Here is a 216,687-nt window from a genome sequence, read left to right on the forward strand (position 1 = left end):
CTACGCCGACTCTCAGCGGAACAACAGAACCTGATTCCACCATTACCATTAGTGATAACGGCACGGTCATTGACACAATTCAGGTCGATGGAACGGGTATCTGGAGCTACACGCCAACGGCTCTGGGTGAAGGCAGCCACAGTTTCACCGTCACCGCCACGGACGCCGTGGGCAACGTCAGCACAGTATCAAATACCTATACCGTGATTGTTGATACCACCCCACCCGCCGCGCCAACCGGATTGCTGGTCACAACGGATGGTCTGCATGTCACCGGCACGGCGGAAGCTGGCAGCATTATTACCGTCACGGACGGGAATGGCGTGGTGCTGGGAACAGGCACTGCGGATATCAATGGAGTATTTGATGTCAACCCGCTGACGACGGCGCAAACGAACGGCGAAGCGCTGTTGGTCAGTGCCACAGATGCAGCAGGTAACAAAGGCCCAAATACCGGCGTGCTTGCGCAGGACAACACCGACCCTCTCGCGCCAACGGATTTGGCCGTTAACGACGATGGCACAATCGTCACGGGGAATGCCGAGCCTGGCAGCACCGTCACGGTCAACGACAGTAACGGCAACCCGCTGGGCAACGGACAAGCCCGAGATGACGGCAGCTTTAGCGTCACTATAACTCCCGCGCAAACCAACGGCGAAACGCTGGAAGTCACCGCAACAGATAAAGCCGGCAACACCGGGCCAGAAGCGCCGGTTGATGCCCCCGACTCCACACCACCCGCGGTTCCGGTGATTGTCGCTGTGATTGACGATGTTGCCAATATCACGGGTAATCTGGACAACGGCGATATCACCAACGACAAAAGACCGGAGCTGCAAGGCACCGCCGAACCGGGTGCAACAATCGACATCTATGACAACGGTGGGACCACGCCAATCGGCACCGTTACCGCCGATGCTGGCGGCATCTGGAGCTTCACGCCGACGACTGAGCTGGGACAAGGACTGCATAACCTGACTGTCACCGCGACGGATGCCGATGGCAACACGAGTCCTGCGTCTGCGTTTACGCTTACCGTTGACTCAATTGCCCCACAAGCCCCGGCGATCACACTAATCAGCGATGACGCTTCGCCGATCACAGGCTCGGTACCGAATAACGGTTTCACCAATGATTCAACCCCGACGCTAAGTGGGACCGGCGAACCCGGCACTGAAGTGACCATTACTGATGGCGGAGCCATTCAGGAAACGGTCACCGTTAACGCATCAGGTACCTGGACTTTCACCCCTTCCCCGGCGCTCGATGACAAAGAGTACCATTTCACCGTGACATCTACTGACGCTGCGGGCAACACCACCGCGCCGTCAGCCGAGTTTGTGATTACCGTCGTCACCACCACGCCAGACACTCCGACTATCGACAGTGCGGTTGATGATGTGGGCAGCATTACGCTCCCTCTTCTGAACAACGCATCAACGGATGACACCCTGCCAGAACTAAGCGGCACCGGGCCTGCGGGCACAACTATTACCCTTTATGACGACAACACCCCGATTGGCACCTTCGCAGTGGGTGACGATGGGCTGTGGAGCATCACGCCTGACCACCCATTGACCGAGGGCCAGCACAATCTGCATGCCGTCGCAACTGACGCTGCGGGCAACGCAAGTCTGCTTGCCGACTTTAATTTAACTGTAGACACCACCCCGCCAGATGCGCCATTGATCCTCGCAGCGGAAGGCGTTGTTGGCGGTGCTGCCGCCACGATTAACACCGGTGGCAGTACGCAGGATGGGACGCCAACACTGACGGGCTCCGGGGAAGAAGGGGCGACAATCAATATCTATGACAACGGTGGCACTACGCCGATTGGCACAGTTATCGTTCCAGCAGGCGGCACATGGTCATTCGATCTTGCGCTGAGTGAAGGCCCGCATAGCCTCACCGCGGTCGCGACCGATCCGGTGGGCAATGTCGGGCTTCCGTCTGCGGCCTTTACCCTGATCGTCGATTCTTTAGCACCGTTGGCACCCACCACATTCACGGTCATTGATGACCAGGCTCCAGGCCTTGGAGTCATCGCCAATAACGGCAGCACCAACGACACCACGCCAACTTTTACCGGCACTGGTGCCACTGCGGGCGATACCATTGCGCTTTACAACGGGGTGCTAAAACTCGGCGAAACCACGGTGCGGGCAGACGGCTCGTGGAGCGTTGACCCAACCACGCCGCTCACTGCGGGAACCTATACACTGGCCGTCAAGGAAATCGATGCGGCGGGCAACGCAAGCCCGGCGTCGACTGATTTCACCTTTACGGTCGATCTCACGCCATCTGCTGCACCGGTCATTAGCCTCGCTGTTGATGATGTCGGCGGCAGAACGGGCGATGTATTGAATAACCAGGTCACCGATGACAACAAGCCCGTCTTCCAGGGCACTGGCGAAGTCGGCGATACCATCACGCTGTATAGCGGCACCACGGTCATTGGCACGGCAGTTGTGGTCGCCGGTGGAACCTGGTCCCTGACGCCAACGGGAACGCTGCCGGAAGGGCTGCAAAGTTTCACCGCGACGGCAACCGACGCGGCAGGCAATATCAGTAACCCATCAGCAAACTTTACGCTCACGGTCGATAGCACGCCGCTCACCGCCCCAGTGGTGACTGACATTGTTGATGATGTTTCACCGATCACCACTTCGCTAACCAGTGGAAGTTACACCAACGACACTACGCCAACCTTCAACGGTACGGGTAAGGTTGGCAGCACCGTCACCATTTATGATACCGATGGTACAACCGCACTTGGCAGCACTACCGTCGGTGCTGGTGGCACATGGACGATTGCCCCAACGCTTGCGGAAGGCAATCACGATCTGGTAATCAAAGCCACCGATCCTACGGGCAATAGCGTAACCGCTGCAGCACCGATCACTCTGCACGTAGATACCCTGCCACCACCAGCGCCGATTGTCACAAGCCCAACCGATCAAACGGGTACCCTCGTCAGCGGCACTGCCGAACCTGGCAGTACGGTCATTATCAAGAACAGTGGTGGAACTGTTTTGGGCACTGCCGTCGCCGATCCGGGAACTGGCGCATTTACCGTGACGCTCTCCCCTGCACAAACCACTGGTTTGCAGTTAACCGCAATTGCTCAGGATTTAGCAGGCAACCAAAGTACTGGCACACCATTCTCGGCCGTTACTTCTAATGCGCTACAGCCGCCAACTATTGAGGTGCTGGATGATGTCACACCGAACACTGGCAATCTGACTAGCGGGCAAAGCACCAACGATAACTTGCCGACGCTCAGAGGCCTGGCTGGAAGCAATGCCGACGTAACGGTCTATATTGATGGGATCGAACAACCACCGGTTACAGCCAATGCATCAGGAGTATGGACTTACCAGTTTACGACTCCGTTGTCAGAGGGTCAGCATACCTTCGCCGTTAGCCAGGACAACGGCAGCCTGTTTAGCGGCAAATCACCAAACTTTGTGATTACTGTTGATACTGTTCAACCAACGCAACCCACCATCACTACCGTCACCGACGATGTAGCCCCGATTACTGGAACCGTTAACAGCGGCCAGGCCACCAATGATCCTCGCCCAACGATCACCGGCAGCGGTGAAATTGGGTCAACTATCACGATCCTTGATAATGGCACGTCGATCGGCACCGCCGTAGTCGGCACTGGAGGGACATGGACCTTCACGCCGACCACCGATTTGGGCCAGGGCTTACATCCTATAACCGTCACTTCAACTGATGCGGCCGGTAATGTCAGCGCACCTTCTGCTGGCTTCTCGGTAAACGTTGATACGCTCGCAACAGCGCCTGTGATCAGCAGTGTCACTGACAACGTAGGAACACCTGCGCCAGTCATTTCTGGCGTACCGACCAATGACAACACGCCAACCTTTACCGGAACAGCCGAGGCGAATTCCACTATCACCATTAGTGAAAACGGTAACGTTATCGGTACTGCCCTGGTTGATGGCACAGGTAACTGGAACTTCACTCCGAACCCAGCGCTAACTGATGGCAGCCATAATCTGACCATTATCACCACGGATACCGCGGGCAACGTCAGCCCGGCAACCACCTTTAATGCCGTCATTGATACAACGGCACCGATAGTTCCGGCTATCACATTGGTCGTCGATGATCAGACTCAAGTGGGTAATGTCACGCTGACAAGCGGGCAATCGACAAAAGACACCCTGCCAACCTTAAGCGGCACCAGTGAAGCCAATGCCGTTATTACGCTCAAAGATGGCAATACGATTATTGGAACGACGACGGCTAATGGAAATGGCGAGTGGTCTCTGGATCCGACCACGGCACTCGGCCAGGGCAGCCACAACCTGACCGTCACCGCCACGGACGCTGCCGGAAACGTCAGCAATCCATCCGGCATATTTTCTGTCGTCGTTGACTCTGTCGCCCCAACCGCACCGTTAATTGTGACAGTTACCGATAATACCGCGCCAAATATTGGGCCGATCACCAGTGGCCAGCCGACCAACGAAACGCGCCCTGCTATCACCGGTTCGGGAGAAGTGGGCTCCACCATCAAAATTTACGATGGCAGTAACCCTACTCCGCTTGGCTCCGCAACTGTTGGCTCTGGTGGCACCTGGAGCTTTACCCCACCAACAGCGTTAAGTAGCGGCTCACATAATCTGACCGTGACCGCAACAGATGCCGCAGGCAACGTGAGTGCGCCATCGGCCATCTTTAACGTGGTGGTTGATTTGGCCGCACCGGGTACTCCTGTTATTACCAATATTGCAGACGATGTGGGTACTGAAAAAGGTGATTTAACCAGCGGCCAATCCACTGACGACACTCTGCCACTAATTAGCGGAACGGCAGAAAACGGCGCGAGCGTAAAAATCTACGACAACGGCACGCTGATTGGCACCGTTAACGCCAGCGCCACAGACGGTACATGGAGTTTCACACCGGGTGCGCTACTCACTAACGGCAACCACGCATTTACCGTGACCGCAACGGATAGCGCGGGCAACGTCAGCTCACCGTCTAATACTTTCAATATCATCGTCGATACGGCGGCACCGACGGCACCGATTGTTATTCAGGCGTTTGATGATGTCGGCCCGGTCACTGGCGCACTGGTCAATGGGCAGTCGACCAACGACAACCAGCCGTTGCTGAGCGGAACGGCGGAAGCCAACTCGATAGTGAGTATTTTTGACAATGGCGTGTTTCTCGACACAGTGACTGCCAGCGCGACGGGCACCTGGAGCTATACACCGCCAGTCCGGAACGATGGTCAGCATATCTTTACGGCAACCTCCACCGATGCGGCGGGTAATGTCGGGGCAGTCTCTGGCAGCTTCACACTGACAATCGATACCAGCACACCGGTAACACCTGCGCTGTCAACTGTGTATGACGATGTGGCAGGCGGCGTGTTTAACGCCAACCTCACTAATGGGCAAGTGACTAACGATGCGCGCCCAGCGATCAGCGGCACGGGTGAAGTGGGCACAACTATTACCATCCTCGATGGCGGCACACCGATTGGCACCGTAACGGTTCCTGCTGGCGGCAGTTGGACCTTTACGCCGACCACGCCACTGCCGACGGGCTTGCATACCATCACCCTTACCGCAACGGATGCTGCGGGGAACGTCAGTGGCCCGACAGCCGGTTTTGCCATTACCGTCGATACCACAGCCCCAACCACACCGGTTATTTCGTCAATTGTTGATGATGTCGCTGGCGGGGTGGCGAATAACGCGCTCGGTAGCGGGCAAGTCACCAACGACAACCGACCAACTCTCAACGGCACAGCAGAAGCGGGATCGACGGTCACCATTTACGATAACGGTGCGCTATATACCACCGTCATCGCCGATGGCAGCGGCAACTGGACCTACACTTCACCAACGGCAGTGCTGGCAGAAGGCAGCCACACCTTCACCGTCACCGCGACCGATGTGGCGGGCAATATCAGCACCACGTCGCTGCCATCGGTGATTGTGGTTGATATCACGCCACCAGCCGCACCAACGGGCATGACCGTTAATGGAACGGGAACCATCGTGACCGGGAATGCCGAAGCAGGCAGTCTTGTCACCATTACTGGCAACGGAGGAGCTGTTCTCGGCACCGCGACGGCTGATGGCACAGGCAAATTTAGCGCATCAATTTCACCTGCACAGACCAACTCGCAAGCCCTGGTCGCCTTTGCTCAGGATGTCGCGGGTAACGTCGGCGCTTCTGCCGGGTTTAGCGCACCGAACACCGCATTACCGGGCGTGCCGGTGATCACCAGTATCCTGGATGATGCTGCGCCAGTGACCGGAGGTGTGGCTAACGGGCAAAGTACCAACGATGCCACGCCAACCATCAACGGCACGGCAGACGTCGGTGCCACCGTCAGTATCTATAACAATGGTCAGTTGATGGGGACCGTCGTAGCAACGAACGGTACCTGGAGTTATACACCTGGCACGCTCACTGATGGATCTCATTCCTTTACTGCAACGGCCACCAACGTCAACGGCACCGGTAGCCCGTCAACGGCAATCACCGTTACCGTGGATACCATCGCGCCACCGACGCCAACGGCAACCATCAGTGCTGATGGCACCACTATCAGCGGTACTGCCGAAGCCAACAGCACAGTAAACATCACGCTACCTGGTGGCACTGTTATCACAACCACGGCTAACGGCAGCGGGGCGTACAGCCTGACACTGCCAACGCGTGAAATTGGCGGCGAGCAGCTTTCAGTGACCGCCAGCGATGCCGCAGGCAACACGTCGCCATCCGTCACCGCTACCGCACCAACTCTGCCACTGGCCGCCAATGACAACGTGATTGATTTGGCACTGAGCAGCACTGCGACTGTCTCGCCACCGGTCCATTACAATGACTATGGCGTGCTGTTAGTCGGTGCGCTGGGCAACTCAGTACAGGTGCTCGGCAATGACACGGCGCAGGTGCAGTTTAACGTTGGCGCAGGAACCGGGAATATCACGATTGAAGCTGCCGCAACCGGCATCGTGCTGACGCTGCTCAACTCGCTGGAAGTGGCCGTTCAACGGTTCGATTCAGGTACAGGTACATGGACCACCGTTTACGACTCATCTCAGGCACAATTTGCCAACCTGTTAACCATTGGGGCCAGCGGCATTACGTTCAAAGTCGATAACCTGCCTGAAGGCACTTATCGCGTGCTGAGTTACAACACTAATCTGCTGGCGACCGGTTCACTAACCAGTCTCGACGTCGCCGTTGAGCAAGTTGGCCTTGGTGTTGTGACGGGTGAAACATCGCATCAGGGGAACGTGATAACCGATATCGACCCGAGCGGTGGGCAGGATACCGCCCCGGCAGGTACGGTTGTCACATCGGTCACTAACGCACAGGGGCAAGTATTGGCTGTTGGCGCGGGCGGTGCCGATATTAATGGGTTGTATGGCACTCTGCATATCAACCAGAACGGCACTTACACCTACACGTTGAATAACACCACGGCGGCAGTACTCGGGCATACCGAAAACTTCAGCTACACCATCACCCAAAACGGTATCAGCGACACCGCTCAGTTGGTGGTCACACTCGGTAATGGCGCGCCAGCCAGCAGCGTAACGGCAACGGATAACACCGCGGCACTGACCTACAACACCGATGTGGAAGCAGTAAACCACGGCGCATCGCAGCAAAGTGGCTTCTCGGTGGTTTCTGTGGGGCTGGGAAATGTGCTGAACGCGAACGTGCTGGCTAACATGGCCAACCCGATAATCTTTGATGTCGATGAGGGTTCAACGCGCACCATGACGTTACAGGCCAGCGTTGGCGGCGTGGCATTGCTGTCAACCTTCGACCTTTACGTCTATAAGTTCAACGATGTCACCCAGCAATATGAGCAATATAAAGTGGTGAATACCTGGCTGACCGCGCCGTTGCTGGGCGGGACGTCAGGGCAATTAACCCTCACGTTACCGGGCGGCGAATATCTGTTCCTGCTTAATAACGCCACGGGCGTAACGGCGCTGACCGGCTACACCCTGAATATCTTGCAGGATCATACTTATGCGGTTGAAAGCGTCACCGCGACGACAAACGGTAATGTATTGACGGATGACGTCTTTACCGCAGGTAACACCGGCCACATCACGCAGGTCAACGGCGTCGCTGTTGCGGCCAGCGGAACCACTACTATTGTTGGCGAATACGGCACGCTAACTATTGATGCCGCAGGGAATTACACCTACAAGCTGAACAGCGGCCTGGGTGCCGACAGCATCAAAACGCCGGACAGCTTCGTTTATACCGTGACGTCATCTAACGGTGATACCGACTCCGCATCGCTGAATATCACGGCCACACCACATACCGTGGATGCTTTTAATGACATCAGCGGCGTGATGGCGGTTAATACGGCACAAACGACGGCGGATTATTCGGATACGACTGTAGGAACAGTTACATGGAGAACAGCTCTACTTTCATCCACCCATGGCGATGGCAGCGGCACCTTTGTGGTAGGCAACAATGATGTACTGCATAACCCGATACTGCATTTCAACGTTGTCTCCGTATTGGCTCTGGGCGGTGTATCAATCAACTGGACAATCTCAGACGGATTAGGCTTTACCAGAAGCGGTACGATAAATGGTTCCGCGCTCTTAGGAGGCACAGCGAATGTCGATCTCAGTGGCCTGGATTTGCATTCAGGAACCTGGACACTGAGCTACACCGGCAACGCGGGCGCGCTGACGGTTGGCGATATCACTATCACCCCATCGGTCTCCGGTACCACCATCGATCTGGACAGCTACTCAACGCTTGCGGGTAGCTCGGTCAACGGCAATATCTACGACGGTAGCAACTCCTCAGGTGCGATTGACCAACTCGGTACCGTTCACACGTTGCTCAGTATTACCGGTTTCAACGGCACGACCACGACGCTCAACCCACTGACGGACAGCAGCTCCACCGCCACGATTCAGGGGCATTACGGCACGCTGGTTATGGGGCTTGATGGCGCGTACACCTACACCCTCAATGCAGGTGTTTCGCCTGCGTCAATGACCTCCAAGGAGACATTTACTTACACCTTGAACGACCAGAATGGCCATTCCGACACGGCGACGCTCACCATCAATATGAACCCGCAATTTGTCAGCACCGCGCAAGGCGATGTGATTAACGGCTCAGCTTATGGCGACACGCTTGTTTATCATCTGCTCAACAGCGCAAATGCGACAGGCGGCAACGGTGCCGATACCTGGAAGGACTTCCATATGGCGGATGGCGACAAAATCAATATCCACGACCTGCTTACCGGCTGGAACCCGGCAACATCCAACATCGCCAACTACTTGAGCGTTAGTTACAACGGTACCAGCACGGTCATCTCCATCGACCGCGACGGCACCGCTGCAACCCACAGCCCAACCACACTTGTCACACTGGAGAACACCCACGTCACGCTCGATGAGCTGGTGCAACAGAACCACATTATTACCTGATAGCCAAGAATAACCCGGGCGCAAAGACGCCCGGGAAAATGGTGGATTAGCGTCAATGACATGACAAAAAAAACAGTAACAGCAGTCCGTAGGTCGGATTAGCGAAGCGACATCCGACACGATCACAACAGCAATGACAGCACCAATTTGAACGTAATGACTTTTAAAAGGGATAAATTATGGGAAAATTACAGCCTGTCGCTTTGTGGCTGACATGCAGCCTGTGTGTAGCCCAAACATATGCCGATGACACTCCACAGTTCATTACGCCTGAGGGACTTGCCCAACAGCATGAGCTCCCCTCTCTTGACGGCTCATCAAGCCTGCCGTTAAACGCCCCTGCGCCCGGAACGCTGACCCTCAACGATGCGGTAAACCGTGCTGTTACCTGGCACCCCGCCATTAATGAAGCTATCGGCAAACTTGCCGGCCAATCCGAACAAGTCAATGTCGCAAAATCAAAATACTATCCGCAAGTTAGCGCGGGTGTGAATAACGGCTACAGCAACAGTTACACCGACAGCGGATTCAGCCCATCGCTGGTGCTGTCGATTTCCCAGATGCTCTACGACTTCGGCAAAGTCTCAAGCCAGGTGCGGGCCGAAAGCGCGGGTGTGGCACAGGAGCAAGCCAACGTACTGGTCAGCATTGATAACGTGGGGCACGACACCGCCACCGCCATGGTTCAGGTGCAGATGTGGCAACAAATGGTCGATATTGCCAAAGAGCAACTGGATGCCCTGAGCGCCGTCGGCCATTTGACGCAGCAACGTAACGACGAAGGCGCTACGTCCATGTCAGACGTAGTGCAAACCAACGCCCGTATTGAATCTGCCCGTTCGCAGTTAATTCAATACCAGGCCAACCTCGACAGTGCCCAGGCCACGTTAATGAGCTGGCTGGGTTGGAACAACCTCAACGGCATCAGCAATGACTTCCCGAACAAACTCAGCAAAAGTTGTGATATCGACAAACCCGATGACCGCTTAGTGCCAGCCGTTCTGGCTTCATGGGCGCAGGCCAGCGTCGCACAGGCCAACCTGGATTACGCCAATGCGCAAATGACCCCAACTATTTCGTTGGAGCCTCAGGTTCAGCACTATCTGAACGACAAATACGCCAGCCACGAAGTGCTGGACCGCACGCAATATTCGGCGTTTATCAAAGTCGAAATGCCCCTTTACCAGGGCGGTGGTTTAACTGCACGCCGTAACGCCGCAAGCCATGCGGTGGAAGCTGCGCAATCAGGCGTTCAGCGCACGCGCCTGGATATTCGCCAGAAACTGATGGAGTCACGCAGCCAGGCTCTTGGCTTGATGGGGGCAATTCAGGTTTTACAACGCCAGGAAGAGTTAAGCGCACAGACGCGTGAATTGTATCAGCAGCAATATCTCGGTTTAGGCTCGCGTCCGCTGTTAGATGTGCTCAACGCCGAACAGGAAGTTTACCAGGCGCGATTCGCACAGCAGCAAACCCTCAGCCAACTTCATCAATTGCAGCTCAATTGCCTGTATAACAGCGGCCGGTTGCGTAACGCATTTGGTCTGGAACATCGCACCATCCAGTCACTGGAGATCCAGCCATGAGCCAAATTCCCCCTCCTGTTGATGAGTCACTTACCGAGCAGGCGCTAAGCAACTGGGCGCATGCCATCAGCCACGTTGCGGCGCACTACCGCGTGGTCTGCTCACCCGGCACTATTCAGGCCAATGCCCCGTGGTTCAGAGGTAAAGGCATGCTTTCTGCGCTGACGCAGTTATCACGCCAGGCGGGGCTCTCTTTTAACCTGTTAAGCGCTCCGCAGCTTGCCATTACCCAGTGGCGCTTGCCGGTGGTGGTGGACTTAAAAAGTGGCCAACTGGCGGTTATCGAACATTTTGATGGTGAAGATACCGTTGATATCTGCGTGATTGATAACGAACGCCAGACCAACCGAGTGGCGCTTAGCGAACTCCTGCCGCAAATACGCTTTGTTGCCGCCCTGCGCCCGCTCTCGGCATTAAAGGACAGCCGCGTAGACGCGTATATTTCGCGCTTCAGCCCGGACTGGCTAAAACAGCTGGTGATGCAGGATGTTCGTCCTTATGGCCCGGTCATGCTGGCCGCATTCCTGGTCAACGTGCTGTCGCTGTCCGGGATTATCTTCTCAATGCAAGTCTACGACCGGGTGATCCCGGCGCAGTCTTACCCCACTCTTTACGTACTGGGATCGGGCGTGTTACTGGCGGTGATCTTTGGTTTCCTGCTGCGCGTGGCGCGCGGGCATATTATGGATGTGCTCGGTAAGCGGGCGGATATTCGCGTCTCTGACCGGGTTTTCAGCCATGCGCTACGCCTGCGTAACAGCGCGGTGCCCCGCTCCACCGGCAGCTTTATTTCCCAGCTTCGCGAACTCGAACAGATCCGCGAAATGATCACATCATCGACGATCTCAACGATCGTCGATTTGCCGTTCTTTTTTATGTTTATCATCGTGCTGGCGATCATCGCCCCGCAACTGGCCTGGATAGCGCCGGTCGCCGCCGTGTTGATGGTTTTGCCCGGCATCCTGCTTCAGAAAAAACTGGCGATGCTCGCCAACCAGTCGGCGCACGAAGCGACGCTGCGCAATGCGGTGCTGGTGGAGAGTGTGCAAGGGCTTGAAGATATCAAACTGATGCAGGCGGAAAACCGCTTTCTGCAACAGTGGAATAGCTACATCCGTATTACGGCGGAATCTGGCCTGCGCACTCGACAACTCTCCCAAGGTTTGATCAGCTGGGGAATAACCATTCAAAGCCTGGTGTATGCAGCGGTGATTCTGTTTGGCGCGCCGCTGGTCATTGAAGGCGATATGACAACCGGTGCAATGGTTGCCGCCTCAATGCTCGCGTCACGCATGATTGCGCCAATGGCAAACCTGTGTGGCGTGCTGGCTCGCTGGCAACAAGTCAAAGCCGCGAAACAAGGGCTGGACAGTATTATGCAGTTACCTGTGGAAACTCAGCGCGACGAAAGCCTCGTTCACCAGGATATCTTTCATGGCCATTACCTATTTGAAAACGCGCAGTTCCGCTACCACAGCGACGACCAGCGTATTCCGCTGCGCATTTCACATTTAGAAATCCAGCAAGGCGAAAGAGTGGCTGTGCTGGGGCGCAACGGCGCAGGTAAATCCACGTTGCTTCAGGCTTTAGCGGGCGGTGTCGACCTGGTGAATGGTGATGTGCGCCTCGACAACCTGAGCATGACGCAAATTGATATGGCCGATTTGCGGCGCAATATCGGTTTCTTGAGTCAGAACGCTCGGCTGTTTTACGGCACGCTGCGTGAAAACCTTACCCTCGGCGCACCGCATGCCAGCGATGAAGCTATCTTCGAGGTGCTTGAAATTAGCGGCGCAGGCAACTTTGTTAAGCACCTGCCGAAAGGGCTCGATCACGGCATTATGGAAGGTGGTGCCGGGCTTTCTGGCGGCCAACGCCAGTCTATTTTGCTGGCCCGCATGCTGCTGCGCTCCCCCAATATTGTGCTGCTCGACGAACCGACAGCTTCCCTTGATGACCACACCGAACGTGAATTTATTCAGCGCCTGGGGCAATGGCTTGGCAACCGCACGTTAATTGTCGCCACCCACCGGGTGCCGATGCTGGAACTGGTAGAACGTGTTCTGGTTCTGAAGGAAGGGCAACTGGTGATGGACGCACCAAAGGCGCAAGCACTGAGCAACAGCCGCGCTACCGGGCAGCCAAACGAGCGGGAGTGGAAAAATGAAAACCAGTCAGCATGATGCCGCAATGGACGACCCCGATATTCAACGGGAAAGCGAGTTTTCCGGCGCAAGCCGCATTATCACCCTCAGCGTTTTACTGTTTATTTTGCTCGGCGTCTGGGCATGGTTTGGCACCCTTGATGAGGTTTCGACAGGTACCGGGAAAGTCGTCCCCAGTTCACGCGAACAAATACTCCAGTCGCTCGACGGCGGTATTGTCACCGAGGTGTTAGTGCATGAAGGCGACAAAGTTCAGGCTGGGCAAATTGTTGCCCGGCTTGACCCCACCCGTTCAGAATCAAATGTTGGCGAAAGTGCCGCGCGTTATCGCGCATCGCTTGCCTCCAGCGTGCGGCTTAATGCGGAAGTGAGTGATCTCCCGCTGGTCTTCCCTGATTCCCTCAAAGCCTGGCCGGAGCTGACCGCTTCTGAGATGCGCCTGTATAAAAGCCGCCGTGCGCAACTTAATGACTCCGCAGCAGACATACAAGATGCGCTGGTGTCGGTTAACAAAGAGCTGGCGATAACTCAGCGCCTGGCAAAGAGCGGTGCCGCCAGTAATGTAGAAGTGCTGCGCCTCCAGCGGCAAAAAAGCGACCTGCAACTGAAAATCACGGACCTGCGCTCACAATATTATGTGCAAGCGCGCGAGGCGCTTTCCAAAGCAAACGCCGAAGTGGACATGCTCGCCTCAGTCATCAAAGGCCGTGAAGATTCGGTATCGCGCATGACGGTGCGCTCGCCAATGCGCGGCATTGTGAAAAATATCCAGGTGACTACCATCGGTGGCGTAATCCCCCCCAACGGTGAAATGATGGAAATCGTCCCGATTGATGACCATCTACTGATTGAGGCTCGCCTCTCGCCGCGCGATATCGCCTTTATCCACCCAGGCCAGCGCGCGCTGGTGAAAGTCACCGCCTACGATTACGCCATTTACGGCGGGTTAGAAGGCGAAGTGGAAACTATCTCCCCGGATACCATTCAGGACAAAGTTAAACCTGAAATCGTCTACTACCGGGTATTTATACGCACCCAGCAGGACTACCTGGTGAACAAAGCCGGACACCATTTTTCAATTTCGCCCGGTATGGTCGCCACCGTCGATATCAAAACCGGGCAAAAAACCATCGTTGATTACCTGATTAAACCGTTTAACCGCGCCCGGGAAGCGCTGCGCGAGCGTTAACAGGGATGAGGGGTAGTAAGTGAAGCTACAACTCTGTTATACTTACAAAACACTTGTGGGGCTGATTCTGGATTCGACGGGATTCGCGAAACCCAAGGTGCATGCCGAGGGGCGGTTTGCCTCGTAAAAAGCCGCAAAAAAATAGTCGCAAACGACGAAAACTACGCACTAGCAGCTTAATACCCTGCTTAGAGCCTTCTCTCCCTAGCTTCCGCTCTTAAGACGGGGATCAAGAGAAGTCAAACCCAAAAGAGATCGTGTGTAAACCTTGCCTGGGGTTGAAGCACTAAAACTAATCAGGATAGTTTGGTAATGGCGTGTCTATCCGCAGTTGCCCGGCGAATGTAAAGATATGACTAAGCATGTAGTACCGACGGCGTAGTAATTTCGGACGGGGGTTCAACTCCCCCCAGCTCCACCAAAATTCTTTGTTGATGGTCACCAGAGCCTGATATGAAGTCCTGAAAGCCCGCTTAACGAAAGTTACGCGGGCTTTTTTGTGCCTGCGATTTGTGCTTTGTACCCTTCCCATAAAACAAAAAGCCACCAGCAATTGCCAGTGGCCATCCATAAACTCAAAAAATCAACGATGATTGATCTTAACTCCCCCGGTAAGTTGAGTAACCGTATTGACTCAACAATAAAGGGATATGGAGCTTTTGATTCGTTTTAGTGACGTTGAAAATCACAGGAACTGCCGGGAAGAATGTTTCCTGATTATTTGCCTTGAAATAATCCCCCACTTTAAAGGTCACTTTATAGATGCCTGGTTCCATATCACCGGTGTCTGGAAAAAGTGATTTGATTCTGCCGCCGGTATCCGTTTTCGAAGTCGCAAGATGCGTCCAGGAAGAACTCTCTTGTTTGTCCAACTCGACGACAACGCCCTGCGAAGGCAAACCAGTCTGTTGGTTGAGAATATGAACACTAAGCGTTCCTTCTGGTGCTGCAAGTACACTGAAGCTGATCAAGGAGAGAATAGAAGCCGCTAAGATTTTCATCGCGTTAACCTGTTGTGAATTTGTTAACGGATTATATGAACCTACACACATAATAAAATTAAACTTTTTGTTATATATCTGCGCCTTTGAGACTGAAATTGCCGTTGAGCCGCGATAGCCCTGGTGTAAGAAAATTATCAAAGGTTGGAAGGAGCGCGTGAATAGTCTGTAATTCCTGAAACTCATAAAAATTCTTTGGAAAACAGCTCGCATTCCGTCTGTTAGCGGATTGGTTAACACTCCCGATTTACGTTATAGTCAGCGCCGCTGCGGCAAAATTCGCAGCCGGGATTTGCACCCCGCCAGAAACTACAAGGATTCACTTAATGTTATGCATTGAGTGTCAATGCCTCTGCACACCCGCTGTTTGAACAGTTCAAAAACTGTACATACAACTTCAATGGTGGCTCAGGCAGGGCAATCTTCGGATTGGCCGGTGTCCTTGTAGGCCGGTAGTGCAAACCCTGTCTGGGCTACCACCAAGAGATTTGCACCTCTGGTAGTAGTCGTTATCACTACAAGGAGATGTAAATGACACTTTCACACAGCCCTACTTTCCTACCTTTTCAACAAGACTGGCACAAAGCCGATATCATCGCGGCGCTGCATAAAAAAGGCACCTCGCTGGCTGCCGAATCCCGCGCCGCAGGCTTAAGTTCTACAACTCTTGCCAATGCGCTGATACGCCCATGGGCGAAAGGTGAATTGATAATCAGCAAAGCGATTGGCGTACCCGTCGAAATCATCTGGCCAAGCCGCTACATTAATCCCCAAACAAACGAACCAATCACCCGGCTAATGCGCACCCGTAACCCGAAATAAACAATTAGCGCCATCTGACTAAATCTCTGCACAGATGGCGCTTTAATTAGCTTGAATGATTCCGGCGAGAGCGGTGAAAACATTCTGGCCGGATTTACGAGCGTGTTCCGAATAGAGTCCATATTAAGCCAGTAGAATCATTACCCTATTTGGAACTTGTGATATTATAAATAATGTTTTTGTATAAAAACATTCCAAATGTTAATAAATACCAGCAAATGAAAAAAAGAGTAATGATATTATGAATTATGATGATGCTATTGATGAAGAGAGACGTAAAATGATCTCCCTCAGTGGCGCATGGTTTATTGTTGTGACATTAACACTGTCTGCTTTCGTTCTATTTTATTCCTATTTTTTAGATGACGATAAATTTATAACAGCCAATACTTACAGTAAAATCTTTGCATTCATCTATATTTTATTTATATCCACTTTATGGGTTGTCCGCACATTGAACCCTTCTTATCTCGATAAAAACTGGATGAGAAATGCATCAATGCTTATTTTTATTAATGGACTCATATGGGGAGGCATCGTTTTTTGTTATGTCATGGAAAACCGTCTTCTCGGGCCAGTTTTTCTTTGCGTAATTGTATTGTTTTGTGGTGTTGTATCTGGTTACCCATTAAAGCTGATTTCTATATACTGCCTACCTATTTTCAGTTCATTATTATTGGCAACATTTTTAAAAAATGGATTACTCCAATCCCTGTACATGTCTATTATCCTGGCAGGAACTTGGTTCATTATAAAAACCAGCGACTCTTTAATTAAAAAAAGAATAAACAAGGAGATTGCTACTTCATTAATTTTAGAAAAAAAAGCATTTAATGCATATAACTATGCCCAAACAGATTATCTGACAGGCGTTTTTAATCGCCGGGGCTTTGAGGTCGAGTTTAAAAAAGCAGTTTCGAAATGTGTGATTCAACAAAAACCTTTTGCAATCATACTTGTTGATATTGATTTTTTCAAAGAGATAAATGACAGTTTTGGTCATATTACTGGCGATGATTGCCTTATTAGCGTTGCCGATAAAATTAAAAGTTGTATAAAACCTTTCGCAGCAAGTGTTTCACGATATGGTGGGGATGAATTTATTATTATCATCCATGATGCCTGTTCTACAACGGTCGAGATACTTTGTAAGAGCATCAAAAAATCCATCAATGAAAATAGCTTGAAATCCATAGGATACAAGTGCGTTTCAGTCACTCAGGGTGCAGCTATTTGCAGCAATGCAAAGTATGTAAATGATATTATAAATTGCGCTGATAAAGCTCTTTATGAGGCCAAGGAAAATGGAAGAAACTGCTACCGAATAGCCGAATGATATATAGCTACCAGAAATAATATTATTGATTCCCCATTTAGCCATTGTGTTTTTAAGGCATGTTGCGAAATGGGGAGATTAAAAAAGCGCAGAAGCAGGGTTATGCGTATCGACTGGCTACAGTGCTATTCTATTGGGAAGCCTATCTCCGTTGAACTAGCCGAATGGTCTCTTTATCTTCAATTACCCTAAATCCTCTCCTGTGCAGGAGCTTAGTAGCAGACCAACCCATCCACTAAGAATCAGCTCTACCAAGCAACAACACAGAGATAGCATTTCTTATAGCTGCAAAAAAAGAGCTAATAGTAACCAAGTGCGACTACTTTAATTGACAATAATCAACTAACAGTTTGAATGCAATTTAACTAAAACAAAAAATATGCAACATTGACGCAACAAGATAACTATAGGGTTTACAGATGCTGCTGTTTAGATTGTCTACATCAATATTATGCGCACTACTGACTGCTCTAACCTTTATCTGGGGAGCGCTTGTGTTTGATATAGAGATGATTTCAGTACCAGTGACTGAATTTATGTCCGGAATTGTTGATAACATTTATGTCAGATTGGTTGAAACTCCAATGCAGGAAAGCAGCGTTACAGAATTTACTGAGTAACCAATTCAATAAAGCAAAACACAGATAATTAATGAGTGCCTACTGCCCCCCTCTCAGTTTACTGACTGGATATCGATGAGATATTCCCGATCCTACTCCAGTCATTCGAAAGCAATGGAGTGAGAATGATTTCAAACCCTATTAGCCAACTATTTTCAACATAGTGTAATCATCGCTAAAACAATTCAATGCATTACATTTAACATATGTCAATATCAATTAAACGTACTTTACTATTATGAAGATAAGGTGTGCGAACTTTTATTTTTTAAGTACTTTAAGAAAGAACACATAAACACTTAACCTCACTATAAAATGGTTACCATGAAAAAATTATTAATTGCTGTTATTGCAACCATGGCATTATCTGGTTGCGCTCAACAAACCTTCAAGATTAATAACGGTATTGCTGAAAAACCTTCTCAGGAAACTAAACAAACATTCTTTGTTCAAGGACTTGGGCAATCTCAGACCATAGATGCCGCTCTTGTTTGTGGTGGGGCTGATAAAGTCATCCGCACAGAAGTTCAGGAATCAGGAATGGACGTACTTCTGCGAGTTGTATCACTTGGCATTTATACACCTCGTGAAGCCCGAGTATATTGCTCTAAATAATTATTCTTCAGCAGGCATTCATTGAATGCCTGCTGAAGGATGGTCTACCTTTATCTGATATCACAAAGTTTTGATTGCTGACTGGCGCAAGCTGCTGATACGGAACCTACCTTGTTTATGGAGAAGGAATTAATGACTGAATCTTCACTCATTCCACTGTCTTTCCCCATGCCGGAAATCCCAGGTGTTACTGTGACGTATGGCGGGCTGCATTATCTGCAACCTGAATTGCTACTGGATTTTATTAGTGTCTCGGCGCAGCCGCTGGCTTCTGTCACCCCGGTTGCTGTGCTCTACGCCGATATCGGTGTCTTGCAGCGCATTGAATTACGTAAAATCCCTGTACCGATCAAAGGGCGCATTGTTTACCCTGTCAGTTCTCAGGCGCTTCCCAGTCTGCGCGCAAGGCTTATCATTAATGGGCCATTCAAAAAACTTAAATTCCAGGGCACTCTGATTGCAGCAACGGCAGAGCCATCAGTGCAAAATATGACTCTCATTGGTCTGGCGCTAGAGTTCACAGCCCTTCCACTATAATTTCACGCAACATCTTACTGCCATAAATTCAGAACCGGCAACGCGCCAAATCCTATGTTTATCCACCTTACAATTACTGAATTGTGGGTTCTGTCTCACTCTTAACGCCCTACTACGTCCTATACAAAAAACGTGCTGCAAACCGATTTCCCACCCTCTCAATTCGGGTTACAATCAATTAATGACTGTATAAATAAACAGGTTAATTGCTATGAATCTGGCTTTAAATGGCGAAAAGATTGGTCGTGATCAGTTCACCGGCGCGAAAATTGAAAACAGTACTTTCTATAACTGTGACTTTTCAGGGGCTGACCTGACGGGTACAGAGTTTATTGGCTGCCAGTTTTACGACAGGGAAAGCCAGCAAGGTGGTAATTTTAGCCGGGCAATCCTGAGGGATGCGGCCTTCAAGAACTGTGATTTATCGATGGCAGATTTCAGGAATGCAAACGCATTGGGCGTTGAAATCCGCGAGTGTCGGGCGCAGGGAGCAGACTTTCGTGGTGCAAGCTTCATGAATATGATCACAACACGCACCTGGTTTTGCAGTGCATACATAACCAAAACCAACCTGAGTTACGCCAACTTTACTAAGGTAGTGCTTGAGAAGTGTGAGTTGTGGGAAAACCGCTGGAATGGCGCTCAGATACTTGGCGCGACCTTTAGTGGCTCCGATCTCTCTGGAGGAGAGTTTTCTTCATTCGACTGGCGCGCAGCAAACTTTACCCATTGCGATTTAACCAACTCAGAATTGGGTGAATTGGACGTACGCGGCATCGACTTACAAGGAGTAAAACTGGATAATTATCAGGTGATCCAAATAATGGAGCGATTGGGAATAACAATTATCGGCTAGGCTTGCCATGGAAAGTGGCAGCCTGACAAGTGAGACTCAACCATGAACGGCTTGGCTCACTGTATGATATACGTACAATTGAACGTCTACCTAAAGACAAGCAATAAAATACAGACAGTTACGTTATCATCCCTGTTCAGCCAGATAATTGCCCTCTTTTTCCCACATCGCTGGTTGTGTTATTGGTACGAAAAGCGGCTGAAATAAGGTATAAAGCGGCATGAAAATCCCAAATAGAATCCAACCGCTGGTTGATGATGGCCTGATCGACGATGTGCTTCAGCGGCTGAAAAGCGGCAAAGAGGCCGACGTTTACACCGTTTTATGCGGTGGCAAGATCCAATGTGCCAAAGTGTACAAAGAAGCGACACAACGTAGCTTTAAACAGGCTGTGCAGTATCAGGAAGGGCGAAAAGTCCGCAACACACGTAATGCCCGTGCGATGCAAAAAGGCTCGAAGTTCGGGCGCAAGCAGCAGGAAGAAACCTGGCAGACTGCCGAGGTCGAGGCATTATTCCGTCTTGCTAACGCCGGGGTGCGCGTACCACAGCCATATATGTGTATTGACGGCGTGCTACTGATGGAGCTGGTCACGGATGCTGAAGGTGCTGTGGCCCCTCGTCTGAGTGATGTAACTCTGGACGAAGAGAGCGCGATTGCTGATTTCAATACCATGATCCGCAATATCGTGCGCATGTTGTGTGTAGGCATTGTGCATGGCGATTTGTCGGAGTTTAACGTGCTGCTTGATGCGCAAGGGCCGGTCATTATCGACTTGCCGCAAGCCGTCGACGCCGCCGCCAATAACCACGCTGAATCCATGTTTGAGCGTGATGTGAATAACATCACCGAATACTACGGCCAGTTCGCCCCGAATCTGTTGAAAACACGTTATGCGAAAGAGATTTGGGCGTTATATGAAGACGGAAAATTAACGCCAGAAACACCGCTGACGGGTCTCTTCGTTGAAGAGGTTCATGACGTGGATATGGATTCATTGATTGATGAAATCATTACCGCGGAAGATGAGTATTATGATCGTCAGCGGGCGGCCAAAGAGCGCGACCAACAGTACGAATGATGAATCAAAAAGCCCGCATAGCAGAAGTTATGCGGGCTTTTTGTCTTTTTAAGACAGACGGTTAAGGGCAACTCCCCTCAACTTAACGGTGGATAAATACAGTTCTTTCCTGATTCCTTGGCTTCATATAAAGATTTGTCTGCTGAAGCAATAATTTCATCCAGTGTTTTACCATCCCCGGAACTGGCTATTCCACAGCTAAATGTAACCGTTAGATTTTGCTCACGCCATTTTCTGCGGCTGACGGTATAACGCCAGCTATCAACAATTTCATAGCATTCAGCAAATGTGATTCCGCAGAAAATGGCGACCAGCTCTTCACCGCCAAAGCGATAAATAGAATGAGTACCACCTAAACGTTCAAGCCCAATCTTACTGACATGCTGTAAAACGAAATCACCTGTTGGGTGGCCATAGGTATCATTGATTTTTTTAAAGTTATCTAAATCAATCATCGCCAGATGGAAAGGTGTATTTGAACGAACCAGGTTGAGGGAGTCCTCTTCAAACCTGCGGCGGGAACCTATTTTCGTCAGGGTGTCGGTACTTGCCGCCTGTACTGCCTCTTTCAGAGTTTCATTTTTTTTAGCCAACCCCTGGCATAGCCCGGCAAAATTATGTGGTAATTCGTTGCCGTCATCACCATTAATATTTTTATAAAGTGTGTCTATCCACTGTTTAAAGTATGCTCTGCAAATCAGGGCCATAATAAAGTAGCAAAATATACAGGCTAGAATGACATACAACAGTACAATGTAGGAATCATTTAATAATTTATCGTATTCTTTAATATCAACCGAGGTAAAGGCAACCCAGTCAGGATTTTGATAAGCTTGATAAAAAACAATCTTTTTATTTACCTCATCCCTGAAATAACCCGTAGAGTCCTTTGCTTCACTAATCCATAAGGCCGGTACAGTCCGGGTAAAAATGTCCTTAGTATTTGAGGACATAATCACAGAACCATCCATTGCTGCGACCCTGAAGTGACCATTATAGGGAACGACAAGCCCCTGCATATTATTGCTCATAGCATTAAAGCTCAGATCAAAGGCAATATTACCGATAAATTCAGAATGTTTATCAAACAGATTCATACTAACGGTTATCGCTTTTTCTTTCTTTTTTTCAGAGTTGGTTTTCTTTGCCGAAATATAAGGTTCAGAATAAAACACTTGGTCTTTAAATCCATCCCTGTGGTACCAGGGGCGCGAGCTAGGTTTATAATTTTCTAATTCAAAAGGCGGATAAATTTTGTAGTTATCTTGATTATCAGAAACAAGTACACTCCCCAGCATTTCATTGGCATTAACTAAGGATGGAATGAGCAGATTCAACTCATTGTGATTAGGCGAGATATACTCGATTATGTCATGTTTCTCTATCATGCCTGAAAGGGAGCTAAACAGGACATTGATTTTTCGTATTGGGTTTTCAATGCAGTTATGAGCGCTATTTGATGTAAACCTGAACATGGTTTCATCAAAATGATTTTCTGTATTGATTCGAATGTAAAAGAAAGAATAAATAGAAATTAACAAAAATGGTGCCAGTACAACAGAAATTGTTATTGCCAGAGCGCGTTTTGAAGTTAGTGTTAACATGATGAGGAATTCTTAGTTGTTATGCAAAGAAACAGCATAATTCAATAACTATTAAATAGACTTGATGCCTATGATTTAACCATTGCATTCTAAACAAATAACAAATCAATCACTTTTTAATTCTCACAGACATGATAAACATCCAGTTATTCGGGCGACTATTATCGTATAACCTATTAAAATAGCAAGCAGTGCTACCCGTGTGGTGTTATTGCATAATCACGAAGGCGAAGGTGCCGTCGGTAAAGTGATTGAAGCTGTTGGCCAAGTGGTTATAGGCGTTAACTTAGTCGTCAGTTCCATGATGTTTGTTATCGCGATAATCAACAGCATCGGCGTTATCTGTTTCGGCGTATTTGCCCATAACCTCGATGCTGGCCACTCATTCAAACAGTATGTTTTGCTGTTCATCGGTGATAGTCTGGTCGCGCAAATTCCTTCTCTGCTACTTTCTGCTGCCGCACAATTATTGTGACCCGCGAGTGTGACGATAACGACATCAGTACTGAAATTAACACGCAATTCCTCCGCGGAACTCTACGGCAAAACCGATGGCATGCTGGATACATACCCTGCCTATAGTATGGCGATTGCCCGGCTATTATCGGAGCAAAAAACGAAAGCGTTGAATCTGGGTTATCAGGAGCTGGATTGTGCAAAGGTCGTCGCAAATAACGTCAATAATATCGCGCGTAATTACTTGTCTTAGTTATTTAATTACGACAACATCACATATCTTTATAATCGTTTGAGTCTGCAGTTATTTAAATTGGCAGAAGATTTGATTGCCAGATTATATATTCTTTTCAGGTCCTGCATTTGGGCCATCATAGCTAACCCTCTATAAAGATAACCAATTACCTCTCTGATACATATACGACCAAGGAAAGTTAGATAATATAAATAATCATGCACGCTGCAAATTGTATAGATAAGCACTTGAGGAACGTCATTATTTGATGGTGACTAAAACTTCCCGTCAAAAGGCACTATTACACTTTTCAAAGCAGCACTCATAGTATCCAGGTCAAGTCCTATATTTTCATATTTATGTACCTCTTCATCGTTATCCGCCGATCAAAAACCTCTAAAAAACCGTGCATTCTTTTTTGTTTTATCGTCTCCTTAACTCAGTAAAAGCACTCTATTGCCAATAGGAACAACATGACTATCGAGACTATTTCCCCCGCACAGGCCAAAATTCTGGTCGCTCAAGGAGCCGCGTTGATTGATATCCGCGAGCGGGATGAACATGCGCGTGAGAATATCCCTGAAGCGCATTTACTCTCGCTTTCGGCCATCGAAAACGGTGACCGCCTTGGCCCATTCGACCCTTTCGATACCGTGATTTTTCATTGCCAATCCGGCATGCGCACAACGCAAAATGCCCAAAAGTTGGCTGATGCTGTGGCTCCGGCGAAAGTTTTGATCCTTACTGGTGGGTTGGATGCCTGGAAGAAAGGCGGGCAGGAAATTCTGGCGGATAAATCACAACCATTACCTTTGATGCGCCAGGTACAAATTGCTGCGGGTACGTTGGTGCTTGCAGGCGTAGTGCTGGGTTATGCAGTACATCCGGGTTTCTTCTTACTTTCAGGATTTGTGGGTGCAGGTTTGCTCTTTGCAGGTATAAGCGGCTTTTGTGGCATGGCACGTCTGCTAGAAAAAATGCCGTGGAACAAACGTTAGGTTAAATCGACATCTATCCTGCCGCTTTGGGCTATGGTTAACGATAGACGTTGTCTATTTATCTTCGTTGAAAGAGGAAAACTATGTTCAAAGCAGGCGATCTGGTGCAGCCCAAAAAAGGCGGCCCAAAATATGAAGTTCTGGATGTTCAGGGAGATACTCTGTTCTGTACGCCCAGAAACATTTTGACAGGCGAAACAGTCACCTTAAAGGCAGAAGACGTTGCGCTGTATAAAGAAGATGACGATTTTGGCGTTTGCTAATGCTTATCTCAGGCGGGTCTTATTTTGCCCGCCGAAAAACTATTCTCAGTAACCTCTTTCATAACCTGCAAAAAAGCATTTCACTGCAGTATCAGCATTCACTTCTTTGAAAAAATCAGCCACCAGTTCTTTGTCGAGGTTGTAGCGACGAGTCAAGACCCCAGCTTCCCATGCAGCCCGTTGGCGGTCGCCCGTTTGTTCTGAAATACGATGGCTAAACCCCAGCACAAACCCGCGTTTGTAGTCCGAGCAAAAGCGAGTCACCCTGGTGACACTGTCAGCTTCACGGGCTTTCAGCCCTGCCATCAATCCCTTTCCAAAATGATTATCCACTTGAATGCTCCTGTTGATCACATCGTTATATAATAAATTATATAACGATTTTTCAGGCCCTGGGTAGCCTTAAAACTGAGGCTATGCATGAAAAATTTAAGATAATGATTTTAAATGAAAAATTAATAGCCAAACGACAAAATCAGGAAACTCTGTCTGATATGTCTCATTTAGCGGATTTTATTGACAAAATGCCTTTAAATAAAAATTTATCACTAATTGTCGAATTGCAAGCAGGGATATAATCTAGCCGACATAAACAAATCATTTATTAGCACTGCCATTAGCACTCAATGGCAGTGTATATCGCTAATTATCATGCGGAGTTAGAATAATGTTTTCTCCTGAGTCACGCCTGCGCCATGCAGTCGCAGATACTTTTGCGATGGTAGTGTATTGCTCGGTTGTGAACATGATGATTGAAATCTTTCTCTCAGGCATGAGTTTTGAGCAATCACTCTCTTCGCGCCTGGTCGCCATTCCCGTAAACATTCTGATTGCCTGGCCATACGGTTTTTACCGTGATGCATTTATGCGTTTTACCAAACGCTATAGCCAGGCCAGTTGGGCGAAAAATCTCGCCGATGTACTGGCTTACGTGACTTTCCAGTCACCTGTGTACGTCGCTATTTTGTGGTCGGTTGGAGCAGACTGGAATCAAATAGTCGCGGCGGTAAGTTCAAATATTATCGTCTCGATGCTTATGGGTGCTGCGTATGGCTATTTTCTTGATTATTGCCGTCGTTTATTCCGTATCAGCGGTTATCGAAGCGCAAAAGCAGAGGTGTGATAGCGTTGAGGTGTGAACCCAACAACGCCTCATTCGAATTAGTGCTCGCCAAATAAGCCAGACAAGTAACGTTCCAGGGCGACACGTGAACTAAATCCATGCGGAATACCGTAATGCTGATGGGTTTCACCAGCCAGATAGAGTGGAAATTGCTGATAATGATCGCAGGTTTTTACATCTGTCGCAGGCTCTGCCAGTGTCTGGCTTCGTTCTTTTAACGTGGGGTGAATGATCAAAGCTGTTCGCCCCATCCGCGCCTCACGATTTACATAAACGTAGTTTTCCCCACGCCGGTATCCGTAGGTTTTCGGTGTCACTATATCCATGGTAAAACCGGCTTTTTCAAGAACGCGGGCCACCTCATCAGGTCGTAAATACATATTTTTTCCTCGTCATCTTCTATTGCAGCGCAACCTTACAATAACCAGCATTAGCAACGCTTTCAGATTAGTCCATAAAGACGGTGAAAGAGAGTGAACTGACTCATTACTAAAAATTATGGTCTACACTGAGTAGTACATCGCAAAAAGGGAGAAACCAATGTTTAACCGCGTAAATCGAAATGATGTAGACGAAGGCGTTGATGATATTAACCGTGACGTGAACCAACTGGCTGACACGCTGGAAGAGGTTCTTAAATCGTTCGGTAGCGATGTTAAAGAAGAAGGGGAAGCTGCCCGCAAAAAAGCGGAGTCTCTGCTTAAAGAGACAAGAGCCCGCCTTCATGGTCGCACCCGCGTAAAACAGGCCGCTTGTGATGCGGTAGGTTGTGCCGATACATATGTACGAGATAAACCATGGCAGAGCGTGGGTATCAGCGCCGCTGTAGGTATTTTCATCGGGGCTTTATTAGCTTCCCGTCGATAATCCGAAAAGTGTAGTGATAATAAATATGCGTCTAACCCCGGAGCCACTTCCGGGGTTTTTTATATCCGTAATTCCTCAAGCTGCGTCTTTGTTGGCAATTTGATTTCAGCTAATCGCATCGCGTAGCTGTTTCGCGGCTTTTAACGCCATCGCTTGTGAGGTGAGATTAGTAAAACTCATCAATATTCCCCCTTCCCCTGTTGTCACCATTCGCCAGTCACTTAATGCTTGTACCGCAAGCCCTGCATCGCGAGCTTTAGCCACCAGAACACGGTCATCACCCTTTACGCGCATCACCAGTTGAATGCCTCCTGCCTGTGGGACGACATCAAACCCCTGTTGTTGCAGAGCATTCTCCAGCCATACTCTTCGCTCGCTGTAGCACAAACGCATCTTTTTCAGATGCCGCCAGAAATGCCCTTCGCGCAGGAAATCTGCAATGGTTTGTTGAATCAACAATGGGGCAGTACATGGCAGGAAATGTGTGTGCTGTGAAAATGCCTCAACCTCCTGTTGCGGCACCACCAGCCAGGCGACGCGTAAAGCGGGAAACAAAGATTTACTGAACGTTCCGGCATAGATAACGCGCTGCGGACCATCGAGGCTTTTTATCGGCGGCAGCGGTTTTCCGTGGTAGCGGAACTCACTGTCGTAATCGTCCTCAATAATCCAGCTATGATTTGTCGCAGCCCAATCAAGCAACTGGCGACGGCGAGTTATGGATAAAGCCACACCCAGCGGGCTTTGATGAGCCGGGGTCAAAAGTGCAAAACGCGCATCGGGAAAATGGTTAATACCATAATCAATCTGCATCCCTTCACCATCGACCGGCACCGGATGTAATGCCATCCCCGCTTCTGAAAATACCGGGCGTACATAGCGATAACCGGGATCTTCGAGCCAGACTCCGTCACCAGGTTTGGCAAGCGCATGCACAACTAGCCTCATTGCAGCCTGAAAACCTGCGGTGATGAAGATCTGCTCCGGGTGGCAGTCGATGCTGCGTGAGAAACGCAAATAATCGGCAATGGCCTGGCGTAATGTCGATTCCCCATTCGCTTCGGGTAACACTAAATCGTAGCGTGTTTGCAGACGTAAGCGCCGTCCCATAATTCGTGCCCACAATGCGCGCGGGAATGCATCCAGCGCGGGTAAACCCACCTGGAACGGACGTGGCGTACCTTGCGGTTGGCTGGTTGTCGTCTCGGGGTTATTTGCGCCTTTCGTCACCGACAAGCTGACAAAGGTCCCTGCCTGGCCACGTCTTTCCAGCCACCCTTGCGCAACCAGCTCCCCGTAGGCATTTTCCACTGTTGCCCGGGCCACCCCAAGTTCCAGCGCCATGGTGCGACTTGACGGCAAACGGCTTCCGGCAACCAGCTCGCCATCACTGATTGCCTGCTTAAGCTGTCGCGCGATTTGCTGGTAACGCGGTATCGAATGGTGAGCACTCACTACGGGTTCAATCGACCTTGCCATTATGGCCTGCTTTATTAGTTAATTTATGGCTCTCTTTAGTAGTCCATCATAGTGCTAAATTGCCCGTACACCAACACGAGGATTGCCCCATGATTGAATTACGCCAGCCTTATTACGACCTTTCCCCAGCCGTATTTAAGCCTATGCTTCAGGCACTGAAAGGCCTGGAATCAAGCTCGCTCGGCTCGACCCTGATTGAACTTGTTTTCCTGCGCGTCTCGCAAATTAACGGCTGCGCCTATTGCCTGGAGATGCACTCAAAAGCACTGCGCAAAGATGGCGTAGACCAGACCAAGCTAGATGCATTGGCGGGCTGGAAAGTGAGTAATCACTTCAGTGATAAAGAGCGCGCGGCACTGGCCTGGGCCGAAGCAATAACCTTAATTACCGAAGGTGGTGCAGAAGATGCAGTGTACCAACCGTTGCTGCAATTCTTCACCGCACAAGAGATTAGCGATCTTACTTTCACTGCAAGCCTGATGAATGCGTTCAACCGCCTGGCAATCAGTATGCGTATGTAGTTTTTTCTGGTCGGATTAGCACAGCGACACCCGACACCCGACACCCGCACAATAGTGGTGGATTTCGCTAACGCTAATCCACCCTAAAAATTCTTTTTTGCCCGCAACCTTCCCCGCTCATCACCTTTGCTGTCCTTATCGAAAAATACTATATCTTGTATGGTTGATTATTTTATTACCCACATCTAGTATTCATATTCTCAACAACAGAGAGAATAAGAATCATGCGCATTATCATATACACTCGAAATGACTGTGTTCAGTGCCACGCAACTAAACGCGCCATCGAAAGCCGTGGGTTCACTTACGAACTGATTAATCTCGATTTAACCCCGGAAGCCGCCGACGAATTACGCGCCCTTGGTTTTCGCCAGTTGCCGGTTGTGGTCACAGAACAAGAGAGCTGGAGCGGATTCCGGCCGGATATGATCAACCGTCTGCGCAACCTGGCGACTGCATGAGTCATCTCGTCTACTTCTCCAGCACCTCGGAAAATACTCTGCGTTTTGTCGAACGCCTGGAATTACCCGCGCTGCGCATTCCGCTGGATTTCAAACAGCGGCTGATTGTTCCAGAGCCTTATATTTTGATAGTGCCAAGCTACGGCGGTGGCGGAATTGCCGGCGCCGTACCGGCCCAGGTCATTCGTTTTTTAAATAATCCGACGAATCACTCGTTACTGCGCGGTGTGATTGCCAGCGGTAATCGTAATTTCGGCGAAGGATTTTGCCGGGCGGGCGACGTGATAGCCCAGAAATGCCAGGTACCGTATCTCTATCGTTTTGAGTTACTCGGCACCGAGCAAGATATTGAAAACGTGCGTAAGGGAGTCAAAGAATTTTGGCAACGACAGAAGCTATCAGCGTAATGGCGACGGAAAGCGCGGATTATCACGCACTCAACGCCATGTTGAATCTTTATGATTCCGAAGGCCATATCCAGTTTGAGAAAGATAAGCTGGCGGTAGAGCAATTCCATAAACAACATGTGCTACCCCGTTCGCGCCAGTTTCCCCACCAGCAAGCTCGCCTCGACTATCTTGTGGCTGAAGGTTATTACGACAATGCCGTGCTACAACGCTATGACAGTCGTTTTGTCGTCACGTTGTTTGAGAAGGCGCTGAACAGTGGTTTCCAGTTCCAGACATTTCTCGGCGCCTGGAAGTATTACACCAGCTACACCCTGAAATCTTACGACGGTAAAGAGTATCTGGAACATTTCCCGGACCGTGTGTGCATGGTGGCGTTAACACTGGCGCAGGGTAACGAAAACCTCGCCATGCAATTGATGGATGAGATGCTCAGCGGCCGATTCCAGCCTGCCACGCCCACTTTTCTGAACTGCGGGAAAATGCAGCGCGGCGAACTGGTGTCCTGCTTCTTGCTGCGAATTGAAGACAATATGGAGTCGATTGGCCGCGCGGTAAATTCCGCATTGCAGCTTTCGAAACGTGGCGGTGGCGTAGCTTTCCTGCTCTCCAATTTGCGTGAAGTTGGCGCGCCGATTAAACGCATCGAAAACCAGTCGTCCGGTGTTATTCCAGTGATGAAAATGCTGGAAGATGCGTTTTCGTACGCCAACCAGCTCGGTGCGCGCCAGGGCGCGGGCGCGGTTTATCTTCACGCCCATCATCCCGATATTTTGCGTTTTCTCGACACCAAGCGCGAAAATGCTGATGAAAAAATTCGCATCAAATCGCTCTCGCTTGGCGTGGTGATCCCGGATATCACTTTCCAGTTGGCGAAAGATAACCAGCCGATGGCGTTATTCTCGCCTTATGATGTCGAGCGTATTTACGGCAAGCCATTTGGTGATATTGCCGTCAGCGAACTTTACGAAGAAATGCTGTCGGACGAGCGTATTCGCAAAACCTTTATTAATGCGCGTGATTTCTTCCAGACACTGGCCGAGATCCAGTTTGAGTCTGGTTACCCGTACATCATGTTTGAAGACACGGTAAATCGCGCCAACCCGATTGCCGGGCGTATTAATATGAGCAACCTGTGTTCAGAGATCTTGCAGGTTAATAGCCCTTCTACTTACGACGAAAACCTCGATTACCAACAAACAGGTAAAGATATTTCCTGCAATCTCGGCTCACTGAATATCGCCCATACCATGGATTCCCCCGATTTTGGCGAGACTATCGAAGTCGCAATTCGCGGGCTAACAGCGGTTTCCGATATGAGCCACATTCGCTCAGTACCGTCGATTGAAGCAGGAAACGCCGCGTCACACGCCATCGGCCTCGGCCAAATGAATCTCCATGGTTATCTGGCGCGTGAAGGTATTCCTTACGGCTCGCCAGAAGGTCTGGATTTTACCAATTTCTATTTTTATACCGTGACCTGGCATGCAGTTCGCACATCAAATTTACTGGCACGAGAACGCAAACAGCGCTTCGCAGGTTTCGAGCAATCAAGTTATGCGAATGGCGAATATTTCCGCCAATATCTGCAAGAAAGCTGGCAGCCAAAAACCGAGAAGGTGCGCGCGTTATTTGCCAAAGCCGGGGTCGCTATTCCCAGCCGCGAAGAGTGGCAACAGTTGCGTGACGACGTGATGGAATACGGCCTGTATAACCAGAATTTGCAGGCTGTCCCACCGACGGGTTCGATCTCTTATATCAACCACGCAACATCAAGCATCCACCCGATAGTCTCACGTATCGAGATTCGCAAAGAAGGCAAAATCGGTCGTGTTTATTATCCGGCTCCGTTTATGACTAACGACAACCTGGAGTTTTACCAGGATGCCTACGATATCGGCCCGGAAAAAATTATCGACACCTATGCGCAAGCCACTCGCCACGTTGATCAAGGTTTATCGCTGACACTGTTTTTCCGCGATACCGCCACCACTCGTGACATTAATAAAGCGCAGATTTATGCCTGGAAAAAAGGCATCAAGACGCTCTACTACATTCGCTTGCGCCAGATGGCACTGGATGGAACGGAGGTGCAGGGCTGTGTGTCCTGCGCTTTATAAGGAGAAATCATGACTGAGTTAACCCGGGTAAGTGCCATCAACTGGAACAATATCGAGGATGAGAAAGATCTCGAAGTGTGGAATCGCCTGACCAGCAATTTCTGGTTGCCGGAGAAAATCCCACTGTCGAATGATATTCCGGCCTGGCAATCGCTCAGCGATGAAGAACAGCAACTGACTATCCGCGTGTTTACCGGGCTGACTCTGCTGGACACTATTCAGAATACGGTTGGCGCACCGGTATTAATGAATGATGCGATTACGCCGCATGAGGAAGCCGTTTTGTCTAACGTGAGCTTTATGGAAGCGGTGCACGCCCGCTCATATAGCTCGATTTTTTCAACGCTTTGCCAGACTAAAGATGTTGATGCGGCGTATGCGTGGAGCGAAGAAAACCCGCCACTACAACGTAAGGCGCAAATTATCCTCGCTCATTACCACGCCGATGATCCATTGAAGAAGAAAATTGCCAGCGTATTTCTGGAGTCTTTCCTCTTCTATTCTGGATTTTATTTGCCGATGTACTGGTCGAGCCGTGGCAAATTAACTAACACGGCTGACCTGATTCGCCTGATTATCCGCGACGAAGCGGTGCACGGTTATTATATCGGTTACAAATTCCAGAAAGTGCTGGCGCAGCAAAGCATTGAGCGCCAGACCGAGCTGCAAAACTTTGCCCTCGATTTGCTGATGGATCTTTACGATAACGAAGTCGCTTATACCGATGCGCTTTACGGTGATGTGGGTTGGCAGGAAGAGGTGAAAGCCTTTCTTTGCTACAACGCGAATAAGGCATTAATGAACCTGGGTTACAACGCGCTATTCCCGCCTGAAATGGCAGAGGTGAACCCAGCGATACTGGCAGCACTCTCCCCCAATGCGGACGAGAACCACGACTTTTTCTCGGGTTCTGGCTCATCGTATGTAATGGGGAAAGCGGTGGAAACTACAGACGAAGACTGGGATTTCTAAAAACAGCCGCAGGTGCGTTGACTGCACCCGCGCCCCCCTGTCACATAGTTATCTATGCTCCTGGGGACTTGCGGCTTTGTCGCCTTTCTGCAACGCGAATTATTTTGGTTTCTTATTGTAAATTAAGCCAAATAAACCGCACATTTCTGGCGTTGATATTTTCAGTCAACACTACAAAATCGCTGTTTACATTTCCGCCTGAATATCACGCTATTCAGGCAAATTTCGCCTTCGCTTACAAAAAATATCATCTTTCTCTGATTTGCTCTCAGCCCTTTACTTATGGGAAATTCTGCCCACTCAAGCCGCGCGGATATTGGATATATCAGAAATCGAGGGTTGTCTCAGATTCTGAGTATGTTAGGGTATATGCAGTGAATATTTCCATCAGGAATTGTGTATAAATATATAAATACAGGAATAACTTTATTGCATGGCAATTAAACTTGAAGTGAAGAATTTATATAAGGTATTTGGTGAGCACCCACAGCGCGCATTTAAATATATTGAAAAGGGTATTTCAAAAGCCGAATTACTGGAAAAAACAGGGCTGTCGCTTGGCGTAAAAGACGCCAGTCTGGCAATTGAAGAAGGCGAGATTTTTGTCATCATGGGGTTATCGGGTTCCGGTAAATCCACCATGGTTCGCCTTCTCAATCGCCTGATTGAACCAACCCGTGGGCAGGTACTGATTGATGGTGTAGACATCGCTAAGATATCAGACGCACAACTGCGTGAAGTGCGTAAGAGCAAGATCTCAATGGTATTCCAGTCATTTGCTCTGATGCCCCATATGACGGTGTTAAATAACACTGCTTTCGGCATGGAATTAGCGGGAATTCCGTTAAAAGAACGTCAGGAAAAAGCTCTTGATGCATTGCGTCAGGTAGGGCTTGAAAATTATTCCCACGCTTATCCTGATGAGCTTTCTGGCGGTATGCGTCAACGTGTTGGTTTAGCCCGCGCATTGGCAATTAATCCAGATATATTATTGATGGATGAAGCCTTCTCCGCACTCGATCCATTAATTCGTACTGAAATGCAGGATGAATTAATTAAATTGCAGGCTAAACACCAACGTACCATTGTATTTATCTCCCACGATTTAGATGAAGCAATGCGTATTGGCGACCGAATTGCCATTATGCAAGGTGGTGAAGTAATACAGGTCGGCACACCGGATGAAATTCTCAATAATCCGGCAAATGATTATGTACGCACCTTCTTCCGAGGTGTGGATATTAGTCAGGTATTTAGCGCCAAAGATATTGCCCGCCGAAGCCCTGCTGGCCTGCTGCGTAAAACCGCCGGTTTTGGCCCTCGTTCTGCGCTGAAATTGCTGCAAGACGAAGATCGTGAATTCGGTTATGTCATCGAACGCGGGCAAAAATTCCTCGGTATTGTATCGACTGACTCACTGAAAGCGGCGTTGGCTGCTGGTCAGGGTCTGGATAATGCTTACCTCGAATCTCCGGCGGCAGTTTCCGCTGATACGTCACTAAGCGATCTGCTCACCCATGTAGGCCAGGCTCCGTGCGCGGTTCCAGTCATAGGTGAAGAGAGTCAGTACGTGGGTATCATCTCAAAAGGGGTGCTGCTCCAGGCGTTAGATCGTGAGGGGGTAAGTCAATGAGTGAAGCAAATCCGTGGGATACCGGCAGTGCGGCTGCCGACACAACAACCAACCATGCCGCTGCAACTGCTGATGCGTGGGGAAGCCAGGCGGCATCCACGCCTGCGGCAAGTGGCAGTGCAGACTGGCTGAATTCAGCTCCTGCGCCACAGCCAGAACATTTTAACATTCTGGATCCGTTCCATAAGACGCTGATCCCACTCGATAGCTGGGTAACTCACGGCATCGACTGGGTGGTGACACACTTCCGCCCGGTGTTTCAGGGCATTCGCGTGCCGGTGGATTATATCCTCAGTGGCTTCCAGCACTTCTTGCTGGGGATGCCAGCACCGGTTGCCATCATTCTGTTTGCGCTGATTGCCTGGCAGATGTCGAGCCTGGGAATGGGTATCGCAACGTTGATTTCGCTGGTAGCGATTGGCGCGATTGGTGCCTGGTCACAAGCTATGGTGACGCTGGCGCTGGTACTGACGGCCCTGATGTTCTGCATGATAATCGGCCTGCCGCTGGGGATTTGGCTGGCACGCAGCGAACGGGCAGCAAAAATAATTCGCCCCCTATTGGATGCGATGCAAACCACTCCAGCGTTTGTTTATCTGGTGCCAATCGTAATGCTGTTCGGTATCGGTAACGTGCCAGGTGTGGTAGTGACGATTATCTTTGCCCTGCCACCAATTGTGCGCCTGACGATTCTGGGTATTAAGCAGGTGCCGGAAGATCTAATTGAAGCCTCGCGTTCTTTTGGCGCAAGCCCGCGCCAGATGTTGTTCAAGGTTCAGTTACCGCTGGCGATGCCGACCATTATGGCGGGCGTTAACCAGACACTGATGCTGGCACTTTCGATGGTGGTTATCGCCTCGATGATTGCCGTTGGTGGCCTGGGCCAGATGGTTCTGCGCGGTATTGGCCGCCTCGATATGGGTCTTGCGACCGTCGGCGGCGTCGGCATTGTCATTCTTGCCATTATTCTCGACCGCTTAACTCAGTCCATTGGCCGCGATTCGCGCAGCCGTGGCAACCGCCGCTGGTTCAATACCGGCCCAATTGGTCTCTTGACCCGTCCCTTCATTAAATAAGCCTGTGGCGGCATGCGTGCCGCCTCATGCCCCATCACCAAAAATAGGAATAACGATGCGACACACGACTCTTTTCGCGACAGCTCTTGCCACACTCGTTACCACCAGCACTTTTGCCGCTGACTTGCCGGGTAAAGGCATTACGGTTCAGCCAATTCAAAGCACCATTTCTGAAGAATCCTTCCAGACACAGCTTGTCAGCCGTGCCCTTGAAAAACTGGGTTACACCGTAAATACGGCAAGCGAAGTGGATTACAACGTGGGTTACACCTCGATTGCCTCTGGCGATGCCACATTTACCGCAGTGAACTGGCAGCCACTGCATGACGATATGTATGCCGCTGCGGGTGGCAGTAACAAGTTTTATCGCGAAGGCACGTATGTGACCGGCGCGGCGCAGGGTTATCTCATCGATAAAAAGACCGCAGATAAATACCACATCACCAACGTTGAGCAGCTAAAAGATCCGAAGATTGCCAAACTGTTCGACAGCAACAACGATGGCAAAGCCGACATGATGGGTTGTACGCCGGGTTGGGGTTGTGAAGCGGTGATTAACCATCAGAACGAAGCCTATAAGCTGGCCGATACGGTAACGGTTAGCCACGGTAATTATTCAGCGATGATGGCGGATACCATTGCACGTTATAAAGAAGGCAAACCGGTGCTGTATTACACCTGGACGCCATACTGGGTGAGCGATGTGCTCAAACCTGGGAAAGATGTGGTGTGGTTGCAGGTGCCGTTCTCGTCCTTGCCGGGTGAGCAAAAGAATATCGACACCAAACTGCCGAATGGCGCGAACTATGGTTTCCCAGTGAACACCATGCATATCGTGGCAAACAAAGCCTGGGCCGAGAAAAACCCGCAGGCAGCGAAACTGTTTAGCCTGATGAAACTGCCACTGGCGGATATCAATGCCGAGAATGCGATGATGCATAACGGTAAATCCTCAGAAGCAGATATTCAGGGCCACGTTGATGGCTGGATTAAAGCACACCAGGCGCAGTTTGATGGCTGGGTGAAAGAAGCTTTAGCCGCTAAGTAAGCCTTTGTATTAATCTGAGACCGGCCTTCTCTTCAGGAGAAGGTGAAAACCTAACCCTCTCCTGCCTGGAGAGGGTATTCCTACCAAAACAAACCGCACAATCCGACTCCTGCTTACGTTAATTTTCGTTATTATTCCCGCACCATCATCGCAAGTTGAAGAATAACAATGAAAAATACCCCCCCTGGACTTAGCCCCGCGCTTATCGTCCTGATGTCTATTGCCACGGGTTTGGCCGTTGCCAGTAACTACTACGCGCAACCGCTACTCGATACCATCGCTAATGCGTTTTCCCTTTCGATTAACCAGGCCGGATTTATTGTAACCGCCGCACAACTGGGTTATGCCGCAGGTTTGTTGTTGCTGGTGCCACTAGGCGATATGTTCGAGCGCCGCGGGTTAATTGTCTTTATGACGCTGCTTGCCGCAGGCGGCATGGTGATTGTCGCGCTGAGCCAGACGTTATGGATGATGATTCTTGGCACTGCACTCACCGGCTTGTTCTCGGTCGTTGCACAAATTCTGGTGCCGCTTGCAGCAACGCTTGCTGAACCTGCAAAGCGCGGCAAAGTGGTTGGCACGATTATGAGTGGCCTGCTGCTCGGTATTTTGCTTGCACGTACAGTTGCCGGGCTGCTGGCAAGTCTTGGTGGCTGGCGTACCGTTTACTGGGTTGCCAGTGTGCTCATGGTTTTGATGGCTTTAGCCCTGTGGCGCGGCTTGCCGAAAGTGAAGACTGAAACTCATCTGAATTATCCGCAGTTACTGTCCTCTGTATTCGGCTTGTTTATCAAAAACCCTCTATTGCGTACTCGCGCATTATTGGGCTGCCTGACGTTTGCCAACTTCAGTATCCTCTGGACATCAATGGCATTTCTGCTGGCATCGCCGCCATTTAACTTCTCGGATGGGATGATTGGCCTGTTTGGCCTCGCGGGTGCAGCGGGTGCGCTGGGTGCACGTCCGGCGGGTGGATTTGCAGATAAAGGTAAAGCACATCTCACCACAACCATTGGGCTGGTGCTGCTGCTGCTGTCGTGGATTGCGACCGCAATGGGGCAGTATTCAGTCATCGCGCTAATCATTGGCATTCTGGTGCTGGATTTAACGGTTCAGGGTGTGCATATCACTAACCAAACCGTTATCTATCGCATGATGCCGGATGCACGAAATCGCTTAACCGCCGGTTACATGACCAGCTACTTTATTGGTGGCGCCGCAGGTTCAGTCATTTCTGCCAGTGCATATCAACATGCTGGATGGAATGGCGTTTGCGCAGCAGGTGCCATCATCGCCCTACTAAATTTAGTAGTGTGGTGGCGTGGCTATCACCGTCAGCCGTGATGGCTCTAATCCTTTACATTCCCCTTGAATAATTTGGGGTATTAAGGGTCGTACCAGTCTGTTAAGGTTATCCCTGTTTGTTCATTCGAGTGACATTAACGTCAGAAATAGATAAATAGTTAATATGGATAGTCCTGCGACAGATCACTTAAATACTAACCAAAATGATGCTACCTGGGTTGAAGGGCTGAAAGACAGTTTACCGATTGTCATCAGTTATATCCCGGTAGCATTCGCGTTTGGGCTGAATGCCACAAAGCTAGGATTTACCCCATTCGAAAGTCTATTTTTCTCCTGCATTATTTATGCAGGCGCTAGCCAGTTTGTTATTACCGCATTGCTGGCTGCGGGTAGCTCGCTATGGGTGGCAGCATTAACAGTAATGGCAATGGATGTGCGCCACGTCTTATACGGCCCTTCCCTGCGCCAACGAATCACTCACCAGTTAAGTAAACCTAAAACCGCGATTTGGGCCTTTGGCCTGACCGACGAAGTGTTTGCTGCCGCAACAGCAAAACTGGTCCGTGATAATCGTCGCTGGAGCGAAAACTGGATGATCGGTATCGCATTCAGCTCCTGGTTTTCATGGATTCTGGGTACAGCGCTGGGTTCCTGGTCCGGAAATGGCTTGCTGGATAACTTCCCGGCAGTAGAAGCAGCGCTAGGTTTTATGCTGCCAGCCCTATTTCTGAGCTTCTTGCTGGCGTCATTCCAGCGTAAGCAATCCTGGATCGTGACCGCATCGCTTGCTGGTGCACTATTGGGCGTCACGCTGATTTCGATTCCTGCTGCGATTTTTGCAGGCATTGCGTGTGGATGCCTGGCGGCGTTAGTGCAGGCGTTTTATCAAGGAGAACCGGGATGAGTACACAAGTACTTTTGCTGGGTCTGCTGGTCGGGCTTGCGAACTACCTGTTCCGTTATTTGCCTCTGCGAATCAGGGCAAATTCGACACGTCCATCCAAACTTGGTGCGACAGGCGTGCTGCTAGATAGTATTGGCATTGCATCAATTTGCGCCCTGCTGGTGGTCTCAAGTGTGCCTGAGATCATGCACGATGCGCAGCGTCTGGTCCCAACGCTTATGGGCTTTATCATTCTCGGGCTGAGCTTTTATAAAACTCGCAGCATTATTATCCCGACGTTATTAAGTGCTCTGGGTTATGGATTAACCTGGAAACTCATGATGGTGATCGCCGTCTGACGATTAAAAAACGTATAAACAATACATTTACTTTATTTGTCACCATCGTTATTATATCGACCGCAACTAATGAGGTTATGCCAAAATGGATAGTTCGTTTACGCCCATTGAACAAATGCTAAAATTTCGCGCCAAACGCTACGAAGAATTCCCATACCAGGAAGTCCTTCTGACGCGCCTGTGCATGCACATGCAAGGCAAGCTTTTGGAAAACCGCAATAAGATGCTGAAAGCTCAGGGCATTAACGAGACGCTATTTATGGCGTTGATCACTCTTGAATCTCAGGAAAACCATAGCATCCAGCCTTCTGAACTAAGCTGTGCTTTAGGTTCTTCTCGAACCAACGCGACCCGAATTGCCGATGAGCTGGAAAAGCGTGGCTGGATTGAACGCCGTGAAAGCGATAACGATCGCCGCTGCCTGCATCTGCATTTGACCGAAAAAGGTCAGGAATTCATACGTCAGGTGTTACCGCCGCAACACCACTGCCTGCATGAGCTGTGGTCTGCGCTGAGCGGTACGGAGAAAGAGCAGTTGGAAAATATTACCCGCAAACTGCTGACCCGCCTTGATGAAATGGACGAAAACCAGACTGTACTTGAAGCCGTGCGCTAAGTGCTGTCATCGCGTGAAATCGTAATACCCCAAAAAAGATGAATACCGACAGGCCAGCAACTCACCTTGCTGGCCTGTTGGGTCTAACAGGTCGGCTCAGCCGATCACTATAATAAAAAAGTGTGGAGATAAGCATGAGCGCACATGCGGAGACTCAAACCCCGCAACAGCCGGGTAACAAGAAAGGCAAACGTAAAGGTGCCTTACTTGTGTTGACCTTGCTGTTTGTAATTATTGCTGTGGCATATGGGATTTATTGGTTTTTGGTGTTACGTCACTACGAAAATACGGATGATGCGTATGTGGCCGGTAATCAGGTACAGATAATGTCCCAGGTTTCCGGAAGCGTAACCAAAGTTTGGGCTGAAAATACCGACTTCGTTAAACAGGGCGATGTTCTGGTAACGTTAGACCAGGCTGACGCTGAGCAAGCTTTTGAGCAGGCACAAACCGTGCTGGCTTCAAGCGTACGTCAGACACGTCAGTTAATGATTAATAGTAAGCAGTTGCAGGCCAATATTGAGCTGCAAAAGACTTCGCTTGCTCAAGCTCAAAGCGACCTTAATCGCCGCGTACCTTTGGGTAACGCAAACCTGATTGGCCGTGAAGAATTGCAACACGCCCGAGATGCCGTCGCGACGGCTCAAGCGCAACTGGATGTTGCCATTCAACAATACAATGCAAACCAGGCCATGGTTCTGGGTAGCAAACTCGAAGAACAGCCAAGTGTTAAACAAGCGGCTGCCGAGTTGCGTAACGCATGGATGGCGCTAGCCCGCACCAAAATTGTCAGCCCAATGACCGGCTATGTTTCACGCCGCGTTGTTCAGGTTGGTGCGCAAATAAGCCCAACAACTCCTCTGATGGCTATCGTGCCAGCAAGTGGTTTGTGGGTCGATGCGAACTTTAAAGAGACGCAGCTTGCGCATATACGTATCGGCCAACCTGCAACGGTTGTCAGTGATATTTACGGCGACAAAATTGAATACACTGGCAAGGTCGTAGGCCTGGACATGGGCACCGGCAGCGCGTTTTCACTGCTCCCGGCGCAAAACGCTACCGGCAACTGGATCAAAGTCGTTCAGCGCCTGCCAGTACGTATTGAGCTTGATGCGAAGCAACTTCAAGAACATCCGCTACGTATTGGTCTATCCACATTAGTTACCGTGGATACCAGCAACCGTGAAGGCAGTATTCTGGCTAACGAGACGCGTCACTCTCCGGTGTATGAAAGTAACGCGCGCGAACTTAACCTGGCACCTGCTAATGAGCTGATTAATAACATCATCCAGGCCAATGCGGGTTAACAAAGCGGAGGTTGTATGGCACAACAAAAACCGCTAGAAGGGGCACCGCTGGTCATCATGACCATCGCCTTGTCATTGGCGACCTTTATGCAGGTGCTGGATTCTACCATCGCCAACGTGGCCATTCCGACCATTGCCGGTAACCTTGGCTCGTCTCTGAGCCAGGGGACCTGGGTTATCACTTCATTTGGGGTGGCCAACGCCATCTCAATTCCTATCACCGGGTGGCTTGCTAAGCGCTTTGGTGAAGTGAAGTTGTTTATGTGGTCGACGATTCTGTTCGTGCTGGCTTCATGGGCTTGCGGCGTGTCCAAAAGTCTGGAGATGCTGATCTTCTTCCGCGTTATCCAGGGGATCGTTGCCGGGCCGTTGATTCCGCTTTCGCAAAGCCTGCTGCTCAATAACTACCCGCCTGCTAAGCGAAGTATCGCGCTGGCGCTGTGGTCGATGACGGTTATCGTGGCGCCGATTTGTGGGCCAATTCTCGGTGGTTTTATCAGTGATAACTACCACTGGGGTTGGATCTTCTTTATCAACGTGCCGATCGGCGCGCTGGTGGTTCTGCTAACGCTGCAAACGCTGCGTGGCCGTGAAACCAAAACCGAGCAGCGCCGTATTGATGCCATAGGCCTTGCGCTGCTGGTGGTGGGGATTGGTAGCCTGCAAATCATGCTCGACCGCGGTAAAGAGTTGGATTGGTTTAACTCAACGGAAGTGGTCGTTCTGACAATCGTCGCGGTGGTGACGATAAGTTTCTTGATTGTCTGGGAACTAACGGACGACAACCCGATAGTCGACTTGTCGTTGTTTAAGTCGCGAAACTTCACCATTGGTTGCTTGTGTATCAGTCTCGCTTACATGCTCTACTTCGGCGCAATTGTGTTGCTGCCGCAGCTGTTGCAGGAGGTGTATGGCTACACGGCAACCTGGGCAGGTCTGGCATCGGCACCGGTCGGACTTCTTCCTGTATTGCTGTCGCCGATTATCGGGCGTTTTGCTCATAAGCTCGATATGCGACGGCTGGTGACGTTCAGCTTTATTATGTACGCCGTCTGTTTCTACTGGCGTGCATATACCTTCGAGCCGGGAATGGATTTCGGCGCGTCGGCCTGGCCGCAGTTTATTCAGGGCTTCGCCGTGGCATGTTTCTTTATGCCACTGACGACAATTACGCTTTCCGGGCTACCGCCTGAGCGTATGGCGGCTGCATCGAGTTTGTCGAACTTTACCCGAACCCTTGCCGGTTCGATTGGTACATCGATAACCACGACGCTGTGGACTAACCGCGAGGCGTTACACCATTCGCAGTTAACGGAGTCCGTTTCACCGTTTAACCCGAATGCGCAGGAGATGTATTCAAAACTGGAAAATCTGGGGATGTCGCCGCAACAAGCCTCTGGCTATATTGCGCAGCAGATTACCAATCAGGGGCTGATTATCTCAGCCAATGAGATTTTCTGGGTTTCTGCAGGAATATTTATTCTGTTGCTGGGTCTAATCTGGTTTGCCAGACCACCGTTTGGTGCCGGTGGTGGTGGTGGCGGAGCGCACTAAGTCAGAAAGAATGTGTCAGAAATACAAAAGGGGCCGATTGGCCCCTTTTTGCTATTGGCGCTTACGCCTAATCAGAACTAGATATGCAGCTCTTTGAGTGTCTCTTTCGGCAGAGCCAGTTCTTCGTTGCTGTTTACGCTTACGCCATGCTCAAGAATATGACGGGCGATATCTTGCGCTTCTTCCAGCGAGTGCATGTGGTAAGTGCCACACTGATAAACGTTCAGCTCTGGGATCTGGTTTTGCTCTTTCACCTTCAGCACATCTTCCATTGCCGCTTTCCATGCATCGGCAACGCGCGTCTCATCAGGCACACCAATCAGGCTCATGTAGAAGCCCGTGCGGCAGCCCATTGGTGAAATATCAATAATCTCTACGCCATTTCCATTCAGGTGGTCACGCATAAAACCAGCAAACAGGTGTTCAAGAGTATGAATACCTTTTTCTGGCATCACTTCCTTGTTCGGGATGCAAAAACGCAGATCAAATACAGTGATAGTATCGCCATGAGGCGTATGCATCGTTTTCGCTACACGCACTGCTGGTGCGCCCATGCGGGTATGGTCAACTGTGAAGCTATCCAACAACGGCATCTGATCACCTCCGATAAGTGATTTTTTTTAAAATAAAATGAACCATTCTTTCTCACACTACTCTGAGTATATGAAAGACGCGCATTTGTTATCATCATCCCTGATTCAGAGATGTATATTTTGGCCACACTGATTGTGGCCTTTTTCTTTTCTACTAAGCGTGTTTCTCAAGCCACACATCAAACGGCTCGGTATCACTGGCTTCGATGTCTCGCTGGCGCTGCCATGAAGCATCATGTTCTTTCTGCAACACGTCTTCCGTCAAAATCTCCAGCGGCTCTTGTGTCAGCATCTGACGATACTGCTCAGCCAACGCAAGCCCGGTTCCGCCAATGCCATTATCAATCATAGACCGCAGAATGCGTGCCGAGTACGTTAATTCCGGATCGTCAAAACAGGCTACCAGCTGATCACAAACGTCCTGATATTCGCTATTGCCCGCAATACCATCCAGCGTTTCGGCTACACGGCGTAAATCTGTGAACAAATCTTTGCCCACTTTAGCCAGCGGATGCTGCGCGGTTTCACAACCTATACCCAGTGTCAGGCCTGGTTTGCGGCCTTCCAGAATCACACGATTCCAGTTTGTGCGGGTGCAAAGCAATTCGTCACTGCTCATTTCAGGCGCATCAGCCAGCACACACCAAATCATGAACAGGTCGAGAAAACGAACCTGCTGCTCATCAACACCAATTGGTGAGAACGGATTGATATCAAGTGAACGCACTTCAATATATTCAATCCCGCCACGCATCAATGCATCAGAAGGCGACTCACCCGGCCCTGTAACGCGTTTAGGGCGAATAGGTGCATAGAGTTCATTTTCAATTTGCAGCACGTTGGTGTTGATTTGAAGGCGCTTGCCATCTTTCTCAACGCCCATCTGTGCATACTCTTCCGATGGCGTTTTAATCGCGCGCTTCAGCCCGGCGACATAAGTCTCCAGATCGTTAAACGTAATACCAAGGTTACTCTGGGATTTATTGGTGTAGCCCAAGTCGCTCAGTCGCAATGAAGTCGCATATGGCAGGTAATTCATGCCACATTCGGTTTTTTCAAATGGCAGTGCGCTTTCTTTCCCTTGCAGGAAGGAAGAACAAATCGCCGGCGATGCCCCGAACAAATATGGGATAACCCAACCAAAACGGTAATAGTTGCGAATCAGGCGGAAATATCCGGCGGAAATCGCTTCTTTGCCGCTTTCAGCATCTTCAACACCCAGACGCGCCTGCCAGAACTCCAGCGGCAGCGAAAAGTTGTAGTGCACACCCGAAATAGTCTGCATCAACGCACCGTAACGGTTTTTCAAACCTTCGCGGTATAACGTTTTAAAACGCCCGTTGTTGGACGAGCCATACTGCGCCAGCTCGATATTCTGACCATCGTTGATATAACACGGCATGCTCAGCGGCCACATACGCTCATCACCCAGTTCACGGGCTGTATGGCGATGGAGATCGCGCATGAATGTCAGCATATGGTCGATATCACCATCAACTGGAGTAATAAACTCCAGTAGCGCTTCCGCGAAATCAGTCGTGATCCATTTATGTGTCAGCGCTGAACCAAGGCTTTCCGGGTGGCCCGTTGTTGCCAACTGACCATCTGGTGTGACTCGCAGCGTTTCACGCTCAAGACCACGACAAATACCTTTAACTGCCTGAGGATGCTGTTCCAGCCAGGCCAGCGCCTGTGATACGTTCGGGATCAAATTGACCTCCCGCCTGTCGAATTCATTTTTATTAAGCATAATTGTTTTAAATGGCGATGATAATTATACCCTTTAGATTTCGAGCTGCAGGAAGGCGGCAAGAGAGCAAATCACCAGAAGCTTACTAGAGTAAGTGACTGGGGTTTGCGATTGCAGCCAACACACCTGCAGCTAGAAAGATAATAGGTATATCAGTCCATGCAATTAGTGCCACCACGCCATGCCTTGAACCGTTGCAGCCGCTACAACGATATAGCGAAGCGCTTTACCAAGGCATAAAAAAAAGATTACCGGTCCCCAGCTCATTCGTAATAAGCCAGCCAACAGGCACAGCAGATCGCCGACTAACGGCATCCAACTGAGTAATAATGTTGCCGGTCCGAAACGTACCAGCCAGCCAGTCGCTTTCCCATGCCAGCGCGATTGTTCCCGCAATGGAAAAAAACGCCCCAGAATAACGTTAGTTAAGCCACCAAGGCTATTACCCATTGTTGCTATTAAGATGAGTAACCAGGTTGGGCCAGAGCCTGCAACTAATAGTGCTACCAGCACCACTTCGGAACTTCCTGGCAATAACGTAGCGCTTAGAAAGCTACTGGTAAATAATGAAAAAAGTGATAGTCCTTCACTCACAGCAAACGGACGTCCACGCCATCCATTCCCGCCGCTCTTGCAGCTTCCAGGCCAAAATCTGCATCTTCAAACACCACACATTTATTTGGTGCGACGCCCATTAATTCAGCGCACAGCAAAAAAGTATCGGGAGCGGGTTTGTGATTTTTGACATGGTCTGCGGCAACAACAGCAGAGAAATACTGACGTAAGCCTAAATGGTTGAGCAGCGCTTCGGCGATATCGCTTTCACTGCCCGTACCCACAGCCATTGGGCGACGCCCATGCCAGGATTTGACTACATCAATAAGGGGAAGTGGGCGCACCGTATCAAGAAGCATAGCTCTAACGGCCTGCGTTTTTTCTTGCGCCAGACGATGAGGGTCAAGATCTGCACGATTGAGTTCGATAATTGCCTGCGCAATACGCCAGGTAGGTGAACCATTCAACGCAACCATTGCTTGTTCGTCGAACTGCATGCCATAGCCTGCCAGCGTCTCACGCCACGCCTTGCGATGTGTAGGTTCGGTATCGAGGATGGTTCCGTCCATATCGAAAATTAGACCTTCGTAACGTTCGTACATCTCATCCCTCACATCACTCAATATTGAGGCGTTACTTTATCGTAAACCAATAATATTGTCGCTTATTTGTAATTGAGATGGTTCAGAAGGTGACTAATGGGTAAATATGGCATTATAGGGGATTTTGTTTTTGAAATTCAGGAGGTAAAACTTGGGGAGAAAATGGTGCACCCAGGAAGATTCGAACTTCCGACCGCTCGGTTCGTAGCCGAGTACTCTATCCAGCTGAGCTATGGGTGCATCGGGGTACTACTTTTTGCTTCTGACTCAATATTACTGAACTTGCCGTAATATTGAAGAAGAATGGTGCACCCAGGAAGATTCGAACTTCCGACCGCTCGGTTCGTAGCCGAGTACTCTATCCAGCTGAGCTATGGGTGCATCGAGGTACTGCTTTTGACTTCTGTCTCAATATTACTGAACTTGCCGTAATATTGAAGAAGAATGGTGCACCCAGGAAGATTCGAACTTCCGACCGCTCGGTTCGTAGCCGAGTACTCTATCCAGCTGAGCTATGGGTGCACAGGATTACTTCTTTTACTGCTGACTTAATGCTGTTTGTTGTTCTAAACAACATCAAACTAGATGGTGCATCCTGAGAGTTACTCACGGTGCTTGCCCAAACGGGCCGTTGCTAAAGCAACGTTTTTCTCCCTGTCGCTCCTTAAGAAATTAACTTTCTTTGGAACACTACCGGCGCAAAATGGTAGTAGGAAGAATGGTGCACCCAGGAAGATTCGAACTTCCGACCGCTCGGTTCGTAGCCGAGTACTCTATCCAGCTGAGCTATGGGTGCAAAATGGCGGTGAGGCGGGGATTCGAACCCCGGATGCAGCTTTTGACCGCATACTCCCTTAGCAGGGGAGCGCCTTCAGCCTCTCGGCCACCTCACCACACGCCTCTTTCGAGGTGTACCGTTGAACTTGTTTCTGCTCATCGGCACTGCGTGGCGCACATATTACTTTCCTGCACTTATAAGTCAAACAATTTTTCCCAACTAATAATCAATTGCACACTTCACGCACAATAAGGCCGAATTGACAGCAAAAAGAGTGTTTTATCAACAGGCAGGATAAGGGTAATAGCTAAAAGGAAGCGTTCGGGATGAATAAGAAATTATGGGGATAACGAGAAATGAAGGGAGTATTGCGGGATAAAGCGAAGAAAAGGGTGCGCTAAAGGAAGCGTCTCGCTAGTGATTAGCGAGACGCAGTAACTTTAGTAACTCGTTTGTTGCGATTTTTCAGCCTGGATACGTTGGTAGATCTCTTCACGGTGAACAGAAACTTCCTTAGGGGCATTAACACCAATACGAACTTGGTTACCTTTTACCCCAAGCACTGTCACGGTCACCTCATCCCCAATCATGAGGGTCTCACCAACTCGACGAGTTAGAATCAGCATTCTTTGCTCCTTGAAAGATTAAAAGAGTCGGGTCTCTCTGTATCCCGGCATTCTCCATCATATACGCCAAAAAGTAAGTGGTGACAAACACATAAACTGTCAATGACCACAACATTACCTTCTGATATGACTAAGTCTAGCCGATATACGCAACTTTAACCTGACTTTATCATTATTGAGTGTGTGCAGATTAAGAAGACGCCATAACCTGAATGAGTTATGGCGTCTGTCTGCACTTTATTTTTTTACTTAGAGCTTAGCCGCGACCCAGGCTTCAACACCGGCCAGAGCACCTGGTAATGCTGCCGTGTCTGTACCACCTGCCTGAGCCATATCTGGACGACCGCCCCCTTTGCCTCCGACTTGCTGAGCGATAACCCCAATCAGCTCCCCCGCTTTCACACGGTCGGTCACATCTTTAGAGACACCCACAATCAGAGAAACTTTACCTTCTGATACCGTCGCCAAAACGATGATTGCCGAACCCAGCTGATTTTTCAGATCATCAACCATAGTACGCAACATCTTCGGTTCGACGTTGGCGAGCTCACTCACGAGGAGTTTCACGCCTTTTACATCGACAGCTTTGCTGGAAAGGTTTGCACTCTCCTGCACCGCCTGCTGTTCTTTCAACTGCTGCAACTCTTTCTCGAGCTGACGGGTGCGCTCCAGTACCGAACGCACTTTCTCGTTAAGGTTCTGGCTGTCACCTTTAAGCAGTTGAGCAATATCCTGTAGTTGTTCGCTCTGTGCATGCAGGTTTGCCAGCGCACCTTCACCTGTTACAGCTTCGATACGACGTACGCCTGCAGCGGTACCGGATTCCGCAACAATACGGAACAGGCCAATATCACCAGTGCGATTTGCGTGAATGCCGCCACACAGTTCAGTTGAGAAATCACCCATGCTCAACACGCGCACATGGTCATCATATTTCTCACCAAACAGCGCCATTGCACCTTTAGCTTTAGCAGCTTCCAGATCCATGACGTTGGTTTCGATCGGCAGGTTGCGACGAATCTGTGCGTTGACGATATCTTCTACCGCACGCACTTCTGTAGGTTTCATTCCCTCAAAATGAGAGAAGTCAAAACGCAGGCCTTTATCGTTAACCAAAGAACCTTTCTGCGCGACATGCGTGCCAAGTACCTGACGCAGTGCTGCGTGCAGCAAGTGAGTTGCAGAGTGGTTCAGACGAATACGCGAACGGCGCTCTTCATCAACTTCAGCTTTAACGCTATCGCCCACTTTCACAACACCAGAAACGAGCTTGCCCAGATGACCGATCGCCTGACCATATTTCTGCGTATCGTTAACAGCAAAGTCTATGCCGTTACCCTTAATCGCGCCTTTATCACCGACCTGGCCGCCAGACTCCGCATAGAATGGGGTCTCATTGAGCACCACAACAGCTTCTTGCCCGGCAGTAATTTGTTCAACAGCTTTGCCATCAACAAATAGCGCGGTGACTTTAGCAGTTAAATCAGTGTGGTCGTAACCTTTAAACGCTGTGGTTGAATCAACGCGGATCATACTGTTGTAGTCAGCGCCAAAGCCGCTGGACTCACGCGCACGACGGCGTTGTTCTTCCATCGCAGCTTCAAAGCCTGCTTCATCAACTTTCAGGTTACGCTCACGGCAAACATCCGCCGTCAGGTCAACCGGGAAACCGTAGGTGTCATACAGACGGAAAGCAGTTTCGCCATCCAGAGTATCACCCTTCAGATTAGCCAGTTCTTCATCCAGCAATGCCAGGCCACGCTCAAGCGTGCGAGCAAACTGCTCTTCTTCGGTTTTCAGAACTTGTTCAACCAACGCTTGCTGACGATGCAGTTCTTCACCCGCAGCACCCATGACTTCAACTAATGGGCCAACCAGTTTGTAGAAGAAGGTTTCTTTCGCGCCCAACATGTTGCCATGGCGGATTGCACGACGAATGATGCGGCGCAGCACATAGCCACGGCCTTCGTTCGACGGAGTCACGCCATCAGAAACAAGGAATGCACAAGAGCGAATGTGGTCAGCGATAACACGCAGCGATTTGCTGGTCAGATCGGTAGCACCTGTCACTTTAGCAACAGACTGGATCAACTTGCTGAACAGGTCGATTTCATAGTTGGAATTAACGTGTTGCAGAACTGCAGCAATACGTTCCAGACCCATACCAGTATCAACAGACGGCTTAGGCAGTGGCAGCATAGTGCCATCCTGCTGACGGTTGAACTGCATGAATACAAGGTTCCAGATTTCGATATAGCGGTCACCATCTTCTTCAGCGCTGCCCGGAGGGCCGCCCCAAATATGGTCGCCGTGGTCAAAGAAGATTTCGGTACATGGGCCGCATGGGCCGGTATCACCCATTTGCCAGAAGTTGTCAGATGCATATGCAGCACCTTTATTATCGCCAATGCGAATAATGCGCTCGCGTGGCACGCCAACTTCTTTTTCCCAGATTTCAAACGCTTCGTCGTCAGTCTCGTAAACAGTGACCCAAAGACGATCTTTTGGCAGATTAAACCACTGTTCGCCGGTCAATAATTCCCATGCGAAGTTAATGGCATCATGTTTGAAGTAATCACCGAAGCTGAAGTTACCCAGCATTTCAAAGAAAGTATGGTGACGGGCAGTGTAACCGACGTTTTCCAGATCATTGTGCTTACCACCGGCGCGGACACAACGCTGAGACGTTGTTGCACGGGAATAATTACGCTTGTCGAGACCAAGGAAAACATCCTTGAACTGATTCATCCCGGCATTGGTAAACAGCAAAGTAGGATCGTTATTCGGAACCAGGGAGCTACTCGCTACAACCTGGTGACCTTTACTATGGAAAAAATCGAGAAACGCCTGACGGATCTCAGCGGTGCTCTTGCTCATAATTATCCTGAAATCAAGCTAACGAGGAGTTGCAAACCGGGTGTAGCCAATTTTAATGCTTTGGCCGTAACCTGTTTACCTGGAAAAAGTGGGAATAAGATAAGTTTTCTTATGAGGGAAGTAAAATCCCGTGTATGCCTAATCGGAAAAATTTCGTTTTTTATACCCAAAATAATTAAAGTTGCGTCAAGGCGGCAAGCAAGAAAATCCCGATGAGCTTACTCCAGTAAGTGATTCGGGTGAACGAGTGAAGCTAACGCCGAGGCAACTTTAAGTATGAAGGGTATATCAAGAATAAACAGCCTGGATGTCTTCCATATAGAAGCCACGATACTGAAGATAACGCTGCACTTTAGCTCGCTCTTTCCATTCTGTGGGAAGTTGCTCGCCAAATTTTCGCTCGGCAATGTCTCGAGCCATCTCTTGCCAGTCTATTTCGCAATTTTCCATTGCGGCTTCGCTCAGATCACGCGCGATACCTTTGCCCTGCAATTCCTGGCGGATACGTTGCGGGCCATAACCTTTGCGGCTGCGGCTTGCGATAAAACGTGAGGCAAATTGAGCATCGTCCAACCAGCGGTGTTCATAACACCAGGCAATGACTTTTTCGATATCTTCAGGCGTGAATGGGTCTTCTTCAGCTCTTGGTTTTCCGGGGAATGTAGGCTGTGCCGCAAGTTTACGGCGAAGTTCTTGTTCACTGTGATCGCGCATCGCAAGGATACGAGTGGTTTTGTCTAATAAGCGAGAATAAGGACTGCGGCGGGAAGTAGATTCGGCAGGCATAGCGGATAACCTGTTTAAAAGAAAATGTAGTAAGACAGAAACAAATAAGGGCTGCCGTAGCAGCCCTTATGGGATTTAGAAGTCTTCTTTGGATTCAGCAACGTCTTTGTCGTGGTCATCAGCAACAAAGTCTGGTGTACCATCTGGATTATTCAGCAGCATATCACGCAGTTTCTTCTCGATTTCAGCAGCCATTGGCTTGTTTTCTTTAAGGAAGTTACTGGAGTTTGATTTGCCCTGGCCAATCTTCTCACCGTTGTAGCTGTACCAGGCACCTGCTTTTTCAATCAGCTTGTGCTTCACGCCTAAATCAACCAGTTCGCCGTAGAAGTTGATACCTTCACCGTACATGATCTGGAATTCAGCTTGTTTAAATGGCGCAGCAATTTTGTTTTTCACCACTTTAACGCGGGTTTCACTACCCACCACGTTATCGCCATCTTTCACCGCACCAATGCGACGAATATCCAGACGTACAGAAGCGTAGAACTTCAGTGCGTTACCGCCGGTAGTGGTTTCTGGGTTACCGAACATCACACCAATTTTCATACGAATCTGGTTGATGAAGATAAGCAGGGTGTTGGATTGCTTAAGGTTACCTGCCAGTTTACGCATTGCCTGGCTCATCATACGTGCCGCGAGGCCCATATGAGAGTCACCGATTTCGCCTTCAATTTCAGCTTTCGGCGTCAGAGCGGCAACGGAGTCAACAACCAGTACGTCTACTGCACCGGAACGTGCCAGCGCATCACAGATTTCCAACGCTTGTTCACCAGTGTCTGGCTGTGAACAAAGCAGGTTGTCGATATCTACGCCCAGTTTCTTAGCGTAAATCGGGTCCAGAGCGTGCTCAGCATCGATAAACGCACACGTTTTACCTTCACGTTGAGCGGCGGCGATAACTTGCAAAGTCAGCGTCGTTTTACCAGAAGATTCTGGCCCGTAAATTTCAACGATACGGCCCATTGGTAAGCCACCGGCACCAAGCGCAATATCCAGTGAAAGTGAACCGGTAGAGATCGTTTCCACATCCATGGTACGGTCTTCACCCAGACGCATGATGGAGCCTTTACCAAATTGTTTTTCAATTTGGCCAAGTGCTGCCGCTAACGCCTTCTGTTTGTTTTCGTCGATAGCCATTTTTACTCCTGTCATGCAGGGTGATACACGGATGCGCCACGCTGCTTACTATGCTGTTTTGTTGTGCCAATTATACTGTATGGTCATACAGTATCAAGCTTATTTTTGAGAAATTCTTCCCACAGGGTTTGCAGCGCATATTCAGTGGCCTGGCGTCGAACGGCATCACGGTCACCAGCAAAAATCTGGCAGTGGGCGATGGTGCCATCAAGTTTTGAAGCGAAGCCAAACCACACCGTCCCGACAGGTTTTTCTTCACTACCGCCATTTGGCCCGGCAATACCACTGACAGCAATCGCGTAATCCGCAGCAGCCGCATAAAGCGCGCCTTGCGCCATTTCACGCACCACGGCTTCACTCACTGCACCATGCGTTTCCAGCGTTGCGCTATCAACACCAATCATTTGGTGCTTAGCCTCATTACTGTAGGTAACAAAACCACGTTCAAACCAGGCAGAACTGCCTGAAAGATCGGTAATCACTTTTGCAATCCAGCCGCCGGTGCAGGATTCGGCAGTAGTAATAGTGGCGCCGAGCTCCCCGAGCGCTTCGCCGACCTGGCGACTGAGTTGATGCAATGTTTTGTCTGTCATGGCTTGCTCCGATTGTAGGCATATCGCTGGGTTACACGATAGCACTTAACCTATCTTTCAGAGGATTACATTAGATTTCTCGAGGCAGTTCCAGAAAAAAGAACGGCCAGCGAATACTGGCCGATTAAATCACTTCATGCTGTTAGCGATGGCATCCACATTGTGCTTGAAGGCCATCTCATAAGTGCTGGCTGGCCCGTTTGCGGCTGAAAGCGCCTCGGGGTAAAGCTCTCCACCCGGCTGCGCGCCACTTGCGGCAGCAATTTGTTTTACCAGACGGGGGTCAGTCTGGTTCTCGATGAAGTAAGTTTTAATCTGCTGATTTTTGAGTTGTTTGATAAGCCCAGCAACGTCACTGGCATTAGCTTCCGCTTCGGTCGAGAAGCCCACTGGCGCCAGGAAAGTCACACCATATTCCTGACCAAAGTAGCCAAACGCATCATGGCTGGTGAGTACTTTACGCTTTGATTTCGGAATAGCTTCAAAACGCGTTTTCGCCCAACTATCGAGCAATTTCAGGCGGGTGACATAATCGGAGCCACTGTCATTGATTGCAGCTGCATCTTCCGGGTCAGCCGCCACCAGCGCCCTGGTAATATTTTGTGCGTAGATTGCGCCATTTTCGGCGCTATTCCAGGCGTGAGGGTCGGTAATTTGTTTACCGTCATCGATCATTTTACGCATAGAAATACCTTCAGAGGCAACAATCACCTTGCCTTTATAGCCTGATGCGCTGACCAGGCGGTCCATCCACCCTTCCATTCCCAGGCCGCTCACGATAACCACATCAGCTTTGCTTAACGCCACGCTGTCTTGCGGCGACGGCTCAAAGCTGTGTGGGTCGCCATCTGGCCCCACCAAACTTTTCACCGTGACATGCTCACCACCTACTTGTTTTGCCATATCCGCCAACACGGTAAAACTGGCAACCACATTGAGGTTTTTCGCCAACGCAGCCTGGCTTGAGCACGCCAACACCAATGACACCATCATCCCAAAACGTTTCATTTAATCCCCTTGCTTGTTGTTATCAAGCCTCGACAAAGGCTACGAACCAGCCCGCTGCGCGAACCAAAAAGAATCGAGATAAAGAAGCCGACGCTTGCCGTGAGAACAATGGCAGGGCCGGCTGGCAATGCGGCGGCAAAAGACCATGCAAGCCCAATCCAGGCCGACAACAAACCACAGACAATAGCGATAAACATCGCCCCTGGTAGGGTTTTCGCCCAGCAGCGTGCCGAAACAGCGGGAAGCATCATCAGACCGACAGACATTAGGGTCCCGAGGATTTGAAACCCGGCGACTAAATTGAGGACCAATAACGCGAGAAATACACCGTGAATAAGATGAGGGGCCAGGCGGTTATTGACCTGTAAAAAGCTGCGATCGAAAGTTTCCATCACCAGTCCACGATATAAACCAGCCAGAATAAGCAGCGTCACGCTGGCTATCACGCCAACAAAGATTGTTGACTGGCTATCCACCGCCAGAATGGAACCAAATAGAAGATGGAGTAGATCAACGCTGGAACCACGTAATGAAATCAACGTGACCCCCAACGCCAGCGAGCCAAGATAAAAACCGGCAAAACTGGCATCCTCTTTAAGATTGGTACGTGAACTCACAAGCCCAGAAATTAGCGCAACCAGCACGCCCGCAACAAAGCCGCCAATCCCCATCGCAACCAGCGACATACCCGCTAGTAAATACCCCACAGCAACGCCAGGCAAAATGGCGTGAGACAGTGCATCCCCCACCAGACTCATACGTCGTAAAAGTAAAAAGATCCCCAATGGGGCTGTACTTATCGATAGTGCAAGGCAGGCGACAAGTGCGCGTCGCATAAAGCCGTAAGCAATAAATGGTTCAAAGAAGAAGTGATAAATCATGCAGATAACGCCAAATTGATGCTTGATTTGCAGTAATGGGGCAGTACTTCAGCGGTATCGCCCCAATGGAAATGGTCTTGCGTGAGCAACAAAACCTGCGGGAAGTGCCTGCTAACGAGCTCGTTATCGTGCAGCACCGCCATAACTGTCTGGCCCGCCTGATGCATCTGGCAGATAAGCGTCATCAAAAAATCACTGGTTTGTGAATCAACGCCGGTAAAAGGCTCATCAAGCAATACTAATGGCGCGTTTTGTACCAGCAGGCGTGCAAACAGCATTCTTTGAAACTGGCCGCCGGAAAGCGCTTCGATGGGTTGCTTGCTTAATGTAGTAAGGCCAACACGCTCAATGGCATCGGCTACTCGCAGACGGATTTGGCGATTCAATGAGGAAAACAGACCTCGAGCGGGCCATGCTCCCATGCAAACCACATCGTAAACCGTGGTAGGAAACTGCCTTTCCATTTCTGCAAGTTGTGGCAGCCATGCAATACGTGGACGCCCCTCAGTAAAAGACAATTGCCCAGATACGGGTGACTGTAACTTCAGGATCGTCTTGAGAAGAGTCGATTTCCCTGTGCCATTGGCACCGATGATGGCCGTCATACTGCCTTTCACAATATGGCCGGTTAATGGCGGTGTCACAGCCCTTCCCTGATAACCCAGTACTAGCTGATTTAGCGAGATCATGGCAGTGCTATCGCCCAGCGAATAGCCAGCCATAACCCAGCCAGCAGAATTAAGACCGCGCAAAATCGGACAGGCGCAGCCACTGTGAATAGTGTCCGTATAGGAAGCATTGCAGGAAAACCACTGAATTTGATTTGTTATAACATAACATAAACCAAATCGAATGCGATGTAAATTCCTGATCGACGATCAGGAAAAACCTTCATAACAATCTGGGAAACAAACCCCGCCTCAGAATAAGGCGGGGTGAAAATTACTGAACGCGAGCCAGCGCTACTGCCTGACCGAGCTGCCAGACCGCCATCGCATAATGCGTGCTGTGGTTATAACGCGTGATGGTGTAAAAGTTCGGCAAACCGTACCAGTACTGATAGCTATCGCCCATATCCAGGCGCAACAAGCTTGCTTCCTGGTGGTTGCCCAGAGAAGCAGTTGGGCTTAAACCAGACTCAGCGAGTGCGGAAACGGAATATTTAGTTTTAAAACCGTTCGCAAGCCCCGGCACCTGGCCGTTGGCAGGAACCGCAACCAAATCACCTTTCACCCAGCCATGGCCTTTGAAGTAGTTCGCTACACTGCCGATAGCATCTTCAGGGTCCCACAGGTTTACATGGCCATCACCGTTGAAATCCACCGCATATTCTTTAAAGGCCGAAGGCATAAACTGGCCGTAACCCATCGCCCCAGCGAATGAACCTTTCAAAGCCAGCGGGTCATCGCCTTCGTTACGCGCCATCAACAGGAAGGTTTCCAGTTCGCCAGAGAAGTATTGCGCACGACGAGGGTAGGCAAACGAGAGCGTAGCAAGTGCGTCGACAATCCGTGTTTTCCCCATCACACGGCCCCAACGTGTTTCAACACCAATAATGCCAACAATAATTTCTGGCGGCACGCCATAAACCTGGAAGGCGCGTTTTAGAGTGTCTTCATATTGATTCCAGAACGCGACACCATTTTGCACATTATCCGGGGTAATAAATTTGCCGCGATAGCGTAACCATGCACCGTTTGGACCTGCTGGTGGTGCAGTAGTCGGTGCCTGCTGGTCCATTAAACGCAAAACGTAATCCAGGCGTTTGGCCTGAGAAAGCACTTCGTGCAATTGCTGGCGGTCAAAACCATGCTTATTCACCATTTTATCGATGAATTTCTCAGCCTCTGGATTGTTAGCAAAATCCCCCGTCTGCATAAACACATCATGCTGCGGTTGCAACAAGAACCCCCCAGTAGGCGTGCCGGTTTGTTGAGGCTGAGTTTCTGTTTTCGGTTTGCTGCTACAAGCGGCGAGCAAAACAATAAGCGGAAGTAACGCGACGGAGTAACGCATGTGTTGGGATATCCATATAGCTAACGACGAATGTGTATTACTTATGGTAAATCAAAATCAGAGCGGTAGTAACAGACTCTGCGAGACAGCGCGAAGTTTTCCTGCCTTTTGGCAATGTGTGATCGCAGAGTTATGTGGTGTAATAGCGAAGCTTTTCACGACAAATCAGCTTCATGAGATAATGTGAACACTAACAATAATAAAAAATCACAATTAACTTTTAATTCAATGGATTAAAAAAGAAAAACTATGAGTACAACGGAAAATTTAGACGCCCACACCCCCATGATGCAGCAGTACCTGCGCCTGAAAGCTCAGCATCCTGAGATCCTGTTGTTCTATCGCATGGGCGACTTTTACGAGTTGTTTTATGACGATGCAAAACGTGCGTCGCAACTGCTCGATATCTCGCTGACTAAACGTGGTGCATCCGCAGGCGAACCGATTCCAATGGCGGGTGTTCCACATCACGCCATCGAAAACTATTTAGCTAAGCTTGTTAATCTGGGTGAATCTGCCGCCATTTGCGAACAGATTGGTGACCCCGCCACCAGCAAAGGTCCGGTGGAGCGCAAAGTAGTGCGTATCGTTACGCCAGGCACTATCAGCGATGAAGCCCTGCTGCAAGAGCGCCAGGACAACCTGCTGGCGGCAATCTGGCAAGACGGGAAGGGTTTTGGTTATGCCACACTCGATATCAGCTCCGGGCGTTTTCGTCTGTCAGAGCCTGAAGATATCGAAACCATGGCTGCCGAACTCCAGCGCACCAATCCTGCTGAACTGCTGTATGCGGAAGATTTTGCCCAAACACGTTTGATTGAAGGCCGCCGCGGCTTGCGACGCCGCCCGCTGTGGGAGTTTGAAATCTCTACCGCACGCCAACAGTTGAATATGCAATTTGGTACTCGCGACCTGATTGGCTTTGGCGTTGAAAATGCCCATCACGCATTGTGTGCCGCGGGCTGCTTGTTACAGTACGTTAAAGATACGCAGCGCACTTCCCTGCCGCATATTCGCTCCGTCACGATGGACCGTCAGCAAGACAGCATCATTATGGATGCGGCAACACGCCGTAATCTGGAGATAACCCAGAACCTGTCTGGCGGCTTTGAAAATACGCTCGCCTCAGTGTTGGACTGCACCGTGACGCCGATGGGTAGCCGCATGCTGAAACGCTGGCTGCATATGCCGATTCGCAATATCGACGTGCTGCAAAAACGCCAGCAGACCATTGCAGCCTTACAAGAGCGTACCGCTGAAATCCAGCCGGTGCTGCGTCAGGTTGGCGATCTGGAACGTATTCTGGCACGTCTGGCATTACGCACTGCGCGTCCACGCGATTTAGCGCGTATGCGCCACGCTTTCCAACAACTACCTCAATTGCGTGAAATGCTGGCCGATGTGCCAACAGAGTATGTGCAGACACTGCGTGAGAATATGGGTGAATTCACTGAACTGCGTGAATTACTTGAACGCGCTGTAGTGGAATCGCCGCCCGTGCTGGTGCGCGATGGCGGTGTGATTGCGCCGGGTTATCACGAAGAGTTAGACGAGTGGCGTGCGCTAGCTGATGGCGCAACGGATTATCTTGATAGGCTGGAAATCCGCGAGCGTGAAAAGCTTGGTCTGGATACGCTGAAAGTCGGTTTTAACGGCGTGCATGGTTATTACATTCAGATTAGCCGCAGCCAGAGTCACCACGCGCCGATTCATTACGTGCGCCGTCAGACGCTGAAAAATGCCGAACGCTATATTATTCCTGAGCTTAAAGAGTACGAAGACAAAGTTCTTACGTCAAAAGGCAAAGCTCTTGCGCTGGAAAAACAGCTCTACGATCAGTTGTTCGATACGCTGTTGCCACATCTTGAAGCGTTGCAGCAAAGTGCTACTGCTTTGGCGGAACTGGATGTGCTGGTTAACCTTGCTGAGCGTGCTTACAGCCTGAATTACACCTGTCCGCAACTGACTGATAAACCGGGGATTAAAGTTGTTGATGGTCGTCATCCAGTTGTTGAGCAAGTTCTTAGCGAACCGTTTATTGCCAACCCGCTAAGTCTTGCACCTCAACGCCGCATGTTGATTATCACTGGCCCTAACATGGGGGGTAAAAGCACCTACATGCGCCAATCGGCGTTGATCGTGCTGCTTGCCTACATCGGTAGTTTTGTTCCAGCACAACTGGCAGAAATTGGGCCAATCGACCGTATTTTCACCCGCGTAGGTGCGGCTGACGACCTGGCTTCCGGGCGTTCGACCTTTATGGTGGAGATGACTGAAACGGCAAATATTCTGCATAACGCCACCGAGAACAGCCTGGTGCTGATGGATGAAATTGGTCGCGGGACTTCCACATACGATGGTTTGTCATTAGCCTGGGCGTGTGCCGAAAGCCTGGCTAATCGCATCAAAGCACTGACCCTGTTTGCAACGCACTATTTTGAGCTGACTACGCTGCCTGAGAAAATGGAAGGTGTGGCAAACGTGCATCTTGATGCTATCGAACACGGTGACACCATCGCCTTTATGCACAGCGTGCAAGATGGCGCGGCGAGCAAAAGCTACGGGCTGGCCGTTGCCGCGCTTGCAGGCGTGCCAAAAGATGTGATTAAAAGAGCACGTCAAAAACTACGTGAGCTGGAGACGATTTCTAACAATACCGCAGCCACACAGGTTGATGGTACGCAGATGTCGTTGCTGTCGGTCGCTGAAGAAACGTCGCCTGCGATTGAGGCTCTGGAAGCGTTAGATCCGGATTCGCTGTCACCACGCCAGGCGCTGGAGTGGATTTATCGTTTGAAGAGTTTGGTGTAGAAATGTCGGATGTCGCTACGCTAATCCGACCTACGGGATAGCAGTTGCAAGCGTCATCCGCGCTGAAAAAACCATAAAAAAAGCGGTGACCTTAGTCACCGCTTTTTATTTGAAGAGTCGATTATTCGCGGAACAACGCTTCGATATTAAGCCCTTGCGTCTGCAAAATCTCGCGCAGACGACGTAAACCTTCTACCTGAATCTGGCGAACACGTTCACGAGTCAGACCAATTTCACGGCCAACATCTTCCAGTGTTGCAGCTTCATAGCCTAACAGGCCAAAACGACGAGCCAGTACTTCACGCTGTTTCGCGTTCAGTTCAAACAACCACTTCACGATGCTCTGCTTCATATCATCGTCTTGCGTGGTGTCTTCCGGACCGTTGTCTTTCTCGTCAGCCAGAATGTCCAGCAGCGCTTTTTCAGAGTCACCACCCAAAGGGGTGTCTACTGAAGTAATACGCTCGTTGAGACGCAGCATGCGGCTGACATCATCAACAGGTTTATCCAGTTGCTCAGCAATCTCTTCCGCACTCGGCTCATGGTCGAGTTTGTGGGAAAGCTCACGAGCAGTACGCAGATAAACGTTCAGCTCTTTCACGATATGAATCGGCAAACGAATCGTACGGGTTTGGTTCATGATTGCCCGTTCGATGGTCTGACGAATCCACCATGTTGCGTATGTTGAGAAACGGAACCCACGCTCTGGGTCAAACTTCTCTACAGCACGGATCAGCCCCAGATTCCCCTCTTCAATCAAGTCCAGCAAAGCCAGACCACGATTGCTATAACGACGGGCAATCTTAACCACCAGACGCAAGTTACTTTCGATCATGCGTCGACGAGAAGCGATATCACCACGCAGTGCGCGGCGGGCAAAATACACCTCTTCTTCGGCTGTTAATAATGGGGAATAACCAATCTCCCCAAGATAAAGCTGAGTTGCGTCAAGCACACGCTGAGTGGCACCTTGTGACAACAACTCCTCTTCGGCTATGTCGTTATCACTGGGTTCCTCTTCTACGAGGGCTTTTTCGTCAAAGACCTCAACTCCATTCTCATCATATTCCGCGTCTTCATTTAACTCGTTAACTTTCAGCGTATTCTGACTCATAAGGTGGCTCCTACCCGTGATCCCTGGGCAAAATACCTTTGCACTTCGTCCTTTAACCGATCTCCGCGTTGACTGCCTTCATTCACCCCAGTCACCTACTAAAGTAAGCTCACGGGGATTCACTCAGTTGCCGCCTTGATTCCGCCTAAATTCCTATGTGCATTTAAAAGTACTTTGCCGGCTTATCGCTGCGGTAAATAACGCAGCGGGTTGACGGATTTCCCCTTGTAACGAATTTCAAAATGTAAACGTGTTGAACTGGTTCCGGTGCTACCCATGGTAGCTATCTTCTGCCCCGCCGTGATTTCTTGTTGTTCCCGGACCAGCATTGTATCGTTATGGGCGTAGGCACTCAGGTAATCATCGTTGTGTTTAATGATGATTAGATTACCGTAACCACGCAGCGCGTTACCGGCATACACCACTCGCCCGGAGGCGGTAGCAACAACAGCCTGGCCTTTGCTGCCTGCGATATCGATCCCTTTATTGCCACCTTCAGTAGCAGAGAAGTTCTCAATAATCTTGCCTTCAGTCGGCCAGCGCCAGGTTGAAATTGGCGCGCTATCGGACGTGCTGCTGGCAGTTGGTACAGTAGTCGTAGAGCTAACCACAGGTGCCGTAACCGGTGCTGTGACGACAGTCGCAGTACCTTTATTATTCGGCAACATTTTGTTAGCACTCTGTTCACCTGAATCCTCAGAATACGTAATTACAGGTTTAGAAGCAACCACTGCGGTGGTATTTTGCACAGGTGGCGGAGCAACGCCTTGCGCGCTGGCATCAGCCGTTGTGACCGCATTTCCGCCAGTGATTGGCGTCCCAGAAGAGCTGCCCACTTGCAGGGTCTGACCTACTTCTAAGCCGTACGGGGCCGGGACATTGTTGCGCTGGGCTAAGTCACGGAAATCGTTCCCGGTAATCCATGCAATATAGAAAAGAGTGTCGCCGCGTTTAACGGTATAAGTGCTGCCGCCGGCATAGCTGCCTTTCGGAATGTTCCCATACTTGCGGTTATAAACGATACGGCCGTTTTCTGTTTGAACTGGCGTTGAAACAACGGTCTGTGACTGTGTTTGCATCGGTTGAATTACTGGCTGCTGTTGTACAGGCTGAATTTGCGAAGTCTGGCTTTGGGTGGACATTTTCGGTGGCTGGGTAATCAGCATTCCACCGGATGAACTACTACCGGCATTGCTGCTACCACCTACAGAACTAATAGGCGCCTGGCTGTTATTGCTGGTACAGCCAGCTAACCAAAGGCTAACCAGCGACAACGCTGCAATACGGCGTAAAGTAAAAGTTGGGCTTCCCGCGCTCATTTATCCCCCAAGAAAAACAATCATATGCTTATGAAAATACGGCAGAACTGGCGCTGACGGCCAGGCATCACTATCTTATGCGCGTTACGTTACGCCAAAACCCTTAGAAAAAAACAAGATATTTCCGGGTTATGCCAGCTCGCCCTTCACTAAGGGCACAAAACGAACGGCTTCTACCGTATCAATGACAAATTCCCCACTCTGGCGGCGAATACGTTTAAGAAACTGCCGATCTTCGCCTACAGGGAGAACTAAAATTCCGCCTTCATCCAGCTGTGCTAAGAGTTCGCTGGGAATCTCCGGCGGTGCTGCCGTAACAATAATAGCGTCAAATGGACTGCGCGCATGCCAGCCCTGCCAACCATCACCGTGACGGGTTGAGATATTGTGCAGATCGAGTTGTTTTAAACGTCGCCTTGCGTGCCATTGCAGGCCTTTAATGCGTTCAACTGAACAAACATGATGCACCAGGTGCGCCAGAATGGCAGTTTGATACCCGGAACCCGTACCGATCTCCAGCACACGGCTCTCAGGAGTCAGTTCAAGTAACTCGGTCATTCTTGCAACCATATAAGGCTGCGAAATGGTTTGGCCTGAGCCAATGGGTAATGCAGTATTTTCCCAGGCTTTGTGCTCAAACGCTTCGTCGACAAATTTTTCCCGAGGCACCTGCGCAATTGCATCAAGAACTTTTTCGTCCTTGATACCTTGATTGCGTAGCTGTTCGAGAAGGGTTTGTACGCGTTTGCTTACCATTGCTCATCCACTCCTGACTTGCTCAACCAGTGGCTAACCACCTCACGAGCACTGTGGGCGGTTAAGTCAACATGCAACGGCGTAACCGACACATAACCTTCATCAACAGCGGCAAAATCGGTATCCGGGCCAGCATCAAATTTGTCGCCCGGAGGCCCAATCCAATACAAGGTATTACCGCGAGGATCTTCTTGCGGAATCACTTTATCGGAAGGATGACGGCTACCACAGCGTGTGACACGAATACCTTTGATTTGATCAAGTGGCAAATCAGGCACGTTAATATTTAAAATGCGCCCTGTTCGCAGCGGCTCGCGCATCAGCGCTCGCAGAATCGTACATGTTACCGCTGCGGCAGTTTCATAATGCTCATGGCCATTAAGAGAAACAGCCAGTGCCGGAATACCTAAGTGTCGCCCTTCCATCGCCGCCGCAACTGTGCCTGAATAGATAACGTCATCACCCAGATTTGGGCCAGCGTTAATCCCGGAAACCACCACATCAGGAGCCGGGCGCATCAAGGCATTAACGCCAAGATAAACGCAGTCAGTCGGCGTGCCCATCTGCACAGAAATATCGCCGTTTGCGAGAGTGAAAGTACGCAATGAAGATTCGAGCGTCAGTGAGTTTGATGCCCCACTGCGATTACGGTCGGGGGCTACCACCTGCACGTCAGCAAATTCCCTTAGTCGGGTCGCCAAAACTTGAATGCCCGGCGCGTTGACCCCGTCATCGTTACTCAAAAGTATTCTCATATTAAATTTAAAGCTTCTTTTATATGAAAAGGATAAAACCACATGTTGGCTCCCGGCATCTCAACGCTCTGGGATGTTTTACCCGTCAAAAACGGTCCAACCTGTTGTTTTATCCCATTCTGCTGATTTTAGTGCACCCGTAATGAAATTGTTGCAGTTTTTGTAACATTCACCACAAAGTCCTGTCCAGGGGCTACTATACAATCCAATGTTGACTAAATCACCTGCTGTGGTCTGAGGATTGCGACGAAAACAAGAGGTTGAGGGACTGTCAGAGAAAAAATCAATGTGGAATTTAAAACAAAAAAAGCGGGTAATGTCATTACCCGCTATGAATGAGTTCTACCTTACTCTGCAATATCCGCGTAATTACCTGGTGCGTTCATTAATTCACGCACCACGCTGGTTGCAAAACTGCCGGCTGGCAGCCAGAAATTCAGCTCAACGGTGATGTCATCCCACCAGCTCCAGCTCAACTCTTTGGGCATCACCAGCATTGCGCGGCGAGCCGCTTCAACACGCTCACGCACCAGCAGCCCCTGCAAATCCGTTTCCCCAGCAACACAACTCTGTTCAAACTCCAGCGCGGCGTTTTGCGTGCCCCAGGAACCGTCACCCGGTAGCGGTGCAGTAATCAATAATTCACCGCTATCGACACGGTTTTGCAGCTCAGGAAGCTCTTCCTGCGTGGCAACAAACCAGCTCCCGCGCCCGGCAAGTTGCAGCGCATCACCATCGATAACCTGGTTGAAATCAGACTTTTTCAGCCTTTCGCTGACGATCTGGTTAAACATGGCGCTACGAGCAGCGGACAGATAAAAACTGCGCTTATTACGATCGCGGATAGGTGCATTGGTTTGCGCCCAGCGCACAGCCTGGTGCAGGTTATTACCTGCAATACCAAAACGCTGGCTACCGAAATAATTCGGCACTCCACGATGCAAAATTGTATTCAAACGCTGCTCAATATCGGCACGGTCACTCACTTCACGCAGCACCAGCGTAAAACGATTCCCCTGCAAAGCACCGAGGCGCAATTTACGGCGGTGACGGGCATATTCCAGCACCTGACAGCCTTCAAGCTCAAACCCGCTCATATCCGGCATTTCTTTGCCAGGAAGGCGTACACAGAACCACTGTTCGGTTACTGCATGCTTGTCTTTCTGCCCGGCAAAGCTCACTTCGCGGGCTGGAACCTTCAAATATTTCGCCAGCGCGTCAGCAACAAAACGGGTGTTGCAGCCATTTTTCAGGATGCGTAACAGTAGTTGCTCACCGTCACCATCCGGCCCAAAACCCAGGTCTTCGATAACCACGAAGTCCTCTGGACTGGCTTTGATTAACCCGGTGCCTTGTGGTTTGCCGTGCAACCAGGTCAGATTCTGCATATCCATTATTTGCGCGCCTTATGCAGCAATGCGACCGCTTCGCAGGCAATGCCTTCACCACGGCCTGTAAAACCGAGCTTCTCAGTGGTGGTCGCTTTTACGTTCACATCGTCCATATGGCAGCCGAGATCTTCGGCAATAAACACGCGCATCTGTGGGATGTGCGGAGCCATTTTTGGAGCTTGGGCAATAATCGTCACATCGACGTTACCCAATGTGTAGCCCTTCGCCTGAATACGACGCCAGGCTTCGCGCAACAACTCACGGCTATCTGCACCTTTAAACGACGGGTCTGTATCCGGGAATAATTTGCCGATATCGCCCATTGCGGCAGCCCCTAACAAAGCATCGGTTAATGCGTGCAGAGCGACATCGCCATCCGAGTGTGCAAGCAACCCCTGTTCGAAAGGCACACGTACGCCGCCAATGATAATGGGCCCTGGGCCACCAAAAGCGTGTACATCAAAACCATGTCCAATACGCATTATTCTTTCTCCGTTTGGGTTAACCGCGTGAGGTAAAACTCCGCCAACGCCAGGTCTTCAGGACGAGTCACTTTTATATTATCGGCGCGGGCGCTAATTAATTCGGGATGGAAGCCACAATACTCCAGAGCCGAGGCTTCATCAGTAATCGAGGCATGCTCATCGAGTGCGCGCTGCAAGCAGCTACGCAGTAATTCCAGAGGGAACAGCTGAGGTGTTAAAGCGTGCCAAAGGTCTTCACGATCGACAGTATGCGCAATCAGTGCTTTACCCGGTTCGCCACGTTTCATCGTGTCACGTACCGGAGCTGCCAGAATACCGCCAATTTTGCTCGTCTCAGTGATATCCAGCAAACGGGCTAAATCATCCTGATGCAGGCAAGGCCGCGCCGCATCATGCACCAGAACCCATTGCGCATTTTTCACCACGTTTAGCCCAGCAAGCACCGAGTCAGCACGCTGTGCGCCGCCGTTTATCACGGTGATATTTGGGTTAGAGGCAAGGGGCAAAGAGGCAAACCAGCTATCGGTTGGGCTAATGGCGATAACGACATGAGCCACGCGTGGATGAGCCCTCAGGCTCGCCACTGCATGTTCAAGAATAGTTTTATCGCCGATTTTTAGATATTGCTTAGGACATTCCGTTTGCATGCGGCTGCCGATACCTGCTGCCGGCACCACGGCAATTACGTCCGGGGAGGAGTCTGCCATGTAGATTCACTTACGCTTGATTATCGATTGTTCTGCCCGGCACTGTTAGTTAAGCGCTTAGAGCTATCGGGTACCAGGCGGTAGAAAGTTTCACCCGGCTTGGTCATGCTTAATTCATTACGTGCACGTTCTTCAATGGCTTCCTGCCCGCCATTAAGATCGTCAATTTCCGCAAACAGCTGATCGTTACGCGCTTTGAGTTTAGCGTTCGTCGCCTGCTGCGCAGTAACGTCGTCATCTACTCGCGTGTAGTCATGTACGCCGTTTTTTCCAAACCACAGCGAATACTGCAGCCAGACCAACAAGGCCAGCAATAGCAGCGTTAGTTTACCCATCCTGCCCCCTGAAAAACGGCACAATCATCGCACAAAATTTTATCGAGCTTCGCTCTGGGCACAAGGTGGCCCTTCGTATTTGCGGCAGAATTTATCACAGAAAGCGCCAACATGCGCGTTTGCAGGTGAGTTAGCGGACATGCAGCGATAAATAGTCTGTTACGGTTTGGCGAATATTTTAAGATTAACCCATCAGCCATAAGAAAAGGATGCCAAACATCAGCGTTACGGCAACCACCGTAGCAATGCAGCTAAAGATCAAACGGCCTCGTAGAAGAGAGTGCAGCGCAATTCCCACGACGACCGCTACAGGAAGTAAAGCGAGGAAAAATGGCCAGGTATAGAGGAAGAAAAACAGCGTGTTAGGGCCATAAATCAGGAAAGGAATACCCAGCGCCAATAGCCATGACAAAAAACCGATGAACGCGCCGGCCAATGACCAGGTTGTCTCTTCGGTACCAGGGCTTGCTTCAGCCGATGTAATTGCCATGTTAGTGCCATTGCGCATAACGAATCCGTAAACCCTGTAATCCAGTCGCATAACGCGACTGGTTATCTCTCAGATTTTGATAATAACGTCACGACGCAACAGGTCTAATAATTGGGCTATCAAATTTGTTACTAATTGTTCGCCGTCTAAGTGTATTTCCGGATTCACTGGTGCTTCATAGACTGAGTCAATTCCGGTGAAGTTACGCAGCTCGCCCGCACGGGCTTTTTTGTATAAACCTTTCGGATCGCGCGCTTCGCAGATAGAAAGTGGAGTATCAACAAACACTTCGATAAACCGCCCTTCTCCAACACGGTCGCGCACCATTTGCCGTTCCGCACGATGTGGCGAAATAAATGCGGTTAGCACCACCAGCCCGGCATCGACCATTAAATTGGCGACTTCGCCAACACGACGAATGTTTTCTTTACGATCGGCATCGCTAAAACCCAAATCGCTACACAAACCGTGACGCACATTGTCGCCATCAAGTAAGTATGTGCTCACACCAAGCTGATGGAGCGCTTCTTCAAGCGCTCCGGCAACAGTCGATTTGCCCGAGCCCGAAAGCCCGGTAAACCACAGCACCGCGCCCCGGTTCTGGTGTAGTTTTTCACGCTGCTCAACCGTGACCGGATGGGCGTGCCAGACGACGTTTTCGTCGTGCTCAGCCATTATTTGCCTCCCAGCAAATCGCGTGCACCCCAGTGTGGGAAGTGGCGACGCACCAGCGCATTCAATTCCAGCTCAAACGCGCTAAACGCTGACGGCTCCTGATACACCTCTTCTTGCGGCTCACGCACCATGCCAGCGCCAACCGTCACGTTGGTCAGACGGTCGATGAAAATCAACCCGCCAGTGACCGGGTTTTCCTGGTACTTATCCAACACCAGCGGTTCATCAAAGGTTAAGTCGACCAGGCCAATACCGTTCAGCGGCAGGCTTTCCACCAGACGCTGTGTCAGGCTGTTAATTTCGACCTGGTAGTGAATGTTGTCGACACGCGCACGGGTTTTCTTGCCGGCGACTTTGATGTCATAGCTTTGCCCCGGCACCAGCGGTTGTTCAGCCATCCACACCACATCGACTTTCGCCGTTTGTACCGCAGGCTGCGTGTCATTTGCATCAACCAGCAGGTCGCCACGGCTGATATCAATTTCATCTTTCAGCACCAGCGTAATGGCTTCGCCCGCAGCAGCTTGTTGCAAATCTCCATCAAAAGTGACGATTCGCGCAATGGCTGACTCAACGCCCGATGGCAGAACTTTAACGCGTTGCCCAACTTTCACGATACCCGATGCCAGGGTTCCGGCATAACCACGGAAATCCAGATTTGGGCGGTTCACGTACTGCACCGGGAAACGCATCGGCTGTTGCTCAACGATACGCTTCACTTCAACCGTTTCCAGAAGCTCCAGCAGCGTTGGGCCGGTGTACCACGGCATGTTCGAACTTTGCGTGGCAACGTTGTCACCTTCCAGTGCTGAAAGCGGTACAAAACGAATATCCAGATCCGCAGGAAGCTGCTCGGCAAAGGTCAGGTAATCTTGTTTGATCTGCTCGAAAGTCTCTTCGCTAAAGCTCACCAGATCCATTTTGTTAACCGCAACGACCAGATGCTTGATCCCCAAAAGCGTAGAGATAAAACTGTGGCGGCGCGTTTGATCCAACACGCTCTTACGCGCATCGATCAATAAGATCGCCAGATCGCAAGTCGAGGCACCGGTCGCCATATTGCGGGTGTACTGCTCATGCCCCGGGGTATCAGCAATAATGAATTTACGTTTTTCGGTGGAGAAATAACGGTAAGCCACATCGATGGTAATGCCCTGCTCACGCTCGGCTTGCAGACCATCCACCAGCAATGCCAGATCCAGTTTCTCGCCCTGCGTACCGTGGCGTTTGCTGTCGGTATGCAGCGAAGAAAGTTGATCTTCATAAATCTGGCGCGTGTCATGTAGCAAGCGACCAATTAGCGTACTTTTACCATCATCCACACTGCCGCAGGTCAGAAAGCGCAGCAGGCTTTTATTTTGTTGTGCGTGCAGATAGGCTTCAACGCCGCCTTCATCAGCAATTTGTTGTGCAATAGTGGTGTTCATCTGGCGGCTCCTTAGAAATAACCCTGGCGTTTTTTAAGCTCCATGGAGCCTGCCTGGTCGCGGTCAATTGCCCGCCCTTGACGTTCACTGGTGGTCGAAACCAGCATCTCTTCGATGATTTCCGGCAATGTCTGCGCTTCGGATTCAACGGCGCCGGTCAGTGGCCAGCAGCCGAGGGTACGGAAGCGCACCATTTTCTGCTCAATCACTTCACCTGGCTGTAAATCGATGCGGTCATCGTCAACCATCAGCAACATGCCATCGCGCTCCAGCACAGGACGCGGTGCTGCCAGATACAACGGAACGATTTCAATATTTTCCAGGAAGATGTACTGCCAGATATCCAGCTCGGTCCAGTTAGAAAGCGGGAACACGCGAATGCTCTCACCTTTATTAATCTGGCCGTTGTAGTTGTGCCACAGTTCAGGGCGCTGGTTTTTTGGGTCCCAGCGATGGAAACGGTCACGGAACGAATAGATACGTTCTTTAGCACGGGATTTTTCTTCATCACGACGCGCGCCACCAAAAGCGGCATCAAAACCGTATTTACTTAGCGCCTGCTTCAGACCCTCAGTTTTCATGATGTCAGTATGTTTAGCGCTGCCATGCACGAATGGGTTGATGCCCATCGCCACCCCTTCCGGGTTTTTATGCACTAACAGCTCAAAACCGTAGTTCTTCGCGGTACGGTCACGGAAGTCGTACATCTCACGGAATTTCCAGCCGGTATCCACGTGCAGCAGCGGGAAAGGAAGCGTGCCTGGGTAGAAGGCTTTACGGGCCAAATGCAACATCACCGAGGAGTCTTTACCGATGGAATACATCATCACCGGATTGGCAAATTCGGCGGCGACCTCACGGATGATATGGATGCTTTCCGCCTCCAACTGCCGCAAGTGTGTAAGTCGTTTCTGGTCCATAAACTTCCCTTAGCCGAGGTTTAGTACGGAGGGTCATAGAACCTCCGTTTAAAAATTCATTAGGGGACTATACGGCTGAGGATTATTTGTAATGAAATTACGAATTGGAATGAGTAGTTCCACAAAGGAATAACGCCATGGCAATGCAAATAACAAAATGTGCTGAACCATCGATTTAACGTGGCTTTCAGAGCAATTGAAATTGTGTAACGTCCGTCACAGTTTCATACTACGCGTGCAAAAAATTTTCCTGGTTGAAGGACCTCCACTATGTTTTCCGCAATGCGCCACTCGCTAACCAGCCTGGCGTTAAGCATTTGCTGTACCTTGCCCGCTGTTGCCAACACAACGCCAATGGGCAAAATTGCCAGTCAACAAACACGCCACATTGCTACGGTATTCCCAGGACGCATGACCGGTAGCCCCTCGGAAATGCTGGCCGCAGACTACATCAAGCAGCAATTTAGCCAGCTTGGTTACCAAAGCGATATTCGCCGCTTTAACACTCGTTATTTGTACACCACCAAAGATGGCCATCAGAGCTGGCATAACGTCAGTGCAAGCTCTGTCATTGCCGCACGAGAAGGAATTGAGCCGCAGCAAATCATTATCATGGCGCACCTCGATACCTATTCACCCCTCAGTGATAACGATGTAAATAACAATCTTGGTGGTTTAACGCTGCAAGGTGTTGATGACAATGCTTCAGGGCTGGGCGTTATGCTTGAGCTTGCAACGCGCCTGAAAGATATTCCAACGCGCTATGGCATCCGTTTTATCGCCACCAGTGGTGAAGAAATTGGCAAACTAGGTGCGGAAGATGTTCTTAAGCGCATGTCGGCTAGCGAGAAGAAAAATACATTGCTGGTGATTAATCTCGATAATCTGATTGTCGGCGATAAACTCTATTTCAATAGCGGTAAATCAACACCAACAGCGGTCAGTAAACTGACGCGCGATCGTGCATTAAAACTGGCGCGCCAGTTAAATGTTAAAGCCGCGACTAATCCAGGACTAAATGCCAAATATCCGAAAGGAACCGGTTGTTGTAACGATGCCGATGTGTTTGATGAAGCCGGCATTCCCGTGCTTTCTGTTGAAGCAACTAACTGGTCATTGGGCAAGAAAGATGGTTATCAGCAACGAGCGAAAAGCAAAGCCTTCCCGGATGGAACCAGTTGGCATAATGGCTTAATCGATAACCAACAGTATCTGGATAAGTGGCTACCAACGCGCATCGAGAAACGCAGCCATGATGTGGTGCGAGTGATGCTGCCACTGGTAAAAGAGCTGGCAAAAGCGAAGCAATAACCCTGCAAATCTAAACTGGCCGGATCGATAAAGCCGGCCATTTAGTATGACTAATAAAAACACAATTATGTGACCTTCTCGACTCATTTCGACTTTAATTCTGGACACAACCCGGTACCCGAAACTTAAATAGTCATACTAATAAGTGTCAGAGAGAAGGCTATGTCCACCTGGTCCCCGCTATTTATTGATTACGACGATGCCGCAGCGCTACGTATACATTTGACGCGCAATACTCTGCTGGGCGAAACCTTGCGCCTCCAGCAGCAGCAAGTTGAGCAATGGCTGAATGCACCGCTGTGTGTTCCCGGGCATGGGGAAGGCGGCGGGCCGGAACACACACAGCACAAACTGAATTACCAGATGATGAATCTTGCGGGGCGTATGTGGCTCATTACTCAGGATGCGCGGTACAAAGAACGGGTGATTCAGATTCTCTGCATCTATGCCGATCGCTACCCGCAGTTGGGTGATGCCATTAGCCACGACACAAATCCGCCAGGGCGTTTATTCCACCAGACGCTTAACGAACATATGTTTTTGCTCTATGCCGCTGAAGCCTGGCATTGTGTAAAAACTGAATCGACCGCTGAACAAATCCAACATATTGAAAGCAATTTGCTGCGTCTGATGGCGTACGACGCCACGCATACTCACGCTGCAACCTTCGATATTGTGCATAACCATGGGATGTGGTCGGTCGCGGCAGTCGCGATTTGCGGGTACGTGTTAGGTGATGATGAATGGGTGCTGGATTCGCTGTATGGCCTGGCGCGAGATAGTAAAACTGGCGGCTTCTTCGCGCAGCTTAACCAACTATTTTCATGCGACGGTTACTATATAGAAGGGCTTTATTACCAGCGCTTTGCTCTGCGCCCTCTCCTGCTGCTCGCCGAAGCCATCTCCCGCCGCCAGCCTGAACTGAATATCTGGGAATATAACCATCGTATTATTCAACGCGCTTGTTACACCTTGTTTGCGCTGGCCTTCCCCGACGGTACGCTTCCGGCTTTAAATGACGCGTCAAAAACGATGGACTTACGCGATGAAGGTGCCGTTATCGCCGTCAGCCTGTGCTGGCAGCATTACGGAGCGGATGCCCGTCTGGCTGAGTTGGCCCGCTGGCAGTCATGCGTCTGGCCGGGGCTCGGGGCTTTATCACTTTGCAAACATCTGGAAAATTCGCCAGCTCAATCTTTACCATGGCCAAGCCAGTTAGTTCGTGATGGCCAGGACGGTGAGCGTGGGGCGATCGGCGTGTTGCGGGCGCGGGATAATCAGCAAGATGACAATATGGCACTGCTGTACTGGGGCGGTCACGGCAATATTGCCGGAATGCATTCGGCGTTAAACCACGGTCATTTCGACGGCTTGCACCTGAGCCTGTTTAATCGTGGTCGCGAGTTTTTACGCGATTACGGTTTCGGTCGCTGGGTCAATATCGAATCAAAATTTGGCGGGCGCTACATTCCCGAAAACAATAGCTACTGTAAACAAACCGTCGCCCACAACACGGTGGTGGTAGATGAAGGCTGTCAGCATAATTTCGATAAAAACCAGGCCGCTTTGCACCACGGTGAAACGCACTTCTTTATCACCGATAACCCACACGGCCAGGGGATGAGCGCTCGCAGCCACGATGGCTGGCCCGGCGTCAGCCAGCAGCGCACGGTGTTATTACTCAATGTGCCGCAGTGCGAAAAGCCATTGGTGCTCGATCTTTTCAGTCTAAGCAGCAGCGATAAACATCAATATGATTATTGCCTGCACGGGCGTGGACAACTGATCAACACCTCGCTACCAATGAATTATTCGAGGTCATGGCAGCCATTAGGCGATCGGCACGGCTATCAGCATTTATGGGATTGCGCCCGTAGCCCGGTTCCTGAAGGTGAAAGTGGGCAACTGACCTGGCTTGATGGCGATACTTTTTACACCGCAACGGGCGCGTTGCCCCAGGGCGGCGAGCTGATTATTGCTCAGACCGGTGCTGGCGATCCGCAGTTCAATTTACGTGTTGAACCTGCTTGGTTATGGCGTACTCATGGCGACAACGTGGTATTTGTCACCACTATTGAAAGCCACGGCTATTTTGATGAAGCCAGCGAAACCTCACGCAATGCGCGCGGGCAGGTAAAACGTGTCGAAGTGCTTGAGCATGAACAGAATGCCCAAACCAAAGTCGCGGTCTATTTTGTGCAAGGCGAAGCGCTGGAAATCATCGTCGATAACCGCCCAGGATTTGGGCAGTTTTCGGTGCAGCTTGATGTATGACAGGGGTTTACAGGCGGTGCTTACTGGCGGTCATTAATGCCAGCGATGCAGCATAGGCGGCTTCACCGTCGCCAATCATAATCGCGCGATAAATGCGGTGATGGTCTTCCAGACACATGCCGCCTTCTTTCGACGAATGGCTAATAAACCACTTAAACACGGTGGTCAGTACATTGCCAAACGGGGCATAGAAGCAATTTCCCGAAGCCAGGAAAATAGCACGATGGAAGCGCGTATCCACATCAACCCAGCGATCGGGATCGAACTCTTTCGCCACGGCGCACATTTCTTCATGCACTCGAGAAAGCTCTATACGCTGCTCGCTGGTGGCATTCAACGCGGCAAGGCGTGTCGCATGCGGCTCAATAACGCGGCGGAACTCGAGAAACTGGTGATACATCTCCAGCGTCCCTTCCATGCCATTCATCCACTCGAGCAACTGAACATCCAGGATATTCCAGTTATTACGCGGGCGAACACGGGTTCCCACTTTCGGGCGAGATTCAAGCATCCCTTTCGATGACACAAGTTTGAGCGCCTCACGCAATGCCGTACGGCTCACGCCGAGCTGTTCGCAAAGTTCCACTTCGCTGGGCAAAATATCCCCCGGCAAAAGTTGCCCGGAAAGAATCTTGCGGGCGATGTCGCTGGCAATAAGTCCATCCAGACCGCGTTGCGTAGTAGCAATGGTTGTGAATTGCATGCTTTTGTCATACCTGAAAAAGGGAAGGAAATTAGTGTATCACTAAACCATGTAGCCAAAATAATTCGAGTTGCAGTCAGCACCGCTGCAACCCGAAGTATGACAGATACCTTTAAGGGGCCATCTGGCCGCCATTTACATCTAAAATCTGGCCGGTAATGTAGCCGCTCATTTTATGAGATGCAAAGAACAGGAAACTTGGAGCCACCTCTTCACTGCGCCCAAAACGCCCCATCGCTATCGACCCGGCAATCTTGTCACGCAGTTCCTGCGGTTTATCTTCATGGAACGCGGTATCAATGGTGCCCGGCGAAACAATGTTGAAGCGAATATTATCTTTGGTGAATTCTTTCACCCAGTTGCGATGAATGTCGTGCAACCAGGCTTTTGACGCCGCGTAAATTCCTGCGCCAATGCCACCACCTTCACGCCCTGCAATCGAACCGGTGCTGATTACCGAGGCGGTTTCACCACTGATTTTTGCCGATTCTCGCAGATGAGGAATCGCATATTTGGTCATCATTAATGCCGAGCGTGCGTTCAAGTCCATGACGCGGTCGTAGAAGTCATCGTCGATGCTCTCAAGACCTGCGCGCCCACCTAATCCCCCCGCGTTATTGATAAGCACATCGAGGCCACCAAATTGTTCGACAAAAGCGCTGACCAATTGCTGACAGGCACCTGACTGGGATAAATCAGCCGGGAAATAGCAAACTTCGCCACCTAAACTGCGAAGTCTGGCAAGCTGCGGTTCCATCTCCTGCGCGGAGCGGCGGCCATTAATACCCACTTTTGCGCCGCAGCGTAAAAATGCCTCTGCTGCTGCCAAACCTACGCCTGCCGAAGCGCCAGTCACTAATACACGTTTATTCCGTAAATCAGAAAACATCGGATCACCTCTATTTGTCATTTAGTATTACAAATACTACCAACCCGTTCGGGCTAAGCAAAAGAAAAGCGCCCGGGAAAAGGCGCTTTTGCGAGTTAAAGCATATGTTTCGCTTGCTGCGGGGAATTCTGCCCCACGCGGCAACTCAGGCGTAGCAAATACCCCACGAGGAATATCGATGCGGCACATCCCAGGAACAATAATCGCCCCCACAGCGGGTTTGGAATCAGCACCATCAGCACCATTCCGCCGCTCATCAGCATGGTAATAAAGCCGATTTTTTCGCGTTGCAAGCGGTCAAACGCGCTCTGCTGATCGTCTTCCACCACTTCGGTTTCAATATTCTTGAAGAAGGTTTCAATCTGCTGCTGCTCTTTCACGGAATATGACGTTTCGCGATAGAACAGTTTGGTGCAGATAAAGAAACCACCCGTGAGAACCAGATGCGCAACGATATTAATGATGACGTTGATTTCGCTCAGTTCGCGTTTGGTAAACTCAATTCCCAGCAACTGGCCGAGTGCTTTCGAGGTCAACACATCCATACACATCCACGATACAAAGATGCCGAATACCACTGTTCCCCACGCGGCCCAGCGCGGAGTGCGCTTGATAAACATGCCGAAGAACAGCGGCACCAGGAGTGGAGCCTGAGCAAGTGTTGAAACCGACATCATCAGGTCAAACAAACTCATGCCTTCAAGATGACTGAAGAACAGCGAAACAATAATCACCAGCAAGCCGTTCACAATGCAGAACATTTTCCCGGCAAACAACTCCGCACGATCACTGATCTTTTTATTACGGCAAACCACCGGCACCCAGAAACTGCGCACGAAAATACCGCTGTTACGATTCAAAGCCGGGTCCATTGTCGACATGGTTGCGGCAAATAAACCGGCAACTAGCAAACCAACGGTTCCCGCTGGCATTGCCCGTTCAACAAAGCTCAAATAAATAGTGTCCGAGGCTTTATTTCCGAGTGCGGCATATTGCGCAGTGGCATCCGGGTACAGGCTGGCAGAAACCCACGGTGGAATAAACCAAATCAGCGTTCCTACAGCCATTAATATCATGGCAAAGAAAGCGGCCTTTTGGGCATTCTTTGAGTCTTTCGCATTCAGGAAACGGTAAGAGTCCTGCATGTTATTTATATTTTGTAGCTGTTTTACAATAAAGAAGATAACTGAGCCTAATATCACCACTCCGTAATTCATATTCGGCCCCATAATAAAGCCGGATGGGAAGTGAGTGACCATATTTACCGGGCCGCCAACATTGACTAATGCAACAATGGCACAGGCAACAGAAATAATCGCAACAATTAAGGTTTGCACAAAGTCTGAAGCAACCACGCCCCAGGCTCCGCTTAATAACGAAATCATTAACACCACAATACCGGTAACCCAAATCGTGACCGAAAGATCCCAGTCAAAAACGGTGCTAACAAATATCGCCAGCGCATTCATCATTACCGCGCCGCTCAGAATACTCAGTGGGATAATCACCCATGTGAAGAAGTGTTCGTTCTGCGAACCAAAGCGATGACGAATCACTTCAGTGGCCGTGTCTACCCGCACCTGGCGGAAACGTTTTGCAAACCATAGCCAGGATATTCCGTATGCGATGGTATTGCCGAGGAATATTGCTGCCACCATAAAGCCATCGCTAAACGCTTTCCCGGCGGCTCCGGTAAATGTCCAGGCGCTAAACTGCGTCATAAACGCCGTCGCCCCCACCATCCACCACAACATGCGCCCACCGCCACGGAAATAATCACTGGAGGATTTACTGGCCATTTTTTTAAATATAAAACTGATCAACACCATTAAGATGAAATAACCACAGATTACAGCGGTATCATAGATCATAATCGTACCCTTAGGTCAGAGGATTACCAGTTCCAGAGCGTTCCGTCTTCGAGGCGGCTAACAGGAAGATAAGATCTGACATAGAGGTAATTACCCATGGCGGCTTCATCTATATCTATTCCCAAACCAGGTTTATCAGAAACAAATAGCATTCCATCCTTGAGGGGCAATTCGTATTTAAAGATGCTGTTTAATTCTGGTGTGCCAAAACCAACAAATTCCTGGATACCAAAATTAGGTGACCAACTATTAAGATGCAAATGGGCCATTGTGGATATGGGTGATAAATCCGGTGCACCATGCGGTGCCATACGCACGTGATAAAGGTCGGCAAATGCACTGAGCTTACGCATCGGTGTTATTCCCCCGCCATGTGAAACTGCGGTGCGTATATAATCTATCGATTGCGTTTCGATTAACTCTTTTGCATCCCAGATGGTATTAAATGTTTCACCCACGGCCAGCGGCGTCGTGGTGTGCTGGCGAATAATTTGATAACCAGCCGGGTTTTCTGCCGTGACGGTGTCTTCTAAAAACAGCAAATCATACGGCTCCAGCAGTTTCCCTAGCCGTGCCGCTTCTATTGGTGTCAGACGACTATGTACATCATGCAATAAATCAATGCCGTAACCGAAACGTTCGCGAGCCGCTTTGAACAACTCAGGTATAAAATTCATGTATTTGCGCGTAGACCACGCCTGTTCCGGCGGCAACGGGCGATTGCCCTGCAACTCATAGTAATTTTTCTTCCCTTCCAGTGTGCCATAAGTGCCTTTGGTGGATGGAATCGCACATTGCAGACGAATGGCTTTGTAGCCCTGTTCAATAAAATTCGCCGTGTTATCCAGCACTTCATCGATGCTTTCGCCGTTGGCATGAACATACACCGTCACGCCCTGACGGCTTTTTCCACCCAGCAGTTGCCAGACCGGTAGCCCCGCGTGTTTGCCCAGAATGTCCCACAACGCCATGTCGATTGCGCCGATCGCCGTCATCGTCACCGGGCCTTTACGCCAGTACGCACCGCGATAAAGGTACTGCCAGATATCTTCGATATTGCGCGGATCTTTGCCGATAAGACACGGAGCAATGTGCTCTTCCAGATACGCTGCAACGGCCATTTCCCTGCCATTCAGTGTGGCGTCACCCACACCATAAATCCCTTCGTCCGTTTCAATTTTTACCGTAACAAAATTTCGTCCAGGCCGGCTCACCAGCACTTTTATACGTTCGATCTTCATAGCAACTCTCGTAGGGTTGAGAAAAGACAGGGGGAGTAAATTATTGCATTTGTCGTACTATAGTATTTATAAACTGACTATTGTGTGAACAATGTCGTAATTTTTAAGTTACCAGACGAGGGGTTATTTGTTGCCAGATAGTAAATATTAGCAGTATTTATGAAAACGCCTGAAATAAATATCACTAACACATTGATTATATTGTGTTATATTTAAAGTGATAACAATGATGAATTTGCAGTTACGAGGGGGACTGTGAAATATCACGAATCTATTAGTATGACTAATAAAAATAAAGACGCGTTCTAATCATAAAAAAGCCCATCGGCTTTGCGCGACAGGCTTCGGGATTATTGTGCTTTCGTGTGTTACTCGTGCAAACCGCACTCGCGCTTCAAACCAAAGAAACGCGTTTCTTCTTCTGCCATACCCTCTTCCCACTTACGCGTGGTGTGAGTGTCGCCGACAGAAAGGTAGCCCTGATCCCACAGCGGGTGGTATTTCAGGCCATTGGCGGTGAGGTATTGGTAAACCTGGCGGTTGTCCCAGTCGATGATTGGCAGGATTTTAAAGACTTCGCGTTGAATCGCCAGCACCGGTAAATTGGCACGGCTGCCAGATTGCTCGCGGCGCAGGCCAGCAAACCACGTTTGGCCGCCCAACTCGCGCAGCGCACGGTTCATCGGCTCAACTTTGTTGATGTCATTGTATTTCTCAATGCCTTCAACGCCCTGCTCCCACAGCTTGCCGTAACGCGCTTCCTGCCACGCCGCACTTTCCTTCGCGCTGAACACTTTCAGATTGAGCTTCAGCTTATCCGTCAGCTCATCAATAAACTGGTAGGTTTCCGGGAACAAATAACCGGTATCGGTGAGGATCACAGGGATATCCGGGAATTGTTGCGTCACCAGATGCAAAGAGACCGCAGCCTGAATACCAAAACTTGAGGAGAGCACAAACTCCCCCGGCAGGTTTTCCAGCGACCAGGTGACACGCTGCTGCGCCGTGAGCTTTTCGAGCTGGCTGTTGACCTCGCCCAGCGCCATTATGCGCTCAACTTTCGGCAGTTCATTCAACGCTTTTAGATCGAGTACCGACATACGTGCCTCGCTAGTTGCTTGATATCATAGTGGACGGCCCCTGCGGCCAATCCACCCTACAACGGTCTTTAGTTGGTCGGAGAAGCGTTAGTGTCATCCGACTTTATAATGGCTAGTCCCACAAATCCCGGGCCGGGTCCAGCACCGGGCGAATAATCCCCGCGCGGATGGTGAAATCACCGAAGCCTTCGTCCGCTTCGCGCTCTTTCGACCAACGCCCAACCAGTTCATCAATAGATGCCAGAATTTCTGGCTCAGTGATGTTCTCACGATACATACGCGGAATACGCGTACCGATACGGTTACCGCCGATGTGCAGGTTGTAGCGCCCAGGTGCTTTGCCCACCAGGCCGATTTCAGCCAACAGCGCACGGCCACAACCGTTCGGGCAGCCGGTAACACGCGTGACGATGTGTTCATCCGGCACGTTGTGTTTTTCCAGCACTTCTTCAACTTTAGTCACAAACTGCGGCAGGAAGCGTTCAGCTTCGGCCATTGCCAGCGGGCAAGTCGGGAAGGAAACGCAGGCCATCGAGTTTTCACGCTGTGGTTTCACCGCATTCATCAGGCCGCTTTCTTTGGCGATCTTCTCGATCGCTGCTTTTTCACTTGCTGGCACACCCGCCACGATCAAATTCTGGTTTGCCGTCAGGCGGAAATCGCCTTTGTGGATCTTGGCGATCTCCATCAAGCCAGTTTTCAGTGGGCGCCCCGGGTAATCCAGGATCCGGCCATTTTCGATAAACAGCGTCAGGTGCCATTTGTCGTCAATGCCTTTTACCCAACCAATACGATCGCCACGCCCGGTAAATTCGTACGGGCGCGTCGGCTCGAATGTAATACCCGCACGGCGTTCAACTTCCGCTTTAAACACGTCAACACCAACGCGCTCAAGGGTGTATTTGGTTTTGGCATTTTTACGGTCAGTACGGTTGCCCCAGTCACGCTGCGTGGTGACAACAGCTTCCGCCACCGCCAGTGTGTGCTCAAGCGGAATGTAGCCAAACTCGCTCGCGGTACGGGCATACGTTGCTTTGTTACCATGTTCGATAGACAAGCCACCCCCCACCAGCAGGTTGAAGCCCACCAGCTTGCCGTCTTTCGCAATGGCGATGAAGTTCATGTCGTTGGCATGAAGATCGACATCGTTCTGCGGCGGTACAACAACTGTGGTTTTAAACTTACGTGGCAAATAGGTAGCACCGAGGATCGGCTCTTCGTCGGTCGTCGCGACTTTCTCTTGATCCCACCAGATCTCTGCATATGCGCGAGTACGTGGCAGCAAATGTTCAGAGAGCTTCTTCGCCCACTCGTAGGCTTCCTGGTGCAGTTCAGACTCCACCGGGTTCGAGGTACACAACACGTTGCGGTTCACGTCGTTGGCGGTTGCCAGTGCGTCCAGCCCAACTTCGTGCAGCATTTCATGTGCCGGTTTTACGTTCTTTTTCAGAATGCCGTGGAACTGGAAAGTCTGGCGGTTGGTCAGGCGAATGCTGCCGTAGATGGTTTTGTCTTCGGCAAACTTATCAATCGCACGCCATTGCTCGGTGGTAATAATCCCCCCCGGCAGACGGCAACGCAGCATCATCGCGTGACGCGGCTCAAGCTTTTGCTCCGCACGCTCAGCACGAATGTCACGGTCATCCTGCTGATACATTCCGTGGAAGCGGATCAGCAAAAAGTTGTCGCCGCGGAAGCCGCCGGTCAGACCATCCTGTAAATCTTCCTGGATAGTGCCACGCAGAAAGTTACTTTCGCGTTTCAGACGCTCAGCATCAGTTAACTTGCCTTCGACCACTAATGGTCCTGGGTGTTTTTCGCTCATTAGTAGACATCTCGCTGATAACGGCGCTCAACGCGCAGCTCACTTAAAAATTCATCTGCCGTTTCGGTATCCATGCCACCGAACTCAGCTACCACTTCCAGTAATGCCTGCTCAACGTCTTTTGCCATGCGATTTGCATCGCCGCAGACGTAAATGTGGGCACCTTCATTAATCCAGTTCCACAGTTCCGCGCCTTTTTCGCGCAGTTTATCTTGTACGTATATTTTGTGTTCCTGGTCACGCGACCAGGCGAGATCAATGTTGGTTAGCAGGCCGTCTTTGACGTAACGCTGCCATTCAACCTGATACAAGAAATCATCAGTAAAGTGCGGGTTGCCGAAGAACAACCAGTTTTTACCACCTGCGCCGTCGTTTTCACGCTGTTGCATGAACGAACGGAACGGGGCAATACCAGTGCCTGGGCCAATCATAATCACCGGGGTTTCCGGGTTAGCTGGCAGTCGGAAGTTATCGTTGTGCTCGATGAACACGCGTACTTCGCCATCTTCTTCAAGGCGATCAGCCAGGAAACCAGAAGCGCCTCCGGTACGGGCCCGGCCTTCAATGCCGTAACGCACTACGCCAACGGTAATGTGCACTTCGTTTTCAGCTTCGGCCTGAGATGATGCAATGGAGTACAGACGTGGCGTCAATGGGCGCAGCAATTCAACTAGCTGCTCAGCGGTTAATTCTGCTGGTGCGTAACGCACCATATCGACAATCGGTGTGTTATGAGCAAAATGTTGCAGCTTCGCTTTATCACCCGCCAAATCCAGCAGCGCTGCATTGCGGGTAATCTGCGCGTATTTCTCAACAATGTTTGCCGTGTTGACAGTCAGCTCGAAATGCCACTCCAGCGCTTCAGTAAGCGGCAGCGTTTTACCGTCAACAGTGACGCTTTCATCGCCTTTTAGCCACAGCAATTCAACCAGCTCTTTCACCAGTACAGGATCGTTTTGATACCAGACACCCAACGCATCACCTGGCTGGTAACGCAGACCTGAATCACCTAAATCAATTTCAAAATGGCGCACGTCTTTTTCAGAGTCACGACCGGTGATTTTCTGGTTAACCGCAAGCGTTGCGGTCAGCGGCGCTTCTTTGGTGTACGGGCTTGATAATACTTCGTTGACCACGCCCGTTGCGGTGACCGCTGCTTGTGCTGGCGTTTCTGCCGGCACACGAGATTTCAGGACGTCGACAATTTTTGCACGCCACTCACTGGCTGCTGGCTGGAACTCTACGTCACAATCCACGCGGTCCAACAGGCGCTCACCACCGAGTTCCGCCAGTTTGTTATCAAAGTCTTTACCTGACTGGCAGAAGAATTCGTAGGACGTGTCGCCCAGGCTGAATACTGCAAATGCAGTGCCAGGCAGTTTTGGTGCTTTTTTCGAAAACAGGAATTTGTGCAACGCCACCGCTTCTTCAGGCGGTTCGCCCTCACCTTGCGTTGAAGTCACGACAACCAGCAGTTTTTCCTGGGCAATTTGTTTGAATTTATAGTCGCCCGCGTTAACCAGGTTAACGTTCAGTTTTGCTGCCAGTAAATCGTCACGCAGTTGTTCGCTCACGCGACGCGCATTACCGGTTTGCGATGCAGAAATCAGGGTAATAACCGGAACGTCTGCTGCCGGTGGCTGAGCCGTGGTAACAGCACCCGGTTGTTGATTAATCATCCCCCAGAAATAGCCGGATAACCAGGCCAGTTGCGTCTGCGAGAAATCGGTTGTCGCCGCCTGAAGGCGTGCCAGTTGCTCCGGGGTTAGCGGCAGCAAAGCGGTCGGTGGGGCCTGAGTCGTCATGCGTTTTGGGTTCCAGTAGCAAAGGTCCGTTTTCAAGAATAAACGGCAATAAGGTAAGGTTAACCAGAGCGATAGTAACAATTAAAGAAGGGATAGAAATAACAAATAACCAAAATGACTAACCGCTTTTACGGGTAATCCATAACGTTAAAAGTGGTTAATTAATCCTTTGATTTATATCAATTTAAATTAGTAAACATGACTAAATAGAACCTTTAACCAATGATGATAGTTTTAGTTAATGCTTAAAATAGTGGATTCCGGTACTATGCGGCGGTTTTTCGTCCTATTGAGATAGTAATAATGACCACCACTCTGTTTAAAGATTTTACCTTCGAAGCCGCTCACCACCTGCCGCATGTGCCAGAAGGCCACAAGTGCGGTCGCCTGCATGGCCACTCCTTTATGGTGCGTCTGGAAATCACTGGCGAGGTTGATCCTTATACCGGCTGGATCATGGATTTTTCTGAGCTGAAGGCGGCATTTAAACCGACTTATGACAGACTGGATCATTATTATCTGAATGATATTCCTGGGCTTGAGAACCCAACCAGCGAAGTGCTGGCAAAATGGATTTGGGATGAGATGAAGCCGATTGTGCCACTGCTCAGTTCAGTGATGGTAAAAGAAACCTGTACCGCCGGTTGCGTGTATAAGGGCTAAAAGAAAGGCACCCAAGGATGCCTTTCTTGTTTTAAGCGATATTCAAATACTTATGTGTCTGCATCGAAAGCCGCCAGTTGCGGGCAATGCACGTTTCAATACACAGGCGCGTCGCATCTTCTTTCTGGCTGATTGGCTGTAGCGCGATAATGCGCTTTTTATCATCTATCAGTGTCGCTAACAGTTCATCCAGCGCTTCAATGTCACGCATACGCCCTACCGGATGTTTAATTTCATCCGCGCGTTCCAGCGCCTGAGAAAGCACATCGTAACCGCCGCGCATGTTCACTTTTGGGGAGACTGTGACCCAGGTGCCTGCGGTACAGCGCACTTCGTGGGTGCCGCTGGTTTCAATCTGGCAGCTATAGCCGTGGTGCTCAAAGAGCGAGGTCAGTGGCGTGAGATCGTGAATACAAGGTTCGCCACCGGTAATCACTACATGGCGGGCGGTATAGTCCTGGCGTTGGAAAATCGCCAGCAGATCTTCGGCACTGGCATTGCCCCATTTATCGCTTTCTTTGGTTTTAGCCAGAATGCTGAACAGAGAGACTTCACGATCCGCGAGTTTATCCCAGGTGTGTTTGGTATCGCACCACGCGCAACCCACTGGGCAGCCTTGTAGGCGAATAAAAATGGCGGGCACACCAGTAAAATAGCCCTCCCCTTGCAGGGTCTGGAACATCTCGTTAATCGGATACTGCATAGTCTTCTCAGATAATAGGTGTAAAGAGTAATTATCGCAGAAGTGACGGCTGAGATCATGCGTAACGCGGCTGCTGCGGCATATGTTCCATAACCATCCCTAAAAAATACCTGATAATGCCTATAAAACATGGTTATCATCACAACAATCCCCCTTGTTTTGCCTCTATGCCACACGGCTTGATCATCGTCATGTTCCCATTCACCAGACACTTTTAGCATCGCTCCAGCCATTTTTCTGATGGGCTCACAGGTGCACGATGCCTGGCGCCACGTTAATTATGATTCTGGAGTGACCCATGGATTTAAAACAGTATCTTCAAGAACTAAAAAAAGTAGTCAACATCGACTGTGGAACAGCAACTATTGATGGCGTAGAAGAAGTCAGCAGAATTATTCAGCACTGGTATCAGAACGAGAATTGGCAATGCGACAGAGTCTCACTCGGTGAAAAAGTTGGGCCAGGGTTATTCGCAACCAACAAACCCAATGCTGATCGGTATGACGTGCTGCTCGTCGGGCATATGGATACAGTGTTCCCGGTCGGCACCGTGGCTGAGCGCCCTTTCCGCATTGAAGGAAACCGTGCATACGGCCCTGGCGTATCCGATATGAAAAGCGGGCTGCTGAATATTCTCTGGGCGTTGCGCGAAATGGATAAGGCGACTCTGGAGCGGTTATCCATTGGCGTGGCAATGAACCCGGATGAAGAAACCGGCTCCGCTCACTCCCATCACTGGATTTGCGAACTGGCAAAACGTAGCCGGTATGTATTGGTGTGTGAAGCCGCCAGGGCTGATGGTTCGCTGGTGAAAGCACGCAAAGGCATTGCAGGTTATAAACTCACATTTAAGGGTGTGGCGTCACATGCGGGCAATGATCCGGAATCTGGTCGCTCTGCTATAAAAGCTCTGGCGCGCGCCGTTCTGGAAATCAGTGACCTGGCAGATATGTCAAAAGGCACCACTATCAACGTCGGTGTGATTTCTGGCGGTGTCGTGGCGAATATCGTACCGGAACACGCGGAGATGATTGTCGATGTCCGCTTCCAGGACAACGATGAATATGCGCGAGTCCATGCTGCAATCCAGGCTTATAGCCAGCGGGAATTCGAGCGCGATGTGAAAACCGCTGTTAAACAGCAAGCGCATAAACCAGCCATGTCACCAACCGCAGATACTGAAAAGTTAATGCAACTTGTTGAACAGGCTGGTGTTGCCGAAGGCATCAACGTGCGCTGGAAATCTGTGGGTGGTGGTTCCGATGCTAACCATACCGCAGCGTTGGGCATTCCTTCACTGGACGGTTTCGGCCCGATTGGCGCGGGGTTCCACAGCGCTTCGGAATACCTGGAAATAGACAGTATCGAGCCACGCATTCGGCTGCTTAAACGCGTGATTCAGTCGCTATAAAATCAAATGGCCGGGGAAACCCGGCCATATTCAGTTTACCCGGCAACGCTTACTTCTTCGTTTTAAAATCAATCACCATACGGCCTTTGATTTTACCCTCTTCCATTTCCTTGAAGATCGCATTGATATCTTCAAGCGGGCGCATCGTCACTTTCGGCACAACTTTGCCTTCGGCAGCAAACTGGAAGGCTTCAGCCAGATCCATGCGAGTTCCAACTAATGAACCAACTACTTCGATGCCATCAAGCACCAGACGCGGAATGTTGAGACTCATGGACTCTGAAGGCAGCCCAACGGCAACAATGCGAGCACCGGCACGAACCGCATCTACCGCCGAGTTGAACGCCGCTTTTGCTACGGCGGTGACTACAGCCGCATGTGCGCCACCTACTTTTTCCTGAATAACTTTTGCCGCATCTTCATTGCGCGAATTGATGACTAAATCTGCTCCGCACTCTTTCGCGAAATCCAGTTGTGCATCGTTCACGTCGATTGCGATAACTTTGGCATTAAAAACGTTCTTCGCATATTGCAGCGCGAGGTTGCCAAGGCCACCCAGGCCGTAAATCGCAATCCACTGACCAGGCTGAATATGGGAAACTTTCACCGCTTTGTAAGTGGTGACGCCCGCACAAGTCACGCTGCTGGCTGCGGCAGATTCGAGGCCGTCGGGTACTTTTACCGCATAGTCAGCAACAACGATGCACTCTTCGGCCATACCGCCATCTGCGGTATACCCTGCGTTTGTTACGCTACGACACAGCGTTTCGTTACCGGTATTACAATATTCGCAATTACCGCATCCACGGAAGAACCAGGCGACACTTGCGCGGTCCCCCACTTTTAACGAAGTAACACCTGGGCCGATAGATTTCACTAACCCGATACCTTCGTGACCCAACGTAATGCCAGTCACATCACCAAAGTCACCATTTTTCACATGCAAATCGGTGTGACAAACACCGCAACACTCCATCGTCAGTAATGCCTCGCCGTACTCAAGCGGGCGTACGGGCTTATCTATGATGCCGACAGAGTGGTCTTTGTTAACAACTGCAGCTTTCATGACGGTCTCCTGACCTGTGAGTGAAATAACCCACTAATCCTGGTCGAGAGCACAGGCAACCGCAAACTGCATTCCCGGTTTATGCGAGGGTGACTCAGGTTTGGCGAATAAAGGGCACAAAAAAACCCGCCGAAGCGGGTTTTTTAATCAGAATTTAAAGCAGTAACGAATTACTGACCTTTAACTTCTTTCAGACCGTTGAACGGAGCTGGTGTGCCCGCAGCAGCCAAAGCTTCTTCGATACGAATCAGCTGGTTGTACTTAGCAACACGGTCAGAACGGCTCATAGAACCAGTTTTGATCTGGCCTGCAGCAGTACCAACAGCCAGGTCAGCGATGGTAGCGTCTTCAGTTTCGCCTGAACGGTGAGAGATAACTGCAGTGTAGCCAGCATCTTTCGCCATTTTGATCGCAGCCAGAGTTTCGGTCAGAGAACCGATCTGGTTGAATTTGATCAGAATGGAGTTAGCGATACCGTTGTCGATACCTCTTTTCAGGATTTTGGTGTTAGTAACGAACAGGTCGTCACCAACCAGCTGAAGTTTGTCGCCCATAACTTTAGTCTGGTATGCGAAACCATCCCAATCAGACTCGTCCAGACCGTCTTCGATAGAAACGATTGGGTACTGTTTGGTCAGGTCTTCCAGGAAGTGGGTGAATTCTTCAGAGGTGAAAGCTTTGTTGCCTTCGCCAGCCAGAACGTATTTACCGTCTTTGTAGAATTCAGAAGCAGCACAGTCCATAGCCAGAGTAACGTCTTTACCCAGCTCGTAGCCTGCCGCTTTAACCGCTTCAGCGATTACAGCCAGTGCTTCAGCGTTGGAACCCAGGTTTGGCGCATAGCCACCTTCGTCACCAACAGCAGTACCCATACCTTTAGATTTCAGAACTTTAGCCAGGGTGTGGAACACTTCAGAACCCATACGGATGGCTTCTTTCAGAGTTTTAGCACCAACTGGTTGAATCATGAACTCTTGGATATCAACGTTGTTGTCTGCGTGCTCGCCACCGTTGATGATGTTCATCATTGGCAGAGGCATAGAGAACTTGCCTGGGGTGCCGTTCAGTTCAGCGATGTGTGCGTACAGCGGCAGGCCTTTAGAGGCAGCAGCAGCTTTAGCAGCAGCAAGAGAAACAGCCAGGATTGCGTTAGCGCCGAAGTTGGATTTGTTTTCGGTACCGTCCAGGTCGATCATGATCTTATCGATGTTAGCCTGGTCTTTCGCATCTTTACCAATTACAGCCGCAGCGATCGGGCCGTTAACTGCAGCAACGGCTTTCAGAACGCCTTTGCCCAGGAAGCGAGATTTGTCGCCATCGCGCAGTTCCAGCGCTTCGCGGGAACCAGTTGAAGCACCTGATGGTGCAGCAGCCATACCTACGAAACCGCCTTCCAGATGAACTTCAGCTTCAACAGTCGGGTTACCACGGGAGTCGATGATTTCACGACCGATGACTTTAACGATTTTGGACATTAGATTTTCCTCAGTACAAGTTAAACTAAAACTCCAGACAAACAACGCGCGAAACATTCGCGCGTTGTCGTTCTAACTTTCTGCTTACTTCGCCTGACGCTTCTGGTACTCACCGGCAGCTTTGACAAAGCCTGCGAACAGTGGGTGCCCATCACGCGGAGTAGAAGTAAATTCCGGGTGGAACTGGCAAGCAACAAACCAAGGATGATTTGGCACTTCGATGATTTCTACCAGTTGCTCATCACCGGAACGGCCCGCAACGCGCAGACCTGCTGTTTCAATTTGCTTCAACAACATGTTGTTGACTTCATAACGATGGCGATGGCGCTCAGTAATGGTCGGCTCACCGTACATCTGGCGCACCAGACTACCATCGGTCAACTGACACTGCTGGCCACCAAGACGCATGGTGCCGCCTAAGTCGCTCTTTTCAGTACGAACTTCAACGTTACCTTCTTCGTCACGCCACTCGGTGATTAAGGCGACCACCGGGTATTTACAGTCTGGCACAAATTCAGTTGAGTTGGCGTTAGCCATGCCTGCAACGTTCCGTGCGAACTCAATCAGCGCAACCTGCATACCTAAGCAAATGCCCAGATATGGAATGTTCTGCTCACGAGCATAGCGCGCGGTGGCGATTTTGCCTTCCACACCACGGTAACCGAAACCGCCTGGGATAAGGATAGCATCCAATCCCTTCAGCACTTCTTCAGCACCGCGAGTTTCAACATCCTGCGAGTCAATCAGCTTGATGTTAACGGTAAGACGGTTTTTCAAACCACCGTGTTTCAGCGCTTCAATCACAGATTTGTAGGCATCTGGCAGTTCAATGTACTTGCCAACCATACCAATCGTGACTTCGCTTGTCGGATTCGCTTCTTCATAAATAACTTGTTCCCATTCGGACAAGTTAGCTTCAGGAACGTTCAAGCTGAATCGTTTACAAATATAATCGTCCAGCCCCTGTGATTTCAACAGGCCTGGAATTTTATAGATGGAATCAACGTCTTTTAGAGAAATAACCGCTTTCTCCGGCACGTTACAGAATAATGCAATTTTTGCACGCTCGTTAGCCGGAACAACGCGGTCTGAACGGCAAATCAGCACATCTGGCTGAATACCGATAGAAAGCAGTTCTTTTACGGAGTGTTGGGTCGGTTTAGTTTTCACTTCACCGGCAGCAGCCAAATATGGCACCAGAGTCAGGTGCATATACAGCGTGTGCTCACGACCCACTTCTACCGCCATCTGACGAATCGCTTCGAGGAACGGCAGGGATTCGATATCACCTACAGTACCGCCGATTTCAACCAGCACGACATCGTAGCCTTCGCCACCTTCAAGGATGCGTTCTTTGATAGCGTTCGTGATATGCGGAATAACCTGGACGGTCGCACCCAGATAGTCGCCACGGCGCTCTTTACGCAGAACTTCTGAGTAAATACGGCCAGTGGTGAAGTTGTTACGACGCGTCATTTTGTTGCGAATGAAACGCTCGTAGTGACCTAAATCCAGGTCGGTTTCAGCGCCGTCTTCTGTAACGAACACTTCCCCATGTTGAATAGGGCTCATGGTACCCGGATCGACGTTGATATACGGATCGAGTTTCATGATGGATACGTTGAGGCCACGGGCTTCGAGAATAGCTGCGAGGGAGGCTGCGGCAATGCCTTTACCCAGAGAGGAAACGACCCCGCCGGTCACAAAAATATAGTTCGTTGTCATGCTGAACCTGAGAAGTTAGGTTTAAAGACGATGGGAGTACCAGGACGGGAAAGTAGTATACCCGAACAGTATCGGCGCCACAAACTTTCATTCTGTCTGCTAAGCCCTGACCTCGCACTTTGTCAGGGCACTGAAAATAGCCCGTCTGGTAGAAATGTTTTTGACTCAAATCAAGAGCTTGTTAAATCGAAATGGCCATAAAATGCGCTTGACCACAAAAACGTGTTAGATATCAGTTTCCTGGCGTTTAACTTCTTGCCAGACTTCTTCCATGATTTCCAGGTCAACTCCGGTCATTGTCAGGCCTCTGGCGGCAATAATCTCTTCCACCTGGCGGAAACGGCGCTCGAATTTGATATTGGCTTTCTGTAAAGCTGTCTCGGCTTTGGTCCCTAAATGGCGTGCAAGATTGACGGTCGCGAACAATAAATCACCGACTTCTTCTTCCAGTTTGGCTTCATCAACGACGACCTGTTTAGCTTCAAACATCACTTCGTCGATCTCCTCATAGACTTTGTCTAAAACCGGGCCAAGCGTGGTCCAGTCGAAACCAACAGTTGAGCAACGTTTCTGGATTTTATGCGCACGCATTAACGCAGGCAGCGCGTGAGGAATATCATCGAGTGCGGAATGTTGTGCTTTTTCAGCACGCTCATCACTTTTGATTTGTTCCCAACGCTCCAGCACTTCGGTGCTGTTTCCTGCGGTACCGTCTGCAAAAATATGCGGGTGACGGCGTTCGAGTTTATCGCTGATGGCTTTACAGATATCGTCGAAATTAAAGCGCCCTTCTTCCTGCGCCATTTGTGCGTAAAAGACGACCTGGAACAGCAAGTCACCCAGCTCACCGCGCAAATCATCAAAATCTTCGCGGTTGATGGCGTCAAGCACTTCGTAAGTTTCTTCCAGGGTATACGGCGCGATGGTGGCGAAGGTTTGCTCTTTGTCCCACGGGCAACCTGTTTCCGGGTCACGCAGGCGCTTCATGATGCCGAGAAGGCGGGTAATTTGAGAGGACATATCGGCTCTATTTTTTGTCAAATTTGTGGCTATCTATAGCAAAAATTGAGGTCGAATTTCAATGAAATTACTCTTTCCACGTTTTTTTAGGTTGAGTCAAAATGTTAAAAAAAAGAGGAAGAATCATGCCATGAATCCATACAAAAAAAGTTGAGATATACATAATCCAGTCGTCATTTAAATATAAGTTCAGATTTGATAGTAAACCATAGGGGAGTGTTCCATATTTCAAAATATGGAATTGCGTGCCACCAAGAATCATGACAGAGATCACATATACAAGCGCAAATAATGAAGTATTAAATTTCACAGCATAAACGAAACACATCCCCTGTATCACAACAAACACAACCGAAGTAATGAGATACAAAAACAGAAAAAAAACATCCTCCATCATTATTCCTTTTCTAAGCCAGCTATCGTTGCACTATCTGAGGAGATTTCAATCGTTAGTTCGGACGGTGTCATTTTTTTGAAAGCATAAATTTTATCTTGGTTCATATATCGGAATAATCGCCACGCTTCTGGTTTGTTCACTTTGGTAAGTAAACCATTTACAGATAACCCGAGGTCAACCACAGCAAAAGCATTCTCGCCCTGTTTTTCAGTAAACCCCGCTTCTTTTGCGACGATCTGATAAACTTGTTTCACATAACCGACTTTTTCTTTTCGATATAATAAATAATATCCATTTTCATACATATTATTTGTACCGTGGGCAATAAGAGTTCCTCCAAACGCTGCGCAACCTAGCCCTAATGTCCCCGCACAAGCACCGTATCCCGCTATAATTTGTGTTCCCCCACCCACAAAACCGATTTGTTTAATAACTAGTGTCTTCCAACCATTGTGCGCAGTTTCAGCCTCCTTTTCAGCTTCGATAATGATCCATTGCTGCACTCGCTGAGCAAAGAGATCGTCACTGGATTTTTTAAGGTAATTAAACTCTTGCTGCAATACATAAGTCGCAGCATTCAAACTTATTCGGCCTTCGACAAAAGCCGTTTCACTCTGTGATATTAACTGTTGAACCTCGGCCAGGAAGCGGCGTTTTATATACGACTGCCTCAGGTAATTTCGCGCCACATGCTCAGCCAAATTCATAAGCTGTAACGATAATCGGTGTAATATCTGAAAGGAAAAACTGTTTTCAATTTCAGAAGAAAATCTCGCAACTGTCATACACGATCTTCCCAGAAACTATATCCGCAAGTTCCAGCCGCATGGTGTTCCCAGGTAATATCGTTATAGCGCAGCGAAATAACCTCCTCCGGCTGAACTTCGTTTTGCGTAACTGAATGTGGATAATCAATAAACATCTCAACAATCACTGCGCGATTAATTTTTATAGTGAAATATTTTTCCTGTCGTCCATGTGAGGCCGTGCGATAAAAATCGATAACAAGTGTTAATTCTTCCTGATTAGATATTGCCACTCCCAGTAACGGCGTCGCTTTATCAATGGCTTTTATCAGAGTGACAGGGAGGTGGTTAACATTTTTATCGCAAAGAATATGATGTTTGAAAGAAAGCAGCTGGATTTGATCGGCATGAGATAACTGACATCTGTTACCAATTGACTCGGCCGATGAACAACCTTGTGAAATAAGGCCCTGTTTTTTTCCTGTCAGACTCATATAAATAGAATGTGCCATAGTTAATCCTTTAGGTGAACATGAAGCATTTACATTACTCAGTTCAGAAGAAAAAACAACAGCATAAATATATATGGTCAACTATTAAAAAATAAGCAGCGGAAATATATCCGCTGCAATTAAAGAATAAATCAGCCGTGCAATCGCTTCGCATCGATAATATCCGGCACCTGGTTCAATTTACCTAGCACACGGCCCAGCACTTGCAGGTTGTAGATTTCGATATTCATGTCGATGGTCGCCAGCTGCTGTTTGGTATCGCTGCGGCTGGCAACGCCTAGCACGTTCACCTTTTCATTCGCCAGAATAGTGGTGATATCACGCAACAGGCCGCTACGGTCGTTGGCCGTGACGCGCACCACCAGTGAATAGCCGCTGGAGTAGCTTTCGCCCCACACCGCATCAACAATACGTTCCGGCGCGTGGGATTGCAGTTCTGCAAGCTGATCGCAGTCTGCACGGTGAATCGAGATCCCGCGCCCCTGCGTGATAAAGCCGACAATTTCATCGCCTGGAATCGGCTGGCAGCAGCGTGCGATGTGGTGCATCAGGTTGCCAACGCCTTCAACAACCACTCGTCCATTATCTTTGCTGCGCGACTGTGGCGTGTAAGATTTCTTCTCTAATTGACGAAGCGCCTGCTCATCCTGCTCAGCGGCAGTCGGCTTGTTAAACTGCGCTTGCAGGTAGTTACTCATCTGATTAAGACGAATATCACCGCCGCCAATTGCCGCCAGTAACTCTTCGATATCGTTGAAGTTATAACGTGGCAGTAATGATTTCTCGGCCTCTTTCAGGCTGATACCCAGATGTTCAATTTCATCATCAAGGATCTGCCGCCCGGCGAGAATATTTTTGTCGCGATCTTGTTTACGGAACCAGTTGTGGATTTTCGCCCGCCCGCGGCTCGTCGTGATATAGCCCAGGTTTGGGTTTAACCAATCACGGCTTGGGTTAGGCTGCTTCTGGGTAATTACTTCAATTTGGTCGCCCATTTGCAACTGGTAGGTAAATGGCACAATGCGCCCGCCGATTTTCGCACCGATACAACGGTGCCCCACATCACTGTGAATGTGGTAAGCAAAATCAAGCGGCGTGGAGCCTGCCGGTAAATCCACCACATCGCCTTTTGGCGTAAACACATACACGCGGTCATCAAATACCTGGCTGCGCACTTCATCCAGCAGTTCGCCGGAATCCGCCATTTCTTCTTGCCAGGCTATCAGTTTACGCAGCCACGCAATGCGATCTTCATGGCCTGAACTGCCGCTTTTGGCATTACCCTCTTTATACTTCCAGTGGGCAGCAACACCCAGCTCCGAATCTTCATGCATCTGCTTGGTTCGGATCTGGATTTCAATGGTCTTGCCGTTTGGCCCCAACACCACCGTATGAATCGACTGATAACCGTTAGGTTTCGGGTTGGCGACGTAGTCATCGAACTCGTCAGGCATATGGCGATAATGGGTGTGCACAATACCGAGTGCTGCGTAGCAATCCTGCAAACGTTCAGCCACCACGCGCACGGCACGCACATCGAACAGCTCATCAAAGGCGAGGGATTTCTTCTGCATCTTGCGCCAGATGCTGTAGATATGTTTAGGGCGGCCATAAACTTCAGCCTTAACACCCTCTTCTTTCATAGCTTTGCGCAGTGCGCTGACAAAATCGTCGATGTAATGCTCACGGTCGATACGACGCTCATGCAGCAATTTCGCGATTCGTTTGTATTCATCAGGATGCAGGTAGCGGAAGCAGTAGTCTTCCAGCTCCCATTTGAGTTGGCCAATGCCGAGACGGTTAGCGAGCGGTGCATAAATATTGGTGCACTCTTTTGCCGCCAGAACGCGTTCGTCCTCCGGTGCGTCTTTGACTTCGCGCAAATGAGCAATTCGCTCCGCCAGTTTAATGACCACGCAGCGGAAATCGTCCACCATTGCCAATAGCATGCGACGCACGTTATCGACCTGCTCAGCAGAAACTGAATCCGTATGAGCGGCTTTCAGTTGGCGAATCGCAGCCATATCGCGCACGCCGTGAATCAGCGTCACAACCTGGTTATCAATGCTTTCGCGCATCACTTCTTCGGTGACCACGCCCGCATCGGCAAGAGGGAACAGAAGCGCGGCTCGCAGCGTGTCGTTGTCCATGCTCAGCATCGACAGGATTTCCACCATCTCGACGCCGCGCCACAACAGCAATTCTGCGTCAGGACGGCCTTTGGTCTGTTGCTCGCAATACCGCCAGGTGTCGGCTAAGCGTTCACATGACTGCTGGTTGGTGATCCCGAGGCTCGCAATCCATCTATCGGGCGCAAATTCGCCAGCTTTATTGAGATGTGCACTTCTTACCGCAACCATTGTCCGTCCTCTTCGGTGGGGTACTAAAATCAAGTCGCTCGACTTGATTTAACCACTTAATTTCGCTCAAACAGCGCCATCGACTCCAGGTGCCCCGTGTGCGGGAACATATCCAGCATGGCGAGTTGGCGCAGTTGGTAACCTGCTTCCAGCAATGCTTCGCTATCACGAGCAAGCGTCGTCGGATTACATGAAACATAGACCACTCGCTCAGGTGCGAGTGCAATCACATGCTGCATGACACCAGGTGCCCCCGCTCGTGCAGGGTCGAGCAATATTTTGTCAAACCCTTGAGCAGCCCAGGGTTGACGAGTCACATCATCCTCAAGATTTTCATGGAAGAATGTGACATTTTTCAGTGAATTACATTGTGCATTATATTCACCTTTCGCCACCAGCGCAGCAACGCCTTCCACCCCGACGACGCTTCCGGCACGCATTGCGAGTGGGAGCGTAAAATTTCCCATTCCGCAGAACAAATCCAGTACGCGGTCAGTTGGCTGAATATCCAGCCACTCGATAGCTCGGGTGACCATCTGCTGGTTCACGCCATCATTCACCTGAATGAAATCCCGTGGGCTGAACGTTAAGCGTAGCCCGTCTGAATGATAGCAAGGTTCGTCATTACCCAAGGCCGTAAGTGTCTCACTGTCCGGCGCTAAATACAGCGTGACGCCATGAGAATGCGAAAAGCGTTCCAGTTTTTGTCGGTCATCATCATGAAGTGCATCTAAATGGCGCAGCACCATAAGCGGGCCATTAGCTGCATGGACCAATTCAACATGCCCTAAACGCCTAACCGCTTTTAATTCTGACAAACATTGGCGCAATGGTTCCAGTAACGCTTCAAGTTGGGGCGCCAGAACCGGGCAATGGTGAATATTCACCAGCTCACTGTCCTGAGATTTGCGAAACCCCATTTGTAAGGTCTGTGTTTTAGGCTGGTAATTCAACCCTAAGCGCGCGCGGCGGCGATAACCCCATGGTGTTCCAGAAATAATTTCGTTCACCACTGCCGGGTTTTCACGCGCGCCCATCATGCGGGCCAGCGCCTTTGATTTCGCTTGCTGTTGCAGTTCGATACTGGCGTGCTGCTGCTGGCAGCCACCACAGACACCAAAATGCGGGCAACTCGGTGTCACACGTTGCGGGCTATCATTTAAACGCCGCTTAACTTTAGCCTGAGCAAAGTTACGTTTATCTTCAGTAATGGTAATTTCGACTTGTTCACCAGGCAGCGCGCCCTGGATAAAAAGCGCCTTACCGTTGTGGCGTGCGACACCCTGGCCAAATGGGTCAAGGTCATTAACCGTCACGGTTATGATCTGACGAGTCGTAACCCGTCGCTTTGCAGAGTAGAATTGCGCCATGAGCCTGAGTGCTCTCTTAAAATATTAACTATTGCTTCAATTGTCCCATATCGGAACCCCATGACCAACTACAGCCTGCGCGCACGCATGATGATCCTGATTCTGGCGCCGACATTAATGATCGGTTTATTGCTCAGCATCTTTTTTGTCGTCCATCGATACAACGACTTGCAGCGTCAGCTTGAAGACTCTGGCGCCAACATTATCGAGCCGCTGGCGGTCGCAAGCGAATATGGCATGAGTTTTCACAGCCGAGAGTCGATTCGCCAGTTGGTCAGCGTGTTGCACCGCCGTCATTCCGATATCGTGCGAGCAATTTCAGTGTTCGACGAGAACAACAAACTATTTGTTACTTCTAATTATCAGCTAAATGCGGCTGCATTGAAGCTGCCGAATAATGAAAAACCGCCGCACAGTTTAAGCATCTCGCGGCACGGCGATTCGATTATTCTGCGCACCCCGATTATTTCAGAAAGCTACTCCCCGGACGAATCTGAGGTGACCGATGCCAAACCGGCAGGCAACACGCTCGGTTATGTCGCCATCGAGCTCGATCTCAAATCCGTGCGTTTACAGCAATATCGGGAAATTTTTATCTCGACGTTGATGATGTTGTTCTGCGTCGGTATTGCGATGTTGTTTGCCTACCGGCTGATGCGCGATGTCACCGGGCCAATTCGTAATATGGTGAATACCGTCGACAGGATAAGACGCGGGCAGCTCGATAGTCGTGTCGAAGGTTTCATGCTCGGCGAATTAGATATGCTAAAAAATGGCATCAATTCGATGGCAATGTCGCTCACCGCTTATCACGAAGAGATGCAGCACAATATTGACCAGGCCACTTCCGATCTGCGTGAAACACTCGAGCAGATGGAGATCCAGAACGTGGAGCTGGATCTGGCGAAGAAACGCGCTCAGGAAGCGGCACGTATTAAGTCTGAATTCCTTGCCAATATGTCTCACGAATTGCGCACGCCGCTTAATGGCGTGATTGGCTTTACTCGTTTGACGCTGAAAACGGATTTGAATGCCACCCAGCGCGATCACCTGCATACCATTGAACGTTCAGCTAATAACCTGCTGACAATCATTAATGACGTGCTCGATTTCTCGAAACTGGAAGCGGGCAAACTGATCCTTGAAAGCATTCCTTTCCCGCTGCGTAATGCGCTCGATGAAGTCGTCACTCTGCTTGCCCATTCGGCTCATGATAAAGGGCTGGAGCTAACGCTTAATATCAAAAATGATGTGCCGGATAACGTGATTGGTGACCCACTGCGTTTGCAGCAGGTGGTGACGAATCTGGTAGGCAATGCGATTAAGTTTACCGAAAGCGGCAATATCGACCTGGTGGTGGAAAAACGCTCGCAGGGCAATAATAAAGTACAAGTTGAAATGCGAATTCACGATACCGGTATCGGTATTCCCGAGCAGGAACAATCGCGTTTATTCCAGGCGTTTCGTCAGGCTGATGCCAGCATTTCGCGTCGTCACGGCGGTACCGGCTTGGGCCTGGTTATTACACAGAAACTGGTTACCGAAATGGGGGGGGATATCTCCTTCCACAGCCAACCCAATCAGGGTTCAACCTTCTGGTTCTATATCAACCTGGATTTGAATTCCAATGCAGTTCTGGATGGTTATTCTACCGAAAACCTGGCTGGGAAACGCATTGCCTATGTGGAACAAAACGCCACTGCTGCACAAAGTACGCTCAATATTCTGGCGAATACTCCGCTCGAAGTCATCTACAGCCCGGCGTTTTCGACTCTTGCCGAAGGTCACTACGATATTATGCTGCTCGGCATTCCGGTTACGTTCCACGACACGTTAACCATGCTAAATCCGAAGCTTGCGAAAGCGGCCTCCATGGCTGACTGCCTGATTTTCGCATTACCAAGTCATGCACAAGTTGATGCGGAGGATCTTAAAAAACAAGGGGTGACGGCGTGCCTGCTGAAACCTATCACCTCTACCCGACTGTTGCCGCTACTCGCTGAACACACTTTTGATGCAAGCGCCACTGTGGTTGAGAGTATTGAAAACAAGAAACTCCCGCTTACTGTTATGGCGGTTGACGATAACCCTGCCAACCTGAAACTGATTGGCGCATTGCTTGAAGATCATGTGCAGAACGTCGAACTGTGTGGCAGCGGTGTGCAGGCCATCGAACGTGCAAAACAGATGCAGATAGACATTATCCTGATGGACATTCAGATGCCGGAAATGGATGGTATCCGCGCCTGTGAGTTAATTCGCCAGATGCCGCACCACCAGCAAACGCCGGTAATTGCGGTGACAGCACACGCCATGGCGGGGCAAAAAGAGAAGCTGCTAAGCGCCGGGATGAATGACTACCTTGCCAAACCAATCGAAGAGAAAAAACTTTATAGTTTGCTGATGCGTTATCAGCCGGGGGCAATCACCGCCCCTGCACTGGTTGCAAATGTAGAAACCACACCGCAAATCAGCAATCAAAATCAGACGCTTGATTGGGCACTGGCGCTACAACAAGCCGCAAACAAGCCGGATCTGGCACGCGATATGCTGCAAATGCTGTTGGCGTTCTTGCCTGAAGTGCGCAACAAAGTTGAAGAGCAACTGGTGGGAGAAAACCCGGAACAGCTGGTCGAAATCATTCACAAACTTCACGGCAGTTGTAGCTACAGCGGCGTGCCACGGCTGAAAAACTTGTGTCGAACACTTGAGCATGAGCTGCGTAGCGGTGTGAAACCAGAAGATCTTGAACCTGAACTCTTTGAACTTCTTGATGAGATGAACAATGTTGCCAAAGAAGCAAAGCGGATGTTGGGATAAGTATCGTGTTGATGTCGGATGTCGCTTACGCTACTCCGACCTACGCGGTTTCAGAAGGTTTTGTTTTTGTTGGTGGATTAGCGCAGGCGACATCCACCACCTATTGCAAGCGTTGCGGCAATATTTCGCGCGGCCATACGCAGGTTATCTCCCGCATTATCCAGAGCTTCTTCCAGGCTGCAGATGCTGTATAAGACACTAAATACGGCATCCAGGCCATGGTCATACACCACACCAACATCCGCCGTTAAACTCCCGGCAATGCCAATCACTGGCTTGTTGTAGCGCTTTGCGACTTTCGCCACGCCAATCGGTACTTTGCCGTGAATTGACTGACTGTCGATACGCCCTTCTCCGGTAATCACCAGATCTGCATCGCGCACCAATTCATCAAGTTTTAATGCTTCGGTGACTATATCAATGCCTTGTCGCAATTCGGCTCCACAAAAAGCGTACAGCGCCGCGCCCATTCCTCCCGCAGCACCGCCGCCAGAAAGCGTCAGCACATCGATATCGAGGTCTCGGGCGATAATTTTTGCATAGTGATCCAGAGCCTGGTCAAGTTCACTAATCATCTCAGGTGTGGCACCTTTTTGTGGGCCAAACACCGCCGTAGCGCCCTCTTTACCCGTTAGTAAATTGGTAACGTCACACGCAACTTCAATACGACACTCTTTAAGCCGTTTATCCAGGCCTGAAATATCAATGCTCGCGAGCCGTGCCACTTCCCGCCCCCCAAAGCCCAGAGGTTCGCCATTGCTGTCCAGTAAGCGTGCACCAAGTGCCTGTAACATACCGATCCCTCCATCATTGGTGGCGCTGCCACCAATGCCAATCAGGATACTTTGCACACCACTATCGAGCGCAAAACGAATCAGCTCACCGGTTCCCCACGACGTGGTATTGAGTGGATTACGTAATTCAGGTGGAACCTGCTCAAGGCCACTTGCGGCAGCCATTTCGATAAAGGCCTGCTGTTTATCGCCCGAAATCCCGTAAAACGCCTGAACCTGGTCAACCAACGGCCCGGTGACATCCACTTCAATGATTTCACCGTTTGTTGCAGCGACCATCGCTTCTACGGTGCCTTCACCTCCATCAGCGGCGGGCAATTTCACATAATGGGCATTCGGGAACACTTCCCGAAAACCGGCTTCAATTTGTGTCGCCACCTCAAGAGCACTGAGGCTCTCTTTGTAAGAATCTGGTGCGATGACAATTTTCATATGCCGTCCGTCGCTATGTAAGATGGGATATATGAGAGCGAATTTTACCCTAAATAATTGGAGCGGCATCAAGGCGGCAAGTGAGCAACCCCCTAATCGCTAACTCAAGTAAGCGATTAGGGTGAGCGAACACAGCCAACACAGATGCAGCTTCAAGTATGACGGGTAAATTAACGAACCATGCAAGGGCGCTTATTATTGAACGACCATTCTGGGATCAAGTACTGCATCGCCATTGCGTCATCGCGCGCGCCAAGCCCGTGCTGTTGATAAAGTTCGTGCGCTTTCATCACTTGATCCATATCCAGCTCAACACCTAGGCCTGGCGTGGTTGGAACCTGCACCATGCCGCCTTTGATTTCGAAAGGTTGTTTAGTCAGGCGCTGGTTGCCTTCCTGCCAGATCCAGTGGGTGTCGATGGCGGTGACTTTGCCTGGCGCGGCTGCGGCCACGTGGGTGAACATCGCCAGTGAAATATCAAAGTGGTTATTGGAATGCGAGCCCCAGGTCAGGCCAAACTCGTGGCACATTTGCGCGACACGCACCGAACCTTGCATGGTCCAGAAATGCGGGTCAGCCAATGGAATATCGACGGATTGCAGCGAAAGCGTGTGGCCCATTTGACGCCAGTCGGTAGCAATCATATTGGTTGCAGTTGGCAGGCCTGTCGCACGGCGGAATTCCGCCATAATTTCGCGACCTGAATAACCTTGTTCAGCGCCGCACGGGTCTTCCGCATACGCCAGAACGCCGCGCAATTGCTTACCGATGCTAATCGCTTCGTCGAGCGACCAGGCACCATTTGGGTCAAGCGTTACACGAGCCTGCGGGAAACGTTTTGCCAGCGCCGTTACCGCTTCGGCCTCTTCACTCCCGGCTAATACGCCGCCTTTGAGTTTGAAATCGTTGAAGCCATATTTCTCATAAGCGGCTTCTGCCAGGCGCACAACAGAATCCGGTGTCATGGCTTCATCATGGCGAATGCGATACCAGTCGCATTTCTCATCGGGCTGGCTTTGATAAGGCAACGGAGTTAGTTTGCGATTGCCGACGAAGAACAGATAGCCCAGCATTTCAACTTCGCTGCGCTGCTGCCCGTCGCCCAATAAAGACGCCACATTCACGCCCAGATGTTGGCCGAGCAAATCTAACATGGCGGATTCAATACCCGTGACAACGTGGATCGTGGTGCGCAAATCGAAAGTCTGTAAACCACGGCCACCGGAATCACGGTCGGCAAACTGGGCACGAACCAAATTGAGAAGGTTTTTATACTCGCCCAGCGTTTTGCCAATGACCAGGGCGGCAGCCTCTTCCAGCGTCTGGCGAATTTTTTCACCACCGGGGATTTCACCCACGCCCGTATGGCCGGAGTTATCTTTGATAATCACAATATTGCGGGTGAAAAACGGCGAGTGTGCGCCGCTCAGGTTCATCAGCATACTGTCGTGGCCTGCAACGGGAATAACCTGCATCGCAGTAACTATCGGGGTCGAAGTTGTCATGTTACTTATTCCTTTTCTTTCATATGAATGAGTTGCGGCCAAATGCCGGGCGTTTACGATCAAACTTCCAGCCAGGTACCAGATATTGCATCGCTGTTGCATCGTTGCGCGAGCCGCCCGGCAGAGATTTATACACCTCGTGGGCTTTTTGCACCTGTTCCCAGTCAAGCTCAACACCTAAGCCTGGTGCATCTGGCACTGCAATTTTGCCGTTAACGATTTGCAGCGGCGATTTGGTCAGGCGCTGTTCACCTTCCTGCCAAATCCAGTGGGTGTCGATAGCTGTAGGTTTACCCGGTGCCGCGGCACCCACATGGGTAAACATCGCCAGTGAAATATCGAAATGGTTGTTAGAGTGACAGCCCCACGTCAGCCCCCATTCATCGCACATCTGCGCGACACGAACCGCACCACTGAGCGTCCAGAAGTGTGGGTCGGCTAACGGAATGTCCACAGCGTTAAGCATGATGGCGTGATTCATTTCGCGCCAGTTGGTGGCAATCATATTGGTCGCAACAGGTAAGCCTGTGGCGCGGCGGAATTCAGCCATCACTTCACGCCCTGAATAGCCTTGCTCCGCGCCGCATGGGTCCTCGGCATAGGTCAGAACATCGCCCATCCCTTTGCATAATGCGATTGCTTCATCCAGCAGCCATGCGCCATTGGGGTCAACAGTAATGCGGGCATCCGGGAAGCGTTTTTTCAGCTCACGGGCGGCATCGAGTTCTTGTTCGCCAGGTAGAACACCACCTTTAAGTTTGAAGTCTTTGAAACCATAACGATCTTGTGCAGCCTCTGCCAGTTGAACAATCGCCTGGCTGCTCAGCGCTTGCTGGTGGCGCAAATCATACCAGGCATGTTTTGCATTTTGCCCGTCCAGAAACGGCAAATCGGTTTTGCGGCGGTCGCCGATATAAAACAGATAACCCAAAACGGTCACTTCATCGCGCTGTTTACCCGGGCCGAGCAGTTCGCACACCGGAACATTGAGCGCTTTGCCGAGTAGGTCGAGCAGTGCGGCTTCCAGGGCTGCCACCGCATTGACGCGCAATTCAAACGTCCAGGCACCTTTGCCGAAAGTATCGAAATCAGCCGACTGGTTACCTTTGTGAACGTTCTGGACTACGCGATTCATTCGCGCGACTTCCTGACCCACAACTTGCGGAATTGCATCGACCAGCGTCTGGTAAATCACTTCGCCACCGGGTGCTTCACCTACGCCGGTGTGACCGGCGTTATCAGTAAGAACCACAATGTTGCGGGTGAAAAAGGCGCCATGTGCGCCGCCGATATTCAGCAGCATGCTGTCATTCCCCGCCACCGGAATGACTTTCATATCCGTAATAATCGGGCTTGCCTGAGTATTCATGATGATTGCCCTACCATGACGGGTTTCAGTTCAACACGTTTGATATCGCCAACAATGACCAGGTAGCTCAGTACCGCGACAACCGCGTGAATCCCAACGTAAATCAGCGCACCGTTAAATGAACCGGTTGTGCCGACAATGTAGCCGATAGCAATTGGCGTCACGATGCCAGAAACGTTACCGAACATATTAAACAATCCACCGCTCAGGCCGCTGATTTCCTTTGGTGCGGTATCGGCCATCACAGCCCAACCCAGAGCCCCGATGCCCTTGCCAAAGAACGCCATCGCCATAAAGCCGACAACCATCAACTCTGATTCGACATAGTTACAGAACACCATGCTGACGGAGAGCAACATCCCCAGTACGATTGGCGTTTTACGCGCAATATTTAACGAACCGGTGCGGCGCATCAGCCAGTCTGAAATCACACCACCAAGCACACCGCCGACAAACCCACACACCGCTGGAACGGAAGCCACAAAACCGGCTTTCAGAATCGACATCCCTTTTTCCTGCACCAGATAAACCGGGAACCAAGTAATGAAGAAGTAAGTTAAGGCGTTAATACAATACTGGCCGATGTAGATCCCAATCATCATGCGTGATCCGATCAACTGTTTGATCTGGCCCCACTTCTGTGCCATTGGGATATGCTCTTTTGGCTTCTTCTGATCCATATTGATCAGCGCGCCGCCTTCTTCGATGTACTCCAGCTCTTTCTTGTTCACACCCGGATGGTTGTTCGGCTCATGAATCACTTTAAGCCAGACAAAACTGATGATGATGCCCAATCCGCCCATAAAGAAGAACACGTGTGACCAGCCCACTTCGTGCGTCAGCCAACCCATGATTGGCGCGAAGATCACCGTCGCGAAATACTGTGCGGAGTTAAAAATGGAAACCGCCGTGCCGCGTTCCTGTGCAGGGAACCACGCAGCGACTATTCGGCTGTTGCCGGGGAAGGAAGGTGCTTCGGCCAGGCCCACCAGGAAGCGCAAAGTAAACAGCGCGATGATGATGCCAAAACCACTGAAAATATCGACGAAACCTTGCAGCAAGGTGAACATCGACCAGATAAAGATGGACCAGAAATAAACCCGTTTTGAGCCGAATTTATCCAGCAACCAGCCGCCAGGGATTTGCCCTATGACGTATGCCCAGGAAAATGCGGAAAACACATAACCCATGCCAATCGGGTCGAGGCCGATATCTTTTGCCATCTCCGAACCAGCAATAGATAACGTGGCGCGGTCACCATAGTTAAACGAGGTGACGATAAAGAGCATGACGACTATCCAATAACGAGCGTTGGTCCTTTTTTCGGCAACGCTCGCCGTTTGGCTAATTGTATTCATGTTGCACTCCTGAATTATAGCTTTTGGCTATGATCCATTCTGCACTTGTAGGGTATCAGAATGAGGTATCGGCCCATCCGCAGTATTTTTTGTGGTGCTGAATCTGCGGTTTTTATGTGGCCGATGGAAAGTATATTAAGGGAGTTAAAACGCCTCACCGTGCAAAGACACAGTTTTATCGCGCGCTTATTGAGCACTTTATGGCGTATGTCCAATGTGTTGGGGGATGGTTCACGATTTTTGAAACAACCGGATAAAACGAATGGATTAAGCTTGAGGTGAAACGATGTGCCAATTTTAGTCGGAGGGCAGGTAAGTGTGACGTCACCCGCCCTGGATTCATGTTGTTACTTTAACAATGCAGCCCACTGCTCAACCCATGGGTTAGAGACCGATTCGGGTTCGGGATGATCGTTAGCATCAATGGCTAAAACTGTGCCCACACGTTTAGCACCCTGCTCTTGCAATAAGGAATCAAACTGCTTCCCGCCGCCACAAAAATGCTCGTAGTTGCTGTCGCCCAGGGCAATCAAACCGTAATGCAAATCTGGCTGGTAACCGACTTTGTCTTTTATCGCCTGAAACAGAGGAACTATACTGTCTGGCAAATCGCCCTGACCGGTTGTTGAAGTGACAATCAATACGTACTTGTCGCTGTATTTTTGCCAGTCGGCAAGCTCAGGATCTTCAAATACAGTGGCTTTATGACCTTTCTTTTTTAAAATCGCTTCGGCTTCTTCTGCCACCAACAGCGAGTTTCCATACATCGTGCCTACAAAAATTCCCACTTCGGCCATCAGTTAACTCCTTGCGTTACGGCTGTATTATTCATCCTGGCCGTTGCTTGCAACAAACTCAACCTTTTCGATATCACTCAGCAATCCGCTCCAGCCAAACTGTGACATCATCTGCATCCAGGTGCCATCAAGGCTCGCACGAAGACACAGCAGTTCACCGGTAACCGGGTGATTTAGCGAAAGCTGACTTGCGTGAAGCATTAAACGCTCGCAGCCAAAATGTTCCGCAGCTGCACGGTTTTGACGCAAATCGCCATGTTTTGAGTCACCAATCATCGGGTGGCGCAAGTGAGACATATGACGGCGTAACTGGTGTTTACGACCAGTTTTAGGTTCGAGTTCAACCAGGCTGTAGCGTGCTGTTGGGTAACGCCCAACCGGAACTGGCATTTCCACTGTCGCCAGACCACGATAATGCGTTACTGCGGGCTTCGCCTCTTTATCCTGAGTCGCTTTTTTATCGGCGATTTTATCCAGCTCTTCAACGAGCGGGTAATCAAGCACCGCATCATCTTCAAGCCAGCCACGCGTCACAGCATGATAGCGCTTCTGAATCTGGTGATTTTCGAACTGCTGAGACAATAAATGCGCGACTTCGCTGGAAAGCGCCATCAGCAGTACGCCGGATGTTGGCCTGTCGAGGCGATGAACGGTGAAAACGTGCTTGCCGATTTGGTCGCGCACGGTTTGCATTACAAAAACGGTTTCATGCCGGTCAAGCCAGCTACGGTGAACTAACCAACCAGAAGGTTTATTAACCACCACCAGCCACTCATCCTGATAAATAATTTCCAGCATTATTTCGTGTCACTCGCAAACAGAACATCAAGATCTTGTAGCGCTTTTAACAGCGGATCGCGCCCGACATGTGCTGCATCCATCGCCATTTCGTAATAAGGCGCGAGGGCAAAATCAGCAGGCAGAGGGTGTTGAGCGTCAAGAAGTGCGTGCATTCGTGGAATCAGAACCCATTGCAACCATTCATGGGGCTGCATTGTATCCAGGCAAAATGGTTGCGTGCTTTCAAAGGCTTCAGCGTCTGGAGCACAGCCCTGCCAAAGTTGATGGTCACGCAAAACTTGTTCAATGATAAGTAAATGCTGGCGTACCAGCGCGTGGCGTTCCATGAAAACCTCCGCATCAGTCAAAAGAAGCCGGCAATCATACCACTTCTTGCTATGGGCGAAAAAAAGCATAAAAAAAGGGAGCACTGTATAAACAGTGCTCCCGGTTCGTTTCGCAGCTAATCCGGCTACTTTTGGTGCTCCCTGCTCGTCCGTGACAACTATGTCCTGCGGTCTCCTGACCTACAATCCGTTGTACTCGCTTCCTGCTACCATCATCCTGAGGTGTTCCGGCATCGTCCTGATGCAATATCCTTTGGTCTTCCAGACCCACCGAAAATCCAAATTCGGCTCTCTTTCTCCGTCCTGGAGGTGTCCCTTACTCTTCCTGAGTGATCCTTGCTTCGTCCTGAAGCCTTCCTTGCAACACCATCCTGGTGTGTTCCGCTTCTTCAATGAAGTGACATCATCCTGACATCTCCTTCACTTCCCGACTTCCTGTCGACGGACATAGAATCTACCATTTCGTTCACTCTGGCAAGGCACTCACAACTGAAGCTTACGATAACTTTCATTTAAAAGCAGATCAGAATAATCATAATATTATGATAAATAATGATTTTGTTATTTATCACTCAAAAAAGTCTGCACGTAAAGTTAGAGATCTCTTACAGCTTGTGTAAGAGATCTCTCACAAGCCCATCAGCGATCCGCGCTTAAATAACCTGTGGCTCAAGGTCGTTAAGGAAAGAAATCAGCGATGGGGCGAGTGTTTTGCGCTGCTTAGTACCAATTTTCTCCAGCACCACTTCACCGCTTAAATTGCACAGCGACACCACTTCCATTTCATCGGGTGTGGTCGCAAGGAATAGCGTTGGTGAAAGTTTCAGTCTTTTTTGCGTGACCAGATGGCCAATCAGGTTTTCCTGAACACGCTGGAAATCATCTTCGCTCCAGGCCTGTAACAAAGTTAAGGACTGGCTCCCCAAAAGTGCAGGCATGTCGCCGGCAAATTGCGTGGTGTAGAACTGATGCGCCGCAGGCTGTAATGCAATGTCCATTGCTCTTTCTACAGCACCAAGATCGTTTTCCGGTGCAAAAGGTTGCGGCTGCCAACGCACATCGTCACCTGTAGTTGTCACGATACACGGCGACGGCACACCATATAATTCTTCGCTCGCGGGCCACCCACCCACCTGCTCACGCCATGCATGACAAAAGCGATTGGTAAAATCTTCCAGTGCCTGACGTACGTCGTTATCCACCAATTTCTCACTCCCTCAAGGCTGCGGTACAATAAAGGCCAATTGTACCTGCATTCTATTGGTGACACATGTCTTATGAAAAACACCAGGCACTGAGCGGCCTGACGCTGGGCAAGCCAACCGCTTACCAGGATAAATACCAGGCATCTTTACTTCAGCCTGTACCGCGTAGTCTTAATCGCGACCCGCTTGGCTTACAGGCTGATAATCTGCCATTTAGTGGTGGCGATATCTGGACCTTGTACGAACTGTCGTGGTTGAACAGTAACGGTTTGCCTCAGGTGGCAGTCGGGCATGTGCAGCTTGATGCAAACAGCGTGAACCTGGTTGAGTCCAAAAGCTTTAAGCTCTATTTGAACAGCTTTAACCAGACACAATTCGCAGACTGGGAAAGCGTCGAAGAAACGTTAAAGCGTGATTTAAGCGCCTGCGCACAAGGCGATGTCAGCGTGGTGTTGTTCCGTTTACGTGAACTCGAAGGCCAGGAAATTGCGGCATTCACAGGCGAGTGCATTGATGAGCAAAATATCACTATTGATAACTACGAATTTAACGCCGATTACCTCACTGGTGCCGCTGGCGACGAAATCGTAGAGGAAACGCTGGTCAGCCACCTGCTTAAATCCAACTGCCTGATCACCCACCAGCCAGATTGGGGTTCCGTGCAAATACGCTACCGTGGCCCGCGCATCGACCGGGAAAAGCTGCTGCGCTATCTGGTTTCGTTCCGTCATCACAATGAATTCCACGAACAGTGCGTTGAGCGCATCTTCAATGACATTCAGCATTTTTGTAACCCGGAAAGCCTGAGCGTTTACGCACGCTATACCCGTCGTGGCGGCCTGGACATTAACCCGTGGCGTACAAATACCGATTTCCACCCGGCATTTGGGCGTCTGGTTCGTCAATAAGTGCGAAACGCCTCGCAGCCTGAGGAGGGATTATTGTTTTCAGGTTGTTAAATTGAACATTGCAGGGCTATTGTAATCATTGGGAGCGGCACTTTACGCTTCGTAAGGAGTTAACTTGATTACACATATTAGCCCGCTAGGCTCAATGGATATGTTGTCGCAACTGGAAGTGGACATGCTTAAGCGCACGGCCAGTAGCGACCTTTATCAACTGTTTCGCAATTGTTCACTTGCCGTACTTAACTCAGGAAGCCAGACGGATAGCAGTAAAGAGCTGTTGTCGCGTTACGAAAACTTCGATATCAACATTTTGCGCCGCGAACGTGGTGTCAAACTCGAACTGATTAACCCTCCTGAAGACGCTTTCGTCGATGGTCGTATCATCCGGGCTTTGCAAGCTAACTTGTTTGCCGTATTACGCGATATTTTATTCGTTAACGGTCAACTTTCCAGCGCAGGTCGCTTCCAGAATCTCGATCTGGAAGAACCGGCAAATATCACCAATATGGTGTTCTCTATCTTACGTAATGCTCGTGCATTGCACGTCGGCGAAGCGCCAAACCTGGTCGTATGCTGGGGCGGGCACTCAATCAACGAAAACGAATACCTCTATGCGCGTCGCGTCGGCACACAACTAGGCCTGCGTGAACTCAATATTTGTACCGGCTGTGGCCCTGGCGCTATGGAAGCACCAATGAAGGGTGCGGCGGTAGGTCATGCCCAACAGCGTTATAAAGAAAGCCGCTTTATTGGTATGACCGAGCCATCAATCATTGCCGCTGAGCCACCGAATCCACTAGTGAATGAGCTGATTATCATGCCTGATATCGAAAAACGCCTTGAAGCGTTTGTTCGTATTGCGCATGGCATCATCATCTTCCCTGGTGGGGTAGGTACCGCGGAAGAGCTGCTTTACCTGCTCGGCATTCTGATGAATCCTCACAACCATGATCAAGTATTGCCACTGATTCTGACCGGGCCGAAAGAAAGTGCTGACTACTTCCGTGTGCTCGATGAGTTCATCGTCAACACCGTGGGTGAGCAGGCACGCCGTCATTATCAAATCATTATTGACGACCCGGCTGAAGTGGCCCGTCAGATGAAAAAGGCTATGCCGAAAGTGAAAGAGAATCGCCGTGAAACGGGTGATGCTTATAGCTTCAACTGGTCGATTAGAATTGCGCCAGATTTGCAGATGCCGTTTGAGCCAACCCATGAAAACATGGCAAATCTCAAGTTGTATCCAGACCAACCGGCAGAACAACTGGCTGCATCTTTGCGTAGGGCATTTTCTGGGATTGTTGCGGGTAACGTTAAAGAAGGCGGGATCCGCGCAATTGAAAAATTCGGGCCATATAAAATCCACGGTGATGCAGACATGATGAAACGCATGGATGTTCTCCTCCAGGGATTTGTCGCCCAGCACCGTATGAAATTACCAGGCAGTGCTTATATTCCTTGCTACGAAATCTGTACCTAACTCACCTGGGCGGAGTCACTCCGCCCATCTTTTTTCCCCCACTTTTTTTACCCTTTTGCTGTTTTATTCATTTTTCTACATGTTACCGGTATCAGAATTTATCTCTTCATGAAAACTTATGTTTTCGTATACCTCTTCGCTAAAAATCGTGCTTATACAGGCAATTACACCACAACCCAGTAATGAAACCTCGTTTTATAAACCACAAAAACATCATCTTTAGGGTATAAACACTGCATAAAATATCAGTCGCAGACTGAAAAACTGCAAAAAACCATACAAACAGTAGATTCTTACAATTGGGATCTTGATCACTGATGAATTGACGTCATGAATGTATCTTTCCGCCCGCTGATTATCACTGGCCAAAATTACTATAAAATAGCCTGTAAACAGCATTAAGTTTCAGTAGTCAATGGCAAGTCATCGCGATTGAACCAGATTTCGAATCATATGTTCCTTTGGAGAAGTAGTAGATGGAAACCACTCAAACCGGCAGTATTGCCTCTGTCGAGAGCAAAAGTTCGTGGCGCAAGTCCGATACCATGTGGATGCTGGGGCTGTACGGTACAGCAATCGGTGCAGGCGTGTTGTTCTTGCCAATTAATGCCGGTGTAGGCGGTCTGATCCCGCTGTTCATTATGGCAATCCTCGCGTTCCCGATGACGTTCTTTGCCCATCGTGGTCTGACTCGTTTCGTGCTGTCAGGTAAAAATCCTGGCGAAGACATTACTGAAGTTGTAGAAGAGCACTTTGGCGTTGGCGCAGGTAAAGTAATCACCCTGCTCTACTTCTTTGCTATCTACCCAATTTTGCTGGTTTATAGCGTTGCTATCACCAACACCGTTGATAGCTTTATTACTCACCAATTGGGTCTGGTTTCTCCGCCGCGCGCGCTGTTATCTCTGATTCTGATCGTTGGCCTGATGACTATCGTTCGTTTCGGCGAGCAGATGATCGTTAAAGCAATGAGTATTTTGGTCTTCCCATTCGTTGCCGCTCTGATGGTTCTGGCTCTGTATCTGATCCCTAACTGGAGCAGCGCGGCATTCGATAACATGTCATTTAGCGCAAGCCCGGCAACCGGGAGCGGTTTGTGGATGACACTGTGGCTGGCAATTCCGGTAATGGTGTTCTCCTTTAACCACTCACCAATCATCTCTGCCTTCGCTGTAGCGAAACGTAACGAGTATGGTGAAGAAGCAGAGAAAAAATGCTCCCGCATCCTGTCCTACGCACACATCATGATGGTTATTACCGTGATGTTCTTCGTATTCAGCTGCGTACTGAGCCTTTCTCCAGAGAACCTGGCCGAAGCAAAAGCACAGAACATCTCTATTCTGTCTTACCTGGCTAACCACTTTAATGCGCCAGTGATTGCGTGGATGGCACCGATTATCGCTATCGTCGCTATCACCAAATCCTTCCTCGGCCACTATTTAGGTGCTCGTGAAGGCTTCAATGGGATGGTTATCAAGTCCCTGCGCGGCAAAGGCAAGAGCATCGAAATTAGTAAGCTGAACCGCATTACTGCAATCTTCATGCTGGTATCGACATGGATTGTCGCCACCCTGAACCCAAGCATTCTGGGCATGATTGAAACTCTCGGCGGCCCAATCATTGCAATGATTCTGTTCCTGATGCCGATGTATGCGATTCAGAAAGTACCAGCGATGCGCAAATATAGCGGTCATATCAGCAATGTATTTGTGGTGATTATGGGTCTAGTCGCTATTTCTGCTATCTCTTACTCTCTATACTCGCTGTTCATCTAACAGTTCTAAACCGCCAGCTTCCTGTTGGCGGTTTTTTCATTAAGTTATTCAGGCAACGGACGCAACATGATTAGCGTATTCGATATTTTCAAAATCGGTATTGGCCCTTCCAGTTCCCATACCGTCGGCCCGATGAAAGCCGGTAAGCAATTCGCAGACGATTTAATCGCGCAAGGGATTTTGCAGAACGTCACGCGTGTAGTGGTTGATGTATATGGTTCACTTTCCCTCACCGGCAAAGGCCACCATACTGATATCGCCATTATCATGGGACTGGCTGGCAACATGCCAGACACTGTCGATATCGATGCTATCCCTCACTTCATTCAGGACGTGAATACTCACGGTCGTCTGTTACTGGCTAACGGCCAGCGTGAAGTGGAATTCCCGGTCGATAGCTGCATGAACTTCCACGAAGATAATCTTTCACTGCATGAAAACGGTATGCGTATTACTGCGCTTGCGGGCAGCGAGGTTATCTATAGCCAAACTTATTACTCCATCGGCGGCGGTTTTATCGTTGATGAAGCGCATTTTGGCCTCGAAGATACTCAACAGGCTGTCGTTCCATATCCCTATAAAAGTGCGGCGGATTTGCAGCGTCATTGCAAAGAGAGTGGGCTTTCCCTGTCTGGCCTGATGATGCTCAACGAACGCGCGCTGCGCACTCAGTCTGAAATCGACACCCACTTTGCAAACATCTGGGATGTGATGCGCAGCGGTATCGAACGTGGTATCACCACCGAAGGCGTGCTGCCGGGCAAAATGCGTGTGCCACGCCGCGCAGCAGCATTGCGCAGAATGTTGGTCAGCAGTGACAAGAACAACTCTGATCCAATGGCTGTTGTGGATTGGATTAACATGTTCGCCCTGGCGGTGAACGAAGAGAATGCTGCCGGTGGGCGTGTTGTTACAGCTCCGACTAACGGCGCATGCGGCATCGTTCCAGCAGTTTTGGCCTATTACGACAAATTCATTCGCGAAGTTAATACCAACTCTTGCGCACGATACTTCCTCGCTGCCGGTGCAATTGGTTCTCTGTATAAGATGAACGCATCAATTTCAGGTGCAGAAGTCGGTTGCCAGGGCGAGGTCGGCGTTGCCTGTTCTATGGCCGCGGCAGGTCTTGCTGAACTGTTGGGTGGTAGCCCAAGTCAGGTGTGTATTGCTGCGGAAATCGGCATGGAGCATAACCTTGGTCTGACATGCGACCCGGTTGCCGGGCAAGTTCAGGTGCCATGCATTGAGCGTAATGCTATTGCGGCGGTGAAAGCGGTGAATGCGGCACGTATGGCATTACGCCGTACCAGCGAACCTCGTGTCTGCCTCGATAAGGTTATCGACACCATGTACGAAACAGGCAAAGACATGAACGCCAAATACCGCGAAACTTCTCGCGGCGGGCTGGCCATGAAAGTGTCCTGCGATTAATACCAAAAAGGCTCTCATCTGAGAGCCTTTTTTAATGGCGGTTTTATATCCAGGCGACCCTCTAAATAATTCGCGTTGCAGAAAGGCGGTGAGTAAGGGAATCCCAATGAGCTTACTCTAGTAAGTGATTTGGGTGACCGAGTGAAACCAACGCATCTGCAACGTGAAGTATGACGAGGGTTTAGCGCAAGTCGCCCACTTTCACATGGTCCATATCATCAAACACTTGGTTCTCGCCAACCATACCCCAGATAAAGGTATACGCACGCGTACCCACACCTGAGTGAATTGACCAGCTTGGTGAGATCACAGCTTGCTCGTTCTGCATCACAATGTGACGAGTTTCTTGCGGCTGGCCCATCATGTGGAATACGCAGCTATCCTGCTCAAGTCCAAAGTAGAAATAGACTTCCATACGACGTTCGTGAGTATGGCAAGGCATAGTGTTCCACAGGTTGCCGGGTTCCAGTTGGGTCAGACCCATGCTCAGTTGGCAGGTTTCCAGTACATCCGGAACGAAGTACTTGTTGATGGTACGACGGTTACTGGTAACGCTGTCGCCCAGAGTAACCGGAGAAACATCCGCAGGCGTTATGCGCTTAGTTGGGTAAGTAGTATGAGCCGGTGCGCAGTTATAATAGAAGCGTGCTGGGTTTGCCGGATCAATGCTTGCAAACACCACTTCTTTAGCACCTTTACCAACATACAGACCATCACGAGCGCCAATTTCGTAGCAAGTCCCATCGACAGTAATTGTGCCCTGCCCACCAATGTTAATCACACCCAGCTCACGACGTTCCAGGAAGTAGCTCACACCTAACTGTTTGCCCACTTCACCGCCAACACTCACAGTGCGATTTACTGGCATGACACCACCAACAATGATGCGGTCAATGTGGCTGTAGGTCATGGTGTACTCATCGGCGGTAAAAATAGTTTCAATCAGAAACTCTTTACGCAGACCGGCAGTATCCAGTGTTTTTGCATGATCACTATGAATGCTTTGACGAATATCCATTACTTTTCCTTACTGGGAATAAGAGGCGGAAACAAAATCACGCCCGTTACTATTAATAATAATTTAGCAATTAAAATAGATTTATTCACAATAGATCTACATTTAACTGCACCACAGAGACAGTTTATCACCAGAATAAATAAATAATGTGATCCAAATTGAAATATCGTTTCAATTTGATTGAAGCATGGTTCCAATCGGTGGATAGTTTATCTAACGAAGCGTTACCTGACAGATTGGCCGTGGTAACTAGCTCTATAACGTTTATGAAACTGCCATTAAGAGCAAATAGCATCTCTGACCCAACATACTAATTAATCAGGGAAAACAAACGGTTTTCGCCGCTAACTGTTAAGTCATTTTTTCATTAACACGTTGTAATTGATGAAAAAATCATAAGGAATTACCATGAAGATCAAAGCTACTATTGAACGCATTCCTGGTGGGATGATGTTGGTTCCATTGATACTTGGAGCTATTTTAAATACTTTCGCTCCAGATACTGGCGCCTATTTTGGTTCATTTACTAAAGGGATGATAAGCGGCACCGTTCCAATTCTGGCGGTCTGGTTCTTCTGTATTGGTGCCTCAATTGATCTTCGTGCTACAGGTACGGTTCTTCGCAAGTCTGGCACCTTGGTACTAACCAAAATTGCAGTTGCCTGGGTTGTGGCAATGATTGCAGCATCCTTTATTCCTGAAGGTGGTATTCAGACAGGTATGTTTGCAGGTTTGTCGGTTCTGGCCCTCGTTTCTGCGATGGACATGACCAACGGTGGCCTGTATGCGAGCCTGATGAACCAGTACGGGACTAAAGAAGAGTCAGGTGCATTTGTCCTGATGTCTCTGGAATCTGGCCCACTGATGACCATGGTGATTCTGGGTTCCGCAGGTCTGGCTTCATTTGAACCTCACCACTTTATCGGTGCCGTGCTGCCATTCCTGATTGGTTTTGCGTTGGGTAACCTTGATCACGATTTCCGTACTTTCTTCAGCAAAGCAACGCCAGTACTGATTCCGTTCTTCGGCTTTGCGCTGGGTAACACCATCAACCTGACCGTGATTATGCACACTGGTCTGCTCGGTGTGCTTTTGGGTGTCGCGGTAATCATTATCACCGGTATTCCACTGATTCTGGCTGATAAATACATTGGTGGCGGCAACGGTACAGCGGGTATTGCAGCATCTTCCGCAGCAGGAGCTGCAGTGGCAAACCCGGTTATCATTGCGCAAATCAACCCTGCATTTGAGCCAGTTGCCGCGTCAGCAACAGCCCTGGTTGCAGCAAGCGTGATTGTGACCGCCATTCTGGTGCCAATTATTACCGCACTGTACTCAAAACGTATGGGTGGCACGGTCGCTAAAAAGAGCGAAACAGATGATGTGGTTGAGCTTTCACATTAATAGTTAAAATACATAATACAAAAATGGAGCCTTTCGGCTCCATTTTTACATCTTACAGCGCAGATTTAAGTCGCTGAACGGCCTCATAAAGCTGCTCTTCAGTGGCTGTTGCGTAAGAGAAACGTAGCGTTTTCTTATCAGCATTATCACTAAAGAAGAACTCACCAGGTACATATACGACACCTTTTTCCAGGGTCTGCTGTAACCAACGAGTAGTGTCAAATTCGTAGCGGAAAGCGGCCCACAAGAACATCCCACCCTGCGGCTGATTGAAGGTGATGTGCTCACCGAGTTCCTGTTGTAAAAACGTCGACAAGCTCAGACACTTCTTCTTATACGCTTCACGAATAAGTTCGATTTGCGGATTCAGGCGATCAAGTGTCAGATACGCCGACACCAGTGATTGCGTAAATGAGTTAGCGTGCAAATCCGTGGCTTGTTTAATGATGGCCACTTTTTGCTTCATCCACTCTGGCAAAACAATCCAACCTACGCGCAGCCCTGGTGCCAGAATCTTAGAAAATGTTGATGTATAGACTACGATATCTTTGCTGCCACGTTCAGTAGCCACTTGCAGCAAGGTTTTTTCACGCGTGTCAGAGAAACTAATCGCCCCGTACGGATCATCTTCAACAATGACAAAATGGTGCTCTTCTGCCAGTTTGACCAGTTTTTCACGGCGGCTGGCACTGAGTGTTGTGCCGCTTGGGTTGCCAAATGTCGGAACGATGTAGACACCTTTAATGCGTGTTGTCTTCAGCAATTCTTCCAGTTCATCGACGATCATACCGTGCTCGTCGCTGCCCACTGATTTCACATTAGCTTCATTGAGGCTGAGGATTTGCAGCGTCGCCAAATAAGTTGGGCGCTCAACAACAAACACATCACCCGGATTCACCAGCGCACGCATCAGCAAATCCAATGCTTGCTGCGAACCCGAAGTGATCAGAAGTTGATCAGGCGTAGTGGTAATGCCGCGTTCCTGACACAATCCAACTAGCTGATGACGTAATTCAACATTGCCTTCAGTCAAACCATATTGGAAAGCATCGTTAAAATTCTCAGCGACCACTTTTTGAGTCGCGACACCTAGCCCTTCGGTATCAAACAATTCGCTGGAAGGAATGCCTCCGGCGAGCGAAATCACGCCAGGCATTTTGCTGTGCTTCAATAATTCTCTGATTGCTGACGGTTGTAGAGCCTGAATACGATGTGCGAGGTGTGAACTATTACTCATGTTGTTGTCTCTGGTTTTTCTATTTATTAAAAATATACATAGCAACCTAACTAGTTAGCAATGCATTTTCAGATCAATAAATACGACTTTTATTGCGAGCCGCTTTCCTGATTGCGCTTCCCGAATTCGCGGTCACTCTACAGAAATGTTAGTGTGTACAAAGCAAATGTCTAAAGCGAAATACTCATGATGATTCATTTACTTATCGTTGACGCCCTGAACCTGATACGTCGTATTCATGCGGTCCAGGGATCACCCTGCGTTGAAACTTGTCTGCATGCACTTGATGCGCTGATAACACACAGTCAGCCTACGCATGCGGTCGCCGTGTTTGACGACGAAGACCGTCGTGAAGGTTGGCGACATCAGGTCTTGCCTGACTATAAAGCGGGGCGTGCACCAATGCCAGATACCTTGCACCAAGAAATGCCACTCTTGCGGGAAGCCTTCGCTAAAAGAGGTGTGGCTTGTTGGCATTCTCAGGGAAATGAAGCAGATGACCTGGCGGCAACTCTTGCAGTAAAAATAGCAGCCGGTGGGCATCGCGCCACCATCGTTTCGACCGATAAAGGTTTTTGCCAACTATTAGCGCCCACGATTCAAATCCGTGATTATTTTCAAAAGCGCTGGTTAGATGCGCCTTTTATTGCACAGGAATATGGCGTTCAGCCTGAACAGCTGGCTGATTTTTGGGGACTTGCAGGGATAAGCAGCAGCAAAATTTCCGGCGTTCCGGGTATTGGACCGAAAAGTGCCACGCAGTTAATCAATCAATTTTCCACACTGGAAGCGCTGTACGAAAGGCTGGATGAAGTGCCAGAAAAATGGCGTAAGAAATTAGAGCAGCATCGGGAAATAGCGTTTATTAGCCGCAAGGTTGCGCAGCTACAAACAGATTTGGTGCTTGACGGGAATTTACAGCAGTTACGCTTGCCGGGTGGGACACCCTCACCATAGCCCCCTCCATCAGGAGAGGGTTGGGATGAGGGGCGAATTTATTATCTTTCGTCGCGACGACCACCGACAGCCGCCCACATACGGCGCACGTGTACGGTTACTTCTTCACGGTCGTGGTACAACTGGCGAGCCTGAATCTCAGCGCTGATACCATGTTCCGCCAGTTTTTCATGAATCAATGCCAGGTTTTGCGACACTTCTTCATAGCGCTTCTTCATTGGCAGCTTGAGGTTGAAAATGGTTTCACGGCACCAGCCATTAATTAACCACGTAGCCATCAGATTTGCCACTTTCGCCGGTTTCTCAACCATGTCACAAACCATCCAGGAGATGTTGTTGCGGCTTGGCTTATATTTGAAACCATCTTCCTGCAACCAGGTCACTTGCCCTGTATCCATAAGGCTTTGCGCCATCGGACCATTATCAACAGAACAAACCCACATGTTGCGTTGCGTTAATTGGTAAGTCCAACCGCCTGGACAGGCTCCAAGGTCAACGGCATGCATCCCGTTTGCCAGACGTTCGTCCCACTCATCAGCCGGAATGAAAGTATGGAAAGCCTCTTCCAGTTTCAAGGTTGAACGGCTTGGCGCCTCCGAAGGCAATTTCAGACGTTGGATGCCCATATAGAAAGGCGAGTTATTGTTGCTATAGGAATAGCCGGTATAACAACAGCCTGGCGCGATAAAGAACACATGCACAACCGGGCGTTTTGGCGTTTCGTAATTGGTGAGAATCCCCGCTTCACGCAGGCTCGCACGCAATGGCACCGTCAACTTGCGGCAGAACTTCATCAGTTCTTTGCTTTCATTGGTGTCGGCAACTTCAACGCGCAGATCGCCGCCTTTTTCCACGACACCAGTCAGCATTCCAGTGATTGGTGTAATACGATCGTCGGTTGGAAGATCTTTAAGCAGTTCACCGGCAACAATCATCTGACGAGCAAAGATCAAATCTTTAAATGGCAGCTCACGCGCCAGCTTATCGGCGTCATCTTGCTGATAACATTCGTAAATAACATAACCGCTGTTTTCTTTAACACGAGCAAAACCAAAAATGTCGCGTTGACTGGCTTTATCGGTAATCTCCGCCGCGCACTCTTTCTCAAAGCCTTGTCGGCAATACAAAATAACTTTATTCATGGCTTACGCCCCTACGTTTCAGGCGCATTGCACCAATCAACATCAATATCCAACCGGCCAGAAAACTGATTCCACCGACGGGGGTAACAAACGCCCAAAGGCGTAAATGAGACAGCGCCAGACAATAAAGGCTGCCGCTAAATAGAACTGTACCGAGCGCCATAAATACGCTGCTCCAGTAAAACCAGATGCTGATCCGACGCTGCATAGCAACCGCCAGACCAAAAATCGCTAATGTGTGAAAAGCCTGATATTCAAGGCCGGTTTGAATCCAGCCCATCTCCACAACACCAAGCGTTTTGCTCAAAATGTGAGCCCCGAAGGCCCCGAGAGCAACAAAGATAAAACCGCTAATTGCGGTAAAAATCAGCATGAAACGGCTGGTCATGGTGTAACCCTAAAGTAAGGCGTAGCGGCATGGCTACGCGATGGTTTGCTTATTGATCGTAGCGAAAACGGAATTTTTCTTGTTCGCTCGCTGTTTTCGCCAGAATCCACTGCCTGAAGGCCGCTATTTTACCCAGTTCTGCCTGGCTGTCATGACAAACAAGATAAAACGCGTTTTTACTCACCAGAACATCGTTGAATGGGCAAACTAAGCGGCCCGCTTCAAGCTCTGATTGCGCCATAACATTATTCGCCAGCGCAATGCCTTGGCCGTGAATAGCAGCCTGTAACACCATCGCACTGTGGCTGAAGATAGGGCCTTGCTGCACATTAATATGGCTTACGCCTAATTGACGAGTATAGGTCTGCCAGTCACGACGAGAAGCATCATGCAGCAAAGTATGATGGGCTAAATCTTCAGGAGTTTTAATAGGTTTATCGCCCGTTAACAGCAAAGGCGAGCAGACCGGCAGCAAATATTCTGCATAAAGCTTTTCCACTCGCAAACCCGGCCAGTTTCCACGCCCGTAAAAAATCGCGACGTCGACATCATCAGAAAGTTTATCTTCCTGACGGTCAACAGCCTGAATTCGTACGTCGATTCCCGGATAAGCTGTATTAAAGCTAGTTAGGCGTGGCACAAGCCAGTGAATGGCAAAACTTGGCAGTAAACTGACCGTTAACGCACCTTTAGCACTACGCGCCTGAAGCTTACGCGTTGCTTCTGTCAGTTGCGTAAATATCTCTTTGATGTCCAGATAATAACTCTGCCCCTCTTCTGTCAGCAACAAAGAACGGTTGCGACGGCGGAACAGCTTAAGACCCAGAAAATCCTCCAGAGACTTAATCTGGTGGCTCACGGCGGCTTGTGTCACGAATAATTCATCAGCCGCTTTAGTAAAACTCAGGTGACGAGCAGCGGCGTCAAATACACGTAAGGCATTTAAAGGTGGCAAACGCTTGGACATAGTTGATTGGCTTAAATGTTAAAGTCTATTAACAAACAGGCGAACTTAGTTAACCTATTAGTTTTTTTTATCTGAGCCATTATAAATTGTCCGTTGAGGATGCACCAGCAAATACCTATAGTGGCGTCACTTCCTGAGCCGGAACGAAAAGTTATCTGAAATGCGTGTTTCGGAGGGCTTTTGGCTTACGGTTGTGATGTTGTGTTGTTGTGTTTGCAATTGGTCTGGCATTCCAGACCCCGGTAGCTAAGCTACCCCTTTTTCACTTCCTGTACATTTACCCTGTCTGTCCATAGTGATTAATGTAGCACCGCAAATTGCGGTGCTTTTTTTTGCCTGTAGTTTGAACAACTGCAATTCGAGCAAAAAGATTACTGATCCAGTTCAACCATCTCTTTCACATCAGTACGGTTAATCTGCTGCTTGTTGCCGTTGGCATCTTTATACGAAATCATCCCGGTTTCATCATCAGTTTTCGGTTTGCCATCGGACACAATGGTACGGCCATCGTTGGTGTGCATTACGTAATTCGGGCTAGAACATCCTGAAAGACCAAAAGCCATAACACCTACAAATACTGCTGCGGCTGCCTTGTTCATATTCTTCTCCTTAGTAGCGTTTAATGCTGATTAACTGTAAAAAATTTAGTGGGTGAAATACTCACCTAACATTAATTAGCATAACCCTCTTTCGCGAGCTTGCCAGTTTATGCAGATTATTCCGAAGGTCATTGATCCCTTGTGTGATTAAAGCAAATGCGCCACGATCTACGGATTGGATACGAGGAAAATCATGAAAACTTTTAATCCTGCCCAGTTTCGCAGCCAGTTTCCGGCACTCGCAGATGCGGGTGTCTATCTCGATAGCGCCGCCACCACACTTAAACCTCTCGCCGTTATTGAAGCGACTGAACAGTTTTATAGCCTTAGCGCCGGTAATGTTCACCGCAGCCAGTTTGCGGCGGCACAGCGTCTTACAGAACGCTATGAAGCCGCCCGTGACAGCGTCGCGGCTCTACTCAACGCTCCTTCAGGCAAAGATATTGTCTGGACGCGTGGCACAACCGAAGCGATAAACCTGGTAGCACAGTGTTATGCACGCCCTCGCCTGCAACCTGGTGATGAAATTATTGTTAGCGAAGCCGAACACCACGCTAACTTTGTGCCATGGTTAATGGTTGCCGAGCAAACGGGCGCGAAAGTCATTAAGTTGCCGCTTGGCAAAGATTACCTCGCTGATTTAAGCAAACTGCCAGAGTTACTCAATGAGCGGACCAAAATTCTGGCATTAGGGCAAATGTCCAACGTCACAGGCGGCTGCCCGGACCTGGTTAAGGCCATCACGCTGGCACATGCCGCTGGTGCAGTAGTCATGGTCGATGGCGCACAAGGCGTGGTGCATTGCCCGCCTGACGTACAAGCGCTGGATATCGATTTTTATGCCTTCTCTGCCCACAAACTTTATGGCCCAACCGGCATCGGTGCGCTATACGGTAAAAGCGAGCTGTTAGAAGAAATGTCGCCATGGCTTGGCGGCGGCAAGATGATCACCCATGTCTCGTTTGAAGGGTTTAAAACGCAGCCGGTGCCGTATCGCTTTGAAGCCGGTACGCCAAATGTGGCGGGAGTGATTGGCCTGAGTGCAGCACTCGAGTGGCTTGAAACGGTTGATTTAACAGAAGCAGAAACTTATAGCCGGGGGCTTGCAACACTGGCGGAAGCGCAGCTGGCTAAGCGGTCTGGTTTTCGCAGTTTCCGCTGCCAGGACTCAAGCCTGCTGGCGTTCGATTTCGAGGGCGTTCACCACAATGACATGGTCACATTGATGGCAGAAGCCGGTATTTCACTACGCGCCGGGCAACATTGTGCTCAGCCGTTGCTCGCAGCATTAGGGGTGAGCGGGACACTGCGCGCCTCTTTTGCGCCGTACAATACACAAAGCGATGTAGATGCGTTGGTTAAAGCCATCGACAATGCGCTGGAAATTTTGGTGGATTAAATGACAAGTGGATTCCTGGCCGGTCACCCTTTTGGCACCTCAATCACCGCTGACAGCCTGCGAGCTACATTTGCGCCGTTACAGCAGTGGGAAGATAAATACCGCCAGCTAATCCTGTTAGGGAAACAGCTTCCGGCACTGCCCGCAGACTTAAAAAATGATGAAATCGAAATCGCAGGCTGTGAAAACCGCGTCTGGTTGGGTCATAACCTTCAGGCAAATGGCACGCTGCATTTCTTTGGTGATAGCGAAGGGCGAATCGTTCGGGGTTTGCTGGCGGTGTTACTCACCGCCATTGAAGGGAAAACGGCGGCACAATTGCGGAATGAAGATCCGCTTGCTCTGTTTGATGATCTTGGCCTGCGCAACCAGTTAAGTGCTTCACGCAGCAGCGGGCTTGCGTCATTAGCGCAAGCCGTGCGCGTTGCGGCTCAGGCCTGATTACGCGCCGCTTTTGCCATCATTTTCTTTAATACATGGGACACCGCCACGAAACCAAAGCTGGCGGTGACCATGGTTGCCGCACCAAAACCGGATGCACAATCCATGCGTTTCGAGCCTTCGGCGGTACTTTTCATCCCACATACCGAGCCATCAGCCTGCGGATAAACCAACGCTTCGGTGGAAAACACGCAATCAATTCCGAGCTTTCCTTTGCTGTTCTTCACCATGCCAAAATCGCTTTTTAATCTTTCACGCAGTTTCGCCGCTAATGGATCCTGAATCGTTTTCGCCAGATCGGTCACCTGGATCTGTGTCGGATCAATTTGGCCGCCCGCTCCACCCGTGGTCACCAACGGGATCTTGTAACGCCGGCAATAAGCTATCAAGGCGGCTTTTGGGCGCACACTATCAATCGCATCAATCACGTAGCTAAAGCCCTGGTTGAGCAGCTGCGCGGTGTTGTCAGCAGTAATAAAATCATCCACTACCGTGACACGGCACTCCGGGTTAATTTCGCGGATACGCGCCGCCATCACTTCTGCCTTGGACTGCCCTACCGTAGCCCTCAAAGCGTGGATCTGACGGTTAGTGTTCGTCACACAAACATCGTCCATGTCGATAAGCGTAATTGCACCGATACCGGTACGAGCCAGCGCTTCTGCCGCCCACGACCCCACGCCACCAATGCCAATCACGCAAACATGCGCATCAGCGAACAGTTGCAGAGCATCGCGGCCGTACAAACGAGCAGTACCACCAAAGCGTTGCAGCCAGGCGTCGGTCAAAACTACAGACATTACGTTATCCTCGGAAAATCTTTGCGGGTGTTATTGCAGATATAGATGACGGGCTGATTATACAGCCCGTCTGCGGGAAGATTAACCCGTGAATACACTGTTAGTGGTGCCCGGCGCATTTTTCAGCACCCAAACGCGACCGTAATGGTTGTACCAACCCGCACGGTGACCGGCATCAGCCCCAATCCCCTGGTAGATATCAAAGTGCTGCCCTTTAATCGCACCGCCAACATCCAGCGCAACCATGACGCGCAATTCATATTGCCCGCTGAATTTGCCGTTGTTATCCAGTAACGGGACTTCTGCCAGAATAGTGGTGCCCGCAGGAATAATAGAACGGTCAGATGCAACAGAGGCACGGCCAATCAACGGCACAGCACTCGCCCCTTTCACTGGCGCGAAGCTTGCTGGTTTAAAGAAGACGAAAGAGGGGTTCTGCTCAAGCAGCTCCTGCACTTGCGCCGGGCTGTGGGTTTCTCCCCAGTGGCGAATCGCCTGCATCGACATATCTTCTTTCTTTACTTCACCGCGGTCGATGAGCACCTTGCCGATACTGCGGTAGGCGTGGCCGTTCTTACCCGAGTAACCAAAGAAGGTTAATGGCTGGCCGTCGCCGAAATCGATATAGCCGCTACCCTGCACATCCATAATGAAGTTATCCATTAAGGAGTTGCTGTAAGCAATGATATAGCTGTCGCTCAAAGCACCACTGTAGATCTCAGCACGAGACGGTAAGCGCCCACGCTTTGGCGGCATACGATAGATAGGATACTGGAACTCGCCCTGGCGGGTGTAACGCGCCTGTACCACAGGTGTGTAGTAGCCGGTGAATTGCACGTTACCGTAGTTGTCTGCACCCTCCATCTGCCAGGCATCAATACCGTACTGGCTTAGCTTGCTGGTGTCGCCACCGGCACGTAGCCACTGCTGCACGGCACCGTAAACATCGCTCTTGCTATTATAGAGGCGCGGAGACGCAGAACGAATCTGGTTAACTTGTTCAGCAAAGTCGCCACCGTTAATCGGTGCACCCACCGCATCGGGGCGGTTGACGAGTGAAAAAGGCTGAGAAAACTTCCCGTCCTTATATTGCTGGCCTTTATCTGTCGGTTTTGAGGAACAGCCCGCCAGAATGGCAACCATTACCCCAGTTACAATGTACTTCGTCCAACGTCCTATCATTACTTCCTCGCCCTGATTATATTTCGCGCCTGGCCCGGGATACTTCAAGTATGCAGCCACGGGAAGATAGCAAACACCAGGCAAGAATTAAACGTGTTGGACCCCACACAGACCAGATGTGTTCACTATCTGTACTTAAAGTAAATTATTATCAGCTACATGTGACAAATCGGGCATTTATTAAAAAAAAGGTTGCATCAAAAGCCGGGCAGAGTATAGTGCGCTTCCACGGACGCGGGGTGGAGCAGCCTGGTAGCTCGTCGGGCTCATAACCCGAAGGTCGTCAGTTCAAATCTGGCCCCCGCAACCAATTAAAAAGTCGCTGAGTTTAGCGCGGTGGTGAAAACCATTTGCAGTAAGTAGTTATACGGACGCGGGGTGGAGCAGCCTGGTAGCTCGTCGGGCTCATAACCCGAAGGTCGTCAGTTCAAATCTGGCCCCCGCAACCAACTAAGTCGCTGAGTTTCGCGCAATGATGAAAGTCATTTGGGTACTAAAGAAGTTTACGGACGCGGGGTGGAGCAGCCTGGTAGCTCGTCGGGCTCATAACCCGAAGGTCGTCAGTTCAAATCTGGCCCCCGCAACCAATATTAAAAGCACTCTCAGGAGTGCTTTTTTTGTATCTGCAATTCGCTCACACAGTTCTACTATCCTCTAAATAATTCGAGCGCAGCCAACTCAGCCGCGGCTCGAAGTATGACGGGGATTAACCGAGCCGCGCTAATCGCGCACTATCCGCAAAATAAGCCTTTATACCTGCCAGAATAGACTCGGCCACTTCCTGCTGGAATGTCGCGGTTCGCAGCTTGCGCTCTTCCTCAACATTACTCAAAAAGGCAGTTTCTACCAGAATGGATGGAATATCCGGAGCTTTCAGAACCGCAAACCCCGCCTGATCGACGCTGTTTTTATGCAGTTTGTTCACCTTCCCTAACCGGGCCAGCACTTCTTTGCCGAACTTAAGGCTATCGTTGATGGTCAACGACTGCACCATATCAAACATCGTATGGTCGAGGTAACGATCGCCACTCTTACTGACGCCACCGATTAAGTCGGCGGCGTTTTGCGTTTGGGCGAGGAATTTAGCGGCGGTACTGGTCGCGCCTTTGGTTGAGAGCGCAAAAACGGAGGATCCGCGAGCAGCCCCCGTGGTAAACGCATCAGCATGAATAGAAACAAACAGATCGGCACGCTGCTTCTGTGCCTTCGCGACCCTGACTTTTAATGGGATAAACACATCCTCATTGCGGGTCATATAGGCTTTCATATTCGCTTCTTTATCAATCAGCGCTTTCAGGCGGCGAGCAATCTGCAGAACGATATCTTTTTCGCGCGTTTTGTTCGGCCCAATCGCACCTGGATCTTCCCCACCGTGGCCGGGATCTAGCATGATAACAATTGGCCGGTCACGCCCGGCTTTACCCGGTTGCGGCCCTTGTTCTGGCGACGGCGGCTTGTCTTTATCCAGCTTGCCGTTGTTGTAATCTTCCAGCAATGCCAACAGCGGATCTTGCTCGCTATTCATATTCGCCGGATACAAATCCATCACCAGACGCTCTTTAAATTCAGCTACCGGGGCCAGTCCAAACAGATGTGGTGTGACGTTCTGTTTGAGTTCAAAAACCATGCGCACGGTTTGCGGGTCAAACTGCCCGACACGCGCAGATTTTATGAAGGGATCGTCCGCACGAATCTGGCCACCAATGCCTTTCAATACTGAATTTAAATTCACACCTTCGATGTCGACAACGACGCGATCCGGGTTGCTCAATGCGAACTGCTTATATTTAAGCTCTTTGTTCGATTCCAGCGTGACACGAGTGTAAGACGAAGCGGGCCAGACACGCACCGCAACGACCAGGCTTGAAGCTGCAAGACCGACCTGGCTGACACTCAAAAGCCACATAGCACCTGCTCCCTGGAGCAACCGGCGCCGAGTTATTAATGGTCTGGAATCTGACATAGCTCTCCTGAGCGGTGTATTTCCGGGAATCGAATAATCAATTTTATTTTTTGAGCCGAAAACTTTAACGAAACAGGCCCGGGCTGTCACTCATTAAAGGGTAAACATTCGCAATCAAGCACCTGGCAGGCTGAATTCAGAAATATTCACTTTGTGGAAATTGCCGCTTGCACAGAAGGCAATAAAAGAATAAAAATACAGAAATTACGAATAATCATGCAATGAGGTCTGGCCGTGGTGAAGGAACGTAGAACCGAACTGGTACAGGGATTCCGCCATTCTGTTCCCTATATAAATGCCCATCGGGGAAAAACGTTTGTCATTATGCTTGGCGGCGAAGCCATTGAACACGAGAACTTTTCCAGTATCGTCAACGATATTGGGCTGTTACACAGCCTTGGGATTCGTCTGGTAGTGGTGTACGGCGCACGCCCACAGATTGATGCCAATCTGGCTTCGCATAATCATGAGCCTATCTATCATAAACATACGCGTGTTACAGATGCAAAAACGCTGGAGCTTGTTAAGCAAGCAGCCGGTTTATTGCAGCTGGATATTACCGCGCGTTTGTCCATGAGCCTTGGCAACACGCCTTTGCAGGGCGCACATATCAACGTGGTCAGCGGTAACTTTATTATTGCGCAGCCATTGGGCGTGGATGATGGCGTGGATTACTGCCACAGCGGACGCGTGCGTCGTATCGACGAAGAAGCTATTCACCGCCAGCTTGATAACGGTGCAATCGTGCTGATGGGCCCGGTTGCTGTATCGGTCACGGGTGAAAGTTTCAACCTCACTTCAGAAGAGATTGCCACGCAGTTAGCCGTCAAGCTGAAAGCCGAAAAAATGATTGGCTTCTGTTCTTCTCAGGGTGTTATCGACGACAACGGCAATATTGTCTCCGAACTGTTCCCTAACGATGCGCAAAAACGTATTGAAGAACTAGAAGAAGCCGGTGATTACCACTCCGGCACCGTGCGTTTCTTACGGGGTGCTTTGAAAGCCTGTCGTAGCGGTGTGCGTCGCAGCCATTTAATTAGTTACCAGGAAGATGGCGCACTGTTGCAGGAGCTTTTCTCCCGCGACGGGATCGGTACACAAATTGTTATGGAGAGTGCGGAGCAAATTCGTCGCGCTACCATTAACGATATCGGCGGTATTCTGGAGTTGATTCGCCCTCTTGAACAACAAGGGATTCTGGTACGCCGCTCGCGTGAGCAACTGGAAATGGAGATCGACAAGTTCACCATTATTCAGCGCGACAATCTGACTATCGCCTGTGCAGCACTCTATCCATTCCTTGAAGAAGGGATTGGCGAAATGGCCTGCGTAGCAGTTCACCCTGACTATCGCAGTTCATCGCGCGGTGAAGTGCTGCTGCAACGTATTGCCACGCAAGCCCGCCAAATGGGACTGAGCAAGCTGTTCGTGCTGACCACCCGTAGTATTCACTGGTTCCAGGAACGCGGATTTATGCCGGTCGATGTTGAGCTGCTGCCAGAAAGTAAAAAAGAGATGTACAACTATCAACGCCGTTCGAAAGTGCTGATGGCGGATTTAGCGTAACCAATAAGCTAGCCCTATTCAGGGCTAGCTAAAACTCTCCGTCAATCCGCTGCGTCTTTCTGTCTTCGTCACAATTGCCTTTTCCAGAATACGATCATCGGCATACAAAGATAGCCTGCTTCGAGTACGAGTGATCGCGGTATAGACCAGTTCACGCGTAACCACAGCGGTATACTGATTTGGCAGAATAAGGGCGGCGTGATCAAATTCCGAACCTTGGGATTTGTGCACCGTCATAGCATAGGCGGTGTCATGCCCTGGTAAACGGCTCGGCTGCACTGATTTTATTGTGCCATCCGGCAGCGGGAACCAAACGCGTAGCCCCTCGCCTCTGTCTAACGCGATACCGATATCACCGTTGAATAGACCTAACGAGCTGTCGTTACGCGAAATCATAATTGGCCTGCCGTTGTACCATCTTGAAGCGGCCTGATTTGGCCGCTCAATGAGCCTTTTTTGAATCAGCGCGAGTTCGATTCTATTGTTCAGGCCACTGACGCCAAACGGGCCATCACGTAATGCACACAACAACTGATAACGCCCGAAAGCTTCAATAATAGCTGCAGGTTCTGCGTGATTGCGTATTAACTCCAGATACGGCCGATACCCATCCACTGCATCAGCAATCATCAACGCGTAGTCTTTAGTTTCGCGCAATGGCTGCTTTGTGATATCGCCAAAACCTTTAGCAAACACCGCTTTAGCCTGTTTCACATCGCTTGCATTAACAGCATAGGCCAACTGCCCAATCCCTGATTTGCTATCAAAACGGTAGCTTTTTTGCAGCAAGCAAAGCCCGTCACGCAGCACACTGGCTTCTGTTCCTTCACCTGTTACCAGTGAGTAACCCGTCAGTCGACTTAATTCGGCCGCACGAACAGGAGAATATCCGTGTGTTACATAATGGCAAATATCCCCGAGCACCGCCCCCGCTTCCACCGATGCCAGTTGATCGCGGTCGCCTAAGAAAATGATCCGCGCGTGTGCTGGCAACGCATGAATCAGCTTTGCCATCATTGGCAAATCCACCATTGAGGCTTCATCTACCACCAGCACATCAAGATGCAATGGGTTCCCTGCGTGATATCGCAGACGTTGGCTGTTAGGTTGTGCGCCCAATAAGCGGTGCAAGGTACAAGCATCGCTAGGCAACGAGGCTTTTTGCGCATCATCCAACGGCAAACGCCGTAGAGCGGAACCTAAGGATTCGGTTAAACGTGCAGCGGCTTTACCTGTTGGAGCCGCCAGTTGGATACGCAAAGGTTTTGCGTCCGATAGCTGAACCAGTGCTGCGAGCAATTTGGCCACCGTAGTGGTTTTCCCGGTTCCTGGCCCGCCAGAAATCACTGAAATGCGTCGTGTCAGTGCCACGGCCGCAGCAACCTTTTGCCAGTCGATATCGGCTGTTGGCTCAAAGAGTTGATTTAATACACGGATAATCTGCGTTTCATCAAGTGGGATTACGCAGTTCTCTTCACCAAAAAACCGCGCGACAGACTGTTCGTTTTGCCACATCCGGTTGAGGTACAAGCGCTCGCCAATTAATTTCAGCGGTGTTGCCCCTTCATACTCACTTACCGCATCAGATGCCAATAGCAGTTCGTACCAGTTGGCTTTGGTACCAATCACAGCGAAAAGTTGCTCCGCAAAATCAGGTTGCCGCCCGGCAAAACAGAACTCCGGCTTTAAACGCGAAAGTGGGATACACACATGCCCTTCACCCGCATCGTGGCTGACAAGTGCCGCTGCCAGCATGACTGCGGGCTGCTCGTCACTGGAAATCATCATGGCGAATTGTGCATCCAATGCGCGCAACAATTTTTGCTCGACTGCCTGCTGTAGCAACTCAGACATTTTCATAGCGTAACCTCGTCCGTTTGCGCAGCAAAAAGTGCATCCATTTTCGTAATCAATTGAACATCTGGCTGCGTCGAGAAAATCCCCTGTGAAGAACCGTTGCTTTCGACTCCGCGCAAGAAAAGATAGATAACGCCGCCAAAATGTCTTTGGTAATCGTAGTCAGGCATACGGTGACGCAAATAGCGGTGCAGAGCCAACGTATATAACTGATATTGCAGGTCGTAACGATGGGATTGCATCGCACCCACCATCGCTTCCTGGGTATAAGCACTGCTGTCTTCACCCAGCCAGTTGGATTTATAATCCAGCAGGTAGTAACGCCCTTGCCAGCGGAAAACCAGGTCAATAAACCCTTTCAACATGCCACGCACTTGTTTGAAATTCAGCGGAGGGCAGCCCGCAGAGAGCGGATCGTATTCCCGCACCAGCTTATCCAGATGCGCAGCCTGCAAATCACTTTCAATTGGCAGATAAAATTCCAGCTCGACCTGTTTTTCCTGTGGCGTTAACTGGTTAAGCGACACGCCCGAATCATTGAGCGGAACCTGCAAAATGGCCTTTAACCACTGCGTTAACACGGGTAGCCACTCTTCAGCAAAACCTTGCTCTGTGAGTTGCTTTGCAACCCATATATCGTCAATCGGCTGAGTAAAATCAATGCCTTCGAATAAGCTATGCAAAAATGTGCCCGGCCCCGCACCGCGTGGGAAGCTATGCGGAGTTAGTGATGGCTCACTTTGTACTGGTATAACACCTGCGGCATCCACATCTAAGCGAGGCAATAAATCCAGCGCCTGGCTGCTACCATGCTGCTGCAATCCGGAATAACTGGTCACGCGCCAATTATCAGCAACCTGCCTTTTCATCACTCTGGCACTCAGTTCCGGGATTGCGGTACTGACAGGCTGCCACGGGCTATAGTCTTCCGAGTGAGGTTCTTCGACGCTAATCGACTCACTGACCAGTTCCTGCAAACATGCCTGTAAACCGGCAGCATCTTTCGCTTCACCTTTTTGCAGCAGATACCCCAACGCGCCCAGATGCAGATCGCTGGCCCCTTTTTTGGCTCGGTTCCCTTTAAATAACGGAGCGACACCCAGGCTGCAATGCCAGATTGAACGAGTCAGAGCCACGTACAGCAAACGTAAATCCTCTGCCAGGCGCTCTTCTTCCGCAAGGCTCAGGCTTTCTTCATCGTCGCTTAAATCCAGCAACGGCGAGAATGTTGAACGGTCATGGTACAGACCACTGTTTTGCGCCCGATAGTTGGCGATGAATGGCAACCAGACCAATGGGTACTCAAGCCCTTTTGATTTATGGATAGTGACAACCTGAACCAAATGCTTGTCGCTTTCGAGACGTAATTGTTGGCTGTAGGCGTTGCTATCAGGTTCAGCGACCTGCTGTGCCAACCATCGAACCAGAGCATGTTCACTGTCAGTTTGCGCGGCTTCTTCTTGTAGCAATTCGCTGATGTGTAAAATGTCGGTAAGACGCCTTTCACCTCCCGGCGTTGCCAACAAGTTTTCGGCAACCTGGCGATGAGCAATCAGCGCCCGCAGCATCGGCATTACGCCCCGGCGCAGCCAGGTTTGGCGATATTCAGAAAACTCTTCAACCAATTGATCCCAGGCATTTTCATCGTTATTCAGCGCCTCAATCATTTGCGCATCAAGGCCAAGCATACTGGTCGCAACCGCACTTCTCAGTGCTGTTTCAATTTCAGGGGCAAGTACAGCCTGCAGGATCCACAAAATCTCTCGCGCTTCAGGCGTTGCAAAAACCGAGTCACGATTTGAAAGGTAAACAGAGGGAATATTGAGCGCGCTCAAAGCCTCCCGAACAATTGAAGCTTCACCGCGACTACGAACCAAAATAGTGATGTCTGATGACTGTACCGGGCGAGATACCTCACCTTTCCACAATAGAGCCTCACCGCGCTGCCCGGCAGTCAGCCAGTCTCGAATCTGCTGCGCACACTGCATGGCCATGATTTGTTGGTAATCACTCACACCGCAACCGTCACCCGACTGTGCCCAGAGCGACATAGCCGCCTGGTTCTTCCCTTTCATGGTAAAACGCAGGCCGCTGTTTTTCTCAGCCGCTTTGACCGCTAAGAATGGGATTTGCTGGAATAAGAAAGGGTTACTCAGTTGCTGAAACAGAGTATTCACGCTGTTTATCATTGCAGGGGATGAACGCCAGTTGGTGTCCAGCGTGTAGTGGGCACCTACCTCATGACGAGCTTTCATGTAGGTAAAAATATCCGCCCCGCGGAACGCATAAATCGCCTGTTTCGGGTCACCGATAAGCAATAGCGCAGTGCCTGGCTGGTTGATGTACAGCCGCCTGAAGATGCGATATTGCTGAGGATCGGTATCCTGAAATTCATCAATCATTGCCGCCGGGAAACGCCCACGAATGGCGGCTGCCAGGGCGTCGCCACCTGGCTTGTGCAGAGCTTCATCCAGCCGGGTCAACATATCGTCGAAACCCAGCTCACCGCGACGGCGTTTTTCTTGCTGCACGGTATAGCGGATTTCAGCCATAGCACGCGCGATAACTAAATCACGCAGTGTTAGCGGCTCACCCAATAAATCGTTAATCGCTCTGAAAACAGGATGCTGCGGCGGTTGGCCTTCTTTGGTTTTCTCGTCGAGCATCGACTGAGAGAAACGCTCCAGTTGGTCAGGCAATTTATAAGTTGTGGTTTCTGTCTGAGCCCAGGTGCCGACAATATTCAGCCAATTAGGTAGGTTTTTGCTGCTGTAACTACGGCGGTCTATCTTCGCCACACTTAGGAGTTGCGCAATTTCATCCGCGCAAGCACACCATTGCGCTTTCACATCTCCAATGGCGTTAATTATTTTCTGATGCCGTGCAAGTAGCGTTTCATCATCAGCTGGCGGCTGTTTAAGTACCGGTTGTTCACCTTGCAACCAACTGTTTATGTCTCTGAGAAGTTCTTCCGGGCCAGCCCACTCCTCTGCCATAACCTGCGCGACCGGTTTAGGAAGTGGGTAACAATGGCGACGCCAAAAATCAGCACAGGCATTACGACGCAACCGTGATTCATCTTCAATGAGTTGTTGCTCAAACAGCATGCCTGATTCGAAGGCATTAAGGCTGAGCATTCGCTGGCAAAAACCATGGATAGTGAAAATGGCCGCTTCGTCCATTTGCTGTTCTGCAAGGCGCAAAACTTGGGCAGCCTGGTGAAGGTCAGGGATTTCTGTGAGCAGTTTTTGGAACAAGGGATTGTCAGTGCGCTTACGTACACAGGCGATACGCAGTTCATGAATATTGGCGCGAACACGGCCGCGGAGCTCTTCAGTCGCCGCCTGAGTAAAGGTTACGACCAATAATTCTTCAACTGAGAGTGGCCGGGGGTGGGCATTTTGCCCACCCAGGCCAAGCAGCAAACGCAGATAGAGTGCCGCAATGGTAAATGTCTTTCCGGTACCGGCAGAGGCTTCAATCAGCCGCTCTCCCGTCAGAGGTAAACTTAGGGGGTCAAGCGGCTGAGTGATTCCGGTCATTATTATACCTATTGTCTTTCAAGTTGCAGGTGCCGTGGCCGCCATTACTTAGCGTCTACAAGCGGCAATGATTGCTGCAGAGTGCTGACCTCCCTCCAGGTTTTCCAGCCTTTCGGAGTGGCATAATCTGACTTGCCATTGTGGCTACCAGAAACTTGCGACAGTACAGCTATTCCCTGTGGTTCAATCACTGCCTGATGGAAGAAATCAGCCAGTTTTTGCGGCGTCAGTTTTTTAATTTCGGCGACTACTTTATCACGCGAATCAAAATCCAGGTTTCCGCGATCGAAATCTTTGCTCAGTTGTGAGGCCTCCTGTGACAAGGTCTGCGGTGCCTGCATAATTTCACTGATCATCCCCTGCTGCATTTGAGCAAAATCTTCAGCGCTCATCTCACGCAACTTCTTTTCAGCCGTTGGGTAAAACGCTTTAAAACGCTGGTACAAGTAGGCTGGTTGCTTATCGTTACTTTGCAGTAAGAAACCAATCCCCCACTGGCGGCCAACTGACATCGGGAAAGCAAACACCGCATAGCCCAGTTGCTCCTGGGTACGCAGCTGGTTGTAGAACCACGGCTGAATGATTTGCCCCAACATTGAGCTGTAAGCAGTACTGACCGTTTCATCGAAACCTTTCGGTACATAAACTGCTGCCAGCGCGGAATCTGTGCTGCCTCCTGTTTTTTCAAACATCGCTAAATGTTTGCTATCAACAAGCACGTCTTTATTGCGGCACCACTCATTACCTTTGGTAGTCAGCTGGCTTTGTACGTTGTGCGCAAGCTCTTTTGCCTGATCAGGAGACATATTGCCCAGAACTAAAAACTCAGGTTTAGCACCTGTTTTTAAAACTTCCCGGTAATCAAGCACATCTTTTATGGTCAGAGCAGGCAACAACGCGCGGCGCGTTTCACGCTGGAAATACGGCACCTGCGACACCATCTGCACCGGCATAATCGCCTGATCGTAAGCTTTGCCTTTGTCTGCCGAATCCATCATTTGGGCATACCATGACTTTGCCTGATCCAACTGCTCTTGAGTCGGTGTATAGGAGAAATAGCCTTTTAGCAGCGCTTCAAAAAGTTGCGGCAAACGTTGGGTGTAACCATTGGCATTAACCATCAAACCGCTGTTGGCATTAGTCGAGAAACCAATACCACCAATCGAGGCCTGGTTGCTTAACTCATCGAGCGCGATGCCTGCCAGGTAGTCATTCAGGGCAAACAATACCTGGTTTTTCGCACTATCCATTGCCTGCGGGTTACGCAGCACCATCGTCACGTCAGCTTTCGGTTCGCTGGCAAAATAGTGGCTTGGCATATACAACACACGCAGACCGGGTTCTTTCACCAGTAATTCTGGGTGAGCATAGGTTTTGTCAGGTTTAACTAACGTAAAGTCATCCGGGATGTACGGGTTCAATTGCGGCAATCCCAGCTTGATAGCTGCCGCTTTTTCCTGCCAGGTATTGAAAACTTGCGGTGTGATTTTATCGACCTGATAAGGCGCATCTACAAAATAAGCCGTTTTGTTATGTGGCTCTTTCGGGCTGATATACCAGACACGTGCATTTTGCGGCGTCATCATATCCAGGCGTGCTTTAATAGCCGCTGGATCGTATTGATCGGCGATATTGACAGCATCAAGTGTGTGCTCGACAGGCACGCGTAACATGGTGTCTGCTAACCATTCTACGTAATCCATATCACGGGTTATTGATGGATAACGGAAGTCGAGATCGAGAACATGGGCAAGTTCGTTGAAATAACTTTTATCGACGCCATCCTCACGCATTTTATTTAAGTAACTGAAAATAGCCGCAACCACTTCATCACGCTGCGCGAGACCTTTATCAGTCAACGATACAGAGATAGCGAACACGCCACTATTGCCGTTAACTAACGGGTCGGAATCGGCACGGATGCTATCTGCCAGCCCCTGCTTTTGCAGCCAGTCAGAAAGTGTATTGTTGCTACGGTTGCCAATCAAATAGCCAATTAACTCATCAGTTTTGCTGCGGAATTTATCGCTATTATTGTCGATACGGAATTCAACACGCACCACTTTGCGAGGCAATGCGGGGACGTAATGAATTACGACTCCTTTTTGCGCATCCGTGACAACCGGCACATTAATAACTGGCCGTTCAATGTTTTTATTCGGCACCCGGCCATAGGTTTCCACAGCAATTTTTGCCAGTTCCGGCAATGGTTTATTACTGTAAATAACAGCCTTCATTAGGTTCGCAGAATAATATTTATCACGGAAAGCTACCAGGGCGTCCAGCAGCTTGCTGCCTGGTTTGTCGCGCAGAGTTTCAAGGTTACCGCCGGAAAAACGCGAACCCGGATGTGCAGGGTTGATAGTTTCAGCACTGACTTGCGCCATACGCATACCGTCACGGGCGCGAGCTAAGGTCAGCTCAGCATTAACTGCATTACGTTCACGTTCGGCATATTCTGGGGCGAGATTTGGCTCAGCAATAGCATCAGACAAACGGTCAACTGCCCCTTCCAGCGCATCGTTTTCCACTTCGAGATAAAACGCAGTGCGGTAAGTTGCAGTACTGGCGTTATGGCTGCCACCATGCTTTTTGAGAAACTCTGACAGGCTATCCGGCTCCGGATATTTTTTAGAGCCCATCAGCGTCATATGTTCAAGATAGTGAGCCAAGCCAAGATGGTCGTTAGGATCTTCTAAAGATCCAACAGGAACAACCAACGCAGACAATGACTTAACAGCTTGCGGATCAGAAACCAGCAGGACTGTCATACCATTATCAAGACGTATAGCCTGATATTGACGGTTGTCTTTCTCACTTTTGCGGATAGTTTCCTGGATAGGTTGCCAACCCGTGTCTGCCTGACTTAATGGTGCCCAAAGGGCAACTAACAACAAGAAAAGCGGTTTTAACCAGGTGCTGCATTTAGGCATTCACGAACCTCATAATCACGAAACTTCCTAACTCACTCATCATTAACAACTTTTAAAAACAATCTGCAATTTTAGTTGTTTCTTTTTTCGCCAACCCTGAGCAAGTAGCGCATCATAGATGAACCCGCCGGGTTGTGCAATTTTTATACAGCCATTTAAGCTTTATTGAAACGAAACAGCGGCAGTAAGTAGCGCTCTGCCTCTCTCATAATCGCCTCGTAGTAATCAGGCTCAAGCGTACGATATAGGCGTTGTAACCACATATCGGCCCCCTCACCTTCAACTCTCTGATTCCCTTCCCAGGCCGCCAACAGTTTACTTTTGGCTTTCTGTTGCGTTTGCTCATCCCATAAAATGGCATCATTTGCGGGTTCATAACAGGCTTTTATCCATGCTCCACCACTCATGGGAAGCAATAAGAGCGGTTGTACCAATCCTTTCCGATAACCATCAATAAGTTGCTGGAGATAGCTTTTTGCCTGGGTCACATCAAGTGCAGGGAATTTCCACTCTGTTGAATCCCGTCCGTACAGTCGGCTTTCGCCATCGCCTCCCAATGCACACCAGACAACATGTTCAATCCATAGCTGCAGACCGTGTGCCGGATTGAGGATGGAAGGACGCCAGCGTAATAAGCCATCAGCCTGCACATCCGACAACCAACCTTCAAGCCTTGTTCCGTCTAAATCTAGCGAGACCTCCAGGCTGTTACCGTTTTGCCGTTCGGCTCTCACTTTTTGCGCCAGTTCAGCCATTTCTGTTAACTGGGTTTCCCATAAAATCTCACCGAAAGCTCCATACGGCAACGAGCCTGCAGCACGGTAGCGGCGGAATAGTTGCTGTGTGTCACCTTCCTGAACCAAAGTATTGAGCAGTTCCTGATTCATCTGGAAACGCTCCAGACTATCTAATGTGAACGGCTCGGCATCGGGTAAATCGCTCTCTTCAAGTCGAAAATGGATACCCAGGCGCATCTGGAAAAACGCTCGTACAGGATGACGCCAGAAACGCTGCAATTGGTCGAGCGTAATGACTTCCTGGCTCTCTTCTTGTAATGGTTGAATAAATGCCACCTGGGCATGGCCCTGCTCACTTGCAGCTGGCAGCCATTCGTTGGCATAGCTTTGTACTAGCGCTCCTGGCAAAAAATTACCAGCCTCAAAAGGAGTGCGAAAATGCCGCTGGACCAGATGCTTTTTCACAAGCTCACTACTTTCATCACAGGTGAGTTCCGTATCCTGTGGCAAGCAATGACTTTGCGCGATGTAGTCCAATAATTCGTCAACCAGCACTGAAGGGTAGCGTTGGCTGTTGTCCTGAATAGACCGCCCGATATAGCTGATATAAAAACGTAATTGCGCCGAATTGAGGGCTTCAAGGAATAAGTAACGGTCATCATCCCTGCGGCTACGGTCACCACGTTGCGGCTTCTGGCTCATTAGATCAAACCCAAGTGGCGCCAACGTGCGCGGATAAACGCCATCATTCATACCAAGCAAGCACACAACTTTGAAAGGAATGGAACGCATCGGCATCAGGGTACAGAAGTTTATTGGCCCGGCCAGGAAACGTTGACTGATACGTTCCTGATCGAGGCGCTGGGCCAGCTCGTCACGTAATAACGTCAGCGAGATATGCTCCTGGTAACGCGACTCAAGACCATATTTAATGATCTCTTGCCACTGCTGTTCAATCAACGCCAACGCACCTTCTGTTTCAGTATCAGGCAAGAAGAAACTCGATAACATGTCGCGGCCGACTGTTGTCCATTCGGCTAATGGCCGAGCTACAGAGAGCTCTCTACGCCAGATGTTCAACTGCATTAATAATTCAGCCAGTTGCCCGACAAGTTCAGCAATTAAACCGCTCGACTCATCGTAAGGGAGAATTGACTGCCATTCACCCGCCTGGCTATCCATTGCATAACCCAACAGCATACGCGTGAGACCAAAGCGCCAAGTGTGCTGCCCGGTTGCGGGAAGATCCAATTCACGCACATTGTCGTCGTCAATTCCCCAACGGATCCCAGATTCATTGACCCATTGGCGCAAATAGCGCAGCCCTTCTTCGTTAATTGAGAAGCGAGCAGCCAGTGCGGGAACCTCAAGCAGCGCAAGAACATCCTGTGCTGCGAAACGGCTATCAGGAAGGGAAAGTAGAGAAATAAACGCCTGCAGAGCCGGGTGAGCCTGCCTGGCGCGACGGTCAGAAATAGCAAAGGGTAAGCGGCGCTCACCAACAGCATTACCAAATACGGCCTGGATAAATGGGCTGTAGCTATCGATATCGGCCACCATCACGATAATGTCTCGTGGTGTTAGCGACGGATCAGCATCCAGCATCGCAAGCAGCTGATCGTGCAGCACTTCGACTTCACGCTGAGGACTGTGACATTCATGGAATGTCACTGATTGATCATTAAGGGCAAGAAGGCGTTTCTTATGGCTATGTTCAAACTCTTCTTCGGTTAATCCGGTGACAGCATTGTTTTGTAGCTCCAGCAAATCGTACTGCACATTGCGCAGCACGTTGTCAGGCTCAATATCGACAAATACATCAATCTCTTCAAAACGCTGTAATTCAGCTAACAAGTACGTGTAATCACGCCCCAACTTCCCCCATGAGGCCAGTAGTGGGTTGCCAATATCTTGCTCACCATCATCGTTGAACAATGCTGAGGCGGTATCGCAATCTTTAAACAGTGGCAGCGTGATGTCTCGCTGCGCGTGGCTACGACGTCGACGGCTGATCAAACGTGCAAGATAAGCGGGGTCTTTAATATCGCCCCAGTAGTAGCGGCAAGGGTTGGTAAACAGCAGATGCACGTCAATGTGCTTACCAAGTGCCTGTAGCGCCTGAAGGTAAACCGGTGGCAATGCCGAAATACCACAAATAAATACACGCGCTGGTAAGCCCGGCGGGCATTCACTGCTTTTTTCCAGAGTATCAATGAAACGTTGATAGAGATTTGCACGGTGCCATTCCGGCTGTTCAAGTTCTTGCGTATGCCTTACCAACGCAGCCCACAGCGGGGCCTGCCACAATTGGGCTTCACCCACATTGTCTGCGAGTTCACCTTTTTCCCACAGGCTTAACCATGAAGGCCGATAAACTAAATATTGGTCATAGAGGTCAGCAATTCTTGAGGCTAACTGGGAGAGTTTTCGCCCATTATCATCTTCTTCAAGATACTGACTCAGCAGTGAAAATTCAGGCTGCTCAAGCATCGTGGGGATGAGCGTCATCAATTTCCAGCTCATACTTTGCTTGTTGAAAGCACTTTGCTCAGGAATGTCTGGTAACACACGGACAAACATATCCCAGATGAAACTGGCTGGAAGCGGGAAGCTAATGTTCGCTGCGATACCAAATTTTTGTGCCAACGTCATTTGTAGCCACTGAGCCATACCGGTGCTTTGCACCAATACAACTTCAGGCTGGAAAGGGTCCGGCAATGGTTGCCTTTCCACAATAAATTCCATAATTGCTTCCAGCACATCCAGCCGGTTGGAATGGTAAACACGCAACATAGAATCGCTACTCCTGACTTTTCTCTTTTTGCGGGCAATGTAGCCGCGATAGCTGCCCGGTTCGCCCGCCAGGGCTAATAATAGTAACGGCGATGCTGACACATCCCGCCGCTGATGTCTGCTGTCGACTGACTTTCCATCCATCTGTTGGCAATGGCACATCAGGCTCGCTCATTTCTACGGCTAAACGCCATAGCTGGCGAGAATGCCATTGCGACTGAAAACCTTGTTGTAATACCCGGTAATACCCCAGCAGAGCCAGCATCACCACTGAAAATAGTGCCATAGCACACAACACTTCTATCAGGCTAAATCCGCGCTCTAACGATTTTACTGTGGTAACTGACATCTGGGCACCTCAGCTAAAGGGCAAAAATCCAGCCAGCCATGAGGGGTCGATAACCAATGTGAATTATCTACAACACCCCATCGCCACAGTGTCAGTGGCAATTGCGCCCCTGAATAAGTCCCACGCACCGCCATCAGCACCTCATTTCTCTCGACCAATAAGACGCAGGCTTTCCAGCCTTTTTCTATTTCTTGCTGGCACTGCCAGGTTTGCTGAGGTTGCCAGGTTAACTGACTTCCCCAGGCTTGAGCAGAAATAGCAGCAGCATATTGCTTAAGAAAACCCACTTCGCTGGCGACTAAGTGACGCTGGTGACTTAACTGTCGTTGTAATCCACCTAGCATTAATAACCCCAGCGCAAACAACAGCAGCACGAACCCGAGGGTAATATTTCCCCGCTCAGGATGCCCACTCACAAGTTATATCCCACTACGATATGGCGCAAAGACACCAGGTTTTGGCCTTTTTTGAAAGCCGCTTCCAGTTCAATTATTAACAGCGGAGGCATTGAGTGACGAGCCTGGCGGGTCACCGAGAATTTCTGTATAGCCATTATTGCTGGATCGGATACTTTCTCCCAGCCACTCCCTTCACAACTGGTAGCTCCGCGCATAAATTCCAGATTGCTACCGTTTAGTCGATAGCCTGCCAATTCAGTCTCGGCATGGCTGGAGGGCTCCCAGCGCCCATTACTATTGCTATCCCATTGCAACAAAACGCATCCGCCCTCTTTGCGCAGTATCAACCCATCACCCTGGCAACTTCCGTGACAGTAGCCTGCTCTTTGCAACTGTTTCCCCAAACTGAACGCCAACTGCCAGAGTGACTCTTGTAGGCTTTCTTTTTGATATTGCTGCAATACTGCTTGTTGCAGAGCTGGAAATAACCGTCCTGCACCTAGCAAAACAATACTACTTAATGCCATTGCAATGAGCGTTTCCAGTAAGGTGAATCCCTGCGGATTTAACTGCATTTGTTGCTCCCTATAACCTCGCATACACGAACTCTTCCCTGAGCCGATAGAACAACCCGCCATTTACCAGCCAAGCTTTGCAACATGATATGTCCAGGCCAGGCGGTATTTCTCAATCCATAAAACCCCATACCTGGCGTTATCTCAGTGATATCAACATCAGTAAAAGGCTGGATCAATCGCCAGCGTTTGTCAGAATGACATTCACTGTCCTCCACCAACTTACTAGTAAGACACCACATTTTTTCTGTTCGCTTCACGACTAACAGATGGTCTCGGTTATGCCAGTTAGCATCACTTCGTAGTTGTTCAAGCAAATTGCGGACATGTTGGGTGGTTATCCACAGCCGTTGCTGCTGCTGCCACTGTTGCCAGCCAAACACACCACCTGCGCCAAGTACCGCAACAATGATCATTACCACCATCATTTCTATCAGGCTAAAGCCTTGTTGTTTTGTTTTCATGGCGGCAGTGTGCCAGCCGAAAAATTCTTCGCCACAGCCAAAGAACTATTTTTCGGGGTGACTCGAAGGATAGTTTTACTGTTTCATCAGGTTGCAAAAGTGCTGGAAAGAGGCTCGCAAAGACGAAATTCAGGCAAAAAAAACCGGCGCACAAATGGCACCGGTTATGGCAGGCTGTCAGTCGTCAGATAGCGACTGGCGCTTTGATCGCAGGGTGCGGATCGTAGCCTTCAATGTCGAAATCTTCGAAATGGTAATCGAACAGTGATTCAGGTTTACGCTTGATCACCAGTTTTGGCAGGGCACGTGGCTCACGCGTTAGCTGCAAACGAGTTTGTTCGAGGTGGTTGCTGTACAAGTGGGTATCACCACCGGTCCAGACAAAGTCCCCCACTTCCAGGTCGCACTGCTGCGCCATCATATGCACCAGTAACGCATAGCTGGCGATATTAAATGGCAGACCAAGGAAGATGTCGCATGAGCGCTGGTAGAGCTGGCAGGAAAGTTTTCCGTCAGCCACATAGAACTGGAAGAACGCATGGCATGGAGCCAGGGCCATTTTATCCAGCTCACCCACATTCCACGCCGAAACGATAATACGGCGCGAGTCCGGGTCATTTTTAAGCTGGTTAATCACGGTTGTTAACTGGTCAACATGGCGGCCATCTGGCGTTGCCCAAGAGCGCCACTGCTTGCCATACACTGGGCCAAGGTCGCCATTTTCATCTGCCCATTCATCCCAGATAGAGACGTTATTTTCATGCAGATAAGCAACGTTAGTGTCACCTTTCAGGAACCATAACAGTTCATGAATAATGGAGCGTAGATGGCAGCGTTTAGTGGTAACCAGCGGGAAACCATCTTGTAAATTGAAACGCATCTGATGACCGAAAATCGACAGCGTACCGGTGCCAGTGCGGTCATCTTTTGGAGTGCCGTTTTCCAGCACATGTTTCATCAAATCAAGATACTGTTGCATGTTTCCTCACGAAAGCTGTTGCTGCGGACGACGACGATACGCCCAAACCATCATTACCACACCGGCGACAATCATCGGAATCGAGAGGATTTGCCCCATGCTGATGTACTGCACCCACGCACCGGTAAACTGTGCATCCGGCTGGCGGAAGAATTCAACGATAATGCGGAAAGCACCATAGCCAATCAGGAATAGGCCGGATACAGCCCCCATTGGGCGCGGTTTACGGATGAAGATGTTAAGAATGATGAACAGCACGATACCTTCCAAAACCATCTCGTAAAGCTGAGAAGGATGACGTGGTAAGACACCGTAGGTATTAAACAGCGACTGCCATTCAGGGTGAGTCGCCAGCAGGCCAATATCTTCACTGCGGGAGCCCGGGAACAGCATCGCCCACTGGAAGTTAGGATCAACACGGCCCCACAGTTCACCATTGATGAAGTTGCCCAAGCGGCCTGCGCCCAAACCAAATGGGATCAATGGTGCAATAAAATCAGCAACCTGGAAGAATGAGCGGCGAGTACGGCGCGCAAACCAAATCATCACGCAGATAACACCAACCAGTCCGCCATGGAAGGACATACCGCCATCCCAGACTTTAAACAGATACAGTGGATCAGCAAGGAAGGATGGCAGGTTGTAGAAGAAAACATAACCAAGGCGTCCGCCGAGGAATACCCCAAGGAAGCCAGCATAAAGCAGATTTTCGACTTCGTCTTTCGTCCAACCGCTACCTGGCTTATTGGCGCGACGACCTGCAAGCCACATAGCAAACACGAAACCAACCAGGTACATCACTCCGTACCAGTGCAAAGAGACTGGCCCGACGGAAAAAATCACCGGGTCAAATTCAGGGAAATGCAGATAGCCACTATTCATCTGTCACCACAAACCATTGTTACCCCACCGAAAGTCGACGATGGGTTGCAAGTACGCATCTGTGCGGATGCGCTCCGAAAGCAGCGGATCATAGCACAAAGGGCTCAAGGGTTAAGTCCGTTAAGCTGGTGAAGTTGTAAAAGATATGTAATGCCAGATGGGGAGGGTGAACAGACCGCCGGCTTAGTACCTATTCCAGTAGGCGTTATTGTTGCAGGCATTTTGGACACGGACAGCGCGCCACAACCGGAGCGTACATGTAGTACGTGAGGATTGTGAACACTGCCCGGGTTCAAAATACAAATAAAATAGCCTGATGGGCCAGAAATTAGCGCCCGCCGCGAATCAACCCGCCCATACCCCGGCGTTCCATGAAGGAAGCTACCTGGTGGCGCACTTCTGTCGATAATTGAGCCTCCAGGCTACGCTGCGCAAGCTGCTGTGTCTCTTCCAGGCTAATGTGACGCAACAGATATTTGACGCGAGCCACCGAGCGGCCGTTCATCGACAAATGGCGATAACCCATACCAACCAGCAGAGCCACGCACATCGGGTCACCCGCCATTTCACCACATAAACATAGGTCAATACCGTTACGTTCCGCCTCTTTCGCAATGTGGCTCAACGCACGGATCATTGCCGGGTGAAGGCTGTCATACAGGCTTGCAACGCGAGTGTTATTACGATCGACGGCCAGCAAGTATTGCGTCAGGTCGTTGGTGCCCACAGAGATAAAATCAACCCGACTGGCAAGGTGCCCCATCATAAATACCATCGAAGGGACTTCAACCATCACGCCAATACGCGGCTTAGGTATTTCATAACCCAGAACTTCTTCTACTTCACGCCCGGCGCGATCAATCAGACGACGTGCCTCATCAATCTCGTCGATGTTAGTGATCATCGGTAGCAGAATACTCAGGTTGCCAGTGGCAGCGTTAGCACGCAGCATGGCGCGCACCTGCACGAGGAAAATCTCGGGTTGGTCAAGCGTGATACGAATACCTCGCCAGCCCAGACACGGGTTTTCTTCACTGATTGGCATATACGGCAGTTGTTTGTCGGCACCGACATCAAGCGTACGCAGCGTGACCGGCTTTTCGTTAAACATCTGCAACATGCCCTGATACTGGGCGACCTGCTCTTCTTCCGATGGGAAGCCGCTTTGCAGCATGAAGGGGATTTCGGTGCGATAAAGCCCGATACCATCAATCCGGCTGCCAAGCAGTTGTTCATGTTCCGGGCTAAGACCCGCATTCAACATTACCTGAACGCGTTCGCCGCTTTTCAATGCCGCTGGCTGATCAACGTCGTCTTCAACCAGGCGGGTGAGTTCGTTTTCTTCGGTGATGAGCCGCTGGTATTCCTGCAACAGCACGGTTTCAGGGTCAACCAGCAGTTCACCGCGGTAGCCATCGACAACTAACGTGCGGCGATGCAGCACTGAAGGCTGAATATCAGCCCCCATGACGGTTGGAATACCCAACGCCCGCACCATGATTGCAGCATGCGAGTTCGCAGCACCATCGCGCACAACAACACCAACCAGGCGGTTTTGCGGCAACTCAGCGAGCGTGGTTGCAGATAGCTCATCAGCCACCAGCACAAAGCGTTCAGGCCATGTATTTGGGCTCTGAATGTTGTCATCAAGATGGAATAGCAGACGTTGACCGAGCGTGCGGAGATCGCCCGCTCGTTCTTTTAGGTAGCTGTCGCTGAGGCTTGCGAATTGCTCCGCAAATTTTTCGATGACGGTTTTAACTGCCCATTCTGCCACCGACCCTTTATCCACCTCTTCGAATAGTTCACGACGAAGTCGGGCATCGGTAAGTAGGTGAGAATAGAGGTCAAAGATGGCCGCAGTTTCTTTCTGAGCCCCCGCTGCAAAGCGTTTGCTATAGCGACGAAATTCGTTAGAAGCCTCTTCAAGAGCAGCAGTTAGACGTTCACGCTCAAGTGTCGTATCGAGTGTAGATGCCTCAGACACTTGCTCCATTAACGGAAGTGTTGAATCCATCCAACCTTCGGCAATCGCCACACCTGGAGATGCAGGCAACGCACGAATACGCGTTTGGCGATATTGACCAAATAAGGCAGCTAGCTGTGATTGAGAGAGGATTGCCGCCATTTGTGTGGCGAGCGTGACGAGGAAAGACTCCTCGCTTTCATCATATTGCCGGTGCTCCCGTTGTTGTACTACCAACACACCCAGCAACTGGCGACGCTGGATGATAGGAACACCCAGGAAGGCGCGAAAACGTTCTTCTTTTACTGCAGGAACATATTTAAAACTTGGGTGCTTCTGCGCATCCGCAAGGTTTATCGGCTCTGCAAGACGCCCAACCAGTCCGACAATGCCTTCATCAAATGCGAGTGTAATGGTGCGACCACGTGGCTTTTTAAGGCCACGTGTTGCCATCAGATAAAAGCAGCGCCTGTCATGATCTGCGAGATAAACCGAGCATACCTCGGTATCCATCGCAAGGCAGATGTCTGTAACCAAAATATCCAGCGCCTCATTGAGGCGCGGGGCACTGGCAACCTTCTCGACTATTTCTCGCAGACGGGTGAGCATTTTTCGCGTGACTTAACCTCTTTTACGTCGCCATGCAGGCGCGTTATTACGTGGTGGCGCAACTTCCTGTAGCGGCATTACGACGCTGGCAAACTCTTTCATCACCCGACGATAAACATCGCGTTTAAAGGAGACAACCTGACGAACCGGATACCAATAACTAACCCAACGCCAACCATCAAACTCTGGGGTACTACTGGTTTGCATATTGATATCGTTATCGCTGCTGATCAACTGCAAGAGAAACCATTTTTGTTTCTGGCCGATACAAACCGGCTTTGTGTCCCAACGCACCAAACGTTTAGGTAACTTGTAACGTAACCAGTTTCGGGTCGAGGCGAGTATTCGGACATCTTTTCGCTGTAAACCCACTTCCTCGAAAAGTTCCCGGTACATTGCCTGTTCCGGGGATTCGCCAGGATTGATGCCACCTTGCGGAAACTGCCAGGAATGTTGACCAAAACGCCTGGCCCACATTACTTGACCCTGCCGATTACAGATTACGATACCAACATTCGGGCGGTAGCCATCATCATCGATCACCGGACTACCTCAAAACAAACTTAGATTAGGGCGATTGTTTCATACAAGCGCTAGACGGTAAACCACTGTGTAACGCTTCTCAGAAGGAATAACATTTGAATAACTCACAAAATATGACCGAGTTATAAACATTAACGTGGATGGGCCTCGCAGTTTATTCACTTTTTCTGTGGATATAACTGTGAAGAACTACCTTATACACTCGGGACAACTTAGGATAACTCCTGAAGCTCGTTAAAAAGATGAAATAAAATATTCAATATATTCAGTGTAATAAAGATAGAATGAATAACTCCCAGCTCAGTAATGTGACGATCATCACACACTAAGATCTCACGCTGATGAAAGATCGACCAATGACGTTTTTATCCACAGATTGTGCCAACAAGTTAGTCACATTCCGTCGAAAAATTGGGTTTCATCCCCAGTCAAGGCTGTAAATCGAACCAGTAGTGAGCTTTTTTATCACTTATCCCATTTTTCTGTGGATAACCCGGTGTAAGATCCTGTTCACTCCCGGTGACCAGAATGGGAAAAGGTTTTTGAAGAATTGATAAGTGAAAATTTTAGGCGATAAAAGTGATGCAAAATCAGTACATTGTCATTCTTATCCCCGAGACGCTAAACTATTTCCACGTTGTGGGTAAACCGCGTTCACTTTTTGACCAACCAGTAACAAGACATCATGCAAACACTCAATCCCTTAGTTAACCCTCCAGAAAACGAACAGATTTTACTGACACAAGCTCAGAGGCTGGCAGGTTATACGCTAGGTGAACTGGCAGCTCTAGCCAGATTGCCGATCCCAAAGGATCTAAAGCGTGACAAAGGTTGGATCGGTGTTTTGCTCGAACTATGGTTGGGTGCCAGTGCCGGTAGCAAACCTGAACAAGATTTCGCAGCATTAGGAATTGAGCTGAAAACCATCCCTGTGGATAGATTTGGCCGCCCGTTGGAAACTACTTTTGTTTGCGTGGCCCCGCTCACCGGCAACACCGGGGTGACATGGGAAACCAGCCATGTGCGCCACAAATTAAAACGGGTGCTGTGGGTTCCGGTTGAAGGAGAGCGGCAAATCCCCCTTGCTGAGCGGCATATTGGCACCCCTTTGCTGTGGGCTCCTTCCGAAGAGGAAGAGCAGCAGTTGCGTCAGGATTGGGAAGAATTAATGGATTTGATTGTGCTCGGCCAGGTTGAGCGCATCACCGCACGCCACGGAGAAGTGTTGCAGTTACGCCCCAAAGCCGCCAACAGCAAAGCGCTAACCAATGCATTCGGTGCAGATGGCGCGCCAATTCTTACACTCCCGCGTGGTTTTTATCTGAAAAAGAACTTTACCGCCTCTTTACTGGCTAATCATTTCTCGTTGTAGATTCATTTAACTTGCACCCTGTTCCTGGCTGGCGTTTATAATTGGCGTTTTATATTTTCAGGCAGGATTTGTTTAATGTTGTTTGCATGGATTACCGACCCTAACGCGTGGATGGCGCTGGGCACCCTGACGATTCTGGAAATCGTACTGGGTATCGACAATATCATCTTCCTTTCACTTGTCGTGGCGAAGCTGCCCAAAGCACAACAAGCCAAAGCCCGCCGCCTGGGACTGGGTGCTGCGATGATTATGCGTCTGGTGTTACTGGCGTCTATCGCCTGGATGACGCACTTAATTCACCCACTGTTTTCCGTGATGGGCCATGCGTTCTCGGCACGAGACCTCATTTTGACATTAGGTGGCGTGTTCTTAATCTGGAAAGCGAGTAAAGAGATTCACGAGTCCATTGAAGGTGAAGAGGAAGGAATTAAAACCAACGTTCACTCCTTCTTTGGCGCAATCGTGCAGATAATGCTGCTGGATATTATCTTCAGTCTGGATTCAGTCATTACAGCCGTTGGCCTGTCCGATCATCTGTTTATTATGATGGCAGCCGTGGTGATTGCCGTAATGGTGATGATGTTTGCTGCAAAATCGATTGGTGATTTTGTGGAACGCCACCCTTCGGTGAAAATGCTGGCGCTGTCTTTCTTGTTGCTGGTCGGTTTTACTCTGATTCTGGAAGGCTTCGATATTCATGTGCCGAAAGGTTACATCTACTTTGCGATGTTCTTCTCAATAGCTGTAGAAACGCTGAATCTTATTCGCAACAAAAAGAACCCTCTTTAGTCGTCTCAGGGGAAGCATTTTCGCTTCCCCGCTGTTTTTTTTAAGAATTTACTGCTTACTTTTAACGGTTGCCCGAGTTATTACTAGACTGTATATGTCATTCCACACCACACGAGGCGAATAACAATGAAAAAATGGGCAGTTATAATTTCCGCTGTCGGTCTGGCATTTGCGGTTTCAGGTTGTAGCAGCGATTACGTGATGGCAACCAAAGATGGCCGTATGATCTTGACTGATGGTAAACCGCAAGTCGATGACGACACCGGTCTGGTTAGCTATCGCGATCAGCAAGGCAATGAGATGCAGATTAATCGCGATGATGTTTCACAGATTATTGAACGTTAGTAAATACAGCATATAAGGTCAGCGCCTCGCTGGCCTGTAACACTTTTTCTTCACTTCCCCCCTTCCGCTTTTCCCTTACCTCTGCCATGTTTATACCCGTCATACTTCAAGCTGCATCATTGTTGGCTACGTTTATTCACCCGAATCACTTACTTATGTAAGCTCATTGGGATTAATTCACTTGCCGCCGCGATGCAGCTCGAATTATTTTGGGTATTAGTCTATTTTTTGTCGGGTGCTTGCCTGACGGATAAGACAGAAGAATAAGGAAAGCGGCTATGCACTATCACCGTATCCCCCATAGCTCTCTTGAAATAAGTACGCTAGGGCTGGGAACCATGACGTTTGGTGAGCAAAACAGCGAAGCCGATGCTCATGAACAACTCGATTACGCAATCAGCCAGGGTGTTAACCTGATTGATGTCGCAGAAATGTACCCTGTGCCACCTCGCCCGGAAACCCAAGGCTTAACAGAAACCTACGTCGGTAACTGGTTAAAGCAGCGCGCGAATCGCGAAAAACTGATTATCGCCACAAAAGTCAGTGGCCCAAGCCGTAACAACGATGCCGGCATCCGCCCAAATCAAATACTGGATCGCAGAAATATTCGTGATGCGTTAGATGCCAGCCTGAAGCGTTTGCAAACCGACTATATCGACCTTTATCAGGTCCACTGGCCACAACGTGCCACCAACTGCTTTGGCAAATTGGGGTATACGTGGACCGATAACGCCGTACCGGTCACCCTGCTTGAAACCCTGGAAGCACTAACTGAGTTCCAGCGTGCCGGGAAAATCCGCTATATCGGCGTCTCCAATGAAACGCCATGGGGCGTGATGCGTTATCTACAACTTGCTGAAAAGCATGATTTACCGCGCATTGTCACCATTCAGAACCCATACAGTCTGGTGAACCGCAGCTTTGAAGTGGGGCTGGCAGAAATTACTCAGCGCGAAGGTGTGGAGTTGCTGGCTTATTCCTGTCTGGCGTTCGGAACGCTGACCGGTAAATATCTCAACGGAGCTAAACCTGCTGGCGCTCGCAACACGCTGTTTAGCCGCTTCACTCGTTATAGCGGTGAACAGACTCAGCATGCGGTTGCCGCCTATGTTGATGTTGCTAAGCGACACAATCTTGACCCGGCCCAGATGGCTCTGGCTTTTGTTCGCCGTCAGCCGTTTGTCGCTAGCACGCTGTTAGGTGCTACCACACTTGAGCAGTTGAAAACTAACCTTGAGAGCCTACATCTGGACTTAAGTGAAGACGTGATTGAAGAGCTGGAAGCGGTGAACCGCGTTTATACTTACCCGGCACCTTAAACTGCAAAACCCCTCTCCGATTGGAGAGGGGAAACTCTCTATTTATGACGAACCTGCCAAACCCATAATCCAGCAATAGCCAGCGCAAACACTGCGCCAAAACCAATGCCTATGCCGACTATCGATGCGCCAGTTTTAACCGCCAGCGAATACAACCCGAGCATCAGTAACATCGCGGTATTTTCACCGAGGTTCTGCACTGCAATAGCATTCCCCGCGCCAACCGAATGTTTCCCTCGTTCCTGAAGCAATGCGTTCAGCGGCACAACAAAAAAACCACCCATAATACCAATCAGCACCAGCAGCATATAAGACGGCAGCAATGCGGTTTGCATGGCGAAGAACAGTACGCCAACGCCAATCAAAATACCGGCAGGCATACAACGTGCTACAGTTTTAAGCGTCACCAGTTTCGCCGCCGCACCGGCCCCCACGACAATCCCCACCGCCACCATCGCATTCAGATACGTTGGCGTCGCGTTATCGGTAACACCCAGCGCCACTGGTACCCACAACACCAGTAAGAAGCGCAGTGTTACACCTGCACCCCAGAACAAACTGGTGCCAACTAGTGAGAAACGAGTTTCACCATTGTGCCAAAGTGAGCGACACGCCGTGAAGAAACTGCGCGTCATCGGTGTAAAGCGCCATGACTGCCCAGGACGCGCAGGAGCAAGTTTGGGGATGAATAGGTTGGCAACAACCGCGCCCGCGTACACCTGCACGCACACGCTAAGTGCCGCCACGATATGCCAGTCGGCCAGCACACCGCCAGCCATTGAACCTAGCAAGATTGCGGCAATGGTCGAAGATTCCATCAGACCATTAGCCTTCACCAGACGATCGCCGGTGGTTAGCTCACCGAGAATGCCATATTTAGCGGGTGAATAAGCAGCCGCCCCCACGCCCACCAGCGTATAGCCGACAAACGGGTTGAAGCCAAAGCAGATAATCGCCGCACCCATCAGTTTGAGACTGTTGGCGAACATCATCACCCGCCCTTTGGCGAAGCTATCAGCTATCTGGCCGACAAACGGAGCAAACAGAATGTACGCACCGACAAACACCATCTGCAAAACAGGCTGGCTCCAGTCGGGGTAAAACTGTTGTTTCAGCACCGCAAGCGTGGCAAAGAGCAGTGCGTTATCACCAAACGCCGATAGAAACTGCGCACCGGTAACTGCCATCATACCTCTGGACCAGATTGAGGTATCGTTCACGGCATTATCATGCATTCTGTGTCTCCGGCTGGTCTACCAGCGCTTTCAGGCTTACGTAATCGGGTTTACCGCTACCTAACACAGGCAACTGTTTCAGGTAGCGAATATCGCGCGGAATAGCCAGCTCTGGCACACCATTAGCGCGAGCATATTGCAGCAGTTTTTCGCGGTTAAGTTCGTTATCAGTGGTGAACATCACCAGTGCCTCACCCTTTGCTGCATCCATTTTGATAACGGTTGCATGCATTTTTTCTGGGGAAACGCCGAGTGCCAGTTGCTCCACCATTTCCAGCGAAACCATTTCACCGGCAATTTTTGCAAAGCGTTTTGCTCGTCCCTGAATCACACAAAAACCGTTTTCATCAAATTTGACGATATCACCCGTGTCGTACCAACCAGGTTCAACTTCACCCCGTGCGTTTTCAGCACTCGGTGCTTCCAGCACGCCAGGATTTTCCACACGCAGATAACCTTTCATGATGTTCGGCCCTTTCAGTTGTAGCCGACCACCATCTTCAATACCAGGAACCGCCATCAGACGGGCATCCATCGCCGGGAGAATTCGCCCCACAGTCCCGACTTTCGCCGCCATTGGAACGTTGATGGAAACCACTGGTGCGCACTCAGTTACGCCGTAGCCTTCTAGAATGCGTAGGCCGAATTTGTCCTGCCAGATTTGTTTGGTGCTTTCCTGAAGTTTTTCCGCCCCTGCGACGACATATCGCAGACGGTAGAAATCATATGGATTAGCAAAACGAGCATAGTTGCCAAGGAACGTAGAGGTGCCAAACAGCACGGTACAGTTACGGTCATACACCAGTTCCGGCACAATGCGGTAGTGCAGCGGGCTTGGGTAAAGAAATACTTCCGCACCGGTGAATAGCGGTGTTAACAAACCTACCGTCAGGCCAAAAGAGTGGAATAGCGGCAGCGCTGACATAAAGCGGTCATTGGCCGTGAAATCGGCAATTGTGCGAATTTGCTCAACGTTAGCCAGCAAACTTTTATGGCTATGCACCACACCTTTTGGGTTCCCTTCCGAACCTGAAGTGAACAGCACCATCGCAGCATCTTCTGGCTGCTGTTTTACCTGAGCGAGATGCGGCACGAATAAATGGCCGAATATCCATAGCTTATCGCTAAGCGTCACATCTGCTTTTAAATCTTCCAGGAACACCCAACGCACCTGCGTGAGCTGCTCTGGAAGGTGCCATAACTTGCCTTTGTCGAGGAACTGGCGCGAAGTGAAAATCGTTTTTAGCTGAGCCGCTGTAATCGCGCTGGTCAACCCTTTCACGCCTGCTGTGTAGTTCATCATTGCAGGAATCCGTCCGCGCGATGAAGCACCAAAAATCACAGCTGCGGTTATTGCCGCATTCGGCAACATCAGCCCGATGGTTTCGCCCGGCGCACTGTATTTATTCAGAATGCGCCCAACAAACAGCGTTTTGGTCAGCAGGCTACGATAAGTATCAGGTTTGAAATTAATGTCTTCGATACAGTTTTTACGGTCACCATAGCGGTACTGCGCGGAAAGCAGCGCCTCGTACAATGTTTCCCGAGGGCGCACTGCCATACGCGCTTCCATCATAATTTGATGAAGCATCTCACCAGCCATTTTGCGGCGGTCGCGGGCACGCGGCGCATCAGGCATCGCAACTGAAGTAGGTGGCAGAATGTGCAGGTTAATGCGCGGGAATAAGCGGCGTTTGACCAACCCTTTCAGGCGGCTGAAAAATGTCAGTTCGGCACCGTCAATGCGAATAGGGATAACAGTCGCATTAGATTTAGCGGCAACAAACCCTGCGCCCTCATAAATTTTCATCAATGAGCCACTCACCGTGATGCGCCCTTCCGGGAAGATGACAACCGGCCTGCCCTGCTCAACCAGGCGAACCAGATGCTTAATCGACATCGGTTTTGTTGGGTCAAGCGGCACAAAATCAATTAGCGATTTTAACCAACGCATATACCACTGCTGGCTAATCGATGAGTACACAGCAAAAACCGGGCGCCCCGGTAAAAACAACGCCAGTAAAATTCCGTCAATAAAGGAGACGTGATTGGGGACAATCAGAACGCGTGATTGGGAAAGAAGTTGTTGATCGCCATGAAGTCGCACCCTGAACAGAATACGAAAAAGCGTACGGAAAAAACCAAATAGCATAGCAACTCCCTTTGTCATTAATGAACCGCAGGCAATTAAGTGTAGCGGCAGATTACATGACTAACTGCATAGGAGCGAGAGTCGGAACGTGTGTAGAGTCTGAAAAAAAGGCAAAAAAAACCTGCGCATCTGCGCAGGTTGGTGCAAAAGAATTGTACTTAACAACGTAACTAGAATTCTCACCAATCAATACCTCTGGGATCTGAATTGTGGCTCAGTCCAGTCAGTGTCACCAGCGAGAAAAAGCAAGAGAATTAGCGGAAAGTGCAACCAGGTGTTTAAAACATCGCGTCTTGTTACAGGCAGGCAAATTTTGGGCAAAAAAAACCTGCGCATCCGCGCAGGTTGGTGTAAATCATGTGATCAGCATTAGATGCTGACATCACCTATCAATACCTCTGGGACTTCAAATGTAGCAGTGGCTGAATACTTTTCGCCATGGCGAAATAGCAACAGCACGCTGCAAACTGTAAGCAAAGATTTAGTTTGAAATCATTAAAAATCCAGAACATGCCTCTGTCTGCCGCTGCGCTTGAATTCCCGTGTTCGCTAAGTGTAACGATTACACTAAAAACGCCCCCATTTTGCATAGGTTTGCGACGGGGAATACAGTTGCGACCTTGAAGTGACGCGTCTTTTCCGTAACACTTAAAGTTGTGTAAGCGTTTACCCACCAAGGAATATTTACGATGGCGACAATAAAGGATGTAGCAAGACTGGCAGGCGTTTCTGTCGCCACTGTGTCTCGTGTCATTAATGATTCACCAAAAGCCAGCGATGCATCACGGCAGGCAGTCACCTGCGCGATGGAAGAGCTAAATTATCACCCTAACGCCAATGCCCGTGCGCTGGCACAGCAAACCACTGAAACTATTGGCCTTATCGTTGGTGATGTGTCCGACCCTTTCTTTGGCGCAATGGTAAAAGCAGTCGAACAAGTTGCTTACCGCACCGGTAATTTTTTGTTGATCGGCAACGGTTATCACAACGAACAAAAAGAGCGCCAAGCCATTGAACAACTCATTCGCCATCGTTGTGCGGCATTAGTGGTTCACGCGAAGATGATTCCTGATAGTGAATTGATTTCACTAATGAAGCAGATGCCTGGGATGGTGGTAATTAACCGCATCTTGCCAGGTTTTGAGCAGCGTTGTGTGGCGCTGGACGATCGCTATGGCGCGTGGCTCGCGACACGACATCTGATTCAGCAAGGCCATACCAAAATTGGTTATCTGTGTTCCAACCACCAGATTTCCGATGCTGATGACCGGCTCCAGGGTTACTACGATGCGCTAACGGAGCACGGCTTGACGGTGAATGATCGCTTAGTGACTTACGGAGAGCCGGATGAAAGTGGCGGTGAACAGGCCATGACCGAATTATTAGGCCGTGGGAAACATTTCAGTGCCGTCGCCTGTTATAACGATTCTATGGCCGCAGGTGCGATGGGCGTTCTAAACGACAACGGCATTGATGTCCCAAAAGAGATTTCACTGATTGGCTTTGATGACGTGCTGATTTCACGCTACGTTCGCCCGCGCCTGACAACCGTTCGCTACCCAATTATTACTATGGCAGAACAGGCGGCTGAACTGGCTCTGGCTCTGGCTGAAAAACGTGAATTACCGGAAATCACCCATATGTTTAGCCCTACGCTTGTGCGCCGGCACTCCGTTATTGCGTATGCGGGTGAATAAAGATCCAGAACCAGCCAGATAATATCTCTGGCTGGAAATAATAATTCCGCTTATCCATTGGCATTATAAATACCAGAGCAATCGTTAATTAATAAACTACATAGCATAAACAAATAAAGTAACTAAACCCTTCCAAATATTATTATTGCATTTGATTTACATTAAGACCAAAATCCCAGCAGTAGTCGCGCTCGCACAATTATTATAACTCACATCAATAATATTAAAGGAATAATATGTCAAACCTAGCCTATTTAACTATTAATGGGAAAACACAGGGTTCGATCTCTGCCGGATGCTCATCACTGGACTCTATTGGTAACAAAGCACAAATCGCTCATCTTGACCAAATTATGGTGTATGCCGTCACTCATTCAATGTCCCGTGCTCAAAACGTGAATCACCATGAAATGATGATCATCAAGCCCATAGATAAATCTTCACCTTTATTAGCCAAGGCAATCAATGATAATGAAGAGCTGGTTTGTGATCTCGACTTGTACCGCACCAACCGAGTGGGAATGAATAATCTTTATTATAAAGTCAAACTTACCGGTGCCAGAATCGCACATATTGAATTCATTGTGCCTCATAACCTTATGGATAATGGTGCAGAACCCCAGGAAAAAATCACTTTTAGTTATGAAACGATAACCTGGGAACATTGTGATGCAGGGACAAGCACATACAGCCTGTGGTGTGAAAGAACCCTCTAACTATCTGTATGCAATGCTAACTATAAGGAATGTGTCATGCCATATTTAAGACAAGCAGATCAGAAACGACCGGACCATCTACGTGACGGGCATCGATTTCAAACTTATCCAAGTATGAATCCAGTATTACGTGATATGGCAGCTATCAATGGAAACTTTATTACTGAAAGTCGATACATCCTTTTACTCACTGTAGAGGAGGCACAGGGGATAACAGATGAGTTACTTGGCGGGTTAGATTACTTCTTCTCCTACAAATTAGGGCCAGGAAATATTAAAGATGGCCTGGATGGCTTTCGCACTCTCAGTAAATTAACCACTTACTATAGCCCTGCTGGAAAAATAGTCTTTAATTTTAAGTTCCTAAAAATAAAAGCCGTAGAATACTTCGTAAATGGTAAGGCATATATCAAAATCACAGGCCATGCTGGACTGCGGCGTATATTGACAGGCACACGTTACGGAGCGACAAACCCGCAAATTCTTGAAATGGCTATTGGTATGCGTGGCTTTGGGTCTGCTCTTATAAAAGGAACGAAGTTCTGTATTTACGCCTCATTAGCCTTTCGCACAATTGAATTTATATTCAAGTCTGATTATCACCTGGTTGATTTCCTGGGTGATATTACAATGGATGTAGCAAAAATAATTGTTTCAAGCGTTGTGATTGGGATTATTGGTGGCATGTTAACAGTGGGTGGTATCCCAGTAGTTGTTACTGCCCTTGTTATTATAACAGCAGGTGTCATATTAAATTCATTTCTAAACAGCTTAGATGATAAATTAGGTTTATCTGTCACTCTAAAAAGTAAATTACAACAAGCACTAGATTCACAACAAAAAATGAGTCAGTGGGATTACCAACACTTATCTCCATTTTCAACCCCACTCCCCGGCAGAGGGTTTTAAGCATGAAAGAATATACTGCTTTGCGCTGGTTTTTATTTAAATTTTCGGGGATATTTATTATGGTGATATCTTTAGCTTTTATTTATGTTATTTTTTTCTCGCTAAGGAGTACCATATAAAGTCATTAGTCACATTCAGTGATATTGTTGAATACAACGGAAAGATTATTATTAGTATTAGTGGTATGCCTCTTTTTATTTACACATTCTTTTTTGCACTCCGTATGGTTTTAAAAAAAGGGATTTCCCCTTTAACAAAAGGAACGATAATTGGAGAGGCGTGGGGGCTATTTAGCGTACTCTCTTTTGCTTTAGGGCTAGTTGCATCTTATCTCATCCCTATTGTTTTGCTGATGTTACATTATACCTCATGCTATGAGGATAAACTCAGAGTATACTATGTTAGTGATCCGCGACTTTGTATGATGATAGAAAAGAAATGAAGCCATATACTAAATTATATTGAGTAGGTTTTAAATTGGCTGGGGTAGTTATAATGGCTGCATCCTTGCCCCTGATATACTCCACTATTTTTCATTGAGAAATATCGCCTTTACTCATTAATCACACTGAGTAACACTATTATTTATGATGGAGGAATCATCACCGCTATTGGAGCGACGCCTACTTATATTTATGCTTTCTTTTTCGCATTCCGCACAATTCTACAAAAAGATGCTGAACGACTAAAAAAAGGGACATTACCAGGTACTGTCTGGGGAATATTTAGCTTTGCATGTTTCTTTTTTTTCGTGGGCATACCCTGGATCATCCCTCTGGGATTAATCGTGCTTGATTACACGTTATGCCACCAGGAAGGTGATGTTCCGGGATTGTATTTCGTCACTAAGCCAGAACTGTGTGAAAAAATTATGACAACTCCTTAATTTACTAAAGCGTAATTTGATACAAGTGCACAGCTTTATCAGGGTAATCCAACCCATCGCCAATATATTGCCAGCCAAAACGCTCGTAATAATCTTTACAGGCGGAATAGAGATAAAGCTTCGGATATCCCAGCGTGCGGGCATGATCAATAACGTGCTGTTGCAGCGTTGCCCCAAGCCCGCGTCCACGCTGGTTTTCGTCTATATACAGCGCTGCCAGCCACGGATACAAATCCTGGCGGCTGATTAAATCGCAGCGCCACAATCCGATCGTTCCCACCAGCTTTTCGCCTTCAACGGCTACAAACGTCAGCGGCAGTTCCCCTTCCCGCTGGCTGGTTGCCACAATTGAAGCGAAAAAGTCGCGGCTATCCGGCGAACCAAATGCCTGCCATATCCAGTCGGTGACCTGCTGTGCATAGTGCGGTGCGGCGTAAAGCGGCAGAATTATCACATCAACTTTCCCTGGAAAATAGGAACCGATTCAAACAGATAGCCATCAAAATCCGGCGCATCGGAATCGGATTGTTCGAGCAGGCTGTTTTTGACGTTTTCTAAATGCTGCCACATCGCCTGCCACGATCCCATCACATCGCGGCGGCGCAGCGCGGCCAAAATGGTCTGCAGGTCACCGAGCCATTTCAGGCGATAGCTGCGCGTATCAATGTGCGCCCGCAACTGCTGCCACAGCGGGCTGCTGTCTAAATGACGCCAGATACTTTCCACCGTCGCCAGCAGCATCTGGTTTTGCGAGGCTCCAGCAAGAACCAGGTGGAACATTTTGCAGTTATCCTGGCTCAGATCGTTTATCGCAATGGCGCGCTGCTCTTGTTCAAGGATACGCTTGAGGTTGTCGATATCGGCCTTGGTGGCCATTTTTGCGGCAAAGGCCGCAATGTTACTTTCCAGCAGCTGGCGCGCCTGGAGCATTTCAAACGGGCCAATATCGCTGCTGAAAAAGGCCTCTTCTTCCGCTTCGTGTTCCGCCGGAATACGCGTGACATACACACCAGACCCCTGGCGGATATCCACCGTGCCTTGCAGTTCCAGCATCAGCAGCGCTTCACGAACAATCGTGCGGCTTACGCCATACGTTTCCGCAATATTACGCTCGGGCGGCAAACGCGAACCGACCGGATACATCCCCTGCATGATTTGCTCGCGCAGATCCTCACCAATTTCCTGGTATTGTTTTTTTTCTGGCGAAAGTACTACCTTGTCCACAATATCACCCGTACATGTTGATTCTCAGCGCCATCGTTTTGGCGCTGATTTATACCCATTAGCTTATCAAACTATTCATCTGAAATATTATTTCCATTCATCATCAAGGTTGAGCTGTAACGTTCGAGACTCGCTGACTGACCGATACCAATGAGCTGATTTTTTTGCGCGCCGCTCACGGTTGTTTTGCAGATTAATTTCAATCAAACCGTAACGGTTTTTGAATGCATTCATTGGCGAAACATTATCTGTGAATGCCCACAGCATATAACCCTGGCAATTTGCCCCATCTTCACGGGCGCGCAGCGTCTGGTACAAGTGTTCACTGATAAACGCAATCCGATAATCATCTTCAATCACACCGTCGGCGTTGCGGAACTGCGCTTCATTTTCTGTACCCATTCCGCTTTCTGCGACAAACCACGGAATATTGTGATATTCGGTTTTAATGCGCATCGCCATGTCATAAACAATGCGTGGGTAAATTTCCCAGCCACGCGATTTATTCATCCGCCGCCCCGGCAACTCAAACGGCTCATAATAACAAGCCGGATGGAATGGCGTCTCCGGGTTCCAGGCGCGCGATGGTGCTTTTACCCGATGTGGGTAGTACAAGTTAATCCCCAATTCATCAACGGTATTTTCGCGGATGATCGCGAGTTCTTGTTCTGTGTAATCCCATTGCACATTGTGTTTTTCAAGCAGCTCAATCAACTGCTGCGGATATTCACCATTCACCAGAGGGTCGAGGAATACGCGGTTGTAGAACAGATCGTAAATTTGCGCGGCTTGCTGATCATGGGTGGCACTGGAACGTGCGTAAGTGACTTCCGGATTAAGAATGCATCCCACGGTGCCGCTATATCCTTTCTCGCGGAACAATTTCACAACTTTTGCTGTGGCGAGGTTTTTATGGTGATTCCACTGCATCCATTTATGAGTGTTCTGCTCATATGGCCAGCGCAATGCATCAAGATAAACACGAGTTTGCACCACAATCGGCTCATTAAAGGTGAACCAGCGCTTCACCTTGTGGGCATAACGGGCAAAAACTTTCTCCGCGTATAACACATACAAATCGACGACTTTCTTCGATGCCCACCCACCGTAAGTTTCAAACAATGTGGCAGGCAGTTCGTAGTGTTCGAGACAGATCATCGGCTCAATGCCGGTGCGGCGCATTTCGTCGATCAGATTGTCGTAGTACTGCGCATACTCTTCATCAACAACGCCATTTTCATAATCAGTGAAAAAGCGTGACCAGTTGATGGAGGTGCGGTAATGCGTCAACCCCGCCTGTTTCATCAACGCCACATCTTCGCGATAACGATTAATAAAATCCGTCGCGACCGCCGGACCATAGCCTTCATGCCAGACATGCCTGCCGTTTTTATACCAGGCATCCAGCCACGAATCCTGCCCCTCTTTCTTGCCGCTCCAGCCTTCGGTTTGCCAGGCCGACGCCGCAGCGCCAAGGATGAAATCTTCTGGGATGGTGATTTTTACGTTGCTCATACCTTCCTCACGCGTTATTGGCAATTTGTTGCTGTTCGGCCAGCAGTTGCGCCTGTTCGGCACGGCGAGAAGCAATTTTCACAAATGGCAGGTAAATCAGAATGGAAACCAGAATGCAGCCCAATTGCGTGACCACCGCGCCCATAGAACCCGCGGTCGAAAGCCAGGCGTTGATCAGCGGCGGCGTGGTCCACGGCACCATCACAACGGCTTTACCGGCAAAGCCCATGGCGGTTGCGAAGTAACCGATAGTGCCGGTAACCAGTGGCGTAATGATGAAGGGAATGGCCAAAATAGGATTAAGCATAATCGGCATACCAAAAATCACTGGCTCGTTAATATTGAAGATACCAGGGCCAAAAGAGAGTTTGGCTATCTCTTTCATTTCTTTTCTTTTTGTCGCAATCATCACCGCAATCAGCAGGCCGATGGTTAAGCCAGAACCACCAATGCTCATATACACATCCCAGAACGGCATGGTGATGATATTAGGAATCTCTTTACCCTGCTCAAACGCACTCATGTTGACGGTGATCGCCCCCAGCAGTAGCGGCTCGTGGATAGGCTTAATCATCTGGTTGCCGTGAATTCCGATAACCCAGAAAAGCTGCGCCACAAACATCAACAGCAGAATTCCCGGCAAGCTTTGCGCCACTTTTTCCAGCGGTTGTTGTACCACCTGATAGACCGCGTCATACAAGTACATACCGGTAGTTTGATGGAAGATAAAACCAAAGGTCGCTATAGCGGTAACGGTAATGATCGACGGGATCAACGCGGAGAAAGAGGCCGAAACGTTTGGTGGAACGCGGGGAGGTTGTCAGTGAGAAGGACAATTTGAGCTATCAAACAGACCCGTAACCAGACCTATATGCTCGACACCAACATCTGCTCGTTCATCATGCGCAAGCAGCCAGAAGCCGTGCTCAAACGTCTGGAGCTGACGCTGCTGCCTAACCACCGCATAGTGGCCTCGGCCATTACCTATGCCGAGATGCGTTTCGGCGTGATCGGGAAAAAGTCCTCACCCCGCCGCGGAAAGCTTGTCGACGCGTTCTACGCCAGGCTGGACGCCATTCTGACCTGGGATAAGGCCGAGGTAGATGCGACCACGGAAGTTAAGACCTCACTGACCGCGCCCGTAACACTAATCGACCCGAACGACACGGCCAATGCTGCTGGCGCAGTGCTGGTGAAGAATAATGTAAGGGCGTTTGCGTGGGTACCTAAATGGGGGGCTGGGTGGAATGGGACAGAGGGAATGCGATTTTATTGATAATAGGCGGGCCCGGTTTTTTCGTTATTCATCATGAAAAATTAATGTACACAGTTTCAGGATCCGAAAAAACACGCTGGCATAACACATAATAGGCGCAGAGATATCCGCAACAGAGCGTCCTTTAGGACAAATCACTAAGGATGAATACTGTATAAGGCGTGCCGTTGGAGAAAGTGAGAGTAAATTTATGGCAGTTTTTCTGCCGCGTAGCCCCTTCATTATGTTGCCCCTTGAATGTATGAGGCCGGTGGGGATTTTCAAAAATCGCCTTACCAGAGCTGCACCTTACTACCGGAAGATATAGCTGTAGGTGATATATGCGGGGCAGATAACCGCGCAGAAGCACCTCTAGTCCTCCTTGAATTGATGATAACATTCTAAATATTTCCGGTAAATATTCCTTACTAAACCCCTATCTTCCCAATTACCTACTCCCTGTTATTCCGACTAAAGTTATAGAGAGCGATTAAACTTTCTGAATATTATGAATATTATGAACATTATGAACATTATGAATATTATGAATATTATGAATATATACCCCCATAGCTATGGTATATAGCCAGATCACTCTCAGAACTGAGGTGCCATGTAATTATCAACACACTCCATTTTAAAAATTACATTCATGATTTATAAAAAACTATAACTTCAAATGATTGTTGTTAATTTCTATTTTTAAATTATTTACATTAAATTATTTTTCATGATACTTTGTATATGGAATGACCAAATAGCACTTTGTGCAAAACGGAAAACATACACACATAGAGGGATTTTATGTCTGAGATCAAAGAACTAAATTTTGAAGAAATTGCCATGGTCAGCGGCGGCAATGCAAACAGCAACTTTGAGCGTGGGAGTACGCGAACGGCTAATACCAAAAACTCAGGGGCAGGTAATTCAGGTGGACGAAGCATTTATGATGATGTGGACTCTTGCGGTTCAGGAATAATTGGGGGGCTTGTTGCCGGTTCTGTTGGGGGACCTCTTGGTATGGCTGCAGGGATTGTTGGTGGGATGATCGCTGGTCAGTGCACAAAAGATAGCTTTAGTAATAAATCAGACTGTGGTAGTAAAGACAGAGCGAATAATTTTGCTGGTCAATGTCGATGGTGAGAATTAATTAGTTTTCTAAAGCCCCACTTAAATTATCTTTCTTTAATAAAGTTAAAACATTAACTAATGAGATGATGTTGTCATGGTGGGGTTTTATCCTCTAATTTTAAATCAAGATTTTTTTAAATACAAATGGCTTTATTTATGAAAAAAGTAATTTATTTTTTGATTTATTTACTCCTGTTTATCATTGGTTTTACGCTTCTAAATTTCGCGAATGTTCTTGATATGGAAACGTCATCGCGGAGCGAGCTGTTCTCCAAGTTTACTATCATGATAATTGTACTTATAGCCATAACCCGATGGGGCATCAGAATTTATATTGCACTGACAATGTATAAGGGCAATTTAAAGGGGAAAAACTAATTTTAGGTTGCAGGCATCTCCGATGTAAATAATATAACACATGTCAGAGGATGTATAGGTGAAAAAACTCAAGGATGTAATGTGAACTCCATGATAAAAATGGTTGTCTGTTTTTTATCAGTTATTTTTTCAATTGGTATTACCGCGACACCTCTACTGACAATAAAGTGGATTGGATTTGAAAATTCATTATATCTAATGTACATACTTGAGTTGATTCTTGGGATTGTGATCTCTTTCTTTATTTATAAAGGGGAGTGGAAGCTTGGTGATAATAAGATTTTTTTCAAATGCTTGCTTTTAATTATTTTAATTCAAACTGCTGTTTGCATGGTTCTGGATGGGAGCATTAAATCATTGCAATTTTCCACAGATTACATACTTCCTTTTTTGGTCGTTATATGTTTCGTTCCTTTTTACGAAGAGTGTATTTACAGAGGTTGTTTGATTGATGTCTTTCATCATTTTTTTAAAGATGGTCTTGTATTGCCGATAGTTTTATCATCTGTTATTTTTAGTGGGATGCATGCGCAGTATTCGGGCATTCTTGATTATGTTGTGTTATTTTTCATATCTTTAATACTTTCCTTTGCTAGGGTTAAATCTGGAAGTTTATTACCTTCTATACTATTGCATTCGTTAATGAACACTTTCGTTCTTGTCCTTAACACTCTCCTTAAATAAAAATGACCTCATTCAGAAAGGAAGCTGTTGAGCACCAGAATGACACTACATTGGGTGAAATTATTATTCCCACATCTGCCGGATTCACATTAAGTGCCCTTTTGACGCTCGGTTTACTGGTGCTGGTTTTTATTTTCCTCTGCAGCAGTCACTACACCCGCAAAGCCCATCTGTCCGGTATTGTTATGCCATCCTCGGGGTTAATAAAGGTCATACCTCAGTACTCCGGGTATGTCACCACGCTAAAAATCGCTGAGGGGCAGCATGTTGCCGCTGGCAGTCCGCTCTACCACATCAGCGGCGAACATTATGACGGACAGGGGGCCGGAACGCTGGCTGCCATGCGCCTATCGCTGAATACGCAGTACCAGATGCTCGAATCCCAGCAACGCCTCGAGGCTCGCGACAACAGCCAGCAGCAGCAGGGGCTCCAACAGCGGATAGCCTCTCTGGAACCACAGCTTCAGAGTGCCGGGCAGCGCCTAGCGCAGGCAGAGCATCAGGCACGCCTTTCCGCTTCGGTGATGAGCCGTTATCGCAACCTCGTCTCCCACCATTACGTCTCAGAGATCGAATATCAACAGCGACAAATGGCGGTTTCCGCCGCCAGCGAAAATGTGGAGGAACAGCGTCTGGTCCTGTTGCAACTCCGGACAGCTAAAGAAACAGCAGAAGGTGAACTGGAGCATCTTATCTCCCTTGGGGAAAGTCGCAGGAAGGAGCTCGACCAGCAGCTCCAGAGGATCAGGCAGCAACAGCTTGAGCTGGCCGGTCAGGAGAAATTTATGCTGACGGCCCCGGTCTCCGGAACCGTTGCGGCCATTCTTGTTAAAGAGGGGCAGCCCGTTCGGGCCACTGAGCCGGTCATGACCCTGGTGCCGGATAATGCCCGCCTGCAGATCGAGCTCTACGCGACCAGTCAGAATGCGGGTTTTATCCAGCCCGGGCAGCGGGTGGCGCTTCGTTTCAGTGCATTTCCTTACCAGAAATTTGGTGTGCAGTACGGCGCTATCCGAGAAATCAGCCGCACCACACTCACCTCATCAGACCTACACTCAGTCTCTCCGGTGAGCTGGAAAGACAATGAGGGGCATTACAGGGTGATTGTAGAGCCGGAGAAAACATTTATTAAGGCCTACGGCAGACAGGAGCCGCTACGCCCGGGCATGACTTTGGAAGGGGACGTCAGTCTTGATACCCGCTATCTGTGGGAGTGGCTAACGGAGCCACTCTGGAGTGTGAAAGGAAAACTGTGATGGAATCACTGAACTGGAGCGGCAGGAAGCGCCTGCCCGTGATACGTCAGGCGGAGTCTGCAGAATGCGGGTTAGCCTGTCTAGCGATGATAGCCTGCTGGCATGGGCTCAACACCGATTTACCGACCCTGCGGGAACGCTTTACGGTCAGTACACAGGGAATGACCCTGCAGAAGCTGATGCAGTGTGCCTCAGTTATACGCATGTCTTCCCGGGCCGTCAGACTCGAACTGGAAGATCTTAAGGCGCTTGCCCTTCCGTGCATTCTTCACTGGAACATGAATCATTTTGTCGTGCTCCATAAAATTCGCGGCAACCAGCTCACCGTGCACGATCCGGACCGGGGAAAGGTCAACATTTCCCAGCAGGAAGCCGGGAAACATTTTACCGGCGTGGCACTGGAGCTGACCCCCAGCGCGGAATTCACACCCCGGGATGAACGAAAAAAAATACAACTGCGCCGGTTGACCGGTAAAACCTCCGGGCTGGTACCAGCGATGGTGCGTATCCTTATTTTCGGCTTGGCGTTGGAAATTCTGGCGCTGGGCACACCGTTGCTCAACCAGTTGGTGATTGATGAGGTGCTGGTTGCCGCCGACAGAAACCTCCTGACGCTCGTTATCGCTGCTCTGCTGCTGCTGAGCCTGACGCAAATGCTGCTCTCCCTAGCTAGGCAGTGGGCGACCATAACCTTGTCGGTCAACTTCAATATGCAGTGGACGGCCCGGGTTTTTCATCACCTGGTGCGACTTCCCCTGACCTGGTTTGACGCACGCAGCCGGGGGAGTATCAGCGCCCGTTTCAGTGCGGTGGACAGTATCCAACACGCGCTGACTAACCAGGTGCTGGAGGGGATTCTGGATGTATTGCTGGTTGTCACTTCGCTGACGATGATGCTGCTGTACAGCCCGGGTATGACGCTGATTGCGGTTCTGACCGCGATTATCTACGCGCTCCTGAGGGCACTCTGGTACCCGTCACTGAAGCAGTCAGCAGAAGATGCATGGGATGCCGAAGCACGTGAATCCGGACATTTTCTCGAAACCCTAGGGGGGATCCTGAGCCTCAGGATCAACGGAGTCATGCCGTACAGGGAGGCGGCCTGGCTCAACCTCAATGTCATTAGGAGAAATACCCAACTACGTCAGAGCCGGCTGATGATGTGGTATGACATCGCGCACACTCTGACAAGCAGCGTGGTAACTGCCGTCATTCTCTGGAAAGGTGCAGGTGAGGTGCTGGATGGGACTTTTACCGTGGGAATGCTGGTCGCTTACTTGGCCTATCAGGGACGGTTCTCAGGAAGTATCAGCAGCCTGACGGACAAGTATTTTTCCTGGCGTATGCTGGAGATCTACAATACTCGCCTGGCGGATATTGTGCTGAGCCAGACAGAAGAACAGCTTCACCAACCCCTTCCGGTGGATGAAATCCACCGGGACTATTCCCCCGTTATCCGGGAAGTTCTGCCGGTAGAGACAGGCGCCCCGCTGACACTGACAGCTATTTCGTTTCGTCATCAAGGAGCAGGTGAGCATGTCATCAACGACATATCGCTGACGGTGAACCCCGGGGAAGTGGTAGCCATCACAGGGAAATCAGGCTGCGGGAAATCCACGCTGGTTAAGCTGATTCTGGGGATTCACAGCCCTGAAACTGGAGAAATTCACACTTTCGGGGTACCGCATACCCACCCTCATTATTTTCAAATTCGCCAGCGAATTGGTACAGTCCTGCAGGAAGATCAGCTCTTCCGGGGATCGATTGCTGACAATATTATTTTCTTTAACGACGATCGGAATCAGGAGCGAATGGTCTGGTGCGCGAAGATGGCGTTGATTGAAGCAGAAATCATGGCTATGCCGATGGGATATCAGACCCTGATCGGTGAAACGGGAGGCATGCTTTCCGGGGGGCAGAAACAACGGATCTTGCTGGCCCGGGCGTTGTACAAGCAACCGGGGTTTTTACTGCTCGATGAGGCGACCAGTCACCTGGATGTGGAGAGCGAAATTATCATCGGCCACACGCTTCGGGCTTCGGGCATTGCCGTTCTGCTGATAGCCCACCGCCAAGAGACGCTGGCCTCGGCCGATCGTGTTTTGTATATGGACAGGGGAATAATCATTCATCAGACAGCAGGAGCCGGAAAAAAACTGATATAGATACCTCCGGCTAAAGGTTAACACGACAGCGGGCTCCGCCATTCGGTCAGGGTGGCCAGAACGATAACACTCTCATATCTATTCCCGTCTAGGCTTCCACCGCTTCCTCATTGTTGAGGAAGTGGGATCCAAAAACTTCATTAAATCGAGTTTCTTTAGTTGGATTTAGATTTAAACATATGATTTAAATGCAAATAAATTCACCTTCGTCACTACATTCTCGTTCCGAGCTTCCGCGCCGCTGGTATTAAGCTGATCCCCCTTCGTAGGCGTTGATTAAAAAAAACACACAAGCTCCTGACAATACCTAAAAAAATTAACTTCCTCATATGCCCCGACGATGATCACTGGCATCAGGGTAATAAAGGAAGATTTGATCGCCATAATATAGCGGTAGCTATTGAATTTAGTGGCAAAACTTCCCAGAGAGTCGATTAACTTTTCCTGCAAAGCCATAGGGTATACCTCTGTGTTGTCGTTTTTTATTATGTATACCCGTCATACTTCAAGTTACATGAGCGTTGGCTGCTCTCGTTCACCCCTGTCACTTACTTTAGTAAGCTCTTGGGGATTCACTCGTTTGACGCGTTACTCGGCCTATGGCCTCGCCCCTTCGGGGCCAGCGCTAGCACTGTTCAAAAGGCTAAAGCCTTTTGTCCTGCAACTCGAATTATTTTTGGTATAGGGTGATGTTTAACGAGCTTTTTGGTATACCAAAAATAGAACCAAATCATTAACATTTCCGTGATAAATGTCCCACATTGTTATATTGGAATTCTAATGCCAACCAATTTAACTAATTTGGTATACCAAATTAATATAAACATTCTGAATCATTCAAAAGCGTGATCGGGTACGACAAATGACATAGCGAAGCCGCAAGCACGATGTTTCATAAGCACAGCATGTTAAACTAGCGAAATCATGCGACCACGCAGCTAGCGTCTTAATCAGGAATGAATTGATGGTAACAATGCTGGATGTCGCGCTACGCGCTGGCGTTTCTAAAGCAACGGTATCACGCGTGCTCAACGGGATTGGGCAAGTCAAAGAGAGCACCCGTGAACAGGTGTTTAACGCCATGGAAGAATTGGGCTATCGGCCTAACTTTTTGGCGCGATCCCTTGCCAATCGCAGCAGTAATAGCGTGGGTCTGGTGGTGTCTACTTTTGATGGCTTCTACTTTGGACGCCTGCTCCAGCAAGCCTCACGCCAGACTGAAGCCTGGGGTAAACAGCTGATTGTCACTGATGGGCACGACACGCCACAAAAGGAGCAGGAAGCCGTTCAAATGCTGGTGGACAGGCATTGCGACGCTATTGTGCTGTACACCCGGTTTATGAATGAACGTACATTACTTTCACTCATCAATAGCATCAAAGTGCCACTGGTCGTAATTAACCGTGATGTAAGCCAGGCTCGCGATCGCTGCGTGTTCTTTGAGCAACAAGATGCTGCATTTCAGGCGACCGAATATCTCGTTCAGCAAGGCCATCGCGACATTGCATGCATTACGGTGCCAATTTCCACACCAACTGGCCAGGCGCGCCTGATGGGTTATCGAAAAGCGCTACAAAAGCATGGTATTGCCTTTAGTGAAGAGCGGGTCAAATATGGTGATTCAAGCATGGAACTCGGCCATAAACTGTGTCAGGAATTGCTTGAAAGTCGCGTACCATTTACCGCACTGTTTGCCTGCAACGATGATATGGCATTGGGTGCTTCGAAAGCTTTGCATCAGGCAGGCGTTCGCATTCCACAGGATATTTCGTTGTTTGGTTTCGATGATGCACCGAGCGCTCAGTGGCTGGAACCTGCACTATCCAGTGTCTATTTACCTATCGATAGCATGATAACCACGGCTATCGATCAAGTCATAAAACTAGCTAACGGCGAGTTGCTTGAAGCAATCCCACCGTTTGTTGGCAAGCTGGTATTACGTGATTCAGTCGGCCCGGGCCCGTATTACATTTCCAGTGCCAGCAATTCCTGAATAGTCTGGCGGCGGCGAATCAATCGCGCCGCGCCATTATCAAATAACACTTCAGGCAACAATGGGCGGCTGTTGTAATTGGATGACATCGATGCGCCATACGCCCCGGTATCGTGCAGTACCAGATAATCCCCCACCTGCACTGGCGGCAGTGCACGCGTTTCCACTTTGCCGCCTTCCTGCTGGGTAAATACATCCCCCGATTCACATAATGGCCCGGCGACGACAGTTTCGACTAACGGGAGCTGATTCAGCTCACGTCCATCACCCGCTAAAGCAGAAATATGGTGGTAGCTGCCGTACATCGACGGGCGCATGAGATCGTTAAACCCGGCATCAATCAGCACAAAGTGGCGTGAGCCCATGTTTTTAACCGACCGCACCTGAGCCACCAGCACACCTGACTCTGCTACCAGGAAACGGCCAGGTTCAATTTCAAGTTTCACCGGATGCCCCAGACGCTGAGCAATTTTTTCACGTGCAGCATTCCACAGTCCGTAATAGTGATTGGTGTCGATAGTCTCTTCACCTTCACGATACGGAATAGACAAGCCACCACCAGCGGAAATCGCTTCCAGATCCTGACCAAAATCAATCACCTGCTGTACCATCGCACCACAAACACGCTCAAGGTGACCGTAATCCACACCAGAACCAATATGCATATGGATACCGACCAAATGCAGTTTGTAGCGCTGAATAACTTCCAGTGCCTGCGGTAAATCTGCGTGCCAGATACCGTGTTTGCTGTTTTCGCCACCGGTATTGGTTTTCTGGCTGTGGCCATGGCCGAAGCCTGGGTTGACACGCAACCAGACGCGATGACCTGGAGAAACTTCGCCAAGCTGTTGCAGCATATCCACGGAACCCGCGTTCACAGGAATCTGTTGTTCGGCGACCAGTTGTAACGTCGGCTGGTCAATCATATCGGCGGTGAATACGATGTCGTCGTGATTTTCCAATGGCTTGTAACCTGCAGCCAGCGCACGCTCAATTTCACCCTGCGAAACGGAATCGACCTTCACGCCCTGCTCGCGCATCAGACGCAAAATATGAATATTTGAGCACGCTTTTTGCGCGAAGCGAATCACATCAAACTGACGCAGTTGAGCAATCTGCTGGCGAATAATTTCAGCATCGTAAACCCAGACTGGACAGCCAAATTCGGCAGGCAATGCCAGCAGGTTTTGCGCATTTAAAGCAGTGTCGGTGTTATTCAGTGGGCGTGGCATGGTTGGCTCCGGCAACAATTCGTTTTTTGTATTACGCCACAGAGTGAAGTGAAGAAAAAATATCGCTTTCGCCAGAGTCTATGCAAAACTGATATAGATAAAGGAGACTATCATGCCCTCAATAACTCTGCGTCATATTGAAATTTTCCACGCGGTAATGACCGCCGGTAACCTCACCGAAGCCGCAGGGTTACTGCATACCTCTCAGCCTACCGTTAGCCGCGAACTGGCAAGACTTGAGAAGTTGATTGGTCTGCAATTGTTCGAACGTAGCCGCGGGCGTTTGCACCCGACAGTGCAAGGTTTACGATTATTCGAGGAAGTACAGCGATCCTGGTACGGGCTGGACAGAATTCTGAGTGCCGCTGAGAGCCTACGTGAATTCCGCCAGGGCGAGCTCTCCATAGCCTGTCTGCCGGTGTTTTCACAATCATTCTTACCGATGTTGGTTCAACCTTTTTTGGCACGCTACCCGGAATTAAGTCTGAATATTGTGCCGCAGGAATCACCGCTGTTAGAGGAGTGGCTATCAGCCCAGCGCCATGATTTAGGGTTAACCGAAAACACCACAACGCCTGCCGGAACGGAGCGCCAGACGTTACTGACGCTCAATGAAGTGTGCGTGTTACCCGCAGGGCATCGCCTCGCCGATAAAAAAGTGCTCTCGCCGCAAGATTTCGCCGGAGAGAATTACATTAGCCTGTCGCGTACCGACAGTTATCGCCAGTTGTTGGATTCACTTTTTCAGGAACACGACGTTAAGCGACGAATGGTGATGGAAACGCACAGTGCGGCATCGGTGTGTGCAATGGTGCGGGCGGGAGTGGGTGTATCGGTGGTCAATCCGTTGACCGCTCTGGATTATGCTTCAAGTGGCGTGGTTGCCCGCCGATTTAGCGTGGCGGTGCCGTTTACGGTGAGCCTGATTCGCCCACTTCACCGCCCTGCTTCTGCGCTAGTCACGGCTTTCAGCGAACATCTGCAAAACAGTATGCAGATTTACATCGAGCCGCTAAATCAACTGCTCGATGCCTGAATTACTGCTCGGTCACTGGCTGATGGTGACCCGTTCCGCTGCTAAAGTTAATCAGGCAAATGATAAGCCCGATAGCCGCAAGCCCTGCTGCCGCGACCGGAACGGCAGTCAGACCAAAACCGTGCGCAATAACTGTACCACCAACCCATGCACCGAGCGCATTCCCGACATTAAAGGCCGCAATATTCAGTGTCGAAACCAGGTTCGGTGCATCTTTACCGTGCAGCACAACGTTGATTTGCAGCGCGGGAACCGTTGCAAAAGCCGCCATTGCCCAAAGGAATAAGGTAATTTCCGCAAGCCACATACCGTGGCTGGTCCAGCGAAAAAGCAGAGAGAAGATAGCAATCAGGCTAAAACTCAGTATCAAACTAAAGGAAACTTTCCAATCTGCCAGACGCCCACCAAGAATATTACCGACCGTTAAACCGGCACCAATCAAGAACAGTGTCCAGCTTACGCCCTGATGAGTGACACCAGTCACCTGTAACAACATTGGGGCAATGTAGCTAAATAAGGTGAACATAGCTGCGGCGAAAAACACCGTCATCGCAAGCGACAGCCACAGCTTACCGTTGGCCAGCGCGCTGACTTCACGTTTAAGGTCGGTCGGCGCTTCCTCTTTCTGCGATGGCAGGCTGACAATCAGCGCAATAAATGCGACCACACCGATAATTGCCACTCCCCAAAACGTCGAACGCCAACCGTACAATTGCCCAAACCAGGTGCCAATCGGTACGCCCAACACATTGGCAAGCGTCAGACCAGTAAACATAAGTGCCACCGCTGAGGCTTTACGATTGGGAGCAACCAGACTTGCGGCTACCACCGCGCCAATGCCGAAGAATGCGCCATGGCAAAGTGCAGTAATAACGCGAGCTAACATCAGGAAATGGTAATTCAGCGCTAAGGCACACAGGATGTTACCGACAATAAAAATCACCATCAGTAGTACCAGTGAGAGTTTGCGCGGCAATCTTGCCGTGAGCAACGCCATGATAGGTGCGCCAATCGCCACACCTAGCGCATAGCCACTAATCAACCAGCCGGCTGTGGGAATAGAGATCGCCAGATCCCCTGCCACATCGGGCAACAGGCCCATAATAACGAACTCCGTCGTGCCGATGGCAAATGCACTCATCGCCAGCGCGAGTAAGGAAATAGGCATGGAATAACTCCAGGTTGCAGAAATAACAAAAGGCGGGAGAACTATGTTCGACCGCCGGATTACGAGGATGTCAGAGGTGCAGCTTGTTTGGAAAAGCGTGCGCTGCTTAACAAATTAATAACACAAAAAACGCCGGGGCGACCCGGCGTACGCTAAGGATACTCTTTTTTACCGTTTAACCATTTGAAATAATGAATAAAAAAATATTACTCGGTCAGCATGAAATTCACCGCGTCGGCGGCGTGAATCGCTGCGGTATCGAAGACCGGGAGCGGGCAATCCTGTTGGTTTAACAGCAACCCGATTTCAGTACAGCCAAAAATCACACCCTGTGCACCCTGCCCCTGTAGCTCTTCAATCACTTGCTGATAGTAGCGTTTCGATTCTTCGGTAATTTTCCCAAGGCAAAGCTCTTCGAAGATAATCTGGTTGATACGCAAACGTTGAGGCTCTTCAGGAATAAGAGATTCGATACCAAATTCAGCGCTCAGGCGGCCACGATAGAAATCTTGTTCCATGGTGTAACGCGTGCCAAGCAACGCAACACGCTGCACATTTTGCGCAGTAATCGCACGCCCGGTTGCATCAGCAATATGTAGGAACGGCAACCCACAGCGCGATTCAATATGGTGCGCGACTTTGTGCATCGTGTTGGTGCACAACACAATACCTTCCGCTCCGGCTTTCTGTAGCCCCACCGCTGCTTGTGCCAGCATCTCGCCCGCCAGATCCCATTCGCCTTTTGACTGGCAAGCTTCAATCTCATGAAAATCAACACTGTGCAGAACAATTTTCGCTGAATGTAGGCCGCCTAATTTTTCCTTAATGCCTTCATTAATTAACCGATAATAAGGAATGGTCGACTCCCAACTCATCCCGCCCAGCAAACCAATTGTTTTCATGACTTTTCACCTGTTAACTTTTATTACTTTGGTTATATCAGGGAAATTACCTGGCAGGAAAGCGTGATCTGCCTTACAAAACGCGGGTGTGAACTATCGTAAAAGGACTTTTCAAGATACGATTAATTAAATGAAACAACGTTTCACATAAAAAAGGATCGCGAATGTTCACTTTTATTAAAGATACCAAACTGGAAGATTTAGGTGCTGGCGTGAGCCGTCGTATTCTAGCGCATGACGGTAAAATGATGGGTGTGCAGGTTAACTTTGAAGCTGGCGCAATCGGCCCGATGCATAACCATCCACATGAGCAGTTGACTTACGTACTTTCTGGCGAGTTTGAATTCACTATCGGTGATGAGACTCACCGCGTTACAGCGGGTGATACGCTATATAAAGAACCGCATGTGATGCATGGCTGCGTATGCCTGAAGGCGGGTACCCTGCTGGACACCTTCACCCCAATGCGTGAAGATTTCCTGAAGTAAGGTACAAAAAAACGGCGCCTGAGAAGGCGCCGCTTATGACAAATTCTAATTTAGATGTCTCAATCAATATGCATACGAGATGTGAATGCACCACGAACTAACACCATACCCGAAGCGACAATCAAACCCACCAGTGTCGCCAACACAATAATCAGGGATTTACCTGGACCATCTTTTTTCAGTGGTAATGAAGGCTGCATCTGGAATTGGTAAGGTTTGAAATCAATTTCGCCAAGCTTTATGGCTTCTAAGGAAGTAAGAACGTGATCGCGGTTTTGCACAGAAGCATTCAACTGAGCCACATCTTTAATTGATTGCTCAATCTTTAGCTTTTCTGTAAGCCCTTTAGCGCCAAGAGCAACGGAGTAATCAGGGTCGTCTTTTACCGCCTGCCCGTTGCTATATACCGGGTCTTTCAGGCCCGCAGCATTGGCTACCTGCAACGAATATCCCAGACGCTCCAGGTTAACATTGTGCTCGTTCTGAAGCGCAGTACGGTCAAGCGCCAGTTTGTTTTTTTCAAATGCCACTTTGAGTTCGAGAGCATTTTTTACATTGGAGATAACGTCTTTGCTCACTTCAGCAGCAACAAACTCAACGTATTTCTGCAGTACCTGTTGAGCATCTTCTGCATCTGGTGCGGTAAAACTTAGTGTCCAGGAAGTATAAGGGGCATTGTCAGTTTTTTTAGGATCTATATTGTTTACTGCTTTGAATTTTTCCGAAACGTTGGATATTGCGCGATATAGCGCACTCTTATCCACCTCAGCATTTTTCACCAATGCCTGTACATAAGGAGATTTTGCCAGAAATTGCTCGCGAAGCTCTTGCGATTCAAATTTCTTCAAAAACATATTATAGAGACTACCCGCATCAATATTCGCATCCACGCCAAGCACCGTCATATCTACCAACGCACGACGCAGCCCAATTAGATTGCTTGTTTCAGGCGGTGTGATAATCGCTTCACTAGTCCATTTTTGCGGCAGTAGAAAACTGACAGCCAGTCCACATAATGCAAACAGTAGCGTAATGGTAATTATCTGTTTTTTTGCCGCGTAAAGAGCAGACATCAGGCCTAGTAAATCGATCTCTTCATGGCGAGGTGCCATAAGTGGGTATGGAGACGCGTTCTCTAATTGATTGGTTTTCATTTCTATAGAAGACATAACTAGCCGGTTTTTAAGTTATTGAGAAAAATACCCGTCTAACTTCCAGGAGCAGGAAATTAAGCAGCGCTTACGCCAAAGAATGAGAAATAGGTTGGGTTTTAAACCATAAGAAAGGCTGTATATCTTCTCCTTGTGCATGTCACTGTCGATATCAAAAACTGACTGTAAATAACATAATTACCATTTGGTAATGCACTGATAACAAAGCCTTAACTCTGTAACGAAACGTAACTCTCTTTAATGAATGGTCATTATTCCTAAGAATCAACTGAAAAACAACCACCAACTATTGCAGTTTAAAAACTAAGAATTTCTACCTTCCTTTTTTCATCCCGAGCAAAACCTCGTCCATTTCACATTATCGAAACAGTGTTTCGACTTTGATCACATTTCCATCATGAATTGAATGACTCAGTTACAAATCGTAATAGGATTAATTAAAACGCTGTTTTACTAATCGGGAACCATGGTTCGCATGTTTATGAAATCTGAATGTAAATACAGAACACGAACAAACGACATGGGTTTTTAATCTTTATTTATCAATTAATTATCATGGAATGAATATGACAGCCACGCCCCCCTCTTTCCGACCCATCCGTATAGCTTCACGGGTGAGGCAATGAGTTTCGAGAACGATTTTTGCAAAACAATTTTTAAACCATTGACCACCAGGTAGGTATGTATGAATGAAAACAAAATGCTGGGATTGGCATGGATTTCGCCCTACATAATAGGGTTGTTAGTCTTTACTGCCTTCCCGTTTGTTTCATCTTTCTTCCTCAGTTTTACTGAGTACGATCTGATGAACCCGCCGGTATTCACCGGTATAGAGAACTATCGCTACATGTTGACCGAAGATTCGCTCTTCTGGAAATCCATGGGCGTCACTTTTGCGTATGTGTTTTTAACCATTCCGTTAAAACTCGCTTTCGCACTCGGTATCGCATTTGTTCTGAACTTTAAACTGCGCGGCATCGGTTTCTTCCGTACTGCGTATTACATCCCGTCAATTCTGGGTAGCTCTGTAGCCATCGCCGTTTTGTGGCGCGCACTGTTTGCCATCGACGGCCTGCTAAATAGCTTTATTGGTGTGTTCGGTCTCGACCCGGTGAACTGGCTGGGTGAACCGTCTCTGGCGCTGATGTCCGTTACGCTTCTGCGTGTATGGCAGTTCGGCTCGGCGATGGTCATCTTCCTGGCCGCACTGCAAAACGTTCCGCAATCACAATATGAAGCAGCAATGATTGATGGCGCGTCTAAATGGCAGATGTTCACGAAAGTGACCGTGCCTTTGATTACGCCGGTTATCTTCTTCAACTTCATCATGCAGACCACGCAGGCGTTCCAGGAGTTTACAGCACCGTACATCATCACCGGTGGCGGCCCGACTCACTACACCTACTTGTTCTCACTGTATATCTACGACACAGCCTTCAAATACTTCGATATGGGTTATGGCGCGGCGCTGGCGTGGGTACTGTTCCTGGTCGTGGCGGTCTTTGCCTCCATCGCCTTTAAGTCATCGAAATACTGGGTGTTCTACTCCGCAGATAAGGGAGGCAAAAATGGCTGATATCCAACCAAGCCAGCTAGCGGCTAAAAATGCAACGGACCTGGCAGAAGAAGAGATCGCGCGTACTTTGCGCCGTGAAAAAATCAGCCGCACCATCCGTTATGTGGTGCTGATTATTGTCGGTCTGTTGATGCTCTACCCGTTGGTGTGGATGTTCTCTGCAGCGTTTAAACCGAACCATGAGATATTCACAACCCTCGGTCTGTGGCCGTCAAACCCAACCAGCGACGGCTTCGTCAACGGCTGGAAAACCGGTACTGAGTACACCTTTGGCCACTATATGTGGAACACAATGCAGTATGTGATTCCAAAAGTACTGCTAACCATTATCTCTTCAACGATTGTCGCTTACGGCTTTGCCCGTTTCGAAATCCCGTTCAAGAAGTTTTGGTTCGCGACGTTGATTACCACTATGTTGCTGCCAAGCACCGTACTGTTAATCCCGCAATACCTGATGTTCCGTGAAATGGGCATGTTGAATAGCTACCTGCCGCTGTGGCTGCCAATGGCATTCGCAACCCAGGGATTCTTTGTCTTCATGTTGATCCAGTTCTTGCGTGGCGTGCCACGCGATATGGAAGAAGCAGCGCAGATTGATGGCTGTAACTCCTTCCAGGTGCTCTGGTATGTGGTAGTGCCGATTCTGAAACCGGCCATTATCTCTGTCGCCCTGTTCCAGTTCATGTGGTCTATGAACGACTTTATCGGGCCGCTTATTTATGTGTACAGCGTAGACAAATACCCAATTGCACTGGCGCTCAAAATGTCTATCGACGTGACTGAAGGCGCTCCATGGAACGAAATTCTGGCAATGGCGAGCATCTCCATTCTGCCATCGATCATCATCTTCTTCCTGGCTCAACGCTACTTCGTACAAGGCGTGACCAGCAGCGGAATTAAAGGTTAAGTGAGGGAATATCATGGCTGAAGTTATTTTCAACAAATTGCAAAAAGTTTACTCCAACGGCTTCCAGGCGGTTCATGGTATCGACCTGAAGATTGAAGACGGTGAGTTTATGGTTATCGTCGGCCCATCTGGCTGCGCGAAATCAACCACCCTGCGTATGCTGGCAGGTTTGGAAACGATCAGTGGCGGTGAAGTCAGAATCGGCGACCGCGTGGTGAACAACCTGGCCCCTAAATCTCGCGGTATCGCGATGGTGTTCCAGAACTATGCACTGTATCCACACATGACCGTGCGTGAAAACCTGGCCTTTGGCCTGAAACTCAGCAAGCTGCCAAAACAGCAAATCGAGTCCCAGGTGAATGAAGCGGCCAAAATTCTTGAGCTCGATGAGCTGATGGACCGCCTACCGCGCCAGTTATCAGGCGGCCAGGCACAGCGTGTGGCCGTTGGCCGTGCGATTGTGAAAAAGCCTGACGTGTTCTTGTTCGACGAACCGTTATCTAACCTTGATGCCAAGCTGCGTGCGTCGATGCGTATTCGTATCTCCGACCTGCATAAGCAACTCAAGAAAAGCGGCAAGCCTGCGACTACCGTTTACGTGACCCACGATCAGACAGAAGCGATGACCATGGGCGACCGTATCTGCGTGATGAAACTGGGTCACATCATGCAGGTGGATACGCCAGATAACCTCTATCACTTCCCGAAAAATATGTTCGTGGCGGGCTTTATCGGTGCCCCAGAAATGAACATTCGCCCGAGCAAGCTGATTGAAAAAGACGGCAGCCTGCAAATTAGCGTGGGGAATGACACTTTGGCGCTGAACGAGCGCCAGCAGAAGCGTTGTGCTGAATACAAAAATCAGGACATCTTCTTCGGCATCCGTCCTGAGTTTATTTCACTCTCTGATGAACCGTTTGCCGAAAGCCATTCCAGCGGCGAGATGGTGCGTGTAGAGAATATGGGCCATGAATTCTTCATCTACCTGAAAGTAGCTGATTTCGAAATGACCTGCCGCATCCCTTCCGATGAAGCTAAGCCAATGATTGAGAAAGGCCTTCACCGTAAGGTGTATTTCAAGTTTGACATGGAAAAATGTCATATTTTCGACGCAAAAACAGAACAAAACATCTCTCTCTGACAGGAGTCTATGATAATGAAAAAAGTGCTATTAAGTACCCTGATTGCCTCTACCTTAGGAATGGCTGCCGGCTCGGCGTTCGCGGCAGATGATGTTGAGTTACGTATGTCCTGGTGGGGCGGCAACGGGCGCCATCAGGTTACGTTGAAAGCAGTTGAAGAGTTCCAGAAAGAACATCCAAACATTAAGGTGAAGTCTGAATACACCGGTTGGGACGGTCACCTTTCCCGTCTGACTACGCAGATTGCGGGCGGTACCGAGCCTGACGTGATGCAGACTAACTGGAACTGGCTGCCAATTTTCTCCAAAACCGGCACGGGCTTCTACGATTTGAACACCGTGAAAGGTGAGCTGGATCTGACTCAGTTTGACCCGAAAGAGCTGCAAACCACCACCGTTGACGGCAAGCTGAACGGCATTCCAATCTCCGTGACTGCTCGTGTGTTCTATTTCAACGATGAGACCTGGAAAAAAGCGGGCGTTGAATACCCGAAAACCTGGGATGAGTTGATGGCGGCGGGTAAAACCTTTGAATCCAAACTGGGCAAGCAATATTTCCCAGTGGTGTTAGAGCACCAGGATACGCTGTCTCTGCTGCGCTCTTATATGGTGCAGAAATACAATATTCCTGAAATCGATACCGCGAAAAAGCAATTCGGCTACTCCAAAGAGCAGTGGGTTGAGTTCTTTGGTATGTACAAAAAGCTTATCGACAGCCACGTAATGCCTGACACCAAATACTATGCGTCATTTGGTAAGAGCAATATGTACGAGATGAAACCGTGGATTGAGGGAGAATGGGCCGGTACTTATATGTGGAACTCCACCATTAAAAAGTATTCCGATAACCTGAAGCCGCCAGCGAAACTCGAGCTGGGTTCTTACCCGATGCTGCCAGGTGCAACAGATGCCGGTATGTTCTTTAAACCAGCGCAGATGTTCTCTATCAGCAAAACGACCAAGCACCCGAAAGAAGCAGCCATGCTGATTAACTTCTTGCTGAACGAAAAAGCGGGCGTGGAAGCGTTGGGTCTGGAGCGCGGCGTACCGTTGAGCAAAGCGGCTGTAACCCAACTGACTGCTGATGGCGTGATCAAAGATAATGATCCAGCGGTTGCCGGATTGAAACTGGCGCAATCTCTGCCAAACAAACTGCCAACATCGCCATACTTCGATGACCCGCAGATTGTTTCCCTGTTCGGTACTTCTTTGCAGTACATCGACTATGGCCAGAAAACCGTAGAAGAAACTGCTGCTGAGTTTGAACGTCAGGGTAACCGTATTCTGAAACGCGCAATGCGTTAATTAATCAGCCTGATATTTGCAGATAGATACCCTGCCCCGCTTGCGAGGCGGGGTATTTTTTTAAAAAAAGAAGGAAATTCGTTATGGCTAAAGGTAAGAAAATCCAACTTTCCTTCCGCGCCCGACGCGACAAGGAAACCGGAGCTGAAGTATTACGACTCACCCCACCGCACATTATTTGCCACCGTAATTATTTCTACCAAAAATGTTTTAGCGACGATGGGCAGCGGCTAATTTTCGGCGGCGCGTTCGAAGGGCACTGGAATTACTATTCACTCGATTTAGAAAAGCAAATGGCAACACAACTCACCGAAGGTGAAGGCGACAATACTTTCGGCGGCTTTTTATCGGCTGATGATCGGTCGCTGTGGTATGTGAAAAACGCTCGCGAATTACGCCGCGTTGATCTGCATTCACTCGAAGAATACGTAGTTTATGAAGTCGATGATGAATGGGTGGCTTATGGCACCTGGGTTGCGAATTCCGATTGTAGCCAACTGGTGGGGATTGAAATCAAAAAGAGTGACTGGTCACCGCTCACCGACTGGCAAAAATTCCGTGATTTCTACTTCACAAACCCGGAGTGCCGCCTGATTCGCATCGATTTACACAGCGGTGAGCAGCAGGTCATCTTGCAAGAAAAACGCTGGCTGGGTCACCCAATTTACCGCCCGTTTGACGATGAAACCGTGGCGTTTTGCCACGAAGGCCCGCGTGATGCCATTGATGCTCGCATGTGGCTGATTAACCAGAATGGTAGCAATCTGCGTAAAGTTCGCCAGCATGACGAAGGTGAAAGTTTTACACATGAGTTCTGGGTGCCGGACGGCTCCGCACTTTACTACGTCGCCCATAAAGAAGGTGATGCGCACCGCTATTTATGGAGCGCCGATCCACAAACGCTTGAGAATCGCCAACTCCGAACCATTCCGCCTTGCTCGCATTTGATGAGCAACCACGACGGCTCGCTGGTTGTCGGTGATGGCGCACCGCACAAAACGGGAAATATCGATCTCAACGATCCGTTCATTTGGGTATTCGATCTTAACAAAGGCACGCAGAAAGCCGTTTGCCGCCACAATACATCCTGGAAAGTGCTGGATGGTGACCGCCAGGTGACGCATCCGCATCCTTCATTTAGCCCGGATAACCAATGGGTGCTTTACACGTCTGACGAAGAAGGGATGCCTGCGTTGTATTTAGCAAGGGTGTAGATATAAAAAAACCTCCTGATTTCAGGAGGTTTCTATTTAGTCTGGTTTGGTCAGGTGGATTAACGTGCTAACCAGCCGCCATCAACTGCAACGGTGTAACCGTTGATGTAATCAGATGCAGGAGAGGCCAGGAACACGATTGGACCTTTCAGATCTTCTGGCAGGCCCCAACGACCCGCCGGGATACGCTCAAGAATCGCCGCACTACGCTCTTCGTCAGCACGCAGCTGTTGGGTGTTGTTGGTCGCCATGTAGCCCGGTGCGATAGCATTCACGTTGATACCGTGTTGTGCCCACTCGTTAGCCAGCAGACGAGTCACACCCATAACTGCGCTTTTAGAAGCAGTGTAAGACGGTACGCGGATGCCACCCTGGTAAGAAAGCATAGAAGCGATGTTAATGATTTTGCCGCCTTTGCCTTGAGCAATGAACTGGCGAGCCACAGCCTGAGACATAAAGAACACGCTCTTGATGTTCAGGTTCATTACGTCGTCCCAGTCTTTTTCGCTGAAGTTGATTGCATCTTCACGACGAATCAGACCTGCGTTGTTAACCAGAATGTCGATTTGGCCGAACTCAGCAACCGCACGCTCCAGCAGAGATGGAATACCATCAATCTGGCGCAGGTCAGCGGTCAGGCTCAGGAAGCGGCGACCAAGAGCAGTTACGCGCTCGATGGTTTCAGCCGGTTCAACGATGTTGATACCAACAATGTCACAACCTGCTTCAGCAAGACCGATAGCCATACCCTGGCCCAGACCTGTATCACAACCAGTAACAACAGCAACTTTACCTTGTAGGGAGAATGAATCCAGAATCATGTAGGTTTCCTTTTTTTATACGGGCCTGCTGTAAGCGCAAGCATCTTGGGGAAAATTTTGTTCACGCAAATTGCGCAACTCATAAATCACTTACGGTAAAAACGCTGTTCCGTAATCTTTGATGGATTCATAGTAATCTGGTTGAAACTGCTTTTCAATTATAAATGAAACGTTGTTTCAAATTATGGGTAATACTTTTCAGATTTGATATTTCGATCACGTTCCCTCTGCATTTATCCCCTTAAATGCATTTCCTTACTGAAAGTATTGCCAGTGGTTTTGCAGTTTAGTGAATGTAATCACACATATTGAAACAATGTTTTGATAAATTAACACCAAGATTTTGAACATAACTTTCACTGAATACTCGTTAGCATTCGAGTTGCAGCCCCCCTGCAGCTTGAAGAATGACGGGTATATGAATTGTCATTTTAAGGAGAGCATCATGGCTAAAGGTATGCGGGTTAAGCTGGTTTATGAAGTGAGTCAGGACCCGGACACAGGCGTCGAAGTCACCCGTTTAACGCCACCAGAAGTAACGTGCCATCGCAATTACTTCTATCAAAAATGCTTCACTCAGGATGGCAGTAAGCTACTGTTTGCTGGCGAGTTTGACGGCAACTGGAATTACTATCTGTTGGATATCGCCGCCGCCGAAGCGGTGCAATTAACTGAAGGCACTGGCGACAACACCTTTGGTGGCTTCCTCTCCCCGGATGACAAATCTCTCTATTATGTGAAGAACGAACGCACGCTGCTGGAAGTTAACCTTGAAACGCTGGTTGAACGTGAAGTTTATCGTGTGCCTGCTGACTGGGTTGGTTACGGCACATGGGTTGCCAACAGCGATTGCACAAAACTTGTGGGTATCGAAATCTCCAAAGATGATTGGGTACCGTTAAACGACTGGAAGATCTTCCATGACTTTTTCCATAAAGGACCAAACTGCCGCTTGCTGCGTGTTGATCTGCAAACCGGTGAAAGTGCCGTTATCCACCAGGAAAAAAACTGGCTCGGCCACCCAATCTACCGCCCGTTCGATGACAACACCGTTGCGTTCTGTCACGAAGGCCCACACGACCTGGTTGATGCACGTATGTGGATGGTCAACGAAGATGGTAGCAACGTGCGCAAAGTAAAAGAGCACGCCGAAGGCGAAAGCTGCACGCATGAATTCTGGGTGCCGAACGGTTCGTCCTTAATGTACGTTTCCTACCTGAAAGGCCAGCAAGGCCGTACTATTTATAGCTACAATCCAGATAACGGCGAAAATACAGAAGTCATGCAGATGCCAGCATGTTCACACCTGATGAGTAACTTCGATGGTTCGCTGCTGGTGGGTGACGGTTCCGGTACTCCGGTCGACGTTAAAGATACTAGTGGTTATACCATCGACAACGATCCGTATTTATATGCCTTCGATGTAGCGAAAAAAGCTTATTTCCGCGTAGCTCGCCACGATACTTCCTGGGCAACTTTTGCTAATAGCCGTCAGGTTACGCATCCGCATCCTTCATTTACTCCGGATGACAGTGCCATCTTATTCAGCTCAGATAAAGATGGTAAACCTGCACTGTATATTGCCAAAATGCCTGCTAATCCAGAGTTAATTTCTGCCTGATAAATAAACATAGTGTACCCTGTGTAGGCCTTGCCTTCTCTTTATGAGAGGGCTTTTTTATATCTATTTATTTAGGGTGTTGACTGTGTACTTAAAACTAATTTCTTTATGTCATATTCAAATATAAAAAAGCCTCTGCTAATAGCAGAGGCTGGGAGAGGATATTAAAGGATTAAACTATCAGAAGGAGTATGCAACACCGACACGTAAACGGGTCTGACGGTCATCGCGATCATTTACCCCTACGTTACCGACTTCACCATATGGAGCCCAGTTTTTATCCAATTTATAAGCCAACTTCACGTTGTATTCCTGAGAATAAGGCTTGTTATTATTACGAGCATTACCCTCTTCACTGCGTGCGTAAACATAGTTTAGCTCGGTACGCCAGTCACCCATCACGAAGCCTGCCCATGCGTCACCACGGTTGACTTTATCGTCATCTTTCTTAGCATTAGCCGGGTAGCGGGTGTAATCATAACGGTAACGAGCAGCAACATAGAAGCCATTGTCGAAGCTATATTGCACACGTAAGTTTGGCTTATAGATAGAACGGCTATCGTTACTTTCAATATTAAAACCAGGTGTTACAGAGAAATTTTTATCGGCTTTCCATTGCCAGCTAATAGCTTCTTCATGGCCATTACCAACAAAGTCACTAAATGGCTGATCGGTATTATCACCACCTGATTTCCATTTCGCTTCTACAGAGAAACCGAAACCATTTGCAAAACGATGTGAAACTGAGACGCGATCGGCGTTGGTTGAGTCCGTTTTACCACCGTCAATGAATTCATGGCGTAAGTCGACGGTCACAGCTTGAGCTGCAAAAGAAGCACCAATCAACATTGCCAGACCCAGAGTTTTCTTCAACATAAATAAATCCCTCATTGAAATATCGTTTCATTATTATGAAACTGAATTTTATTTTTAAATGAACATCATTTTAGTGATCGAGATCGTAAATATTTATGTCAAAATTAACACATGGTAATCTTCGTGATGGCTATCAACAAAACAAACAATTCGTATCGAAATTAAGCGACACCCATCACGCAAAAAATGCAAAGCACGCCAATCAAACATTATTTCAATAATGTTTTAATTTATTTACATAAAGTATTTTTGTGACTTAAATAAAACTAAAGAAAACCCCTTTGATTAATTTTAATTCGAATAATAACGTAGGGGATTACAATAAAATTATTCACAGAGAATGAGAATTAAGGCAAATGAGCTGAAAGGTTCTTAACAACGGGAAAAGAATCATCTGAGGATAATGACGTTAAATAAAACCTATAAAAATGAGATACCGATTAAAGAAAAAGGCACCTTCATAACGAAGGTGCCTTTCCATTGATAAACAGGACTGCGTTGGGCATTAATCTCTCTCGATGGCTAAAGCGACTCCCTGCCCGCCTCCAATACACAACGTCGCCAGGCCTTTTTTGGCATCACGCTTAATCATTTCATGCACTAGCGAAACCAGGATTCGACAACCAGAGGCACCAATTGGATGCCCCAACGCCAACGCGCCGCCGTTGACATTCACTTTGCGCTCATCCCACTCAAGCATTTTTCCCACCGAAAGCGCCTGCGCCGCAAAGGCCTCATTCGCTTCAATCAGATCCAACTCATCAAGCGACCATCCTGCTCGCTCGAGACAACGCTGCGTAGCTGTCACAGGTGCAATGCCCATATACGCAGGATCAACACCAACGCTTGCAAATGCTCTGATACGAGCGAGCACTGGTAAATTCAGCTCTTCGGCTTTGCTGGCACTCATCATTAACACCGCCGCGGCACCATCATTAATAGAAGAGGCATTTCCCGCGGTTACGCTTCCCAAAATATCGAAGGTTGGGCGCAGTTGCGCCAGAGCTTCGGCACTGGCATCGGTACGCGGTTGCTCGTCAGTATCGACAACTACTGATTTCCCGGAGTTGAGTTCAACAGTCACCGGCACAATTTCATCTTTAAAACGCCCGGCATCAATCGCTGCTCGCGCTTTATGCTGCGATGCCAGAGCGTAGGCATCCTGACTTTCACGGCTGATACCATATTCACGCGCAAGGTTTTCAGCCGTCACGCCCATATGGTAGTCGTTGAAGGCATCCCACAATCCATCGTGAACCAGGCTGTCGATAAGTTGGCTATTACCCAGGCCAGCACCGTTACGGCTATCGGCCAAAACGTGTGGTGCGCGACTCATATTCTCCTGGCCACCAGCAATCACCACATCAGCTTCACCGCACTGAATCGCCTGCGTCGCAAGATGAAGTGCTTTTAAGCCGGAGCCACAAACATCATTAATAGTGATAGCGGAAACAGACCAAGGCAAACCACTATTTAGTGCGGTTTGTCGCGCGGGGTTTTGCCCCGCGCCCGCAGTTAGAACCTGGCCCAGAATCACTTCATCAACTTCTTGTTCACTTACGCCGCTGCGTTCTAGTAGCGCTTTAACCACCGCACTCCCCAGTTCCGAAGCGCTACGTGGTGAAAGAGCCCCTTGAAAGCAGCCAATAGGCGTTCGTGCAGCCCCCACGATCACGACATCTTTCATCATTATCTCCGCAACGTTGCGACTGCTTTTCTGGAAAGGTTATAAGCCCCGGCGACGATCTTTTTCGATGTACATTGCCGCATCAGCTTCACGCAAAGCTAAATCGTGATCGGTATCTGCTGGGTTGACTGCAACAACACCAATGCTGGGACCCGCATAATTAATCACACTGGAATGTAGCTGATACTCGCCAGTCAGCAAGTTTGCCAGCCTAATTTTGAATGCCTGCGCCGCTTGTAGAGCCTCATCAGAGGCTGAAGGCCCAACGCTTGCCACAACAAACTCATCACCACCAACACGCCCAATGATTTCATCAGGATGCGTCCCTTTTTGTAAACGCTGCCCAATTGCACACAGAAAACTATCGCCAACGCCATGGCCATAAGCGTCATTAATCTCTTTGAAATCATCAAGATCAGCAAAAGCCAACAACACAAAGCGCGCATCATTGCGAGCCTGCGAAAAGAGTTTCGGTAACTGTTCAAATACAGCTCTGCGATTAGGCAGCCCCGTCAGTTCATCAGTATAGCTGGCGGTGGTAAGCGCGGCGTTTGCCTGCTGAAGTTGCTGCAAAAGCTGTTCATTTTGAATTTGCTGAGCAATCAACTGCGCAAACAATTGCAGGACTTGCTCGCTACGCTCGGTCAAAATGCGATGCTCAGAACTGGCTGCGCAAAGTGTTCCATATAAAGAACCATCCGCAAGCGTGACAGGCGTACTGACGTAAGTGGTAATACCTAATGCCTTCGCGGCCTGGGAATCGCCCCATACATTCGCCACATCGCAGGTATAGCGCTTTCCTTCGTCGAGTGCGCGCTTGCAAAGCGTGTCACCCCACGGCACGCAAAGCCCCTCAGGAATTTGCATATGTCGGGAATTACGAGCAAAAAGAATATGTTGGAAACTGCCATCAGGTTCGATTCGCGTCAGATAAGTTGACTCCATATTGGTTACCAGTTCGAGCATTTCCAGCAGCTGTCGGACAAGTCCCTCAAGAGTGTATTCAGATTCTAACGCGGTGGAAATGCGCTCGATAAGATTGTCAGACATAAAATCGGGTATACCTTTTTAATTAATCGCACAGATGTAAGGCTCAGATGCGCACGTTTTTAACATATTTTTCATACGACTTCCCCTGCCAAATATGACAAATGGGAGTCTGCTTCCAGTGGATGGATTCATTTGTTCAGAAGATTGGAGAAGTGTGTAGCTCAGGGAGTTGTCTGCGAAATCGACGTGGTGATAACGAAGAGAGCAGGCGGTGTAAGATTCACCGCCAGCTTAATAACGGACTCAGGCTTTCATCCTGCACCAGCGCACGCAGCCCGGGTAATTTGCAGCATTGCTGAAGTATCACAGGCAGAGGGAGTATTTCATTTTGCAGCAGTACCACATTTTCCAGCTCTCCCCAGAAATACCATCCGTTTGCGACATTGCTCGCAGGCACCAATAAATGCAGATGCATGCCGCGCTGCGGTTCATCCGGCAGCCCTAACCAATGGCTAAATCGCTGTATTTCTGGTGTATCGGGCACTGCCAGCACACAGCGCTGCACCTGCGATGTCGGAATATAAAAATGCATATTCCCGAGAGTGATTCTTACTGCCGCAAGACTAAGCGAGTGAGTCATAGCCGCTGGTTTCCAGATAACGCTCAAAGACTAAATTCAAATCCAGCAGCGCAAAATACTCGTGCCCGACAGGAACGATCCCGACCACCACTTTTTGCATGGCAGCAGATAAATTATCAGCCGCTGGATGAATCAGGCTTTCAGCCACATCCAGCACATCTATTAATTTATCGATAAGAACCCCGCTTTGCATTTTATTGCCACGGCCAATAAGAATTGTGCGTTTGCCTGGTACATCCTGCCCCGCGGTTTCAATTAGCCGATTTATGTTAATCACCGACTCAACGCGACCGCGATGATTAATCACCCCTTCAAGAGAAGGCGGGCAGCCCGGCACCCATGAAACAGGGCGCTCGGCCAGGATCTCTTTTATTTGCGAACCGTAAAAAGCAAAATTTTTGTCAGCTTGCTTAAACAAAACAAGGCTACATTGCGGTTCATCAACGTTGGCAATTTCCCGATGCTCATCCTGATAAAGACTGAGTATTTGCTCTAATGGCTCGCTCATGCCACTTCCTTATCATCAGCAATACAATAACGGTTACGGCCATGCTGTTTTGCTGAATATAGAGCCTGGTCTGCACGTTCGCGGATAGTTTCTATTTTGTCTCCCGGATGCCAGGAGGCAATTCCCGCACTGAAGGTATTACTGAAGTTAGTCTGGTTGACTGAGAAGTGAATTTTTTCAAATCCCTGACGCAGTCTTTCAACCACTGCGGCTGCCTGTTCTTTGGTGGTGGCCGGCATAATTATCGCAAACTCTTCCCCGCCATAGCGCCCCACAATATCGGTGCTGCGTAAACGATGTGAGAAAAGCTGTGAGATACCCAGAATCACCTGATCGCCCGCAACATGGCCGTAGGTATCATTGATATTTTTAAAGTGGTCTAAATCGACCATGACCAGACTAAATGGAATGCCGCTGTAGTTGGACTCGGTGATCGCGCTTTCCAGATAATGCGTCGTCGTTGAGTGGTTATACAGGCCCGTCAAACTATCCTGAGACATACGAGCACGCAGCGTACGCATTCTTTCTGCTCGAATTGAAACCGCATTAATTAACTCCTGCGGATCGGCCTGCTTAATAATAAAATCTTCCGCACCGGTACTCATCGCCCCAAACTGGGTTTTTTTATTGGTTTCGCTGGAGAGATAGGCGATTGGCAAACCGATATGTTGTGGGATCTGACGAATCAGTTTTGTCAGTTCTTCGCCACTGTAATCCGGCATGTGGAAATCCATCAGAACAATATCGATCGGATGGGTATTGAGAACATTCAGCAGGTGCGGAACCTGGGTAAGAACATGCACTTCCATTCCCGCCATACGCAGCATTTCGGCATTGTATTGCGCGACTTCGGGCTCATCATCAATCAGTAAAACCTGATACGGTTTTTTCAGTGACGGCTGCGTTAAGCGGTGCAGCTCCTGAACTAAATCGGTGGTTGATGCAGGTTTCACATAGTAACCATCACATCCCGCTTTAATCGCATTGATGCGGGCGTGGAAATGGCTATGGCAGGAAAGATAAAGCACCGGGAAAGGTGTGCCGACTTTACTTCTCAGGTCAGACATCGCAAGCGGGCCGCCATAAGCGTTATCCGGGAAGCTGACATCCATAATGACCACTGACGGCGGCTGTGATAACACTGCTTTGGTAAAATCTGCCGTGTTGGTAAACACATAACAGATAAAGCCAAAGCAGCGAAGTTGGGTTGCCAGTAATTCAGCCTGATCGCATTCATCATCACACAGATAAACAGGCTTAATGGTGCGGTTAATCGCAACCTCTTCCTGAGTAGAAGCCGCTATGGGGAACTTAACTAAAGAATCTGCCCCACGACGTGCGCTCTCCGCCTGCTCTTCAGTTAATGCATATAACTGCCGCATTATCTCGCCAAGCTTGGTGTACTTCGTATCCGAAACAGAATGGCTCACCAGCAGATGCTCACCTTCAGCAGCCTGGCTGGCAATTTTCGTGAACCCAAACGACGCGCTGGTTCCGTGGATGCTATGCAACAAAAGGTGCAATTGCTTACTATCCACTTCGTTCGGCTCAACGACTAATTTCGCCAGCAGCCCATCAGCCTGGTCCAACATCACGGGAATACGCTGCAAAAAGCGCTGACGCAAACGAGCGATTTTATCTTGAGCAGTATTCATCGTATTCTGCATAAATTCTTGTTTTATCATGATTTATATTTGCTCATCCGCAGCATCTGGCTTAAGTAATTCATTCACTACAGCCACCAGTCTTTCTGCCATATTCTCGTCTTTCTTCACCCAACAATCTGGGATGATGGTGATGTCTGTCATCTCACTGGCGCTGAGTAAAATAAAAGGTTTTTTCCAACCGTTGGCCCGCAAAACCTCTAATAGATCCAGCCCGGTAATTTCCGGCATATGGAAATCGCTGATGACCAAATCGATTCCATCATCAGAATCAAGATTGGCTAATGCGGTCATTGCACTTTCAGCAAGCACCACTTCATAGCCGCTCATTTCCAGAAATACCGAAGCCAATTCAGCGGCAAACAAATCATCATCAACTAATAAAACACGCATCTCTTTTCTCACTTTTTAAGCCTTTAGCATAAAAGCATTTTTAATGTTTCTATGAGGCTGTCCTGTTCGAAATCACCCTTGGCTATATATGCATCCGCACCCACCTGGATTCCTCGGCGGCGATCTTCTTCTTTAGCCCGTGAAGTCACGATAATAATCGGAATATGTTGGTAGTTATCTTCGGCACGCAATGCTTTAGTGAGCGAGAATCCATCCATCACAGGCATTTCTACATCCGTCAATACTGCGTCAAACTGTGTTAGACGCGCTTTTTGTAACCCCGAGAATCCATCTTCGGCGAGCGTGACCTGATAGCCGTGTGCTTCCAGAACGTTTTTCTCAATTTCACGCGTATTCAATGAGTCATCAACTATCAGCACATGCCATGAGTTCTGTCGAACCTGCGGCTTAGGTGCAGCAGTCCGTGGCTGCCCTTGTTTTTGTGCCATCTCCATCAGAACCGGAACTTGCAAGATACTGACCAGTTGGTTGTCCTGGCTCAGAACCATGCCGGAGACAAGCGGCTGCTGCTGCATATGCTTTGGCAGAGGCTTAATCATCATGCTGCGTTCGTCGAGCAATCGGTCCACCAGCATCGCCATCTTGCCAAACTGGTTCTGAATGATGATAAGCAGCAAGTCGCTCGCATTAGAGGCCGATGAGTTTTGCCCTCCGGGCCTCTCGTTGATGCGCAGTAATTCGGCAGCTGAGATAACCGGGATAAATTCGTTGTGCAGAATAATTGCCGGACGACCGGCAATGTCACGAACTTCACCACGAGAATATTTAACAACCTCAACGACATACTGAGCAGCAAGGCCAAAAAGATGGTTCTGCTGTTCAAACTGCAAAATGCGCATCATTGCCAGAGAAATGGGCAGCCTAATTATAAAGGTGGTGCCTTGCCCTGGGCGGCTATGGACCTGAAGCGTGCCTTGTAAATCAGTCACAATAGTCTTGCGAACAATATCCAGGCCCACACCACGGCCGGATAATTCAGTGACAATCTTGCTGGTTGAGAAACCCGGGTGGAAAATAAGCTCGTTACATTCGAGCTCTGAAAGCTGATCAACAACAGCTGCATCAACCAAACCACGAGCCACTGCTTTAGAGCGAATCGCCGGGTAATCCAGACCACGACCATCGTCCTCTACGCGTAACAAAATTCCGCGCCCGTCTTGCTGAGTCGTCAGCGTGATGGTGCCACGAGCCGACTTCCCAAGTGCCACGCGTTCAGCCGCTTCACCAATACCGTGGTCGATAGCATTACGCAGCAGGTGGGTTAGCGGCTCGGAAAGTCTGTCTATTAATTGTCTGTCGATCTCAACTTCGCCACCTAAAATGCGGCAATCCACCTGCTTATTCAGGGAGGCCGCTAATTCACGCACCTGCATAGAGACCGGCTCAAAGAGCATCGAAACAGGAAGCATACGAATGGTGGTGGCAACATCATAAAGTTCGTACATCTGAAGATGCTGAACCTGAAAATCTTCTTTTAGCTTGCGGCTGAATTGCAGGACCTGCTTGCGCAGTTGTTCTACATCCATGTGAGAGATACGCGGCCCCAGATTAACTAAACTCTGTACCTGCTGCTCAAGGCGGTCATGACTGGCGACAACTTCACCGAGGATGTTAATCAGGTCATCGAGTTTGTCGAGCTTAACGCGTACCGAACCCGCCTGTTTTAACCCACCGTCTAATATTTCAAGCGATGGCAACGTGACTGGCTTTTCTACCGGAGCTTTAACCACTTCATCAGCCGCTGTGTCTATTTCTCCACGGCTGGCACGGGCTAATTGCTCGCATAATGCAACATCTGCCGGAGGCAGCTGATTATTACCTTCACTTGCCGACAGCTGCGCCAGTTGATTTGAAATGTAGTCGCAAGCCTGAAGAATTAAGGTGCCAAGGTTTTGGTTAGGCTCGAGTTTCTTATCTCGTAGCTCACTTAATATCTCTTCAAGCTGATGGGTAACATCGGCGATGCTTTGTAATTTGAGCATACGCGCGCCCCCTTTCAGGGTGTGTGCCGCACGGAACATCTCTCCGATTTGTGCGTCGGTATTTTGACCAGACGAGAGCAGGAACGCCCCCTCTTTTACGGTATGTAAATGGCCGTTTGCTTCATCAATAAAGCGCAGCACAAATTTTTTAAGATCGATAGCCATACGGTTCTCTATTGCCCATCCTGAGTGGTGAACTGCGCCAACTGATGTTCACAAAGAAAACGAAACGAATTACTCGGAAATGACAGTGGCAGCCGCAGCGCGCAGGCGTTCCCAGCATTGTTCATTTCGGCGTTGAGTAATTGCAGTGTAATGCGGTAGGTCCGCTGGGCCGGGCGGTATAACTCACTTTGTCGGTACATTTCCGCAAGGTAGTAATGGGCAGGCCAATAACTTGGTTGTTGATAAACAACCTCTTTAAACCAGGCAATGGCTTGTTGGGTATGCTGCTGCCACATCATTGCCATGCCGAGCAACATTTTTGCTTCCGCAGACCATTCATCCAGCTCCAGCACGTGTTTCGCACTCAGAGCCGTTTGCTCGAACTCACATTTTTCCAGCGCAATGGCGCCTTTGATAACCAGTGCTTCCTGATTATGAATATCGCTATCGAGCACCTGGCCAATCCACTCTTCCGCCTCGGCAAAGCGTTTATCCGTAACACAAGCTAGAGCCTTTTTAATCCAGTTATCGTACTGCTGTGCAGAAGGAACAGGAGCGGCAACAAATGGTGCTTCGGCTGGAATAACTGGAGTAATAATTCTTGGCTGTACGCTGGGTGCCGGAGCATGAGTTCGTGATGCCTGGGGCTGGCAAAAGTAGAAATTGCCGAACTCTTGCTTGAGTTTCAGGATGCCAAAGTTATTTGCCAGCGTCTCCGCGTTACCAAAGAAGAGCGCCCCTTCCGGTTGCAGCATGTTCAGCAGATTAAAATGCAGCGCTCGGCGCGTTTCGACATCAAAATAGATGGAGACGTTACGCAGCAAAATAATATCGAATTTGGGCTGTAGCTGTTCTTTGACGATATTTGCGCGATGGAACTTCACTTTATTGTGAATCACATCGTGTAACTGGAACTGGTTACCGTTGCGCGTGAAATAGGTTTGCTGCAACAACGGATCAACACCACGGAAAGAGTAGCTGGAATAACTTGCCGCTCGGGCTTTATCCAGAATCTTTGTGTCAATGTCACAGCCGTGAATATCCACATTGTCCGTAAATTTATCGTGGAATTTCTGATGAAGTTTTATTGCCAGAGAGTAGGCTTCTTCACCCGAAGAACAGCCTGCGCTTAAGATGCGCACTGGGCCGCTGCGCTGCTCAAGAATACGTGGCACCAGCTTATCGCAAATGATGTCCAGCACATCTGGCTCACGGAAAAAGTAGGTTTCGTTAATCGTCAGCAGGCTAAGAAGTTTGTCGAACTCGACAGTCGAGACACTGAGAATCTCATAGTATTCTTCGAAGCTCTCTTTTCCGCGCTCAGAGATGCGCTGATGCAATGCCGCATTGAGCAATCCTTCCATGCCATTAAAAAAATGCAGGCCCACTCTGTCCTTGATAAGTGTTTTAAAAGCCGCAATATTTGGGATCATGGCTGTTTGCCCTCATAGGACCCAAGGCGAGCCATCGATAACAAAGTCCCGGCAAGCTTTTCCAACGGCAGAATTTTATGGATGATATTTTTATCAATGGCGAATTTATTCATACCGAACACGACAGAAGAGTTTTCATCTTGAGCCAGCGTTTTACCGCCTTTTTTATAGATGGCTTCAATTCCATGACAGCCATCACTCCCCATACCGGTCATGATGAGTCCGACGGATTTTTCACCATAAACCTCAGCGACGGACTCCAGCAGTAAGTTACAACTCGGATGATAGACATCACTCGTTTTACGAGGAATGGCAGCTAACCGATGGTATTTCTTAACCACCAGATGGTGTTCGGGAGGCAGGATATAGACATGGCCTGCACACAGGACGTCGTTTTCCTGAGCAAGCTGAACAACAAGTCCAGTGACGCTATCCAGCCACTCCACCATACTTTTGGCAAAACCGTCGGCAATGTGCTGAGCAATAATAATCGGGCAAGGAAAATCTGCAGGCAGTGCCTGCAGTAATTTGCTCAGCGCCTGCGGCCCACCCGTTGAGCAGGCGATTGCCAATACATAAGGCCACTCTCGGTGATATGCCTCGTCAAAGACAGGAGCCTGAACGCAATCGGGCTGAACCTCGGGGTGGTGGCGCAAACCCTGGATATGGCGAATCACTTTAACACCGACCAGCATTTCGACCTGACGGTGTAGGGCTTTGGTCGCGAGCACCGAGTCCCCCTGGTTGCTCACCACAGCCAGCGCTCCACGTGTGATGAACTCGGCATCCCACTGCGCATCGGAATAATAGCGCATCACCATGATAGGAATTGCGCAGGTCGCCATGATCGTTTCGACGGTTTCTACGTTTTCCGGACCTGGCGCACCTAAGGTCAACAACAGAAGTTGCGGAGCCATCTTTTGGACCAGCGTCGCCGCTTGTTCGCGATGCACTGCCTGGCCTACGACTTCGATGTTGTTGTTAATCTCAAGCTGTCGAATCAGGGAGTTACGCGACACACTCCCATGATCGACGATGAGCACCCTGATTTTAGGCCTGTTCATCAGGTCTATCCGTCAATTTGAAAGACCCTGAGGCCTGGTTCAACTCTTCAGATAACTGAGTCATATCCTGGCTGATGGACAGAATGTCTTTAATTGATTGAGAGGTATAATTACTGGCAACCACGATTTCACGCAAAGCCATAACAACCTGATTGCTTGCGGTTTTCTGCTGTTGAGTCGACAGTGAAATCTGCATAGCAGCAGTGGATGTTTGCTCAGCTGTAGCCACAATATCGTGTAAACGATCGGCGCTGACTTTACAGGCTTTGGTACCTGCTTTAATGCTGTTGCTACCTTTCTCTGCGTTAAGAACCAGGCGATTAATCGAGTTCTGAATTTCGCTGATTTTATTCTCAATCTCAAAAGTAGATTCAGTCACTGAGTCTGCCAGACGGCGAATTTCTGCTGCAACCACCGAGAAACGTTTACCGGACTCACCAGCACTTGAAGCTTCCAGCGCTGCATTGAAGGCAATGAGCTTAGTCTGATCCGCGACGTTGTTGATGATTACCATCACGCGGCTTATCTCTTTAGACTTGTTACCGAGCATCATAATTTCGCGCATGCTTTGCTGGTTGTCGCTGTCGATATCAGACATGCGAGTAAGCAATTCACCCATTGAGTCGGAACCCTTGTTACAGTCATCAAGAGTCACATTGGCAATGTCTACGACTGCGCGAGAATGCTCGGCAATCTGCGTAGAAGAAGCCGACAACTCTTCCATCGTCGAAGTGATTTCTGCTACCGAAGAAGAGGTTTCAACACTAGTAGAAGCCTGGCCATCAACAGCCTCAGTAATTTTCAGTGCCGCTTCATGTACGTGATGAGCATGAGAAACAACCCCACCTACCAACGCATGCAAAGAAGCCCGCATCTTTTCATTAGCGCTCAGCAGTTCACCGATTTCATCTTTATGATCGATACGAATATCAACGGTAAGGTCACCTTGAGAAATCGATTGAGAAATTTTCAATACGTTCTGCAAGCGCTTGGAAATCAGGATTCGGCTGGTTCCGGCAATCAACAGCAAAATCACCGGCATCAGCAGCAAGCTGAAAAGCAGCAGGCTATTGCGTACCAGGTTGCTGCTGCGGGCAACATCATCAACATAACTGGTGGTGGCGATGATCCAGTTAATCCCATCAATATATTCAAACACCGCGACTCTTTTGCGAGGCGCTGCGCCATAACCACTAACGGTTTCGTAATAAATCGTGCCGTTTTTACGCGCTAAAATATCGGCGTAGCGCTTGTAACCGTGAGCGTCGGTCAGGTTTTCAACATGCTGATTCACCAGAGTCGGGTGTGCAACCATCGCACCAGGACTAAACCCAGCATCCAACACATATGCGTAGCCACCCTCGCCGATATGCACAGCTAACAATTCTTTAATGACCGGCTGCAAGGCAAGTTTGACGTCAAAACCAATTGCCACCGCACCGACAACCTGGCCGAATTTATCGGCAATCGGTTCGTAGTGGCTAATGAACTGTTTTCCGTAAATCACCACCACACCAGAGAAAGGTTTGTTTTTGAGTAACGCTGTATATGCAGGGTTGTCATGGCTCAGAACAGTAGAAGTGGCAATTTTTCCTTCTTTACCCTGCAAGGTAGAAGAAACTCGCACAAACTGATCGCCTTCACGCACTAAGGTGGAAGCGAATACGCTGGTTAACTCAGTGAAATGAGCATTGATTTTGGTATCATTTAATAAATCTTTGAGGGCATTCTCATCCAGCGAATGCAGCGGAGCTGGGGACATATTTTGGTAATTATTAATATAAACGTTGCTATAACGTTCAGCGTCCCGCAATACCCTTTTGTATTCAGTGGTGATGTTATTGTGGAAAATCCGCGTATTTGAACGCAGAACCTCCAGCGCATTATCTTGCAACTGAGTCGCCAGGTAAGATGAAAGTAGGAAGGATGCACCAACCAACAATATGCCAATGCATGAAACCAGCATCAGGCCCAGCTTCATGGCGACACCGATTTGCAACTTATGCAGCCATGATGTCAGAAATTTTTCCGTAGTATCTAAGGCGTCAGCTTCCGCGGGTTGCTGCATGTTTAAGAATTTATGCATGAGATTCCAGTGATCTAGATAATGTGAAATTAATGCCGAATTAATGTCTTGCTACGTGCAGTACTCACTGGACACGCGAGCGTAAGGGCCAGAAAAATCATTCTAAGGGAGTGATTTTTCACAGCCATTTCATACCAACGTTAGTAAAGGCACAGGCTTACCGATGTGGTATCCCTGGAGCCAGTCCACGTTCATTTTTTCAAGGGTTCGTTGAATCTTTTCGTTTTCAACATATTCAGCGACTACCTGCATATTCTTCATTCTTGCCACATGGCAGAACGACTCAACGATGTAGTGGCTGAGTTCGTTTTCCGTAATTTCACGGATAAATGAACCGTCGATTTTCAAAATATCGGCGCTGACATCTCTTAAGCGGGCATGGCTTGAAAAGCCCGTTCCGAAGTCATCAATAGCAACCCGACAACCCAGGCTCTTAAGCGAACGAACCGTGTTCTCAGATTGCTCGGTATCCGACAGTGCATCAGCTTCGGTTATTTCAAAGATGATGCGATGTGGGTCCACGCCAAACTGCGTAAGCAATAACTGCACACTATTAACGAAACTTGCACGGCACACCGTTACCGGAGCCAGATTTATCGAAAAACAGTGCTCAGGATGTAACTGCATTGTTTTTAAAGTGTTTTTAATGACCCACAAATCAATATCTGGCGCAAGGCCCGCTTCAGTTGCCACCGGTAAGAACCGATCAGGCGGAATAAAACGACCTTCTTCATCCAGCATTCGCAGCAGTATTTCGTGATACCGCTCTTCACCACGAGTACTGACGATGGGCTGCGCCATTAAGACAAATGCGTCGTTATCCAGCGTTTTCTGTAAGACTGTGCGAATGTCAGTACGGCCCACAATATGGTTTTCAATCTCGCGACTGGACTGAGCTTCGAGGTTTTCAGGCTTGCCGCTCACAACTGATAGCCCGGAGACGATGCCCAGCTTTCCTGTCAGGCTGTAAACGTCATTGCAGAATTGTGTGGCCCGGCAATAACCAAGCCCACTGCGAAAGCCGAGTTGCTGGTTATTATGGGAATAACGAAACGTATTCGCTGACCGGTACAGAATGCTAAGTCTTCCCCAGCTCGGCTGCTCAAGTTTCAGCAACAGACCGTAGCCCGCGTGGTAGTAAACCTTTTCATCGTCATTCAGTTTTGTGCGTAACTCTTCAGCTAGTTTTTTCTGATATCTGGCACGAAAGTGCGTGCCATATCGCCGGGCAAACAGATCCACTTCAGGGACCTGTATCAGACAAACGGTAGAGTTAGGGGATGCTTTTATATCAGCCTTTAATGCCCTGAGATTAGGCATGTTGGTCATGGGGTCTGTGAACCCCATATGAAGCAACTGTTCGAAGCGTAACGTATTGAATCTGGCCAAAACGCCCATGATGACAATGGTCTGGGTAAAGATAAAAATAGCCGTTGAAACAAACACCTGATGAAGCATGAAGTCATCGTTTAGCGCGATATAATTTACGTTGTTCTTTGCCAAAACGATCATCATTACGGTCCAGACAGGCGCCGTGAAAACATAACCGATACGAACAGAGCTCCATAGCATGAGCGGGAAGATTAATATCAGGCTATAAAACGTGAATAAGATGTTGCCCTGGTAAGTAGTATTCAGGCAGTACATCAGAGCAATCAGCAGTAACGACCACGCGGCAAATTGGGGGAAACTCACGCTTGCAGAAAACTGAGCCTTCATCGTCCTTAGGCAAGTAAACCAATACCTGGGACGGCAAATAATCCTTAACACTGTATAAAACAAAGGAATACCGGTAACACACCCGTTCATCACCCCTTGTATTCTGACCAGAACTTCCGAGTTGAAAACATGGTCCAGAACCATTTTCGAATCAACATGGTTGTTCGTAAACAGGCAAATCACTTCACTCATAACTGTGTTTAGCAAAGCATTACAAATGCATAGCCAAACAATTCTTTTGGTCGTGAGCGTTATGCGACCAAAACTTGCCGCACTACGCCAACCCGTACTCTGTTTATAAAGGAAATAGCTGATCAACGCTGCGAACTGATAGCAAAACAGTTCATAGATTTCAGGTTCCGGGCGGTATATCAATGTATAAACCGCGAGCAGAGTAACTCCAGCAATGACTCTGTAGCCAAACAACACCAGCAAAGCAGACAGGGCCGCTAATCTCAGGTCATACACTACCAATACATGATTATCAAAAATCAGATGACTGCTAAGTAGTTGCGCCAGTAAGTAGAGCAGGCACGGAAGTACCAGCGGTAAAACCCACCGTTTATTGGTATACGCTGTGCTATTGCTCACTGTAGAGTCCAAGTATTTAACCCGTCTTGTATGCTTTCGTATGTGATTAATGTGATGTGGTGAGTGTATTGCTAAATGGACAAAAATCTTGCAGCAGATATAATGAATTAAAACAAATGCCGTAATTAATTAACATTCACACCATAGCAAAAAAGAACATACACACTTCCAAGCCAACAGTGATAAAAACAAATAACTAACAATTACGCTTAACTTTAATAATATTTATGATTAATGAATGTTAAAACCGCATCCATCCTCAAGTCATTTTTAATTGTATTCATTTTTCGAACAAAAAAGAACAGCTATTTATAGGTAAAAATGGACAATCATAAACAATTAAAAATATCTAATATCTAACAAAACAAGCTCTCAACACACTGAAAAACAACAAAATTAAAGAAAATATCATTAAGCACAACTAATTATATAATGTTTAATGAAGGACAATACACAATAGTGCTTAACGTGTTTATTTAATACAGACGTTAAAGAGAATCAATCAACGTGGCGGTGTATTTTAGCATGCATTTATTATGATTGACTTGACTAGCAGTGTTAACTATAGTCCCGGCGCGTCGTTTTACCTTTATTTATTATCCAATCAATAATACTACACTATAGTTCATTATTGTTGACGCAACGTCTGATGCACCCCATAAAAACTCACATAAAAGCAACAACCAGACAATATATAGTAATGAGTTAATACCAAAGTTTTAATTCATGAGTCATTCGCATTTATCAGGAAACTAACAATCTGTGGCTAAAAATTTTTTCTCGCTTAAACGCGTAAAAGGTTGGCACCATTCTATCGCAGGGAAAATAACCCAATTCTTGTTGGCTGGTATTCTTATTGCGTTTGGGGCAGGTGCATGTGCTGGTTGGGGCCTGATAGATAGCTTCTCTTACCAGCAATGGGTACACCAGGCTGAAGCGAATGCTCAAATAATGACTTACATCGTCCGTAACGTGTACACCAATGTTGCGGTAGGAACGAGCTCAACCGGGCAAATTACACGTATTGTCTCAGAACATAAACTTGGTGACCCTGACTCAGTCATCCAAACCGGTTATAACCCTGTCGATGTATTGGCACTGGCTTCAGTGCAAACCCGTAACCCGACCTGGCTTTTCCTTTATACGCCAGAAAAAGGCTTTCAGGGCATCAGCAATACTTCAGATTCACAAGAAGCAAAAATAGTCTTTAAAGGGCAAAGAGCCACAGACGTTCTGGTGAACTACTATATTGGCTTCGCTTCTATTAACGGAAAAGAGTGCTTTATTAGTGCCGTCCCAATCCTTGCGCCATCAGGTGAAATTCTTGGTAGTTTGATCAGCAGCATTGGCGATAAAAGTCAGCTATATGCAGCTTACGACGCCATGTTGAAGAAGACCCTTGTCATTTTGGCATTAGTTTTATTGGCAACACTCGCGCTGGTTACCCTCTTTATGCGCCGACTGTTCCGCCCGGTCCCTGTGCTTATTAACTCTTTGACCCGCATTGCACACGAGCAAACCGACCATATTACGCCTTTCTTAGACCAGGATGACGAAATCGGTAAGCTTGCATCGGCAATTGAAAAACTGCGTGTGGCGATGGTGGAACGAGATTACCTGCAACGCATGCAGGAGATGTCGCAAAAAATGGAATACATGGCTCACCATGATTCACTGACCGGCTTCCCGAACCGTGCTTCCTTTAGCCAGGCTCTTGATAAGTGTATCCGCGAAGTGAATCAGAACGGTCAGCTATTCAACCTTCTGCTTATTGATCTTGATAACTTTAAACCGGTAAACGATACCTTCGGCCACTCAGCCGGGGATGAAGTGCTTATCGGTGTTGCCCAACGCTTGTCACTGCTGTTAGGGCCAACAGATTTTGCTGCACGTCTGGGTGGCGATGAGTTTGCAATTCTTCAGAGCGTGAAGTCAGACAATTGCCTGGAAGCCGCCGCGTTGTCGCAAAAAATTGTCCGTGCATTAAGCATTCCGTTTACCTACGGCACAAACTCCTTCGCCATCAGTTGTAGCGTCGGGATTGTCACAGCACCTTCGCAGGGCAATAGCGCTACGACGCTGATGATCAATGCCGACCTGGCCTTGTATGCCTCAAAACACAGTGGCCGTGGCTGCTACCACTTCTTTGAAGATGGCATGATGATGAAGCACACCAACAGTGTGTTTGTGAACCAGGAAATCATTAATAGCATTGATAACAATGAGTTTGTGCTGCACTACCAGCCGATTGTCGATTTGGAAAATGAAACTGTTTGTGGTTATGAATCGCTCATTCGTTGGAACCATCCAACCAAAGGTCTGATATACCCTGATTACTTCATTAATATTGCTGAAGAATCAGGTCTGATTATCCGCCTGGGCGAGTGGATTATTCGCCAGTCCTGTATGGCAGCCGCTAAGTGGCCTGAGACAATAAAAGTTGCCGTTAACATTTCGGCCTATCAACTTCATAGCCCTGGTTTACTTGATATTATTGTTGATGCACTGAAACAAAGTGGCCTCTCGGCAAATCGCCTTGAAATCGAAGTCACTGAATCCGAAAAACTGGATCAGTCCATCGCATTACCCGTCTTTAACAGCATTCGCGAGATGGGCATCTCAATTGCAATGGATGACCTGGGCACTGGGTATGCAGCATTGGATTACCTGCTAATTTACCCATTCACGCGCATTAAAATTGCCCGCACGCTGATTATGAAACTGGAACAAGAAAGTGCCAGTCAGTATCTGGTAGTAATGCTGATTCAATTTGCCCAGAAATATGGCATGAGTGTGACGGCTGAAGGTGTTGAAACCGAACAGCAGCGCACTATTTTACGACGCATTTCCTGCCAAAACGTACAAGGCTACTATTACAGTCGGCCGTTGCCAGAAAAAGATCTAGAGCCAACCTTTGGCAATAAAGTCATCGATGGTGAGGTTTGCAATGCTGAATAAGCCATTGTTTTGTAGAACCTCGTATCTGACCATTGCACTATTGCTTTTGATAAGCCCGCTGTGCCGGGCGCATAACATTCATAGTAAGCCAACCCTGGACAGGATAGCCGAGACAAAGACCATCACACTCGGTTATCAGGATGATGCATTCCCATTTTCGTATGTCGAGTCTCAGAATCCGGCAGGCTATACCATAGATATTTGTAATAAAATCGTTGATGCACTCAAAGTTAAGTTGAAAATAAAAGATCTCAAAGTGCGCTGGATAAAAAGCAGCACCGCCTCGCAGTTTGTTTTAATCAAAAACCACGCGACGGACATGATGTGCATTCCGGCATTTTATTCAGAAGCACGCCACCAACAAGCAGAATTCACCCTCCCCTTTTTCTTTTCCAGCACGCGATTTATCACACGAAAAAATAATGACACAGACACAATCGAAGATTTAGCCGGCCACAGTGTGCTAGTAAAAAGTGGCACAATCTATGTTGAGCAACTGCATCAGCTTAATAAGGTGAACGATCTTAACCTTAATATAGAGCTAGAAAATAATAATAATGCAGCATTTCAGAGTGTTGAATCAGGGGAATTGCCGGCATTAATTTCAAGCTACGTATTGCTTAAAGGCATGATGAGCCTCTCCCCTGATCCTGAGCAGTTCGAAATATCGGATGAAGTGTTTAGCCAGCCAATACCTGCAGGGTTACTCCTGCCATTAAATGATAATGAATTTAAAAATTTCATTGATGACACAATGAAATCAATCCTCGTCAGTAAGGACTTTAATAATTTATATCAACACTGGTTTATGTCACCCATTCCGCCGAAAGCGATAAATCTCAACATACCTATGTCGACTGCACTAAAGGCACTAATTGCATCAACGTCAAGCAATGCGAACTAAAATGAAAAATTTATTTAGTCTCAAGCTAAAGCATTTACTCAATGCATTGATGTTTATACCATTAAGCATGGCATCGCAGCCGTTGTCCGCGGAGCCAACCTCTGTGACTCTTGAGCATATCAAATCAAGTAACACATTAAATATCGGCTATCGCCAGCTTGAGCCGTTTTCATTCCGTGATAGCGACGGAAAAGTCACGGGCTACACCATTGCACTGTGTAATATGATTGCTGATGAATTACGAGTAAGTCTGGGTATCAAAAAACTCGCTGTTCATTATATCCCTATTTTATTTACCGAGCGTGTTTCTGCGCTGAACTCCAGCAAGATTGATTTAGATTGCAGCGTTAATATTGTTGCACCTGAGCGCCAAGGTAGAGTCTCTTTTTCAACTGATTATTTTGTGGCATACATGCGTCTTGTGTCCTTCCGCGCTAATAATATTAAATCTCTTAATGATTTAAAAGGCAGAACAATTTCTGTGCCGCGTGGTTCAAAAACTCTATTAGAATTGAACAGGATTAACCGCGTAAAAAACCTTAACCTTTCGATTGTTACTTCAGATACTGTGGGAGACGCTTTCGATATGATGACGCAAAAGCGTGCAGCAGCATCATTATTGGATGATATTGTAGCTTATCCGTATATCAACCAAAGTGCACATCCAGAAGATTTTACCATTTCGTCTGAGGTTGTTGGTGATAAAATGAGATATGCATTGATGATGAGAAAGGAAGACCCACTATTTGTCGCTTTTATCGACAAAACCCTAGGTCGAATATTCGAGTCGCCACTTAATGCTCAGTTGGTCAACAAGTGGCTGACGCAGAAAGTGGTCGTAAAAAACACACAGAAAACCCAATATTAAGCGCCTCTATGTGGACGTGTAATTGAACTCAGTCAGGAAATTTTTGCATACCAGACTACCTGCGCATTTCATATTTTCTGGCATGCTGTTGTTGTTATTGGCGGGGAGCTCGTTACGTGCTGCCTGGGATTTCACCACCATTCAACAACGCACCGACAAGCTTTATGGCCCTGCATCTTTTGATGCCGGGCAGCGAATTGATGACTGGCAGCAGTTACTGCTTGAGCAGCGAAACAAAAGTGAGTCTGAACAATTAAGTGCAGTGAATCACTTTTTTAACCAGAAGCTGCACTATCGTGAAGATATTGATATCTGGCACGTAATCGACTACTGGGCCACACCGATAGAATCCCTACGAAAAGGGGAGGCAGATTGCGAAGACTACGCCATCGCTAAATATTTCACATTACGTCAGTTAGGTGTTTCGGGAGAAAAGCTGCGTATTACCTACGTTAAAGCCTTGCGTCTTGATAGAGCACACATGGTATTAACCTGGTATGAAACACCCGATGCAATACCGATAGTGCTTGATAGTTTGACGGATAATATTTTGCCTGCAACAAAGCGTACGGATTTATTACCTGTTTATTCCTTTAATGATAACGGTCTATGGTTACCAGGAAGTCAGAATAATAAACGTGTCGGGGATAGTAAGCGCCTTTCTCGCTGGCAGGATGTGTTGAAAAAAATGCGGGACGAAGGTTTCCCGGTTGATGAATAGGATAAGCCTGTGTCTCTTTTCAAACAGCTTCTTATAGCTATCTTTCTTTTTATGCTGATTATTTTCAGCGGCAGTTTTATTGTTAATCTCGAAAGTTCTCGAGAGCAGTACAATAATCAGCTGCTGTCTCATGCGCAGGATGCTGCAACGGCGCTGGGCTTATCACTAACTCCGCACGTTGACGATCCGGCAATGATCGAGCTTATGGTTAGCTCGATTTTTGATAGTGGATACTACGATGCTATCCGCGTTATCGATCAGAGTAGCGGGAAAATCATCCTTGAGCGCACCGCCTCTTTGTCTATTCCTGAGGTTCCACACTGGTTCGTTGCGCTGGTTAATGTCTCTCCGCAAGCCGCTGAAGCCACCATTATGCGCGGTTGGCAGCAGGCTGCACGCGTCGAAGTAGTGAGTAACCCAGTCTTTGCCATTAAGCGTTTGTGGGAAAGTACGTTGGCAAACCTGTTGTGGATGCTGGCCTGTAGCGTCGTATGTATTCTGGCGGGTGCCGCACTATTACGCCGCCAATTGCGCCCTCTCAACTACATGGTCAAACAATCACAAGCTATTACTCGCCGTGAATACCTGACTCAGATCGACTTACCGAAAACCCCAGAGCTGCGCCGTGTGGTTGAAGCCATGAACCTGATGGTCACCAAACTTAAATCATTGTTTGAAGACCAGGCTGAACACAGTGAACGCCTGCACAATGAAGCCTATATCGACAGCCAGACAGGTATTGCGAACCGCCGTGCTTTCGATATGCAGATGCAAACACGTTTAAGCGACGAAGAAACCGCGCCAGGATATTTACTATTACTGCGTATTCAGGATTTGGGTGGCTTGAACCAACGTTTTGGCGGCCCGCATACTGACAACCTGCTCAAACATGTTGCCGATATGATGAATGTGGTGAGAAACCAATACGCCGGCTCAGACAGTATTCTTGCGCGTATCCGTGGTGGTGAATTCGCCCTGCTCTGCCCGGGTGTCACACACAATGAAATGCTGAATTTGCAAAACTCGCTCAATCAGCAGCTTGCCGCATTCTATGCCACCGGTATGTCTGACATGAACCCTGTCGCACATACCGGAATGGTGCCGTTTAGCTACGGCGATTCAGCGCAGTCGCTGATTGTTCAGGCTGACCGCGCGCTGACGGAATCAGAAACGCATACCACGCATCAGACTAATTTCTTGCCTGTAGTACAAACTGATGCCGCCCTGGAAGACCAACATCTGTGGTTTACTCGCCTTGAGAACGCGTTGAGTAAAGAGCAGTTCCAGTTATTCTTCCAGCCGGTTGTCGATTGTAAAAATACGCAGAAAGTCATTCATTACAAAGTGTTGTCGCGCATTGTGGATGAAAACGGCAACAGCATTACCGCTGGCCGCTTCCTGCCATGGATTCACCGCTTTGGATGGAGCCAACGTCTTGACCAGGTGATGTTAAGCCTGACGCTGAAGCAGTTGAAAAGCTTCCCAGGCTATCTGGCGCTCAGCTTGTCCGGAAATTCACTGGCCAATGAGGCGAGCATCAAACAGCTTCTCAGCCCACTGAAGCAAAGCCCACAGCTTGCCAACCGTTTAATTCTGGAGCTGGATGAAAACCAGTTGCCAGAACCTGAGCAGATGGAAGTGTTTATCAAGTCATTGAACCAGTATGGCTGTGGCCTGGGTCTGCAACACTTCGGTAGTCGCTTCGATATGATTGGCCACTTGTCACAATGGGGCCTGGCTTATCTGAAAATCGACTCCAGCTATATCCGCCATATTGATATTGAAAACGATAAGCGCTTGTTTATTGACGTGTTACACGGTGCGACCAACAACATTGATCTGCCATTGATTGCCGAGCGAGTAGAAACCGAAGGTGAACTGCGAGTGCTGCAAGAGGTTGGGATTTATGGTGCGATGGGGCAGTTGTTGGGCGAACCAGCACCATTCTGATGCAGAAAAAAGGGTGGATGGCGCTTAGCGCTTATCCACCCTAATGAACCATAAAACACAACATCATCAATGTAATAGCGTAAATAGTTCGCGTTGCGTCAAGGCGACAAGAGAGCAACAAATTTGTCTGGAACAAATTTGAACGCTGCTTGCAGCGTCCCCAAAGGGGTAAGGCCCATGAATGGGCCGCATAATCCCCAGAAGCTTACAAAAGTAAGTGACTGGGGTTTGTGAACGCAGTCAACGCAGAAGCAGCTCGAAATATGACGGCTATTTAGAAGATGCCCTGGTCGTCAGAGTTCAATAAATCCTCTAACCCACCCAATCCCTGGCGCGCCTGCGCACGATTCATCAGCTTAACCTGCGCCATTGGCGGCAAGTCAGTAATCGTTATCACGCCTTTTTGAATCAGCAAGAAAATCAGGTCATCCAGAACACGGACCATTTCCAGGTCGCTTCGCTGAAGTAATTCTTTATGTTGCAGACTCTCATCAACCACGTCCCGGGCACTGTTCCAGGCGATGATTTCAGGTGTCTGCGAGAAGACTTCACCGGTCATACCACTAAACGGCTCGTTCTCAACCCGCGTTAGCTGGCCTTCTTCATTACGTTGAACGTAATACATTTTCGATACCTTTATATGCGTAGGAATCACCGCCCGGTTAAGGGCGGTGAGGCTCAATTATGAATGGTAATGCTCAGGCTTTGGGATTAGGTGGTCCAGCGAATGGGTCGCCGCCCCCGCTGAGTCAAAGCTTGCATGGTGTGCATCACCACCGTGTGTCGGGGTAACAGAAGGTGCATCAGCAGCGCTTGCACCTCCCTTGCCGTGGTGTGCATCCCCGCCCTTAATCATCTGCGTAATATCTGTACCTTCGTGCAGTTCGTGCGCCAGATCGCTCAGATCAACTTTCTCGTTTCCGTGATTTTCTTTACCGGTAAAAATCTTCAGGCTTTCATCACCGTGATGACCTTTAGAATCATGGGCAAGATTAAAGGAGAAAGTATCGTGACTGTCATCAAACAGGTTACTTAATCCATTATCGTGAGAATGTGCATTAGCAGCATGATGTGATTTGTCACTACCATCTACGTCATGCTTTCCACGATGGGATGGATCATCCATCGTAAAATCAGCGTTTTGATGGATAACGTTGGTGTTGCCATGATCGTCGTTAGCGATAACTGAAACACCCACGCTATTTTTACCAATATGGAGCTCATTGGTATTAACCGGAACGTCATAGGTCAGATGGCCATTATCTTCGTGCAGTATCACGTCATAATGTTTGTCATTGATGGTGACATTGATATGTTCGTTGTTATGCACATCTGCGCTGTCGATCTGGCCGGTAATATGAGTCACATGATGACGCGCTTCTTGCGAATCTATGTGGTCATCACCTGTCACTTTATCGATAGTGATTTTAGCGTCTGCGTGGGTATCCATCTGCACATCATGTCCAGCATGAACGGTGATTGGGTTACCGACTTTATCTGTCGCATCGATGCTCACATCAAAGGTGTTTTTCCCTTCATGCAGCAATGCTTTATCCACAGGGATGTCGTAACCCAGATGGCCATTAATATTTTGAACCACACCCGTGAACGAATGACCGTTAACCTTCACCGTCACACTATCGCCCAATTGCGCATCTGAATCCGTACTCACCGCACCGGTAACAGAAACATGGTCAAGCTCTGAGGCATTGATGACATCGTTTCCTGCCACTGGATTGAGGGTGATGGTGGCAGCAATCTGGGTATCCACCTGCACATCATGTCCGGTATGAACGGTGATTGGGTTACCGGCTTTATCCGTCGCATCGATGCTCACATCAAAGGTGTTTGTCCCTTCATGCAGTAACCCTTTATCTACATGAATGTCGTAACCCGGGTGGCCATTAATATCTTGCACCACACCCGTGAACGAATGACCGTTAACCTTCACGGTCACTTTATCGCCCAGTTGTGCATCTGAATCCGTACTCACCGCACCGGTAACAGAAACATGATCAAACGCTGCAGCATTGACCACATCGTTCGTACCCACAGGATCGAGGGTGATGCTGGCATTGATCTCAGTGTCCACATGTACAGTATGTGTGGTTTCAACAATGGTAGCGTTACCGGCACTATCCGTTGCATCAATACTGACACCAACAGTGTTATCACCTTCAAGCAACAACGTTTTATCCACAGGTATGTTGTAACCCAGGTGGCCCTTGCCATCTAAATCTATAACGGCACCTGTGAACGTCGTACCGTTGACCGTCACGATCACTGAAGCGCCTACATGTGCATCAACATCTGTACCAACCGTGCCGGTAACCGAAACATTGTCAACCTCAGCGGCGTTAATGATATCGTCCCCTGCCACAGGATCGATGGTGATGGTGGCATTAATCTCAGTGTCCACATGTACAGTATGTGAGGCTTCGACAGTGATTGCGTTACCGACACCATCCGTCGCACGGATACTGACAGCAACGGTGTTATCACCTTCATGCAATAACCCTTTATCCACATGAATGTCGTAACCCGGATGGCCATTAATATCTTTAACCACACCCGTGAACGAATGACCGTTAACCTTCACCGTCACTTCATCACCCAGTTTTGCATCTGAATCCGTACTCACCGCACCGGTAACAGAAACATGATCAAGCGCTGCGGCATTGACCACATCGTTCGCGGCCACAGGATCGAGGGTGATGCTGGCAGCAATCTGGGTATCCACCTGCACATCATGTCCGGCATGAACGATGATTGCGTTACCGGCTTTATCAGTCGCATCAATGCTCACATCAAAGGTGTTTGTCCCTTCATGCAGCAACGTTTTATCCACAGGAATGTCGTAACCCGGATGGCCATTAATATCTTGAACCACACCCGTGAACGAATGGCCGTTAACCGTCACTGTCACTTTATCGCCTACATGCGCGTCTGAATCCGTACTAACCGTACCGGTCACAGAAACATGGTCTACCGCTGCTGCATTGACCACATTGTTCGCTGCCACAGGATCAAGGGTGATAGTGGCAGCCAACTGGGTGTCCATCTGCACTTCGTGTCCATCGTGAACAGTGATTTCGTTACCCGCATCGTCCGTCGCTTTGATACTCACATCAAAGGTGTTTTTCCCTTCCTGCAGTAAACCTTTATCCACATGAATGTCATACCCCAGATGACCCTGGCCATCCAGATCTATAACTTTTCCCACGAATGGTGTCTTGCCATTAACCATTACCGAGACTTCATCACCCAGTTTTGCATCTCCATCAGGTGCAACCGTACCGGTAACAGAAACGTGGTCAGACTCTTTGGCATTGATAACATCATCCGTTGCTACAGGAGCAAGAGTGATGTGCGCGCCAATCGTAGTATCGAGTGTAATCGTATGAGTGTCGGTCGAGGTGTACAAGTTACCGGAAGTATCATGCCCAGCGAGCGTTACATCTAACGTGTTATCGGTTTCTTTTAAGAGGCTGTTATCAACCGCAATTTCAAAGGTTTTCTGCCCATTATGCAGGATGTAATCGCCACCCACTACTGGCTTACCATTCAGCATCAGCGTCACGGTGTCGCCGTCTTGTGCATCACCAGACACAGTACCGGTTATCATGGTGGTGGGATTGCTATGTTCTGCGATATTTACCTTGTCGTCGCCCGCAACAGTAGCGATGTGGACTTCATTTTTCACATCATGGTCGATGGCGATGGTGTTAGTGTCGTTGACAGTTAAGGTATTACCCACTCCATCTACGCCGGTTACTTTATAGGTAATCGTCTGATTAGTAAGCAGATCTGAGGTAGGGACATCCAGTTTAAAGGTGAACCCATTTGTAGGATCACCATGGATGGTCACAGGCCGTTCGTTGCCATTGACGGTGAGAATTACAGTACCACCGTCTTTCACATCACCCGTTACCGTGCCGCTAATCTGCGTGGTTGGCTGGTTACTTTCCTCGATGTTTAGAATGTTATCTTGTGTAACGTTATCGAAGGTCAGCGTGACGTTAGCGTGATCGTCAATGGTGATGACTTTATGCACATCCTGGCTGAAGTCATTACCCGCATTATCTTGTCCGGTGACCGTTACGATAATTTCTGGCTTGTCTGTGTGCTGTGATTCTAATTGAACTTTTAAATTGTGGGTGTCCACTTCCAGGGTGTAAACCAGCTTGCCGGTTAGGCTATCGAGTTTCACATCAGCCGTTTCTGTAACGCCATTGAGCGTGACTGTTACTTTATCGCCGACAGCAGCATCGCCACCCACCGTGCCACTGATCTGGGTTTTGTCTGCGCTCAGATCTTTAGCCGAAAGGATGTTGTCGCCAGAAACCGTGTTAGTGGTGATGGTTGCGGCAGCCGAAATATCAGTTGAATACTGTGCAGTAGCATGGCCAGTTGTGGAGTTTCCGTGATCATCATGCCCGGTGACTTCTGCCTTGATCTCGTTGCCAAGTTGCAAGTCGCTGGTTTTGACATCTACCGCGTATTTCAGATCTTGACCAATCTCAACGTTTTGATAAACCTGCCCATTAACGGTCAGCGTGACATGCTCACCCGGATGCACATCACCGGAAACATGGCCGGTGATGGTGGTTGTAGCCTGCTGAGTTTCATGTAGATTCAGGATGTTATCGCCAGTGACGCTGTCGATAGCGACTTCAGCTTTAACTTCCGTATCCACCGTTATGGTTTTGCCGTCCGTTGCCGTAAAGGTATTCCCCTGATCGTCATGCCCGGTCACACTCACGGTGATGTCCGGGGTATGGCGCAGATCGTTAACGCTGATGTCTTTGCTGAACCGCATTACACCGTTGGAGTCAGTAAAGACCTGTGTGGTCACTGGGTGACCGTCGACCATAATAGTCACGTTGCTGCCATTATGGATGCCGTCGCCATTAACGGTGCCACTAACGGTGGTCGTCCCAGACTTCGACTCCAGAATATTGATGACATTGTCACCCGCGATATTATCGAGGTGAATTTCAGCCGTCACATGAGTATCCACGAGCACCGTCTTTTGCACACCGACAGCCGCTGTATCGCCAGCACCATTATGCGCGGTGGCAGTGACAGAAATATCCGGGTGAGCCATCAGAAGCTTGGTATCAACTTCAATCTCGTAGCCCAACTCACCCGGCAGATGAGGGCGGTCAACAACCTTAACGGGAATATCTTGGTTGCCGATATGCAATGTAACGAACTCGCCAGCATGAACATCACCCGTGACGGTGCCACGAATCGTCGTTGTACCCTTTTCTGATTCGACTTTATTAATCACATCATTACCCGCAATTGGGCTGATGGTGATAACCGCATGAGGAGGATCATAATGCGGTGGCGTTGTCGTGGTTCCACCCGTGTTCCCACCAGATGGGTAACCCGGTACGTTTGCATGGATATGGTCGGTTGCCATAATCGGGTTACCATGCGGATCGGTACCCGATATTTGCACTGTGATATCAGGATGAGCCGCGACATATTTTGGATCATCCACATTCTGGCTGAACCCTAATTTGCCATCGCTCAGGCGTATAACTTCGGTGTCGTAGGTTTTAGTGCCAACGGTGATAAGGACATGATCGTGTTCATGCACATCATCACCTTTAACATGCCCCGTCACAATATAGTAATCAGGGCCATTATTATTGTTCGCATTTGCCGTATCAGCTTTGATCTGAACATCAGCAAGCGTATCAATAGCGACTTCGTGATCCGCCGTTGCAAGGAAAGTATTCCCCGCGTCATCGTAACCGGTTACCGAGGCATGAAGGATAGGCTTATCACCGCCTGCCAGCAGATCATCAGTGCTGACATTAATGCTGTAGCCCAGGCCATTGCCTTGAGCAACAACACTTCCGTAGTAGTGCTGCCCATTGACTTCAAGATCAACAATGTCGTTGAGATGAACGTCCCCGGTAACTTTTCCGGTGATAGTTGTATGATCCTGGTGGGCTTCAACATTATTGAGCCAGTCATCGCCCGCAACGGTGTCAATACTAATCGTTGCCTGCGCGCCGTCATCTCTTGCAACATCATGATCAGTATGAACTGTAATGGTGTTGCCGTGTTTATCTTCGGTGCTGACTGTAGCGTCAATATGCCCGTTGGCAAGCAAGTCCGCCGTGTTCACATCAACGGAATAACCTAGTGCCCCATTGAGGTGAGTCTGGGGCTCTACCGTGGCTGCATAGTCGGTATTATTGACCATAACATGCACCGTATCGCCTCGATGAACATCGCCACCCACGGTGCCATTAATAGTGGTAGTTGGGTGTGTTTGATCAGCCTGATTCAGGATGTTATCACCAGAAACCACGTTGATGGTGAGCGAAGCGTTAGCATGATCGTCAATACCTACATGATGATCAGCAGTGGCAAGTTTGTGGTTTAGTGCATCGTCAATCACATTAATACTGGCGTGAATATTCGGATCTTGATGAAGATCAGTGGTGTCTACCAGGACGTTGTAAACCATATTGCCCTGAGAATCGAGTTCCACTGTCCCATGGTAATCCTTGCCATTTACCTTCAGCGTGACTTCCTCGCCCGGCTTCATTTCTCCAGTTAACGTACCGCTCACCAGAGTGTACTTGTGATGAAGTTCTTCACCGTTAAGCGTGTTATCAGGGGTAACCGAATCAATGGTAATTACAGCTTCCACTTTGAGATCAACAACCACAGTCCTGTCCGCATGCGCGGTTGCCGTGTTATTGGCATTATCAGTTGCTGTCACAGTTGCCGTAAAGTGCGGGTCGACCATCAGGTCATGAGTACTAACCTCTTTATGCCACACCAGATTGCCATTGGTGTCTTTGGTAACTTCTGTTGTCAGATCATTACCGTTAATCACCAGGTGAACAACATCACCTTCTTTTACGTCATCGCCGACGGTACCTGAAACTTTAGTGAATTCTTTATCCGACTCGTCACCATTGATCATATCGTCGCCGGTCACCTTATCGATGGTGATGGATGCATCCGCTTGCAGATCAATACCAATATGGTTGGTAACCTCGAAATGATTTTCGTTACCGGCGGCGTCGTGCGCCACTACATGGGCAATCGGATTCGGGTCGGCTAACAGATCTTTAGTCGGCACATCTACGCTATAACCCAAAGCGCCATGTTGATAAGGCAGCTTAATCACTGTGGTTTCATAGGATTGGTTATTGACGGTGATGATGACTTTATCGCCTTCATCAATCTGGCCAGTCGCAGTGCTGCTCACCGTACCAGTGATTTTGGTGGTGGTTTGTCCCGATTCATCGTAGTTAATTATATTGTCGCCGGTCACCGGGTTAGTAGTGATATGACCTTCAGCGTAGTTATCAATATGCACGGTGTGATCGGTGGTAGCGGTCACTTCGTTACCGGCAGCGTCATGAGACGTAACACGGGCGATAATTTTCATATCACCATCAAGATGTTGCTGGTTATCACCGAATGCTGAAGAATCTACCGGGATCTGGTAACCGAGATGGCCGTTACCCAAATCAACGACATTTCCACCATAGAAATGGCCATTAATCTCGATGGAAACCTTATCGCCAACCTGGGCATCTCCACCGACATCACCGGTGATCAACTGCTTCGGCGTGGACAATTCATCGTGATTCAGAACTGGGCCTGCGGTAAGTTCATGAATGCTGATAGTGGCATCGGCATGAGTATCGAGCGTGATTGTCGTGTGCTCGATCGCCACCGCCTCGTTATGAGCCGTATCGTGACTGGTCACTTTTACCGTCACGTCATTGTTACCTTCGATCAGCACACCAGTCGGGATTTTCGCTTCGTAATAAAGGTGACCTTGCGGGTCAGCAAAAATAGTCCCGTGGACGGTTGTCTTGCCAACAGTCACGTCCACCGCATCGCCGATGTGCGCGTCTTTACCGGTGATTCTTCCTGTTACCAGGGTTTCATGCTTTGACTCACCGGCGTTAACGACGTCGTCACCCGCCACAGTGTTAATCGACACACCATTGTAGGCATGGTTATCAACGTGAATGGTGTGTTCACTGACAACAATAGCTTCGTTGCCGGCAGCGTCATGAGATACAAGCGTGGCCTTAACAGAAACATCTTTATTCAGAATAGTTTTGTTATCACCGAATTCTGTCGAAGGAACCGGGATTTTGTAGCCCAGTGTACCTTTCCCGTCATGCATATCCTCAACGCGACCACGATAATAGTGCCCGTTAATCTCGAGTGTGACTTCATCGCCAATCTGCGCATCACCACCGACAACGCCCGTGATGGTTTGATTATGGTGGCCTAATTCAGTGTGGTTGAGAATATTGTCACTGGTGGCGTCATTAATGGTGACGGAGTTATTTGCATGGGTGTCAACGGTGACGGTTTTATGCTCAGTCGCGATTGCAGTGTTACCAGATGCATCTACACCGGTGACCATCACCTGCACGTCGTTGCTGCCTTCATTCAGCACTGCCGTCGGGACCGGTACTTCGTAACGCAGCTGGCCGTTATTATCCACCACCACGCCGTTGTAATTATGACCGTTAACACTGACCACCACGTGGTCACCCGCCTGCGCATCACCGGTCACATTACCGCTGATAAAGGTCGGCATGCGACCTTCATGTGCGTTGACAATGTTATCACCCGCCACGGTGTCGATAGTGACGGCGTTATGCGCCTGCGTATCCAGCACCACGGTTTTGTGCTCAACGGCAATCGCGGTGTTACCGGACGCATCCACA

The 216,687-nt window shown here is 49.1% G+C and carries 170 protein-coding genes, 8 tRNA genes, 1 other RNA gene and 1 pseudogene; 75 read left to right on the forward strand and 105 right to left on the reverse strand.

What is annotated here, in order from left to right; all coding sequences use genetic code 11:
- The 5 genes from M977_RS06195 to ssrA all read left to right on the forward strand — a co-directional run.
- Nucleotides 1-9,488: BapA/Bap/LapF family large adhesin (locus M977_RS06195; protein ID WP_064513226.1), on the forward strand; the 9,488-nt coding region annotated here is incomplete at its 5' end.
- 179 nt (nt 9,489-9,667) lie between these two features.
- A complete protein-coding gene (locus M977_RS06200; protein WP_064513228.1) occupies nt 9,668-11,074 on the forward strand; it encodes a TolC family outer membrane protein in 1,407 nt (468 codons plus the stop codon).
- A complete protein-coding gene (locus tag M977_RS06205) occupies nt 11,071-13,257 on the forward strand; it encodes a type I secretion system permease/ATPase (RefSeq protein ID WP_064513230.1) in 2,187 nt (728 codons plus the stop codon). Before M977_RS06200 ends, M977_RS06205 begins: the two co-directional genes overlap by 4 nt.
- A gap of 7 nt (nt 13,258-13,264) precedes the next feature.
- A complete protein-coding gene (locus tag M977_RS06210; RefSeq protein WP_157092047.1) occupies nt 13,265-14,428 on the forward strand; it encodes an HlyD family type I secretion periplasmic adaptor subunit in 1,164 nt (387 codons plus the stop codon).
- A 57-nt stretch (nt 14,429-14,485) separates the two neighbouring features.
- Nucleotides 14,486-14,849, forward strand: a transfer-messenger RNA (tmRNA) gene (ssrA, locus tag M977_RS06215).
- Between the two features lie 178 nt (nt 14,850-15,027).
- Here the strand turns inward: ssrA and uraH are convergent.
- Nucleotides 15,028-15,429: a hydroxyisourate hydrolase gene (gene uraH / locus M977_RS06220; RefSeq protein ID WP_064513531.1), complete on the reverse strand. Its 402-nt coding sequence runs from the start codon at nt 15,427-15,429 to the stop codon at nt 15,028-15,030.
- A gap of 531 nt (nt 15,430-15,960) precedes the next feature.
- Between uraH and M977_RS06225 the strand changes: the two genes are divergently transcribed.
- From M977_RS06225 to M977_RS06250, 6 genes are all read left to right on the forward strand, one after another.
- On the forward strand, nt 15,961-16,251 hold the full coding sequence (locus M977_RS06225) for a helix-turn-helix domain-containing protein (protein WP_064513234.1): 291 nt from the start codon (nt 15,961-15,963) through the stop codon (nt 16,249-16,251).
- A 241-nt stretch (nt 16,252-16,492) separates the two neighbouring features.
- On the forward strand, nt 16,493-17,587 hold the full coding sequence (locus M977_RS06230) for a GGDEF domain-containing protein (protein ID WP_064513236.1): 1,095 nt from the start codon (nt 16,493-16,495) through the stop codon (nt 17,585-17,587).
- A 944-nt stretch (nt 17,588-18,531) separates the two neighbouring features.
- A complete protein-coding gene (locus M977_RS06235) occupies nt 18,532-18,822 on the forward strand; it encodes a Bor family protein (protein WP_064513534.1) in 291 nt (96 codons plus the stop codon).
- Nucleotides 18,823-18,954: 132 nt separating this feature from the next.
- A complete protein-coding gene (locus tag M977_RS06240) occupies nt 18,955-19,359 on the forward strand; it encodes a hypothetical protein (protein WP_064513238.1) in 405 nt (134 codons plus the stop codon).
- 211 nt (nt 19,360-19,570) lie between these two features.
- Complete coding sequence (locus tag M977_RS06245; RefSeq protein ID WP_064513240.1) at nt 19,571-20,215, forward strand: Qnr family pentapeptide repeat protein; 645 nt, start codon at nt 19,571-19,573, stop codon at nt 20,213-20,215.
- 220 nt (nt 20,216-20,435) lie between these two features.
- Nucleotides 20,436-21,296, forward strand: a complete 861-nt coding sequence (locus M977_RS06250; protein WP_064513241.1) for a PA4780 family RIO1-like protein kinase — start codon at nt 20,436-20,438, stop codon at nt 21,294-21,296.
- Between the two features lie 77 nt (nt 21,297-21,373).
- On the opposite strand, the gene M977_RS06255 is transcribed toward M977_RS06250, so the two are convergent.
- Nucleotides 21,374-22,900, reverse strand: coding sequence for a sensor domain-containing diguanylate cyclase (locus M977_RS06255; RefSeq protein ID WP_064513243.1), 1,527 nt, complete (start codon nt 22,898-22,900; stop codon nt 21,374-21,376).
- Nucleotides 22,901-23,102: 202 nt separating this feature from the next.
- Here M977_RS06255 and M977_RS25790 point away from each other — a divergent pair, with 202 nt between their 5' ends.
- The 4 genes from M977_RS25790 (at nt 23,103) to M977_RS06270 (ending at nt 24,852) form a co-directional block, all read left to right on the forward strand.
- On the forward strand, nt 23,103-23,375 hold the full coding sequence (locus M977_RS25790) for an FHIPEP family type III secretion protein (protein ID WP_064513246.1): 273 nt from the start codon (nt 23,103-23,105) through the stop codon (nt 23,373-23,375).
- Between the two features lie 9 nt (nt 23,376-23,384).
- Entirely contained in the window at nt 23,385-23,609 is a 225-nt protein-coding gene (locus tag M977_RS25795) for a hypothetical protein (protein WP_245163489.1), read from the forward strand.
- Between the two features lie 455 nt (nt 23,610-24,064).
- Nucleotides 24,065-24,589, forward strand: a complete 525-nt coding sequence (locus M977_RS06265; RefSeq protein ID WP_064513248.1) for a rhodanese family protein — start codon at nt 24,065-24,067, stop codon at nt 24,587-24,589.
- Between the two features lie 83 nt (nt 24,590-24,672).
- The gene (locus M977_RS06270) at nt 24,673-24,852 is read left to right on the forward strand and encodes a hypothetical protein (RefSeq protein WP_064513250.1); all 180 of its coding nucleotides are present in this window, start codon (nt 24,673-24,675) and stop codon (nt 24,850-24,852) included.
- A gap of 45 nt (nt 24,853-24,897) precedes the next feature.
- Here the strand turns inward: M977_RS06270 and M977_RS06275 are convergent, their stop codons facing one another.
- Nucleotides 24,898-25,185: a DUF2623 family protein gene (locus tag M977_RS06275; protein WP_064513252.1), complete on the reverse strand. Its 288-nt coding sequence runs from the start codon at nt 25,183-25,185 to the stop codon at nt 24,898-24,900.
- Nucleotides 25,186-25,519: 334 nt separating this feature from the next.
- On the opposite strand from M977_RS06275, the gene alaE reads away from it, so the two are divergent.
- Complete coding sequence (gene alaE / locus M977_RS06280) at nt 25,520-25,975, forward strand: L-alanine exporter AlaE (RefSeq protein WP_064513254.1); 456 nt, start codon at nt 25,520-25,522, stop codon at nt 25,973-25,975.
- 38 nt (nt 25,976-26,013) lie between these two features.
- On the opposite strand, the gene M977_RS06285 is transcribed toward alaE, so the two are convergent.
- Nucleotides 26,014-26,355: a DUF2002 family protein gene (locus M977_RS06285; RefSeq protein ID WP_064513255.1), complete on the reverse strand. Its 342-nt coding sequence runs from the start codon at nt 26,353-26,355 to the stop codon at nt 26,014-26,016.
- Between the two features lie 160 nt (nt 26,356-26,515).
- Here M977_RS06285 and M977_RS06290 point away from each other — a divergent pair, with 160 nt between their 5' ends.
- A complete protein-coding gene (locus M977_RS06290) occupies nt 26,516-26,842 on the forward strand; it encodes an ElaB/YgaM/YqjD family protein (protein WP_034457412.1) in 327 nt (108 codons plus the stop codon).
- Nucleotides 26,843-26,947: 105 nt separating this feature from the next.
- Here the strand turns inward: M977_RS06290 and pdxR are convergent, their stop codons facing one another.
- Nucleotides 26,948-28,279, reverse strand: a complete 1,332-nt coding sequence (gene pdxR, locus M977_RS06295; RefSeq protein WP_064513536.1) for a MocR-like pyridoxine biosynthesis transcription factor PdxR — start codon at nt 28,277-28,279, stop codon at nt 26,948-26,950.
- Between the two features lie 131 nt (nt 28,280-28,410).
- On the opposite strand from pdxR, the gene M977_RS06300 reads away from it, so the two are divergent.
- From M977_RS06300 to emrB, 14 genes are all read left to right on the forward strand, one after another.
- The gene (locus M977_RS06300) at nt 28,411-28,842 is read left to right on the forward strand and encodes a carboxymuconolactone decarboxylase family protein (protein ID WP_064513258.1); all 432 of its coding nucleotides are present in this window, start codon (nt 28,411-28,413) and stop codon (nt 28,840-28,842) included.
- 224 nt (nt 28,843-29,066) lie between these two features.
- Nucleotides 29,067-29,303: a glutaredoxin-like protein NrdH gene (gene nrdH, locus M977_RS06305; protein ID WP_064513260.1), complete on the forward strand. Its 237-nt coding sequence runs from the start codon at nt 29,067-29,069 to the stop codon at nt 29,301-29,303.
- Nucleotides 29,300-29,710: a class Ib ribonucleoside-diphosphate reductase assembly flavoprotein NrdI gene (nrdI, locus tag M977_RS06310; RefSeq protein ID WP_064513262.1), complete on the forward strand. Its 411-nt coding sequence runs from the start codon at nt 29,300-29,302 to the stop codon at nt 29,708-29,710. The genes nrdH and nrdI overlap by 4 nt, the downstream gene beginning before the upstream one ends.
- A complete protein-coding gene (nrdE, locus tag M977_RS06315; RefSeq protein ID WP_064513264.1) occupies nt 29,683-31,830 on the forward strand; it encodes a class 1b ribonucleoside-diphosphate reductase subunit alpha in 2,148 nt (715 codons plus the stop codon). Before nrdI ends, nrdE begins: the two co-directional genes overlap by 28 nt.
- A gap of 9 nt (nt 31,831-31,839) precedes the next feature.
- Nucleotides 31,840-32,802: a class 1b ribonucleoside-diphosphate reductase subunit beta gene (gene nrdF / locus M977_RS06320; protein ID WP_064513266.1), complete on the forward strand. Its 963-nt coding sequence runs from the start codon at nt 31,840-31,842 to the stop codon at nt 32,800-32,802.
- Nucleotides 32,803-33,235: 433 nt separating this feature from the next.
- Complete coding sequence (gene proV / locus M977_RS06325) at nt 33,236-34,435, forward strand: glycine betaine/L-proline ABC transporter ATP-binding protein ProV (protein ID WP_064513268.1); 1,200 nt, start codon at nt 33,236-33,238, stop codon at nt 34,433-34,435.
- On the forward strand, nt 34,432-35,511 hold the full coding sequence (gene proW / locus M977_RS06330) for a glycine betaine/L-proline ABC transporter permease ProW (protein WP_064513270.1): 1,080 nt from the start codon (nt 34,432-34,434) through the stop codon (nt 35,509-35,511). The genes proV and proW overlap by 4 nt, the downstream gene beginning before the upstream one ends.
- Nucleotides 35,512-35,566: 55 nt before the next feature.
- Nucleotides 35,567-36,559, forward strand: coding sequence for a glycine betaine/L-proline ABC transporter substrate-binding protein ProX (gene proX / locus M977_RS06335; protein WP_064513271.1), 993 nt, complete (start codon nt 35,567-35,569; stop codon nt 36,557-36,559).
- Between the two features lie 168 nt (nt 36,560-36,727).
- Nucleotides 36,728-37,903 carry an MFS transporter gene (locus M977_RS06340; protein ID WP_064513273.1) on the forward strand — a complete coding sequence of 392 codons (1,176 nt, stop codon included), beginning with the start codon at nt 36,728-36,730 and terminating at the stop codon, nt 37,901-37,903.
- A gap of 124 nt (nt 37,904-38,027) precedes the next feature.
- Entirely contained in the window at nt 38,028-38,768 is a 741-nt protein-coding gene (locus M977_RS06345; protein ID WP_064513275.1) for an AzlC family ABC transporter permease, read from the forward strand.
- On the forward strand, nt 38,765-39,106 hold the full coding sequence (gene ygaH, locus M977_RS06350) for an L-valine transporter subunit YgaH (RefSeq protein WP_064513276.1): 342 nt from the start codon (nt 38,765-38,767) through the stop codon (nt 39,104-39,106). Before M977_RS06345 ends, ygaH begins: the two co-directional genes overlap by 4 nt.
- 85 nt (nt 39,107-39,191) lie before the next feature.
- Nucleotides 39,192-39,722 (forward strand): transcriptional repressor MprA, encoded by a 531-nt coding sequence (gene mprA, locus M977_RS06355; protein ID WP_064513278.1) that lies wholly within the window; start codon nt 39,192-39,194, stop codon nt 39,720-39,722.
- Between the two features lie 134 nt (nt 39,723-39,856).
- A complete protein-coding gene (gene emrA / locus M977_RS06360; protein WP_064513280.1) occupies nt 39,857-41,029 on the forward strand; it encodes a multidrug efflux MFS transporter periplasmic adaptor subunit EmrA in 1,173 nt (390 codons plus the stop codon).
- A gap of 15 nt (nt 41,030-41,044) precedes the next feature.
- The gene (emrB, locus tag M977_RS06365) at nt 41,045-42,583 is read left to right on the forward strand and encodes a multidrug efflux MFS transporter permease subunit EmrB (RefSeq protein WP_064513282.1); all 1,539 of its coding nucleotides are present in this window, start codon (nt 41,045-41,047) and stop codon (nt 42,581-42,583) included.
- Between the two features lie 77 nt (nt 42,584-42,660).
- Here the strand turns inward: emrB and luxS are convergent, their stop codons facing one another.
- The 18 genes from luxS to mltB form a co-directional block, all read right to left on the reverse strand.
- Nucleotides 42,661-43,176, reverse strand: a complete 516-nt coding sequence (luxS, locus tag M977_RS06370) for an S-ribosylhomocysteine lyase (RefSeq protein WP_064513284.1) — start codon at nt 43,174-43,176, stop codon at nt 42,661-42,663.
- Between the two features lie 154 nt (nt 43,177-43,330).
- Nucleotides 43,331-44,887, reverse strand: coding sequence for a glutamate--cysteine ligase (gshA, locus tag M977_RS06375; protein ID WP_064513538.1), 1,557 nt, complete (start codon nt 44,885-44,887; stop codon nt 43,331-43,333).
- A gap of 204 nt (nt 44,888-45,091) precedes the next feature.
- Nucleotides 45,092-45,520 carry a YqaA family protein gene (locus tag M977_RS06380; protein ID WP_064513286.1) on the reverse strand — a complete coding sequence of 143 codons (429 nt, stop codon included), beginning with the start codon at nt 45,518-45,520 and terminating at the stop codon, nt 45,092-45,094.
- Entirely contained in the window at nt 45,517-46,083 is a 567-nt protein-coding gene (gene yqaB, locus M977_RS06385; RefSeq protein WP_034457436.1) for a fructose-1-phosphate/6-phosphogluconate phosphatase, read from the reverse strand. Before yqaB ends, M977_RS06380 begins: the two co-directional genes overlap by 4 nt.
- 163 nt (nt 46,084-46,246) lie before the next feature.
- Nucleotides 46,247-46,323: transfer RNA gene (locus M977_RS06390), tRNA-Arg, on the reverse strand.
- Between the two features lie 64 nt (nt 46,324-46,387).
- Nucleotides 46,388-46,464, reverse strand: a tRNA-Arg gene (locus tag M977_RS06395).
- 64 nt (nt 46,465-46,528) lie between these two features.
- Nucleotides 46,529-46,605 (reverse strand) — tRNA-Arg (locus M977_RS06400).
- Between the two features lie 197 nt (nt 46,606-46,802).
- A tRNA-Arg gene (locus tag M977_RS06405) sits at nt 46,803-46,879 on the reverse strand.
- Between the two features lie 4 nt (nt 46,880-46,883).
- A tRNA-Ser gene (locus M977_RS06410) sits at nt 46,884-46,976 on the reverse strand.
- 325 nt (nt 46,977-47,301) lie between these two features.
- The gene (gene csrA / locus M977_RS06415) at nt 47,302-47,487 is read right to left on the reverse strand and encodes a carbon storage regulator CsrA (RefSeq protein WP_013574027.1); all 186 of its coding nucleotides are present in this window, start codon (nt 47,485-47,487) and stop codon (nt 47,302-47,304) included.
- A gap of 249 nt (nt 47,488-47,736) precedes the next feature.
- Complete coding sequence (alaS, locus tag M977_RS06420; protein ID WP_064513288.1) at nt 47,737-50,364, reverse strand: alanine--tRNA ligase; 2,628 nt, start codon at nt 50,362-50,364, stop codon at nt 47,737-47,739.
- 288 nt (nt 50,365-50,652) lie between these two features.
- Nucleotides 50,653-51,150: a regulatory protein RecX gene (locus tag M977_RS06425; protein ID WP_064513290.1), complete on the reverse strand. Its 498-nt coding sequence runs from the start codon at nt 51,148-51,150 to the stop codon at nt 50,653-50,655.
- 75 nt (nt 51,151-51,225) lie between these two features.
- A complete protein-coding gene (gene recA, locus M977_RS06430) occupies nt 51,226-52,290 on the reverse strand; it encodes a recombinase RecA (RefSeq protein WP_064513292.1) in 1,065 nt (354 codons plus the stop codon).
- A gap of 83 nt (nt 52,291-52,373) precedes the next feature.
- On the reverse strand, nt 52,374-52,883 hold the full coding sequence (gene pncC / locus M977_RS06435) for a nicotinamide-nucleotide amidase (RefSeq protein WP_064513294.1): 510 nt from the start codon (nt 52,881-52,883) through the stop codon (nt 52,374-52,376).
- 129 nt (nt 52,884-53,012) lie between these two features.
- On the reverse strand, nt 53,013-53,891 hold the full coding sequence (locus tag M977_RS06440; RefSeq protein ID WP_064513296.1) for a metal ABC transporter substrate-binding protein: 879 nt from the start codon (nt 53,889-53,891) through the stop codon (nt 53,013-53,015).
- Nucleotides 53,888-54,772: a metal ABC transporter permease gene (locus M977_RS06445; RefSeq protein ID WP_034457443.1), complete on the reverse strand. Its 885-nt coding sequence runs from the start codon at nt 54,770-54,772 to the stop codon at nt 53,888-53,890. Before M977_RS06445 ends, M977_RS06440 begins: the two co-directional genes overlap by 4 nt.
- The gene (locus tag M977_RS06450; protein ID WP_064513540.1) at nt 54,769-55,461 is read right to left on the reverse strand and encodes a metal ABC transporter ATP-binding protein; all 693 of its coding nucleotides are present in this window, start codon (nt 55,459-55,461) and stop codon (nt 54,769-54,771) included. Before M977_RS06450 ends, M977_RS06445 begins: the two co-directional genes overlap by 4 nt.
- 253 nt (nt 55,462-55,714) lie before the next feature.
- Nucleotides 55,715-56,788, reverse strand: coding sequence for a lytic murein transglycosylase B (gene mltB, locus M977_RS06455; RefSeq protein ID WP_064513298.1), 1,074 nt, complete (start codon nt 56,786-56,788; stop codon nt 55,715-55,717).
- 249 nt (nt 56,789-57,037) lie between these two features.
- On the opposite strand from mltB, the gene mutS reads away from it, so the two are divergent.
- Entirely contained in the window at nt 57,038-59,599 is a 2,562-nt protein-coding gene (gene mutS / locus M977_RS06465; protein ID WP_064513302.1) for a DNA mismatch repair protein MutS, read from the forward strand.
- 121 nt (nt 59,600-59,720) lie between these two features.
- Here mutS and rpoS read toward each other — a convergent pair whose 3' ends face one another.
- From rpoS to cysD, 12 genes are all read right to left on the reverse strand, one after another.
- A complete protein-coding gene (gene rpoS / locus M977_RS06470) occupies nt 59,721-60,713 on the reverse strand; it encodes an RNA polymerase sigma factor RpoS (protein WP_034497934.1) in 993 nt (330 codons plus the stop codon).
- Between the two features lie 182 nt (nt 60,714-60,895).
- Entirely contained in the window at nt 60,896-61,981 is a 1,086-nt protein-coding gene (gene nlpD / locus M977_RS06475; protein WP_245163496.1) for a murein hydrolase activator NlpD, read from the reverse strand.
- 180 nt (nt 61,982-62,161) lie between these two features.
- On the reverse strand, nt 62,162-62,788 hold the full coding sequence (locus M977_RS06480; RefSeq protein ID WP_064513306.1) for a protein-L-isoaspartate(D-aspartate) O-methyltransferase: 627 nt from the start codon (nt 62,786-62,788) through the stop codon (nt 62,162-62,164).
- Nucleotides 62,782-63,543 carry a 5'/3'-nucleotidase SurE gene (gene surE / locus M977_RS06485; RefSeq protein ID WP_064513308.1) on the reverse strand — a complete coding sequence of 254 codons (762 nt, stop codon included), beginning with the start codon at nt 63,541-63,543 and terminating at the stop codon, nt 62,782-62,784. Before surE ends, M977_RS06480 begins: the two co-directional genes overlap by 7 nt.
- Nucleotides 63,544-63,890: 347 nt before the next feature.
- Nucleotides 63,891-64,937, reverse strand: a complete 1,047-nt coding sequence (truD, locus tag M977_RS06490; protein ID WP_064513309.1) for a tRNA pseudouridine(13) synthase TruD — start codon at nt 64,935-64,937, stop codon at nt 63,891-63,893.
- Nucleotides 64,937-65,416, reverse strand: a complete 480-nt coding sequence (gene ispF, locus M977_RS06495) for a 2-C-methyl-D-erythritol 2,4-cyclodiphosphate synthase (protein ID WP_064513312.1) — start codon at nt 65,414-65,416, stop codon at nt 64,937-64,939. The genes truD and ispF overlap by 1 nt, the downstream gene beginning before the upstream one ends.
- Complete coding sequence (gene ispD, locus M977_RS06500) at nt 65,416-66,126, reverse strand: 2-C-methyl-D-erythritol 4-phosphate cytidylyltransferase (RefSeq protein WP_064513314.1); 711 nt, start codon at nt 66,124-66,126, stop codon at nt 65,416-65,418. Before ispD ends, ispF begins: the two co-directional genes overlap by 1 nt.
- A 20-nt stretch (nt 66,127-66,146) precedes the next feature.
- Complete coding sequence (gene ftsB / locus M977_RS06505) at nt 66,147-66,461, reverse strand: cell division protein FtsB (protein WP_064513316.1); 315 nt, start codon at nt 66,459-66,461, stop codon at nt 66,147-66,149.
- Between the two features lie 184 nt (nt 66,462-66,645).
- Nucleotides 66,646-66,969 (reverse strand): DUF3561 family protein, encoded by a 324-nt coding sequence (locus tag M977_RS06510; RefSeq protein WP_064513318.1) that lies wholly within the window; start codon nt 66,967-66,969, stop codon nt 66,646-66,648.
- Between the two features lie 51 nt (nt 66,970-67,020).
- Nucleotides 67,021-67,626, reverse strand: a complete 606-nt coding sequence (gene cysC / locus M977_RS06515) for an adenylyl-sulfate kinase (RefSeq protein WP_064513320.1) — start codon at nt 67,624-67,626, stop codon at nt 67,021-67,023.
- Entirely contained in the window at nt 67,626-69,053 is a 1,428-nt protein-coding gene (cysN, locus tag M977_RS06520) for a sulfate adenylyltransferase subunit CysN (RefSeq protein ID WP_064513322.1), read from the reverse strand. The genes cysC and cysN overlap by 1 nt, the downstream gene beginning before the upstream one ends.
- A gap of 11 nt (nt 69,054-69,064) precedes the next feature.
- Nucleotides 69,065-69,973, reverse strand: coding sequence for a sulfate adenylyltransferase subunit CysD (gene cysD, locus M977_RS06525; protein WP_034497961.1), 909 nt, complete (start codon nt 69,971-69,973; stop codon nt 69,065-69,067).
- A gap of 270 nt (nt 69,974-70,243) precedes the next feature.
- On the opposite strand from cysD, the gene M977_RS06530 reads away from it, so the two are divergent.
- Both M977_RS06530 and M977_RS06535 read left to right on the forward strand, forming a co-directional pair.
- Nucleotides 70,244-71,284 (forward strand): aminopeptidase, encoded by a 1,041-nt coding sequence (locus tag M977_RS06530; protein ID WP_064513324.1) that lies wholly within the window; start codon nt 70,244-70,246, stop codon nt 71,282-71,284.
- A 162-nt stretch (nt 71,285-71,446) separates the two neighbouring features.
- A complete protein-coding gene (locus M977_RS06535; RefSeq protein ID WP_064513326.1) occupies nt 71,447-73,558 on the forward strand; it encodes a heparinase II/III domain-containing protein in 2,112 nt (703 codons plus the stop codon).
- Nucleotides 73,559-73,565: 7 nt separating this feature from the next.
- On the opposite strand, the gene M977_RS06540 is transcribed toward M977_RS06535, so the two are convergent.
- From M977_RS06540 to cysJ, 7 genes are all read right to left on the reverse strand, one after another.
- Nucleotides 73,566-74,261 (reverse strand): FadR/GntR family transcriptional regulator, encoded by a 696-nt coding sequence (locus M977_RS06540; protein ID WP_064513328.1) that lies wholly within the window; start codon nt 74,259-74,261, stop codon nt 73,566-73,568.
- 112 nt (nt 74,262-74,373) lie between these two features.
- Nucleotides 74,374-75,150, reverse strand: coding sequence for an SDR family NAD(P)-dependent oxidoreductase (locus M977_RS06545; RefSeq protein ID WP_064513330.1), 777 nt, complete (start codon nt 75,148-75,150; stop codon nt 74,374-74,376).
- 95 nt (nt 75,151-75,245) lie between these two features.
- Complete coding sequence (locus M977_RS06550; protein ID WP_064513332.1) at nt 75,246-77,021, reverse strand: sodium:solute symporter family transporter; 1,776 nt, start codon at nt 77,019-77,021, stop codon at nt 75,246-75,248.
- Nucleotides 77,022-77,044: 23 nt separating this feature from the next.
- Nucleotides 77,045-78,262 (reverse strand): D-mannonate dehydratase ManD, encoded by a 1,218-nt coding sequence (gene manD, locus M977_RS06555; RefSeq protein WP_064513334.1) that lies wholly within the window; start codon nt 78,260-78,262, stop codon nt 77,045-77,047.
- Between the two features lie 368 nt (nt 78,263-78,630).
- Nucleotides 78,631-79,362 (reverse strand): phosphoadenosine phosphosulfate reductase, encoded by a 732-nt coding sequence (cysH, locus tag M977_RS06560; protein ID WP_064513335.1) that lies wholly within the window; start codon nt 79,360-79,362, stop codon nt 78,631-78,633.
- A gap of 112 nt (nt 79,363-79,474) precedes the next feature.
- Nucleotides 79,475-81,187: an assimilatory sulfite reductase (NADPH) hemoprotein subunit gene (gene cysI, locus M977_RS06565; RefSeq protein WP_064513337.1), complete on the reverse strand. Its 1,713-nt coding sequence runs from the start codon at nt 81,185-81,187 to the stop codon at nt 79,475-79,477.
- The gene (gene cysJ / locus M977_RS06570; protein WP_064513339.1) at nt 81,187-82,992 is read right to left on the reverse strand and encodes an NADPH-dependent assimilatory sulfite reductase flavoprotein subunit; all 1,806 of its coding nucleotides are present in this window, start codon (nt 82,990-82,992) and stop codon (nt 81,187-81,189) included. Before cysJ ends, cysI begins: the two co-directional genes overlap by 1 nt.
- Nucleotides 82,993-83,292: 300 nt before the next feature.
- On the opposite strand from cysJ, the gene queD reads away from it, so the two are divergent.
- Nucleotides 83,293-83,655 (forward strand): 6-carboxytetrahydropterin synthase QueD, encoded by a 363-nt coding sequence (gene queD, locus M977_RS06575; protein WP_208326137.1) that lies wholly within the window; start codon nt 83,293-83,295, stop codon nt 83,653-83,655.
- Between the two features lie 31 nt (nt 83,656-83,686).
- Here queD and queE read toward each other — a convergent pair whose 3' ends face one another.
- On the reverse strand, nt 83,687-84,358 hold the full coding sequence (gene queE, locus M977_RS06580; protein WP_064513343.1) for a 7-carboxy-7-deazaguanine synthase QueE: 672 nt from the start codon (nt 84,356-84,358) through the stop codon (nt 83,687-83,689).
- Between the two features lie 298 nt (nt 84,359-84,656).
- On the opposite strand from queE, the gene M977_RS06585 reads away from it, so the two are divergent.
- Nucleotides 84,657-85,769, forward strand: coding sequence for a M20 family metallopeptidase (locus M977_RS06585; protein WP_064513344.1), 1,113 nt, complete (start codon nt 84,657-84,659; stop codon nt 85,767-85,769).
- Nucleotides 85,770-85,818: 49 nt separating this feature from the next.
- Here the strand turns inward: M977_RS06585 and adhP are convergent, their stop codons facing one another.
- The 8 genes from adhP to rlmD all read right to left on the reverse strand — a co-directional run bounded on the left by adhP (nt 85,819) and on the right by rlmD (nt 96,440).
- Entirely contained in the window at nt 85,819-86,835 is a 1,017-nt protein-coding gene (gene adhP, locus M977_RS06590) for an alcohol dehydrogenase AdhP (RefSeq protein ID WP_064513346.1), read from the reverse strand.
- A 170-nt stretch (nt 86,836-87,005) separates the two neighbouring features.
- A complete protein-coding gene (eno, locus tag M977_RS06595) occupies nt 87,006-88,310 on the reverse strand; it encodes a phosphopyruvate hydratase (RefSeq protein WP_034497984.1) in 1,305 nt (434 codons plus the stop codon).
- Between the two features lie 84 nt (nt 88,311-88,394).
- Nucleotides 88,395-90,035 carry a glutamine hydrolyzing CTP synthase gene (gene pyrG, locus M977_RS06600; protein WP_064513348.1) on the reverse strand — a complete coding sequence of 547 codons (1,641 nt, stop codon included), beginning with the start codon at nt 90,033-90,035 and terminating at the stop codon, nt 88,395-88,397.
- A 225-nt stretch (nt 90,036-90,260) separates the two neighbouring features.
- Nucleotides 90,261-91,055: a nucleoside triphosphate pyrophosphohydrolase gene (gene mazG, locus M977_RS06605; RefSeq protein WP_064513350.1), complete on the reverse strand. Its 795-nt coding sequence runs from the start codon at nt 91,053-91,055 to the stop codon at nt 90,261-90,263.
- Nucleotides 91,056-91,451: 396 nt separating this feature from the next.
- The gene (locus M977_RS06615; RefSeq protein WP_245163490.1) at nt 91,452-92,237 is read right to left on the reverse strand and encodes a DUF4225 domain-containing protein; all 786 of its coding nucleotides are present in this window, start codon (nt 92,235-92,237) and stop codon (nt 91,452-91,454) included.
- Nucleotides 92,234-92,710: an Hcp family type VI secretion system effector gene (locus M977_RS06620; protein WP_064513353.1), complete on the reverse strand. Its 477-nt coding sequence runs from the start codon at nt 92,708-92,710 to the stop codon at nt 92,234-92,236. Before M977_RS06620 ends, M977_RS06615 begins: the two co-directional genes overlap by 4 nt.
- Before the next feature lie 131 nt (nt 92,711-92,841).
- Nucleotides 92,842-95,070 (reverse strand): GTP diphosphokinase, encoded by a 2,229-nt coding sequence (gene relA, locus M977_RS06625; protein ID WP_064513355.1) that lies wholly within the window; start codon nt 95,068-95,070, stop codon nt 92,842-92,844.
- A gap of 56 nt (nt 95,071-95,126) precedes the next feature.
- Nucleotides 95,127-96,440: a 23S rRNA (uracil(1939)-C(5))-methyltransferase RlmD gene (gene rlmD / locus M977_RS06630; protein WP_064513357.1), complete on the reverse strand. Its 1,314-nt coding sequence runs from the start codon at nt 96,438-96,440 to the stop codon at nt 95,127-95,129.
- 60 nt (nt 96,441-96,500) lie between these two features.
- On the opposite strand from rlmD, the gene barA reads away from it, so the two are divergent.
- A complete protein-coding gene (gene barA, locus M977_RS06635; RefSeq protein WP_064513360.1) occupies nt 96,501-99,260 on the forward strand; it encodes a two-component sensor histidine kinase BarA in 2,760 nt (919 codons plus the stop codon).
- Nucleotides 99,261-99,337: 77 nt separating this feature from the next.
- On the opposite strand, the gene M977_RS06640 is transcribed toward barA, so the two are convergent.
- From M977_RS06640 to syd, 8 genes are all read right to left on the reverse strand, one after another.
- Nucleotides 99,338-100,486 (reverse strand): glycerate kinase, encoded by a 1,149-nt coding sequence (locus tag M977_RS06640; RefSeq protein ID WP_064513362.1) that lies wholly within the window; start codon nt 100,484-100,486, stop codon nt 99,338-99,340.
- Nucleotides 100,487-100,656: 170 nt separating this feature from the next.
- Nucleotides 100,657-101,991, reverse strand: coding sequence for a glucarate dehydratase (gene gudD / locus M977_RS06645; RefSeq protein WP_064513364.1), 1,335 nt, complete (start codon nt 101,989-101,991; stop codon nt 100,657-100,659).
- A 19-nt stretch (nt 101,992-102,010) separates the two neighbouring features.
- Nucleotides 102,011-103,360, reverse strand: coding sequence for an enolase C-terminal domain-like protein (locus tag M977_RS06650; RefSeq protein ID WP_064513366.1), 1,350 nt, complete (start codon nt 103,358-103,360; stop codon nt 102,011-102,013).
- Complete coding sequence (locus M977_RS06655) at nt 103,357-104,718, reverse strand: MFS transporter (RefSeq protein ID WP_064513368.1); 1,362 nt, start codon at nt 104,716-104,718, stop codon at nt 103,357-103,359. Before M977_RS06655 ends, M977_RS06650 begins: the two co-directional genes overlap by 4 nt.
- Before the next feature lie 347 nt (nt 104,719-105,065).
- Nucleotides 105,066-105,515 (reverse strand): flavodoxin, encoded by a 450-nt coding sequence (locus M977_RS06660; RefSeq protein ID WP_064513370.1) that lies wholly within the window; start codon nt 105,513-105,515, stop codon nt 105,066-105,068.
- A 27-nt stretch (nt 105,516-105,542) separates the two neighbouring features.
- Complete coding sequence (truC, locus tag M977_RS06665; protein WP_064513371.1) at nt 105,543-106,313, reverse strand: tRNA pseudouridine(65) synthase TruC; 771 nt, start codon at nt 106,311-106,313, stop codon at nt 105,543-105,545.
- The gene (locus tag M977_RS06670; RefSeq protein WP_064513374.1) at nt 106,313-106,642 is read right to left on the reverse strand and encodes a YqcC family protein; all 330 of its coding nucleotides are present in this window, start codon (nt 106,640-106,642) and stop codon (nt 106,313-106,315) included. The genes truC and M977_RS06670 overlap by 1 nt, the downstream gene beginning before the upstream one ends.
- Before the next feature lie 653 nt (nt 106,643-107,295).
- Complete coding sequence (gene syd / locus M977_RS06675; protein ID WP_064513542.1) at nt 107,296-107,844, reverse strand: SecY-interacting protein; 549 nt, start codon at nt 107,842-107,844, stop codon at nt 107,296-107,298.
- Nucleotides 107,845-107,912: 68 nt separating this feature from the next.
- Between syd and queF the strand changes: the two genes are divergently transcribed.
- From queF to M977_RS06695, 4 genes are all read left to right on the forward strand, one after another.
- Nucleotides 107,913-108,755 (forward strand): NADPH-dependent 7-cyano-7-deazaguanine reductase QueF, encoded by an 843-nt coding sequence (queF, locus tag M977_RS06680; RefSeq protein ID WP_064513376.1) that lies wholly within the window; start codon nt 107,913-107,915, stop codon nt 108,753-108,755.
- A gap of 115 nt (nt 108,756-108,870) precedes the next feature.
- Nucleotides 108,871-110,235 carry a nucleotide 5'-monophosphate nucleosidase PpnN gene (ppnN, locus tag M977_RS06685; RefSeq protein ID WP_064513378.1) on the forward strand — a complete coding sequence of 455 codons (1,365 nt, stop codon included), beginning with the start codon at nt 108,871-108,873 and terminating at the stop codon, nt 110,233-110,235.
- 476 nt (nt 110,236-110,711) lie between these two features.
- Nucleotides 110,712-112,010, forward strand: a complete 1,299-nt coding sequence (locus M977_RS06690; protein WP_064513380.1) for an HAAAP family serine/threonine permease — start codon at nt 110,712-110,714, stop codon at nt 112,008-112,010.
- Between the two features lie 66 nt (nt 112,011-112,076).
- The gene (locus M977_RS06695; RefSeq protein WP_064513383.1) at nt 112,077-113,441 is read left to right on the forward strand and encodes an L-serine ammonia-lyase; all 1,365 of its coding nucleotides are present in this window, start codon (nt 112,077-112,079) and stop codon (nt 113,439-113,441) included.
- A 181-nt stretch (nt 113,442-113,622) separates the two neighbouring features.
- Here the strand turns inward: M977_RS06695 and kduI are convergent, their stop codons facing one another.
- Nucleotides 113,623-114,459 carry a 5-dehydro-4-deoxy-D-glucuronate isomerase gene (gene kduI / locus M977_RS06700; RefSeq protein ID WP_064513385.1) on the reverse strand — a complete coding sequence of 279 codons (837 nt, stop codon included), beginning with the start codon at nt 114,457-114,459 and terminating at the stop codon, nt 113,623-113,625.
- A 408-nt stretch (nt 114,460-114,867) separates the two neighbouring features.
- Here kduI and kdgT point away from each other — a divergent pair, with 408 nt between their 5' ends.
- On the forward strand, nt 114,868-115,863 hold the full coding sequence (gene kdgT, locus M977_RS06705) for a 2-keto-3-deoxygluconate transporter (RefSeq protein WP_064513387.1): 996 nt from the start codon (nt 114,868-114,870) through the stop codon (nt 115,861-115,863).
- 52 nt (nt 115,864-115,915) lie between these two features.
- Here the strand turns inward: kdgT and M977_RS06710 are convergent, their stop codons facing one another.
- A complete protein-coding gene (locus M977_RS06710) occupies nt 115,916-117,100 on the reverse strand; it encodes an aminotransferase-like domain-containing protein (protein WP_064513389.1) in 1,185 nt (394 codons plus the stop codon).
- 186 nt (nt 117,101-117,286) lie between these two features.
- On the opposite strand from M977_RS06710, the gene xni reads away from it, so the two are divergent.
- Nucleotides 117,287-118,057, forward strand: coding sequence for a flap endonuclease Xni (xni, locus tag M977_RS06715; protein ID WP_064513391.1), 771 nt, complete (start codon nt 117,287-117,289; stop codon nt 118,055-118,057).
- A 41-nt stretch (nt 118,058-118,098) separates the two neighbouring features.
- Here the strand turns inward: xni and rlmM are convergent, their stop codons facing one another.
- The 4 genes from rlmM to M977_RS06735 form a co-directional block, all read right to left on the reverse strand.
- The gene (rlmM, locus tag M977_RS06720) at nt 118,099-119,199 is read right to left on the reverse strand and encodes a 23S rRNA (cytidine(2498)-2'-O)-methyltransferase RlmM (protein WP_064513393.1); all 1,101 of its coding nucleotides are present in this window, start codon (nt 119,197-119,199) and stop codon (nt 118,099-118,101) included.
- Complete coding sequence (locus tag M977_RS06725; RefSeq protein ID WP_064513395.1) at nt 119,192-119,587, reverse strand: DUF423 domain-containing protein; 396 nt, start codon at nt 119,585-119,587, stop codon at nt 119,192-119,194. The genes rlmM and M977_RS06725 overlap by 8 nt, the downstream gene beginning before the upstream one ends.
- A 49-nt stretch (nt 119,588-119,636) precedes the next feature.
- Nucleotides 119,637-120,554 carry a glycine cleavage system transcriptional regulator GcvA gene (gene gcvA / locus M977_RS06730; protein ID WP_064513397.1) on the reverse strand — a complete coding sequence of 306 codons (918 nt, stop codon included), beginning with the start codon at nt 120,552-120,554 and terminating at the stop codon, nt 119,637-119,639.
- Between the two features lie 371 nt (nt 120,555-120,925).
- The gene (locus M977_RS06735; protein WP_034457528.1) at nt 120,926-121,153 is read right to left on the reverse strand and encodes a YgdI/YgdR family lipoprotein; all 228 of its coding nucleotides are present in this window, start codon (nt 121,151-121,153) and stop codon (nt 120,926-120,928) included.
- A gap of 193 nt (nt 121,154-121,346) precedes the next feature.
- On the opposite strand from M977_RS06735, the gene csdA reads away from it, so the two are divergent.
- Together csdA and csdE are read left to right on the forward strand one after the other, a co-directional pair.
- A complete protein-coding gene (gene csdA / locus M977_RS06740) occupies nt 121,347-122,552 on the forward strand; it encodes a cysteine desulfurase CsdA (protein ID WP_064513398.1) in 1,206 nt (401 codons plus the stop codon).
- Complete coding sequence (gene csdE / locus M977_RS06745) at nt 122,553-122,993, forward strand: cysteine desulfurase sulfur acceptor subunit CsdE (RefSeq protein ID WP_064513401.1); 441 nt, start codon at nt 122,553-122,555, stop codon at nt 122,991-122,993.
- Here the strand turns inward: csdE and tcdA are convergent.
- On the reverse strand, nt 122,984-123,793 hold the full coding sequence (tcdA, locus tag M977_RS06750) for a tRNA cyclic N6-threonylcarbamoyladenosine(37) synthase TcdA (protein WP_064513403.1): 810 nt from the start codon (nt 123,791-123,793) through the stop codon (nt 122,984-122,986). The genes csdE and tcdA overlap by 10 nt on opposite strands.
- A gap of 81 nt (nt 123,794-123,874) precedes the next feature.
- A complete protein-coding gene (gene mltA, locus M977_RS06755) occupies nt 123,875-124,975 on the reverse strand; it encodes a murein transglycosylase A (protein ID WP_064513405.1) in 1,101 nt (366 codons plus the stop codon).
- 233 nt (nt 124,976-125,208) lie between these two features.
- Between mltA and M977_RS06760 the strand changes: the two genes are divergently transcribed.
- The 3 genes from M977_RS06760 to M977_RS06770 all read left to right on the forward strand — a co-directional run bounded on the left by M977_RS06760 (nt 125,209) and on the right by M977_RS06770 (nt 125,562).
- Nucleotides 125,209-125,285, forward strand: a tRNA-Met gene (locus M977_RS06760).
- Nucleotides 125,286-125,347: 62 nt separating this feature from the next.
- Nucleotides 125,348-125,424 (forward strand) — tRNA-Met (locus tag M977_RS06765).
- A gap of 61 nt (nt 125,425-125,485) precedes the next feature.
- Nucleotides 125,486-125,562, forward strand: a tRNA-Met gene (locus M977_RS06770).
- A gap of 119 nt (nt 125,563-125,681) precedes the next feature.
- Here M977_RS06770 and amiC read toward each other — a convergent pair.
- Nucleotides 125,682-126,938, reverse strand: coding sequence for an N-acetylmuramoyl-L-alanine amidase AmiC (gene amiC, locus M977_RS06775; protein WP_064513407.1), 1,257 nt, complete (start codon nt 126,936-126,938; stop codon nt 125,682-125,684).
- Nucleotides 126,939-127,172: 234 nt separating this feature from the next.
- Here amiC and argA point away from each other — a divergent pair, with 234 nt between their 5' ends.
- Nucleotides 127,173-128,504 carry an amino-acid N-acetyltransferase gene (argA, locus tag M977_RS06780; RefSeq protein ID WP_064513409.1) on the forward strand — a complete coding sequence of 444 codons (1,332 nt, stop codon included), beginning with the start codon at nt 127,173-127,175 and terminating at the stop codon, nt 128,502-128,504.
- A 24-nt stretch (nt 128,505-128,528) separates the two neighbouring features.
- Here argA and recD read toward each other — a convergent pair whose 3' ends face one another.
- The 12 genes from recD to rppH all read right to left on the reverse strand — a co-directional run bounded on the left by recD (nt 128,529) and on the right by rppH (nt 147,131).
- Nucleotides 128,529-130,364 (reverse strand): exodeoxyribonuclease V subunit alpha, encoded by a 1,836-nt coding sequence (gene recD / locus M977_RS06785; RefSeq protein ID WP_064513411.1) that lies wholly within the window; start codon nt 130,362-130,364, stop codon nt 128,529-128,531.
- A complete protein-coding gene (recB, locus tag M977_RS06790) occupies nt 130,361-133,903 on the reverse strand; it encodes an exodeoxyribonuclease V subunit beta (protein ID WP_064513414.1) in 3,543 nt (1,180 codons plus the stop codon). Before recB ends, recD begins: the two co-directional genes overlap by 4 nt.
- Before the next feature lie 44 nt (nt 133,904-133,947).
- The gene (gene ptrA / locus M977_RS06795; RefSeq protein WP_064513415.1) at nt 133,948-136,836 is read right to left on the reverse strand and encodes a pitrilysin; all 2,889 of its coding nucleotides are present in this window, start codon (nt 136,834-136,836) and stop codon (nt 133,948-133,950) included.
- A 155-nt stretch (nt 136,837-136,991) separates the two neighbouring features.
- Entirely contained in the window at nt 136,992-140,366 is a 3,375-nt protein-coding gene (gene recC / locus M977_RS06800) for an exodeoxyribonuclease V subunit gamma (protein WP_064513417.1), read from the reverse strand.
- A gap of 7 nt (nt 140,367-140,373) precedes the next feature.
- Complete coding sequence (locus M977_RS06805; protein WP_064513419.1) at nt 140,374-140,715, reverse strand: prepilin-type N-terminal cleavage/methylation domain-containing protein; 342 nt, start codon at nt 140,713-140,715, stop codon at nt 140,374-140,376.
- On the reverse strand, nt 140,697-141,059 hold the full coding sequence (locus M977_RS06810; protein WP_243839605.1) for a DUF2509 family protein: 363 nt from the start codon (nt 141,057-141,059) through the stop codon (nt 140,697-140,699). Before M977_RS06810 ends, M977_RS06805 begins: the two co-directional genes overlap by 19 nt.
- Before the next feature lie 68 nt (nt 141,060-141,127).
- Nucleotides 141,128-141,688, reverse strand: coding sequence for a prepilin peptidase-dependent protein (locus M977_RS06815; RefSeq protein WP_064513423.1), 561 nt, complete (start codon nt 141,686-141,688; stop codon nt 141,128-141,130).
- Complete coding sequence (locus M977_RS06820; RefSeq protein ID WP_064513425.1) at nt 141,679-142,152, reverse strand: prepilin peptidase-dependent protein; 474 nt, start codon at nt 142,150-142,152, stop codon at nt 141,679-141,681. Before M977_RS06820 ends, M977_RS06815 begins: the two co-directional genes overlap by 10 nt.
- 184 nt (nt 142,153-142,336) lie before the next feature.
- Nucleotides 142,337-143,131, reverse strand: a complete 795-nt coding sequence (thyA, locus tag M977_RS06825; protein ID WP_064513427.1) for a thymidylate synthase — start codon at nt 143,129-143,131, stop codon at nt 142,337-142,339.
- A gap of 6 nt (nt 143,132-143,137) precedes the next feature.
- Complete coding sequence (gene lgt, locus M977_RS06830; protein WP_064513429.1) at nt 143,138-144,013, reverse strand: prolipoprotein diacylglyceryl transferase; 876 nt, start codon at nt 144,011-144,013, stop codon at nt 143,138-143,140.
- A gap of 328 nt (nt 144,014-144,341) precedes the next feature.
- Complete coding sequence (gene ptsP / locus M977_RS06835; protein WP_064513432.1) at nt 144,342-146,588, reverse strand: phosphoenolpyruvate--protein phosphotransferase; 2,247 nt, start codon at nt 146,586-146,588, stop codon at nt 144,342-144,344.
- A 12-nt stretch (nt 146,589-146,600) separates the two neighbouring features.
- On the reverse strand, nt 146,601-147,131 hold the full coding sequence (gene rppH / locus M977_RS06840) for an RNA pyrophosphohydrolase (RefSeq protein ID WP_034457550.1): 531 nt from the start codon (nt 147,129-147,131) through the stop codon (nt 146,601-146,603).
- A gap of 685 nt (nt 147,132-147,816) precedes the next feature.
- On the opposite strand from rppH, the gene mutH reads away from it, so the two are divergent.
- The 4 genes from mutH (at nt 147,817) to M977_RS06860 (ending at nt 150,956) form a co-directional block, all read left to right on the forward strand.
- Nucleotides 147,817-148,503, forward strand: coding sequence for a DNA mismatch repair endonuclease MutH (gene mutH, locus M977_RS06845; protein WP_064513434.1), 687 nt, complete (start codon nt 147,817-147,819; stop codon nt 148,501-148,503).
- 75 nt (nt 148,504-148,578) lie between these two features.
- Nucleotides 148,579-149,292 (forward strand): TerC family protein, encoded by a 714-nt coding sequence (locus M977_RS06850; RefSeq protein WP_064513437.1) that lies wholly within the window; start codon nt 148,579-148,581, stop codon nt 149,290-149,292.
- Between the two features lie 126 nt (nt 149,293-149,418).
- Nucleotides 149,419-149,637 carry a YgdI/YgdR family lipoprotein gene (locus tag M977_RS06855; protein ID WP_034457556.1) on the forward strand — a complete coding sequence of 73 codons (219 nt, stop codon included), beginning with the start codon at nt 149,419-149,421 and terminating at the stop codon, nt 149,635-149,637.
- Nucleotides 149,638-149,915: 278 nt separating this feature from the next.
- Complete coding sequence (locus M977_RS06860) at nt 149,916-150,956, forward strand: NADP(H)-dependent aldo-keto reductase (RefSeq protein WP_064513439.1); 1,041 nt, start codon at nt 149,916-149,918, stop codon at nt 150,954-150,956.
- A 38-nt stretch (nt 150,957-150,994) separates the two neighbouring features.
- Here the strand turns inward: M977_RS06860 and lplT are convergent, their stop codons facing one another.
- Together lplT and aas are read right to left on the reverse strand one after the other, a co-directional pair.
- Nucleotides 150,995-152,191, reverse strand: coding sequence for a lysophospholipid transporter LplT (gene lplT / locus M977_RS06865; RefSeq protein ID WP_064513440.1), 1,197 nt, complete (start codon nt 152,189-152,191; stop codon nt 150,995-150,997).
- Nucleotides 152,184-154,343, reverse strand: a complete 2,160-nt coding sequence (aas, locus tag M977_RS06870; RefSeq protein WP_064513443.1) for a bifunctional acyl-ACP--phospholipid O-acyltransferase/long-chain-fatty-acid--ACP ligase — start codon at nt 154,341-154,343, stop codon at nt 152,184-152,186. Before aas ends, lplT begins: the two co-directional genes overlap by 8 nt.
- 689 nt (nt 154,344-155,032) lie before the next feature.
- On the opposite strand from aas, the gene galR reads away from it, so the two are divergent.
- From galR to M977_RS06885, 3 genes are all read left to right on the forward strand, one after another.
- Nucleotides 155,033-156,040 (forward strand): HTH-type transcriptional regulator GalR, encoded by a 1,008-nt coding sequence (gene galR / locus M977_RS06875; protein WP_064513445.1) that lies wholly within the window; start codon nt 155,033-155,035, stop codon nt 156,038-156,040.
- Nucleotides 156,041-156,276: 236 nt separating this feature from the next.
- Complete coding sequence (locus M977_RS06880; protein WP_064513447.1) at nt 156,277-156,756, forward strand: Hcp family type VI secretion system effector; 480 nt, start codon at nt 156,277-156,279, stop codon at nt 156,754-156,756.
- 36 nt (nt 156,757-156,792) lie between these two features.
- Nucleotides 156,793-157,665, forward strand: coding sequence for a hypothetical protein (locus M977_RS06885; RefSeq protein WP_245163491.1), 873 nt, complete (start codon nt 156,793-156,795; stop codon nt 157,663-157,665).
- A gap of 890 nt (nt 157,666-158,555) precedes the next feature.
- On the opposite strand, the gene M977_RS06895 is transcribed toward M977_RS06885, so the two are convergent.
- The 4 genes and pseudogenes from M977_RS06895 to M977_RS06910 all read right to left on the reverse strand — a co-directional run.
- Nucleotides 158,556-159,005, reverse strand: coding sequence for a GNAT family N-acetyltransferase (locus tag M977_RS06895; protein WP_064513451.1), 450 nt, complete (start codon nt 159,003-159,005; stop codon nt 158,556-158,558).
- Nucleotides 159,002-159,775 carry a GntR family transcriptional regulator gene (locus M977_RS06900; RefSeq protein WP_064513453.1) on the reverse strand — a complete coding sequence of 258 codons (774 nt, stop codon included), beginning with the start codon at nt 159,773-159,775 and terminating at the stop codon, nt 159,002-159,004. Before M977_RS06900 ends, M977_RS06895 begins: the two co-directional genes overlap by 4 nt.
- Nucleotides 159,776-159,862: 87 nt before the next feature.
- Nucleotides 159,863-161,290 (reverse strand): glycoside hydrolase family 1 protein, encoded by a 1,428-nt coding sequence (locus M977_RS06905; protein ID WP_064513455.1) that lies wholly within the window; start codon nt 161,288-161,290, stop codon nt 159,863-159,865.
- A 7-nt stretch (nt 161,291-161,297) separates the two neighbouring features.
- Nucleotides 161,298-162,107 (reverse strand): annotated as a pseudogene (locus M977_RS06910) (PTS sugar transporter subunit IIC); the annotation flags it as partial.
- Nucleotides 162,108-162,161: 54 nt separating this feature from the next.
- Here M977_RS06910 and M977_RS06915 point away from each other — a divergent pair.
- From M977_RS06915 to M977_RS06950, 6 genes are all read left to right on the forward strand, one after another.
- Nucleotides 162,162-162,566, forward strand: coding sequence for a type II toxin-antitoxin system VapC family toxin (locus M977_RS06915; protein WP_064513457.1), 405 nt, complete (start codon nt 162,162-162,164; stop codon nt 162,564-162,566).
- 783 nt (nt 162,567-163,349) lie between these two features.
- Nucleotides 163,350-163,688 (forward strand): hypothetical protein, encoded by a 339-nt coding sequence (locus tag M977_RS06920; protein ID WP_064513459.1) that lies wholly within the window; start codon nt 163,350-163,352, stop codon nt 163,686-163,688.
- Between the two features lie 456 nt (nt 163,689-164,144).
- On the forward strand, nt 164,145-164,738 hold the full coding sequence (locus tag M977_RS06930; protein WP_064513463.1) for a CPBP family intramembrane glutamic endopeptidase: 594 nt from the start codon (nt 164,145-164,147) through the stop codon (nt 164,736-164,738).
- A gap of 2 nt (nt 164,739-164,740) precedes the next feature.
- A complete protein-coding gene (locus tag M977_RS06935; protein WP_064513465.1) occupies nt 164,741-165,994 on the forward strand; it encodes an HlyD family secretion protein in 1,254 nt (417 codons plus the stop codon).
- Nucleotides 165,994-168,159, forward strand: a complete 2,166-nt coding sequence (locus M977_RS06940; RefSeq protein ID WP_064513467.1) for a peptidase domain-containing ABC transporter — start codon at nt 165,994-165,996, stop codon at nt 168,157-168,159. Before M977_RS06935 ends, M977_RS06940 begins: the two co-directional genes overlap by 1 nt.
- A 964-nt stretch (nt 168,160-169,123) precedes the next feature.
- Entirely contained in the window at nt 169,124-170,152 is a 1,029-nt protein-coding gene (locus M977_RS06950) for a LacI family DNA-binding transcriptional regulator (RefSeq protein WP_064513471.1), read from the forward strand.
- On the opposite strand, the gene lysA is transcribed toward M977_RS06950, so the two are convergent.
- Entirely contained in the window at nt 170,125-171,384 is a 1,260-nt protein-coding gene (gene lysA, locus M977_RS06955; protein ID WP_064513473.1) for a diaminopimelate decarboxylase, read from the reverse strand. The genes M977_RS06950 and lysA overlap by 28 nt on opposite strands.
- A 112-nt stretch (nt 171,385-171,496) precedes the next feature.
- Here lysA and M977_RS06960 point away from each other — a divergent pair, with 112 nt between their 5' ends.
- A complete protein-coding gene (locus M977_RS06960) occupies nt 171,497-172,420 on the forward strand; it encodes a LysR family transcriptional regulator (RefSeq protein WP_064513476.1) in 924 nt (307 codons plus the stop codon).
- A 1-nt stretch (nt 172,421) separates the two neighbouring features.
- Here M977_RS06960 and M977_RS06965 read toward each other — a convergent pair whose 3' ends face one another.
- Together M977_RS06965 and M977_RS06970 are read right to left on the reverse strand one after the other, a co-directional pair.
- Nucleotides 172,422-173,588, reverse strand: a complete 1,167-nt coding sequence (locus M977_RS06965; RefSeq protein WP_064513478.1) for an MFS transporter — start codon at nt 173,586-173,588, stop codon at nt 172,422-172,424.
- Between the two features lie 206 nt (nt 173,589-173,794).
- Entirely contained in the window at nt 173,795-174,490 is a 696-nt protein-coding gene (locus M977_RS06970) for an aspartate/glutamate racemase (protein WP_064513480.1), read from the reverse strand.
- A gap of 164 nt (nt 174,491-174,654) precedes the next feature.
- On the opposite strand from M977_RS06970, the gene M977_RS06975 reads away from it, so the two are divergent.
- On the forward strand, nt 174,655-174,978 hold the full coding sequence (locus M977_RS06975) for a cupin domain-containing protein (RefSeq protein ID WP_064513482.1): 324 nt from the start codon (nt 174,655-174,657) through the stop codon (nt 174,976-174,978).
- Nucleotides 174,979-175,037: 59 nt separating this feature from the next.
- On the opposite strand, the gene wzz(fepE) is transcribed toward M977_RS06975, so the two are convergent.
- Nucleotides 175,038-176,147 (reverse strand): LPS O-antigen length regulator Wzz(fepE), encoded by a 1,110-nt coding sequence (gene wzz(fepE) / locus M977_RS06980; RefSeq protein WP_064513483.1) that lies wholly within the window; start codon nt 176,145-176,147, stop codon nt 175,038-175,040.
- A gap of 688 nt (nt 176,148-176,835) precedes the next feature.
- Between wzz(fepE) and M977_RS06985 the strand changes: the two genes are divergently transcribed.
- From M977_RS06985 to M977_RS07005, 5 genes are all read left to right on the forward strand, one after another.
- Nucleotides 176,836-177,726, forward strand: coding sequence for a carbohydrate ABC transporter permease (locus M977_RS06985; RefSeq protein ID WP_064513485.1), 891 nt, complete (start codon nt 176,836-176,838; stop codon nt 177,724-177,726).
- The gene (locus tag M977_RS06990) at nt 177,719-178,633 is read left to right on the forward strand and encodes a carbohydrate ABC transporter permease (RefSeq protein WP_064513487.1); all 915 of its coding nucleotides are present in this window, start codon (nt 177,719-177,721) and stop codon (nt 178,631-178,633) included. The genes M977_RS06985 and M977_RS06990 overlap by 8 nt, the downstream gene beginning before the upstream one ends.
- Before the next feature lie 13 nt (nt 178,634-178,646).
- Nucleotides 178,647-179,774, forward strand: a complete 1,128-nt coding sequence (locus tag M977_RS06995) for an ABC transporter ATP-binding protein (protein ID WP_064513488.1) — start codon at nt 178,647-178,649, stop codon at nt 179,772-179,774.
- 15 nt (nt 179,775-179,789) lie between these two features.
- Entirely contained in the window at nt 179,790-181,079 is a 1,290-nt protein-coding gene (locus M977_RS07000; RefSeq protein ID WP_064513490.1) for an ABC transporter substrate-binding protein, read from the forward strand.
- Between the two features lie 83 nt (nt 181,080-181,162).
- Complete coding sequence (locus M977_RS07005) at nt 181,163-182,293, forward strand: oligogalacturonate lyase family protein (protein ID WP_064513492.1); 1,131 nt, start codon at nt 181,163-181,165, stop codon at nt 182,291-182,293.
- A 59-nt stretch (nt 182,294-182,352) separates the two neighbouring features.
- On the opposite strand, the gene kduD is transcribed toward M977_RS07005, so the two are convergent.
- Entirely contained in the window at nt 182,353-183,114 is a 762-nt protein-coding gene (gene kduD / locus M977_RS07010) for a 2-dehydro-3-deoxy-D-gluconate 5-dehydrogenase KduD (RefSeq protein ID WP_064513494.1), read from the reverse strand.
- A gap of 445 nt (nt 183,115-183,559) precedes the next feature.
- On the opposite strand from kduD, the gene M977_RS07015 reads away from it, so the two are divergent.
- Nucleotides 183,560-184,735 carry an oligogalacturonate lyase family protein gene (locus M977_RS07015; RefSeq protein WP_064513496.1) on the forward strand — a complete coding sequence of 392 codons (1,176 nt, stop codon included), beginning with the start codon at nt 183,560-183,562 and terminating at the stop codon, nt 184,733-184,735.
- A 180-nt stretch (nt 184,736-184,915) separates the two neighbouring features.
- Here the strand turns inward: M977_RS07015 and M977_RS07020 are convergent, their stop codons facing one another.
- From M977_RS07020 to M977_RS07075, 12 genes are all read right to left on the reverse strand, one after another.
- Nucleotides 184,916-185,611 (reverse strand): oligogalacturonate-specific porin KdgM family protein, encoded by a 696-nt coding sequence (locus tag M977_RS07020; protein ID WP_064513498.1) that lies wholly within the window; start codon nt 185,609-185,611, stop codon nt 184,916-184,918.
- 505 nt (nt 185,612-186,116) lie between these two features.
- Nucleotides 186,117-187,298, reverse strand: coding sequence for an acetyl-CoA C-acetyltransferase (locus M977_RS07025; protein ID WP_064513500.1), 1,182 nt, complete (start codon nt 187,296-187,298; stop codon nt 186,117-186,119).
- Nucleotides 187,299-187,337: 39 nt separating this feature from the next.
- Nucleotides 187,338-188,348 carry a sensor domain-containing diguanylate cyclase gene (locus M977_RS07030; protein WP_064513502.1) on the reverse strand — a complete coding sequence of 337 codons (1,011 nt, stop codon included), beginning with the start codon at nt 188,346-188,348 and terminating at the stop codon, nt 187,338-187,340.
- 220 nt (nt 188,349-188,568) lie between these two features.
- Nucleotides 188,569-188,928, reverse strand: coding sequence for a hypothetical protein (locus M977_RS07035; protein WP_064513504.1), 360 nt, complete (start codon nt 188,926-188,928; stop codon nt 188,569-188,571).
- Nucleotides 188,912-189,436, reverse strand: a complete 525-nt coding sequence (locus tag M977_RS07040; RefSeq protein ID WP_064513506.1) for a chemotaxis protein CheW — start codon at nt 189,434-189,436, stop codon at nt 188,912-188,914. Before M977_RS07040 ends, M977_RS07035 begins: the two co-directional genes overlap by 17 nt.
- Nucleotides 189,433-191,091, reverse strand: a complete 1,659-nt coding sequence (locus M977_RS07045; RefSeq protein ID WP_245163492.1) for a diguanylate cyclase — start codon at nt 191,089-191,091, stop codon at nt 189,433-189,435. The genes M977_RS07040 and M977_RS07045 overlap by 4 nt, the downstream gene beginning before the upstream one ends.
- A 33-nt stretch (nt 191,092-191,124) precedes the next feature.
- Nucleotides 191,125-191,505 carry a response regulator gene (locus M977_RS07050; protein WP_245163493.1) on the reverse strand — a complete coding sequence of 127 codons (381 nt, stop codon included), beginning with the start codon at nt 191,503-191,505 and terminating at the stop codon, nt 191,125-191,127.
- Nucleotides 191,506-191,516: 11 nt separating this feature from the next.
- On the reverse strand, nt 191,517-193,661 hold the full coding sequence (locus tag M977_RS07055; RefSeq protein WP_064513511.1) for a hybrid sensor histidine kinase/response regulator: 2,145 nt from the start codon (nt 193,659-193,661) through the stop codon (nt 191,517-191,519).
- Between the two features lie 8 nt (nt 193,662-193,669).
- Nucleotides 193,670-195,094 (reverse strand): CheR family methyltransferase, encoded by a 1,425-nt coding sequence (locus M977_RS07060; RefSeq protein WP_064513513.1) that lies wholly within the window; start codon nt 195,092-195,094, stop codon nt 193,670-193,672.
- Complete coding sequence (locus M977_RS07065) at nt 195,091-196,158, reverse strand: chemotaxis protein CheB (RefSeq protein WP_064513515.1); 1,068 nt, start codon at nt 196,156-196,158, stop codon at nt 195,091-195,093. The genes M977_RS07060 and M977_RS07065 overlap by 4 nt, the downstream gene beginning before the upstream one ends.
- Nucleotides 196,145-198,244 (reverse strand): methyl-accepting chemotaxis protein, encoded by a 2,100-nt coding sequence (locus M977_RS07070; protein ID WP_083962910.1) that lies wholly within the window; start codon nt 198,242-198,244, stop codon nt 196,145-196,147. The genes M977_RS07065 and M977_RS07070 overlap by 14 nt, the downstream gene beginning before the upstream one ends.
- Before the next feature lie 129 nt (nt 198,245-198,373).
- Nucleotides 198,374-199,963 (reverse strand): EAL domain-containing protein, encoded by a 1,590-nt coding sequence (locus M977_RS07075; protein ID WP_245163494.1) that lies wholly within the window; start codon nt 199,961-199,963, stop codon nt 198,374-198,376.
- A 1,353-nt stretch (nt 199,964-201,316) separates the two neighbouring features.
- Here M977_RS07075 and M977_RS07080 point away from each other — a divergent pair.
- The 5 genes from M977_RS07080 (at nt 201,317) to lapD (ending at nt 207,955) form a co-directional block, all read left to right on the forward strand.
- Complete coding sequence (locus tag M977_RS07080) at nt 201,317-203,512, forward strand: putative bifunctional diguanylate cyclase/phosphodiesterase (protein ID WP_064513519.1); 2,196 nt, start codon at nt 201,317-201,319, stop codon at nt 203,510-203,512.
- Complete coding sequence (locus M977_RS07085; RefSeq protein WP_064513521.1) at nt 203,502-204,416, forward strand: amino acid ABC transporter substrate-binding protein; 915 nt, start codon at nt 203,502-203,504, stop codon at nt 204,414-204,416. Before M977_RS07080 ends, M977_RS07085 begins: the two co-directional genes overlap by 11 nt.
- 1 nt (nt 204,417) lies before the next feature.
- A complete protein-coding gene (locus M977_RS07090) occupies nt 204,418-205,284 on the forward strand; it encodes a transporter substrate-binding domain-containing protein (RefSeq protein WP_064513523.1) in 867 nt (288 codons plus the stop codon).
- Nucleotides 205,285-205,366: 82 nt separating this feature from the next.
- Nucleotides 205,367-206,005 carry a cysteine protease LapG gene (gene lapG / locus M977_RS07095; protein ID WP_064513550.1) on the forward strand — a complete coding sequence of 213 codons (639 nt, stop codon included), beginning with the start codon at nt 205,367-205,369 and terminating at the stop codon, nt 206,003-206,005.
- 9 nt (nt 206,006-206,014) lie between these two features.
- Complete coding sequence (lapD, locus tag M977_RS07100; RefSeq protein ID WP_064513524.1) at nt 206,015-207,955, forward strand: cyclic di-GMP receptor LapD; 1,941 nt, start codon at nt 206,015-206,017, stop codon at nt 207,953-207,955.
- A 274-nt stretch (nt 207,956-208,229) separates the two neighbouring features.
- Here lapD and M977_RS07105 read toward each other — a convergent pair whose 3' ends face one another.
- Together M977_RS07105 and M977_RS25210 are read right to left on the reverse strand one after the other, a co-directional pair.
- Nucleotides 208,230-208,580, reverse strand: coding sequence for a hypothetical protein (locus M977_RS07105; protein WP_064513526.1), 351 nt, complete (start codon nt 208,578-208,580; stop codon nt 208,230-208,232).
- A gap of 57 nt (nt 208,581-208,637) precedes the next feature.
- The gene (locus M977_RS25210; protein ID WP_064513529.1) at nt 208,638-216,686 is read right to left on the reverse strand and encodes an Ig-like domain-containing protein; all 8,049 of its coding nucleotides are present in this window, start codon (nt 216,684-216,686) and stop codon (nt 208,638-208,640) included.
- Between the last annotated feature and the right edge of the window lies 1 nt (nt 216,687).

Source organism: Buttiauxella gaviniae ATCC 51604, assembly GCF_001654835.1.
In the GTDB taxonomy this organism is placed as follows: domain Bacteria; phylum Pseudomonadota; class Gammaproteobacteria; order Enterobacterales; family Enterobacteriaceae; genus Buttiauxella; species Buttiauxella gaviniae.

Bases quoted from the DNA above. Each gene is read 5' to 3' on its own strand.
- M977_RS06200 (WP_064513228.1), top strand. From the start codon at position 9,668: ATGGGAAAATTACAGCCTGTCGCTTTGTGGCTGACATGCAGCCTGTGT.
- M977_RS06205 (WP_064513230.1), top strand. From the start codon at position 11,071: ATGAGCCAAATTCCCCCTCCTGTTGATGAGTCACTTACCGAGCAGGCG.
- M977_RS06210 (WP_157092047.1), top strand. From the start codon at position 13,265: ATGGACGACCCCGATATTCAACGGGAAAGCGAGTTTTCCGGCGCAAGC.
- uraH (WP_064513531.1), bottom strand. From the start codon at position 15,429: ATGAAAATCTTAGCGGCTTCTATTCTCTCCTTGATCAGCTTCAGTGTA.
- M977_RS06225 (WP_064513234.1), top strand. From the start codon at position 15,961: ATGACACTTTCACACAGCCCTACTTTCCTACCTTTTCAACAAGACTGG.
- M977_RS06230 (WP_064513236.1), top strand. From the start codon at position 16,493: ATGAATTATGATGATGCTATTGATGAAGAGAGACGTAAAATGATCTCC.
- M977_RS06235 (WP_064513534.1), top strand. From the start codon at position 18,532: ATGAAAAAATTATTAATTGCTGTTATTGCAACCATGGCATTATCTGGT.
- M977_RS06240 (WP_064513238.1), top strand. From the start codon at position 18,955: ATGACTGAATCTTCACTCATTCCACTGTCTTTCCCCATGCCGGAAATC.
- M977_RS06245 (WP_064513240.1), top strand. From the start codon at position 19,571: ATGAATCTGGCTTTAAATGGCGAAAAGATTGGTCGTGATCAGTTCACC.
- M977_RS06250 (WP_064513241.1), top strand. From the start codon at position 20,436: ATGAAAATCCCAAATAGAATCCAACCGCTGGTTGATGATGGCCTGATC.
- M977_RS06255 (WP_064513243.1), bottom strand. From the start codon at position 22,900: ATGTTAACACTAACTTCAAAACGCGCTCTGGCAATAACAATTTCTGTT.
- M977_RS06265 (WP_064513248.1), top strand. From the start codon at position 24,065: ATGACTATCGAGACTATTTCCCCCGCACAGGCCAAAATTCTGGTCGCT.
- M977_RS06270 (WP_064513250.1), top strand. From the start codon at position 24,673: ATGTTCAAAGCAGGCGATCTGGTGCAGCCCAAAAAAGGCGGCCCAAAA.
- alaE (WP_064513254.1), top strand. From the start codon at position 25,520: ATGTTTTCTCCTGAGTCACGCCTGCGCCATGCAGTCGCAGATACTTTT.
- M977_RS06285 (WP_064513255.1), bottom strand. From the start codon at position 26,355: ATGTATTTACGACCTGATGAGGTGGCCCGCGTTCTTGAAAAAGCCGGT.
- M977_RS06290 (WP_034457412.1), top strand. From the start codon at position 26,516: ATGTTTAACCGCGTAAATCGAAATGATGTAGACGAAGGCGTTGATGAT.
- M977_RS06300 (WP_064513258.1), top strand. From the start codon at position 28,411: ATGATTGAATTACGCCAGCCTTATTACGACCTTTCCCCAGCCGTATTT.
- nrdH (WP_064513260.1), top strand. From the start codon at position 29,067: ATGCGCATTATCATATACACTCGAAATGACTGTGTTCAGTGCCACGCA.
- nrdI (WP_064513262.1), top strand. From the start codon at position 29,300: ATGAGTCATCTCGTCTACTTCTCCAGCACCTCGGAAAATACTCTGCGT.
- nrdF (WP_064513266.1), top strand. From the start codon at position 31,840: ATGACTGAGTTAACCCGGGTAAGTGCCATCAACTGGAACAATATCGAG.
- proV (WP_064513268.1), top strand. From the start codon at position 33,236: ATGGCAATTAAACTTGAAGTGAAGAATTTATATAAGGTATTTGGTGAG.
- proW (WP_064513270.1), top strand. From the start codon at position 34,432: ATGAGTGAAGCAAATCCGTGGGATACCGGCAGTGCGGCTGCCGACACA.
- proX (WP_064513271.1), top strand. From the start codon at position 35,567: ATGCGACACACGACTCTTTTCGCGACAGCTCTTGCCACACTCGTTACC.
- M977_RS06340 (WP_064513273.1), top strand. From the start codon at position 36,728: ATGAAAAATACCCCCCCTGGACTTAGCCCCGCGCTTATCGTCCTGATG.
- M977_RS06345 (WP_064513275.1), top strand. From the start codon at position 38,028: ATGGATAGTCCTGCGACAGATCACTTAAATACTAACCAAAATGATGCT.
- ygaH (WP_064513276.1), top strand. From the start codon at position 38,765: ATGAGTACACAAGTACTTTTGCTGGGTCTGCTGGTCGGGCTTGCGAAC.
- mprA (WP_064513278.1), top strand. From the start codon at position 39,192: ATGGATAGTTCGTTTACGCCCATTGAACAAATGCTAAAATTTCGCGCC.
- emrA (WP_064513280.1), top strand. From the start codon at position 39,857: ATGAGCGCACATGCGGAGACTCAAACCCCGCAACAGCCGGGTAACAAG.
- emrB (WP_064513282.1), top strand. From the start codon at position 41,045: ATGGCACAACAAAAACCGCTAGAAGGGGCACCGCTGGTCATCATGACC.
- luxS (WP_064513284.1), bottom strand. From the start codon at position 43,176: ATGCCGTTGTTGGATAGCTTCACAGTTGACCATACCCGCATGGGCGCA.
- yqaB (WP_034457436.1), bottom strand. From the start codon at position 46,083: ATGTACGAACGTTACGAAGGTCTAATTTTCGATATGGACGGAACCATC.
- csrA (WP_013574027.1), bottom strand. From the start codon at position 47,487: ATGCTGATTCTAACTCGTCGAGTTGGTGAGACCCTCATGATTGGGGAT.
- alaS (WP_064513288.1), bottom strand. From the start codon at position 50,364: ATGAGCAAGAGCACCGCTGAGATCCGTCAGGCGTTTCTCGATTTTTTC.
- M977_RS06425 (WP_064513290.1), bottom strand. From the start codon at position 51,150: ATGCCTGCCGAATCTACTTCCCGCCGCAGTCCTTATTCTCGCTTATTA.
- recA (WP_064513292.1), bottom strand. From the start codon at position 52,290: ATGGCTATCGACGAAAACAAACAGAAGGCGTTAGCGGCAGCACTTGGC.
- pncC (WP_064513294.1), bottom strand. From the start codon at position 52,883: ATGACAGACAAAACATTGCATCAACTCAGTCGCCAGGTCGGCGAAGCG.
- M977_RS06440 (WP_064513296.1), bottom strand. From the start codon at position 53,891: ATGAAACGTTTTGGGATGATGGTGTCATTGGTGTTGGCGTGCTCAAGC.
- M977_RS06445 (WP_034457443.1), bottom strand. From the start codon at position 54,772: ATGATTTATCACTTCTTCTTTGAACCATTTATTGCTTACGGCTTTATG.
- M977_RS06450 (WP_064513540.1), bottom strand. From the start codon at position 55,461: ATGATCTCGCTAAATCAGCTAGTACTGGGTTATCAGGGAAGGGCTGTG.
- mltB (WP_064513298.1), bottom strand. From the start codon at position 56,788: ATGCGTTACTCCGTCGCGTTACTTCCGCTTATTGTTTTGCTCGCCGCT.
- mutS (WP_064513302.1), top strand. From the start codon at position 57,038: ATGAGTACAACGGAAAATTTAGACGCCCACACCCCCATGATGCAGCAG.
- rpoS (WP_034497934.1), bottom strand. From the start codon at position 60,713: ATGAGTCAGAATACGCTGAAAGTTAACGAGTTAAATGAAGACGCGGAA.
- M977_RS06480 (WP_064513306.1), bottom strand. From the start codon at position 62,788: ATGGTAAGCAAACGCGTACAAACCCTTCTCGAACAGCTACGCAATCAA.
- surE (WP_064513308.1), bottom strand. From the start codon at position 63,543: ATGAGAATACTTTTGAGTAACGATGACGGGGTCAACGCGCCGGGCATT.
- truD (WP_064513309.1), bottom strand. From the start codon at position 64,937: ATGGATATGCAGAATCTGACCTGGTTGCACGGCAAACCACAAGGCACC.
- ispF (WP_064513312.1), bottom strand. From the start codon at position 65,416: ATGCGTATTGGACATGGTTTTGATGTACACGCTTTTGGTGGCCCAGGG.
- ispD (WP_064513314.1), bottom strand. From the start codon at position 66,126: ATGGCAGACTCCTCCCCGGACGTAATTGCCGTGGTGCCGGCAGCAGGT.
- ftsB (WP_064513316.1), bottom strand. From the start codon at position 66,461: ATGGGTAAACTAACGCTGCTATTGCTGGCCTTGTTGGTCTGGCTGCAG.
- M977_RS06510 (WP_064513318.1), bottom strand. From the start codon at position 66,969: ATGCGCAATGGCACTAACATGGCAATTACATCGGCTGAAGCAAGCCCT.
- cysC (WP_064513320.1), bottom strand. From the start codon at position 67,626: ATGGCTGAGCACGACGAAAACGTCGTCTGGCACGCCCATCCGGTCACG.
- cysN (WP_064513322.1), bottom strand. From the start codon at position 69,053: ATGAACACCACTATTGCACAACAAATTGCTGATGAAGGCGGCGTTGAA.
- cysD (WP_034497961.1), bottom strand. From the start codon at position 69,973: ATGGACCAGAAACGACTTACACACTTGCGGCAGTTGGAGGCGGAAAGC.
- M977_RS06530 (WP_064513324.1), top strand. From the start codon at position 70,244: ATGTTTTCCGCAATGCGCCACTCGCTAACCAGCCTGGCGTTAAGCATT.
- M977_RS06535 (WP_064513326.1), top strand. From the start codon at position 71,447: ATGTCCACCTGGTCCCCGCTATTTATTGATTACGACGATGCCGCAGCG.
- M977_RS06540 (WP_064513328.1), bottom strand. From the start codon at position 74,261: ATGCAATTCACAACCATTGCTACTACGCAACGCGGTCTGGATGGACTT.
- M977_RS06545 (WP_064513330.1), bottom strand. From the start codon at position 75,150: ATGTTTTCTGATTTACGGAATAAACGTGTATTAGTGACTGGCGCTTCG.
- M977_RS06550 (WP_064513332.1), bottom strand. From the start codon at position 77,021: ATGATCTATGATACCGCTGTAATCTGTGGTTATTTCATCTTAATGGTG.
- manD (WP_064513334.1), bottom strand. From the start codon at position 78,262: ATGAAGATCGAACGTATAAAAGTGCTGGTGAGCCGGCCTGGACGAAAT.
- cysH (WP_064513335.1), bottom strand. From the start codon at position 79,362: ATGTCGGTACTCGATCTAAAAGCGTTGAATGAACTGCCGAAAGTTGAG.
- cysI (WP_064513337.1), bottom strand. From the start codon at position 81,187: ATGAGCGAAAAACACCCAGGACCATTAGTGGTCGAAGGCAAGTTAACT.
- cysJ (WP_064513339.1), bottom strand. From the start codon at position 82,992: ATGACGACTCAGGCCCCACCGACCGCTTTGCTGCCGCTAACCCCGGAG.
- queE (WP_064513343.1), bottom strand. From the start codon at position 84,358: ATGCAGTATCCGATTAACGAGATGTTCCAGACCCTGCAAGGGGAGGGC.
- M977_RS06585 (WP_064513344.1), top strand. From the start codon at position 84,657: ATGGATTTAAAACAGTATCTTCAAGAACTAAAAAAAGTAGTCAACATC.
- adhP (WP_064513346.1), bottom strand. From the start codon at position 86,835: ATGAAAGCTGCAGTTGTTAACAAAGACCACTCTGTCGGCATCATAGAT.
- eno (WP_034497984.1), bottom strand. From the start codon at position 88,310: ATGTCCAAAATCGTTAAAGTCATCGGTCGTGAAATCATCGACTCCCGT.
- pyrG (WP_064513348.1), bottom strand. From the start codon at position 90,035: ATGACAACGAACTATATTTTTGTGACCGGCGGGGTCGTTTCCTCTCTG.
- mazG (WP_064513350.1), bottom strand. From the start codon at position 91,055: ATGTCCTCTCAAATTACCCGCCTTCTCGGCATCATGAAGCGCCTGCGT.
- M977_RS06615 (WP_245163490.1), bottom strand. From the start codon at position 92,237: ATGACAGTTGCGAGATTTTCTTCTGAAATTGAAAACAGTTTTTCCTTT.
- M977_RS06620 (WP_064513353.1), bottom strand. From the start codon at position 92,710: ATGGCACATTCTATTTATATGAGTCTGACAGGAAAAAAACAGGGCCTT.
- relA (WP_064513355.1), bottom strand. From the start codon at position 95,070: ATGGTTGCGGTAAGAAGTGCACATCTCAATAAAGCTGGCGAATTTGCG.
- rlmD (WP_064513357.1), bottom strand. From the start codon at position 96,440: ATGGCGCAATTCTACTCTGCAAAGCGACGGGTTACGACTCGTCAGATC.
- barA (WP_064513360.1), top strand. From the start codon at position 96,501: ATGACCAACTACAGCCTGCGCGCACGCATGATGATCCTGATTCTGGCG.
- M977_RS06640 (WP_064513362.1), bottom strand. From the start codon at position 100,486: ATGAAAATTGTCATCGCACCAGATTCTTACAAAGAGAGCCTCAGTGCT.
- gudD (WP_064513364.1), bottom strand. From the start codon at position 101,991: ATGACAACTTCGACCCCGATAGTTACTGCGATGCAGGTTATTCCCGTT.
- M977_RS06650 (WP_064513366.1), bottom strand. From the start codon at position 103,360: ATGAATACTCAGGCAAGCCCGATTATTACGGATATGAAAGTCATTCCG.
- M977_RS06655 (WP_064513368.1), bottom strand. From the start codon at position 104,718: ATGAATACAATTAGCCAAACGGCGAGCGTTGCCGAAAAAAGGACCAAC.
- M977_RS06660 (WP_064513370.1), bottom strand. From the start codon at position 105,515: ATGGCCGAAGTGGGAATTTTTGTAGGCACGATGTATGGAAACTCGCTG.
- truC (WP_064513371.1), bottom strand. From the start codon at position 106,313: ATGCTGGAAATTATTTATCAGGATGAGTGGCTGGTGGTGGTTAATAAA.
- M977_RS06670 (WP_064513374.1), bottom strand. From the start codon at position 106,642: ATGGAACGCCACGCGCTGGTACGCCAGCATTTACTTATCATTGAACAA.
- queF (WP_064513376.1), top strand. From the start codon at position 107,913: ATGTCTTATGAAAAACACCAGGCACTGAGCGGCCTGACGCTGGGCAAG.
- M977_RS06690 (WP_064513380.1), top strand. From the start codon at position 110,712: ATGGAAACCACTCAAACCGGCAGTATTGCCTCTGTCGAGAGCAAAAGT.
- M977_RS06695 (WP_064513383.1), top strand. From the start codon at position 112,077: ATGATTAGCGTATTCGATATTTTCAAAATCGGTATTGGCCCTTCCAGT.
- kduI (WP_064513385.1), bottom strand. From the start codon at position 114,459: ATGGATATTCGTCAAAGCATTCATAGTGATCATGCAAAAACACTGGAT.
- kdgT (WP_064513387.1), top strand. From the start codon at position 114,868: ATGAAGATCAAAGCTACTATTGAACGCATTCCTGGTGGGATGATGTTG.
- M977_RS06710 (WP_064513389.1), bottom strand. From the start codon at position 117,100: ATGAGTAATAGTTCACACCTCGCACATCGTATTCAGGCTCTACAACCG.
- xni (WP_064513391.1), top strand. From the start codon at position 117,287: ATGATGATTCATTTACTTATCGTTGACGCCCTGAACCTGATACGTCGT.
- rlmM (WP_064513393.1), bottom strand. From the start codon at position 119,199: ATGAATAAAGTTATTTTGTATTGCCGACAAGGCTTTGAGAAAGAGTGC.
- M977_RS06725 (WP_064513395.1), bottom strand. From the start codon at position 119,587: ATGACCAGCCGTTTCATGCTGATTTTTACCGCAATTAGCGGTTTTATC.
- gcvA (WP_064513397.1), bottom strand. From the start codon at position 120,554: ATGTCCAAGCGTTTGCCACCTTTAAATGCCTTACGTGTATTTGACGCC.
- M977_RS06735 (WP_034457528.1), bottom strand. From the start codon at position 121,153: ATGAACAAGGCAGCCGCAGCAGTATTTGTAGGTGTTATGGCTTTTGGT.
- csdA (WP_064513398.1), top strand. From the start codon at position 121,347: ATGAAAACTTTTAATCCTGCCCAGTTTCGCAGCCAGTTTCCGGCACTC.
- csdE (WP_064513401.1), top strand. From the start codon at position 122,553: ATGACAAGTGGATTCCTGGCCGGTCACCCTTTTGGCACCTCAATCACC.
- tcdA (WP_064513403.1), bottom strand. From the start codon at position 123,793: ATGTCTGTAGTTTTGACCGACGCCTGGCTGCAACGCTTTGGTGGTACT.
- mltA (WP_064513405.1), bottom strand. From the start codon at position 124,975: ATGATAGGACGTTGGACGAAGTACATTGTAACTGGGGTAATGGTTGCC.
- amiC (WP_064513407.1), bottom strand. From the start codon at position 126,938: ATGTCAGATTCCAGACCATTAATAACTCGGCGCCGGTTGCTCCAGGGA.
- recD (WP_064513411.1), bottom strand. From the start codon at position 130,364: ATGAAAATGTCTGAGTTGCTACAGCAGGCAGTCGAGCAAAAATTGTTG.
- recB (WP_064513414.1), bottom strand. From the start codon at position 133,903: ATGACCGGAATCACTCAGCCGCTTGACCCCCTAAGTTTACCTCTGACG.
- ptrA (WP_064513415.1), bottom strand. From the start codon at position 136,836: ATGCCTAAATGCAGCACCTGGTTAAAACCGCTTTTCTTGTTGTTAGTT.
- recC (WP_064513417.1), bottom strand. From the start codon at position 140,366: ATGTTGCGTGTTTACCATTCCAACCGGCTGGATGTGCTGGAAGCAATT.
- M977_RS06805 (WP_064513419.1), bottom strand. From the start codon at position 140,715: ATGTCAGTTACCACAGTAAAATCGTTAGAGCGCGGATTTAGCCTGATA.
- M977_RS06810 (WP_243839605.1), bottom strand. From the start codon at position 141,059: ATGCTAGGTGGATTACAACGACAGTTAAGTCACCAGCGTCACTTAGTC.
- M977_RS06815 (WP_064513423.1), bottom strand. From the start codon at position 141,688: ATGCAGTTAAATCCGCAGGGATTCACCTTACTGGAAACGCTCATTGCA.
- M977_RS06820 (WP_064513425.1), bottom strand. From the start codon at position 142,152: ATGAAAACAAAACAACAAGGCTTTAGCCTGATAGAAATGATGGTGGTA.
- thyA (WP_064513427.1), bottom strand. From the start codon at position 143,131: ATGCAACAGTATCTTGATTTGATGAAACATGTGCTGGAAAACGGCACT.
- lgt (WP_064513429.1), bottom strand. From the start codon at position 144,013: ATGAATAGTGGCTATCTGCATTTCCCTGAATTTGACCCGGTGATTTTT.
- ptsP (WP_064513432.1), bottom strand. From the start codon at position 146,588: ATGCTCACCCGTCTGCGAGAAATAGTCGAGAAGGTTGCCAGTGCCCCG.
- mutH (WP_064513434.1), top strand. From the start codon at position 147,817: ATGCAAACACTCAATCCCTTAGTTAACCCTCCAGAAAACGAACAGATT.
- M977_RS06850 (WP_064513437.1), top strand. From the start codon at position 148,579: ATGTTGTTTGCATGGATTACCGACCCTAACGCGTGGATGGCGCTGGGC.
- M977_RS06855 (WP_034457556.1), top strand. From the start codon at position 149,419: ATGAAAAAATGGGCAGTTATAATTTCCGCTGTCGGTCTGGCATTTGCG.
- M977_RS06860 (WP_064513439.1), top strand. From the start codon at position 149,916: ATGCACTATCACCGTATCCCCCATAGCTCTCTTGAAATAAGTACGCTA.
- lplT (WP_064513440.1), bottom strand. From the start codon at position 152,191: ATGCATGATAATGCCGTGAACGATACCTCAATCTGGTCCAGAGGTATG.
- aas (WP_064513443.1), bottom strand. From the start codon at position 154,343: ATGCTATTTGGTTTTTTCCGTACGCTTTTTCGTATTCTGTTCAGGGTG.
- galR (WP_064513445.1), top strand. From the start codon at position 155,033: ATGGCGACAATAAAGGATGTAGCAAGACTGGCAGGCGTTTCTGTCGCC.
- M977_RS06880 (WP_064513447.1), top strand. From the start codon at position 156,277: ATGTCAAACCTAGCCTATTTAACTATTAATGGGAAAACACAGGGTTCG.
- M977_RS06885 (WP_245163491.1), top strand. From the start codon at position 156,793: ATGCCATATTTAAGACAAGCAGATCAGAAACGACCGGACCATCTACGT.
- M977_RS06905 (WP_064513455.1), bottom strand. From the start codon at position 161,290: ATGAGCAACGTAAAAATCACCATCCCAGAAGATTTCATCCTTGGCGCT.
- M977_RS06915 (WP_064513457.1), top strand. From the start codon at position 162,162: ATGCTCGACACCAACATCTGCTCGTTCATCATGCGCAAGCAGCCAGAA.
- M977_RS06920 (WP_064513459.1), top strand. From the start codon at position 163,350: ATGTCTGAGATCAAAGAACTAAATTTTGAAGAAATTGCCATGGTCAGC.
- M977_RS06930 (WP_064513463.1), top strand. From the start codon at position 164,145: ATGATAAAAATGGTTGTCTGTTTTTTATCAGTTATTTTTTCAATTGGT.
- M977_RS06935 (WP_064513465.1), top strand. From the start codon at position 164,741: ATGACCTCATTCAGAAAGGAAGCTGTTGAGCACCAGAATGACACTACA.
- M977_RS06940 (WP_064513467.1), top strand. From the start codon at position 165,994: ATGGAATCACTGAACTGGAGCGGCAGGAAGCGCCTGCCCGTGATACGT.
- M977_RS06950 (WP_064513471.1), top strand. From the start codon at position 169,124: ATGGTAACAATGCTGGATGTCGCGCTACGCGCTGGCGTTTCTAAAGCA.
- lysA (WP_064513473.1), bottom strand. From the start codon at position 171,384: ATGCCACGCCCACTGAATAACACCGACACTGCTTTAAATGCGCAAAAC.
- M977_RS06960 (WP_064513476.1), top strand. From the start codon at position 171,497: ATGCCCTCAATAACTCTGCGTCATATTGAAATTTTCCACGCGGTAATG.
- M977_RS06965 (WP_064513478.1), bottom strand. From the start codon at position 173,588: ATGCCTATTTCCTTACTCGCGCTGGCGATGAGTGCATTTGCCATCGGC.
- M977_RS06970 (WP_064513480.1), bottom strand. From the start codon at position 174,490: ATGAAAACAATTGGTTTGCTGGGCGGGATGAGTTGGGAGTCGACCATT.
- M977_RS06975 (WP_064513482.1), top strand. From the start codon at position 174,655: ATGTTCACTTTTATTAAAGATACCAAACTGGAAGATTTAGGTGCTGGC.
- M977_RS06985 (WP_064513485.1), top strand. From the start codon at position 176,836: ATGAATGAAAACAAAATGCTGGGATTGGCATGGATTTCGCCCTACATA.
- M977_RS06990 (WP_064513487.1), top strand. From the start codon at position 177,719: ATGGCTGATATCCAACCAAGCCAGCTAGCGGCTAAAAATGCAACGGAC.
- M977_RS06995 (WP_064513488.1), top strand. From the start codon at position 178,647: ATGGCTGAAGTTATTTTCAACAAATTGCAAAAAGTTTACTCCAACGGC.
- M977_RS07000 (WP_064513490.1), top strand. From the start codon at position 179,790: ATGAAAAAAGTGCTATTAAGTACCCTGATTGCCTCTACCTTAGGAATG.
- M977_RS07005 (WP_064513492.1), top strand. From the start codon at position 181,163: ATGGCTAAAGGTAAGAAAATCCAACTTTCCTTCCGCGCCCGACGCGAC.
- kduD (WP_064513494.1), bottom strand. From the start codon at position 183,114: ATGATTCTGGATTCATTCTCCCTACAAGGTAAAGTTGCTGTTGTTACT.
- M977_RS07015 (WP_064513496.1), top strand. From the start codon at position 183,560: ATGGCTAAAGGTATGCGGGTTAAGCTGGTTTATGAAGTGAGTCAGGAC.
- M977_RS07020 (WP_064513498.1), bottom strand. From the start codon at position 185,611: ATGTTGAAGAAAACTCTGGGTCTGGCAATGTTGATTGGTGCTTCTTTT.
- M977_RS07025 (WP_064513500.1), bottom strand. From the start codon at position 187,298: ATGAAAGATGTCGTGATCGTGGGGGCTGCACGAACGCCTATTGGCTGC.
- M977_RS07030 (WP_064513502.1), bottom strand. From the start codon at position 188,348: ATGTCTGACAATCTTATCGAGCGCATTTCCACCGCGTTAGAATCTGAA.
- M977_RS07035 (WP_064513504.1), bottom strand. From the start codon at position 188,928: ATGACTCACTCGCTTAGTCTTGCGGCAGTAAGAATCACTCTCGGGAAT.
- M977_RS07040 (WP_064513506.1), bottom strand. From the start codon at position 189,436: ATGAGCGAGCCATTAGAGCAAATACTCAGTCTTTATCAGGATGAGCAT.
- M977_RS07045 (WP_245163492.1), bottom strand. From the start codon at position 191,091: ATGAATACTGCTCAAGATAAAATCGCTCGTTTGCGTCAGCGCTTTTTG.
- M977_RS07055 (WP_064513511.1), bottom strand. From the start codon at position 193,661: ATGGCTATCGATCTTAAAAAATTTGTGCTGCGCTTTATTGATGAAGCA.
- M977_RS07060 (WP_064513513.1), bottom strand. From the start codon at position 195,094: ATGATCCCAAATATTGCGGCTTTTAAAACACTTATCAAGGACAGAGTG.
- M977_RS07065 (WP_064513515.1), bottom strand. From the start codon at position 196,158: ATGAACAGGCCTAAAATCAGGGTGCTCATCGTCGATCATGGGAGTGTG.
- M977_RS07070 (WP_083962910.1), bottom strand. From the start codon at position 198,244: ATGCATAAATTCTTAAACATGCAGCAACCCGCGGAAGCTGACGCCTTA.
- M977_RS07075 (WP_245163494.1), bottom strand. From the start codon at position 199,963: ATGAAGGCTCAGTTTTCTGCAAGCGTGAGTTTCCCCCAATTTGCCGCG.
- M977_RS07085 (WP_064513521.1), top strand. From the start codon at position 203,502: ATGCTGAATAAGCCATTGTTTTGTAGAACCTCGTATCTGACCATTGCA.
- M977_RS07090 (WP_064513523.1), top strand. From the start codon at position 204,418: ATGAAAAATTTATTTAGTCTCAAGCTAAAGCATTTACTCAATGCATTG.
- lapG (WP_064513550.1), top strand. From the start codon at position 205,367: ATGCTGTTGTTGTTATTGGCGGGGAGCTCGTTACGTGCTGCCTGGGAT.
- M977_RS07105 (WP_064513526.1), bottom strand. From the start codon at position 208,580: ATGTATTACGTTCAACGTAATGAAGAAGGCCAGCTAACGCGGGTTGAG.